Consider the following 224,447-nt stretch of genomic DNA (forward strand, 5'->3'; position numbering starts at 1 on the left):
CACATCCCGTTCACGCCGCGGGCCAAGAAGGTGCTTGAGCTGTCGCTGCGCGAGGCGCTGCAGCTCGGCCACAACTACATCGGCACGGAGCACATCCTGCTCGGTCTGATCCGCGAGGGTGAGGGCGTCGCCGCCCAGGTGCTGGTCAAGCTCGGCGCCGACCTCAACCGGGTCCGCCAGCAGGTGATCCAGCTGCTCTCCGGCTACCAGGGCAAGGAGCCGGCCGCGGCGGGCGCCGCGCCGGGTGAGGCCGCGCCGTCGACCAGCCTGGTGCTGGACCAGTTCGGCCGCAACCTGACCCAGGCCGCCCGTGAGGGCAAGCTCGACCCGGTCATCGGGCGCGAGAAGGAAATCGAGCGGGTCATGCAGGTGCTCTCCCGCCGTACCAAGAACAACCCGGTCCTGATCGGTGAGCCAGGTGTCGGTAAGACCGCCGTGGTGGAGGGCCTGTCCCAGAAGATCATCAAGGGCGAGGTGCCCGAGACGCTCAAGGACAAGCAGCTCTACACGCTTGACCTCGGTGCGCTGGTCGCCGGTTCCCGTTACCGCGGTGACTTCGAGGAGCGCCTCAAGAAGGTGCTCAAGGAGATCCGCACCCGCGGCGACATCATCTTGTTCATCGACGAGATCCACACCCTGGTGGGCGCGGGTGCCGCCGAGGGCGCGATCGACGCGGCGAGCATCCTCAAGCCGATGCTGGCCCGCGGTGAGCTGCAGACGATCGGAGCCACCACGCTCGACGAGTACCGCAAGCACCTGGAGAAGGACGCCGCGCTCGAGCGCCGGTTCCAGCCGATCCAGGTGGGTGAGCCGTCGCTGGCGCACACCATCGAGATCCTCAAGGGCCTGCGCGACCGCTACGAGGCGCACCACCGGGTCTCGATCACGGACGCGGCCCTCGTCGCGGCCGCGACTCTGGCCGATCGATACATCTCCGACCGCTTCCTGCCGGACAAGGCGATCGACCTGATCGACGAGGCCGGTGCCCGGATGCGGATCCGCCGGATGACCGCGCCGCCAGACCTGCGCGACTTCGACGAGCGCATCGCCCAGGTGCGTCGCGACAAGGAGTCCGCGATCGACGCGCAGGACTTCGAGCGCGCCGCCCAGCTGCGCGACAAGGAGAAGCAGCTCCTCGGCCAGAAGGCGCAGCGGGAGAAGGAGTGGAAGGCCGGTGACCTGGACGTCGTCAGCGAGGTTGACGACGAGCAGATCGCCGAGGTGCTCGGCAACTGGACCGGCATCCCGGTCTACAAGCTGACCGAGGAGGAGACCTCGCGCCTGCTGCGCATGGAGGACGAGCTGCACAAGCGCGTCATCGGCCAGGAGGACGCGGTCAAGGCGGTCTCGAAGGCGATCCGGCGTACCCGGGCCGGCCTGAAGGACCCGAAGCGCCCGTCGGGCTCGTTCATCTTCGCCGGCCCGTCCGGTGTCGGTAAGACCGAGCTGTCCAAGGCGCTCGCCGAGTTCCTCTTCGGCAGCGAGGACGCCCTCATCCAGCTGGACATGTCCGAGTTCCACGACCGCTACACGGTCTCCCGGCTGGTGGGTGCCCCTCCCGGCTACGTCGGCTACGACGAGGGCGGGCAGCTGACCGAGAAGGTGCGGCGTCGGCCGTTCTCGGTGGTTCTCTTCGACGAGATCGAGAAGGCCCACCCGGACGTGTTCAACACGCTGCTCCAGATCCTGGAGGACGGTCGGCTCACCGACGGTCAGGGTCGGATCGTGGACTTCAAGAACACGGTCATCATCCTGACCACCAACCTGGGCACCAGGGACGTCGCCAAGGCGGTGTCGCTCGGCTTCCAGGCGTCGGAGGACTCCGAGTCCAACTACGACCGGATGAAGCAGAAGGTCAACGACGAGCTCAAGCAGCACTTCCGGCCTGAGTTCCTCAACCGGATCGACGACACCATCGTCTTCCACCAGCTGCGCCAGAACGAGATCCTCTCGATCGTGGACATCATGATCCAGCGGATCGAGACGCAGCTGCGCAACAAGGACATGGGTCTGGAGCTGACCGACAACGCCAAGAAGTACCTGGCGTTGAAGGGCTTCGACCCGGTGCTCGGTGCCCGTCCTCTGCGTCGCACGATCCAGCGCGACATTGAGGACAACCTGTCCGAGCGGATCCTGTTCAACGAGCTGACCCCGGGTCAGATCGTTGTGGTGGACTGCGAGGGCGACCCGAACGACATCGACAAGTCCAAGCTCGTGTTCCGGGGCGCGGAGAAGCCGGTGGAGGTTCCGGACGCCGTGCCGGCCGACCTCGGTGGCACCGCAGCCGCGGGCGCCGACGAGTAACACAAGCAGCATCAGGGGCGGGGCCCCGGTGGCGCGAGCCACCGGGGCCCCGCTCTTTTCGCTGTCCCCGCCGTGTGCGCGGCTTCCACCCCTCGGCGGTCGGTGTCCGCCCGAAGCGGCCCCCACCGGGTGGCCGTCACTGTCTTTGGCGCTATACCTCAGAGGTATAAATATGCCTCTGAGGTATAGCGCTCGTTGCTGACCTCGCCCCGGCCGCGTCGGCGGAGGTGATCAGGCGGGTAGGGACGGGCCGTCGCCGGTGAGGCGGAAGGCGTCGGTGCCTACCGGCTCCACCAGCCCGTCCTGAACCAGGCCGGCCAGGGCCCGGGCGCGCTGCACGTCGTCGGTCCAGACCTGGTCCAGCCGCTGGTGCGGCACCGGTCCGGTGTTCTCTCGGAGCACCCCGAGCAGCAGCCCGCGTACCTGCCGGTCGGTGCCCGCGTACCGCTGGGGGCGGCGTGTGGGTCCGGCCGGCGCCTCCTGCCCGGAGGCCCTCCACGCGCAGACCGACTCGACCGGGCAGGCCGTGCAGCGCGGTGAACGGGCCGTGCAGATCACCGCGCCCAGCTCCATGAACGCCGCACTGGCCAGGGCCGCTGCGGCCGGCTCGGCGGGCAGCAGCTCCTCGGTCGCGACCAGGTCGGCGGGCCGGGTGGCCGCCCCCGCGTCCGGTTCGCCGGCCACCGCTCGGCAGACCACCCGGCGCACATTCGTGTCGACCACCGGGTGCCGCTGCCCGTACGCGAACGCGGCCACCGCCCGCGCCGTGTACGTGCCGACCCCGGGCAGCGCCAAAAGCTGCTCCAGTCGGTCCGGCACCTGGCCGCCGTGCCGGTCCACGATCGCGACCGCGCACTCCCGCAGCCGGACCGCCCGGCGGGGGTAGCCGAGGCGCGCCCACATCCGGATCGCCTCGGCCGGGCTGTCCGCCGCCAGCGCGGCCGGGTCCGGCCAGCGGGCCAACCACGCCTGCCAGGCGGGGACCACCCGGACCACCGGCGTCTGCTGGAGCATGACCTCGCTGACCAAAATGGCCCACGGGCTGACCCCGGGCTCGCGCCACGGCAGGTCACGGGCGTGCTGTCGGTACCACTGGCTGATCAGAGTGGCGAAATCGGGTTGAGTCATCGCGCCGTCGATGATGTCACGCGGCGCGTTCCCGCTGGATGGGCGGCTCGGGCGGGGTGTCACGGCGGCGGCCGACGGATCGGGCAGAATGCCCGGATGAACGAGCTCGCGATCACCGTCATCGGTCGGGACCGGCCGGGCATCGTGGCCGACGTCGCCGAGGTGCTGGCCCGACTGGGCGCCAATCTCACCGACAGCACGATGACCCGGTTGCGGGGGCACTTCGCGATGACCCTCATCTGCACCGGTCCGGCCGCCACCGAGGTCGAGGCGGCGCTGGCGCCGCTGGCCGCCGAGGGTCAGCTTCTGGCGACGGTACGCGCGGTCATCCCGGACGGTGAGGTGGCCCCGGTGGGCGAGCCGTACGTGATGGCGGTGCACGGGTCGGACCGGATGGGCATCGTCGCGGCGATGACCCGGGTGCTGGTGGACGCCGGCGGGAACGTCACCGACCTGAGTACCCGGTTGGCCGGCTCGCTCTACGTGGTGCTGGCTGAGGTGGAGTTGCCGGCCGGCGTCGCCGACGGGCTGACCGACCGGTTGCATCGGACGGCTGCCGAGCTGGGGGTCGAGGTCACCCTCCGGCCGGCGGATCCGGATCTGCTGTGACCGGCGAGCGGAGCGACCCGGGCACTGACTGGAACGTCGGGACGTACGTCGGCCTGGGCGACTGGACGCCGGAGTCGCTGGCCGAGCCGGGCGAGGTGCGCGCGGTGGTGTCGGCCCCGCACCCGGTGCTGAGCCGGGCCGGCGGCGAGGTCGATCCAACCGCGGGGGACACCGTCCGGTTGGCCGCCGACCTCGTCGCCACCATGCGGGTGTCGCCGGGTTGCGTCGGCCTGGCCGCACCGCAGATCGGGGTGGCGGCCCGGGTGTTCGCCGTCGACGTGACCGGGCATCCGAAGGCCGTCACCGTGCACGGCACCTTCGTGCTCTGCAACGCCCGGGTGGTCGAGGCGACCCGGTGGAAACCAGGCCGGGAGGGCTGCATGTCGGTGCCGGACCTGACCGGGGACGTGAAGCGGGCCAGCCGGTTGGTGGTGGAGGGCGACCTGCCGGGCAGCGGGGAACCGGTCCGTCTGGTGACCGACGGCTTCGAGGCGCGCGCGTTGCAGCACGAGATCGACCACTGCGCCGGGCTGCTCTTCCTCGACCGGGTGGCCGGCGCACACGCCGTCTATCAGCGCAAGGTCTACCTCTGACGGTGCGCCGGACGATCGACAATGTCGTCCTCAGTGGACGGTTACCGGGTGGTGCCGGCGGCGCTCCGGCGCGTCGCGGCGGGCTGGGGGGCGCAGCGCCGCTACGGTGGGAGGCATCATGCGTCTGACGGTCGGCCCCCTGCCACCCGCCGTGTACTGGCGGCGTCGCGCCGTCGTACTCGGAGCGGGGCTTCTCTTCCTGATTGTCCTGCTCTACTCGTGCACCGGCTCGGGTCGCTCCGACGGTCGGCCGCAGGCGGGGGAGACGCCGACGTCTGCTCCGACGTCCGCCGCGAGCCCGGGTCCCGGCGGGCCGGTGTTGACCCCGCAGACCGGCGCTCCGCCGGCGTCCGACGATCCTGACAACGGGAGTCCGAGCCCGGAGACCACCAGCAACGACCCGCCACCGGGCTCGGCTGCCGGGTCGGTGGACGACGGCACCTGCACCGATGCGGAGATCAGCGTGACCTCGGTGGCACGGCCCACCTCCGTTCAACGCGGAGCGGTCGTCGACCTGAAGCTCAAGATCAAGAACACCTCGGACCGGACGTGCAGCCGGAACGTCGGTGCCGACCTTCAGGAGATCTTCATCAAGTCCGGGGCCGAGAAGGTGTGGTCGTCGGACACCTGCGGCAAGGTCAAGGGTTCGGACGTGCAGTCCTTCACCCCGAACTTCGAGCGTTCCTACGAGGTGGGCTGGAACGGGCGGGACACCACCCGCTGCGACGGCAGTGGGCTGGCCGCCGGCCCCTTCCCGCCGGTCGGGACGTACCAGGTGTTCGCCCGGGTCGGCACCAAGCTCAGCGCGCCGGTAAAGGTCACAGTCACCGGCTGAGCCGGGTCAGACGTACCGCTCCAGGATTGATGCCTCGGCGAGCCGGGACAGCCCCTCGCGGACACCCCGGGCCCGGGCATCGCCGACCCCCTCGACTGCCTGCAGGTCCTCCACCGTGGCGCCCAGCAGCCGCTGGAGGCTGCCGAAGTGCACCACCAGCCGGTCGACCACCGGCACCGGCAGCCGGGGCACCTTGGCCAGCAGCCGGAAGCCCCGAGGGCTGACCGCGGCGTCCAGCGCGTCCGATGCGGCCGGGTAACCGATGGCCTTGGCCACCGACACCAGGTCGATCAGCTCGGTGGCGCCGAGCAGGTCCAGCTCGACCAGCGCCTCGTCCAGAGTGCGGGACTTGCGGCCGACCGGGAGGTAGTCCCGGATGACCAGCGTCCGGTCGGCGTCCACGCCGGCCATCAGCTCGTCGAGCTGGAGGGCGAGCAGACGGCCATCGGTGCCCAGCTCGACCACGTAGCCGGCGATCTCGTCGGCGATCCGGCGGACCATCTCCAGTCGCTGCACCACCGCCACCGCGTCCCGCACGGTGACCAGGTCCTCGATCTCCAGCGCGGAGAGCGTCCCGGAGACCTCGTCCAGCCGGAGCTTGTAGCGCTCCAGGGTGGCCAGCGCCTGGTTGGCTCTGGAGAGGATGGCCGCCGAGTCGTCGAGCACGTGCCGCTGACCGTTGACGTAGAGGCTGATGATCCGCATCGACTGGCTGACCGAGATGACCGGATAGCCGGTCTGCCGGGCCACCCGCTCGGCCGTGCGGTGCCGGGTGCCGGACTCCTCCGTCGGGATGGACGGGTCGGGCATCAGGTGCACGGCCGCCCGGACGATCCGGGTGCCGTCGCTGGAGAGCACGACCGCGCCATCCATCTTGCAGAGCTCCCGCACCCGGGTCGCGGAGAACTCCACGTCCAGGGGGAAGCCGCCGGTGCACAGGCCCTCGACGACCTTGTCGTAGCCGAGCACGATGAGCGCGCCGGTGCGGCCGCGCAGAATGCGCTCTAACCCGTCCCGCAGCGCGGTGCCGGGTGCCATCAGGGCGAGGTTCGCCCGCAGCGGGTCCCCGGCGCTCCCGGCGGCTCCCGCGGTCACGCTGACACTGATCGTGCGGGCGGGCGAGCCCACGCCGCCGGTGCGGGCGTGGGGCGGCGCGCCGGCAGGCTTGGTGGTATCGCGGTCGATCGGCACGGGCACAGTCTACGGACTGCCGTGCGGTGGGTGCTGTCGTGGTTACTGTGATGTGTCACGATGCCGCCCCTTCAGCCGTTTCCCGCTTGCGGCGTGCTGTCCGGTATCGCCGTCCCCGTCGACACGGTGGGTCACTCGGCGGACGCACGAGCGGCATGGTGCAACGCCGAGCGGACGTCCGTGACCTCGGTCACCCGCATCTGTTCGGGACCGGCACCGGTGCTGGCCGGGCCGCAGCCGGGCGGGACCAGGGCCACCTTGAACCCGAGCCGGGCCGCCTCGGCCAACCGGCGCGGCACCGCCCCGACCCGGCGCACCTCGCCGGTCAGCCCCACCTCGCCGATCGCCACCAGGTGCGGCGCGATGGCCAGGTTGAGCCCGCCGGACGCGACCGCCAGCGCGACCGCCAGGTCGGCGGCCGGCTCCACCACGCGGATTCCGCCCACGGTGGCCGCGAAGACCTCCCGGTCGTGCAGGGTGAGCCGCTCGGTGCGGCGTTGCAGCACCGCGAGCACCATCGCCAGCCGGGCCGAGTCGAGGCCGGAGACCGTACGCCGGGGCGAGCCGGCGACCGTCGCGCCGATAAGTGCCTGCACCTCGGTGACCAGGGCGCGGCGCCCCTCCATCGCCACCGTCACGCAGGTGCCCGGCACCGGCTCGGAGTAACGGGTCAGGAACAGCCCGGACGGGTCGGCGAGGCTGCTGATGCCGCCCTCGTGCATCTCGAAGCAGCCGACCTCGTCGGCCGCGCCGAACCGGTTCTTGACGCCGCGCACGAGCCGCAGCGACGAGTGCTTGTCGCCCTCGAAGTGCAGCACCACGTCGACCAGGTGCTCCAGCACCCGGGGGCCGGCGACCTGGCCGTCCTTGGTGACGTGCCCGACCAGCACCGTGGCGATGCCCCGCTCCTTGGCGACCGAGACCAGCGCCGAGGTGACCGCCCGGACCTGGGTCACCCCACCGGGCACCCCCTCGGTGCCGGTCGTCGAGATGGTCTGCACCGAGTCGAGCACCAGCAGGCCCGGCTTGACCGCGTCGAGGTGCCCGAGCACCGCCGCCAGGTCGCTCTCCGCCGCGAGGTAGAGCTGGTCGTGCAGGGTGCCCATCCGCTCGGCGCGGAGGCGTACCTGACTGACCGACTCTTCGCCGCTGACCACGAGCGACGGGCTGCCGGCGCCGACGGCCCACTGCTGCGCCACGTCCAGCAGCAGGGTGGACTTGCCCACGCCCGGCTCGCCGGCGAGCAGCACCACCGCGCCCGGGACCAGGCCGCCGCCGAGCACCCGGTCGAGCTCGCTCACCCCGGTGGGCCGGGCGCGGGCCGGTGCGGCGCTGATGGTGGCGATCGGTCGGGCCGGCTCGGCGGGAAGCCGGGAGCTGACCACCCGACCGGAGACCGTCGGGCCGGTCACCGTGCACTCGACCACCGAGCCCCACTCGCCGCATTCCGGGCAGCGCCCCACCCACTTCGGCGGCTGGTGGCCACAGGCGTCGCACTCGTAGGCCGGGCGTGGCTCGCGGGCGGTGGACCGACCGCGGGCGCCGCTGGCCGTGCCGCCGCGCGGAGGGGTCGATCGGGAGGTGGTCACATCAGGACGCTAGCCCTCGCGTACGACGAAAACACCCCGGCGTGGTGGTCACCACGCCGGGGCGTTTGTCGATGTCGCTCGGGTCAGCCGTGGGTCGTGCCGCCCTCGTCACCCTCGTAGCCGCCCTCGCGCTCGATGATCGGCGAGGGGGGCGCTGCCGGGGTGAGCGGCACCGCGACCGGCGCGGGGCCGGTGAGCGTGTTGCCGTTACCGAAGTCGAAGGTCACGACGACGTTCTGGCCGGAGCGCAGCGCCTCGGTCAGGCCGATCAGCCGGAGCTGCTGGGTGGCCTCGGAGTTGAGCTGGAGGTAGCTCAGCGGAGCCAGCTCGATCCGGGCGGGCTGACCCGGAGTGGAGGGGCTGGCCGAGCCGGACGCCCGCGCGGACTCCGGGGCGGACGGGGTGGCCGAGGACGATCCGGTCTCCGACGGGGTCGCCGACGGGCTGGCCGAGCCGGAGTCGGAGGCGGACGGGCTGGCGGAGGCCGACTCGGAGGCGGACGGCGACGGGCTCTCCGAGCCGCCGCTGATCACGACCTCGCGGGCGCTCTCGGTGGTGACGGTGACCGTCACCGTGTCCTTCGAGTCGTTGTAGATCACGGCGTTGAGTGTTGCGTCCTGCCCAGCCCGGTAGCCCTCGGTGCCCGGGTACTCGACCAGCAGGCCACGCACCGCGAAGACGCCGTTGCCGGACGAGAGGTTCACGCCCTGGACCGACGTCGCCTTCTTGGCGGTCTCGGCGATCTGGCCGGCGCCGCACCCGGACGCCAGCAGGCTGGTCGTCACCGCAATCCCGGACAGCAACAGGGCCGCCCGCCGGGATCCCCTGATCGAGCGCGTCACGTCGGTCCTCCTCGTCACGATCCCCACCCGGCCGTACGCCGGGCACGGTGGCCATACCCGCGCAGACCGCGCTCCAGGGTAGTTGGAGCTGATCGAGGCCCGCACGCGGACCCGGGCAATGCCACCTTCCCGGGTGCCGGTCACACCACCCGACCGCTCACCACCAGCAGGACCACGTCGATGAGGGCCACCAGCATCACCGCCCGGAAGGCGGCCACCGGCCGGCGGCCGGCCCGGACCGCCGAGCGCCCGGCGTACCAGCCCAGCGCCGGCACCACGGCGGCCGCGCCCACCGCCGTCATCCCGATCACCGACGGTGGCCCGGGCGGCCCGAGGACCAGGGCCGCGGTCGCCGCGAGGAGCAACCCGGCCGCGGCGGCCCGGCTGCCGGTTGGGCCCAACCGGTGCGGCAGGCCCCGCACCCCGGTGCGGGCGTCGTCGGCCAGGTCAGGCAGGACGTTGGCGAAGTGCGCCCCGGCACCCAGGCAGGCGGCCGCCGCCAGCAGCCAGGCCGGCGGGGTCGGCTCGTCGGGCAGCCCCAGCACCACGAAGGCGGGCAGCGCGCCGAAGGAGACCGCGTACGGCAGCACCGAGAACGCGGTGGCCTTGAGCGGCCAGTCGTAGAGCAGCGCGGAGACCAGGGCGACGGTGAGCCAGAACGCCGCCGTAGGGTTCGTGGTCAGCGCCAGCAGCGGGCAGGCCACCGCGGCCGCCGCCGCGGCCCAGGCCGTGGTGCGGCGGCCGACCGCGCCGGTGGCGACCGGCTTGTCGGTACGCCCCACCGTGGCGTCCCGTTCGGCGTCCAGCGCGTCGTTGGTCCAGCCCACGGCGAGCTGGCTGGCCAGCACCGCGAGCACCACCGAGGCGATTCCGGCCGGCCGGTGCCCCACTCCCCAGGCCAGCAGACCCGCCACTGTGGTCACCGCCGCGGCCGGTTCCGGATGGCTCGCCCTGACCAGCCCTAACACCCTCGACGACATAAGGGAAGTCTGGTCGTTACCGAGCAGTCGTGCCACGCTCGGAGCCATGCGAGACGTGGCTGCGGCCGCGGCGTCCACCGGCCCCCGGGTGCTGCCGCGCAACGATCCGCGCCAGTACGACGATCTGGCCGGTGAGTGGTGGCGGCCGGATGGCGCGTTCGCGATGCTGCACTGGCTCGCCGAGGCCCGCGCGGCACTGGTGCCACCGGCTGCCCGCCCTGACGCGCTCCTGGTCGACCTGGGCTGCGGTGCCGGGCTGCTCGCGCCGCACCTGGCTGGCAAGGGATACCGGCACGTCGGGGTCGACCTGACCCGCTCGGCGCTGGTCCAGGCAGCCGGGCACGGGGTGCGCGTGATCCAGGCCGACGTCACCGCGGTCCCGCTCGCCGATGGCTGCGCCGACGTGGTTTCCGCAGGTGAGCTGCTCGAACACGTCCCGGCCTGGCCGCGCGCGGTGGCCGAGGCGTGCCGGCTGCTGCGCCCGGGTGGGCTGCTGGTGCTGGACACCCTGAACGACACCGCACTGGCCCGGCTGGTCGCGGTGCGCATCGCCGAGCGACTGCCGACCGTGCCGCGCGGCATCCACGATCCACAGTTGTTCGTGGATGCCCGGGCGCTGGTGGCCGAGTGCGCCCGGCATGGCGTCGTGTTGCGGCTGCGCGGCATCCGACCTCAGGTCGGTGGCCTGGTCACCTGGCTGTTGCGGCGGGCCCGCGCCGCCCGGAGGCCCGGTGCGGCGGCCACCGGCCGTGCTCCGCGCATCGTGCCGACCCGGTCCACCGCGGTGCTGTACCAGGGCCGGGGGGTCCGCAACGGATAGTCGGGCCGTGGCGGGGGTAAGGGACGCCGAGAAGGGGGCAATATGACGGTGCACGCGCTGGAGGCGGCCCGCCGGTTGGCGCCGCGGTTCGCCGCGCGGGCGGCGGAACACGACCGGGACGGCTCCTTTCCGGTCGAGGACTTCCGTGACCTGCGGGAGGCCGGCCTGTTCGGGTTGATGGTGCCCCGGTCGTTGGGTGGCCTGGGCGCCAGCTTCGCCGAGTACGCCGCGGTGGCGACCGAACTTGCCCGAGGCAACGGCGCGACCGCCCTGGTGTTCAACATGCACGCCTCGGTGACCGGCGCGTTGGGCGCGGTCACCGAGGAGTTGGCCGAGGCGCTGGGCGTGCCGGACGAGGCGCTGGCCGCCCGGGACCGGCTGCTCACCGCCGCGGCGCAGGGCTCCTGGTACGCGGTGGCGATGAGCGAGCGCGGCGCCGGGGCCCGGCTCTCCCAGCTGAGCACGGTCTACGAGGCGACCGATGCGGGCTGGCGCCTCAAGGGCAGCAAGACCTTCTGCTCCGGCGCCGGGCACGCCGACGGTTACCTGGTGGCCGCGCGCAGCACCGCGGACCAGTCGGTGGTCTCCCAGTTCCTGGTGCCTGCCGGCCCGGAGGGCCTGACCGTCGAGCCGACCTGGGACGCGCTCGGCATGCGCGCCACCTCGTCGCACGACCTGCACCTGGACGTCACGGTGCCGGCCGACCGGCTGCTGGGCGGAGTGGAGGGGCTCGCCCTGGTGGTCGCCCAGCTGATGCCGCACTGGTTGGTGGCCAGCTACGCGGCGGTCTACGTGGGGGTGGCCCGGGCGGCGATCGACGCGGCGGCCGAGCACCTCAACGCCCGCAACCTGGCCGGTCTGCCGGCCGTGCGCGCGCGGTTGGGGCGGGCGGACGCGGCCACGGCGGCGGCCCAGCTGGTGGTGGCCGAGGCGGCCCGCCGGGTGGACGAGACGCCGGGTGACGCGGAGACCAACCGTTGGGTGTGGCGGGCGAAGCTGCTCGCCGGCACCACGGCCGCCGAGGTGGCGGCGTCGATGCTGGAGGCGGCGGGCACCTCGGCGACGCGGCGCGGCCACCCGTTGGAGCGTCTCTACCGGGACGCCCGCTGCGGCTCGCTGCATCCGGCCACGTCGGACGTCTGCGCCGACTGGCTCGGTATTGCCGCGCTGGGCGGGGATCCGGACCGTGACGGATCGGCCCCACGTTGGTGAGCCGGTGCGGCTGGACCGGCGCGGGGGATCGGCTGGCCGGGATGGCCGGGGGGGGAGGAGTCGGGGGAGGATGGGGTCGGACGAGAGGTGGGGATCGTGGCCGTACCAGTGATCGCGGGGCTCGGGACGGCACAGCCGCCGTCCGCTTCGCAGGACGAGTTGTGGGAGGGCTTCTTCTCCCGGCACTTCTCCGGCACCACCCGGTCGTTGGCCCAGCGGATCTTCGCGAACTCGGGGGTGACGCGCCGACAGGCCGCGGTCAATCCCCTGCTGGAGGACGTCTCGGACTGGCCGACCGAACGCCGGATGCGCCGCTACCAGGTGGAGGCGCTGCCGCTGGGCAAGGAGGCGGTCGGCCGTGCGCTGACCGCGGCCGGGCTGGGCGCCGGCGACATCGGGCTGTTCATCGTCTGTTCCTGCACCGGGTACGCCACCCCCGGGCTCGACATCCTGCTCGCCCGGGATCTCGGCATGGCTCCGGACACCCAGCGGATGTTCGTCGGTCACATGGGCTGTTACGCGGCGCTGCCGGGGCTGGGCGCGGCGAGCGACTTCGTCACCGCCCGGGGCCGTCCAGCGTTGCTGCTCTGCGCGGAGCTGACGAGCCTGCACATCCAGCCGTCCAGCGCCCGGGTGGACACCCAGCAGATCGTCTCGCATGCGCTCTTCTCGGACGCCGCGGTCGCCGCCGTGGTGATGCCGGGCGGCCCGGGGTACGTCATGCGTGAGGTCACCTCGATCACCGACACGTCCACCGCCGACCACATGACGTGGGACGTCACCGACGCGGGCTTCCGGATGGGGTTGTCGCCGAAGGTGCCGCAGGTGCTCTCCCGGCACGTCCGTGGGCTGGTCGACGACCTGCTGGCCCGGCACGGCACCACGGTCTCCGAGGTGGACGGCTGGGCGGTGCACCCGGGCGGGCCGCGCATCCTCAACGTGGTCGAGCGGGAGCTGGCCCTCCCGCCGCAGGCGCTGGCGGCGTCCCGGGCGACGCTCGACGAGCACGGCAACTGCTCCTCCCCGACCGTGCTGCTGATCCTCGATCGGCTGAGCCGTGCGACGGCGGCGCCCCGGCGGATCGTCATGCTGGCGTTCGGTCCCGGCCTCACCCTGTACGCCGTGCTGCTCGATCGACAGGGCTGATCGCCGCGCGACCCGGCCGGTACGCTCGCCGCATGGATGCTGCGGCGGACGACCGGCTGCGTTCGGCGGCGCTGGTCGGGGTGGCCCTGGCCGCCCTGGCCGTCGGCGGCTGGTGGTGGCGTGCCGCCGCGCCCGCTGCGACGGCCCAGCCGGCTCCCACCCCGACCGTCCGGCCGGACGAGATCGGGCCGGGAAGTGGCACGCCTTCCGGCGTGCCCGACGTGCGGCGCACGGTGCAGCTGGATTCGGAGACGAGTGTGATCGCCCGCGAGGGGGAGACCTCGTCGGTGTGGATCGACCCGGAGACGGGCAGGATCACCGACCTTGACGGCCCCGCGGATGAGTTCGTATCCCAGGGGGACCCGGCGGACGGGCTGCCCGGATTCAGCGCGACGATCTGGCGGGAGCGGGCGACGCTCACCCCTGGAAAGAGCGTGATCCGGGAGGCCTCGGGCGACGGCGGCCGCTATCTGCTGCAGTACCGCTGCACCCGGCCGGGCGGCATGCTGGTGGTGGTCACCGGCGCGCGGCTGACGGGACCGTCCCGGATCGACTGTGACGGCGCGCTCAACATGGCCGACGTCGACGCGATCGGTGGCCCGATCCGGGTGTCGCTGTCGACGGCCGGCGAGGAGCCGGTCGACGTCGAGGCTCAATTCGTCGAGCTGTCCTGACCCGAGCCGTACGTCCGGCGTTCGCTGGCCGGGCCGTCCGGCGAGGCCACCTCAGCGGGCGAGGGCGGTCAGGTCCTCCCGGTACGCGTCGACCGGCCCCACTTCGGGTAGCACCCGGGTCACCACGCCGGCGCGGTCGACCAGCAGTGCGGTCGCGGTGTCGTTGCGCGCCGGCTCGCCCAGGAACGAGCGCAGCCCGCCAGCGGGGTCGGCCAGGGCGCGGACGTCCCGCCCGACCGGCGGTGGGGCGGTAACCGCCCGCCCTCCGCTGACGGTGACCACGGCCACCCCGGCGGGCGCCGCCGCCACGGCCTCGGCCACCCGGTCCGCGCACGGGCAGCCGTCCACCAGGATGATCATGGCGGGCAGTAGGCCGCGCAGGGGTACCGGTGACTGGCCGGCGTCGACCAGGTCCAGCGCGGGCAGCGCCCGCCCGGCGAGGGGCGCGGGTGGCGCGTAGGGAGCCGGGGTCGGGCGGTCGGCGCCACGGTTGGCGCGCGGCCAGGTGACCGCCAGCAGGCCGGCCAGTGTGGTGAGCACGGCCACCAGCAGGATCAGCAGTGGCAGGGCCATGGCGCGGTGCCCACCCGGTAGGCCGGTGGTCCGGCGCAGCTCACGGCGGATCTGGGCGGCCTCGGTGGCGAGTGCGGACGCGTCGTCGGGGACGACCACCCGACCCCACTCGGGTGGCAGGTCGGGCAGCCCGTGGCCCTCTGCGTCCGGCTTGCCCATCGGACCCCCTGGCAGCGTCTCGAGAGCGGAGTGTGGTGCTGCCTCCAGCGTCCCGCACCGGGGGCACCTCCCGCTACACCTGGGCGCGGTCCCGCCCGGCGGGATACCATGAGGTGAGCGCATAGCCCTTGATCTCGACGTTCTGTTCACCCGTACCGGGAAGTCATCCGTGCGTTACGGAGCGTGTTCGAACCATCGGTTTGACCGCCTGTCAAGCTGAAGAAAGACCTCTCACAGGGCCCCTGAGCTGCGCCAACGGTCAGGACATCGGTGAGACATCGGTGCCTGACCGTGTTACCCTAGACACAGCGAAAGGGGTTTCGAACCTATGGTTTTCAGTGTCGGCGAGACCGTTGTTTACCCCCACCACGGGGCCGCACTCATCGAGGCAATCGAGACTCGGGTCATCAAGGGCGAGCCTAAGCAGTACCTCGTCCTGAGGGTCGCGCAGGGTGACCTGACGGTCCGGGTGCCGGCCGAGAACGCCGAGATCGTGGGCGTGCGTGAGGTGGTCGGCGAAGAGGGCCTCGGCAAGGTCTTCGACGTTCTTCGGGCTCCGCACACCGAGGAGCCGACCAACTGGTCGCGGCGTTACAAGGCCAACCTGGAGAAGCTGGCCTCCGGCAACCCGCTGAAGGTCGCCGAGGTCGTGCGTGACCTGTGGCGTCGGGAGCGGGAGCGGGGCCTTTCCGCGGGCGAGAAGCGGATGCTCGCCAAGGCCCGTGACATCCTCGTCGGCGAGGTCGCGCTGGCGGAGAAGAGCACCAAGGACGAGGCGGAGACGCTGCTCGACAAGGTGCTCACCGAGGCCTAGTCCGCACAGCATCGTCGTACCCACTTCGTAGCGAAGAAACCACCGAGGACCGCGACGTGACCGCGCAGCTGAATCCGCGCGGTGACGTCGCGGTCCTCGTGCCTGCGGCGGGTGCCGGTGTACGGCTCGGCCCCGGCCGACCCAAGGCGCTGCGCCTGCTCGCCGGGGAGCCGCTGCTGGTGCACGCCGTGCGCCGGTTGGCCGCCGCACCCTCGGTGCACACGATCGTGGTGGCCGCCCCGGCCGCCGAGGTGACGGCCGTCCGCGAGTTGCTCGCCCCGGTCGCCCCGGTGACCGTTGTGCCCGGCGGCGCGGAGCGGCAGGCGTCGGTGGCCGCGGCGTTGGCCGCGGTGCCCGCCGGTCCGGCGATCATCCTCGTGCACGACGCCGCCCGTGCGCTAACGCCGCCCGAGCTGGTGGAGTCCGTCGCCGCAGCGGTCCGGGACGGGCGGGACGCGGTCATCCCGGTGCTGCCGGTCGTCGACACGATCAAGGAGGTCGACGCCGACGAGGTGGTGCTCGGCACCGTGGACCGATCCGCCCTGCGGGCGGTGCAGACGCCACAGGGCTTCCGCCGGTCCGTGCTCACCGCCGCGCACGCCGCGGCCGGCGATTCGCTCACCGACGACGCCGGGTTGGTCGAGAAGCAGCGCGGCACGGTGAGCTGCGTGCCCGGCTCGGAGTACGCGCTGAAGATCACCCGCCCGCTCGACCTCGCGCTGGCCGAGCATCTGCTCGCGGCCGCCGATTGACGCGTACCCTCGGTTCATGATCGTTCCCCGGGTGGCCGTCGGCACCGACGTGCACGCGTTCGAGCCCGGCCGGCCCTGCTGGGTGGCCGGCCTGCTCTGGCCCGACCAGGACGGCCTCGCCGGGCACTCGGACGCCGACGTGGCCGCGCACGCCGCCTGCAACGCGCTGCTCTCCGCCGCCGGTCTGGGTGATCTCGGTTCCGCCTTCGGGGTGGGCCAGCCGGAGTGGGCGGGCGCGTCCGGGGTGGCCCTGCTGACCGAGACGGCACGCCGGGTGCGGGCCGCCGGCCTGGAGATCGGCAACGTCTCCGTGCAGATCGTCGGCAACCGACCCAAGATCGGCCGGCGCCGCGCGGAGGCCCAGCAGGTTCTCTCCGCTGCCGTCGGTGCCCCGGTCACCGTCTCCGCCGCGACCACCGACGGGCTCGGCTTCACCGGCCGCGAAGAAGGGCTCGCCGGCATCGCGGTGGCCCTGGTGTACGACGCGCCGGCCACCTAGGCTCGCCGCGATGTCCAGCGACCCCGCCTCCGACCGTTCCGCCGCCGACGGCTACCTCGAGCGCGCCCAGCTTCTCGCCGAACTCGGTCGCCACGACGAGGCGGCCGGGGAACTGACCTATGGGCTCGCGCTGAAGCCCGACGACCCGGAAGCGCTCACCATGCTGGCCCGCGTACACCTGGCGGCCGGCCGGCCGGTCGACGCGCTCACCGCCGCCGACGCGGCCGTGGCCGTGGCCGCCGCACCGGAGGCACTCCCGCCGCTGGTCGCCCGGGGCATGGCGCTGGCCGACCTGGAGCGCTACGCCGAGTCGGCCGCCACCGCCGACCAGCTCCTCGCGCTCGGCCCGGCGGACGCGTACGCCCAGCGCAGCGCGGCGGCGCTCCTGGCCGATTCGCGCAACGGCCAGCCGGCGTTGAACGCGGCCTGGCGCGGGGTCGAGCTGGCCCCGGACGAACCGCAGGCGCACCTGGTGCTCGGCCTGGTGGCGGCCCGGCTGGAGCTGTTCGACCTGGCCGAGCGGGCCTACCGCGAGGCGCTGCGGCTCGACCCGCGCCTCGCCGACGCCCGGCACGACGTGGGTGTCATCCGGCTGGAGCAGCGCCGCTGGTCGGAGGCGTTGGAACACCTCGCCGAGGCGGCCACGATCAGCCCGCGCCGGATGGACTCCGGGCGGACCATCGCGTACGGCCTGCATCGTCTGGTGCTCTACGGCGCTGGCTGGTCGCTGGTGGCCGCGGTGCTGGTGGCCTTCGCGGCCTCGGCGAACGACGGCTTCTCCCGCGTCCTGGCGGTGCTCGCCGCGCTCACCGGGGCGATCGTCGTCTGGCAGCTCGCGGCTCGGCTGCCGGGGCTGACCCGGACCGTCCTACCCGCCCTGCTGCACTCGGACCGGACGATGGCCCTGGCGATCTACGCCGTGGCGGCCGCGCCGATCCTGCTCCTGGTGTACGCGGTTGTCGGCTCGCCGTGGCCGCTCGTACTGGCCATCGCCGCCACCGCGGTCGCCGAGTTCGCCATCTTCACCCGCACGGCCATCCGCTCGTGATCTAGGTGCGACGCGCCCACGTCCAGGCGTAGCCGTCGTCCTCGCAGGCGGGGGCCGCGTCGCAGAGGTCCAGCGGGCGGAAGGTGTCGACCATGACGGCCAGTTCGTCGAAGTAGTCCGCACCGATGGAGCGCTCGGCGGCGCCCGGCTGGGGGCCGTGGGTGAAGCCGGACGGGTGCAGCGAGATCGAGCCCTGCTCGATGCCGGAGCCGCGCCGGGCCTCGTAGTTGCCGCCGGTGTAGAGGAGCATCTCGTCGGAGTCGACGTTGTGGTGGTTGTACGGCACCGGGATCGAGTCCGGGTGGTAGTCGACCTTGCGGGGAACGAACGAGCAGATGACGAAGTTCGGGCCCTGGAAGGTTTGGTGCACGGGCGGGGGCTGGTGGATCCGGCCCGTGATCGGCTCGAAGTCGTGGATGGAGAACGCCCACGGGTAGAGGTGCCCGTCCCAGCCGACCACGTCGAACGGGTGGTTCGCGTAGACGTAGCGGGTCCAGCCACGCCGGTGCCGGACCAGCACCTCCGCCTCCTCGCCGTCGACGAGCAGCGGGGCGTCCGGGCCGCGGACGTCGCGCTCGCAGTACGGCGAGTGCTCCAGGAACTGGCCCCGGACCGAGAGGTAGCGCTTGGGCGGGCCGATGTGCCCGGACGCCTCGATGGTGAGCAGCCGGACGGGCTGCTCGCCGGTGGGCACGAGCCGGTGGATGGTCGAGGTGGGGATGACGACGTAGTCGCCGGCCACCGCGTCCAGCACGCCGAACGGGGACTCGACCCGCAGCGCCCCCGACTCGACGTAGAGGCAGTGGTCGCCGGTGGCGTCGCGGAACAGTGGCGATGGCCGGTCGGCGAGGACGTACCCGATCCGTACGTCGTCGTTGGCGAGCAGGTACTGCCGGCCGAGGACCGGGTCGGCGCCGCCGGCGTCGAGCTTGTGGGTGCGCAGGTGGCGGGGCTTGAGCGGCAGGTTCGGCGTCCGGGTGAACACCGGCGGGGTGAACTCGTCGGCAGCCAGGATCGCGGTGGGCGCGTGCCGGTGGTAGAGCAGGGACGAGTCGGAGGAGAAGCCCTCCTGGCCCATCAGCTCCTCGGCGTAGAGGCTGCCGTCGGGCTGACGGAACTGGGTGTGGCGCTTGCGCGGCACCTCGCCGACGCTGCGGTAGTACGGCATCTCGCCTCCCGATATGTCCCGTCAACCGGCCGGAGGCGTCCGATAATCGGACGCTGTTGTCCGTTCCTTGTAGCGTCCCGTACATTCTTGTTCCGTGTCAACGCAGGTGCCCGCACTCCTCGACGGCCTGGTGGATGACGCCGCCGTCTTCCCTCCGGGCAGCGCCGCGCTGCCCGACGCCCTGTCCGCCCACCGCGGGCACCGCGCCGCCTGGTACACCGACCTGGTCGGCCCGCTGCTGGTCCCGGCCTCGACCGTCGCCGCGGGCGAGCTGAGTGGTCTCGTCGACCCCGCCGAGGGCCTGGTGGTCGGCGTGATCGGAGACACCGGGATCGGGAACCTGCCCTTCGCGCTGTCGTTCCTGGCGCCGGACGGCGTCACCGCCCGGCAGGTCGAGGTGGCGGTCGCCCGGCGGGGCGAGGATCCGCTGCCCGGCATCGCCGAGCTGCTGCGGGTGGCCGATTCCCTGCCCGACGTCGAGGCCGTCTACGCCGAGCTGCCGCTGACCTTCGGGCTGACGGGCGCGCTGGACGCGCTCGCCGCCGCCCGGGCCGACGGGGTGCCGGTCGCGGCCAAGTTCCGCACCGGTGGGTTGGCCGCCGAGCTATTCCCCACGCCGGCCGAGCTGGCCGCGGTTATCTGCGCCTGCCGGGACCGGGACCTGCCGTTCAAGCTGACCGCGGGGCTGCACCAGGCGGTCCGCCACCTCGACCCGGAGACCGGGTTCACCCACCACGGCTACGCCAACGTGCTGGCCGCGACGTTGGCGGCCGCCGAGGGCGACGGCGTGGGCACGGTCGCCGAGCTGCTCATCGTCACCGATCCGCGCCCGCTGCTGGAGCGCACGAACGGCCGGCTGGACGCGCTCCGCCCGCTCTGGGTCGGCTTCGGCTCGTGCAGCATCCTGGAACCACTGACCGATCTGATCCGGCTGGGGCTGGTGAACGGGGGCTACGACGCATGACCTGGGTGACCGGTGTCGACGGTTCGCCGTACGGGGTGACGAACCTGCCGTACGGGGTGTTTCGGTCCGACGGGGGTCGGCCGCGGATCGGCGTGCGGATCGGTTCGTGGGTGCTCGACCTGGCCGCGGCGGAGGCCGCCGAGCTGGTGCTGGCCGCCGGGACGCTGTGCCGGCCCACTCTCAACGACTTCATGGCGCTGGGCCGTCCGCAGTGGACGGCCGTGCGGCGGCGGATCACCGAACTGCTGACCGACCCGGCGCACCGGGCCGAGGTGGAGCCGCTGCTGGTGCCGCTGGATGAGGTGGAGTTGCTGCTCCCGGTCGACGTGGCCGACTACGTCGACTTCTACTCCTCCGAGCACCATGCGTCGAACGTCGGGCAGATCTTCCGCCCGGGCCAGCCGCCGTTGCTGCCCAACTGGAAGCACCTGCCGATCGGCTACCACGGGCGGGCCGGCACGGTGGTGGTCTCCGGGACGCCGGTTATCCGCCCGACCGGCCAGCGCGCCTCCGCCGAGGGCCCGGTCACCGGCCCGTCCGTACGCCTCGACATCGAGGCTGAGGTCGGCTTCGTGGTCGGCGTTCCCAGCCCGCTGGGCGCCCGGGTGTCCGTCGACGACTTCGCCGACCACGTCTTCGGCGTGGTGCTGGTCAACGACTGGTCGGCGCGGGACATCCAGGCCTGGGAGTACCAGCCGCTCGGGCCGTTCCTGGGCAAGTCCTTCGCCACCTCGATCTCGGCCTGGGTGACGCCACTCGACGCGCTCGCTGACGCCTTCGTGCCGGCGCCGGACCAGGACCCGCCGGTCGTCGACTACCTGCGGGACGTGCCGCACCTGGGGCTGGACCTCCGGCTGGCCGTCGAATGGAACGGCGAGCGGGTCAGCGAGCCGCCGTTCGCCACCATGTACTGGACGCCGGCCCAGCAGTTGGCGCACCTCACCGTCAACGGCGCGTCCCTGCGCACCGGCGACCTGTACGCCTCGGGCACCGTCTCCGGCCCGGACCGTGGGCAGGTCGGCTCGTTCCTGGAGCTGACCTGGGGCGGGGCAGAGCCGGTGAAGCTCGGCGGGGAGAGTCGCACCTTCCTCGCCGACGGCGACACGGTGACCATCACCGCCACCGCTCCCGGCCCGGACGGCACCACCGTCGCCCTCGGCGAGGTCACCGGGACGGTCCGTCCGGCCCGCTGATCCGGGCACCCCTTGACCGGCCGGTCGGACCGGGTTCGGGGGTCGTGCTGGACCCAGTGTGGGCCCGTCCGGGGAACCGTCTCGTCGATGGGACTGATGATCGCACCGGCTGTGCGATCACCGATCCGGGTTACCCCGTTGATCGTCGCGGATTCCATCGCCGCCCCGCCGCCCGGTACGGGCCGGGCCGCGCCCGGCTGCCAGCGGTGGGGCACCCCATCACACACGGAGGTAGGACGATGCACGATTTCGCGGGCGCGGTATGGCGTACCAGCAGCCGTTCCAACGACCAGGGGCTCTGCGTGGAGGTGGCGGACAACCTGGTCGACGTCGTCGGTCTGGTCGCGGTCCGCGACTCCAAGGACCAGGCCGGTCCCACACTCGCCGTCAGCCCGCCGGGATGGACGGCGTTCATCGGCGCGATCCGGGCCGGTCGCTTCGATCGCTGACCGCCGTACCGGTCGCTGACCGCCGCCGATCGGCCGGGCGAAACGGACAACGTGGCCTCCGGGCGGTGGAAATTCCGTCCCGGAGGCCCCGTCCGGCCCTTACCCCGCGTACCGTCGAGGACACGGGAGGGTGGCATGTCGACGGTGGCGGTTACCGGGTTCATCGAGGCGCACGCCGTCGACGTCTGGCGTCTACTGACCGACCTTCCCGGCCGTGCGGCCCGGCTGAGCGCCGCCGGCCCGGTCGAGCTGCTCACCCCGGGTCCGTTCGGGCCCGGCACCGCGTGGCGCGAGGAGCGCACCCAGCCGGGCGGCGGCACGCTGACCGAGGAGTTCCTGGTGGTGGAGGCGCGCGCCCCACACCGGCTGGTGCTCTGTTCCTCCGGTGCCGGTGTGGACTACCGGATCACCTGGAGCCTGCAGTCGGTCCAGCGTCGCCGTCGTGGCTGCACGGCGGTCACCGTCACCCAGGAGGCGGTGCCGACCGCCCCGTACGGCCGGGTGGTGGCGCTGCTGCTCGGTGGGCTCGCCGCCCGGGCGGTGGAGGTGGCGCTTCGGCGTGATCTCGCCGACCTGGCCCTCGCGGCCGGCGCCACCGGCTCCGTCGAAGCAGCCTGACCTTCATCCGTCCGGTTCCACCGCCGATGTCCCCGCCGGTCGGCGCGACCTGACCAGGGTCCGACGGGTTCCGCTGGGTAGGGTGCCGGGCGGAGGTGCGGCATGGGGTTCCCGAAGGGCCGACGACGGCTCGTGATGGCGGTCGTGGCGCTGCTCGCCACCGCGGCGGTCGCGGTCATCGTCCACCGGGTGCTCGCGCCGGCCGAGGTGAGCACGGTGGCACGGGGGACGTACCCGGCCGCGGCTCAGCCGGCCGTCGGTGTGGTCGGTCGGCTGCCGGTCGCCCCGTTGATCGTGGACGCGCGGCTGCGGGTGTACGCCGCGCACCGCCAAGTCTATGCCGACCGGCCGGTCGACGGGCGGCGCCGGACCAGCCCGTACTGGTCGTACCGGCGCTGGCCGGCGGAGCTGACCGGGGTGGTGGCCAGCGGCAGGACCGTGGTCAGCCGCTGGTCCGACGGCCGTCTGGTCGCGCTCGACGCGTCGACCGGGCGGGTGCTCTGGCGAGCCGACGGCCCGGTGCCCGCCCGGGGTGGGCCGGTGGTCCGGCGTACCGGGGCGGCAACGGTCTGGGATCCGCGCGGGATCTACCTCACCGACCTCAAGGACGGCCGGACGGTGCTGGTGGTCACCGGAGACACCCAGGCACGCGGGGTGGCGCTGAGCGGCGGCCGGGAGCTGTGGCGGGTCGACCTGCCCGGAGGCTGCCGCGACGACGTCGGCACCACCTCCTCCGGCCAGCTGATCGGCGTCGACAACTGCGCCGGCCCGGCCACGGTCGAGTTCCGGGACGCGGTGACCGGCATGGTGCGCGAGCGCTGGCGGCCGCCGAACGGCCCGGACGGGCTGGTGGCGACACCGCTCGGTTGCCGTACCGGGCGGTCGGACTGCCCGGGGCTGCGGACCGCCGGGCCGGGTGACGCGGGTGGCCGGGGGTGGCTGCTAGGCGCCGGTGAGCCGATCGCCGCCCCCGCGCTGGACTCGTCCGGCACCATCCTGGCCGGCGAGCAGGCGATCACCGTGCTCGACGGTGTGGCCGTTGGTCGGTCGACCCGCTCCGGTGCCGAGCTGTGGCGGGTCGACGGGCTGGGACGGGCCCGGGTGCTCGCCGCCCAACCCGGCCGGGTGCACCTGCTGACCGACGAGAACGACCTGGTGACGCTCGATCCGGTGACCGGTAGGCAGCTCTCTCGCTTCACGCTCAACGTCGGCTCGGACGGGACCGGCTGGGCGCCCGGGGCGGTGGCGGCGGCGGACGGCTACCTCGCGGTGGAACGGCTCCGCGAGCCGGTCGACCCGACCGGGGACGACCAGCGGTACTACCTGACCGCCGAGACGGTGGTCCTGGCCGCCACCTGATCGGTTGGCTGGTGGTGCGCCGTCGGCGACCGGAGTGAGCCGGCGAGTCAGACCAGTGCCGCCTCCGCGGCGGCCAGGAACGCGTCGTTCTCGGCCGGAGTGCCGATGGTGACGCGGACCCCGTCCCCGGCGAACGGGCGGACGATGACCCCGCGCGCCTCGCACGACTTGCCGAACGCCACCGCCCGGTCGCCCAGCGGCAGCCAGATGAAGTTGGCCTGGCTGGTGGGGACGTCGGGCACGAACTTGCGCACCGCCTCGGTGACCCGGTCCCGCTCGGCGACGACCAGGGCACAACGGCGCTCCATCTCCGGAGCCTGGGCCAGCGCGGCAAGAGCCCCGGCCTGGGCGGCCGTGCTGGTGGAGAACGGGGTCACCACCTTGCGGATCGCCGCCGCCACGACCGGCTGGGCGACCAGCCAGCCCACCCGCAGCCCAGCCAGGCCCCACGCCTTGGACAGGGTGCGCAGCACCGCCACGTTCGGCCGGTCCAGGTAGTCGAGCCCGTCCGGCACCTCCGGGTCGGTGACGAACTCCCGGTATGCCTCGTCGATGACCACCAGCACGTCGTCCGGCACCGCGTCGAGGAACCGGTCCAGCTCCGCCCGGCGTACCGCAGTGCCGGTGGGGTTGTTCGGGTTGCAGACCAGGACCATCCGGGTCCGGTCGGTCACCGCCGCGGCCAGCGCCGCCAGGTCGTGCCCGTGCCCGGCGTCGTTGGGCACGCGCACGCTGGTCGCGCCGCTGGTCGCCGCAATGATCGGGTACGCCTCGAACGACCGCCACGAGTAGAGCAGTTCGTCGCCGGGCAGGCAGGTGGCCCGCACCAGGTGCTCGGCGAGCGCCACCGACCCGCAGCCGGTGGCGATCCGGTCGGCGTCCACCCCGTACCGCTGGGCCAGCGCGTCGCGCAACGCGACCACGCCCATGTCCGGGTAGCGGTGCGAAGCGGCGAGCGCCTCGGTGACCGCCTCCACCACACCGGGCAGCGGCCCGTACGGCACCTCGTTGCTGGCCAGCTTGATCGCCTCCGGCAGACCCAGCTCACGCGCCAGGTCGGCGGGGCTGCGCCCCGGTACGTAGCTGGGCAGCGCGTCGAGGTCGGCGCGGGTCAGCCGCAGCGCCGGCTGGTGACGTCCGGAGTCGGTCATGGGGTTTCTCCCGAGGGCTCGTTGCTGTCGTTCTGGGTGGCGGAACCGGTGGTGCGGGGGACCTGGACGACCACCGTCTGCGCACGTCTGTCGTGCAGCGCCTGACGGAGCGGGTGGTCGAAGAGCGGGGAGAGGGCGTCGACCAATTGCAGCAGCAGGCCGAGCCCGGCGCAGTACCAGAGCAGGGTGGGCATGCCGAGCGTGGTCCACCGGCTCAGCGCCGAGCCGAAGCCCAGCGGCTGGTCGGCGGCGAGCGGCACGGCGCGGATCCGCATCACCCGCTTGCCGATGGTCTGCCCGCCAACGGCCATGGCGGGCACCTCGTACGCCAGCCAGAGCGCCGTGGCGATCACCAGGATCACCACCAGGAGAAGCCCGGCCTGTTCGCCAGGCACCGGCATCCCCTCGGCGGAGGTGTCGCCGCGCGCTGCTCGCCGGAAAAGTTCCCGCCAGTACGGCGCCCACTCCTGGACCCACCGCCAGACGAACCAGCCGTTGACCAGTGCGTTCAGCGCGAAGACGAGGCCAAAGTCGATCAGTCGGGCGGTGAACCGCTGGCCGTAGCCGGCCAACGCCAGCCCGTGCGGGCGCGGCTCGGGCGGCCGTCCAGGCCAGCCGGGAGGAGCACCGTGCGGCGCCCAGCCGGGCGGAACACCGTGCGGTGCCCAGCCGGGGGGACCCGCCTGCGGTCCCCAGCCCGGGCCGTGCCCCGGCTGTGTGCCCGGCCCTGGCTGTGGACCTGGACCGTGGTGTGGCGACCAGCCCGGCGCGGCGGTCACCGGGCCGGGAGCGGCCGGCGGTGCCGGCGCGGCCGGGGTGACCGGGACGGGTGGCGGCTCGACCGGGGGTGGCCCGTCCGGCGGAGTCTCGTCGACGGGGATGGGCGCGCCGAGCCAGCCCTCGCCGTCCCAGTAGCGCCGGGTCTCACGGTCGGCCGGGTCGACGTACCAGCCAGGTTGCACGCTCACGCCGCCGCTCCGCTTCGCTGCGCGCCGGCGCGAGGCGCCACGCTACTGAGCCTGATGGTTCGCTCGCTGCGCTCGCTCACGAGGACACCTTAACGACGACGGTTCCGGCGACCTTGTCGTGGAGGCACTGCTGCCAGGGCTTATCCCAGAGCTGCCACAACCCGTCGAGATAGCTCAGACCGGGAATTAGGCCGGCGCCCTGCTGCACCAGGTACCGCTTGGCGGCGGCCCGACGGTCGAGGGTGCGGGCCGGGTCGAGCGGAACGATCCGCAGCTTCATGCTCTTCTTGCCGAACGTCTGGCCGCTCTTGAACATCATCTCGACGTAGTAGACGTACCCGATCACCAGCGAGATCGCGAAGACCGCGAGTTCGATCCACAGCAACGGCAGCAGGAAATCGTTGAGGAAGTCAGGCTCGCGGAGGGTGCCGTCCGGCGCGACCTGGAAGAGGTCGGGCATGACGACGATCATGAAGATGATCATTGCGGGTACGGCGAGCGCCATGCCGATCACCAGGAAGACCGCGGTGTCGATCAGAGCGGCCAGCAGCCGGTCGGCGAAGCTGGCCAGCGGCTGCCCGCCGGGGCTCAGTGCCGGTGGCGGGGTCACCGGTCGGGGCGGCCCGGCGTACCACGGCGCCGGGGCGTATCCGGGCGGAGCGTACTGCGGCGGCACCGCGTACCCCTGGGGGTGTGGTCCGGGCGGCGGAGCGACGCCGCCGGCGGCGGGCGGGGGCCCACCGACCGGCGGCGTCGGGTACGACGGAGGCTGCGTCACGCTCGCAAGTGTTACAGGTTGCCGCGGGCTTCCTGCTCCCGCTCGATGGCCTGGAAGAGCGCCTTGAAGTTGCCCTTGCCGAAGCCGAGCGAGCCGTGCCGCTCGATCAACTCGAAGAAGACGGTCGGCCGGTCCTGCACGGGCTTGGTGAAGATCTGGAGCAGGTAGCCGTCCTCGTCCCGGTCGACCAGGATCCTGCGGGCCTTCAGCTCCTCGATCGGCACCCGCACGTTGCCGATCCGGGCACGCAGCTCCGGGTCCTCGTAGTACGAGTCCGGGGTGTCCAGGAACTCCACCCCGGCGGCCCGCATCGCGTCGACGCTGGCCAGGATGTCGTTGGTGGCGACGGCGATGTGCTGGGCGCCCGGGCCCTGGTAGAACTCGAGGTACTCGTCGATCTGCGACTTCTTGCGCGCGATCGCCGGCTCGTTGAGCGGGAACTTCACCTTGCGGGTGCCGCTCGCCACGACCTTGCTCATCAGCGCCGAGTAGTCGGTGGCGATGTCGTCGCCGATGAACTCCGCCATGTTGGTGAAGCCCATCACCCGCTTGTAGAACTCGACCCACTCGTCCATCCGGCCCAGTTCCACGTTGCCGACCACGTGGTCGACGGCCTGGAAGAAGCGCTTCGGCTGGATGCCGGCGTCGATCATCGGCTGCCGGTCCACGATCGGGCCGCGGGCCACGAAGCCGGGCAGGAACGGGCCGGTGTAGCGGGACCGGTCGACCAGCGTGTGCCGGGTGTCGCCGTACGCGGCGATGGCCGCCATCCGGACCGTGCCGTGCTCGTCGGTCACCTCGTGCGGCTCCACGACGCTGGTGGCGCCCTGGGCGATGGCGTGTGCGTACGCGGTGTCCACGTCCGGCACCTCGAGCGCGATGTCGCTCACCCCGTCGCTGTGCCGGGCCACGTGCTCGGCGCCGTCGGCGTCCGGGCGCACCGCGCCGGTCAGCACGAACCGGGCGGAGCCGCTGGTCAGCACGTACTGGGCGTGGTCCCGGTAGCCCTGCTCGGGGCCGCGGTACGCCACGCAGGTCATGCCGAACGCGGTGGAGTAGTAGTGCGCGGCCTGCTTGGCGTTGCCGACCAGGAAGTGCACGTGGTCGAGGCCCTTCACCGGGAAGGGGTCGTGGCTGATGTCGTGGTCGACGGCGCCGACGAGCCGGTCGACGTCGACGTCCTCGGTCGACTGGGGTCGGTCGATCGCCTGGGTCATGGTGGCCTCCCTCGCGTACCGGCCGGCCTCGTGGGCCGCCGTGGTTGGTTCCTGTGGCGAGGATCGCTGTGCCGGCCCCGACTGGGCAACTGTCGGAGTAAAAGCTGGTCAGGTTGCACATTCGGTATGGTCTGAACCCATGAATGGTGAGCAGGCTGTACAGCTCGACACGCTCGACGTGCGTTTGATCGAACTGCTCGCCGAGGAGCCGCGGATCGGCGTGCTGGAGTGCTCCCGGCGGCTCGGGGTGGCCCGAGGCACCGTGCAGGCCCGGCTGAACAAGCTGGTCGACCGGGGAGTCATCGGCGGGTTCGGCCCGGAGATCTCACCGGCCGCGATCGGGTTCGGGGTGACCAGCTTCGTCACCCTGGAGATCAGTCAGCGGCACGGCCACGACCCGGTCACCGCCCACCTGGCCGCCATTCCCGAGGTGCTGGAGGCGCACACCATCACCGGTTCCAGTGACCTGCTCTGCCGGATCGTGGCCCGCTCCAACACGGACCTGCAGCGGGTCATCGACCAGATCGTGTCGTCCGTTGGGATCACTCGGGCTTCGACGATCATCGCGCTGGCCGAGCAGATCCCGTACCGCACGCTGCCGCTGGTGCGCAGTGCCGTACGGACCGAAGGAAGGGCACCTTCTTAACGCCTCCGGTAGAGGAAGGGCCCCCTGTTAACACCTCCGGCCGCAGAAAGCGCGGCGACACGGCGGCGCGGGCGTACGAAAGATCCGTGATCGTGGCTACCGTGTGCGTGTGGCGAAGGGGAGCGTGCGCGGCGGGCTGCTGCTTGGCCTCGCCGTGGTGGTCGCCCTCGCCGCGACCGGCGTGTGGAACCCTTTCCCGGGCCTGTGGGACTGGGTGGACCGCAGTGAACCCATCTCCGAGCCGGACGTGGTCTGGCAGGTGCGGGCCGGCGGCACCCCGCGCAGCGTGACCATCGCCGGCGACACGGTGGTGGTCGAGCAGCGCACCCGGGTCGAAGCCCGCAGCCTCGCCACCGGCGCTCAGCTCTGGGAGCGCAAGGCGGACTGGTCCGCGGTGGCCGGCGGCGACCGGGACCCGGTGGTCGCGGTAGGAAAGCTCCTGGTCAAGGGGTACGAGCTGCTCGACCCCAGCACCGGGGTGACCCGGCGACGTGACGACGACGCGGTTGCCGTCTGGACGTACCGCAACCTGCTGCTGGACGCCCACTGCACCGACGCCACCGACTGCACCCTGAGCGCCTGGGATCCGCGCGGCACCGCACCACTGTGGACGGCCTTCCTGCCCGGCGTGAGCAGCGGGCTGCTCGCCGACAACCCGGGTCTGCGCGGCACCCGCCGGCTCACCGCCACCCGGATCGACGACCGGGTGGCCGGACCGGAGCCGGTGCCACCACTGCTCGGGTTCCCGGTCGACGGTCGCGTGCACGTGGTCGACACCGCGACCGGCCGGGTGCTGCAGAACGTCGAGCCGGACCGGGACGAGCGGCTCTCCGTGGTGGGCGGTCGGATGCTGCGGATCGACGCCCGCTCCCAGGACGGCACCTGCTACTTCGCCATCTCCGCCCGCGACCCGGCTACTGGGCAGGAGGCCTGGCAGCGGGCCGGCGTCAACCTGCGGACCGCCGACAGCGCCGGCTGCGCCCAGCGCGAGGACCCGCAGGGCGCGCGGAACGTCCTGATCGGGGTCGGCCCGGACGGCCGCGAGGCGGTCATCGACGGGTACGACGGGCGGCTGCTCTGGGTCGGCGAACCGGGTACCAAGCTGATCGCGGTCGACGACCGGTACGCCCTGTTCCGGGCCGCCGACAAGCGCTCGGTGGTGGCCCGCGAACTCGGCACCGACCGGGTTCTGTGGACCCGGCCCGCCGGCGGCAAGGCCGGCGCGGCGCTCACGCCGTACGCGGCGGTGGTCGCCGACGAGAAGCCGTCCCGGTTGGTCGCCGTGGACCCGCGCAGCGGCCGGGAGCTTGCCGCCCTGCGGACCCCCGCGAACGCCCTCGCCGTCGGGCCGCAGGGCATGATCGTCGGTGAGGGGCGGGAAATCGGGTACGTCCGCTTCGGCGCGACCGCCGGCGCCCCCGGCGCACCGCCCGGCAGCGGCGGCATCCCCGGCCCGGGCGGCACCGGCCCCGCCCCCGGAGGCGACGACAACTGCGGGCCCAAGCGGGAACTCTGCGGCGACCCGGCCGGAGGCAAGGACGGCTGAGCGGGCGGTGCCGGCGCGGCCAGCCTCGGCCGGGCGGGACGCTGACCGGGACGAGCCGGGAGCTCGGCGGGGCCGGCGAATGAGAGCGGCATCCCAGGACCAGCCCGGCGGGTGGGAATGATCGACCGGTCTGCCCTAGGCTTGCCGCTCATGAGCAGTGCCGCCGCATTCTCGTACGCCCCCTTGCTGCCGACCGGCCCCGACCAGACCGACTACCGCCTGGTCACCGACGAGGGCGTGGACGTCGTACACGGCCCGGGAGGCCGCCGGTTCCTCACCGTGGAGCCGGCCGCGCTCACCGCCCTGACCGCCGAGGCGATGCACGACATCGCGCACTTCCTGCGCCCCGCGCACCTGGCTCAGCTCCGGGCGATCATCGACGACCCGGCCGCCTCACCGAACGACCGGTTCGTGGCGCTGGATCTGCTGCGCAACGCCAACATCGCCGCCGGCGGGGTGCTGCCGATGTGTCAGGACACCGGCACCGCCATCGTGATGGGCAAGCGGGGCCGGCACGTTCTGACCGACGGGGCCGACGCCGAGGCCATCTCCCGGGGTGTCTACCAGGCGTACACCAAGCTGAACCTGCGTTACTCGCAGCTCGCCCCGCTGACCATGTGGGACGAGCGGAACACCGGCAGCAACCTGCCGGCCCAGGTCGAGCTGTACGCCGAGGACCCGGACGGGCACCCCGACGCGTACAAGTTCCTGTTCATGGCCAAGGGCGGCGGCTCGGCCAACAAGTCGTACCTCTACCAGGAGACGAAGGCGCTGCTCAACCCGACGCGGATGATGCAGTTCCTGGAGGAGAAGCTGCGGCTGATCGGCACCGCGGCCTGCCCGCCGTACCACCTGGCCATCGTCATCGGCGGCACCTCCGCCGAGTACGCCCTGAAGACCGCGAAGTACGCCAGCGCCAAGTACCTGGACGCGCTGCCCACCGCCGGCTCGATGAGCGCCCACGGCTTCCGGGACCTGGAGCTGGAGGCGGAGGTGCTGGAGCTGACCCGCAACTTCGGCATCGGCGCGCAGTTCGGTGGCCGGTACTTCTGCCATGACGTGCGGGTGGTCCGGCTGCCCCGGCACGGTGCCTCCTGCCCGGTGGCGATCGCGGTCTCCTGCTCGGCGGACCGGCAGGCGGTCGCCAAGATCACCCCGTCGGGTGTCTGGCTGGAGCGGCTGGAGACCGACCCGGCGCGCTTCCTGCCCGACGTCACCGACGATTCGCTCGACGCCGAGACGGTCGTCCGGGTCGACCTGAACCGGCCGATGGACGAGATCCGCGCCGAGCTGTCCAAGTACCCGGTGAAGACCCGGCTGTCGCTGTCCGGCCCGCTGGTGGTGGCCCGGGACATCGCGCACGCCAAGATCGCCGAGCGGCTGGACGCTGGCGAGCCGATGCCGCAGTACCTCCGCGACCACGCGGTCTACTACGCCGGCCCGGCCAAGACCCCCGAGGGGTACGCCTCCGGCTCATTCGGGCCGACCACCGCCGGCCGGATGGACGCCTATGTGGAGAAGTTCCAGGAGGCCGGCGGCTCGCAGGTGATGCTGGCCAAGGGCAACCGGTCTGGTCAGGTGACCCGCTCCTGCCAGCAGCACGGCGGCTTCTACCTCGGCTCGATCGGAGGCCCCGCCGCACGCCTTGCCCAGGACTGCATCAAGCACGTCGAGGTCCTGGAGTATCCGGAGCTGGGCATGGAGGCGATCTGGAAGATCGAGGTGGAGGACTTCCCCGCCTTCATCGTGGTCGACGACAAGGGCAACGACTTCTTCGCCGAGGTCACCAAGCCGGTGCTCACCGTCGGTCGTCGCTGACCCGCGTACGCGAAGGGGGCACCGGGCGATCAGCCCGACGCCCCCTTCTGTCGTCTGTGCTTCACCGACATCGGTGCGCCCGCCCCCGCTGGGGTGGGAACGGGCGCACCGCCCCCGTCGGATGTCGTCACCGACAACCCGGAGCGAGTCTCCGGCGCGTCGCTGTCGATCCGCTCTCAGATCACTATCGCCGGATCGAGGCGATCCGTGACCGTGGGGCTACTCTGCTGGAAGTTGCACCATCGATGCGGGGGAGCAGATGCGGTTCGGGATCCTGGGGCCTCTGCGGGTCGGCGGTGGCGAGTCCACCGTCACCGCCGGTCGCGACCGGATCGTGCTCGCCATGCTGCTGCTGCGGTCCGGCCGGTTGGTGCCGGTCGAGGAGCTGGTCGACGCAGTCTGGGAGGAGCGCCCACCGGCCACCGCCCGCGCACAGTTGCAGACCTGCGTGTCGCGGTTGCGGCGCCGGTTCGCCGAGCTCGGGCTGGCACCGGAGACCATCGTCACCGACCCGGCGGGGTACGGCGTGCGTACCGCGCCGGCTGACCTGGACGCCGAGGTCTTCACCCGCACTGTGGAGACTGCCCGGGCCGCTGTCTCGGCCGGTCGGTTGGTCGACGCGCGGGAACGGTTCCGCGCGGCCCTGGTGCTCTGGCGTGGGCCGGCACTCGGGGGCATCACCAGCCGCAGCGTCCGCCGCCGCGCCCAAGGGCTCGACGAGCAGCGCCTCACCGCGCTGGAGGAGTGCGTCGACGTCGAGTTGCGCCTCGGCCAGGCCGCCGAGCTGCTGGAGGAGCTGACCGAGAGCGTCGACCAGCACCCGCTGCGGGAACGCCTGCGCGGCCAACTGATGCTCGCCCTCTCCTCGGTCGGCCGGCAGGCCGACGCGCTCGCGGTCTACCGGGAGGGCCGGCAGATCTACGCCGACGAGCTGGGCATCGAACCGGGCGTCGAGTTGCAGGAACTGCACCAGCGGGTGCTCGCCGGCGACCTGGCCCTGGCCGGCCGGGAGACCAGGCTGGTCGCCCCGGTCCGGTCGCTACCCCGGGCGATCGGTGACTTCACCGGCCGGCACGAGACGATGGCCCGCCTGGTCAAGGAGATCGAGGAGGACGGCAGCCGGATCCAACTGATCGACGGGATGGCCGGCAGCGGCAAGACCACCCTCGCCGTGCACGTCGCCACCGCGCTCGCCGACCGCTACCCGGATGCCCAGCTCTTCGTCGACCTGCACGGGCACAGCGAGCGCAGCCCGCTGACGCCGGCCACGGCCATGGCCGCCCTGCTTCGCCAGCTTGGCGTAGCGGCGGAGCGGATGCCGGTGGACCCGGACGACCGGCTGGCGCTCTGGCGGACCGAGCTGGCCGGCCGGCGCGCCCTGGTGGTGCTGGACAACGCGGCCAGCGTCGACCAGGTGGCACCGCTGCTGCCCAACGGCTCACACTGCCTGGTCCTGATCACCAGCCGCCGCCGGCTGGTCGGGGTGGACGAGGGACGACCGTCGTCGCTGCCCGTGCTCGACGCCGACGAGGCCGTCGAGCTGCTGGGTCGGGTGGCCGGCGCGGAACGTGTCGCCGCCGAACCGGAGGCGGCCGCCGAGGTGGCGCGTCGTTGCGGCCACCTTCCGCTCGCCATCCGGTTGGCCGGCGCCCGCCTGGCGCACCGACCGCACTGGCGCGTCGCCGACCTCGCCGAGCGCCTGGTCACCGGGGCGGGCCCGCTGGCCGAGCTGGCCGCCGGGCAGCGTTCGGTGGGGCAGGCGTTCGCACTGTCGTACGCGCAGGTCTCTCCGCCGGCGCAACGGCTGTTCCGGTTGCTCGGCCTCCACCCGGGCGGACGCCTGGACAGCGAGGTGGCTGCCGCCCTCGCGGAGCTGTCCCTCACCGAAACTCAGGAGCTGCTGGACGAGCTGGTCGACGCGCACCTGGTGGAGGAGGTGCAGTCGGGCCGGTACCGGTTGCACGACCTGCTTCGGGAGTACGCCCGGCTGCTGCTGGATTCCCGGGAGTGGCGGCACGAACGCCGGGCCGCCCTGGAGCGGCTGCTGGACCACCACCTGTCCGTCACGGTGGCGATCGCCTGGTCGATCGAGGCGGCGGGCAGTCGCCGCACCATCCCCATCAGCATGCCCAGCCGGCCCGATCTGGTGGCCGCCCCGGCTGCCGAAGGGCGGGCGTGGTTCGAGGAGAACCTTGCCGCGCTCACTGCCCTGGTCCGGCTGGCGGAGGAGGAGGACTTCCCCACCCAGTGCTGGCAGCTGGCCCGGGCCTGCTGGCGGCTCAACTTCGACGGCGGGCACCTCGACGAGCTGATCGAGACCCACACGATCGGGCTCCGGGTCGCCGAGCGACTCGGTGACGATGCGGCCGTCGCCGTGATGCTCAACTACCTCTCCTCGGCGTACTTCCGGCTGGCCCGCTTCCCGGAGGCGATCAGGTCGATGGAGGTGGCGCTCGACCTGCGCCGCCGGCTCGGGCTGCGCGGTGACGTGCTCAGCACGCTGTGGAACCTCGGAATCTCGTACGCCGCGAACGGTGACTTCCGGCAGGGCAAGGCGAAGTTCGACGAGGCACTGAGCCTGGTCACCGGGCTCGGTGACGCACACGAGCTGACCAACCTGCAGAACAACCTGTGCTTCGCGCTGGTCGGTTGGGGCCGGTACGACGAGGCGCTGCGCACCGCCCGGCAGCATCTTCTCCTGGCCCGTCAGACGAAGGACATGCGGCAGACCGTGAACGCGATCGGGCACCTCGGCATGATCCGGCACCGGATGGGTGACCTGCGCCCGGCCCGTCGGATCCTGCGGATCGCGTTGCACCTCAAGCGCCAGTGGGGCAACCGGTTCGGCGAGGGTGAGGTGCTCAACGAGATCGGTGTGATGGAGCGCGTCGCCGGGCGGCCGGAACGCGCCGCTGCCCTGCACCGGGACGCGCTGGTGGCGATGATGGAGGTGGGCGACCGGGTGGGGCAGTGCGCCTCGCGCAACCTGTTGGCCCGGGCGATCCTGGACCAGGGGGACGTCGCCAGCGCGCTCGACCTGCACCGACGGGTGCTCGGCGACGCGACCCGGTTGAGTGTCCGGTACGAGCTGGCCCGCGCGCTGGAGGGCATCGCCCGCTGCCTACGGGACACCGACCCGGCCGCGGCCCGCGCGCATCTGATCCGGGCCCTGCCCCTGTTCCGACAGATCGAGTCACCGGACCAGCACGGGGTGGAGCGGCTGCTGGCCGAGTTGGACTGAGGGTTCATCTGCGAGTCGGCGACGGGCGCGGCAGGATGGTACGCGTGACGACTCCAGAGGCGACGGGTTACCGGATCGAACGCGACTCGATGGGCGAGGTGGAGGTGCCCGCCGAAGCGTTGTGGCGGGCGCAGACGCAGCGTGCGGTGCAGAACTTCCCGATCTCCGGCCGGGGCCTCGAACCGGCCCAGATCAAGGCGCTGGCCCAGATCAAGGGGGCGGCGGCCGAGGTCAACGGTGAGCTGGGCGTGATCGACGCGAACGTGGCCGCCGCCGTCGTCGCCGCCGCCGCGCACGTGGCCGCTGGCGGCTATGACGACCAGTTTCCGGTCGACGTGTTCCAGACCGGGTCGGGGACGTCGTCGAACATGAACGCCAACGAGGTGATCGCCACCCTGGCCACCCGCGAGCTGGGCCGGGACGTGCACCCGAACGACGACGTCAACGCCTCCCAGTCCAGCAACGACGTGTTCCCGTCCTCAATCCACCTGGCCGCCACCCAGTTCATCGCGGAGGACCTGCTGCCGTCGCTCAATTACCTCGCGGAGGCTCTGGAGGGCAAGGCGGCCGAGTTCGAGACGGTGGTGAAGGCCGGGCGTACCCATCTGATGGACGCGACGCCCGTCACCCTCGGGCAGGAGTTCGGCGGGTACGCCGCCCAGGTCCGCTACGGCGTGGAACGGCTGGAGGGGGCGCTGCCCCGGCTGGCCGAGCTGCCGCTGGGCGGCACCGCCGTGGGCACCGGGATCAACACGCCGCTAGGTTTCGCCGCCGCCGTCATCGGCAGGTTGCGCGAGTCGACCGGGTTGCCGCTGACCGAGGCCCGCAACCACTTCGAGGCGCAGGGTGCCCGGGACGCGCTGGTGGAGACGTCCGGCCAGTTGCGTACCGTCGCGGTGGGCCTCTACAAGATCGCCAATGACATTCGGTGGATGGGCTCCGGCCCGCGCGCCGGCCTGCGCGAGTTGCGCATCCCCGACCTCCAGCCCGGCTCGTCGATCATGCCGGGCAAGGTCAACCCGGTGGTCGCCGAGGCGATGCGGCAGGTGTGCGCCCAGGTGATCGGCAATGACGCGACGGTCGGCTTCGCCGGCTCGCAGGGTGACTTCGAGCTGAACGTGATGCTCCCGGTGATGGGCCGCAACCTGCTGGAGTCGATCCGGTTGCTGTCCGCGGCGAGCCGGCTGTTCGCCGACCGTCTGGTGGCCGGCCTGGTCGCGGACGCCGAGGTCTGCCTGGCGTACGCCGAGGGCTCGCCGTCGATCGTCACCCCGCTCAACCGCTACCTCGGGTACGACGAGGCCGCGTCGATCGCCAAGGAGGCGCTTGCCAGGCAGACCTCGATCCGCGAGGTGGTGATCTCCCGGGGGCACGTCGATTCCGGCAAGCTCAGCGAGACCCAGCTCGACGAGGTGCTCGACCTGCTCCGGATGACCCACCCCTGACTCCCGGCCTGCCGCGGTGGGTGCCGCATCGTGGAGGTCGCGCCGGCAGAATCAGCGGCCGGCGGCCCGGCGGGCGCGGTAGGCGGTCACCGCGGCGCGGTTGCCACAGCCGGCCTCGCAGAACCGCCGCGACCGGTTGCGGGACAGGTCCACGACCACGTTCTCGCAGTCGGGGTACTCGCAGATCCGCAGCCGGCTCAACTCGTCGGCGCGGACCAGGTCGGCGATCGCCATCGCCGCCTCGACGGCGATCCGGGTGGCCAGCGGCGCGTCGCGGGGCACGGCGTGCAGGTGGTACGGCTCGTCATCGTGTTCGATCAGCTGTGGCAGCGCCCGGTGCTCCAGCAGCAGGCCGTTGACCACGGCGACGATCTCGGCCGGTTCGGCGTGCCAGATGCGGCGCAGCTGGGGCCGCAACTGCCGGACAGCGCGTAGCTCGGCGTCGGTGTGCTCGTGCCGTCCGCTGTAGGAGTGCCGGGTGAAGAACGCGTCCAGCGCGGCGATGTCGGGCAGGAGCTCGCCGTCTCGGCCCGCGGTGTTGACCAGCGCGGCAGCGGCGATCAGAGAACACTCGGTGTCATGAGCGAACAGCAACTTGACTCCTGTCACAGGGGCCGCATAGCGTCATGGGCACAAGGATAGTTTGCTCATGACGCCATCGCCGATCCGAGGAGCGCAGGATGCAGCCACGACCCGCCGTCGGCGCCGCGTTGGCGCTGCTGTCCGCGGTCACCTTCGCCACCTCGGGCACCTTCGCGCGGTCGCTCATCGAGGCCGGCTGGTCGGCCGAGTCAGCGGTGATCGCCCGGGTCGGCGTGGCCGCCCTGGTGCTGGCGATCCCGGCGCTGCTGTCGCTGCGGGGCAGGTGGGACGTGCTGCGGCGGAACGTCACCGCGATCGGAATGTTCGGCCTGCTCGGCGTGGCGCTGGCCCAGGTCTGCTTCTTCAACGCCGTGCGCTACCTGCCGGTCGGCGTCGCGCTGCTGCTGGAGTACCTGGGCATCATCCTTGTCGTCGGGTGGATGTGGCTGCGGCACGGGCAGCAGCCGCGCCGGCTCACCGTGGCCGGGTCGGTGGCCGCCCTGGCCGGGTTGGCGTTCGTGCTGGACCTCACCGGCACCGCCAACTTCCACCCGGTGGGCGTGCTCTGGGGGCTGGGCGCCGCGTTCGGCCTCGCCGGCTACTTCGTGCTCGCCGGTCGGGTCGATTCCCGGCTGCCCTCGGTCGCCATGGCCAGCGGCGGGATGGCCGTCGGCGCCGCCGTGCTGCTCCTCATCGGGCTGACCGGTCTGCTGCCGCTGCGTGCCACCTTCGGCGAGGTCACCTTCGCCGGACAGCGCACCAGCTGGCTGCTGCCCATCGCCGGGCTCTCCCTGGTGGCCGCCGTGATCGCGTACCTGGCCGGGATCGCCGGCACCCGCATCCTCGGCCCCCGGCTCTCGTCGTTCGTCGGGCTGACCGAGGTGCTCTTCGCGGTGCTGATCGCCTGGCTCTTCCTGGACGAACTGCCCACCGCCTGGCAGCTGTTCGGTGGTGGGCTGATCGTCGCCGGGGTGGCCCTGGTGCGGCTCGACGAGCTGCGCGGGCCGGCAGCGGAACCCCCGCCTGCCTCGCCCGAGCCGGTGCTGGTAGCCGACGGTCGTTAAGACAGTGGGCACCGTGCTGACGGTGGTGTGTCCACGATGGCTGACCCGCCGGCAGCGCTGGCCGACCTGCCCGGTGTGCCGTCTGACCTGCCCGCCATGCCGTCCGACCGGCCACTGACGCCGCCCGATGTGCCGGAATTGCGCGTCGATCCGGGTGGGGCACGCGTCGACCCGGGTGGATGAAGGAGAGATTCACCGCCATAGCGGGCGTTCAGCTGGCGTAAATCCGTCGGGTGTTGTGTGATGGCTGCCACGTCCCTCAACGAGAGGATCCGATGTGGTGAGCAAGCGCTTCACCGCCGGTGCCGTCGCGACCGCGACAGTGCTGGCACTTACGGCGACGGGGTTGGGTGTACCGGCCAGCGCCGCGCCGACCAGCTCCGGCACCTTCACGGTCGTCGCCGAGGACGGCGTCGCCGCCGACACGGCGATCGCGGCGATCCGCGCGGCCGGCGGCACGGTGGTGTCCCGGTCCGACGAGGTCGGCATGTTCCAGGTCACCAGCGACCGGGCGGACTTCGCCGCACGGGCGACCGCCGCCCCGACGCTGATCGGCGCCACCGAGCAGAAGGCCATCGGCCGTAAGCCGAAGCTGGATCGGGTCGAGCAGGAAAACCAGCTGATGGCCGCCAAGGCCGCCGCCGGTGCCGCTGCCAAGAAGGGCGCCAGGCTGGACCCGCTCGACGAGAAGCTCTGGGGCCTGGAGATGATCCGGGCCGACAAGGCGCGCAAGATCGAGCCAGGTGACCGTCGGGTGACCGTCGGCGTGCTGGACACCGGCGTCGACGCCAGCAACCCGGACATCGCGCCGAACTTCAACTGGGCGCTGTCGCGCAACTTCGCGCCGGACATGACCGACGTGGACGGCGCCTGCGAGGTGCCGAGCTGCCTCGACCCGGTCGGCACCGACGACGGCGGGCACGGCACCCACGTGGCCGGCACCATCGGCGCCGCGGCGAACGGCTTCGGCCTCTCCGGCGTCGCCCCGAACGTCTCGCTGGTCGAACTGAAGGGTGGCCAGGACTCCGGCTACTTCTTCCTCGACCCGGTGGTCAACGCCCTGGTCTACGCCGGCCGGTCCGGGATCGACGTGGTCAACATGTCGTTCTACGTCGACCCGTGGCTCTACAACTGCACCGCCAACCCCGCCGACTCGCCGGAGGACCAGGCCGAGCAGCGGGCCATCATCAAGGCGATGAAGCGGGCGCTGGTCTTCGCCCACAACAAGGGCGTCACCCTGGTCGGGGCGCTCGGCAACAACAACGAGGACCTCGGCGCCCCGCGCACCGACGTCACCAGCCCGGACTACGGCGCCGACCCGTACCCGCGCCCGATCGACAACGAGAGCTGCTGGGACCTGCCCACCGAGGGCCCGCACGTGATCGGCGTGTCGTCGATCGGCCCGTCCGGCAAGAAGTCGGACTTCTCCAACTACGGCACCGAGCAGATCTCGGTCGCCGCGCCGGGCGGTTGGTTCCGGGACGGATTCGGCACCGACACGTTCCGCACGGACGCCAACATGATCCTCTCGTCGTACCCGAAGCACGTGCTCCAGGAGGAGGGCTCGGTCGACGCCGCCGGCAACATCGTCGCCGGCTTCGAGCAGTCGGTCTTCAAGCAGTGCAAGGCCAACGGTGAGTGTGGCTACTACACCTACCTCCAGGGCACCTCGATGGCGTCCCCGCACGCCGCCGGCGTCGCCGCGCTGATCGTCAGCCGGTACGGCAAGCCGGAGCGCCGGGGTGGCTTCGGCATGTCGCCGGACCTGGTCGAGCAGCACCTCTACCGGACGGCGGCCGAGCACGCCTGCCCGGAGCCGCGGCTGCAGCAGTACCGCAATGAGGGCCGGGACGAGACCTTCGACGCCTACTGCGCCGGCGGGGTCAACTTCAACGGCTTCTACGGGTACGGGATCGTCGACGCCTACGCGGCGGTGAAGACCCCGCTCAAGCCGAACGCCCGACCGTAACGTGATCAGGTGGGGCCCGGTCGACGCAGGTCGACCGGGCCCCGTCGCGTTCCCGGGCCCGGCGGTGCAGGGCGCCGGCTGGCGCGGTGCGCGGCGGCACCTCTTGATCGACTCGAGTTCCTTGAAGGCGGGGTGTCATCGGCGGGCGGACCGCACGATTTCCAGGAACCCGAGTGGACCTTGTCGCCTCGGGTCGCGGCGGCCGCCACGCCCGTACCGCCCCTCGCCCTGGTCCGGGTAGGGGCGTCACCTGCGCCATCCCCGATCGGTCAGCGCGCCGCGCACCTCGCGGAGCACCGCCGGGAACTCGGCGTGCAGGCGTCGGCTGGTCACGTGCAGCACCAGCCACCCGGCGCCGACGAGCAGGTTCAGCCGGCGGCGATCGCGGTGCAGCTGGTCAGCGTCGGCGTGCCACTGCCCGTCGTACTCGACGGCTACCCGGTACTCCGGCCAGGCCAGGTCGGGATGCAGGACGACGCCGTTGGGCAGGGGTACCGGATGCTGGACGACCGGTCGCGGCAGCCCACCAAGCGCCAGCCGGACGCGCAGGTGCGACTCCGGCGGAGATTCTGCCCCGCCATCAGCCAGATCGAAGAGCCACCGTGCCCGTCGCCCACCGGGCAGGTTCGCGTTGCGAGCGGCCACGTCGGCCAGCGTGTCGCGATTGGTCAGCCCTAGCCCGAGCAGCGCGTCGACGATGGCGACCGCGCGGATCGGATCGAGCCAGACGGCGGTCTCCCAGGCAGCTCGCCCGGGGTCGGAACGGGGGATCGCGCCGCCCGGGTCCCAGACCGGTCCCAGCGCGGCGGCCGCCCCCCGTTCGTCGCCCGGTCTGACCGCCACCGTGCTGCCCGGCCTGGCCGCCGCCGCACGCTGCCGGGGCGGTTGCCGTGTCGGGCGTGGTGACAGTCCTGCTCCCGCCGGTGAAAGCCCTGCCGCTGGTGAAAGCCCGGCCGATGGTAGGCGTCCTGATTCCCGCGGACGTCCTGTCTGCGCAGGGGTCGCGGCCTCCTCTCGCGGGCGGACGTCGAGGGGCGGGGTGATGGCATTGGCGTGCACGCGCAGGCCGCGCTGTGCGCCGATCCGCAGCGGTCTGGGCACGAGGACGTGAACGTCGTCGGTGAAGGCGGCGGCGTGTTCGACGCCGTGCAGGTATGCGGCCGACGGGCCTCCGACCGCCACCCCGGGTGGTAGCCGGAGGAGGGCAGCGCGACAGGCCAGGGTGTGGTCCCGGTCGAGCCGCGCGTCGGCGTAGACGTCGTGGCGCAGTCGCACCCAGGCGGCGCTGCGCAGTTGGTGCTCGGTGAGCAGGCCATCCCGGATCGCGTCGGAGCCGCGGAAGACCTGCCAGGTCAGAGTCTCGGGTCGGTGCGGACGTGGCGGCATGCCAGGCAGCGTGCCGACCGCCGAGTGGCCGCCGAAACCCCTGTGGACAACCCCGACCGGACGTCCGACCGGTCCCTGTGGACAACCGCGGATCGACCGGCCGATCTTGCTATGGCACAGGTGGTGATCGACTCGCGTTCCTGGAAGTCGGGCTGTCGCGGCCACCCGGACACCACGATGTCCGGGAACCCGAGTCGACCAAGCCGCAGCGTGTCAGCGGAGGGCGGTGGCGACGGCCGTGGCGGCGGCAAGGACCTGGGTGCCGACCGTCTCGACGTCCAGCGGGGCGAGCGCGACCACGCCGACACTCGCCTCCAGTCCGGGTACGCCGAGCACCGGCGCGGCCACCCCGTACGCGCCGGACTGCAACTCGCCGCTGCTGCTCACCGGTCCCGCCGCCCCGGCACGCCCGGCCAGGATGGCCCGGCCCGCCGCCCCCAGGTCCAGCGGATGCCGCGCCCCGGTCCGGTACGCGACGTGGAACGACGTCCAGCTCGGCTCGACCACGGCCAGGGCGACGCCTTCGCCACCCTCGACCACGGTCAGGTGTGCCGTGGCGCCGGCATGCTCGGCGAGCCGGCGCAGGGCGGGCAGCGCTCCCTCGGCCAGCAGCGGCTGGGCGCGCCGGGCCAGGTGCAGCACTCCCGCGCCGAGGCGGAGGCGGCCGTCGGCGTCGCGGCGCAGCATTCCGTGCCCGGTCAACGGGCCGACCAGCCGGTAGACGGCCGCTCGCCCGATGCCGAGCTGGTTCGCCACCTCGGTGACGGTCAGCCCGGCCGGCGCTTCGGCGACCAGGTGCAGCAGCCGTAACCCGCGGTCCAGGGTCTGTGCCGTCTCGCCGGCCCGCCCGACAACCGCGTCGGCTCGGCCGGCGGGGGCGCTGGGGCTGGCCGGCGGCTCACCGGGGCGTGCGGTCGCATCCACGCCTGGCAGCGTACGACCCGGCACCGGCGGACCCGGACAGGCGTGGACGGCTACCCTTGTACGGTGACGCTACGCCTGTATGACACCGCCACCCGATCGGTGCGGGACTTCGTCCCGCGGGAAGCCGGCAAGGTGGGGGTCTACCTGTGTGGTCTCACTCTCCAGGCCCCGCCACACATCGGTCACCTTCGCTCTGGCGTCAACTACGACGTGCTGCGCCGCTGGTTGCTGACCGCCGGCTACCAGGTCACGTTCATCCGCAACGTGACCGACATCGACGACAAGATCCTGGTCAAGGCGGGGGAGCAGGGCCGGCCGTTCTGGTCCATCGCGTACGCCAACGAGCTGATCCTCGCCGAGTCGTACCGGGCGTTGAACGTGTTGGCGCCCACCTACGAGCCCCGCGCCACCGGGCACATCCCCGAGATGCACGAGCTGATCACCAAGTTGATCGCCGACGGGCACGCCTACCCGGCCACCGACGGCTCCGGCGACGTCTACTTCGACGTGGCCTCCTGGCCGGCGTACGGGTCGCTGTCGGGTCAGTCGCCGGACGCGATGCAGTCGGCCGGTGACGCGCCGGACCGGGGCAAGCGCGACCCGCGCGACTTCGCGCTCTGGAAGGGCGCCAAGCCCGACGAGCCGGCGGACGCCTACTGGCCCTCGCCGTGGGGGCTGGGCCGCCCGGGCTGGCACATCGAGTGCTCGGCGATGTGCTGGCGCTACCTGGGCCCGGAGTTCGACATCCACGGCGGCGGGCTCGACCTCACCTTCCCGCACCACGAGAACGAGATCGCCCAGTCCCAGGCGGCCGGGCTGCCGTTCGCCCGCCACTGGGTGCACCACGGGCTGCTCAGCATCGGCGGAGCCAAGATGGGCAAGTCCGCCGGCAACGCGCTGGGCCTGGCGTACGTGGACTCGCTCGGGGTGCGGCCCGTCGAGCTGCGCTACTACTACGCCGCAGCGCACTACCGCTCGATGATCGACTACTCGGAGGACGCGCTGCGCGACGCGGCCACCGCGTACCGCCGGATCGAGGGTTTCGTGCAGCGGGCCGCCGAGCGGGTCGGCGCCGGGCAGTTCGGCGAGCTGCCGAGCGGCTTCGTCGCGGCAATGGACGACGACCTCAACACCTCCGCCGCGCTCGCCGTGCTGCAACAGCAGATCCGGGACGGAAACACCGCGCTGAGCACCGGCGACGATGTGACCGTCCGCACCACCCTGGCCGCAGTACGGGCGATGCTGGATATCCTCGGGATCGACCCCCTCGACCTGGCCTGGACCGGTGGCGGCCGCTCGGATGATCTGCGTGCCGTGGTGGACTCCCTGATCGCGCTGGCCCTGGAGCAGCGCGCACAGGCCCGGGGCCGCAAGGACTGGACTGCCGCCGACGCGGTACGCGACCAGCTCAAGCTGGCCGGCGTGGTGGTCGAGGACACACCCCAGGGCCCCCGTTGGACTATTGGAGAGCAGGACTGATGGCCGGCAACTCGCAGCGCCGTGGCCGGCGACTGACGCCGAAGGCGGGCGCCCCCAAGGGCACCGGCGGCAAGAACAAGGATTCGCTGGCCGGGCGGGGGCGCACCCTGCCCGCCGACGAGCGGCCGTGGCACAAGGGCTACTCGGGCACCGAGAAGCTGCCCCAGCGCACCGCCTGGAAGCAGGACAAGGAGCGCCGGGCGGCGGCCGAGGAGGGGCGTGCCCCGAAGATCGGCCAGCCCGGCAGCAAGGACACCACCTGGGGCAAGGGCGGTGGCCGGGGCGTTCCGGTCAACCGGGGCGGCACCGGCGGCCGGGGCGGCAAGCCCGCAGGTCGGTCCGGCCCGCGGGTCACGCCGGGGCGCAAGTCCAACCCGGCCAGGGACACTCCGGAGCTGCTGGTCGGGCGCAACCCGGTGCTGGAGGCGCTGCGCGCCCAGGTGCCGGCGACGGCGCTCTACACCGCCCAGGGCATCGACGTGGACGACCGGATCAACGAGATCATCCGGACCGCCGCCGACCGGGGCATCGCCAACCTGGAGATCAGCCGGGCCGAGCTGGACCGGATGACCGGCGGGGTGCTGCACCAGGGCGTCGGGTTGCAGGTGCCGCCGTTCGCGTACCAGCCGTTCGAGGACATGGTGGCCGCGGCCCTGGAGCAGCAGGCCCCGCTGCTGGTCGCGCTGGACGGTGTCACCGACCCGCGCAACCTGGGCGCGGTGATCCGCTCGGCCGCCGCGTTCGGCGCGCAGGGTGTCTTCGTACCCGAGCGTCGTGCCGCCGGGATCACGGCGACCGCCTGGCGGACCAGTGCCGGCGCGGCCGCGCGGGTGCCGGTGGCGCAGGTCACCAACCTGACCCGATCGCTGAAGGCGTGCCGCGACGCCGGCTTCATTGTCATCGGTCTGGACGCCGACGGTGACACCGAGCTCTACGACCTGGAGGCCGCCGTCGGCCCGCTGGTGGTCGTGGTCGGCTCCGAGGGGCGCGGGCTTTCCCGGCTGGTCGGGGAGACCTGCGACCTGACCGTCAGCATCCCGATGATCTCCGAGGTCGAGTCGCTCAACGCCAGCGTGGCCGCCGCGGTCACCCTGGCCGAGGTCGCCCGCCGACGCGCCGCCGAGCAGTAGACGAGCGTCATCGAGGCCCCGTTCCCCGCATACTCCGGGGGACGGGGCCTCATCGTGTCCGGCGGCGGGATCGACCGGGTCCGGAGATGCCACAGGGGCGGCCCGCCGAAGCGGACCGCCCCTGTCGGTACGGCGTTACGTCAGATCCGGCTGCCGGTGGTGGCGTGGAAGACGTGGCTGCGGCCGGTGCGCGGCTTGACGAACACGGTGTCACCCATGTTCGGCATGCTGCGTCGGTCGGTGCGGACGACGAAGCGCTCCGAGTTGCCACCCAGCGCGGCGTGACCGTAGATGTTGGCGTCCGAGCCGAGGTCCTCGACGAGTTCGACCACGACCGGCATGCCACCCTCGGTCGGGCTGACCAGGTCGCAGTCCTCCGGGCGGAAGCCCACCGTCACCTTGCCGTCGCCGCCCTCGGCGCGGGCCGCCTCGACCTGCTCGCGCGTCAGCGGGATCTGCAGCTCGGCGAACTCGGCGCCCTGCTCGTTCAGCGGCACGGTCTTGATGTTCATGGCGGGGGAGCCCATGAAACCGGCGACGAAGACGTTGGCCGGGGTGTCGTAGAGCGCCCGCGGGGTGTCCACCTGCTGGAGGACGCCATCCAAGAGCACCGCGACCCGGTGGCCCATGGTCATGGCCTCGACCTGGTCGTGCGTGACGTAGACCGTGGTGACGCCCAGCTTGGCCTGCAGCGACGCGATCTGGGTACGGGTCTGCACGCGCAGCTTGGCGTCGAGGTTCGACAGCGGCTCGTCCATGAGGAAGACCTGCGGCTCGCGGACGATCGCCCGGCCCATCGCGACGCGCTGACGCTGACCACCGGAGAGCGCCTTCGGCTTGCGGCCGAGGTACTCCTCCAGCTGGAGCAGCCCGGCCGCCTCCTTCACCCGCCGGTCGATCTCCGACTTGGAGGTCTTGCGCAGCTTGAGGGCGAACGCCATGTTCTCGTACACCGTCATGTGCGGGTAGAGGGCGTAGTTCTGGAAGACCATCGCGATGTCGCGGGCCTTGGGGGGCAGGTGGGTCACGTCACGCTGGTCGATGTAGATCGAGCCGGCGTCGACGTCCTCCAGCCCGGCGAGCATGCGCAGGCTGGTGGACTTGCCACAACCGGAGGGGCCGACCAGGACGAGGAACTCGCCGTCGCCGATCTCGAGGTCCAGCTCGTTGACGGCGGGACGCTCGGTGCCCGGGTAGATTCGGGACGCCTTGGAATAGGTGACCGTAGCCATGGTGAAGCGCTTCCTTTCACCGGCAGGAACGTGCCGGACGATCCGAGTGAAGGAGCGACCGGCACATGTCCGTGCCGGTCAACGGACGGCGGGCCGATCGCGTGGCGGCCGGCCTGTCGTCCGTGTCACTGCACCGTAAACGGGTTTCCCCGCGCTGCCAAGGCGGGGGCGCACCGGAAGTGGCGCACGGCCTACGCAATACGGTCAGTCGGGCACGGTCATGCATCAATCGACGCATGGCGCGTCCGTGGGAGGCCGTATTGGCGTCGGGTTGTTGACGTTTCCCGTGCTCGGGAGCCCTCGCGAGCGGGATATCCAGACGTCACTCGCTATGCTGACTTCGACGCACGCGCCCCTGTAGCTCAGCTGGCCAGAGCACTCGCCTTGTAAGCGAGATGTCGCCGGTTCGATCCCGGCCGGGGGCTCCAATTCCACCAGGCATTTCCCGACGGGCACTGCCATGGGTCGGCCGGTTGACAGCAACGCTGACAGCAACGCGATTCACGAGAGCTTCCCGTCGAGCTTGCAAAGCGCCTGACGCATCGCATCGAGGTTGGCGTGAGCGTAGACCTTGAGGGTGATCTTTACATCGGCGTGCCGGAGATCGTGCAGGCGGACACCAGGCAGTCCGGCGGCCTCGCGGAGCCGGGCGAACGAGCGGCTGAGGTTGGTGGGCTCTATGGGGGTGCCCCGCTTCGAGGGAAAGACAAGGTCATGGTCCTCCCACACCTCGGCGAGTGCGGCCCGCGACGACTACGACGTGACGCAACAACCCGAGGACGCAGAGGGCCTCTCAGACCTCTAGGCAGGGAAGAAGATGCCCCCTCCGATCGAGCACGTCGACAAGATGAAGGACCACTGGTGGTGGCGGCCAGGCTGGCGTGCGGGCCGGCACTTCTACGCCTGCCACTTCACGATGGGCGAGTACGCCAAGCTCGGGGAGCTGGTGCAGCGCTACCAGATGGCACTACGACCGTTTCCCGGGCTCGACCTCATCCCCTCAACGTGGCTTCACCTGACCATGCAGGGGATCGGATTCGTGGACGACCTGGACGATGAGCAGGTCGCCCGGTTGACCTACGGGATCAGGGAAGAGCTTGCAGAGCTACCCGCACCGGTCGTCACCTTCCACCGCCCTGTCGTCAGACCGGAGGCTGTCTACCTGCCTGCGAACCCGCCAACACCCATCGCGGCGGTACGTCACGCGGTAAGAGATGTCATCAGCCGCGTCCTGGGCACCGGCAACGTCGAGCTGGCACCCGAGCACGTCCAGGGCTACCGCCCTCATGTGAGCCTTGCCTACTCCAACACAGCGCAAGCCGCGGAACCCGTCGCGGCAGCGCTGGCACGAGTGGAGGCGAAGCCGGTCGTGGTGACTCTTCAGCATCTAGGGCTCCTTGAGTTCCACCGCGACTACCGGATGTATCAGTGGATCCGGTCGGAGCAGGTGCGTATCGGGCGGTGACCAGCGCGATGCATTAGAACGTTTGTACGATCTTCTTGTGAAGGAGCTGGTGGAGCGCTGGTGGAACGGGACTTGGGGGCGATTGACCCGGCGTGACGTGTGGCTCGCCCGCGAGGTCCGGTGGCACGTCGTCGCCAGGTCCGGCGACTCAGAGACGGGCAAGGTGCTGCGGTGGGAGTTCGACACCGAGGACGAGGCCCGGCAGATGGTGAAGCGTCTCGTCCAGGCCGACGGCGGCCAGTGGCGCGAGCAGACCGGCGACGCAGCTACACAGCCCCCGAGGTGAGTCCGGCCGGCTGCCGGCGATGTCGAGTCTCAGGACCTCTGTGACGGATTAGTCTCGGGACCTTCGTGACAGATGCGGCTAGACGATCAGGTAGCCGGCGCGGAGAAGGCGATTAGGGCGGTGCCCGCCACGAGCACGATGATGCCGGTCACCCAACCGATGAGCAGGCCCAGTCCAAGGCCGCGATCGCCGCGTATGACCATCACACTGCCCGTCACGGCGCAGCAGGCGAACAAGGCCAGCTGAAGGAGTATTACCAGGCAGTCCACCATGAACAGCGAGTCCGGGCTTGCGTTGTAGACAAACGTGTAGAACGAGAGAAGCCATAGGCCGCTTGCGGGCAGGTGGCCGGCGAGGGCGATGCCGATACCGGCGGAGATCCGCCCACGTTTGGCCGACGGTGAGCGTGGCGGCAACTCCGCGGGCAGCGGTGGTGCCCCTTGCGGTCCTGTCTGCTCCGGATCCGTGCAAGGCGGTGGCGGAGTGGCCATCACAAGCAGCCTGCTCGGCTGAGTCTCACCAGCCACGCCCTGCCACCGCTTGGAGAAGTCCGGAGCATGCCCGAAGCCTACGGAGAGCTGATGGGGGCGTTTGCCCCGCCGCCGACACCGCCGCGCTACTCGGCCCAACGCCTAGTGGATGGAGCTGAGATGCGTCGCGGATCCCAGGCTCCGCAGAGCGTCACGCAGGTCCCGAGACCGATCTGTCACGCAGGTCCCGAGACAGGACAGCCGGCTGCCGGCGAAGTGGTTCAAAGTTTCTGTGCGTCTGCAAGGCGGCCCTGAACGGGCCGCACGCGCCGTCGCCAGGGCGCGCGGCCTGCACTCCGCTGCCGCTCCGCTCCGGCCACGCAACACGCCCAGCGGCTGGCGCGGAAGCGGGAAAGCCCGGAGGGCCGCCGCAGAACGACAGGGCGTTGGGGGCGAGAGTTGGTGGGCCGGCAGCCGGCCGGGGCGCGGCGGCCGTCGTGCCGGAGCGCCGTTGGACGGGTCACCGCCGGCCGTGGTGGGGATGCGGCGCGGAGGATGCGGGGCCGCCCCTCCGGCCTCAAGGGCGCTTCGCATCGCTGCGCGACGGCCCTGCGGGCCGCCCTTGACCCCGCAGCCTCTGCGACCCCTCGGGCCGGCGTTGCCAAGGCGGGGCCTGCCCGTGATGCTCGCGCCGCATCCCCACCACGGCCTCATCGCGCGTCGACCCATCGCGGCGTTCCAACGAGCCGTCAAGGTGACCTTCACGCAGGTCCAGAGGCAATCAGCAAGCGCCGTTGCCCAACGACGGCGCACGTGATTTGTGCCTGATGATCGATCGCGCTCACGATGACAGGCATGCGCAAGCTTGTACTCGCGATCCTTCTGCTCGCGATGCTCACCGGCTGCTTCGGGGAGTCATGCCGCACCTACGCGCCCGCGGCGTCGATGACGCCGGCCGACGTCGTTGGATCTTGGCAGCATGAAGCGAGTGGTGCACTCCTGCACTTCGCGGCCGACGGCAGTTTCGAGGCGTCAGACATCGCTGAGAGGCTCTATTCGGGTGACCTGGAGAAGTATCGACCGTCACCCTTCGACCAGTCGCGAGACCGCCTGGATGGCTCCGGTACCTGGCAGCTTGAGCGCGACAAGAGCGGGGCGATGTCCGTCATCAATCTACGGATCACCGCACTCTCCGTCGGTCCTCGGACTGTCCCGGAGAGCCGCATTACATCCCTCTATGCCCAACTGAGCGAGTCCACCGTTGTCCTGGGAGGCATTGGCCGGACATACGTGAAGTGCTCGAATGACTGCAAGCCAGCACCCGAGTCGACCGCTCCCGGCGAAGGCCGTCGTAGCCCCACCCGGTAGGGGACAGTGACACCGGTTGGGTGACCAAGTGGGTGACGACGGGTACGACCGAGGCCGGACGCCCATGGACGTTGACGGACCGTTGGGGCAGCTCAGCCTTGCGGCTTGCGCAGCTCCTCGCCGCCCGGTCGTTCTTTCGCACCGAAGAGGTCGTGATCAGGGACAATGCCTCGGTGCGCCACCGTGGCAGCAGCCTTGCCTTCTGGTCTCTGGTGCTAGCGGAGACCTTCGGTGAGGATGCCACCGAGGACCGCCTTGTCAGCGATACCGACCACAAGCGGGCCATCTCGAACCTCTGCCGGCTCCTCCGCGAGTTTCTCGGGCAGCAAGCGTCGACCGTCGACCAGCGCTAAGCGGCGGTGGCCCTGATGCTGTCGACAGCAACGATGACAGCAACAGGGCCAGACGGGTGGGGGCGAGGCCGGAAAGCTGCGGACCAACGCCCGACGTCAAAGACGTGCACGGATCGCGCCGGACGAAGCGCAGAGTTCTTGTAAGCGAGATGTCGCCGGTTCGATCCCGGCCGGGGGCTCCAATATTCCATCGGCTTCTCACGGCGAGCGTCGCCGTGAGCCGGCCGCGACCTTTACGTCGCCTGGTCGAAGTGAGCCCGACACCCAGTGAAGGTCGGGATGGACGTCAGCTGTCGGCCGGGGGCTTGCTAGTAGGGGTCAGAGGGATCGGCGCAGCCGCGCCGGCCGTGAGGTGGAGTGCGCGCAACTCGCCGAGATGTCGGGCAAGCGGGCAGGTTGAACCGCCATCACGCGAACAAAGCTATCGAGCAACCGATGGCGACGAGGGCTCCGTAAAATGGAGCAACTGACCATGAGAGCCACACAGTGGCGTTGGGAAACCAGCGTCTGAGGCGCAATCGGATTCGTTGTCCGCGGGTAGCCGCGGCAGGAACCGGATCGTCGGCGTCAGAAGGGTCGAGTGAGAATAGGGGGACGTTTCGCGTCCCACGCGCTACCGCGTCATAGAGTCGCCGGTATGCCTTCTCCTGCCGCAGGTAATTCGCGTCGAGGAAACCGAACAGGAGTGCGGCTGCGATTCCTAGCGCGGCAACGAGGTCTGCGTTCCGGGTCAATGCGTACCCGTACGTTGCGGTCACCACCGGGAGCAGCCAACCCTTGGCCGTCGAAGATGCTGAGGACATACGCGTCACGACCGCCTGGATGTAGTCCAGGTGCTTCCGCCGATCGTCGGGATCGACGGCTATCACGTCAACCGGTTGCATCACTCCCCACCAACCTTCCGGCACTCGTCTCGGAGTCGCTCCCAGACGTCATCCTTCTGCGTCTCCGAGTAACTGGTTTCTGAGGGCCAAATGCGTCCCATTTGGTCGCCGGACCAGCGGGGGACCACATGGATGTGCAAGTGGGGCACGGTCTGGGTGGCAACCGCGCCGTTCGACTGGATTATGTTCAATCCTTCCGGCTCGGTCGCGCACTTCACCGCATGCGAGAGCTTCAACGTGATGCGCGCCAGGTGGGCGGCGGCTTCTTCGTCCAGTGACCAGATGTCGGGGATGTGATCACGCGGCACCACGAGGGTGTGGCCCAAAGTCGCCGGCTCCAGTGGAAAGAAGGCAACCACGCGCTCGTCGCGATAGACCTCTCGGGTGTCCGGGGTCTCGCGCAGAACGATTTCGCAGAATGGACAGTCGGCCTTGACGTTCATCGTGAACGGATCCCGCCTTGCCCTGACCGCCACTCAAAGTGGGCTGACCTGGCCAAACTACTCCCTCTCCGGATGGGCGTGACTCGCTCGCGTCCCTGGGTGTCGCCCCCTCATGCCCTGCTTTCTTGAGAGTTCGCAAATGCTCGTCCCCGCATCAGGGTAGGGCAGCTGGCGGCTGATACGTATCGCCCAGAACCGACACTCTGCAAGTGCGGCCGAGGAGTGCGGCGTAAAGCATGTCAAAGTATCGCATTATGTCGCTTTGCCCGACCGCGCGCGAGCGGTAACCGTCGGCACCCGCCGTATGCTGGGCGGCAGCACGAGCGTGGGCGGCCGACCCGCGACGATGTCGTCCAGCCAAGGGGTGCACGCGAGCCGATGAGTCGCGCGGTGGAGGAGTCGAACCGGGCGATGCTGCGTGCCCGGGACGCGATGGACCGGGCGTACGCCCAGCCGCTGGACATCCCCGCGCTGGCCCGGATCGCGCACGTCTCCGAGGCGCACTTCATCCGGACCTTCCGGGCCACCTTCGGTGAGACCCCGCACCGCTACCTGCAACGTCGGCGGGTCGAGCGGGCGATGGCGCTGCTGGTGGAGACCGATCGCGACGTGACCGACATCTGTTACGCCGTCGGCTTCGGCAGCCTGGGCACGTTCAGCCGGACGTTCCGGCAGATCGTCGGGGCGTCGCCCTCGGAGTTCCGCCGCCGCTCGGCGCCGGTGAACGTGCCGTCCTGCTTCGCCAAGGCTTGGACCCGACCCAGCAGTTTTGGATAAGCACCAGGTCAGGCACTGCGTCTAGCGTGGTTCCCATGACGATGAACGCGATCAGCCGCTCCCAGATCTACGTCCTCGACCAGGACGAGGCGCTCGACTTCTACGTGAACAAGCTCGGCATGGAGCTCAACACCGACCAGGACCTCGGCTTCATGCGCTGGCTGACGGTCAACCTGCCCGGCGACCCGGAGCGCGAGGTTCTGCTGGAGAAGCCGGGCCCGCCGGCGATGGACCCGGCCACCGCCGCGCAGGTCCGGGAGCTGCTCACCAAGGGTGCACTGGGTGGCTCGCTCTTCATGACCACGGACGACGCCCACAAGACGTACGAGGAACTGGTGGCCAAGGGGGTCGAGATCACCGACGAGCCGACCGAGCGCCCGTACGGGATCGACTTCGGCGTCCGGGATCCGTTCGGCAACCGGATCCGCATCGGCCAGATGTTCCCCCGGGCCTGAGGGGCAGACCGATGAGCCAGGCGGTTCCGCTCTCCGGGGTCCGACCGGCCACCGCCGGCCGGGACCGTGCGTTGCTGGTCGGTGGTGTCGTCGCCGGCCCGATCTTCGCCGGCTCGGCGCTGCTCCAGGCGCTCGCCCGGGACGGCTTCGATTTCCGGCGGCACCCGGTCAGCGTGTTGAGCACCGGTGAGCTGGGCTGGGTCCAGATCGCCACGTTCCTGGCCACCGGGGTGCTGTGCGTGGCGGCCGCCGGGGCGCTCCGGCGCTCCACCGGCGCCGGTTCGGTGTGGCCGTCCCGGCTGCTCGCCCTGTACGGGCTGGGTCTGATGGGCGCGGGGATCTTCAGTGCCGACCCGGCCGACGGGTTTCCCGCCGGCACGCCCCGGGGCGCCGGCCAGATCAGCTGGCACGGCGGCCTGCACTTCCTGGTGGCGGCGGTCTCCTTCGTGTCGCTGATCGTGGCGACGGTGGTGGTCGGCCGGCGGGCGGCGCGGCACGGGGCGCGGGGCAGGGCGGGTTACAGCCTGGCGACCGGCGCGTTCTTCGCGGTGTCCTGGGTGACGCTGATCGTCCGGCCGGCTCCGGCCGTGATGGTGGCCTTCGGCCTGGCGGTGACGGCCGGCTGGCTCTGGGTGTCGGTCACGTTCGCGCGGGCGGCCTCCGGCCGGGTGGACTGAAACGTTTGGCGGCATACCGGGAGGCGCGGGGTAGATCCCGCGCCTCCCGGTGTGCTGAGGTGTGGGACATGATCACCCGGCTGCTGTACATCGCCCGGCACGCGGAGCAGGAGGACGCGGCGACCGAGTCGCCGGAGGCCGGCCTGTCGGAGCGCGGCCGGCGGCAGGCCAGGCTGCTCGGCGAGCGGCTGCGGGGCCGGTCGTTCGCCGCCGTGCACCACGGGCCGCTGCGTCGGGCCGCGGAGACCGCCGAGCTGGTCGCCGCGTCGCTGCCCGGGGTTCCGGTGTACGCGAGCGAGCTGGCCGGCGACCACCTCCCGCACGACACGGACGCCGCCGACCTGCCGCCCGCGTACGCCAGGTTCCTGGGCCAGTTCTCGGCGGCCGAGCGGGTCGACGGGCCGCGGGTGACGGCGGCGGCGGTACGGCGGTGGACCGGCCCGGTCGCCGGTGACGCCGAGGGCGCGGGCGGCGCCGAGCCGGTCCGTGAGCTGGTCGTGACGCACAGCTTTCTGATCGCCTGGCTGGTCCGGCACGCCCTGGACGCACCGGGGCGGCGGTGGGTGGGCTTGAACCACCACAACGCGGGGCTGACCGTCATCCGGTACGGGACGGCCGCACCGCCGAACCTGGTCGCCTTCAACGATGTGGCGCACCTGCCGGCGGAGCTGCGCGGCACGGGTCTGCCGCCGGACTACCTGGTCTGAGTCGCCGGAGCCCGGTCGGGCGATCAGCTGGTGGCCCGCAGGAGCAGCTCGACCAGCGCCCGGGTGGCCGGGGGCGGGGTGGGATCGGCGGGGCAGTCGACGTAGCCGGTCTCGACGGCGCCGACGGTCAGCCGGTAGGTGAACGCGTCCGCACAGCCGGTGGGTGTGGTCGGGCGGCGGGCCTCGGCGGCCAGCCGGGGGTCGGCGGCGAGCCCGCGCAGCCGGCCGAGGTCGGCGGGGTCGAGCCGGCCGGTACGCCGTCCGCCGGCCCGGTCCACCAGTGTCCATCTGCCGTCGGATTCCACTGTCACGGCGTCGCCGCGCCCGGCGAAGCCGCCGGAGCGGAACAGCATCACGCGGGTGGCCGCGCTGCCGGTGGCCTCGGGGCCGGTCGGTACGGGGACGCCCGGAGTGGTGGGGACGGCGGTCGGCGGCGGGGTGCCGGTGGCCGGGCCGGTCGGTCCCGGGCCGACGGTGGCGGTGGCCTGGTCCGGTGCGGTGCCGGCTCGGTCAGCGCTGGTGCATCCGGCCAGGAGGGCGACCAGTAGCGCGGCGGTGACGCCGGTCGTCGAGGCGGGTCTCATGCCGCTCGGACGTACGGCTGCGGCCGACGGTTCCCTCGTCGCCACCCTCATCCGAACGGTCACTGTCGATGTCTGGGAGCGGTCCAGGCCTTCTCTTTTCCTCAACACATCGTTATATCTACATGTGTGACTACCCCCGTCACAATCTTTCTCCTTTCAGGAGGGCACGTGAAACGACCCCTCGCCGCCGTCAGCGCAGCGCTGCTCACCAGCGGCCTGCTGACCTGCGTCGCCACCGCGGCGCATGCGGCTCCGCCCACCGCCCCCGCTCCGGACGCCTCCACCCCGGCCCCGGCAGCGACCGTCCTTCGGACGAACCCCGGTGCAGTCCAGGGTTCGAGCGCCGAGTCCTACCAGGTGCACAGCACCAAGGTCGACGCCACCGGTGCCACGCACACCCGCTACACCCGGAGCTATCAGGGGCTGCGCGTCTACGGTGGTGACTTCGTCATCCACGCCGCGCCGAACGGCAGCTACGCCGGCAGCTCGGTCGGCCTGGCCGCGCCGCTGACCATCGGCACCACGGCCAAGGTCACCGCTGCGGCGGCGAAGAAGGCGGCCCGTGCCGGGTTCACCGGCAAGGCCGAAGCCGTCGGCATTCCGGAGCTGTTCGTCGACGCCAGCTCCGGTCGGGGCAGGCTGGCCTGGGAGACGGTGGTGAGCGGCTGGCAGCCCGACGGGCAGACCCCGTCGCGGCTGCACGTGATCACCGACGCCACCTCCGGCGGGGCCATCGGGTCGTACGACGAGATCGAGGCGGTGGCCGGCACCGGCAACAGCCTCTACTCGGGCACGGTCACCATCGACACGACGCTCTCCGGCAGCACGTACCAGATGATCGACCCGTCGCACGGCAACGGCTCGACCTGCGACATGAACAACGGCACGTCGAGCTGCACCACCTTCACCGACGCGGACAACACCTGGGGCACCGGGGCCAACTCCAACCGGCAGTCCGCCGGTGTGGACGCCCACTTCGGCGCCGCGAAGACGTTCGACTACTACAAGAACGTGCACGCCCGTAACGGCATCTTCGGCAACGGCACCGGCGTGCCGAGCCGGGTGCACTACGGCAACAACTACGTCAACGCCTTCTGGGACGGCTCCCGGATGACCTACGGCGACGGCTCGGGCAACTCCCGCCCGCTGGTCTCGCTCGACGTGGCCGCCCACGAGATGAGCCACGGCGTGACCGAGAACGTGGTCCCCGGCGGCCTGACCTACTCCGGTGAGTCCGGAGGCCTCAACGAGGCCACCAGCGACATCTTCGGCAACATGGTCGAGTTCTACGCCAACACGTCCGCCGACCCCGGCGACTACCAGGTCGGCGAAAAGATCAACATCAACGGCAACGGCACGCCGCTGCGCTACATGTACAACCCGTCGCTGGACGGCTCGTCCGACAGCTGCTGGTCCACCAGCACGAAAAACAAGGACGTGCACTACTCCTCCGGGGTCGCCAACCACTTCTACTTCAACCTCGCCGAGGGCACCGGCGCCACCGCGTACGGCACCTCGCCGGTGTGCGGCTCCGCCCCCGCGGTGACCGGCATCGGCCGGGCGAAGGCGGAGAAGATCTGGTTCCGGGCGTTGGACGTCTACTTCACCTCCAACACGGCGTACGTCAGCACCAGCAACCCGGCGAACACCGCCCGGGCCTACAGCCTGCGGGCGGCCACCGACCTGTACGGCAGTTGCTCCGCCGAGTACAAGGCCGTGCAGGCCGCCTGGACCGCGGTGAACGTGGCCGGCAACGACGCGCCCTGCTCGACCGGCAACGACTTCTCCGTGTCGCTCTCGCCGACCGCCGGCTCGGTGAACCCGGGCGGCTCGGCCTCCACCACGGTCGCCACCGCGACCACCAGCGGCTCGGCGCAGACCGTGACGTTCTCCGCGTCCGGCCTGCCGAGCGGGGCGAGCGCCGCGTTCAGCCCCTCCTCGGTGACCTCGGGCGGCTCGTCCACCCTCACCATCAGCACCTCGGCGGGCACCCCGCCCGGCACCTACTCGGTCACCGTGAACGGCGCGGGCTCGGTCACCCGGAGCGCGACGTACTCGCTGACCGTGAACGGCACCGGCGGCGGCTGCACCGCGCCGGGCCAGAAGCTGGCCAACCCGGGCTTCGAGTCCGGCGGGACCGGCTGGACGGCCACCTCCGGCGTGATCACCACCTCCAGCGGCCAGCCCGCCCGCACCGGCTCGTACAAGGCGTGGCTGGACGGGTACGGCAGCAGCCACACCGACACGCTCGCCCAGTCGGTGAGCCTGCCGTCCGGCTGCTCGTCTTACACGCTCAGCTTCTGGCTGCACATCGACTCGGCCGAGACCACCAGCAGCGTCGCGTACGACACGTTGCGCGTGCAGGTGCTGAACTCCGGTGGAACCGTGCTGGCCACGTTGGCGACCTACTCCAACCTGAACAAGGCCGCCGGCTACACCCAGCGCTCCTTCTCGCTGGCCTCGTACGCCGGTCAGACCGTCAGCCTGAAGTTCACCGGCACCGAGGACTCCTCGCTGCAGACGTCCTTCGTGGTCGACGACACCGCGGTCACCGTCTCCTGACCTGACCGACGCGAGGGCCCGGCGGCCACCCCTCAACGGTGGTCGCCGGGTCCGCGCCGTTATGGTCGCCGCACGGCGCACGTCACCGGAGTGCTGTATCGGCGGCGTCGGACGGTGGCGCGGGAAGGGGCGGACGTGTCGGACGCGGAGTTGACCGTCGAGGTGACCGGACCGGTCGCGACCGTGGTGATCCACAACCCGGCCCGCCGCAACGCGATGACCGCGGCCATGTGGCGACAGCTCCCCGAACTGCTGGACCGGCTGGAACCGGACCCCGGCGTACGGGCGCTGGTGCTCACCGGCGCGGGCGACGCCTTCTGCGCCGGCGCCGACCTCGGTGACCTCGCCGAGCTGCTGGACGCCGGTGACGCCAGCATCGCGGTAGCCGCCGAGGAGCGGCTGGCCCGCTTCGCGAAGCCCACCGTGGCGGCGATCCGGGGCGCCTGCGTCGGAGGTGGCTGCCAACTCGCGGTCGCCTGCGACCTGCGGATCGCCGCCGACGACGCCCGGTTCGGCGTACCGCCGGCCCGGCTGGGACTGGTCTATCCGGCGCCGACCACCCGCCGGCTGACCCGGCTGGTCGGCCCGTCCGCCGCGAAGCACCTGCTGTTCACCGCCGAGCTGATCGACGCCGAGCGCGCTCTGCGGGTCGGCCTGGCCGACGAGGTGCTGCCGGCTGACCGGCTCGCCGCGCGGGTGGACGACCTCACCGCGGCGATCGCCCAGCGGTCGGCGTTGAGCGTCGCCGCCGCGAAGGAGATCGTGGACGACCGGGCCGGGCCGGCGCGGATCGCCTGGTGGCACCGGAAGGTGGCGACCAGCGGTGAGGCCCGGGAGGGGGTGGCAGCGGTAGCCGAGCGCCGGACGCCCCGCTTCGCCTGGCGTCCGCCGGACGGGGACTGACCCGTCGCAGCCGTGCCGGTCGCCGTAAGGTCCGGCTCCGCCACGAAGCGGTGCAGGCTGGCCGGCTCCCGCCATTCGACGATCTCGATCCCGGCTGGCGCCCCGCCGGGGCGGTACGGCAGGCTGTCCGTCGTGCAGCGTGATCAGTTGCTTGCGGGCCGCTACCGGCTCCTGGAGCGCCTCGGCAGTGGCGGCATGTCCGCGGTGCACCGGGCGTACGACGAGGTGCTCGAACGGGACGTGGCGGTGAAGGTGCTCGTCGCCTCGGACGCCAACGCCCGGCAGCGGATCCGGGCCGAGGCCAAGGCGGCCGCCAGGCTGTCGCACCCGCACGTCACCAGCGTCTACGACTACGGCGAGTCGAGGCTCGACGGCGCCCACGTCCCGTTCGTGGTGATGGAGCTGCTCGGCGGCCACACCCTCGAACAGCGGTTGGACGCCGGGCCGCTGCCACCCCGCGCCGGCCTCCGGGTCTGCGCGGAGGTGGCGACCGCGCTCGCTGCCGCGCACGCCCAGGAACTGGTGCACCGCGACATCAAGCCGGGCAACGTGATGCTCACCCCCACCGGCGCGAAGGTGCTCGACTTCGGTATCGCGGCGGCCGTCGGCGATCCGGAATTCGACTTCGAGGGGCGGCTGCTGGGCACGCCGGCCTACCTCGCCCCGGAACGGTTGGAGGGCGGCGAGGTTCTGCCGGCCTGCGACGTGTACGCCCTCGGCCTGCTCGTGCACCGCGTGCTGACCGGCCGGCCGCCCGGTACGTGGGCCGGGACGCTCCGCGTGCCGGCGCATGTCGAGCCCGACCCGCTGCCCGAGATCGTCGGAGTGCCGGCCGAGATCCGCCGGCTGTACCGCTGGTGTCTGGCCCGTGATCCCGCCGACCGGCCGCCGGCCACCGAGGCGGCCCGCATCCTGCTCGCCGCCGGCGAGCGGACCGCCGTCCGGCGCGGACCGGCCGCCGCCCCGGAGGCGAGCGGCGAACCGACCGCCATCGGGGGGACGGCCGTTGCCGTCGCGGGCCGGCCGAATTCGGACGCGCGACCTCCCGAGGTGGCGGACACCTCGTTCAGCAGGCCGGCCGAGCCGGCTGGCAGTGCGGCAGCCGGGACGACCGGTGCCGCGCGGCACCGGTCCTGGCGGTGGCGGCGGGCAGTGCTGGCGGTCGGCGGCGCGGTGGTCGCCGCGGTGGCGATGGGCGGGTCACTCGGCGACCCTGGCACGCGGCGACAGGGGGCGGACGCGCCGCGGACCGGCATCGGGCCGGGCGGCGCCACCACCGTGGCGATGCCGAGGACCGCCGAGTCACCCGACCCGGCCGATCCCCGCCCACCCGCAGCCCCACCCGCCGCCCCGCCGGCCAGCGCCGCCGCGCCCAGCGCCCGGACCAGCCCTCCGACCGATCCGGGCGGCACGCGTATCCCGAGCCCAACCGCCCCGCCCGCCGGCCCGACTCCGACCACCGCCGCACCCACGCCCGCTCCCCGACCTGGGGTGCCGGTGGACTCCCGGGGCGGGACGGTCACCGTCCGCTGCCTCGGGGCGTCGGCCGAGGTGCTCGCGGTGGCGCCCGCGCCCGGCTACCGGGCAGAGGCGTACGACCCGGGTCCGGCGAAGCGGGTCGAGGTCGAGCTGACCTCCGACGAGCACCGCAGTGAGGTCCGTGTGCACTGCGCCAACGGCCGCCCGAAGCCGAAGGTCAAGGAGCGTGCGGCTGACCGGGGGCGTACGGGTGCCACGTCAAAGGCGTACCCCCGACGCGGCCCCCCGGCCCCGACGGCCGCTGATCACCGCCCGGCCAACAGGCCCCGGGGTCGTACCGACCACACCGGCTCGGCCGCGCCGCCCTCCGCCCGCAGGATGTGGTTCGCGGCGATGATCCCGGTCGCCGCGGAGCGTTCCATCAGCGCGCTCGGGAAGTCCGTGGCGATCCCGTCTCCAGCCAGGTAGAGGCCGGTCGCGTCGGTGCGTACCCCCGGTCGCCAGGCGTGGCTGCCGGGGGTGAACGCCGGTGCCTGCGCCTCCACCCGGGCGCGCAGCTCGCGGACCCGCAGGCCGGCGGCCTCCGGCCAGAGCGCCACCAGCTCACGGCGCATCCGCTCGGCCAACTCCTCGGCCGGCACGTCCGGCTCGCAGGCGTACGCGTGCAGCTCGATGACCGAACCGCCGGTCCGCCGCGCCCAGCGCCGCGACTCGTTCTCCAACCGGTGGTAGAGCGTCACCGAGTCCAACGTGGGCTGCCGGGACACCCCGCTGAACACCGCCCGACCGGCGGCCACGTCCCCGTCGCACCAGTACCGGGCCACTGCGTACGGCGGGCCGGGCGTGCCGAACGCGGGCATCCGCGCCACCAGCTCCGGTGCCTGCCCGGCCAGGTCGGGGGAGGCCGTGACCAGCGTGGCCAGCGCCGGCGGGTCGAGGGCGAGCACGACGTGGCGCGCCCGGTGGCTGCCGCCGTCGGCGGTCGTCACCCGCCAACCGTCGGCGTCGCGGTGCACCCCGGTCGCCGCGGACCGGGTGAGCACCCGGCCGCCGTGCTTCTCCACGTGCCGGGTCAGCGGCTGCCAGATCGCGGTGGCGTAGTCCTCGTCCGGGCAGTCGAAGGCCAGCCCCTCCGGGTTGCCGAGCAGGTAGAAGTGGAACTGGGCGACCATCTCGGCGGCGGACATCTCCGCCTCGTGGTTGAAGAACGAGTGTGAGAAGACCTCGAACAGCATCGCCCGGGCGCGGTCCGGCAGCCGCAGCGAGGCCAGCAGTTGATCGGCGGTGGCGGCGTCCAGCTCAGCGTAGGTGCGTACCGGGTCGTAGCTGAGCAGCGGCAGCGCGGCATCCCGGTCCATCAGCCGCAGGTCGGCCAGGCGCAGGCTGGGGCTGCGCAGCAGCAGCGCGAGCAGGTTCGCCGGCGGTGCGGGCGGCAGCTTGCCGAACTCCTCGGTCGGCCACCGGGCACTCAGGATCGGATAGCCCGGGATCGGTTTCAGAAAGCCCAGGTCGGGGTCGACCCGGCGAAGGATGGACCGCCAGTTGTAGTACTGCCGGAAGAACGCGTGGAAGCCGTGCTCGTTCTGCTGGCTGCCGTCGGCGAGCGCCTCCGGCCAGGCGCCCAGCCGTCCGCCGAGGGTGGGCGCCGCCTCCAGCACCGTCACCTCCACACCGCGCTCGGCCAGCACCACGGCCGCCGACATGCCGGCGATGCCGCCACCGACCACCACCGCCGCGACCGGTCCAGGCACGCGGTCGGCGCCACCGCCTCCGGGGTCAAACTGATGCTGGCGTACGCCGATGAGCCGACCCACCACTTGCGACAGCGCCATGACCGCCTCCCCGCCCCAGTCTGCCCTCTTCTACGGCAGGCAGCGACGGGTGCGGTCGGAGGCGGGCCAGACGTACTCCAGGTCCTCCGGGACGTCGTCGCCGAAGATCGGACGATAGTGCGTGGGGTCCTTGCGCAGCAGCGACGAACGGTGGCTCAGGTGCAGGTCGTCGCGACCCAGCCAGGGTGGCAGCTCACCGGCCCGGGCCAGTTCGTCCTGGGTACGCACGACGCCGGCGCCGCAGGCGGCGGTGAGGTCGACGGTCAGCGTGGTGGCGCAGGTGTCGGCCCTGCCCGGCTCGGACCAGACCGCGCACATGTCCAGCCCGTAGCGGGTGAGCGCCTCCTCGTACCCGGCCCACATCTTCACCGCCGGGTGGTTCCGCCAGCCGTACCCGGGTCGGGTCAGCCCGCGCAGCACCTGGATGGCCTCCACCCGCTGCTTGCCCAGCCGCTTCTGGTCCAGCGTGCGGGCGCTGGCCAGGAAGTCCGGGTACGGGAGGAAGGTCTGCATGCCGCTGCTCTACCCGCCGCCCGGGCCGGCATGCCTGGTCGGGATGATCCGGACGGGGTCCCCCACCGCGGCCGTGCTGGCTACGATCCGGGCATGGCGGAGCCGTGGCGGGACCGGGCGCGACGGGCGGTCGAGTGGAACTGGCGGCTGCGAGCCGCCGGCGATCCGCGACCGCACTACGTGATCTGTGGGCGGGACGCGCTGGCCTACTACGTGGCCCGGGCGATGCTCGAATCCGAGTTGCCGGCCGGCGGGGCCCGGGTGACCGTGGTGGTGCCGGAGCGCTACCGCAGCAACGGGCCGGACGTGGCCGGGCTGCGCGGCGTGCGGGTGGTCCGGTCGGAGCGGTTGGACGTGGCCACCTTCGAGGCCGCCGGTCTGGCCGGGGCGACCGGTCTGGCCCTGCTGCACCAGGACGACGTGGGCAACCTGCACGCCGCGCTCTGCGCACAGGCCGTCGACCAGCGGGTCCGTCAGGTGCTGCGGATGTTCAACGGCACCCTCGCCGACGGCGTGCGCAAGCTGCTCAAGGCGCCGGTCGAGGTGCTCTCCGACGCCGAGATGGCCGCGCCGGCGTTCGTGGCCGCCGCGCTGGGCGAGGTCGACCCGAACTCCTTCCAGCACCGGGACAAGACGCTGCGGGTGGCGCGGCGGGCCGACGTCCGACCGCAGGACGTGGTCTGCGCGTTGGCGGACTTCAGCGAGGCGCAGGGCGTGGAACTGCTGCCGGCCGAGCAGGCCGGCGCCGACCTGGTGCTCGCCGAGGCGACCGGCCAGCCACCGGCCACCGAGGTGGCCGCGCGCCGGCTGGTCCGGGCCCGCCGTCGACGACGGCCGATGGCGGTGCTGCTGCGGGCCGTACGCGGCTTCGCCACCCGCAAGATCGGCATCGCGGTGATGCTGGTGCTCGCGGTGATCGCGGTGCTCGGCGCGTTGATCTCCCGGGCGGAGGACGTCTCCCCGGTGGAGGCGCTGTACCTGACGCTGGTAACCACGCTCAGCGGTGCGGATCCGGACACCGACAAGGCGGCCGACGCGCAGATCATGCAGGTGGTGCTCAACCTCGCGGGGTTGGCGCTGATCCCGTTGATCACCGCGGTGGTGGTGGACGGCATCGTCAACGCGCGGCTGGCCCTGCACACCGGCAAGCTGCAACCGGCCCGGGCCGGGCACGTGGTGGTGATCGGCCTCGGCAACGTCGGCACCCGGGTGATGGCGCAGCTCCGCGAGTACGACGTCGAGGTCGTGGCGATCGACAAGGACCCCGAGCCGCGCGGGGGCACCCTGGCGCGGCAGTTGGAGGTGCCGTTGATCGTGGGGGACGCCGCGCTGCCGGAGACCCTCGCCGCCGCGTCGGTCGCCGACTGCCAGGCGCTGGTGGTGGCGTCCACCGACGACGTGGCCAACCTGGAGGCGGCGTTGGCCGCCCGGGACCTCCGCACCGATCTGCGGGTGGTGCTGCGGCTCTTCGACGGTGACTTCGCCGAACGGGTGGAGGAGACGTTCGCCCTGGGAGTGTCCCGTTCGGTCTCGTACCTGGCGGCCCCGGCCTTCATCGGGGCTCTCACCGAACGGGCGGTCATCACCACCATCCCGGTCGACCGGCACGCGCTGCCGGTCGCCGAGGTGCCGGTCGCGCCCGGCTCCGAGCTGGACGGTCGGCCGCTCGGCGTGGTCAACCGCGACGGGCAGGTCCGACTGATCGCACGGACGCCGGCCGGCGGGGCGAAGACGATCTGGTGGAAGGACCTCGATCCCCGCCAGGTGATCTTCGCGGGTGATCGGCTCACCGTGGTCGCCCGCCGACGTGGGTTGGACTGGCTGACCAGGCAGTGTGCCCCGCCTGCCCGTACCGGTGCGGTTCCCCGGCCGGCCGGGCCGGTTCTCGGCGGAGAGTCGACCCCGCCGGCGGCATCCCGCTCGACGCCCGGGCCGGCGGACTGGGAGGTCGCCGCCGCGGCCCCCGGCGCGGCCCATCCGGTGCCTGACCGGTCAGCGACTCCGCTGCCGCACGAGGTGCCACGCGGCGCCGACGGCGAGCACGCCGAAGCCGGCCAGCGCGCTGCCCAGCGGCAGGTTGACCGCGAGCAGCAGGCAGCCGACCAGCCCTAGGCCGGCGAGCACCTGAACCGGTATCCGCCGGCCCGGGTCTCGGCCCAGGGTCAGCGCGGCGGCGTTGGTGATCGCGTAGTAGACCAGCACGGTGCAGCTGGAGAAACCGATCGCGTCCCGCACGTCGCCGAGCAGTACGACCACGATCACCACGGCGGCCACCGCCAGCTCGGCGCGGTGCGGCACTTGGCGCACGGGGTGCACGGCGGCCAGCGCGCCGGGCAGGTCGCGGCGGCGGGCCATCGCCAGCGTGGTCCGGCCGACCCCGGCGACCAGCGACAGCAGCACTCCGGTGACCGCGATCGTGGCCCCGGCGCGGACCACCCAGGTCAGCCCGGGCAGTCCGGCGGCGGTCACCACGTCGACCAGGGGCGCGGCGGAACCGGCCAGCCAGTCGGCGCCGAGTACGCCGAGCGTGACGACGGCCAGCACCAGGTAGATCGCGAGCACCGCGCCGAGCGCCAGCGGCACCGCGCGGGGGATGGTCCGTTGCGGGTCGCGTACCTCCTCGCCGAGGGTGGCGATCCGGGCGTACCCGGCGAAGGCGAAGAACAGCAGCCCGGCGGCGGTGAGCACGCCCCGGCCGGAGCCGCCGGGGTCGCCGAGCCGGCCCAGGGCGACATCACCGCCGGCGACGCCGACGACCGCGACCAGGGTCAGCACCGCGAGCACCACCGCGACCAGCAGCTTCGTGACGGTGGCCGTCTTACCGATGCCGCGTAGGTTCACTGCGGTCACCGCGAGCACCGCGGCGGCCGCGACCAGCCGGGCCTGAGCGGGCCACAGGTACGCGCCGATGGTCAGCGCCATCGCCGCGCAGCTCGCCGTCTTGCCGACCACGAAACCCCAGCCGGCCAGGAACCCGGCGAACGGCCCGAGGCGTTCCCGGCCGTAGACGTAGGTGCCGCCGGACTCCGGGTAGCGGGCCGCCAACCGCGCCGAGCTGGTCGCGTTGCAGAAGGCGATGAAACCGGCGAGCGCCAGCGCGGGCAGCAGCCCGGCGCCGCCGGCCGCCGCCGCGGCCGGGCCGAAGACCACGAAGACGCCGGCGCCGAGCATCGACCCGAGCCCGATGACCACCGCATCGGGTACGCCCAGCCTGCGCGCCAGTTGATCCACCGGCCGAACCTTAGGGGTACGAGGTGAACGGCCGGTCCCATTCGCGTAGCCGGCCGGGTAGCGGCACGTCGTCCCAGGGCACCCGGTGCAGCAGCCGGTCCAGGAACAGCCCCAGCAGCAGCGCCGCCACTCCGTCGGTGAGCCAGTGGAAGTTCAGGTAGGTGGTGGTGACCAGCAGGATCGCCGGCGGGGCGAATCGGACCAGTCGGTGCACGGTCGGGTGCAGTCGCCCGGCCGTCAGCGCGGTCAGCAGTACGGCGATCACCCCGTACCAGACGATCGCGTTGGCGACGTGCCCAGACGGGTAGGAGAGGTCGTACTCGGTGGGCGGCAGGTCGTTGAAGATCCGGACGGACTGGGCCGGCGGCAGATCCGAGCTGGGCGCGGCCCGGTCGGTCAGGACCTTGAGCGGTCCGACCGTCAGGTACAGGAGCACGAACGCCCCCGCCACCAGCAGCAGCGGCCGGACTGTGCGGGCCCGCCATGCCACTGCCAGGGCGAGCGCCCCGGAGAGCGGCATCAGCAACCAGCCACCCTGCCCGAGGAAGTTGAACACCCGAGCCGTCCAGTAGATCGGCGCGGGGTGGTGGGCGTAGGCCCATTCGCGGACCGCGAGGTCCCACCCGAGCAACGCCCCTGCGGCGAGGGCCAGGGTCAACGCGCCGAACCCGACCAGCAGCAGCGCGTCGAACCACCAGCCGGCCGGGCGAACCGGCCGCAGCCGCAGGTCACGTCGTACCGCCATGGGTTTGAGCACGGGACCACGCTACCGGCCTCGGGCGAGGCCGGGGTGTGCGGCGCTGTGGGCCCAGCCACGATGGGAGGCGGATGCGGGGGGCGAGGCGGCATGCTTGTGCCCGTGCGGATCACCTCTGCCCTCGTGGACCCGGCGCTGCTCGACCTTCCGTGGTCGACACCGCTGGAGGAGTGGCCTGCCCAGCACCTGGTCGCCCTGCCGCAGGGCATTTCCCGGCACATCGTCCGGTTCGTCCGTCTCGGTGACTACGTGTACGCGTTCAAGGAGACTCGCGAGCGGATCGCTGAGCGGGAGTACGACCTGCTCCGGGCGCTGGAGCGGATCGACTTCCCGTCGGTCGAGGCGGTGGCGGTCGTCGCCGATCGGCAGACCGAGGACGGGGAGCCCCTCGAGTCGGTGCTGATCACCCGGCACCTGCAGTTCTCCCTGCCCTACCGGGCACTCTTCTCGCACACGCTGCGACCGGAGACGATGAGCCGTCTGCTCGACGCGCTCGCCGCGTTGATCGTGCGGATGCACCTCACCGGCTTCTTCTGGGGCGACTGCTCGCTGTCCAACACGCTGTTCCGACGGGACGCGGGCGCGTTCGCCGCGTACCTGGTGGACGCGGAGACGGGTGCGCTGCACACCTCGCTCTCCAACGGCCAGCGCGGTGAGGACCTGGAAATCGCCCGGGTGAACATCTTCGGCGAGGCGCTCGACCTCCAGGCTGCTGGCCTGCTGCACGAGTCCATCGACCCGGAGGTGGTCTGCGAGGAGGTCGTGCAGCGGTACGAGCGGCTCTGGCACGAGATCACCTACGAGCAGGCGGTCGAGCGGGAGGCCCGACACGACATCGAGGGTCGGATACGCCGCCTCAACGAGCTGGGCTTCGACGTGGCCGAGGTGGCCATGTCGACCATCGACGACGGACGCTACCTGGTCCGGCCGAAGGTGGTCGACGCCGGCTACCACACCCGGCGGCTGCTGCGGCTGACCGGCCTGGACGCCGAGGAGAACCAGGCCCGCAAGCTGCTCAACGACCTGGACGCCTACCGGGCGGAGAGCGACCTCGCCGACGAGCAGCAGGCGGCGCACCGGTGGGTGACCGAGGTCTTCGAGCCGGTGGTCCGGGCCGTGCCCGCGCACCTGCGGCGCAAGCTGGAGCCGCAGGAGTTGTTCGCGCAGATCATCGAGCACAAGTGGCTGCTCTCCGAGCGGGCCGGCCGGGACGTCGGGATGCGCCACGCCGTCCAGTCGTACCTTGTCGACGTGCTGGTGCACCGCCCCGACGAGCAGGCCGTGCTCGGCGTCGAGGTCCCCACCATCGTCTGACCGCGGTGATCGTCGCACCGGCGACGACGCCGCGATGGCCGCCCTTAAGTGGCGGTCGCTGACGACCTCGCCCCGGATCGCCCCCGACCGGCCGCACCTACGCCCGCGGAGCAGCGGGCGTCACTCCACCCAGGAGCCGCCGCGCAGCACCCGGACCACGTTCAGGTCCTCGTCCAGCACCACCAGGTCGGCGCGGAGGCCGACCTGAAGGGCGCCGACCCGGTCACCCAGGCCGATGGCGCGGGCTGGGGTGGTGGCCACCATCCGGGCCGCGTCCGCGATCGGGATGCCGGCGTCCACGGCGTGCCGCAGTGCGGCGTCCATGGTCAGGGTGCTGCCGGCGATCGTGCCGTCGCGGGCCAGCCGGGCCACCCCGTCGGCCACCGTGACGGCCTGGCCGCCCAGCTCGTACTCACCGTCGGCCATCCCGGCGGCGGCAATCGCGTCGGTGATCAGGGCAGCCCGGTCCGGGCCTGCGGTCGAGGTGGCGAAGGTCAGCGTGCCGTCGTGCAGGTGCACCCCGTCGGCGACCAGCTCACAGACCACGGTGGGCGCGTCGAGCAGGGCCACCACCGGACCCGGCTCGCGGTGGTGCACCGGCCGCATGCCGTTGAACAGGTGGGTGCCGACGCTCGCTCCTGCGGCGACCGCGGCGCGGGTCTGGTCGTACGTGGCGTCGGTGTGGCCGACCGCGGCCACCACCCGCTGGGCGGTGAGCAGCTTGATCGCCTCCAGCGCGCCGTCGCGCTCCGGGGCGAGGGTGACCATCCGGATCGCGCCCGCACCCAGCTCGATCAGCTCGGCCAGCTCGTCGGTGGACGGGTCGCGCAGGTACTCCGGGTTCTGCGCACCGCAGCGGGCGGCGGAGAGGTAGGGCCCCTCGAAGTGGATGCCCGCCAGCACGCCCTCGTCGACCAGCGGGGCGAACGCCTCGGTGGCGGCACGCATCAGCGGGAAGGGAGCGCTGACCAGGCTGGCCAGCAGGGTGGTGGTGCCGTGCGCCAGGTGGAAGCCGGCAGCAGCCCGGGCCTGGTCGGCGTCCCCGGTGGTGAAGGTGTGCCCACCACCGCCGTGCGTGTGCATGTCGACGAAGCCGGGCAGGATCCAGTGCCCGTCGCGGACCGACGGATACTCCGCCACCGCGGTGATCCGGTCACCGGCCCACTCGACGCAGCCCTGCCGGATGACACCGTTCGGGGTCACCACTCGGCCGTTCACCCGTACGGTCATCGCTTCTCCTGATGGTCACGGACGCGCGCGGCGTCCAGGGCGAGCAGGGCGGCGCCGAGGCAGCCGGCCTCGTCGCCGAGGGCCGCCGCGACCAGCCGCGGCTCCCGGTGGAAGGTCATCCGCTCGTGCAGCGCCGCCCGCAGGGGGACGAGCAGTCGGTCCCCGGCCTGGGCCAGGCCGCCGCCGAGCACGATCGTCGCCACGTCGAACAGCGCCTGTCCGGAGGCCAGGCCGTCGGCGAGCGCCTCGACCGCCTCCTGCCAGACCCGGCCGGCCAGTGGCTCGCCGGCCGCGGCCCTCTCGGCCACCTCGGCCGCCGTCACCGGCCCGTCGGGCGACTCGCCGGCCAGCTCGGCATAGCGGCGGCCGATCGCGGCGGCCGAGGCGACCGCCTCCAGGCAGCCGGGCCGGCCGCAGCCGCAGCGCGGCCCGTCGGGACGGACCAGGATGTGGCCGATCTCCCCGGCGGCGCCGTGTGCGCCGACGGCGGCCGTGCCGTCGACCACGTGCGCGGCGGCGATGCCGGTGCCGATCGCCACGAAGAGAACGTGCCCGGTGCCGCGCCCGGCACCGAGTCGGGCCTCGGCGAGACCGCCGACCCGCACGTCGTGGCCGAGCGCCGTGGGCAGGCCGAGCCGCGCCACCGCCAGGTCCCGCAGCGGTACGTCCCGGAAGCCCACGTTCGCCGACCAGACCGCGACACCGCGCGCCTCGTCCACCACTCCGGGCACGGCGATGCCGAGCGCGACCGGGGTGAGCCCGTCGGCGCGGGCCTTGTCGGCCAGCCCTTCGGCGACGTCCAGGATGGTGCCGACCACGGCGGCCGGGCCGCGTGCGGCGTTGGTGGGGTGCCGTTCGGTGCGTACCGCGACGCCGTCCGGCCGGACCAGGGCGCACTTCATGCCGGTGCCGCCGACGTCCAGCGCGACGACCACCGGGTCGGCGGGCACGGCGTCGCTCACGGCGCCATCTCGGTTCGCGACTGCGGGGCTCGCAACCCCGGCTCACTCCTCGCGCTCACGCCAGCACCACCGACCGGGTCAGGTGTCGGGGTGCGTCCGGGTCGAGGCCCCGGCTGGTGGCGAGCGCGACCGCGAAGCGCTGGGCCAGGATCAGGTCGGCCATCGGATCGACCGGGGTACGACCGGCGGCCCAACTGCCCAGCACCGTTCGGCAGCCGTGGGTACGGCTGTGCACGAAGGCCGCGCCGGTGGCGGCGACATCCTCGGGCAGCCCGTCGGGCAGCTCGCCGAACGCCCAGACCAGCCGGCCGGGCGCGGCGATCGAGATGGGCCCGTGCCGGTAGTCCATCGCCGGGTACGCCTCGGCCCAGAAGGTGGCCGCCTCGCGGCACTTCAGCGCGGCTTCCTGGGCCAGCCCGACCGTCCACCCCCGACCGAGGAAGGTGACCTGCCCGATGGTTGTCGGGTCGATCGGCAGTGGGGCGCGCACCGCCACCTCGGCGTCGGCGGCGAGCGCGGTCACCGGGTCGCCGAGGTGGGCCCGGAGCAGGGCGAGCGCGGTGGTCGCGAAGCGGGTCTGCACCACCGACCGCTCGTCGGCGAAGGGCATGGTCACCGCGGCGGTGGCCAGGTCGACCGCCGGGGACGCCGGATCGCCGACGATGACGGTGCTGGGCACCCGCCCGCGTAGTGCGATGAGCAGGTCCAGCACCTCGGTGGTGGTGCCGGAGCGGGTGATGGCGATCAGCCGGTCGTAGTGGCGGCCGGTGGGGAACTCGGACGCCTGGAACGCGTCGGTCTCGCCCTGGCCGGCCTGCTCGCGGCGGGCCGCGTACGCCATCGCCATGAACCACGACGTGCCGCAACCGACGACGGCGACCCGCTCACCGGGGCGCGGCAGGTCACCGCGTACGACGCCGGCCAGATCGGCCGCCTCCCGCCAGCAGTCGGGTTGACTCGCGATCTCCGCGTCCACGTAAGCCATGGGAACTCCTCGCAGGGCCGGCCGATGCGCAATACGGCTCGTTACACCCGTATTTCGCGCGTCATTCTGCGCGAACCCGGGTGGTCGTGGCAACCGACCGGCCGATCGCGCAGGCCGGTCTTTTGCGCCACCTAGTTTCGCGCACTAGTGTGCACGCAATCAATCACCGTTCGTGCAGTCACTGGGAGGGCCCCCGCGGTGGACCGGTACGCCAGATGGAACGCCCTGCTCGAGATGCTGACCGACAACGGCCGGGTCAGCGTCGAGGCGGCCGCCGAGCGGCTGGACGTCTCCCAGGCCACCATTCGGCGCGACTTCGACCAGCTCGCCCAGCAGCAGATGATCACCAGGACCCGGGGTGGCGCCGTCGCCAACGGGGTCTCCTACGACCTGCCGCTGCGCTACAAGACGGCCAAGCACTCGGCGGAGAAGCAGCGGATCGGCGCCGCCGCCGCGGCGCTCGTCACGCCCGGCACGGTGGTCGGCCTGAACGGCGGCACCACCAGCACCGAGGTGGCCCGGGCGCTGGCCGTCCGGCCAGACCTGAACACCAGCGCCGAGGGTGCCCAGCTCACCGTGGTCACCAACGCGCTGAACATCGCCAACGAGCTGCTGGTCCGATCCCGGATGAAGGTCGTGGTGGCCGGCGGGGTGGTGCGCCCGAAGTCGTTCGAGCTGGTCGGCCCGCTGGGCGGGGCGCTGCTGCGTGAGGTCACCCTGGATGTCGCGCTGCTCGGCGTGGACGCGATCGACCCGCAGCTCGGCGCCGCCGCCCACCACGAGGGGGAGGCGGCGATGAACAACCTCATGGTGGCCCGCGCCAAGCGGGTGGTGATCATCGCGGACTCGTCCAAGTTGGGGGGTCACGCCTTCGCCCGGATCTGCCCGGTCGACCGGGTGGAGACGCTGGTGACCGACGCGGGCGCCGCCCCGGAGGTCGTGGAGGCCTTCCGTGCTGCCGGCGTGCAGGTCGTCTGCGCCTGACCTGTCACTTTCCGTCGATGAAACGCGTCTACCGGCGCGTCGATGCATACCGCGTATTGCGCGCGTCTGCATACCGCGTATGGTGTCGGCTGTCACGCCCACCATCGGGGGAGGTGCAGCTTGCCAGCTGTCCTGGAGATCGAAGGTCTACGTAAGACGTACAAGAGTCGTCGACGCGGCACCCGCAACGCGCTCGACGGCTTCGACATGCGGGTCGACGCCGGGCAGGTGCACGGCTTCCTGGGCCCCAACGGCTCCGGGAAGACCACCACACTGCGTACGCTGCTCGGCCTGATCCGGCCCGATGGCGGCCGGATGGCACTGCTCGGGCACGAGGTGCCCGGTGCGCTGGCCAGCGTCGCCGGCCAGGTCGGCGCGATCGTGGAGAGCCCGCAGTTCTTCCCGCACTTCTCGGCCCGGGACACGCTGTCCCTGCTGGCCGGGGCGGGTGAGGTGCCGGCCACCCGGGTCGACGAGGTGCTGGAGCTCGTCGGGCTGCGCGACCGGGCCGGCGAGCGGGTCAAGACGTACTCGCTGGGCATGAAGCAGCGGCTGGCCGTCGCCTCCGCGCTGCTGAAGAACCCGAAGCTGCTCATCCTCGACGAGCCGGCCAACGGCCTTGACCCGGGCGGCATCCGAGAGATGCGCACGCTGATGCGGACGCTCGCCGAATCCGGGATGACCGTGGTGCTGTCCAGCCACATCCTCGGCGAGATCCAGCTGATCTGTGACTCGGTCACCATCATCTCGCTGGGCCGGCGGGTCGCCTTCGGCCCGGTCGACGAGGTGCTGGCCCAGCACTCGTCCGGCGCGGTCCGGGTCCGGCTGGAGGCGGTCAGCGACCTGCCCGCGGCCACCGACGCGCTCACCCGGGCCGGGATGCGGGTCACCGGCCACCCGGACCACCTGATGCTGGCTGGCGTCGACAAGCCGGCCACGGTGACCCGGCTGCTCGCCGAGCACGACCTCTACGTCAGCGAGCTGGCCCCGGTCGCCGTCGACCTGGAGAGCGTCTTCCTCGAACTGACCGCCACCGCACCGGTACCCGGCCAGCACCGGCAGGTCGACGAGTCCATGAAGGTCGGTGGGACGGGGCAGCCCGACGCCACCGGAGGAGGGTGGGGCGCGTGAGCCTCTATCGTACGGAGCTGCGCCGGCTGGCCAAGCGGCGCTTCACCCGCTACATGTCGCTGCTCGGCCTGCTCGTGCTAGCCGCGGTGGTGGTCGGGGTCTTCCTCACCAACCAGAAGATCGACGCCGGCCAGCTGGCCCGGGCCGAGCGCCAGGCCGACCAGCAGTACCAGGAGCAGCTGCGCTGGAGCGAGCAGGAGCGCGTCAGCTGCGAGCAGGCCAAGGCGGCGAACAAGCCGAATGACGGCCGCTACCCCGACGACTGCTCCGTGATCACGGCTCCGTCGCGGGACCAGATCCAGGCGGAGTGGTTCCTGCCCTCGACGTTCAACTTCCGGCAGACGTTCGACGAGACGCTGATCCCGTTCGCGGCGATCCTCGCCCTGGTCGGGTTCGTGGTTGGCGCGTCCTTCATCGGCGCCGAGTGGAACACCGGCGGGATGATGAACCTGCTGCTCTGGCGGCCGAAGCGGCTCACCGTCCTGCTCACCAAGCTGGCCGCGCTGCTCACCGGCATTCTGGCGGTGACGCTGCCCGCGGCGGTGCTCTGGTTCGCCGGGTTCTGGGCGGTCGCCACCTTCCGGGGCAACACCGAGAAGATGACGTCCGGGGCTTGGCAGTCGTTCGCCCTCACCGGTTTGCGCGGCGTGGTGCTGGTGCTGGTGGTCACCACCATCGGCTTCGCGCTGGCCTCGCTGGGTCGGCACACCGCGATGGCCCTCGGCGGTGTGGTGGCGGTGATGGTGGTCGGCCAGTTCGGTCTCGGCATCCTGCTGTCGATGGCGAGCGTGCGGTTCGCCGAGGCATGGCTGCTGCCCACGTACGCGCTGGCGTGGATGACCAAGAAGGTCACCCTCCAGAACTGGAACTCCTGCAACGCCACCTACTACGGTGAGTGCAAACCGGACACGCTGGACATCACCTGGCAGCAGTCCTCCGTGCTGCTCTCCGTCGGGCTGGTGGTGATCCTCGGCGCGGCGCTCTGGGCGATGCGCCGGCGGGACATCTCCTGACCAACGCGGCGCGGCGCGGCCGGCCCGGCCGTCGGGTTTCCCGGCGTGCGGGGCCGGCCGCGCCGGCTGCTGCGACCCGGGCCGACCCTGGCTAGGCTGAACGCCATGCCCGCCGACGCCACCCCGGTCTCCCCCGAGCCGTCCACCGACGCTCGCCCGGGTGAGGCACCGGTCGGTGGTGGGCCGACCGTTCCGACACCCCGACCGGCGCCGCCCGTCGAGAGCACCGCCGACCCCGCGCAGGCCGCCGGGGACGATGCCGAACCGACCGGGCCGGTGGCGGGGCTGACCCAGCGGGAACAGGCCATCCTCGCCTTCGAGCAGCAGTGGTGGCGGCACGCCGGTGCCAAGGAGCAGGCCGTCCGGGACACCTTCGGGGTCTCCTCGACCCGGTACTACCAACTGCTCAACGGGCTGCTCGACAACCCGGCGGCGCTGGCCGCCGACCCCGTGCTGATCGGCCGGCTCCGCCGGCTCCGCTCATCGCGCGCCCGCGATCGCCGCCGCTGACGCCACCGCCCGCACACCGGCCTCAACTCCTGATTGTCCGGGTCCCGGCCGTCTGCTGACCGGGCACCGGGAACGGCGTCCCCGGTGCCCGGTCCGTCCAGACCGGTGGAAGCATGGCACCAGATTCGGCGGGTAGGCGGGGAGCGTCCCGGGCGCTGCCATGCGGCTCCGGGCCGATGGAGGGAGCGGGCTATGACGGGTACCAACCCGAGCCGGCCACCACAGGGTGCGACCGGCACCGCGCAGCAGGCTCGGCAGGAGGCGTCCCGGGTCGGACAGCAGGCCGCGCAGGCCGGTGGACAGGTGGCCCATACCGCCGCCGAGCAGGGCGGGCAGGTGGCCGCGGAAGCGCGCCAGCAGGCCCGGAACCTGACCGGAGAGGCCACCAGCGAGCTGCGTGAGCAGGCCAGATCGCAACAGCAGCGGGCCGTCGACGGTCTGCGCGACCTGGGCCAGGGGCTCAACTCGATGGCCGAGCAGGACGGTGACTCCCGGCTGGCCGGCCAGGCGGTTCGCCGGGCGGGGGACGCCGCGCAACGGGCGGCCGGCTGGCTCGACGGACGGGAGCCGGGGGACGTACTGGACGAGGTCCGCACGTACGCCCGACGCAACCCGGGGATGTTCCTGGCCGGCGCGGCGGTGGCCGGACTGCTGGTCGGGCGACTCGCCCGTGGCCTGACCAGCGCTGGCGGCGCAGGGATGTCAGGCGGCCCGGCAGCAGGGTACGGGCACCCGGACGGGGGTGGCCCGGAGCCCTACGATCGCGGGTTCAACGCGCCCTACCAGCCCGAACAGCCGTACACCGGTACGGCTCGGGCCCAGAACGTGTCGCCGGCCGGTCGGCCGGAGCGGGACCTGCCGGGCGGGGTGGCACCGTGAGCGCCCCGGAGAAGGAACGGACCCAGGCCTCCGTCGGCGACCTGCTGGGTGACGTCACCCGGGACCTCTCCACGCTGATGCGCAAGGAGGTCGAGCTGGCCAAGGCCGAGCTCCGCGAGGAGGCGAGCCAGGCCGGCAAGGCCGGCGGCATGTTCGGCGGGGCGGGGCTGGCCGGGTTCCTGGCCGTCCTGTTCGTGTCGTACGCGGTGTGGTGGGGGCTGTCCAACACGATGGACCAGGGCTGGGCGGCACTGATCGTCGCGGTGATCTGGGCGGTCGTGGCCGGTGGCCTTTTCATCAACGCCCGGAGCCAGCTGCAGCGGGCTCGTGCGGTGCTGCCGCGAACGAAGCAGACCGCCCGGGAGATGCCGGACGCACTGCGCGGTCGGTGAACGAGTCGGGAGGGGACAGATCATGTCCAGTGATCCGGATCGGATCCGGCGGGAGATCGAGACCACCCGCAACGAGTTGAGCAGTGACGTCGACGCGTTGGCCGACAGGGTCAACCCGCGTCGGATCGCCGGTGACCGCGTCGGGCAGGCCCGCGGCGCGTTCGCCCGAGCGAAGGAGAGGGTGATGGGCAGCTCGAGCCACATGGGGCAGGAGGCCAGCCAGCGGATGTCACACGTCGCCGGCTCGGTACGCGACGAGACCCGGTCGCTCGGACAGCAGTCCCGGGAGCAGACGCAGGGCAACCCGCTGGCCGCCGGCGTGGTCGCCTTCGGCGTCGGGTTGCTGGCCGCCTCGCTGCTCCCGTCGAGTGGGCGGGAAAGGCAACTGGCCGGTCGCGCCCGGGGCATGGTGAGCGAGCACTCCGACCAGTTGCGCGGGCAGGCGAGCCAGATCGGCCACCATATGCAGGACAACCTGCGGGAGCCCGCGCAGCAGGCGGCGCAGTCGGTGCGGTCCACCGCCGAGCAGGGGGTGTCCGCGGTACGCGACCAGGGCCGTTCAGCCGCCGGGCAAATGCAGGGGCAGGCGTATGCGGCCGCCGATGATCTCCGGCACCGCTGACCCGGCCGGGCGTCGGGGCTGGCACCGATGATGCGGGTACGCTCCGCGTCCGTGCCAGCCCCGGGCCGGCCGGTCAACGAGGACCTGGTCTTCCGGTTCGGCCCGCTGGTCGGCGTGCTGGACGGCGCCACCGTGCCGGAGGGCTTCGACACCGGCTGTGTGCACGGGCCGGAGTGGTACGTCCGGCACCTGGCCGCCCGGATCGGCATGGCCGAGGCGGCGCGCCCGTCGGCGAGGCTGACCAGCAACCTGGCGGCGGCCATTCTCGCCGTTCGCGCCGACCACGGCGGGCAGTGCGACCTTGATCATCCCGGTACCCCGTCCAGCACGGTCTGCCTACTGCGGGACTGCGGTGACAAGGTGGACCATCTGGTGCTCTGCGACAGCCCGCTGGTGCTGGACACCGGCCAGGTCAGCGTGGTGACCGACGACCGGCTGGAGGCGGCGGTGGCCGAGCTGCGCCGGACGGTCGCCACCGTGCCGGCCGACGCGGACCCGGTGACCCGCTTCCGGCACGCCGTGGGCGTCCAGCGGGAACGGATGAACCGCACACACGGCTACTGGGTGGCGGCGGCCGACCCGGACGCGGCCTTCCACGCGGTGACCGGGACGGTGCCCCAGCGGGGGCCGTCGGCGGTGCGTCGGGCGGCGCTGCTCAGTGACGGCGCGTCCAGCGCTGTCGACCAGTTCGGGCTGACCGACTGGGCGGGGCTGCTGGACATGCTGAGCGCCGACGGCCCGGGCGCGTTGCTCGACCGGGTCCGGGAGGCCGAGCGCGACCACCCCGACCGGCTGCGCCGGCACAAGCCCACCGACGATGCCTCGGTGGTGTTCTGCGAGTTCGGGGCGGCGACCTGAGGGCCCCGCGACTCGACTGGTTGGCAACAGAGCGTGAGGTGGACACTCGGGCGGTCCGACCGGTCGGTACCGGTAGCCGGACCGCCAGTGGATGCCCAATGGGGTGGACTTCGGCCGATCAGGGCGGCAGACTGCGGCACGTGGCGGGTGCGGTCCGGTTGGAGCCGGTGGATGAGCAGAACCTGGAGCCATTGCTCTCCGTAGCGGCTGCCGAGGCCGAGCCAGGTGATGTGATGCCTCCGGTCGACGCTCCCGCCGGCTGGTCGCTCGCCCGCCGCGAGGCTTTCCGGGACTTTCACCGCGCGAGCTTCGGCGGCCTGGACGGCCCGACACGCTCCCAGATGTACGCGATCCTCGTCGGCGGTGAGGTGGCGGGCATGGTTCGGATGACGCGTTGTGACGAGCCCGGCACGGTCGAGACCGGGATGTGGCTCGGTCGTTCGGCTCGCGGGCAGGGGATCGGCGCGACCGCCCTGCGCGAGTTGCTGAACGCCGCCGCCCGGGCGGGCATGCGGGCCGTGGTGGCGGAGACGACCGCGGACAACATCGGCGCGGTCGGCGTACTGAAAAAGTGCGGCGCCACATTGCGCGAGGATGGTGGCAAGGTGCGCGCCGAAATCTGCCTGGATTCGACGCCGCCAGCACTCTGAAGCGATTCTTAAGGTTCGTCTTCTCTGTCGTTTTCCCTGGTGGTTACCACCTGGACGTCCGTTCTGGGGCGTCCAATCCCGCGTTTCCGGATGGTGTTCGTCGACGCGGATGGAAATCGCCAGAACGGTTTCGGTGGAATGCCGTCGGGTACTGCCCGCCGGGTCCGCAGATACGGACGCCTGATTGAAGGCATGGTTCGCGCTATTCCCCGGTAGCCCTTCTCCGGCCCCCACCGGGCAGGCGTCCGCACCCTCCGGGGAGCGAAGGAGAACTGATGAAGACCGGAACACGAATCGGGCTGGCGGTGGGCTTCGGCTACCTGCTGGGCCGTCGCCGCAAGCTGCGTACCGCACTCACCCTGGCCGCCGCGGTCGCCGCCGGCCGAGCCAGCCGGGACCCCGCCGGGCTGCTGAAGCGGGGCACCAACGTGCTGCACTCGTCCCCCCAACTGAGCAACCTGAGCCGACTCGGCGGGCCACTGGTCAACGCGGGCCGGGCCGCCGCCACCGCGGCGGCCGGCAGCGGCGTCGACGCGCTCACCGGTCGGCTGCGCGACTCGGCCGACGCGCTGCGCCGCCGCTCCGGAGACCAGAGCGGCGCCGGCGACAACGACACGGGCCGCGACACCGACCGCGACACGGCGAACCAGACCGACCGGGACGACGCGGCGGCCGGGCAGCGGCGGGGGCGGTGACCATGGCGGGGAACACCTACCCGGGTGGGATCGGTGAGAAGCTCCGCGGCCAGTTGGCCGACGAGGTGCGGAACCTGGCCGAGGCGATCGGCGAGCGGGCGATGACGGTGGTGACCGAGCGGATCACCGGCGCGACCGGCCGGCTCAGCGAGTACGCGCGCCAGGGCGGCGGACCGGGCCTGATCGCCGCCGCCACCGGTGCACAGAAGCTCGCCGAGGGCGGCTCACCAATGAAGGCGATGGTGCACGCCGGGATGGCCGGCGGTAAGGAGAAGGTGATGTCGGCTCTCGGCCGCGCGGGCGGAAAGGGCGGCGGCAAGGGCGGCAAGAAGAAGGTCACCAACATCGTCGAGACGATCGAGGTGGGCGTGCCGGTGCGGGCCGCGTACAACCAGTGGACGCAGTTCGGCGACTTCCCGAGCTTCATGAAGAAGGTCGAGAGCGTCGACACGGACTCGGACGAGAAGCTGACCTGGAAGGCGCAGGTCTTCTGGTCGCACCGGACCTGGGAGTCGACCATCGTCCGGCAGGTGCCGGACAAGCTCATCCACTGGCGGTCCAAGGGTGAGAAGGGCTCGGTCGACGGCACCGTCAGCTTCCACGAGATCACCCCGGACCTGACCCGAATCCTGGTGGTGCTGGAGTACCACCCGCAGGGCCTCTTCGAGCACACCGGCAACCTGTGGCGCGCCCAGGGCCGGCGGGTGCGGCTGGAGCTGAAGCACTTCGTCCGGCACGTGATGACCGAGGTGGCGCTCGACCCGGACCAGGTCGAGGGCTGGCGGGGCGAGATTCGCGACTCCCAGGTGGTCAAGGACAACGAGACGGCCCTTCGCGAGGAGCGCGAACGGGACCAGCGCGGCCCGGGCGGGGGCGGTGGGGCGCCGACCGGTCCCGAGGCCGACGAGTTCGCCGAGGAGGAGCCGAGCGCGGAGGAGGAGCGGCCGCGCCGACGGCCCGCCGGGCGGCTGCGCCAGCGGCCACCCCGCCGGCCCGCCGAGCCGGAGTACGACGAGGAGTACGAGGCGTACGAGGACGGCTACGACGAGGGGTACGCGGACGAACCCGACGAGGAACCGCCGCCGGCCCCCCGTCGTCGCGCTCCCGAGCGGGCCCGCCGCGCTCAGCCGCGCGAGGAGCCGCAGCGGCCCCGGCCGCCGGTCCGACGCGGACCGGAACCGCCGCGCCGACCCGTGGTGCGCCGCCGCCGGGAGGAGGACGAGTGACGCTCGTATCCGACGAGGGCGGTGCCGGCGGGGCCCTGGAGCGTGTGGGCTCCGGCGGCGGGCTCGCCGACGTGGTGGAGACCGTGCTCGACAAGGGCGTGGTGATCGACGCGCAGGTGACCGTCGGCGTCGTCGGCATCCCACTGGTGGAGATCAACGCCCGGGTGGTGGTGGCGAGCATCGAGACGTACCTGCGGTTCGCCGAGGCGGTCGACCGGCTGGACCTCGCTCCGGACGAGGGCGAAGGCCTTGCCGGTCTGGTCGGCGGCGTTACCGGCGCCGTCCGGGACGTCACCGGCTCGGTCGGGGACGTGGCCGGCAACGTGCGGGACCTCGGGAGGGGCTGAGATGGCGGACGAGACGGGACTGTTCATCTACGGCGTGGTGCCCGCCGACGTGGAGGCGACGCCCGACGCGGCCGGGGTAGGCGATCCACCGGGCGAGGTGGCGGTGATCCGGCACGGTGACCTCGGCGCGCTGGTCAGTGAGGTGCCGTTGGAGGCGCCGCTGGGCCGGTCGGCGGATCTGCGTGCGTACCAGGAACTGCTGGACGGGACGGCGGCGGTGGCGCCGGTGCTGCCGGTGCGGTTCGGCACCGTGGTCACCGGGCCGGACGCGGTGATCGATCTGCTCCGGCCGCACCACGACCGGTTCGCCGCAGCGCTGGCCGAGTACGAGGGCCGGGTGCAGTACGTCGTGCACGGTCGCTTCGATGAGCGGACGCTGCTGCGCGGGGTGCTCGACGAGAATCCGACCGCCGCCGGGCTCGCCGAACAGGTACGCGGCCGGCCCGAGGCGGCCAGCCGTGAGCCACGGATCCGGCTCGGGGAGCTGATCAGCCAGGCGGTGGAGCTGCGCCGCGAGGCGGAGAACCGGCGGCTGCTCGACGCCACGGCCGAGTACGTCGTGTCCGCGCAGCCACGCCCTCCCAGCCACGAGCTGGACGCGGCGCACCTGGCCCTGCTGGTCGACGCCGACCAGGAGGCCGCTCTGGTCGACGCCCTGGAGGAGTACGCGCAGCACCGCGGGGGCCTGCTACGACTGCGGTTGCTGGGCCCGCTCGCCCCGTACGACTTCGTCAGCGCGCACCAGCTGGCGGGCTGACCGGTGGACCTGCTCTGGGCGCTGCTGACCCTGCCGTACGCGCCGGTGCGCGGCCTGACCGCGGTGGTCGCGGTGGTCGCCCGGGAGGCCGAGTCGCGGCAGCGGAACCCGGTGAACGTCCGGCGCGAGCTGGAGGAACTGGACGCGGCGGCTGCCGCCGGTGAACTCAGCGCGGAGGAACGCGACCGGGCCGAGCAGCGGGTGCTGGACCGGCTGACCGGGGGCGCGGGTCGGGCCGGAGCGCGGGCGCGCCCGGCCCGGCGTGGCCCGGCACGCGAGGGAGGTGCGCGCGATGACCGACGACGACGTCCGGGCTCGACGGCGTGATCCGGCCGCCGAGGACTATCCCGATGAGGAGTACGTGGAGCCGGTGTCGGCTGCCGAGGCGGCTCGGGCGGGGCTGCGACAGCTCGTCGAGCTGACCGGCCGGGAGCCGTCCGGGACCACGTCGCTGGAGGCCACGGAGGACGGCTGGCTGGTCGGAGTGGAGCTGGTGGAGGCGCATCGGATTCCCGCCTCCGTCGATCTGCTCGGCCTCTACGAGGTGGAGCTGGACATCGAGGGTGGGCTGCTCGGCTACCGACGGGTGCGGCGCTACCAGCGCGGGAAGGGTGAGGTGGGCTGAAATGACCGCTGCGCAGCCGCCGTCGGTGGTGCAGAACTCCGGCCAGGTCCTGCCCGCCGGCCACGAGCCGGCCAACCTGGGCGACATCCTGGAGCGGGTCCTCGACCGGGGCATCGTGATCGCCGGTGACATCCGGGTCAGCCTGCTCGACATCGAGCTGCTGACGCTGAAACTGCGGCTGGTCATCGCGTCGGTCGACACCGCGCGGCAGATCGGCATCGACTGGTGGGAGCACGATCCGTGGCTCAGCTCGCGGGCTCGGCCCCCGGTGGAGCCGGGACCGCGTGACCCGGAGCAGGTCGAGGCGGAGCGCCGGCCCCGGGTGGCGGCCCGGGCGCGCCGCCGGGACGCCGAACTAGAGGAGTGGAATGAGTTCGACGGTTGAGGTGCCCGCCGCCGGGTCCGCCCCGGTCGCCGGGGCCTGGCTGCACGGCGTGGTCCGGGACGCCGATCCGGCGGCGCTGACGGCGATCGCCGGGATGGACGGCGCTCCGGTCCGGGCGGTGTCCACCTCCACCTCCGGCCTGGTCGGCGTGGTCAGCACCGCGCCGCTGGACGAGTACGGCGAGCAGCCGCTGCGCCGCAACCTGGAGGATCTGGCGTGGCTGGAGCGGGCGGCCCGGGCACACCACGGCGTGGTCGAGGCACTGGCCCGACGGGGGCCGGTGGTGCCGGCCCGGCTCGCCACCGTGCACACCGACGACGGCCGGGTGGCCAGGTCACTCGCCGCGTGCCGAACCGAGCTGGAGGCCACCCTGGACCGCCTCACCGGACGCGGCGAGTGGGGTGTGAAGGGTTACCTGGTGCCGGGAGTGGCTCCGGCGAGCGCCGAACCCGTCGGGGCCGGCGGTGTGGGGACGGCGTACCTGCGGCGGCGTCGGGCACAGTTGACCGCCCGGGAGGAAGGCCAGCAGGCGGCGGGCGCGGCGGCGGACACGGTGCACGCCGCGCTGTGCGAGCTGGCCGTGGCGGGCCGGCGGCACGCGCCGCAGGACCGGCGGCTCTCCGGTGCGTCCACCCCGATGGTGCTCAACGGGGCGTACCTGGTGGACCTCGCGGCGCTGCCCGGCTTCACCGAGCTCGTCGGCGCGCTGGGCAGCCGGCATCCGGAGATCCGGCTGGAGCTGACCGGGCCGTGGCCGGCGTACTCCTTCGTCGCGGAACGGCCGGAGCCGGCGCTCACCGTGCGGGAGCCGTGGTGACCAGCGCGCTCGCGTCGAGCAGCGCGGACGATCCGTTGGCCTACCGGCCGGTCGCCCTGGTGGACCTGCTCGACAGGGTGCTCGCCACCGGGGTCGTGATCAGCGGCGACCTCACCCTGGCCATTGCCGACGTGGACCTGGTCCGGATCTCGTTGCGCGCGCTGGTCGCTTCGGTCGGCGCGCTGGCCCCGCCGGAGGACGCCGGATGACCGGGCGGGACGAGGCGGCGGAGCTGGCCGCCGCGCTGGGCGCGGAGTCGTGGCAGCCGCCCCGGGTCACCCCGCTGGACCGCCGGATCGCGGTGGACCGCGACTCGGTCGAGCGAGGGCTGGCCAGCCTGGTGCTCACGATCGTGGAGTTGCTGCGGCAGCTGATGGAGCGGCAGGCGCTGCGCCGGGTCGACCTCGGTGACCTGACCGAGGAGCAGATCGAGCGGATCGGGGTGACGCTGATGGCGCTGGAGGAGCAGATGGCCGGGCTGCGCGAACACTTCGGCCTGGCCCCGGAGGACCTCAACCTGGATCTCGGCCCCCTCGGCCCGCTGCTCCCCACCGAGTGACCCGAGCCGGCCGGCGGCAACCCCCGGAGAGGTCGCCGCCGACCGGTGGATCAGGCCGGTACCCGGACGATGTCGTAGTCGGTGTCCGGCGTGGACTCCACGTCGAACCGGCCGTTCACCACGTACAGCGCCGAGCCGAGCAGGTCACCGGTCGCCGGCGACCGCAGCTGGGGACCGGTGATCTCCCGCTGCACCGCCCCGGCGGTGTAACCGTGGTTGAGCCGGACCACCGCGATGACGTTGGTCAGGTTGCGGATCACGTAGAGGGTGTGGCCGCGCAGCACCAGGCCGTCGGCCCGCTCCACCGAGTAGCCACCGAGGTCGACGAGGCGGCTGCGGCCGGTGCGCGGGTCGATGCGTACCAGCCGACCGGGCAGCATCTGTGCGACCAGCAGATCGCCGTCCGGCAGTGCCACGATCCCGTTGTGGTAGGCGTCCGGCGTCGCAGCCGGTCCGCTGAGCGGCAGCACCCGGGAGGCCGTGGCGGCCGGCAGCCGGCCACCGTGGCCCAGCGGCACCACGTACAGAACCTGCCGGCCCGAGTCGGTGAAGTAGACCGCCCGCTTGGTGATCACGAGGTCGTTGACGTAGCTGCCCGGCTCGTCGGTGAACTGGTAGTGGGCCAGCAGCTTGCCGGTCCCCGCGTCGTAGACGCTGGCACCGCCACCGGAGAAGTCGGCGGTCCACAGCCGGCCCTGCTGATCGAGCTTGAGACCGGCCTTGTCCTTGCCCGGCACGGCCGGGATCAGCACCGAGCCACGGCCGGTGCGTAAGTCACCGCGCCACACCGCTCCGTCCAAGATGGAGCTGACGTAAACGGTGGTGCCCCGACCGATCGTCAGCCCCTCGGGAGTGAACCCGTTGGGCAGGGCGATCCGGGCCGGCAACGGCTTTGCCGGGTGGGCGGCTGCCGGCGAGCCGACCGTGGTGAGGGTGGCCGCCGCCACCAGGGAAACGAGGAGAAGCGAGAGCAGCTTGCGCAAGAAACACCGCCTGACGTCGCAGTGGATCGCTCCACAGAGGAATGTGACGTCCTAGGAACACCCTGGGTACGACGAAAGGTTGACTGCCGGATCAGTTTGGTCGCGTCACCCTCGCTCGGCGGCGTACCCGGCCAGCCAGGCGACCTGCGCGGGGTCCAGCGACGGACGGACCCGGCGCCGGGCCGTGGCGACGTGCGCGGCGGTGACCGTGGCCGCGGCCAGCGACTCACGCATCGCGGCGAGCGCCGCCTCCCGGACCAGCGCCGCGCAGTCGGCCGCGGAGAACCCGTCCAACTCCCCACCGAGCGCGGCCAGGTCGACGTCCGGCGCCAGCGGCACGTGCCGGGACGCGGCCCGCAGGATCTCCATGCGGGCCTCCCCGTCCGGCGGCGGCACGTAGACCAGCCGCTCCAGCCGGCCCGGCCGCAGCAGCGCCGGGTCGACCAGGTCCGGCCGGTTCGTCGCGCCGACCACCACCACGTTGCGCAGCGTCTCCACCCCGTCCAGCTCGGTGAGCAGGGCGGCGACCACCCGGTCGGTGGTCCCGCCGTCGGTGGCCTGCCCGCGGACCGGCGCCAGCGCGTCCACCTCGTCCAGGAAGATCAGCGTCGGGGCCGCCTCCCGGGCCCGGCGGAACAGCTCACGGACCGCGCGTTCGCTCTCACCCACCCACTTGGAGAGCAGCTCCGCGCCCTTCACGGAGAGCACGTTCGCCCGACCCGAGCCGGCCAGCGCGGTGACCAGATACGTCTTGCCGCAGCCCGGCGGCCCGTAGAGCAGCACACCGCGCGGCGGCTGCACGCCGAGCCGGGCGAAGGTGTCCGGGTAGGTCAGCGGCCAGAGCACCGACTCGCTGAGCGTCTGCTTGACCTCGACCAGGTCACCCACGTCGTCCAGGGTCACCGAGGCCAGCTCCAGCGTGGACGCGGCCATCGTGGTCGGCCGGACCACCTCCAGTGCGGCGGTGAAGTCGGCCATCGACACGGTCGGCGTCTCGGCCGACTTCTGCCGCAGCGCCGCGCGTACCCCAGCCTCCCGGACCAGCGCAGCCAGGTCCGCCGCGACGAATCCAGGGGTACGCCCGGCCACCTCGTCCAGCCGGACGTCATCGGCCAGCGGCACCTGCCGGGTCAGCACGGTGAGCTGCTCGCGGCGCAGCGCCGGGTCGGGCAGCGGGATGCTGATCCGCAGCGACAGCAGGTCCGGCGCGCGCAGCGCCGGGTCGACCGCCTCCGGCCGGCCGGTGGTGCACACCACGGCCGCACCCGAACGGACGGTCTCCGTGAGCACCTGGCGGAACACCGTCGCCACCGGGCCGGGCTCGTCCGCCGGGGCGAGCGCCTCCACATCGGTGACCAGCAGGACCGCCGGCCCGCCGGCGCGGACCGCCGCCGCCACGGCGCGCAGCCGGTCGGCGGCGGCCTGGTTGGCCAGCGCGACCACCTCGGGCGCCCAGAGCGGGTGTACGCGGGCACCGACCCGGGCCGCGACCGCCCGGACCAGCGCCGACTTTCCCGAACCGGCCGGCCCGCTGAGCAGCACTCCCAGCGAGATGGTGGTGCCCAGCCGACCCAGCACCTCCCGGTGGTGGAAGCCGAGGTCGAGCAGTTCGGTCAGCTCCTCGGCCTGGGCCCGCAGCCCCGGCAGCTCGTCGACGTCGGGAGCGTCGTCCTCCTCCGTCGGGCCCATGGCCGCACCGGACGGAGTCTCAGCCGACCGGCGCCCTCCGGAAGGCCGCTCGGCCGGGGCGAGCCGACCGGGGATGGCGCCGTGGGTGGCCGGGCCGTGCTCCCAGCCGACCAGCGTGTCCATGGTGACCAGTGCGCCAGCGGCCGGCTCGACCGCGACCACGGTGAGCAGGGTGCTGGTCCAGGCGAACCCGACCGTGTTGGCGAGGCTGCGCCGAGCCGCCTCGATGAGGCTGCGTACCGAGGCGTCCGGCAGCACGTCCTGCGGCAACAGCGAGACGTCGTCGCCGGCGGTGACCACCTTGCCCAGCAGGGCGAGCCGGAGCATCTCCGGGCTGACCGCCGCGACCACCTCCACCGGCCCGGTCAGGGTGACCCGGCTCGCCGGGGTCAGCGGCGCCGGAGTCACCCGCACCTGACCGCCGTCGTGGAGGCCGAGGTTGCCCAGCGTCAGGTCGTCGGCGTACAGCAGGACGGGGCTCGCGCCCGGCTTGGCCGCCGCCACGATTCCGGCGGTCTCCCGTCGGCCGACCAACCGGACCGGGTCGCCGGGGCGTAGACCCAGCGCGGTCAGCACCTCCGGGTGCAGGCGGACGACGCCCCGCCGGGCGTCCAGCGCCGCCGGCCGCAGGCTGGCCGTGAGAGTCAGGTCGGGTTGCGCCACCGCCCGACCGTAGCCGCCGCCAGCCAGTCCCGGCGTCAGCGCCGTGGATCCAGCTCGTCCAGCAGCGACGGGTCCCGCCGGATCAGCTCGGCCAGCCGGGCGGCCGGGTCCGGGGTCAGCCCGTTCGGGCCGGGTGCCCAGGCCGGCACCGTGCGGCCGGACAGCGGCCAGGCCGGCGGAGGCTCCACCGGGGCCGCCGAGGGTTCCGGACCGACCGTGACGTGCGGGCCGTCCCAGGAGATCAGTAATGGGTACGTCCGCCCGCCGTGCTCGACGCGCACCGTCACCGCCAGCCCCGGGTGGGCGCCGACGACCTGGCGTACCACCTCGGCCACCTCCTCGACCGGCCCCCAGCCGGCCACCTCGCCGGCGGTGTCCCGCCCAGCGTGCCGCCCCAGCCCGGCATTGCGGGCGTCGGTGTGGCCGCTCCCGAGGTTGGCCGGTCCACCGGCCGGACCCGGCGGTGTCGCGCTCTCGTCACGGTCGTTGGCCCGCCGGCGCAGCGCCTCCTCGCGCCGGGCCAGCCGGGCCAGCGTCTCGTCCAGGTCGCCCCTCACCAGATCACCCCTTCCCGCCACGGCCGGAGCCGGTCGGCTCAGGCCCTCCTGTCCCGGGTGGCCCGGTCCAGCGCACGATCCAGGACGACCAGCAGGGCGTCCCGCACCGAGAGCCGATCCCGGGCGTCGAACTGCACCAGAGGTACATGATCTCCGATGGCCAGTGCCCACCGGATCTCACCCAGCTCCAGGGCCAGCCGCCCGTCGAAGGCGTTGACCCCGACCACGAACGGCAGACCGGCCCGCTCGAAGAAGTCGATCGCCGGGAAGCAGTCGTCCAGCCGGGCGCTGTCGACCACCACCAGCGCGCCGAGCGCGCCCCGGGCGAGGTCGTCCCACATGAAGCCGAACCGGGCCTGCCCCGGAGTGCCGAACAGGTACAGCTTCAGGCTTCGGTCGATGGTCACGCAACCGAAGTCCATCGCCACGGTGGTGGTGGTCTTGGTCGACCGGCCGCCCGGGTCGTCCACACCGATCCCGGCGCTGGTCATCTCGGCCTCGGTGGTCAGCGGCGCGATCTCGGAGATCGCCCCGACCGTGGTGGTCTTGCCCACCCCGAACCCGCCGGCAATCAGGATCTTGACCGGGACGGGCGGTGCGGCCGGCGAACGGTGGGCCGGTGGTGGCGTCGCCCCGGTGCTGGTCGGCAGCCGGTACGGCGGAGGTGGCGCGGCCGGTGGCTGGCCGGTGCGCCCGAGCGCGGGGCCGATGCCCGGCGACGTGCCGTAGCGGGCGGCGGCGCTGCTGCCGGCGAGTCCCCCGAGCGGGGCGACCGGCCATTCAGGAGATCGCACGGAGTCCATCAATCACTCGCAGGATGAGGTCGGGGTCGAAGGCGTGGTCGGCTTCGGTGACGTGCACATCCAGGTGCCCGGCGGCACGCAGGTCGCCGACCAGGACCCGGGTCACGCCGAAGTGCAGCCGGGTCCGGGCGGAGAGTTCGGCCACCGAGATCGGCTCGGCGCAGAGCGCGATGATCGCCTGGAGCTCCGGTGCCAGCGGGACGGCCGGCGGGGTGATCCACGGGCCGGTGTCCGGGCGGAGGGTCACCTGCGACTCCAGCCCGATCGCCGGGTCCGCGCCCGCCACCCGTCCGGAGGTGAGCACGAACGGTCGGGGACCGGCCGGCCAGCCGACACCCGCCTCCGGCGCTGGTTCCGGGGACCCGCCGCCGTCGGTGGGGGGCGCCGCTCGCAGGTAGGGACGGATCCGGGCCCCGGGTCCCGGGTCCGGGTCCTCACCGGCGACGTCGCGGGTCATTGCTGGACGGCGTTCTTCAACTCGACGATCAGTCGCGGCGTGAGGGCGCCGCCGGCACGCCCGGCGAAGAGCGTCATCTCGTACGCGACCGTGCCCAGGTTCGCCGACCGGTCCGCGACCACGCCGAGCACTGATCCACTGCTGATCGCGCTGATCAGCAGGTAACCGTCGGCCATGTCGACGATGACCCGGTTGAGGCCGCCGAGCGCGTACCAGCTGGCCGCCCCGCCGGCGAGGCTGGTCATGCCGGAGACCACGGCGGCCAACCGCTCCGCGTTGGACCGGTCCTTGATGGCCGACATGGCCATCAACAGCCCGTCGGAGGAGACCGCTATCGCCTCCAGCACCCCGGCCGTGCTGGAGGTGAAGGAGTCCAGCAGCCAGTTGAACGTGCGGGCCTCCGGACTGAGGTCCCCGCCGTTGCCGGACTGGCTCTGGTGGTCGACGTTGTCGTGCAGGAAGGGGCTGGTCACTGGGCTGATCCTTCTTCGTTCCGGCGGTCTGGGCTGACTTCGCGGAGAGCGCGGGCGACGCCCGCCTCAAAATCGGTGATGAGATCGCGGACCTCGGCCGGGTCGCCGAGGTGCGGACTGGCCGGTTGGGCGGGCGCGGTGGCGGTGACGTTCGCCCCGGGCACCCGCCGGCTCAGCAGTGGCCGGCCCGGCGTCGCCCCGTTGCTGTCGGCCACCGCGGGGGCGGGACCACCCGGACTGGTGCGCGGGTCGACCGTGACGCCCGGGTGGCCGTTGCCGGGGGCGGCATTCAGCTCCGCCCGTCGTACGCCGGACTGGAACGCCTCGACGAGCGCGCGGGCGGCGGCCGGGTCGGCGCCGGTGGCGTCCACCGGGCCGACCGGCGCGGAGGCGGCGGGCAGGCTGGCCCCGGGCAGCCGCTGCCGGACCCGCGGGCCGGTCGGCGTGCCCGATGGTCCGGTGCCTTCCGGTGCCGGCGCCGGCACGGTGCGGCCCGGGTGGCGGATGCCGGCGGCGGCGATGCCCGGGCCGCCACCGGTCGCCCCACGCCCCGGTCGTCGGGGCAGGCCCGACTCGGTGGTGGGGAGGTCGACCGGTGCGGGTGACGTCGTGTTGGCGCCGGTGCCGACCGGTTCCCCGGCGCCGAACGCGTCCCAGGACGCACCGGACTCCAGACTGCGGGTGGCCCGGCTGAGCACGTCCGAGTCGAAGCCGGCCGGTGCCGCGGTGGCCGTGAGGGATCGTGCGCCCCGGCTGTGGCCGAGCGCGGCCGGCGAGCGCCGGTCCCGGTCCGGCACGGTGGCCCGGGCGACGGTGGCCCCGGCCCGGTCGGCGCGGCGGAGCACCAGCGACGCCGGTGGGATCTCCAGTTGGGCGGTCACCCCGCCGCCGTCGGTGGCGGTCAGGCTCACCGCCCAGCCGTGGCGGCGGGCCAACCGGCCCACCACGAAGAGGCCGAGCACCTCGGTCGGTGTCAGGTCGAGGCGCTCCCGCCGGGTGAGCCGTGCGTTCTCCTCGGCCAGCCGCTGCTCGGTCATCCCGATGCCGCGGTCCACCACCGTGATCCGGGCACCGAGCCCGGACGCCTCACCGGCCACCAGCACCCGCGTGTGCGGCGGGGAGAAGATGGTGGCGTTCTCCATCAGCTCGGCCAGCGCCAGAACGAGGTCGCCGACCACGGCCGGCGCGGCCGAGATGCCCGCCGGCACCCGCACCTCCACCCGGGTGTAGTCCTCGATCTCGCCGAGCGCCAGCCGCACCACGTCGGCCAGCGGCACCGGCGCGGTGTGCGCGTCCGCCCCGGCCGAGCCGGAGAGCACCACCAGGCTGCCGGCGTTGCGGCGCAGCCGGCTGGAGATGTGGTCGAGCCGGTACAGGTGCTCCAGCCGGCCCGGGTCGACCTCCTGCTGCTCCAGCCGGTCGATCAGCGCGAGCTGCCGCCCCACCAGGTTCTGGGTACGTCGGCCGACGTGGCCGAACATCTGCGCCACGTTACGCCGACCGGCGACCTGCCGCTCGACCAGCCGGGCCGCGGTGCTCTGCACACGGTCGAAGGCGCGGGCCAGGTCGCCGATCTCGTCGTTGGCCCGGATGTCCACCGGATCCAGCCGGACCGGCTGGGCGCTCTCCGCCTCGTCGTCGGTGACCCGGACCAGTTCCGCCTCGGCGACCCGGGCGACCCGGTCGGCGGAGCGGGTGAGCCGGGTCAACGGCCGGGCCACCGTACGGGCGACGGCCGTGCTGAGCAGCACCACCAACGCCAGGATCAGCGCCGCGGCGCCTCCGACCAGGTACGCGGCGGTCAGCGCTCGCCGCTGCTCGGCGGTCACCTCGGCGAGTACGTCGGCGACCAGCTTCTTCTCCACGAACTGGCCGAGCCGGATCATCGAGCGGACGGACGGGAAGAGCACGTCCAGTGGAACGTCGCGGATCGCACCGGCCGGGTCCCGGGCGCTGGTGACCAGGAAGTCGGCGCTGGTACGGGCGGTCACGGCCACGTCGTTGAGCCGGGCCACCGTCAACTGTTCGGGCGTGATCAGACTGCGGAAGCGCTGGCTGTCCACCTGGAGGGCGGCCATGCACGCCACGTACCCGGCGCTGGCCTGCGCGCTGCCGGTCGCCTTGACCAGCACGATCAGGGTGGCGCACGCGCCCAGCCCCTCGTCGGCGCGCAGCAGCCCGTCCAGGGCCAGCACCTGGCGGCCCGGCCGGGTGTCGGTGTCCACGCTGAACGCCAGCCGCAGCGACTCGATCATTCCTCGGTTGACCGGGCCGAACGCGTCCATCACCTGGATCGGGTTCGCGGCCCGGGCGAGGACGGCGGTCCGCAGGTCGATGAGGCTGGACACCCCGTACAGGGCGTGCTCGACCTGGTCGGTCAGCGCGTCGCTCCCTTCGGCCCGCAGGTCGGCGACCCGGTCGTCCACGTCGGCGGTCTTGCGGACCAGTTCGGCGCGTTCCACCCGGCCGAGCAGGAAGCCGACCGAGAGGATGCGTTCCTGCTGGAGGTCCTGCACCAGGCTGCCGACCCGGCTGGCGAGTCGCACCCGCTCGGCGATGTCGCTGGAGCGCTGGGCCGCGGCCACCCGGTCGAGCACCACAGGCACGGCGAGGCCGACCATGCTGAGCAGGGGGATCACCACGAGCAGCGCGAGCTTGCCGCGGATCCGGAGCCTACCGAGCAGCATCGGACGGCCCCCACTGGGCGGATTCCGGGTCGCGCGTCGCGCCGACCGGTTGCAGCGATCGCGGGTCACCGGGCCGGCCGGTGCGGATCGCCGACTGCCAGGCGTCGCCCGATGGCGGGATGTCGCGGCTCACCATGGGCGCTGCGGGCATCGCGGCTCGGCGACGGGCCCGACGGCCGGCGGCGAGCAGCAGCGCGGCGAGCCAACCCAGCAGCAGCACGGCGGCGACCCCGGCGCCGGTTGTCAGCCAGCGGTCCCGGTCCAGCCCGTCGATCCGCTCGACCAGCAGGGCGTCCAGCTCGCTGAGGATGACCGGCTGGAGCTGGAGGGCGGCCGTGTGCGTGTCGAGCCGGGCGGCGGCCAGCCGGGCCGGGTCCACCGCGCCCGTGCCGGGGGCCGGGGCGGAGTGCGCGGCCAGCGCCTCCACCGAGCGCTGGTAGGTGTCCAGCGGGGTGAGCACGTTCGCGCCGAGGTCGGTGCTTTCCGAGCTGTCCACCGCGGAGCGCAGGTTGTCGACCAGGTCGGTGGCGGGCGCCAGGGCGGCCACCCGCAGGCCGGTCAGCTCGATCAGGCTGCGGGTCTGTTCGGCGGCCGGCCGGCGGGGAGCGAGCGTGCCCAGGTCGGCGAGCCGGCCGGCGAACACCACCGCCTCCGGCAGCTCCTGGCCGGCGCTGTCCTGAAGGAAGAAGGAATCGGCACCCGGGTCGCGAACCAGCCCCGAGCTTTCCCGGACCTTGCGATGCAGCGCCAGCAGCACATCGCTGACCTCGCCGTACGCGGTGTAGGCGGACTCGGGGTCGGTGGGGCTGCGATCGCGCAGCGCCTCCAGTTTGGCCCGCAGCCCGGCCCAGCGTTCCTGGCTGCGCAGCTCGGTGCCGATCCGGGCGTCCACCGCGGCGGCGTCCTCGACCGCGCGGGTCAGCGCCTCGCCGGGAGCGGGGCGGCCGTTGACCGCGGCGGACTGGGCCTCGACCAGGGCGTCGGTGACCGGGGCGAGGGCGCGGAGGTACTGCACGCCGAGCCGTTCCCGGGCGGCCAGGTCGCGGTTGTCACCGGTCTGCCGCCAGGTCTGCGTGAGGAGCAGACCCACCGGCGCCAGCAGCGCCGCGACGAGCAGCAGCGGCAGCAGTCGGCCCCACATGGACGGCCGTCGACGGGCCCGTGGCGCGGGGACTGTCATGTGTGTCTCCTCCGGCGTCGGGCGGGGGATCGGCGCGGTGTCGGGTTCGCCGACGAGTCCCGTGCACCGGACCGGAAAACTAGCCGAATCGTCCGTGGGCGAACCGGGTGCTGCTCAGTCAGGTTTGCGTCACTTCGAGCGATGTCACCGTTCGTCCGGGTCGCCGGCACGTTGTGTTCCATCGGGGGTGTGACATGAAGGGATCGAGGTGGATATCCGCCGAAGATCGGAATTCACGTGATCCGAACTCAACTCACTGCGCAGCCTTCGACGGTGCGCGGTCGCATCTAGCCGAATCGCCGATCGGGGCAACCGGACGGACGTACGGCGGATCTCAGCCAACGCTCAGCCTGCGGCCCGTACCGTGTGCCGCATGAGATCGCCGTCGCCGGCCGCGTGGTTCCGGCGTGCCCTGCCCACCCGCCGCCGAGCGATCGCCGCAGCAGCGGTCGTCGTGCTCCTGGCGGCTGCCGTGACCTGGGCGGTGTGGCCGCGGGGATCGGGCGTACGCACCGAGAGCGCGATGCTCACGGTCCGCTCCGGACCGGCCGGCGACCAGCCGGTGGACCTGGACACCACCTTCTACCTGCCGACCGACGCCTCGTCCGGTCGGAAGGTGCCGGCGGTGCTGCTGGCGCACGGGTTCGGCGGCACCAAGGAGTCGGTGCGCTCCGACGCGGAGGAGTTCGCCGGGCGCGGCTACGCGGTGCTCACCTGGACCGCGCGGGGCTTCGGCCGCAGCGGCGGCGAGATCCACCTGGACAGCCCGGACTACGAGGTACGCGACGCGCAACGACTGCTGGACTGGCTGGCCGCCCGGCCGGAGGTGCGCACCGACGGCGCCGGCGACCCGAAGGTCGGTGTGGTTGGCGGCTCGTACGGCGGTGGGTTGGCGCTGCTGCTGGCCGCCCAGGACCGCCGGGTGGACGCGATCGTCCCCATGATCACCTGGAACGACCTGTCCCGGGCGTTCCTGCCGGAGAGCACCGGCGGAGCGCCGACCGAGGGCGTGTTCAAGAAGGGCTGGGCCGGTCTCTTCTTCGGTGGGGGCGGCAACGTGGGCACCGGCCCGGCCGGGCTCTCCGGAGGGACCGCCGCCCAGCCCGAGGGAGCACCCGCGTCAGCCGGCCCGCCCAGCCCGGGGCCGGGCGCCGGCCCGGGCACCGGTCCCGGTGGCGTTCCGGCGGGTGCCGCCGACCCGTCCTGCGGCCGGTTCGCCGCCGACGTGTGCGCCGCGTACCTGCGGATCGCCACCACCGGCCGGGCCGACCAGGCCGCCGTGGACCTGCTGCGCCGGTCCAGCCCGGCGGGCGTGCTGGACCGGATCGCGGCGCCCACCCTGCTGGTGCAGGGCGAGGCGGACACCCTCTTCCCCCTCGGCGAGGCGGACGCCAACGCGAAGGGCATCGCCGCCGCCGGCACGCCGGTACGGGTCGCCTGGTTCACCGGCGGGCACGACGGCGGTGCGGGCCCCCGTTCGGACTCGGACCGGGTGAAGTTCCTGACCGTCCAGTGGCTGGACCACTACGTCAAGGGCGAGGGCGACGCGCCCGGCGACGACTTCACCTGGTCGCGGATCGCCGGCTTCGACGCGCTCGACCGGGGCCTGGTCGCGACCGGCTTCCGCCGCACCGACTACCCGGGCCTGGTTGGCACTGCCCGCCGGGAGGTCACGGTCGCCGGCCCGGCCCAGCCGATCGCGAACCCCCCGAACGGCAACCCGGCCGCCATCTCCTCGGTGCCGTTCGCCGGCGGCCTCGCCTCGCTGCTGGACGGGGTGGCCGGCGACGTGCCCGGCCAGCACGCCCGTTTCGAGTCGGCGCCGCTGACCGATGCGGTCGACGTGGCGGGCGCCCCCACCGTCACCCTGCGGGCCGCCTCACCGACCGGCGAGGCGGTGCTCTTCGTCAAGCTCTACGACGTCGACCCGGACGGCGCGGCCACCCTGCCGAACGGGCTGGTCGCCCCGGTCCGGCTCACCGGCCTGCCGCAGCGGGTGCAGGACGCCCGCCCGGTCACCGTGACGCTGCCCGGGATCGTCCGCCGGGTCGAGGCCGGTCACCAGCTGCGGCTGGTGGTGGCCAGCTCCGACCAGGCGTACACCACGCCGGCCCAGCCCACCGTCTACACGGTGGCGGCGGACGGCGCGGTCAGCCTGCCCACGGTCAGCGGGGAGCCGATCCCCACCACGGCGACGATCTGGCGCTGGGTGCTCGCCGGCCTGCTCGCCGCCATCGCGATCGGCCTCGTCGTGGTCGTGGCCGTGGTCCGCCGCCGGCACCGCCGGCAGGACCGCTCCGTGCACCCGGAGTACGCGGGCACGCCGCTGGCCGTGCGCCGGCTGCGCAAGGAGTACGCGGACGGCTTCGTCGCGGTGTCGAACGTGGACTTCGAGGTCCATCCGGGTCAGGTGGTGGGCATGCTCGGGCCGAACGGCGCCGGCAAGACCACCACGCTGCGGGTGCTGATGGGGCTGACCCAGCCGACCGCCGGGGAGATCTACGTCTTCGGCCGACGGCTGGTGCCCGGCTCGCCGGTGCTGTCCCGGATCGGCGCGCTGGTGGAGGGGCCCGGTTTCCTGCCGCACCTGTCGGGTCTGGACAACCTGAAGGCGTACTGGCGGGCCACCGGGCGGCCGTGGGAGGACGCGCATTTCGACGCGGCACTGGAGATCGCCGGCCTGGGCGACTCGGTGCACCGGAAGATCAAGAACTACAGCCACGGGATGCGCCAGCGGCTGGCCATCGCGCAGGCCATGCTGGGCCTGCCGGAGCTGCTGGTGTTGGACGAGCCGACCGACGGGCTCGATCCGCCGCAGATCGCCGAGATGCGCCGGGTGCTCCAGCGGTACGCCACGGACGGCCGGGCCGTGCTGGTCTCCAGCCACCTGCTGGCCGAGGTGGAGCAGACCTGTACGCACGCGGTGGTGGTGAACAAGGGCCGGATCGTGGCGTCCGGGCCGGTGGAGGAGATCGTGGGCGAGTCGCCGAGCGTCCTCTTCGACGTCACCGACCCGGTGGCGGCGCGGGCGGTGCTGGACCGGCTGCACGGGGTCCGGGTGCTGCCGGAGAGCGACGGTCAGCTGGTGGTCGACACCAACGGCACGGCCCGCAGCGACGTGGTGGCCGAGTTGGTGCGCGCCGGCATCGGGGTGGACCGGGTGGTGCCCCGGCGCCGCCTGGAGGACGCGTTCCTCGCCCTGGTGGGCGAGAACTCTCGGGGAAGCGGTGACCGGTGATGGCTGGCTCTTCCGTCGAGACGCCGATGGGCGTCACCGATCCGGCCGGTGCGGCCCGGGGCTACCGGCCGTCGGCGACGATGCCGTTCGGCGCGGAGTTCCGCCGGCAGGCGTCCCGGCGGCGGACTCAGCTGGCGCTCGGGTTCATGGTCCTGCTGCCGCTGATCATCCTGGTCGCCTTCCAGTTCAACTCGGGCGGCGACGACGACAACGGCAACAACGAGTTCGCCAGTCTGGTCGACCTGGCCACGTCCGGCGGGCTCAACTTCACCCTGTTCTCGATCTTCGTGTCGGCGTCGTTCCTGCTCGTGGTCGTCGTCGCGCTGTTCTGCGGCGACACGGTGGCCAGCGAGGCGAGCTGGGGCAGCCTGCGTTACCTGCTGGCGATCCCGGTGCCCAGGGCCCGGCTGCTCACCGTGAAGCTGGTGGTCGCGCTCGCGTACTCGGGGCTGGCCCTGCTGTTGCTGGCCGGCACGGCCCTGGCCGCGGGCACCCTGCGGTACGGCTGGTCGCCGTTGCGCAGCACGGTCGCCGCCGAGCTGGAGCCGACCGAGGGGCTGCTCCGGCTGCTGGCCGTGCTCGGCTACCTGGCGGTCGTCCTGCTGGTGGTCGCCGGCCTGGCGTTCCTGCTGTCGGTGACCACGGACGCCGCGCTGGGCGCGGTGGGCGGCGCGGTGCTGCTGTGGATCCTGTCCAGCATCCTGGACCAGATCACCGCCCTCGGCGTGCTGCGCGACTTTCTGCCCACCCACTTCAGCACCGCCTGGCTGGGACTGCTCTCCACCCCGGTGCAGACCGACGACGTGGTACGCGGCTGCATCTCGGCGATCAGCTACGCGACGCTGTTCTGGGGGCTGGCGTTCTGGCGCTTCACCCGCAAGGACATCACCTCATAGCCGGCTGTCCGATGGGCTCACCGGCGGTGGGGCGGGCCGCGTCGGCACCGGCGTGGACGGCTCTGCCTTCTTCCAGGCACTGACGCCGATCCGGCCGGTGTTGCCCACGTCGATCGGGCCGTCCGGGTCGACGTCCTCGGCCGGCTGCCCGGCGGCGGGTGCGACCCGAAGGTATTCCCCGTTGGTGGCCACCACCTTCGAATCGGTGACCAGGTTGCGCCAGAGCACCGCGGCGGTGGCCCGTTCCCCGGTCTGCAGGGTGACCTCCCGGGGCGGCTGGTCGAAGCCCGACGTGATCCCCTTCGCCCCGGGCAGCACGCGCAGGATGATCAGCTTGCGGTCCTCGTCCAGTACCCGCGGCGCCGGGTATCCCTTGATCCGGTAGGGGCGGTCGCCGCAGTTGACCAGCTCCAGGCCGAGGGCGCGCAGCCCCATGGCGGCGTCCGACCCGGTCGACCGGATCCGGACACCGGACTCCGGGCAACCGGCCAGCGGGTCGACGCTCGCCGTCGGGCTGGGCGCGCCCGGCCGGCCGTTCGTGACCGCCGGCGGCGGGCTCGGGCCGTCCCCGGCCTGGCCGCGATGGTCGGCGGGGGCGCAGGCGCCGAGCGCGAGCACCATGACGACCGCCGCGCTGGTCCGTCGCGCTGTCGCAGCGTCGTGGAAGATCATTCACCGATCCTTGCCCATGTGGGCTTCCCACCGCCGCCCGGCCCCTCGCTATCGGCAGCTCTCGCGGACGTCAGCCTCGGTTGGACTGGGTGAGGACCGCGTCCAGTAGGCCGGGGTAGAGGCGGTCCAGTTCGTCGCGGCGGAGGCGGACGTAGCGGCTGGTGCCGGCGGCGCGGGTGCGGGTCAGGCCGGCCTCGCGCAGCACCTTCAGGTGGTGACTGCGGGTCGCCTTGGAGACGCCGATCTCGAACGTGCCACAGGCGCGCTCGCCGCCCTCGGCGAGCGCCCGCACGATCTGTAGCCGCACGTCGTCGGCGAGTGCGGCCAGCACGGCGGTGACCGGTACGGCGGCCAGGTCGGGTTCGTGCGGCTCCATGTGACCAGTGTAACCGTTGTTCGACAATCGTCGAACATCTCCCTAGGGTCGGTGTCGTTGGTTCGAAAGTACTCGAACATTGGAGCTGACGATGCGATCCCGCGCCGCCGCCTACCCGTTACTCGCCGTGCTCAGTTGGGGAGTGATGTTCCCGATCCTGGCCAGTGCGCTGACCTGGGTCGATCCGCTCAACCTGACCACCGCCCGCTACCTGCTGGCCACTGTCATCCTGGTCGGCATCCTGCTGCTCCGCGAGGGCGCCGGCGCGCTGCGGCTCGGCGGCCGGGCGGTCGAGGTGGCGGTGCTCGGCGCGGTCGGCTTCGCCGGCTTCAACGTGCTCACCAACCTGGCGCTCGAACACGCCGCACCGCAGCAGGTCGCCCTCTTCGTGGCGACCACCCCGGTCATCACCCAGCTGGTCCGCTGGGTCCGCGACGGCGTACGCCCGAAGCCGCTCCTGCTGGCCCTCTCCCTGGTGGCGCTTCTCGGCGTCGGCCTGGTGATCACGCGCGGGAGCCTGGCCGGGCTCGGTCAGTTCGGCCTCGGCGGTCTGATGATGATCGGCGCGGTGTTCGGCTGGGCCATCTACACCCACGGCGCCAGCCGGTTCGGCGGCTGGTCGCCGCTGCGGTACACCACCCTCACCGCGCTCGCCGGCACGGCCGCCATGCTCGCCGCGAGCGTGCTCGCCGACGGCATCGGCTGGCAGCACGCGCCGGGAGCCGCCGACCTGGTGGCGGTCGCGCCGCAGTTGGCGTACGCCGTGATCGTGGGCGCCGTGGTCGCGGTGCTGGCCTGGAACACCGGCGTGCAGCGGCTCGGCACCGCCAACGCCGCGCTCTTCATGAACCTGGTCCCGGTGACCACCTTCGCAGTGCAGATCGCCCGCGGCTACCGGCCCGAGCCGGTCGAGCTTGTCGGGGCCGCGATCACCATCGCCGCCCTGGTCGCCGCCAACGTGGCGACCCGCGCCCGCACCGCCGCGGTGCCCGCGGACCAGGCGACCGCCGTCGTCGACCGGACGGCGGTCGTCGACCCGGTCGCGGTGGTGGCCCGCTAACCGGCCGGCCGAGTCAGATCGACGGCGCAGGTCGTCCCGGCCGCCGCCGGCCGATCGCTCACCTGGCGGGACGCCGGGAGCCTCCCGTCGCCGCATTGCCTAGACTCGGCGGCACAACTGAATACCTCATCCAGAGGGGCTGAGGGATACGGCCCGACGACGCCCCGGCAACCACCCCGCGCGCTCACCGCTGAGCGCCCCGCGGGGCAGGTGCCAATTCCGTCCCCGCCGCACCGTGCGATGCGGGGAAAGATGAGAGGACCCTCGACATGACGTCGACGCTCGCCGCCTCCGGCATCGACACCTCCGCCAGCCCCGCCCGCGCCCTGGTCTGCCGCGCCTGTTCGGCCCGCTACCCGCTCGCCGCCCAGCACGCCTGCTACGAGTGTTTCGGCCCGCTGGAGGTCGACTACGACGCCACAGCCCTGGCCACGGTCACCCGTGAGCGGATCGAGGCCGGCCCGGACAACATCTGGCGGTACGCCGCGCTGCTGCCCGCCGGTCAGGACCCGTCCACCCGCGTCACCCTGAACCCGGGGCTCACCCCGCTGGTAGCGGCCCCGCACCTCGCCGCCGAACTGGGCATCACCGCGCCGCTCTGGGTCAAGGACGACAGCGCCAACCCGACCCACTCGTTCAAGGACCGGGTCGTATCGGTGGCGCTCACCGCCGCCCGGGCGCTCGGCTTCACCCGGTTCGCCTGCGCCTCCACCGGTAACCTGGCCAACTCGGTGGCCGCGCACGCCGCCCGCGCCGGGGTGCCCTCGGTGGTCTTCATCCCGAGCGACCTGGAGCAGGGCAAGGTCATCACCACCGCGGTCTACGGCGGTGACCTGGTCGCCATCGACGGCTCGTACGACGATGTGAACCGGCTCTGCGGCGAGCTGGTGGAGACCGACGAGTTCGAGGACACCGCGTTCGTCAACGTCAACGTCCGGCCGTACTACGCCGAGGGCTCCAAGACACTCGGGTACGAGGTGGCCGAGCAGCTCGGTTGGCGGATCCCGGCCCAGGTGGTCATCCCGATGGCCAGCGGCGAGCTGCTCACCAAGATTGACAAGGCGTTCTCCGAGCTGGTCGAGATCGGTCTGGTCGAGGCGCCGGCCGGCGGCTGGAAGGTCTTCGGCGCCCAGTCCGCCGGCTGCAACCCGATCGCCACCGCCCTGCACGCCGACACCGACACGATCACCCCGGTCAAGCCCACCGGCATCGCCAAGTCGCTCAACATCGGCGACCCGGCCGCCGGCCTCTACGCCCTGGAGGCGGTCCGCCGCACGGACGGCTGGATGGAGTACGCCGACGACGACGAGATCCGCGCCGGCATCCGACAGTTGGCACGTACCACCGGGGTCTTCGCCGAGACCGCGGGCGGGGTCACCGTGGCGGTGCTGCGCAAGCTGGTCGAGTCCGGCCGGCTCGACCCCACGGCGGAGACGGTCGTGTTCAACACCGGCGAGGGCCTGAAGACCATCGACGCGGTAGCCAACCAGGTCGGCCCGACGCACCACATCAAGCCCTCCCTCCGCGCCGCCCGAGACGCCGGCCTCCTGGGCTGACCCAGGTTCGTTCCCACCCGTGCCGGGGATGGGGGATCGCCCGGATGGGGGATCGGGCCGATCCGCCGGGTAACTGGCATTTAGCTGTGAGTGTGGAAAACCCGCCGCTCTGGACTTGACGGCAGGAACCGGACGGCGCAAGATGCTCCGTGCGGGAGGGCATTTCGCCGGAGACTTTTGAAGTTCTTGCGACCCAACGCCGGAGGCGTTGTGCGAGTGTCCCTCCCGACCACGTCCGATCGGGCCAGCGATTAATTCGCTGGCCCGATCGCGTTTCCGAGGTGCACGCTCGGCGGCATGAACATCACCATCGCGTCATTCGACGGCGCCGACCGGGCCGCGGTCGACGAGGCGTTCCGGATCGGCGCGGCGGCCAACGACGCCGACCTGCCGGACTTCCCGCCCTTCTGCCGGCGGCGCTTCGACGCGTTCTTCCACACCCCGATGCCCGGCACCGAGACCCTCTGGGCGCTGGCCCGGCTGGACGGCGTGCCGGCCGGATACCTCCAGCTCGAGCTTCCGCAACTGGACAACACCGACAACGCCACGGCGGAGGTGGTGGTGGACCCGGCGCTGCGGCGGCGGGGCGTCGGCCGGGAGTTGCTGGCGCACGGCGTACGTCTGCTGCGCGAGCGCGGTCGCAAGCGGGTGCTCGGCATGGCGGTCTCCGCGCTGCCCGGCGGCCCGGCGCGGTCGGCGGCCGGCGGCGCGTTCGCCGCCGCGGCCGGCGCGGAGCCGGCGCTGGCCGAGGTGCGCCGCCGGCTCGAGGTTGACACCATCGACCGGGCCGTGCTGAGGGCGGCGCTGGCCGAGGCACACACCCTGGCCGAGGGCTACCAGTCGGTCTGCTGGCAGGGCGCGACCCCGCAGGAGTACGTCGCGGACGTCGCCTACCTGGACGGCCGGCTGCTCATGGACGCGCCCATGGGAGACGTGCAGTGGGAGCCGGAGCGGGTGGACGCCGAGCGGGTCCGGGGCACCGATCGGGCACTGGAGGCCCGGGGCCGGCGGCGCTATCACCTCGGGGTACGGCACGAGGCGTCCGGCCGGCTGGTCGCCTGGACCCTGCTGGACGTGGGCGCGTCCGCCGACTGGCACGCGTTCCAGCAGATCACCATCGTCGACCCGGACCACCGCGGGCACCGCCTCGGCCTGCTCGCGAAGATCGAGAACCTGCACCACCTGCTCACCCACGAGCCGGCGGTGCGCGTGATCGACACCTTCAACGCGGCCAGCAACAGCTACATGGTGGCGATCAACGAGCGGCTCGGCTTCCGCCCGGTGGACTCCTGGAACAACTGGCAGCTCACCCTCTGATCTTGGCGGTCACCCGTCCGGCCGGTCCAACTGCCCGGCCAGCTCGCGGACCGCAGCCTGGAAGTCCTCGTCCGGGATGAACCGGTGCCCGTGCAACGGGGGCGGCACGGTGTCGGTCGGCGGGATGAGCAGACCCTTGGGATCCCGTACCCGGCGGTCGACCCGGGCCGCCGGATCGTCGGGCGTGACCTTCGTCGGACCGAACACCGGCCCGCCCACCGGGTCGGTGTACCGCCAGAGGTTGATCCACCGCCACGACAACCGGTCGCCCAGCTCCCGCAACACCTCGTCGTTGACGTACGCCGGGAAGATCCTGCGGTACCGCTTCCTCAGTGGGGAGGCGTAGGTGAGCAGCGCGATCCGCCGCTGGCAGTCGTCCGGGAGTTGGAGCACCGTCACCGCGATCAGCACGCTGCCGTGGCTCTGGCCGGACAGCACCACGCCCTCCCCTGCGGCGGTGAGCTGCCCGATTCGGCGGGTCAGCTCGGGGACCGCCCGCTCGACGTAGCAGGGCGGGGCGAGCGGGTGCGTGGCGCGCGGCCAGAAGGTGGCCAGGTCCCAGAGCACCCCGACCAGCCGGATCGCGTCGGACCGGTAGGCGAACAGTCCCATCCCGGCGAGGATCAGGGCGAACAGGCCGATCAGCAGGGCGCCGAGGTCGGTCACGAAGACCACCGGACGGGCCAACGGCTCGCCACCGAGCGAAAGAGCGAGCGCACCCGGTCCGAGGCCGATCGCCGACAGCCCGGCCGCGGTCAGGGTGAGCACCGCCAGCACGCCGTACGCGGAGGCCAACAGCGGCCCGAGTCGATCCACCAGCGAGGCGTGCGCGATCGCGTCCCGGACGGCCCTGGGCCGTTCCGGTGGCACCTGGGACGCTTCCGGGTAGTCCGCCCGGACCAGCTCCTCGGCCGCCCGGCGGCGGCGGTCCCGGCCGATCCGGGGGGCGAGCAGAGCCACCACGATCACCACCAGCACTGCCAGGGAGAAGCCCAGGGTGACCCACCGGTAGGCGACCGGCGGTTCCAGCGGTGGTGCGTCGGGCGGCAGCGGCCGGGCCGGCGTCGGGCTGGAACCACGGTCCAGGTACTCGGCGAGTCCGTAGGTCATGCCCGAGGAGTACGCGACTCCCAGCCCGATCGCGACGGATATGAGCACGGGCGCCCCCGCCCCGGTGAGCAGGTAGCGCGGCCGCGACAGGTGACGGCGCTGCACCAGGACGACCACGCTCAACACGGCGAGCAGCACCATCTGCCCGGCGAAGAGCCCGGCGACCAGCACGCCGTACCCGGGCAGCGTCCCCTCGGCCGACCACGGCGGCCGGGGCGACAACGCGTACCCCAGGGTCAGTGCGGTGAGCGCGACCGCCACCCACCGGATCGTCGACGCGACGACCTGGTCCTGCTCGCGGCGCTGCTCGATGCCCGGCAGGCAGAGCAGCACCGCCGCGCCGCCGAGCAGCAGCACGTCCGCGGCCAGCAGCAGCCAACCGGGCAGGGCGCCGTCGTGCGGAGCGAGCGCCAGCAGCAGCGTGACGTCGAGCGTGCCCAGCGCCACCGCGGCGTGCAATGAGCGCAGCCGACGCAGCAGCGAGCGAGTGTCCCAGAAGGCGGGCGTGTCCAGCCGGTCCGCGCCCACCCCGGGCACCCGGACGCTGTCCTCGGGGAGCTGCCAGGTCCGGGCACCGAGCCGCCAGACCACGGCGATCGCGATGATCGGCAGCGCGGCCAGCAATGCGAGGCGCTGGCCCGGCGGCACGCCACCCAGCCAGGAGATCTCCCGGCGCCCCTCCAGGCACCTCGGGTAGGCCGCGCACTGCCAGGCGATCAGGTCGAGGGACACCCCGACGGTGGAGAGCACGTACATCGCGGTCATCGTCGCGGCCAGCAGACGACACACCGCTCGCGCGGCGGTGCCGCTCTGGCCGGGGACCGGCAGCGTCCAGGCCGCGATGTTGCTGAGCATGAACGGGAGCAGCAGGACCAGGGAGAAGGTCCGTCTCGCGGTGCCGCCGCCGGTCAACCGACTCCAGCGGTACGCCTCCAGCGTCGCCCCGCCCGGGTCCGCCGGATCGCCGAAGCCGGGCCGGGGTCGGTAGAAGCCCGCGTCGTCGTCCCCGGCGACCCGTACCACGATGGGTCGGTCGAGGATCGTCTCCGGACCCTTGTCGGCCACCCCGTGTACCCGGATCTCGGTGATCCCCACCCATCGCCCTTTCCTGGCCCGAGCACGGCGGATACCCGCTGCCGTCCGGACCAATCCCGACCTCCGCGCGGCCTGCTGCGCTGTCGGGCATTGGCGCTTCTGCTCCCGGACACGGCTGCGGCATGATGGCGGGCATGACGGAGACCCCGCATCCCCTGTACGACAGGCACGCCGACACCCTCAACCGTGCGCTGACCGCGATCACGGAGCGGGGCTACTGGTCCGCCTATCCCGAGTCCCCCAGCCCTCGCGTGTACGGCGAGACCGCCGCCGCCGACGGTAAGGCCGCCTTCGAGGCGTACCTGGGTGGCGACTTCCCGCTCGACCAGCCGGGCGCTGGCGACCGGGTCGCCACCGAGGCGAGCCCGTTCGGGGTGGAGCTGGCGGTGCGCTACCCGCACGCCGGCACCGACGAGCTGGTCGCCGCCGCCACCGCCGCGCTGCCGGCCTGGCGCGACGCCGGCCCGCAGGCTCGGGTGGGCGTCTGCCTGGAGATCCTCGACCGGCTGCACAAGCACATCTTCGAACTGGCCAACGCGGTGCAGTTCACCAGCGGGCAGGCGTTCGTGATGGCCTTCCAGGCCGGTGGCGCGCACGCGCTGGACCGGGCGCTGGAGGCACTGGCGTACGCGTACGCCGAGATGACCCGGCACCCGGGGACGGCCGGCTGGGAGAAGGCCGCCGGCAAGGGCGACCCGCTGCGGATGACCAAGACGTTCCACGTGGTGCCGCGTGGGGTGGCGCTGGTGATCGGCTGCAACACCTTCCCGACCTGGAACTCGTACCCGGGGCTGTTCGCCTCGTTGGTCACCGGCAACCCGGTGATCGTCAAGCCGCACCCGCGCGCGGTGCTGCCGCTGGCCATCACCGTGAAGTACGCCCGGGAGGTGCTCGCCGAGGCGGGCTTCGACCCGAATCTGATCATGCTGGCCGCCGAGGCGCCCGGCGAGAAGCTCGCCAGCGACCTGGCCCTGCACCGGTCCGTGAAGATCGTCGACTTCACCGGCTCCACCGAGTACGGCGACTGGCTGGAGACGCACGCCCGGCAGGCGGCGGTCTACACCGAGAAGGCCGGGCTGAACACGGTGGTGATCGACTCCACCGACGACTTCGCCGGGATGTGCCGCAACCTCGGCTTCACGCTGACCCTGTACAGCGGCCAGATGTGCACCACCTCACAGAACATCTTCATCCCCGCCGGTGGCATCGAGACCGACCAGGGGCACAAGAGCTTCGACGAGGTGGCCGGCGGGATCGCCGCGGCGGTCGGCAAGCTGACCGCCGACCCAGCCCGGGGTGTGGAGCTGACCGGCGCCATCGTCAACGACGGGGTGCTGGAGCGGCTGGCCGAGGTGACCAAGGTCGGCGAGCCGGTGCTGGAGTCCCGGGCCGTGGCGCACCCGGCGTACGCCGACGCGGTGGTGCGTACCCCGACCATCGTGAAGCTGGCCGCGGACGACGCGGAGACCTACGGCCGCGAGTGGTTCGGGCCGATCTCGTTCGCCATCGCCACCGAGTCCACCGCGCACAGCCTGGAGCTGCTGCGCCGGACGGTCGGCGAGAAGGGCGCGTTGACCGCGGGTGTCTACTCCAGCGACGAAGCGGTGCTGGACGCGACCGAGGCGGTGGCGGTCGAGGTCGGGGTGCACCTGTCCTGCAACCTGACCGGCGGGGTCTTCGTGAACCAGTCGGCGGCCTTCTCCGACTTCCACGGCAGCGGCGCCAACGCGGCGGCCAACTCGGCGCTGACCGACGGGGCGTACGTGGCGAATCGGTTCCGGATCGTGCAGTCGCGTCGGCACGTTTGATCTTTGCTTTGGTTGCGGTTGGGGTTTCCGGGGCAGCCCGCCCCGCTCCGGGCGGTCAGGCTTGATCCCTGCGCGGGGCGGGCTGCCCCGGAAACCCTTTCGGGGCACGCTGGTCGGGAGGCCGCCCGGCCGTGGGTGGGGTGGGTCTTAGTCGGGTCTTGCCTTTTTGATGGTCTTTTGGTTTTGGTTTAGGCGGGTTTGCGCATCTGGAGTTCGGTGAGTGCGGGGATGGTGGGGTGCGGGACGCGCACGCCGGTGTCGACGAAGCCGAGTCGTTGGTACGCCCGGTAGGCCCGGTCGTTGCCGACCACCACCTCCAGCATCAGCTCGGGCCGCCCGCACGACCGTGACCAGGCCGCCACCGCGTCGACCAGTTCGGCGAGCAGTCCACCGCCCCGCCAGGCGGGGGTCACGTAGACCGCGTAGATGACGGTGAGGCCGGTTTCGGTCGGGGTGGCCGTGCCTCCGGCGTGCCCGACCAGCCGGCCGCCCGGGTCGGCGACGAACTGCGCGGTGTCGGACCCGATCGAGGTGTACGCGACCCGGGCGGCGTAGTCGGCGTGCGGTCGGGCCGCCGCGTCGGCCAGGGTCTCCAGGAAGGCCAGCGGCGCGTCGGCGAGCATCTCCAGGCGCAGCGCCCGCATCCGTGCGGCGTCCGCCGGCAGGACCCGGCGAATCTTCGCCTGCCGTGGGGCGGCCCCGCGCGGATAGGTGGTCATGCCCGCATGCCTATCACAGCGTCGGGCGGCGACTCCGGCCGCGCCCGCCGCCGTCGGCCACCTTCGAACGGCCCGGTCACCGGGCGCCGCGCGCTGGACGCCCCGGACCGTTGTTCCGACATCCCGCTGCGCGGTCCACGCGCCCGGCGTCGCCCGTTCACGTCGCCTGCGGCAATCACCGGCGTGAATCTGGGTGATCGGAAACCGGGGCCGAGGGAACGGGGCCGGGGCGATCGGAATATGCCCGATTTGTGGTCGTGCGCGGCCGTCACTCCTCGTGTAGCGTGCGATTTCGGTCACCGTTTCAGCGGCCGTCATCGATCGCCGGAACGGTGGCCCGGAGGCGCCCGGCCCTGCCGCGCGCCGGGGCAGGCAACGCCGCGCAGAGTGAGGAAGTGCACCGTGGCACAGGGCACCGTTAAATGGTTCAACTCCGAAAAGGGCTACGGCTTCATCGCCGTCGACGGCGGTCAGGACGTGTTCGTCCACTTCTCCGCGATTGAGATGGACGGCTACAAGGCGCTGGACGACGGCCAGCGGGTGGAGTTCGACATCGCGCAGGGCCAGAAGGGCCCGCAGGCGGAGCGGGTGCGCGTCATCGCCTGAGTGGGCCGACGCCGGCTCGTCCCGGAGGGCCGGGGCTGCGTCACGCGGCCGGACCCTGGAAGATCGTGAACCATTCCAGCCGTTGCTGAGGAGGGTTCATGTCCGACCAGCCGCCCCCGGCCTCCCCACCCCCGGGTCAGCCCGACCCGTCCGGCCCGCACCCGGCCGCGTCAAGTCCTCCCGCTGGTGACCCGACCGCGCCATCCCCCTGGGGCCCGCCGCCGGGTGCCCCTCCCGGCTGGGATCCGAGCGTGCCGCCCGCCTGGGGGCCGCCACCGGGCGCGCCTCCGCAGGGTTGGGTGTTCCCGCCCACCGGCGGCTACCCGGTCGGCGCCGGGCCGTACGGCGGGCAGCCCTGGTACCCGGGACCCCCGGCCTCCGGGTGGTATCCGCCGGGCCTCGATCCGGCGGACCGGCTGGTCACCCCACCGGGGGCCGGGCTGGGCGCCTGGTTCGACCGGTGCGTCGGCGCGGTCCGGCGTGGCTGGCGACTGCTGCTGCCCATCCTGCTGCTCACGCAGGTGCTGCCGGCGGCGGTGCTGTCGGTGCTCTCGCTCGGGCTGGACCCGACCGCGAAGTGGGAGACGACCGCCGTCGAGGAGTCGACCTCCCTGCCGGACACCTTCTTCACCGACCTGGCGACCATGTTCCTGGTGCTCATCGGCGGCAGCCTGCTGATCGGGTTGGTGCAGGCCGTGGGCTGGGCGGCCGGCACCTGGGTGATCACCCGTCAGGCGGTCGGTGAGCCGGTCAGCCTGGGGGAGGCGCTGCGCTACGGCCTGCGCCGCGCGCTCGGGCTCTGGGGCTGGACGCTGCTGATCGGCGTGATCGTCGGCCTGGGCGTCTGCTTCTGCGTCCTCCCCGGCATCTATCTCGCCTTCGCGCTCAGCATGGCCGGGCCGGTCTATCTCTTCGAGCGGGAGAACCCGATCGGCCGGTCGTTCCGGATGTTCCACGACCGGCTGGGGCTGCTGCTGGGTCGGGTGGCGCTGGTGGCGGCGGCGCTGATCGTCGGCACTGTGGTCGCCGGCGTGCTGGAGGGGGTCGGCAGCGCCCCGTTCGGGGCCGACCCACTCGCCACCCCGGGTTCCGCGATCGGCGTGGTGCTGGTGATCGCCGTCGGCGCGGTGCTGGCCCTCCCCGTCCATCTCGCGCAACTGGTGGGGCTGCTGGTGACTTACGCCGAGCAGCGGGCCCATGAGGGGCCGGTGAACGGCGCCGGACTAGCCGCGGAACTCCGTTGACCGAGGCGTTCGTGCTTGCACTCGGCAGGGGAGAGTGCTAAACAAGTCATTGGCACTCGCATACCGTGAGTGCCAATGGTCGGGACGGTGGGGCCAGGGTCGCGCCGGCGCGGAGACGCCGGGGTGACACATGGCCGGTCGTCGCGGGCTATCCGGCCCGGCCGAAGGACGTCGTCGTCGCCAGGTGGCGACGTCCCAAGGTGCGTACACCAGGCGGCCCACCCGGGGCACACATCTCGGGTGGCCCGTGAGTGTCCAGGAGGACAACGCCGTATGGCCAAGATGATCGCGTTCGACGAAGAGGCGCGCCGCGGCCTCGAGCGGGGCATGAACCAGCTCGCCGACGCCGTAAAGGTGACCCTCGGCCCCAAGGGCCGCAACGTCGTGCTCGAGAAGAAGTGGGGTGCCCCCACCATCACCAACGATGGTGTGAGCATCGCCAAGGAGATCGAGCTCGAGGACCCGTACGAGAAGATCGGCGCTGAGCTGGTCAAGGAGGTCGCCAAGAAGACCGACGACGTTGCCGGTGACGGCACGACGACGGCGACCGTCCTGGCCCAGGCCCTGGTTCGCGAGGGCCTGCGCAACGTGGCCGCCGGCGCCAACCCGATGGCCCTGAAGCGGGGCATCGAGGCTGCGGTCGCGAGCGTCTCGGAGGAGCTGTCCAAGCTCGCCAAGGACGTCGAGACCAAGGAGCAGATCGCTTCCACCGCCTCCATCTCCGCTGGCGACAGCACCGTCGGCGAGATCATCGCCGAGGCGATGGACAAGGTCGGCAAGGAAGGCGTCATCACCGTCGAGGAGAGCAACACCTTCGGGCTGGAGCTGGAGCTCACCGAGGGTATGCGCTTCGACAAGGGCTACATCTCGGCCTACTTCATGACCGACCCGGAGCGCATGGAGGCCGTCTTCGACGACCCCTACCTCCTGATCGTCAACAGCAAGATCTCGTCGGTCAAGGACCTGCTCCCGATCCTCGAGAAGGTCATGCAGTCGGGCAAGCCGCTGCTGATCATCTCCGAGGACATCGAGGGCGAGGCCCTGGCCACCCTGGTCGTCAACAAGGTCCGGGGCACCTTCAAGTCCGTCGCCGTCAAGGCTCCGGGCTTCGGTGACCGCCGCAAGGCCATGCTCGCCGACATCGCCATCCTCACCGGTGGCCAGGTCATCAGCGAGGAGGTCGGCCTCAAGCTGGACGCCGTCGGCCTCGACATGCTGGGCCGCGCCCGCAAGGTCGTGGTGACCAAGGACGAGACCACCATCGTCGACGGTGCCGGCGACGCCGACCAGATCCAGGGTCGGGTCAACCAGATCCGGGCCGAGATCGACAAGAGCGACTCCGACTACGACCGTGAGAAGCTGCAGGAGCGGCTGGCCAAGCTGGCCGGTGGCGTTGCGGTGATCAAGGTCGGCGCGGCCACCGAGGTCGAGCTCAAGGAGCGCAAGCACCGCATCGAGGACGCCGTTCGCAACGCGAAGGCCGCCGTCGAGGAGGGCATCGTCCCGGGTGGTGGCGTCGCGCTGGTGCAGGCCGGCAAGACCGCCTTCGACAAGCTGGACCTGGTCGGCGACGAGGCGACCGGTGCCAACATCGTCAAGGTCGCGCTGGACGCCCCGCTGCGGCAGATCGCCGTCAACGCCGGCCTCGAGGGCGGCGTTGTGGTGGAGAAGGTCCGTAACATCGAAGCGGGTCACGGCCTCAACGCCGCCAACGGCGAGTACGTGGACCTGCTGGCCGCGGGCATCATCGACCCGGCCAAGGTGACCCGGTCGGCGCTGCAGAACGCCGCTTCCATCGCGGCGCTCTTCCTCACCACCGAGGCCGTCGTCGCGGACAAGCCGGAGAAGACCCCGGCTGCCCCGGCTGGCCCGGGTGGCGGGGACATGGACTTCTGAGTCCAGATCCGACACCGAACGGGGCGGGCCGCTGACGCGGTCCGCCCCGTTCGTCGTCAGGTGGGTAGCGGGCGCTGGTTGCGCCGCTTCTGCGCCCGGTCGTACGGCGGGGGCAGTTGGATCGGCGCGTCCACCATCTCCTGCGACTCCTCGGCCACCGGCTCGCCGTTGGTGGTCATCTCGGCCAACTGCTCGGCGTCGCCGTAGTCGAGCCGGTCGAGCGGCAGTTGGCCGGGGAGTTCGCCGACCGGTTTCCAGGTGACCTGCGGGCCGTCCTCGGTCTGGTCGTCATCCGTGGTCATGGCTGCCTCCTCTACCGAAACGGTAGGGGGCGTCGATGCCCGACGCGGGCGAATGGCACTATCTGAGTCTATATCCCATTCGCCCTTATTTGGCGTTCAGCGTCCGCCGGTACAGGAAGAAGACCCGCTCGATCCGGGCGCCGGCGCTGCCGGAGTAGAACGGCACCGGCCCCACCCAGCCGATCTGCGCCTGGTCCAGCCCCGCTTCCCGCTGATCGCGCAGGCAGCGACGCAGCAGCACCCCGCCGATGCCCGAACCCTCGGCGGCCGGCGCGGTACCCATCGGCCCGAACCAGCTCGGCCGAGACGAGCCGTAGGCGGCGAAGCCGAGCAGCTCGCCCGCCCGCTCCGCCACGTGGCATCCGGCGCCGTCGCGACCCACCGACCCGGCCAACTCGCCGTCCCACGCGCCGCCGAAGGTGGACCGGGCGAACGCCGCCAGCGCCGGAAGGTCCTCCGGCTCTGCCCGGCGTACCGTGATCCCCTGCCCGGCCAGCCGCCGCTCGGCCGCCTCGGTGGACCGCAACGCCGGCGACCCGTCGTACGACAGGTCGGCGGTCATGTTCCAGGCGGTCCGGTCCTGCTGGTAGCCGAGCGCCAGGGCGGTGCAGACCGCCGGCGTGTAACGCACGTCGATGCCCGGCCAGGCGTAGTACGGCGGGTTCCCGGCCAGCAGCACCTCGGTCACCCCGTGCTCGGCGAGCACCCGTTCGGCCCGCCCGAGCAGCGCCCGGCCGACGCCCCGACGACGCTGGTCCGGGAGCACCGCGACCAGGTCCACGTGCCCGAGAGCCGGGTCGGCCGACGACACCGAACAGAGCAGTACTCCGACCAGGTCCGCACCCCGGTACGCGCCCAGCCCCACCACCAGCCGGTCGGCGGCGGCCCGCGGCCAGAGCGCGTCCACGATGGCGGCCGCCTCGACGGCGTCCTCGGGCAGATCGAGCGCCTGCTCGCAGAGCCGCACCGCGGCGCGGGCCAGGTCAGGGGTCAGCTCGGTGACGGTGATCTCGGCGTCCATGGTCGCCGACCCTAGATCACCGGGTGTTGGTTCGTGCTCCCGCCCGTCCTCAACGCTGGGCGGCTTGGACGGCGGCGTACGCGTCGACCTGCCCGGCCCCCGTGACGTTCGCCGGTCCGCCGCAGGCGTCGGCCGGGTTGCGGGAGCGGTAGGTCGGCACGGCCGGCGTCGCGGTGTCCCGCAGGATCTGCCGGGTTCGGGCCAGGTCGCCGACCAGCTCCGGGTTGGCCGACCACATCAGCGCGACCACCCCGGCCACCTGCGGGGTCGCCATCGAGGTGCCGTCCAGTTTGGCGTACCCGCCACCCGGCATGGCCGACACCACGCCCACGCCGGGCGCCAGCACGTCCGGCTTGCCCGGACCGCCCGGCACCGGCCCACGCGAGGAGAACTCGGCCACCCGCCGCTGTGCGTCCACCGCGCCCACGGTCAGCACGTCCGGATACGGCGCAGGCGGGTCGTCGATCGACGCGCACCACGGCCCGGTGTTGCCGGCGGCGGCGACCACGAAGATCCCCGCGGCGTCCAGCGCGGCGGTGGCCGGCCGCAGCACGTTCCGGTCGCAGCCCTCGATGGGCGGGCAGCCCCACGAGTTGGTCAGCACCTGCGGGGCGCGCTCCGGCCGGCCGTCGGTGAACGGGTCGCCGCCGGCGGGGAAGGGCGCCAGCATGAACTGGAGGCAGTCCAGGTAGTGCCCGGGGCTGCCCAGGTTGCGGTCCAGGTTGACGCAGCCCACCCACTGCGCGTCCGGCGCCACCCCGATGCCGTCCCGCCCGACCGCGCTGCCCACCGTGTGCGTGCCGTGCCCGCCCTGGTCGGTCGGGGTGCGGGTGCCGTCCCACGGGTCGTACCAGGAGTCGTCCCCGCCGCGGAACCCCGCCCGCAGCGCCGGGTGGGCGCCGTCCACGCCCGAGTCCGAGCTGCCCACCACCATGCCCGCGCCGGTCACGCCGAGCTGCGACCAGACCCGGTCGGCGCCGAGTTGGCGGATGTTCCACTCCGGGCCGGTGGGCGCGGCCGCGGTGCCCCGGTTCTGCCCGGCCGGGGCCGGCAGGGGCCGCAGTCGCTGGCTGACCAGCACCCGGGCCACCTCCGGACGGCGTGCGAGCCAGGCCCGCACCGCCGGACCGCCGTCCACCTCGACCGCGTTCACCAGGTAGTACGGCACCGGATCGAGCCGCAGCCGGCTCAGCTCCCGGCGCAGGTCGGTCTGGCTACGGTCGGCGGTCGTCACGAGCCGCCGGTAGACCTCCGCCGCGCGGGCGTCCCGTCCGGCCCGGCCCGGAGCGCCCGCTGGCAGGCCGGTCAGGTCGGCCTGCTCGCGCAGCACCACGAGCAACCGCTCGCCGTGCAGGCCGGGCTGACCGGGCCCGAGGTCGACCACGCCCACCGCGACCAGCAGCACCGCCGCGGTGAGCGCGGCGACCCGGCGACTCGGGGTGCGGGCCGCGCGCCGGGCCAGCAGCACCGCGTACCCGATGGCGACCAGGGCCGCGACGGCCAGGCCGGCGCCGGCGGTGGCCGCCACCCAGAACGGCACATCGCGGGTGCCGACCAGCAGCAGGGTGATCTCTTCCGGGTCGGTGAAGGCCAGCGGGCCGAGCGTGGCCAGACCCACCAGCCAGCCGGTCGCGGCCCGACCGGCGCGTACGGCGTCCATCGCTTGGTCGGGCGCGTGCGTCGCGCCGTCGGCGGCCGAACGCCAGGCCGCGGCCCACAGGGCGGCCAGCGCGAAACCCACCGGCGGCAGGGTCAGCAGCGCGGGTAGCTGTGCACCGGACTGGCCGGCGCCGGCGGCGAGCAGCAGCAGCGCCACCCCGGCCACCAGGCCGCCGACCAGCACCAACCGCGCCGGCCGGGGCGGCTGGCCGACCGCGAACCGGGACCAGAAGGGAGCGTCCAGCAGCGTCGCGGCGAGCACCCCGAGCGTGGCGGCAGCCAGCACGGCGAGCGCGGTCTCCAGCAGCCCGCCGAGCGCGCCCAGCCAGGCCCAGGGCAGCAGCAGCGCGAGCCCGGCGGCGACCGCGAGCAGGGGCACCGGGCGGGTCGTCGCGCGGGTCCCCGACCGGGCCGGCCCGGCGGAGGCCGACCGACGTGCCGACCAGCGCAGGACGAGCGCGGTGAGCGCCGCCGTGCCGGCGAGGGCGGCCAGGTACGCCTCGTGGTGCACCGGCGGTACGACCCGCGGCAGCGTGAGCACCCCGAGCGCGAGCGCCGCAGCCAGCCACGCCCGCCCGGTGGCCCGGACCGCGGCCGACCGGGGCAGCAGGGCCAGCAGCAGCGCCGGCGTGCCCACCAGCACGACGGTGGCCAGGCCCAGCACCGGCCAGAGCCAGCCCACCCGGTCCCGCCCGAAGCCCAGCAGCACCTGGTCGGTGAGCCAGCCACCCGCCTGGGTGGCCACGGTCACCGCCACCGTCCAGCCGCCGGCCAGCACGGCCGCTACCACCGGCCACGGGTTGGGCCGGCGTGGTGGCGACGGCTGGTGGGGCGGTGGTTGACCAGCGGGTGACGAAGAGCCGACCTGCATGACTCGCACAGTACGGGGCGGGCGGCGCATGCCGACACGCTGGCGCGGCGGTTACGGTGGACAGGTGCGTGACCCCAACATCTCCCGCTCCGTCGCCGGGCAGCTCTCGCCGGTGCGCCGGGCCGCCGACCTGCGCCGACTCCGCGCGGAGCGCTTCGACGTGCTGGTCATCGGGGGTGGGGTGACCGGTGCCGGCGCCGCCCTGGATGCGGCGTCCCGGGGCCTGAAGGTGGCCCTGGTCGAGGCGCGCGACCTCGCCGCGGGCACCTCCAGCCGGTCCAGCAAGCTCATCCACGGCGGCCTGCGCTATCTGGAGCAGTTGGAGTTCCACCTGGTCCACGAGGCGCTCACCGAGCGGGGCCTGCTGGCCACCCGGCTCGCGCCGCACCTGGTCCGCCCGGTGCCGTTCCTGGTGCCGCTGCCGGCCGGTAACGGCCTGCGGGGTCTGCCCGCCCGCATCTTCCGCCGCTCGTACTACGGCGCCGGCGTGGCCACCTACGACGCCTTCGCCGGAGTCTTCGGCGGTGGCCGGGGTATGCCGCTGCACCGGCACCTGACCCGGGAGGGGGCCCGGCGGATCTTCCCGAGCCTGCGGGCCGACGCGCTGGCCGGGGCGATCCGCTACTACGACGGGCAGGTCGACGACGCCCGGCTCGTGGTCACCCTGGCCCGCACCGCGGCCAGCCTCGGCGCCACGGTGGTGAGCAGCACCCGTGCGGTCGGGCTGATCCGGCAGGCGCGCGAGGTGACCGGCGTCCGGGTCCGCGACCTGGAGGCGCCGGCCGGCTCCCCGGACGCCGAGTTCGAGGTGCAGGCCCGGACCGTCATCGCCGCCACCGGCGTGTGGAGCGACGACATGTCCCGGATGCTCAACGACGTGGGCCTGCGGCCCGGCATCCGGGTGCGCGCCTCCAAGGGGGTGCACCTGGTGGTGCCCCGCTCGGCGATCACCGGCGAGACCGGGCTCATCCTGCGCACGGCGAGTTCGGTGCTCTTCGTCATCCCGTGGGGCGGGCACTGGATCATCGGCACGACGGACACCGACTGGCGGCTGGACCGGTCCCACCCGGCGGCGTCGGCCCGCGACATCGACTACCTGTTGGAGCAGGTCAACGTCGTGCTGGACCGGCCACTGACCACGGCCGACATCGAGGGCGTCTACGCCGGGCTGCGGCCGCTGCTGGCCGGTGAGGCCGACTCCACCTCGAAGCTCTCCCGGGAGCACGCGGTCTTCGAGCCGATGCTCGGGCTGCTGCTGGTGGCCGGCGGCAAGTACACGACGTACCGGGTCATGGCCTCCGATGTGGTGGACCGGGCCGCCCGCCGGCTGGGCGGCACCCGCCCGTCGCGCACCGCCGACCTGCCGCTGCTCGGCGCGGACGGTTACCCGGCCATGTGGCGGGATCGGGCCGACCTGGCCCGGCGGCACGGTGTGCCGGTGGGTGTGGTGGAGCACCTGCTGGAGCGGTACGGCACTCTCACCCTGGATCTGCTCGCGCTGATCGACGCGGATCCACTGCTCGCCTCCCCGCTGGCCGGCGCGCCGGAGTACCTGGCCGCGGAGGTCGCCTACGCGGCGCGGGCCGAGGGCGCGCTGCACCTGGAGGACGTGCTGACCCGGCGGACGCGGATCTCCTTCGAGACCAGCCACCGGGGGCTGGAGTCGGCGGAGCACACCGCCGAGCTGATGGGCGCGGTGCTCGGGTGGGACGCCGCCACCCGGGCCTGCGAGGTCGAGCACTACCGCGCCCGGGTGGAGGCGGAACGGCAGTCTCAGCAGATGCCGGACGACGCCGCGGCGGACGCGGTCCGGCTGGGCGCCCCGGATGTACGGGGTTACGCGGCGGACCGGGGTGGCGACGACGATCAGGCCGAGTTGCGTCCGTCCGCTCGGTGACGAAAAATAACGTTACCGAAGGGTAACCATCGATACCGGCCCGGATGGTGGTTTCGGCTGCTATCTAGGGTGGGGTAGGTTTCCGCGCGTGCTTTCCCGCGCGCGCTCCCGCCTGCTCATTCCTCTCCTCGCCACGGCGCTCGCCGGTGCGCTCGCCGGGTGTTCTCTGTTCGACCGCGACACCGGCGGCACACCGACTGCGCAACCGCCGGTCGGCACGGCGGCCGGCGGGCCGGTGCCGGAGATCCCGACGACGGTCGCCGCGGGTCAGGTCAGCCTTTTGCAGCGGCTCGGTGCGGACGGCCCGATACGCACGCTGAGCGTCGAGCGGGACGGCACGTGGCAGTGCCTCGACTGCGCCGGTGACGGCGTCACCTCCCGGGGCCGGCTCGCCCCGGAGCAGACCGAACGGCTCCAGGTGCTGCTGGCCGACCCGAAGCTGGCGAACGAGACCGATCAGGTCCGGCAGTACCGGGTCACCTGCATTGACGCGCTGACCTCCAGCCTGCTCACCTCCGCCGGGCTGATCACCTCGCAGGACTGCCCGGGCGAGGAACGCCCGCCGGTCGCCGGGGAGATCCTGCTGCTGCTCACCCAGGCGACCCCGGCCGAGGTCAAGGGCTGACCCCGGCCGAGGTCAGGTCAGTCAGAGCACCTTGCCGGGGTTGAGCAGACCGGCCGGATCCAGCGCCGACTTGATCGCCTGGTGCACCCGGACCCCGACCGGGCCGATCTCCTGGGCCAGCCAGTCCCGCTTGAGCAGCCCCACCCCGTGCTCACCGGTGCAGGTGCCACCCAGGGCCAGGCCGAGCCGCATGATCTCGTCGAACGCCCGCCGACCCCGCTCCACGCTCGCCGGGTCGGCGCGGTCCACCACGATGTTCGGGTGCATGTTGCCGTCCCCGGCGTGGCCCACCACGCCGATCGGCACCTCGCACTCCGCCGCGATCCGGGCCACCCCGTCCAGCAGCGCGGCGAGCGAACCGCGCGGCACCGCCACGTCGTCGATCACCAGACCGCCGTTGCCACCCGGGTACGCGTCGGCGGCGAACTTCTCCATCGCCGGGTGGGCGAGCCGCCGGGCCTGCAGCAGCGCCGCCGCCTCCACCGCGTCGGTGGCCGCGTAGACCTCGTCGGCCCCGGCCGCCTCGCACACCTCGGCCAGGCCGGCCAGGTCGTCGGCGGCCCGGCTGCCGGTGTCCGCGGCGGCCAGCAGCAGGGCCTGCGCGTCCGTCCGCAGCCCCATCGGCTGGTACGCCTCGATGGCCCGCAGGTGGGTCTGGTCGAGCAGTTCCAGCAGGCTGGGAGTGAGCCCCCGGGCGGCGATCGCGGCCACCGCCGCGCCGGCCGCCGCGGTGGACGGGAAGACCGCCACCAGGGTCAGCGAGTCGGCCGGTGCGGGCCTGAGCGCCACGGTCACCTCGGTGATCACCCCGAGGGTACCTTCCGAACCGACGAAGAGCCGGGTCAGGTCGTAGCCGGCCACTCCCTTGGCGGTACGCCGGCCGGTGCGCAGCACCTCGCCGGAGGCGAGCACCACCTCCAGGCCGAGCACGTACTCGGTGGTCACGCCGTACTTGACGCAGCACATGCCGCCGGCGTTGGTGGCCACGTTGCCGCCGATGGTGGACGACTCCCAGGAACCGGGGTCCGGCGGGTACCAGAGCCCCTGCTTGCCGACCGCCGCGGCCAATGTCGCGTTGACCACCCCGGGCTGGACCACCGCGATCCGGCTCACCGGGTCGATCTCCCGGATCTCGTCCATCGCGACCGTGCTCAGCACCACCGCGCCGTCCACCGCGTTCGCCGCGCCGGCCAGCCCGGTCCGCGCGCCCTGCGGCACCACCGGTACGCCGTGCCGCGCCGCCGCCCGCATCACCGCGACCACCTGCTCGGTGTCGCGGGGGCGGGTCACCACGAGCGGGGTGCCGGCGGCGCAGAGGTCGGCCTCGTCCCGCTCGTGCATGCGCAGCAGGTCCGGGTCGGTGAGCACGACGCTCTCGCCCAGCGCGGCGCGCAGCTCGTCGATGAGTGCAGTGGGGGCCATGCAGCTGAGGCTAGGTCGCCCGCCGCCGATCATCAACATGATCGTCTGCGCGGGCTAGCTTGGGCACCATGCTCTACCTGGACCGGCCTGCCTGGCCGTGGCGCGGTCGGCTCTGGTCACATCTGATCAGCGACCTCTCGTACGCCGAGTTGCACGCCTTCGCCGAGGCGCTGGGCGCGCCCCGACGCGGTTTCGACCGCGACCACTACGACATCCCGGCCGACCGGTTCGCGGCGGCGGTGTGGCTCGGGGCCCGGGTGGTGTCGAGCCGGGAGCTGGTGCGGCTGCTCCGCGACGCCGGCCTGCGTCGCCCGAAGCACCTGGTCAACCCGCGCCCTCCGGCGGCCCGATGAGCGTGGCCAGCTCGCGGCGCAGGTTTGCCCGGGCCGGCTGCTCCCACCGGCTCGACAGCGGCGGCAGCCGGAACAGCGCGGGCAGCGCCAGCAGCCCGCTGAGCACCCCGGCCCGTCCGGCCCGGAAAGCCGGCTCCGGCACGTGTGCGTACTCCTGCCGGACGGCGGCGGCGTAGCGGTCGTACGCGGCCGGCGGCGCGGCCAGCACGGCGAGGTCCGCGTCGCAGAGCAGGGCGCCGTCCCGGTCACCTGGCGCCACCGCGTGCCCGGCGGTGAGCAGCACCAGCCGGCGCACCTGGGCCACCGCGGGCGCCGGCACGCCGAGCGCGCTGAGCACGCTCCCGGCCAGCGTGGCGCTGTCCCGTTCATTGGCGTCGCCGGCGGCCCGCGGGTCGTAGACCGCGTCGTGGCACCAGGCAGCCAGCCGGACCAGGTCGGCCCGGTCGGCCAGCCCGGCGTGCCGGTCCACCACGTCGAGCACGGCGGTCAGGTGGCCCACCGTGTGGTAGTGCCGGTGCGGCTCCCGCCAGCGGGCGAGCAGCTGCTCCCCGGCCCGCGTCGAGCCCGCGCCGGGTTTCGCTCCGGCGCCCCGGGCCGCCGCCCGCCACCGGTCCAGCAGATCGGCCACCGCCCGAGTCTGCCGCATCCTCCCGCCACGTGCGGAGCGGGAGGATTCAGTAGGCCTGCCTCGGGTAGTCGCGCCCATGGCCGTGGCCCGGGACAAACGACCTCCGTTGGTGCGGCGCACCCCGCTGCGTGAAGGGCTGGTGGACGTCGACGGCGCGCGGATCGCCGAGGCCACCGAGGAGCTGCGGCACCGTGGCCGGGCCACCCTGCACGACCGGCTGCACCGGGTGCGGATGGCCGGCGGGCTGGCCGTGCAGGCCGGGCTCGCCGCCGGGCTGGCGTACTTCATCTCGCACCGGGTGCTCGGCAACCCGCAGCCGGTCTTCGCGCCGATCTCCGCGGTCGGCACCCTGGCCGCGTCGGTCGGGCAGCGGTTTCGCCGGACCGTGGAGCTGATCGTCGGGGTGGGGATCGGGGTGGCCATCGGCGACTTCCTCATCTACCTGCTCGGCACCGGGGCGTGGCAGCTCGGCCTGGTGGTCACGGTGGCGATCCTGCTCACCATCTTCGCCGGGGCCAGCGTGGCCATCGTCATCCAGGCGGCCGCCACGGCGGTGCTGATCGTCACGCTGAGCCCGTCGACCCAGAACCTGGAGATTCCGCGCTTCGTCGACGCGTTCCTCGGCGGTGGGGTCGCGCTGCTGGTGACGGCGGTGCTGCTGCCGCTGAACCCGCTCCGGGTGATCAACCGCGCCGCCCGGCCGGCGCTGGACCTGCTCGCCGCCCAGCTCGACGCCACCGCCGACGGGCTGCGCAACCAGGACCGCGCCACGGTCCAGCAGGCCCTGGAGCGGTTGCGGAACAACAAGGAGGAGCTGGCCACGTTGGCCGAGGCGATCGAGGGGGCGAAGGAGACCGCCACCCTGTCCCCGGCCCGCTGGCACCGGCGCGACGAGCTGACCCACTACGCGGAGGCGGCGGATCCGATCGACCGGGCGATGCGAAACACCGGCACGTTGATCCGCCGGTCCGTCACGCTGATCGAGGACGAGGAACCGGTGCCGGATCCGATGCCCGACGCGATGAACCACCTCGCCGAGTCGGTCCGGTTGCTCAAGCACGAGTTCGCCGTGGGCGAGGAGCCACAGAAGGCCCGGGAGAGGTCACTGCGGGCGGTCAGCGAGGCCGGTCGGGCGTACGGCGCCGGGGTCGGCTTCTCGGGCAGCGTGGTGATCGCCCAGATCCGCACCACGGCGAGTGACCTGCTGGTGGCCTCCGGAATCGAGCAGGAGGAGGCGAACCGGTGCATCCGCACCGCCTTCGGGGAGCAGGAGCGGCCGATCGGTGAACCGGCCGAGCCGGGCGAGAAGCCGAAACCGCCCACCGCCCCACCGGTCGGCTGACCGCACCACCGGCCGGCCCGGCTCACGCCACCGGCCGGCCCGGCTCAGCCCAGCGTGGCGAGGGCGGCGAGCAGCCGGTCCACCTGGGCGGGCGTGCTGCCCAGGCCGATGCTGGCGCGCAGCGCGGTGGGCGGCAGATCCCGCCGGCCGGTGCGCCCCGCCGCCTCGGTGAGCAGCCGCCGCGCCAGCGGGTGGGCGCAGAACAGCCCGTCCCGTACGCCGATCCGGTGGTCCGCGGCCAGCCGCGCGGCCACCTCGGCCGAGTCCCACCCGGCGACCACGAACGAGACGATGCCGACGCGGGGCGCGTCCGGGCCGAAGGTGCGCAGCTCCACCACGTGCGGCAGGGCGGCGATGCCGGTCCGCAGCCGGGTCAGCAACGCCTGCTCGCTGGCGGCCAGCATCGCCTGGTCCGCCCCGGCCAGCGCCGCGCACACCGCGGCCAGCGCCACCGCACCGAGCAGGTTCGGCGTGCCGCCCTCGTGCCGGGCCGGGCCGGTCGCCCAGGTCACGTCGTGCGTGGCCGGCCCGACGTGGCTGGTGGCGCCGCCGCCGGCCAGGTACGGCGGAGCGGCGTCCAGCCAGTCCGCCCGGCCGACCAGCACGCCCGCGCCGAACGGCGCGTACAGCTTGTGGCCGGAGACGGCCAGGTAGTCCACGTCGAGCGCGAGAAGGTCGACCGGTGCGTGCGGGGCGAGCTGTGCGGCGTCGAGGACGATCCGTGCCCCATGCCGGTGGGCGACCCGGGCGAGCTCGGCGACCGGCCAGCGCTCGCCGGTCACGTTGCTCGCCCCGGTCACCGCGACCAGCACCGGCAGCGCCGGGTTGCTGTCCCGGCGCAGCTCGGCGAGGGCGGCGGCGAGGGCGCGTACCGCCTCGGCGGGCTCGGTGGGCACCGGCAGCCGTACCGAGCCACGCGGCCAGGGCAGCAGGTTGGCGTGGTGCTCTCCGGCGAAGGTGACCACCGTCGTGCCGGCGGGCACCGCCCGCGCCAGCAGGTTCAGCGCATCCGTGGTGTTGCGGGTGAAGATCACGTGGTCGTCGGCGCGGGCGCCGAAGAAGTCGCCCACCGTCTGCCGGGCCCGCTCGTAGGCCAGCGTGCAGCGCCGGGACAGCGCTCCCGCGCCCCGGTGCACGCTCGCGTACCAGGGCAGCAGCTCGGACACCGCGTCGGCGGCGGCCCGCGCACACGGCGCGGTGGCCGCGTAGTCGAGGTTGATCTCGCCCGGTACGCCGAGCACGTCGAGCGGCCGCGACGGGGCCGGCGCGGGCGTGCTGCCGGACCGGGTGGGCAGCGAGGGTACGAGGGTGACGGACACGCCGGAACCTCCGGGGTCAGGGACCCCGGGTGCGATGTCGGGACGGGGTCCGCGCTTGCCCAGCACACCGATCGGGCTGGGCCCGGTCATCACCCGGGGCACCCCACCGCGAACTCGACGAGGGTTGCCGGCCAGCAAGCCGGGGCTTGACGCTGGCGCTCGTGACCTGCCGGCAGCATAGCGGCTGCCGATGGGCCCGGACCAGCCGGCGGCGGATGGCTACGCTGACCGCATGGCCGACACCCCGCCCGGTGCACCCCTGCCGTCGCCGCCCGCGCCCGCAGCCCCGTCCGCCGGCGCGGCGCCCCGGATGCCGCTGCGCCGACTGGGGTGGCGGCGGTTCCTGGTGCTGGCGGGGGTGGTGCTGTTCATCGCGGGGTGCGCGGTGTTCATGGTCTTCACGCTCGGCCAGTCGCTCGGCGTACGGGCGCTGCTGATCGGGGTGGTCGCCGCCATCCTGCCGGTGCCGGTGCTGGTCGCCTGCTTCCTCTGGCTCGACCGATACGAGCCGGAGCCGCTGAAGTACCTGATCTTCTGTTTCGCCTGGGGGGCGTTCGTCTCCACCGCCGCATCGCTCACCGTGAATGAGTTCGCCGCCGCGCGGTTCGCCGACTGGGGGCTGCCGTCCGCGCTCACCGGTGTGCTGGTGGCGCCGTTCATCGAGGAGCTGACCAAGGCCCTCGGCCCGATCCTGCTGCTGGTGTTCCGTCGCCGGGAGTGGTCCGGGATCACCGACGGCCTGGTCTACTGCGGGCTCTCCGCGGTCGGCTTCGCCATGGTGGAGAACATCCTCTACCTGGGCGGGTACGGCTATGCGGCCGGCGCCGACCGGTACGGCCCGGCGACCGGCACTCAACAGGTCATCGCCATCTTCATCGTCCGGATCCTGCTGTTCGGGTTCGCCCATCCGCTGTTCACCTCGATGACCGGTGTGGGGCTCGGTGTCGCGGCCCGTACCGCCGACCGGCGCGTGCGGGTGCTCGCCCCGGTCGCGGGTCTGCTGCTGGCGATGATGCTGCACGGCACCTGGAACCTGCTGCCGACGCTCACCCAGGCCACCGGGGAGGCGGTGATCATGCTGTACGGCTTCCTGGGCCTGATGGTGCCGATCTTCTTCGGCATGGTGGGGCTGGCGGTGTGGCTGCGCGCGTGGGAGGGACGGCTCACCGAGCGCACGTTGCCGGATTACGTGCGCGCCGGCTGGCTGAGCCCACCCGAGGTGGCCGCGCTGAGCAGCCTCGGTCGCCGGCACGCGGCCCGCAGTTGGGCGCGTCGGGTGGCGGGGGACGCCGGGGTGCGGGCGATGCGTGGGTACCAGTTCGCCGCCACCCGGCTGGCCCTGCTGCGCGACGGGTCGCTGCGCGGCCTGGATCGCAAGCCCGCTGACCGGGAACGGACGGCCACCGAGGAGCGGGAGCTGCTGGAGGCGATCAGCGCGTACCGGTCGTTCTTCGTGGGGCGGGACCCGCAGGCCCCGGCCGGAGTCTGGGACGGCAGTCGCTACCACCTGCGCTTCCCGGACGGCTCGCAGCGTCCGGTGGCCGCGCCGGAGGAGCCGGTGGTGCCGATCCCGGTGGTGCTGGCCGCGCCGCCGCCTCCGCTGGGGTATGCCCCGCCCGGCTGGTACGGCCCCCCACCGGCGGGGTCCTGGCCGTCCGGTCACCAGTGACGGCTGGCGGCCGGCTCAGGTCATCATGGTGGTGAGGAAGTCGCCGAGCCCCTGGGCCATCGCCACCAGCGCGGCCCCGATCGCCTTGAACATCTGCGCCGCGCCGTCCGGCCGGAACGCCATGAAGTAGATCAGGAACGCGACGCTGCCCCAGGCCAGCAGCTTCTTCACGAATACCGGCATCGTCCCTCCCCAGGGCCACGGTCGCCGGATGGCTTCCCGTAGCGGGGCCCGGCAAACGGCGTGGTGGCCGGGGAGGCGCGTCAGAGGTAGAGGCCGGTGGAGTCGTTCTCGATCCGTTCGGCGGCCACGGCGTGTACGTCCCGCTCCCGCAGCAGCACGTACCCGCGGCCGTGCAGCTCGACCTCGGAGCGGTCGTCCGGGTCGAAGAGCACCCGGTCGCCGGAGACGATGGCGCGGACGTTCGGCCCCACCCCGACGGCGGTGGCCCAGGCGAGGCGCTTGCCGACCGCGGCGGTCGCCGGGATGACGATGCCGGCGGTGGAGCGGCGCTCGCCCTCGCTGCCTTCCATCCGCACCAGCACGCGGTCGTGCAGGAGGCGGATCGGCAGGCCGGCGTCGAGATCCTGGTCGGCGGTCACGCCGCAGACGCTACCGTGTCGCCGACGGCCGGCCCGACGGTGGTTACGCCCGAGGCGACCGGGGCAATGTGTGGCGGAACTACCCTATGGTGTCGGGAGCGGACGTAAGCTGTCCGGCCTGTCGTTGTGGGCCGACCGGTTCTCTGCCAGGAGGTGCGCTTGAGCCGCTTCGAGCGGGTACGCGGGCGGCTCCGCCGCGCCTACCAGTCGGGACGGGAGTCGGTTCGCGCCGATCGGAGCGCGTCGAGCGACCGCGCGGAGCCTCGGGTGGCGGCGCCCGCCGTGCCCGGGCCGGCCGCGCCGCCGTCGGCCACGGTCGTCGGCGCGGAACCCCCGACGGACGTGCACAGCTCGACCGCCAGCCGCGACGACGCGGACGTCCCGCACGGGCTGCGGATCGCCGCCGCCTGGTGCTGGCGGCTGATCGTGATCGGGCTGGTGGCCTGGGCGCTGCTCCGGATCGTCGGCACCATCAAGATAGTGATCATCCCGCTGGCCATCGCCCTGCTGCTCTCGGCGTTGCTCGCACCGGCGGTGGGCTGGCTGCTGCGGGCGCGGCTGCCCCGGTCGCTGGCGACGGCGGTGGTGCTGGTCGGCGGCCTGGCGGGAGTGATCGGCACGCTGACCCTGGTGGTCAACGAGTTCATCAAGGGGGCGCCGGAGCTGAGCGAGAAGTCCTCGCAGGGCGTCCGGCAGATCCAGAACTGGCTGAAGACAGGTCCGCTGCACCTCTCCGACACCCAGCTCAACCGCTACATCGACGAGGCGCAGGATTGGATCAACTCCAACACCTCGGATCTCACCAGCGGGGCGCTGAGCACCGCGGCGACGCTGGCCGAGGTGCTGACCGGCACGCTGCTGGTGCTCTTCGCGACGTTCTTCTTCCTGCGCGACGGCAACCGGATCTGGCGCTTCCTGGTCCGGCTGCTGCCGGTGGCCGCCCGCTGGAAGGTCGATGACGCCGGCCGCGCCTCCTGGCACACGCTCGGCGCCTACGTCCGGGCGACCGTGCTGGTGGCCTTCATCGACGCGGTGGGCATCGGCATCTTCCTGGTCATCTTCGACGTCCCGTTCGCCTTCCCGCTGGCCGCGCTGGTCTTCCTCGGCGCGTTCATCCCGATCGTCGGCGCGGCGCTCTCCGGTGGCGTGGCGGTGCTGGTGGCGCTCGTCGACAGCGGCCCGGTCACCGCGTTGATCATCCTGGGCGCGGTGATCGGCGTGCAGCAGGTGGAGGGGCACGTGCTCCAGCCGCTGATCATGGGCCGGGCGGTGGCCATCCACCCGCTCGCGGTGATCATCGGTATCGCCGCCGGGGTGGTGCTCGCCGGGATCACCGGTGCGCTGGTGTCCGTGCCGCTGATCGCGGTGCTGAACACCGCGGTCCGCCGGCTGGCCGCCCGGACGGTCCCGGACACCCCGCCCGACGCCGTCGTCGTCGCCGCGCAGGCTCCCTGACGCGGCGCGGGCGGTCAGGAGCCGGCGAGGCGTTGCAGCGCGCCGCGGGCCACCTCAGGACGGGTCGTGTACCAGAACGGCGGCAGCGAGCGACGCAGGAACGGCCCGTAGCCGCGGGCGGTCTCCAGCCGGGAGTCGAGCACCGCGACCACCCCCCGGTCACCGGTCGCCCGGATCAATCGACCCACGCCCTGCGCCAGCCGGACCGCCGCGATCGGCACGCTGACCGCCGCGAAGCCCGAGCCGCCGCCCGCGTCCACGGCTGCCGCGCGCGCCGCCGCCAGCGGCTCGTCCGGCCTTGGAAAGGGCAGCCGGTCGATGACCACGAGCTGACAGGCGTCGCCCGGCACGTCCACCCCCTGCCAGAGCGACATCACCCCGAACAGGCAGCTGGAACGCTCCTCGCGGAACCGGCGGACCAGCAGCGGCAGCGCCTCCTCGCCCTGCAGCAGCACCGGCAGGTCGGTCCGCGCGCGCAGCAGCTCCGCCGCCTGCTGCGCGGCCCGCCGGGAGGAGAAGAGACCGAGAGTACGACCACCGAGCGCCTCGACCAGCGCGAGCAGCTCCTCCCCGGCTGCCTCGGGAAGCCCGGAGACGCTGGGCCGGGGCAGGTGCGAAGCGACGTACAGGATGCCCTGCCGGGCGTAGTCGAACGGCGACCCCACATCCAGCGACCGCCAGCCCGGACCCTCCGTCGCCGGCACGACGGCGGCGGGTGCGGCGTCTCCGGCCAGCCGGCGGCCGGGCGTCTCGGCCGCCGGACGGCCCGGGCCGGTGCGGGCGGCCAGCGCGGCGGCGGCCGGGGACGGCGGTGCGGGCGGCGGCGCGTCCAGCCCGAGAGCGCGGGCCACCGTGTCGAACCGGCCGCCCAGCGCCAGGGTGGCGGAGGTGGCGACCACGGTGCGCTCGTCGTACAGGTGGGTGGCCAGGGTGCCGGCCACCGACAGCGGCGCGACCACCAGCGCCCGCCGGCTGCCGCTGTCGTTCTTCTCCACCCAGGCCACGTCGTGATCGGCCTCCTCCAGCAGCCGCTGCGCGGTCGTGGAGAGCTCGTCCAGCACCGCCTTGGCCTGCTGCTTGCGAACCGGGTCGGGATCGTCGGACTTGACGTCGCCGATCGCGTCCAGCGCGGCGCGGGTGGCCGCGTCGAGCAGCGTGCACGCCTCCCGCAGCGGCGTCGGCAGCCCGGCGGTGAGGCGCCCGGCGGGCGCCTCGGCCAGCCCGACCGCGAGGGCGTCACCGGCCGCGGTGAGCGCCTCGGCGGTCTCCGGCCGCAGCAGCGGGCGGGCCCGCCGGGTGGACCGGTCGATCAACTCCGGCACAAGCTCCGCCTGGGCCGCGGAGGAGACCCGGTCGGCCAGCTCGTGTGCCTCGTCCACGATCAGCAGCTTGTGCGGCGGCACGATGTGCCGGTCGGCCAGCATGTCGACGGCGAGCAGGCTGTGGTTGGTCACCACGATGTCGGCCTCGCGGGCCCGGGCCCGGGACGCCTCGGCGAAGCACTCCGCCCCGAACGGGCACCGGGTCGCCCCGACGCACTCCCGGGCCGGCATCGACACCAACCGCCAGGCCTGGTCGTCGACGCCCGGGTCCAGTTCGTCCCGGTCGCCGGTGGCGGTCTTCTCGGCCCAGTCGCGCAGCCGCTCGATCTGCTTGCCCATCCGGCCCGCCTCGCCGAGCCACTTCGTGCCGCCGCCGCCCGGGCGGGTGGCCGGGGCGTCGAAGAGAGTGTCCTCCGGCTCCTCGGCGGTGGAGTTGTCCAGCCGGGCCAGGCAGAGGTAGTGGTGGCGGCCCTTGAGCACCGCGAAGGTGGGCCGGCGGCCGAGGAGCGGCTCGACCGCGTCGGCCATCCGGGGCAGGTCGTGGTCGACCAGCTGGGACTGCAACGCCAGGGTGGCGGTGGAGACCACCACCGGGCCGTCCACGGTGAGCGCCGGCGCGAGGTAGGCCAGCGACTTGCCGGTGCCGGTGCCCGCCTGGACGAGCAGGTGCTCGCCGCTGGTCACGCACTCCTCGATCGCGGTGGTCATCTCCTGCTGGCCGGGGCGTGCCGCGCCGCCGGGCACCGCGCCGACCGCCGCCGCGAGCAGCTCCGCCCCGCTGGGTCGGGTGCCCCGTCGCCGGCTCCCGGCACGGGCCGAGGGGGCGGCGGAACCGGTGGCGGTGCGGGGCGGAGTCACCGTGCGACGGTACCCGTCGCGGCCGACACGGGCTGAGCCCATCCGTCCGCGTGGCGCGGCGCCGATCGATCCGTCGGCTCGTCCGGCAGCGTCCGGTTACGGCCGCGCTACGACCCGTGGGCAGTATCGGTTAGGGTGCGAATCATGCCGAGCGACGTGGTCCGAGTGATCTACCGCAAGTACGACGGCAGCGCCCACCGTGACTACCCGGCCCGCCGGCTCGCCGAGGACGACCTCGGCATCTGGCTCGGCGTGCCGGCCGGCACCGAGTCGGTCTACCACGGCCGCCCGTCGGTGGAGAAGATCCCGTTCGTCCTGCTGGTGCCGCACCACGCGTGGTGGACGGGGATGTTCAACCCGCCACCGCGGACCAGCGAGGTCTACTGCGACATCGCCACCCCTGCCCACTGGGAGTCCGACGACGTCGTCCACCTGATCGACCTGGACCTGGACGTGGTCCGCCGCCGCGCCACCGGTCTGGTGGAGCTGCTCGACGAGGACGAGTTCGCTGAGCACCGGGCCCTTTACGGCTACCCGGAGGACGTGGTGGTCGAGGCCGAGGCGGCGGCCCGCTGGCTGTTCGGCGCGCTCGGCGACGGCAGCGAGCCGTTCGCCACCTCGTACCGCAAGTGGCTGGCCCTGGTGGTCTGAGCCCGCGCGGGCGCTCGACCGGCCGGCTCACCAACGCGGCGGCCACCGGTCGTCGTCGCCCAACGGTGGCAGGTCGGTCAGCTTCTCCGGGTTGAGCTGGTTGAACACGCCGGTGATCCGGCCCTCGTGCACGGCGAGGGCGGTGACCATGCGGAGCGGCCGGCCGTCGCTGTACACCGTCTCCCACTGGAGGCCGAGCACGCCGTCCACCAGCACCGGCCGGGCCAGCACCTGTTGGGTGTACCGCCCGGCCCGGCCGAACAGGCCGAGCGTGAAGCGACCCACCGCCTCGGCGCCGACCACCGGCCGACGGGCCGCCGGGAAGTGCCCACCGGAGTCGCCGACGAAGACGACGTCCGGCGCGAGGAGGCGGAGCAGCGGGTCCAGCTCGCCGGACTCGGTGGCGGCGACGAACGCTTTGAGCACCCGCCGCTGCTCGGCCGGGTCGGCGGTGTGCCGGGGCACGTCCGGTGCGGTGACCGCCCGGCGGGCGCGGGAGGCGAGCTGCCGGGCGGCCACCTCGGTGGTGCCGAGCACGTCGGCGACCCCGGCGAACGGCACCGCGAACACGTCGTGCAGCACGAGGGCGACCCGCTGCTCCGGCGCGAGCCGTTCCAGCACCACCAGCAGCGCCGTACCGACCTGGTCGGTGCGTACCGCCCGCTCCGCGGGGTCGGGGGCGTAGCCGTCGGTCGGCGCCGCGGCGCCCACCTGGCTCACCACCGGCTCCGGCAGCCACTGCCCGGGGTACGCCTCCCGCCGGACCCGGGCCGAGCGGAGCACGTCCAGGCAGATCCGGGCGCAGGTGGTGGTCAGCCACGCGGACAGCTCGCGGATCTCGGCGCGGGCCGCCGGGTCGGCGAGCGCCCCCGCGTAGCGCAGCCACGTCTCCTGCACCGCGTCCTCGGCCTCGCTGCGGCTGCCCAACATCCGGTGGGCCACCGCGAGCAGCCGGCCACGCTCGGCCTCGAACTCCGTCGCCAGGTCCCGCACGACCCACCACCCTCCCCGTTCGGCGCGCCTTCCCGGCGTACATCCTCCCGCCAACAGGACGCGCCGGAGGCCCCGAATGTGACAGCCCAGCGGGGTGGGGCGGCGCTCGGCGGGCGGTTGGTCGGCGGGTGGGCGATGATCCGAGTATGAGCGCACCCCAGGAAGCGCAGATCGTGGCGCCCGCCGGCGGCCAGGTGCGGGAGTTGCTGCGGGTCGCCGCACCGGTGGATCTCGCGGAGATCGACCCCCGGTCCACGCCCGGACTGCCGGGGGCGGAGGTGACCGGAGAGCACCGCAAGGCCTGGGCCCGCGCGCAGGTGGAGCTGGTCGGCGGTGAGCTGGGCCAGCAGCAGGAGATGCTCTTCGCGATGGCCAAGGCCGACCCGGACCGGCCGACGCGCCGGGTGCTGCTGGTGCTCCAGGCGATGGACTGCGGCGGCAAGGACGGCACGATCAAGCGGGTGGCCGGCGCGATGAACCCGCTGGGCCTGCACATCCGCTCGTTCGGGCCGCCCACCGCGCAGGAGCTGCGGCACGACTTCCTGTGGCGCATCCGCCGGGAACTGCCGCCGCCGGGGTACGTCGGGATGTTCAACCGGTCGCACTACGAGGACGTGCTGATCGCCCGGGTCGGCTCGCTGGTGCCGGAGGCCACCTGGCGGGCCCGCTACGACGAGATCAACTCCTTCGAGCGGGACCTGGTCGAGGACGGCGTGACCCTGGTCAAGGTGCTGCTGCACATCTCGTACGCCGAGCAGGGCGAGCGGCTGCTGGAGCGGCTCACCGACCCCCGCAAGCACTGGAAGTACAACCCCTCGGACGTCGACTCCCGGGCCCGTTGGAACGACTACCAGGCCGCGTACGCCGAGGCCCTGAGCCGGTGCGGCACGGACGCCGCGCCGTGGTTCGTGGTGCCGGCGGACCGCAAGTGGTACCGGGACTGGGCGGTGGCCCACCTGCTGAGGGAGACGTTCGACACCCTCGATCTGGGGTATCCGCCTGCCGATTTCGACGTCGCCCGCGAGCGCGAACGGTTGCGTGCTGGGGGAGTGGTGGCGGATGGGACGGCCGAGATGAACAGCAGGTGAACGACCGGTGAATGAGGCCTGACCAGGGGTGGGCCGACGAATTCGCGGTTCTGGCGTTTCCTAGCATTCACCGAGCGGGCGCCCGCGCGTACCGCACCCCTTCCACCGACGCGACGAGGTCTGTGCTGTGAAGTTTTCCTTCCGCCCCACCGAGGGCGCCTTCTACGAGCTCTTCACCAGGGCCGCGCAGAACCTGGTCCGGGGCACCGAGCTGCTGAACGAGCTGGCCCTGCCCGGCGTCGACGTGCAGTCGGTCAGCGAGCGGCTGACCGAGGTCGAGCACGACAGCGACCAGATCACCCACGAGCTGTACAAGAAGATCAACTCAACCTTCATCACGCCGTTCGACCGGGAGGACATCTACCGGCTCGGCTCGCTGCTCGACGACGTGATGGACCACTTGGAGGCGGTCGGCGACCTGCTCTACCTGTACGGGCTGACCGAGCTTCCGGCGCTGCCGCGCGAGCTGCACGAGATGGTGAACGTGCTCGACCAGCAGGCCAAGTTGACCGCCGAGGCGATGCCCCGGCTGAAGTCGATGAAGGACCTTGAGGACTACTGGATCGAGTGCAACCGGCTGGAGAACGAGGGCGACCGGATCAACCGGCAGTTGCTCGTCCGCCTCTTCTCCGGCGAGTACGACGCGTTGACGGTGCTGAAGATGAAGGAGGTGGCCGACGAGCTGGAGGCCGCCTGCGACGCCTTCGAGCACGTGGCCAACACCGTCGAGACCATCGCGGTCAAGGAGTCCTGAGCCAGTGACTCCCGAACTCATCGCCGTGCTGGCGGTGATCGCGGTCGCCCTGGCGTTCGACTACACCAACGGCTTCCACGACGCCGCGAACGCGATCGCGACCAGCGTCTCGACCCGGGCGCTGACACCCAGGATCGCCCTGTTGCTCGCCGCCGTCGGCAACTTCGTCGGGGCCCACTTCGGCGCCGGGGTCGCCAAGACCGTCGGTGACGGCCTGGTCACCCTGCCAACCGGGGTGGCCAGCCTCGGGGTGGTCTTCGCCGGGGTTCTCGGCGCCATCGCCTGGAACCTGATCACCTGGTACTTCGGCCTGCCCTCGTCGTCCTCGCACGCGCTCTTCGGCGGCCTGGTCGGCGCGACCCTGCTGTCCACCGGCGGCGTCGTGCAGTGGGTCACCATCGGCGAGAAGATCCTCCTGCCGATGGTGCTGTCGCCGATCGTCGGCCTCACCCTCGGCTACCTGCTGATGCTGGCCATCCTCTGGCTGTTCCGGAAGGGGCAGCCGGGCAAGCTCAACCGGGGCTTCCGCTGGGCGCAGACGGCCTCGGCGGCGGCCATGTCGGTTGGCCACGGTATGCAGGACGCCGCGAAGACCATGGGCATCGTGGTGCTGGCGCTCTACACCGGCGGCTTCCAGGACGACAAGACGCACATCCCCGGCTGGGTGTTCTGGACCTCGGCGACAATGCTGGCCCTGGGCACGTACGCCGGCGGCTGGCGGATCATCCGCACGCTCGGACGCAAGATCATCGACCTCGGTCCGCCGGAGGGCTTCGCCGCCGAGACGGTGGCCAGCGCGGTGCTCTACTTCAACGCACTGGTGCTGAAGGCGCCGATCTCCACCACCCACACGATCACCTCGGCGATCATGGGTGTGGGCGCGACCAAGCGACTCTCCGCGGTCCGCTGGAACGTCGCCGGCAACATCGTGATCGCCTGGATCATCACGTTCCCGGCCGCCGCGCTCATCGCCTGCGTGTCGTACCTGCTGGTCCGCCCGCTCTTCGGCTGATCAAGTAAAGGAAGGGCCCCTTCTCAACGAAGGGGCCCTTCCTTTCATCACAGGTAGCGCACGCCGATCTGCTCGCGTACGGCGTCCAGCAGGGCCATCACCTCGAGGGTGGTGGTGTGCGGCACCAGCGGGCTCTCGGTCAACCCGGCCGCCAGGCAGCGCTGCACCTCGATCGCCTCGTACTGGTAGCCGTTGCCGGCGGTGTCGGCGGTGATCGTCTCGGGCTCGGCGCCGTCCCGCCACAGGGTCAGCGAACCCGGCCGGAAGAACGGCTCCGGCAGGTCGATCCGGCCGGTGCTGCCGGTGATCGAGGCGGACTGCCCGCTGGAGCCGACCATGCCGCAGCTCAGGGTGGCCAGCGCGCCGGTGTCGTAGCCGAACAGGATGCCGGTGTTCTCGTCCACCCCTTCCGGGCCGAGCTTCGCCCAGGACCGGATGTGCTGCGGCGTGCCGAGCAGCAGGTGGGCCAGGCTGACCGGGTAGATCCCCAGGTCGAGCAGGGCGCCTCCGCCCAGCGCCAGGGCCCGCATCCGGTGCGCGGGTGGGAAGGGCCCGGACACCCCGAAGTCGGCCCGGACGCTGCTCACCGTGCCGATCGCGCCCTCCGCGATCAGCTCGGCAGCTTGCATGACCAACGGGTTGGTCCGCATCCACATGGCTTCCATCAGGAAGACCCCGGCGGCGCGGGCGGTGTCCACGAGTTCGGTGCTGCTGGCCAGGTCGAGGGTGAACGGCTTCTCCAGGAGCACCGCCCGCCCGGCCGTGAGGCAGGTCATCGCCGCCTCGTAGTGCGCGGCGTGCGGGGTGGCCACGTAGATCACGTCGACCTCCGGGTCGGCGGCCAGCTCCACCCAGGAGGCGTAGGCGCGCTTCGCGCCGTGCTTTTCGGCGAAGCGCTGCGCGCTGTCCGCGGCGCGGGAGCCGACCGCGACCAGTTCGGCGTCCGGCACCAGCCGGAGGTCTTCGGCGAAACGGCTGGCGATGTGGCCGGTGGCCAGGATGCCCCAACGAGTCATGTCGGCACGCTAGCCGAGCCGGGTGAACGACCGGGTGCCCGGCCGCCGCCGGCTCATCCGTCGGGACCCCGGTGCAGGTCATGGTCGGCTCGTCCGCTCCGGCCGGCCACCCCTGCGCGTCCCCCTTTGCTCTGCTTACGCGGGCGCGACAGTTACCGACCATTTCTGTTGCGTGGGCTGAAGCAGAGCAAAGGGCGGTCCGGGTGGCGCCGACCGGCACACCGGCCGGGCCGGGGCGGCCGGGCAGGCCCTAGGCTCGCGACATGACGATCGACAGTGACGGTTTCGCCGCCCCGGCCGCCCTGGTCGAGCACGCGCGGCGGTTCCAGGCCGAGGGCGGCATCCCGGCGGTGCCCCGGGTCGCGGCCACCGTGTTGCTGCTGCGTCCGACCGGCGCCGACTTCGAGGTGTACGTCATCCGTCGGGTCGCCGCGATGACCTTCGGCGGGATGTACGCCTTCCCCGGCGGTGGCGTGGACCGCTCCGACTCCGCCGCACACCTGGACTGGGCCGGCCCAACGCCGAGTGAGTGGGCGGGGCGGCTCGGGGTTGCCCCGGACGCCGCCCAGGCGGTGGTCTGCGCCGCCGCCCGGGAGGTCTTCGAGGAGTCCGGCGTGCTGCTCGCCGGCCCGGACCCGGCGACCGTGGTGGGTGACGTCAGCGGTGACGACTGGGAGGCGGCCCGGCAGGACCTGGAGGGGCGCCGGCTGGGCTTCGCCGCGCTGCTCGCCGACCGGCGCCTGACGCTGCGTTCGGACCTGCTGCTGCCGTGGAGCCGGTGGATCACGCCGGAGTTCGAGCCGCGACGCTTCGACACGTACTTCTTCGTCGCCCTGCTGCCGGCCGGGCAGCGGACCCGGGACGTCTCCGGGGAGGCCGACCACACGCTGTGGATCCGGCCGGCGGACGCGCTGGCCCGGGCCGAGGCGGGTGAGCTGACCATGCTGCCGCCGACCCTTGTCACGCTGGCCCAGGTGGCGGCCGCCGGCGACCTGGCCGGGGTTGCCCAGGCGGCGGCCGACCGGGACGCCGCCACCCCGATCACCCCGCGAATGGACTTCCCGGCCGACGGCGAGCCCCGCTTCGTGCTCGGCTGAACCACCCGGGGTACGCCGAGGGGCGCCGGTCAGGTCGACCGACGCCCCACGCAGAGCGGGAACCAGCGGCTCAGCCGAAGCGGCCGGTGATGTAGTCCTCGGTCTTCTTCACGCTCGGGTTGCTGAAGATCTTCTGGGTGTTGTCGTACTCGATCAGCCGGCCCGGGTCGCCGGTCTTCTCGATGGAGAAGAAGGCGGTCCGGTCCGACACCCGAGCGGCCTGCTGCATGTTGTGCGTCACGATGATGATCGTGAACTTGTCCTTGAGCTGGAACATCAGGTCCTCGATGGCCAGCGTGGAGATCGGGTCCAGGGCCGAGCAGGGCTCGTCCATCAACACGACCTGCGGCTCGACCGCGATGGTCCGGGCGATGCAGAGCCGCTGCTGCTGACCGCCGGAGAGGCCCGCGCCGGGCTTGCCCAGCCGGTCCTTGACCTCGTCCCACAGGTTCGCCGAGCGCAGCGCCTTTTCGGCCGCGTCCTCCAGGATCGACTTGCGGCGGACGCCGTTGAGCTTCAGCCCGGCCACCACGTTCTCGAAGATGCTCATGGTGGGGAACGGGTTCGGCCGCTGGAAGACCATGCCGATCGTGCGCCGGACCGCGGTGACGTCCACGTCCCGGTCGTAGATGTCCTGGTCGTCGATTGTCAGGCTGCCCTCGACCCGGGCTCCCGGCAGCACCTCGTGCATCCGGTTGATCGACCGCAGGAAGGTGGACTTGCCGCAGCCGGACGGGCCGATCAGGGCGGTGACCGTCTTCGGCTCGACGGTCAGGTTGATGTTCTCGATGGCCTTGAAGGCACCGTAGTAGGCGGTGACGTTCGAGGCTTCGATGCGCTTGGCCATGGTGGTACCTCCGGGGTTCATCGGCTGAGCCGGTTTCGGCGGGCCAGCAGCTTCGCCGCGATCGTCAGGATCAGCACGAGGGCGACCAGGGTGAGTGCCGCGGTCCACGCCCGTGCCGGCGCGTACCTCGACGCATCACCGGCCTGCTGGTAGACGAAGAGGGACAGCGACGACTGGTTGTTCTCGAAGGGGTTGGTGTTGATCGCGGCGCCACCGCCGGCGACCAGCAGCACCGGCGCGGTCTCGCCGGCCGCACGGGCGATGGCGAGCATGACGCCGGTGACGATGCCGGGCAGCGCCGTCGGCAGGACCACCCGCAGGATGGTCTTCCACTTGGGTACGCCGAGCGCGTAGGCACCCTCGCGCAGCGGCGCCGGGACGAGGCGGAGCATCTCCTCGGTGGACCGGACGATGGTGGGCAGCATCAGCACGCTCAGCGCGAGCGCGGCGGCGAAGCCGGAGAAGCTCGGCCGACCGTCGTTGAACCAAGGCGACACGACGAGCACCCAGAACGCCAGCACGAAGAGGCCGGAGACGATCGACGGGATGCCGGTCATGACGTCCACGAAGAACCGGATCGCGAAGGCGAACTTGCCCCGGCCGTACTCGACGATGTAGATGGCGCAGAGGATGCCGAGCGGCACGGTGATCAGGGTGGCGATGCCGACCTGCTCCAGCGTGCCGACGATCGCGTGGTAGGCGCCGCCGTTGGCGTCGCGGGCCCCGATGTTGTTCATCGAGGTCTGGAAGAAGTTGGCGTCCAGCCGATCGGCGCCCTTGCTGACCAGCGTCCACACCACGGACACGAGCGGCAGGACCGCCAGCACGAACGCGGAGTGGATCAGCGCGCTCCAGGTGCGGTTGCGGGCCGAGCGGCGCCCCTCGACCGCGTTGGCCGCGGCGAAGAGCCCGATCAGGTAGAGCACCGCGCCGAGGGCGACCACGAGGACCGGGCCGCCGATGTCGGTGCCGTAGACGATCACGGTGGAGAGCGCCAGGGCCGCAACGGCGATTGCCGGTGCGGCGTACCAGGGCAGCCGCCGGGCCCGCAGCGAGGCGGGCTGGGCCGGCGGGCGGGTGCGGTGGGAGGTGACGGTGGTGGTCATGCGGCCGACTCCGTGAACTCCCGGCGGCGGTAGATGATCGCCCGCGCCGTGATGTTGACGATCAGCGTGATGGTGAACAGCACCAGGCCGGAGGCGATGAGCGCGCCGCGGCCGGTCTCGTTCGCCTCGCCGAACGCGTTGGCGATGTTGGCGGCGATGGTGTTGCCGCCGTTCTGGATCAGGTTGAACGAGATGCCGAAGGTGATGCCGAGGGTCAGCGCCAGGGCGATGGTCTCGCCGAGCGCCCGGCCGAGGCCGAGCATCACCGCGGCGATGATGCCGGGGCGGCCGTAGGGCAGCACCGCGGTGCGGAGCATCTCCCAGCGGGTGGCGCCCAGGGCGAGGGCGGCCTCCTCGTTCGCGGTCGGCGTCTGGAGGAACACCTCGCGGGAGAGCGAGGTGATGATCGGCAGCACCATGATCGCGAGCACCAGGGCGCCCAGCATGATCGACTTACCGAACGGGCCGTCACCGCCGAAGATCGGGATCCAGCCGAAGTACTCGTTCAGCCAGACCGAGAAGTCCCGGACCGGGTTGATGAAGATGTCCCGCCCCCAGAGACCGAAGACCACACTCGGCACGGCGGCGAGCAGGTCGACCAGGAAGCCGAGCGCGGTGCCCAGCCGGCGCGGCGCGTAGTGCGAGAGGTAGAGCGCGATGCCCAGCGCCACCGGCACTGCCATGAGCAGCGCCAGCGCCGAGCTGAGCACGGTGCCGAAGGCGAGCGTGCCGATGCCGAACTTGGGCTGCGTCTCGTTGGGGGACCAGCCCTCGTAGGACCAGAAGTTCTCGGTGTTGGCGCGCAGGGCCGGCACCGCCTTGGCGATCAGGAAGATCGCAATGGCGGCGATGATGACCAGAACGGCGGTGCCGGCGGCCAGGGTGAGACCGCGGAAGGCCCGCTCGGCGCCGAATTTCCGGCTGCGCGGAAGCGCGCCGCCGCCGCCCAGCCCGGCGCCGCCCGGGGAACGGGTGCTGACTGGTGCCTCGGCCACACGCGCCGAGGCACCGGCGGGCCACTCGTGACTCTGGGTCACGCGCGTCCCGCCGGTGCCGGCGTCGGCCGAGCGGTGAGGGGTTTCACCCATCTGCTCGCTCGATTCGGTTGCGGAGGTGGTGGGGTCGGGTCAGGAGAGGTTCTCGACCGCGGTCTCGACCTTGGTGCGGACCGTCTCCGGCAGCGGGGCGTAGCCCAGGTCGGTCAGCGAGTTCTGGCCCTCGGCGCTGGCGGCGTAGCCCAGCAGACCCTTGACCAGCTTCAGCTTGTCGGCCGCGAGGCCCTTGCTGCAGACGATCTCGTACGTCGCCAGGACGATCGGGTAGGCCCCGGCCTCCTTGGTGTTGTAGTCGATCGACAGCTTGAGGTCGTCGCCCTGGCCCTCGACCTTGGCACCGGCGATGGTCTTGCCAGCCGCCTCGGCGGTCAGCGCGGCGAACTCACCGTTGCCGTTGCCGATCTTGGACATCTTCAGGCCGGCGTTCTCAGCGAACGACCACTCCATGTAGCCGATGGAGCCGTCGGCGCCCTTTACTGAGCTGGCCACGCCGTCCGAGCCCTTGGCGCCGGTACCGCCCGGGGCCTTCCACGCCTTGGCCTTGCCCAGGGTCCAGTCGGCCTCGGCGGTCTTAGACAGGAAGTTGGTGAAGTTGTCGGTGGTGCCCGACTCGTCCGAGCGGTGGACGGTCTGGATGGTGGTCGCCGGGAGCGTGGCACCCGGGTTGTCGGCCTTGATCGCCGCGTCGTCCCACTTGGTCACCTTGCCGGCGAAGATCTTCGCCAGGGTGGCCGGCTTGAGCTGGAGGTTGTCCACGCCGCTGACGTTGTAGGCGATGGCCACCGGGCCGATCACCATCGGCAGGTGGATGGCCTTGCCACCGACGCACTTGGCGTCCGCCTGCGGCTGCTCCTCCGGCTTGAGCGCGGAGTCGGAGCCGGCGAAGTCGGCGGTCCCGGCGATGAACGCCTGGATGCCGGCGCCCGAGCCGGTCGGCTCGTAGTTGATCGTGGCGCCCTGGCACTTCTGCTGGTACGCCTTGATCCACTCGGCCATGGCGTTCTTCTGCGCCGACGAGCCCTGGGCGTTCAGCGTTCCGGTAGCGCAGTCGACCGCGGCGGCCGAGCCCGAAGCGCTGGCGCCGGAGGCGGGCTCGTTGTTGTCCGAGCCGCATGCACTGAGGCCGAGCGTCGCGGCAAGAGCGAGGCAGGCAATAGTGCCGTACCGCTGGAGCTTCACCTGAGGGGTTTCCCTTCGCGTCTGACTTGGCGCCCCGATCCCGGGGCCCGAGGACCGGCACTGACCGGCTGACACGAAAGTTAGAAGTGCCAGGTAGCCGGTTCGCCGGTCGCAAGTGAACGCAAGGTGAACACGTACGGCCGCCGAGGTGACCGCTTGCTGAGGGTGAGTTGTCCGTTAAATGAACCCGGGTACACCTGTCAGAAGTATGGCTATATTTCCGGTACGGTGTTATCTCGCCGACGCGCGGCCGTTACCCGCCAGTGACCCGGCCGCGGCGGCGACCGGCGGTCAGCCGAGGTGATAGTTGATGTGCGCGGACCAGCGGGCGAAGCCGAGCCGCTCGTAGAGCGCGACCGCCCCGGTGTTCGACTCGTCCACGTAGAGCATCACCCGGTCCAGCCCGCGCCGGTCCCGCAGGTACGCCAGCCCGGCATTGGTCAACGCCCGGCCGAGCCCACCGCCGTGCGCGGTCGGCTCCACACCGAGCACGTACACCTCGCCGATCCGGGCCGACCCGGGGCGCTCGTGCACCTTGGTCCAGTGGAAGCCGAGCAGCCGGCCGGTGGCGGTCTCCTCGGCGAGCAGGAAGCCGGCCGGGTCGAACCATGGCTCGGCGAGGCGGACCCGGAGGTCGTCCGAGGTCCAGCGGCCCTGCTCGGGGTGCTCGGCGAAGGCCCGCGCGTTGAGGGCCAGCCAGGCGGCGTCGTCGGCCCCCGGCCGGAACGCGCGCAGCACCACTCCGTCGGGCAGTCGCGGCAACGTCAGCGGGGCGGCCAGTGGTCGGCGCAGTTGCCAGAGCACCCGTGCGCGGGTGAACCCGAGGTCGACCGCGAGTGCGGCCGCCGAGGGGTGGTCACCGTGTGCCCAGGCCCGCAATGGCCCGGTGGCCGAGGCGAGCACGCCCCGCGCCAGAGCCCGCCCGGTGCCCCGCCGCCGGTACGCGGGGTGCACCACCAGCTCCACCCCGATCCCGCCGACCGGGTCGGTCGTGTCCAGGTGCGCGTACCCGGTGAGAACGCCGTCGTCGCCGCGGGCGATCAGGTGCACGGCCGGGGCGTCCGGGTCGCGCAGCCGGAGCAGGACGTGCTCGTCGAGCGGGTCCGCGCCGTCGGTGTCGCCTGCGGAACGGGCGAGGGTCAACACGTCGGCGATCTCCGCCGGAGCCAGTCGGTCGGTCCGGGTCACCTGGTCGCTGGTCGGCTCGGCGCTGCTCATCCCGTCACCGTAGTCGCCGGGAACCGCGGTCCGCCGGGATCCCAGGCCGTGGTGCGGGGCGGCTCACGTCGGATCGGCGGGCAGCGCCTCCAGCTCGAACCGCTGAGTCAGATCGGGCAGGATCCGGCGCAGTGCGTCCACCGTGCCCTGCCGGTCCCCGCCGGCGTCGTGCAGCAGGACCACCGAGCCCGGTTCGACCTGGGTGACAACCGATGCGGCGATCTTGCCGGCGCCGGGTGCCTCCCAGTCCGACGGGTCCACCGACCAGTGCAGCGGAGTCATGCCGAGTTGCTGCGCCACCGACACGACGGGGTAGGTCCAGGCGCCGCCGGGCTGGCGGTACCAGACGATCGGCGCGTCCGGCACCGCTGCCCGGATCGCCTCGTTGGTCCGCGACAGGTCGGCGCGGATCATGTCCGCCGAACGGTTGCCCAGCGTGACGTCGTGGTGCCAGGAGTGGTTGCACAAGGTGTGTCCGTCGGCCACGATCGCCTGAATCAGATCGGGGTGGTCCTGCGCGTTCTCGCCGACCACGCAGAACGTGGCCTTGACGTCGAACTCGCGCAGCGTGGCGAGCACCTGCGGGGTGTAGCGCGGGTCCGGTCCGTCGTCGAAGGTCAGCGCGAGCCGCTCGCTGCCGGTGGTGGAGTGCGCGCCGAACAGCTGGTCACCCTGGGCGTCCCGCCCCGACCCGTCCTGACCCGCGTCGGTGGGGCCGCCGCTGGGACCGGAGGTCGGGGTCCCGCTCGGCTTGTCGCCGGGGGCTTGGTCGGCGTAGTGCGGCTCGTCGGCGTTCGCGGTGACCCCGGTGGCCTGCCGCTGGGGCTGGTCGGGGATGAGGCTGCGGCCCAGCACGTACGCCGAGCCGAGCAGCGCCACCGTCACCACCGTCACGATTCCCGCCGCCCGGACGGTCGGGTTGCTCGGCGTCACGGCTTCCGCCCGGCTGGCCGGTCACGCCGGCCCGTCGCCCCCGTGGTCACTGCGCGCACCGTCGCCCCTTTCTCCGACAAACCCGGCAGTCAGAATAGAACTGACGAGCTGCGCAAAAAGGGCATACGGGGAACCGTCCCCCGAGTGACGTGAGGTCAGACGGGCAGTGGCGCGTGCTCCGCCTCGGGCAGCGACCGCGACGGCGGAACGACGAACTTGTAACCCACCTGGCGGACGGTGCCGATCATCGACTCGTACTCCGAGCCGAGCTTGGCGCGCAGCCGCCGGACGTGCACGTCCACCGTGCGGGTGCCGCCGAAGTAGTCGTACCCCCAGACCTCGCGCAGCAGCTGGTCCCGGGTGAACACGCGGCCCGGGTGCTGCGCGAGGAACTTCAGCAGCTCGAACTCCTTGTAGGTGAGATCGAGGGGACGGCCCTTCAGCTTCGCGGCGTAGGTGTCCGGATCGATGGTCAGCTCGCCCGCCCGGATCGAGCCGCCGGCGCCGGCGGTCGCGTTGCTCAGCCGACCCACCGCGAGCCGCAGCCGCGCCTCCACCTCGGCGGGGCCGGCCGAAGCGAGGATGACGTCGTCGACCCCCCAGTCGGCGTTCAACGCGATCAGACCGGCCTCGGTCACCACCGCGACCAGCGGCACGCCGAGCCCGGTGGCGTGCAGCATGCGACAGGTCGCGCGGGCCTCGCTCAGCTCCGACCGCGCGTCCACCATGACCGCGTCCGGGCTGGGGCCGGCGACCAGGGTGCGGACGTCACGCGGCGCGGTGCGGACCGAGTGCGGCAGCAGGTCGAGTGCCGGCAGCACAGCGGACGGTTCCCCTGCGCGTGCGGTCACCAGCAGCAGGATCTCCACGATCACCTCCGTCCCGGCGGCACGCGGCCGCACGCGACCAGACACACTCACGGAACGTGCGCTGAGAAATTTGCGTGGTCCCGGCGTCGCTGACGGGCGGGTAACGGGTTGAGCGTAACTGATCGCCTCGGTTGCGCCCTCGGATCGTTTCCCGTTTGTCCGCCCTTGCCCCTGATCGTGGCGCAGGTTTTAACGCTGCTGAAACCCGTGACCACCGCGTCGGGCGGTCGGTCTGGCACGATCGGGGCGTGTTTCCTTCCACCTCGCCCGACGGGCCCCGCCCGGGCCCGGCCGCCCCGACCCGTGGCCACCCGCCCGTGCCGCGCACCGGGCCGCCCGTCACCGACGGCGAACGCCGTGAACGGGGTGGGCCCCGCCGTGCCCGCCGAGCCGGGGAGCCGGCCCGCCGCTCCGAGGACGAGATCGACGAGCCGGAGGAGGAGGTCGTACCCCCGGTCGAGGTGCGCCGCCCGCTGGCGCTGACGATCGCCGGTTTCGCGGCGCTGCTCGGTGTCGGCCTGGTGCTCGGCGCGCAGACCTCGGGCCCCGGTCACCGGCTGCCGTTCGCCTTCATCATCTTCGGCGTCCAGCTGCTGTTCGTGCTCGCCTGGACGATGGCCATGCGCCCACCCGCGCTGCTGCTGGTCGCCGGGATCAGCGCCGCGGTCGCCGCGGTCGCCGACATCGCCGCGGTGCAGACCGACATCGCCGGCCTGGCGCCGCTGGGCTACCTGGCAGCCGGCGGGTTCCTCGCCGCGGTGCTCGGTCAGCTGGTCCGCCGGGTCGACCGGGTCCGGGTCACCGACTCGCTCGGCGCCACGCTGCTCATCGTGGTCGGAGTGGTCGCCTTCGGCACCCTGATCGTGCTCAGCCGGATCCCCGCCGGCACCCAGGCGATCACGGTCTGCCTGACCGCGAGCGGAGTCGCGCTGACCGTCGCCCGGCTCACCGACGCGGTGCTGCCCTGGCCCCGGCTGGCCCCGCAGGTGCCCCGGGGCGCCGCCGGCGTGGTCGTCGGCGCGATGGTCGGCACGCTGATCAGCGCGCTTCTGGGCAGCTACCTGGTGGCCCCCTTCACGCCCACCCGGGCCGCGGTGATCGGCCTGGTCGCGGCGGTCACCGCCGTGCTCTCCGACCTCGCTGTCGGGTACGCCGAGGCGGGCCGGCTGATGGCCGGCGAACCACCCACCATGTGGGTAGCCCGGCACATGCAGGGTCCGCTCGGCGGCTTCGCCCTGGCCGCCCCGGCCGCGTACGCCATGTGCATGCTCTTCCTCTGAGCCACGGTTGAGCCCGGAGCCGGTCGGGTACCTACGGGTGCGCCGCCCTGCGGCGCCGGTACGAACGGCCCGTCGCACCGCGGCGGCAGGAGACAGGAGGCGGCGGCGTGGCCCAGGAGTATCCGGCGGACGAAGCCCGTCCCCGAAGGCGCGGTCGCAAGCTGCTCGTCGGCCTGGTCGTCCTGCTCGTGCTGGTGGCGGTGCTGCTGGTGATCGCCGACCGGGTGGCGGTCGGGGTGGCCGAGCGGGCCATCGCCGACCGGGTGAGCCAGGAGGTCACCAAGCAGGGCGCGCAGTCCGCCGAGCCCGACGTCGAGGTCGGCGGGACTCCGTTCCTCACCCAGGTGCTGGACGGCCGCTACCAGCGGATCTCCATCAAGCTGCGGGACGTGCAGGCCTCGGTGGAGGGCGACGCCGTGCGGCTGCCGGTGTTGGATGTGGACGCCCGTAACGTGCGGGCGTCACTGGACACCCTGCGCACCGGTCAGGGCGACGTCGTGGCGGACACCGTCGACGGCACCGGCACGATCAGCTACGACAGTCTCGCCGCGTTGCTGGACCGACCCGGGCTCACCCTCGGCGAGCAGGGCGGCAAGCTCACCGTCACCGCCCCGGTCGACATCCTCGGCCAGAAGCTCACCGTCAGCGGCACCGCCGACGTCACCGTCGCCGAGAGCGGTGCCGTCGCCCTGCGTTTCAACGATCTGGACGCCGCAGGCCTGCCGAACCTGCCGCTGGCCCGCACCCTGCTGAACAACTACGCCAAGGGCATCTCCGTCGACGTGCCCCTGCCCGACCTGCCGTTCCAGCTCGCCGTCCGGGAGGTCCGGCCGCTGCCCGAGGGGCTCGCGGTCACCGCCGACGCGAAGAACGTGCCGATCAACTCCGCGGGTTGAGCGCGCCGCCGGCGATCAGATGCCGGCCCTGCCTGCCGCCCGGGCGATTCCCGGATGCTGGTCGACCCGGTGGCAGCCCCGTCACTGGCTGGTAGGCTCCGTGGCCATGGGGACCCACCTCACCAAACGGCGCGCGGTCGACCTGTGCCGCGTGGCCACCTGCCTGTGTCGCCCCGTCATCTGACGGCGGGGCTGTTTCCGGCCGCCTGACGGCGGCCACCGGCACGCAGGGTCCTTGCACCCTCCGGTGATCCCACCGAAAGCCCGGCAGCGGCGCCGTCGCACGAACCCGTGATCCCGTCCTTCCGCTGGGTCCCGCGCGTGGTGCGACAGTTCAATCCATCGATCTCGCGCGTTGGCTCACCATCCATCCTCACCAGGGAGTGATTCGATGAGTCGCGACACCGCACTCGTTTCGGCCGAGTGGGCCGAGAAGAACCTCGACGCCCCGGGCGTCGTCTTCGTCGAGGTCGACGAGGACACCTCGGCCTACGACACCGGCCACATCGCCGGTGCCATCAAGATCGACTGGAAGATCGACCTGCAGGACCAGGTCCGCCGGGACTTCGTCAACAAGACCCAGTTCGAGGCGCTGCTCTCCGAGCGGGGCATCAGCAACGACGACACCGTCATCCTGTACGGCGGCAACAACAACTGGTTCGCCGCGTACGCCTACTGGTACTTCAAGCTCTACGGCCACCGCGACGTGAAGCTGCTCGACGGCGGTCGCAAGAAGTGGGAACTGGACGCGCGCCCGCTCGTCACCGAGACGGTGACCCGCGCGGCGACGCAGTACGTCGCGCAGGAGCCGGACACCTCCATCCGGGCCTTCCGCGACGAGGTCGTCGCCGCGATCGGCACGAAGAACCTGGTCGACGTACGCAGCCCCGACGAGTTCGCCGGTCGGCTGCTCGCCCCCGCCCACCTGCCGCAGGAGCAGGCGCAGCGGGCCGGTCACATCCCCACCGCGATCAGCGTCCCGTGGTCCAAGGCGGCCAACGAGGACGGCACCTTCCGGTCCGACGACGAGCTCCGCAAGATCTACGGCGACGCCGGCCTCGACGACGGCAAGGAGACCATCGCCTACTGCCGGATCGGTGAGCGCTCCTCGCACACCTGGTTCGTCCTCCAGGAGCTGCTCGGCCACCGCAACGTCAAGAACTACGACGGATCCTGGACCGAGTACGGCTCGCTGGTCGGCGTGCCGGTCGCGCTCGGCGACGAGCCCGGGGAGGCCTGACGATGACCGCTCCCACCGCTGCGGGTTGCGCCGCACCCGACCAGGCCGCGCCCCTGCCGGCCAGCCTGGACCTGGAGAAGGAAACCGTGATCACCGGCATCGTCCGCTCGGCGGCGGACGAGGCGGTGCCGGGCGCGTACGTCCGGCTGCTCGACTCGACCGGCGAGTTCACGGCCGAGGTGGTCACCTCGGCGGCCGGCCAGTTCCGGTTCTTCGCCGCGCCGGGTGCCTGGACGCTGCGGGCCCTGTCCCGGCACGGCAACGGCGACACCGCCGTCACCGCCGGCCGGGGCATCAACGAGGTCAGCGTCACCGTCGCCTGACAACCCACCCTCCGCTCGGCCGGGGCCGTTCACCCGCGAGGGTGAGCGGCCCCGGAGGTTTCGCCTCAGATACCGGTGGCGTCTGCGCCACCGGCGCCGTGTCCCTGGCGGTGCTCAATGCATAACGCCGGTCAGTGCCTGGTCAGTGACGCGGCGCTATCCTGATCGCGGGTCGGCCCCCCAGAATCCATCGGCATGCGTCACTATCGTCGGGTGGAAGTCACGCTCAATACGGTTGGTGCGGGTGGAGGCGGCGTGTCCGGTGAAGAGGTCCCGATCGTCGTCTGCGTGAGTGCGGACGTCTCGATGCGCGAGCGGGTGGTGCGCCAGCTCGACGGGGTCGGCCCGGTGGTGAGCTGCGCCGACCTGACCGAGCTGCGGGCGATGTTGCTCCCGTCGCCGCCCCGGGGTGCGGCCCTGACCATCGCGCCCGTAGGCCCACCCGCGGCCCAGCATGGGCCGGTCAGCTGGGGTGAGCTGGTCGTCGACCGCGCCGGTCACCTGGTCACCTGGTGTGGCGATCCGCTCCCGCTCACCCGCACCGAGCGGGAGTTGCTCGCCCGGCTGATCGGCCCGCCGCTGGTGGTGTGGAGCTACGAACAGCTCTTCGCAGCCATCTGGAACGGCGCGTACCTGGGGGACACCGCGATCCTGCACTCCGCGGTCAAGCGACTCCGGCACAAGCTGCGCGCCCTGCCGGGCGGGCCGCGGGTGCACACCGTGCGGGGGGTCGGCTACCGCATCGATCCGCCGCCCCGGCCCGCCTGACCGCCAGCGCGCCCGACTCCGTCGATCGCCGTCGGACCGCCCGTGACACCATGGCCGGGTGAGCGGAGCTGTCCGGACGGGGTGGGCCCCTTCGACCGGTCCCGCCGCCCCGGCACCTGCCTGGCGGCGGCGCTGGCTGCTGGTCGCGACCGCGGTCTGGGCCGTACTGCTGGCCGTGCTCGCCTGGACGTCGGTCCGCGACGACGCACCGACCGTGCGGGAGCAGCGCTCCCTCGACCAGGCCGGTCCGGTGGTCGACCGGGCGGTCGGAGAGCTGGCCCGGGCGTCCGGCGCGGCCGGGCTGCTGGAGCTGGGGCCGGCGCGGGTCGAGTCAGGCTGCCGCGTCACCCCGTTGGCCGACGGCGCCACGCTGCGGCGTGAGGTCGGCGTGCTCGCGGCCGTCGGCACCGAGCGGGCCGTGCTGTCCGGGATCGCCGATCGACTTCCCGCGAGCTGGCGCGCCGGGGTCGGGCCCGGGCTGGACGGCCCGGAGCTGCGCGCCGACGCCGGGGAGTTCGTCGCCGTCGAGGGCCGGCCGACCGGGGACGGTCGGATCCGCCTGACCGTGGACACCGGCTGTCGGCCGGTCGGCTCCGGCTACGCGCCGCCGCCGGCCACCGACGCCGGCCCGGAGGCCACCGCCCTGACGGCCGCGCTGCGAGCACTCGGCCAGCCTGCCGACGCCGCCCCGGAGCTGGTCACCGCGCCCTGCCCGGGCGGCGTGCTGGCCCGTACCGCGCGGTCCGCCGCCGGTCCCGGCGCCGCCGGGTCGGCCGGCGGGCTCACCCCGCTGGCCGGCGGCGCCCCACTGCTGGACAACCCTCCGGTGTACGCGTACCGCGCGGGCCCGGTCACGGTGCTGGCCGAACTCACGCCGGACGCCGCCCGGCTGGCCGCCACCGTCGGCTGTCCGGGCTGAGCCGGGCGCCCCCGGCAGGGTCAGCCGCCCGGCGGCTACTCCGGGTCGCGGCTGCGGCCCAGCGCGTCGATCCGACCCCACCGGCCGGGAATGTCCAGCAACTCGACCCGGCCCAGGCCCGGGGGCACGGCCGGATCGATGATCAGGTGCTCGCCCTGCGGCTCCAGCCCCAGCATCACCCGCAGCAGCAGCAGCGGGGTGCCGGTCGACCAGGCCTGCGGGCTGCACGCGGTCGGGTACTCCACCGGGTAGTCGGTGAGGTCACGGGCGTAGCCGGCGAACGCCTCCGGCAGCCGCCCGCCGAAGTAGCGCGAGGCGGCCAGCATCGCGCTGCAGATCTGCCCGGCCTCGTCCCGGAAGCCGTACCGCCACAGCCCCCAGGCGATGATCGAGTTGTCGAACGGCCAGACGGTGCCCACGTGGTAGCCGATCGGGTTGTACCGGCTCTGGTCCTCGGCGAGGGTCCGCACCCCCCAGCCGGAGAACAGTCGCGGCCCGAGCAGGTGTTCGACCACCTTGCCGGCCCGGGACTCGTCGACGATGCCGCTCCAGAGCAGGTGCCCGATGTTCGACGACAGCGCGTCGACCTGCCGGCCGTCGGCGTCCAGGGCGAGCGCGAAGTACCCGCGGTCGGCGATCCAGAAGTCGTGGTTGAACCGCTGCTTGAGGGTGGCCGCCTCCCGTTCCAGCCGATCGGCGTAGGCCGGGTCCCCCCAGAACGTCCGGGCCAGCCGGGCGGCCCGCATCTTCGCGTCGTACGCGTAGCCCTGCAACTCGCAGGTGGCTCGGGGAAAGCCGGGCATCCGACCGTCGGCGTACGAGATGGCGTCCCAGGAATCCTTCCAGCACTGGTTCTTCAGGCCGGTCTCCGGGTTGCGGGTCTGATACCAGAGGTAGCCGGTGCCGAGCAGGTCACCGTAGGTGTCGATCCAATTCAGTGCCGCCCGCACGTGCGGCTCCAACCGCCGGACCAGTTGGGCGTCGCCGGTCCAGCGCTCGTACTCGTCGAGCAGGATGATGAACAGCGGCGTCGAGTCGGCCGACCCGTAGTACGGCGAGTGTGGCTGCTCCTCGAAACCGGCCGTCTCCCCGTATCGCAGCTCGTGCAGGATCTTGCCCGGCTCCTCGTCGCGGAAGTCGTCCACCCGGTGCCCCTGCAACCCGGCCAGCATCAGGATGGTCGGCGGGATCAGCTCCGGCAGGAACGGCAGCACCTGCAACGAGGTGATGATGCTGTCCCGGCCGAACAGGGTCATGAACCACGGCAGCCCGGCGGCGAGCAGCCGTACGCCCAGGGTGATCGACTCGTAGCGCAGCGCGGCCAGGTCGTTGAGGCTGCGCCGGTACGCCCCGGCCAGCGGCTCGCAGTCGCAGCCGAGCTTCGGCGCGCGGTCGATCAGCTCCTGCTGCTCGGCGCGGATGACGTCCGCGCTACGGCTGCCGCCGTACGGCAGGGTGGCCCGGATGTCCTCCCCCCGCGCCCCGTACACGATGGTGGACACGTGCAACCGGGTCTGCCACTCGCTGTTGGGGGGGATTCGGATCCGGAAGGTCATTCCGGCCGCGTCGACCGTTGCCGGCATGCTGGAGCTGATCACCGTCTCCCGGTGGAACGCCTCCCGCCGGTACGTCAGCCGCAGCTCGTTGTCGGCCGCCGTGACCGTCGTCCGCCCCCGCTTCTGCCGGGCGTTCTTGATCTCGAACAGGTCGGCGAAGTCGGCTCCCATCTCCATCCGTACGGTGAACTCGACCTCCTCTCCCGCGTGGTTCAGCACGGTCAGCACCTCCTCGAAGCTGCCGACGATCGCCCGGTTGCGGATCACCGATGTCTTGGCGTCGAGGTAGTGGGTGGGTTCGCCGGGAGCGAGGAAGAACTTCGTCCGGTACGACTCGGAGTCGTCCATCGAGAGGGTGTGCAGCCGCTCGCCGTTCACGGTCAGCACCCAGTTGGACAGGAACCGGGTGTCGAAGGAGAACAGCCCGGTCGGGAAGTCATAGGACGGCTCGATGTCTCCCGTCCGGTCGCTGACCAGGAAGGTGTTGCCGTCCAGGATGCTGACCAGATCCTTCACGCCTGCCGCCCGGCCTGCTTCCGGGCCACCTCGCGCGGGTCGCGGGTGCCCGGCGGGTCGGGGAAGAACCGCCGAAAGGCCAGGAAGAGCACCACGTTCCCGCTGAACGTGCTCTCGTTGCGCAGCACCGCCGCGACCCCCTGGGCCTCGCCGGTCACCAGCCGGTCGAACAGGGCCGCGCTGCTGTACCAGATGGCGTCGGCCGGCCCGCGGTGACGGCTGACCTGGACCGATCCCGGCCGCATCCGAACCAGCCAGTGCTCGGTCGCGTCGTCGGTGGTGAGGTCGATCTGAAGGGTGCCGTCCGCCAGGCCACCGAGGACCGCCGGGGCCCGCGCCGGCAGCGATTCGAAGAACCTCTCCGTCACCTCGGTCACACCCGAATCGTAGGCAGCCGTCCGAGATGTCGGGTCGGTATCCGCACTCCGCCCCGACCGGCCGCCGAGGCGTGCCGCCGGTCAGTAGACCAGCGCCTGCGCTCCCTCGGCCAGGGACTCCTCGACGAAGACCGCGGCGCCGGCGATCCGGACGCCGGGCAGCATGTCGTCCGGTCCGATCTCGCGGCGGGCCGCGCACTGGGTGCAGGCGGTCACCCGGCCACTGGTCAGGATGACGTGCAGCAGCTCGGCCAGCGGCGCCGAATGTGGCAGCTCGAACTCCTGGGCGCGGCCGGGCAGCGCGAACCAGGTCGACTCGCCGGTCAGCCAGAGCGACACGTCCACCCCGGCCGCGACCGCGGTCGCGGCGACCGTGAACGCCTGTGCGCACCGCTCCGGGGCGTCCGCCCCAGCGGTGGCCTTGACGACGAGAGAGCGGGCCATGGGGCCCAGCATAGGATGGCCGGGATGGTTACCGAGATCGGGTTCGTCAGCCTGCTGGTCGCCGGCCTGGGCGGGCTCGCCGGTGGCCTGGTCTACCTCGCCGTACGCATATCGAGAGGACGTTGGTGACACTGGTGAGCGACGAGAACCCGCTGCAGCCCCCGTGGCTGAACGCGCCGCCGGTCGACCCGTACCCGTTCGAGGAGAGTCACGACCTGCGGGTCGGTCCGAAGCTGCACCCCGCGCTGGACGGCCTGCTGCCCTACATCGGGCTGTGGCGCGGCCGCGGCAAGGGCGGTTTCCCCACCATCGAGGACTTCGACTACGCGCAGGAGATCCGGATCAGCCACGACGGTCGGCCGTTCCTGCACTACGAGTCGCGGGCCTGGATCCTCGACGAGCAGAGCCAGCCGGTCCGCCCGGCCGGGCGCGAGGTCGGCTGGTGGCGGCCGGTGCTGGTGGACGGCCGGGCCACCGACGAGCTGGAGGCCCTGCTGACCACCCCGAACGGGGTGATGGAGCTGCACCTCGGCAAGCGCACCGGCACCCAGGTCGAGTTCGCCACCGACGCGGTGGTCCGGACGGCGACCGCCAAGGAGGTGACCGGCGGGCAGCGGCTCTTCGGCATCGTCGAGGGTGCGCTGCTCTACGCCCAGGAGATGGCCGCGATGGGGCACCCGCTCAGCGCTCACCTCTCCGCCCGGCTCGTTCGGGTCGGCGGCTGACCCTCAGGCGACGGCGAAACCCAACAGAGCGTGCAGGGCGGGGGTGCGCGGGGACCGGTCCCGGCGTACCCCGTCCAGGGTGCGCACCTCGGTGATCCCGCGCACCGATGAGCTGAACCAGATGCCGTCCGCGTCGTGCAGCTCGGCCAAGGTGACCATCCGCTCGGCGGCGGTCAGGCCCAACTCGCCGGCATGGCCCAGCAGCCAGGCGGCGGTCGTGCCGGGCAGGATGCCGGTGGTGGCGGCGGGCACCGTGCAGAGCGTGTCGCCGGTGAGCCACACCACGTTCGCGGTCGGGCCCTCCAGCGCGTAGCCGTCCGACGAGATCCAGAGCACGTCGTCCACCCCCGCCCGGTTGGCCCAACGGCGGGCGGCGCTGTTGACCGCGTACGAGGTGGACTTGATCCCGGCCGGCAGCCAGTCCAGCCCGGTGCGCGCGTCGGCGGGCACCCCCAGCGGCAGGGTCGCCACACTGATCCCGTTCCGGCGGGCCGCGCGGGACGACGCCGGCACCTCGGCCAGGGTGGCGTAGACGGTCGGTGGGCCGCCGGCCTCCGGGCCCCGGGTGCAGACCAGCCGCAGAGCCCCCTCCACCTGCGCCGGCCACCCCGCGCACACCGTGTCGAGCAGCTCGATCAGCGCGGCGGCGGATGGCAGGGGCAGCTCGACGGCGGCGGCCGCCGCGGCCAGCCGGGCGAGGTGCTCGTCGCGCAGCCACGGCCGGCCCCGGCGCAGATGCATGGTCTCGAAGAGGCCGTCGCCGCGGAGCACCCCGAGGTCGTCGCCGCGGAGCACGGGCTCGCGGGCTGGCACCGGGCCGTGTCCGAGCATGGCGATCCGCGCGGTCGTATCGGCCGCGACCTTTCCGACGGACGACAGCACCATGACCGTCGAGCGTAGCGGCGGTCCGTCGGCGTGCGGCGGTCGGCATGGTTGCCGAACTATGATCGGACGGTGTCCGAATCCTCCCTCGCGGAAATGCTCCGGGCCCGTGGGCTGCGGCTGACGGCCCAGCGGCAGCTCGTCCTCCAGGCGGTGCTCGATCTGGGCCACGCCACCCCGGAGCAGGTGCACACCGCGGTCCGGGAGGTCGCCGCCGGCGTCAACATCACCACCATCTATCGCACGCTGGAGCTGCTGGAACGGCTCGGCCTGGTGACCCACACCCATCTCTCGCACGGCTCGCCGACCTACCACGCGGCCGGTGAGCACCAACACGTCCACCTGGTCTGCCGGGAGTGCGGCGCGATCGACGAGATCGATCCGGAGCTGCTCCGTCCGCTCGCCGACCAGTTGGCCGCGCAACGGGGGTTCCGGGTGGACATCGGGCACGTGTCGCTCTTCGGCGTCTGCGAACGCTGCGAGAACGGGGACCAGAAATGATCGACATCGCGGGAGCGGTGGCCGTCGAGAGCATCGACGAGGCCAGCCGCGACCAGCCGGAGCCGGCGCACGCCGCGGCCGGCGTGCGGGGGGTGGCCGCGCACTACGGTGACCCGCTGCGCGAGCAGCGCATCCTGGACACCGAGGTCGGCCTGGTCGACCGGTCGCACCGGGGGATCCTCGCAGTGCCCGGGGAGGAACGGGCCGGTTGGCTGCACACGATCACCTCGCAGCACCTGGCGACGCTGGCCGCCGGCGAGGGCACCGAGCTGCTGGTGCTCTCCCCGCACGGGCACGTCGAGCAGCACGCCCTGGTCGCCGAGGACGGCGAGACCACCTGGCTGGACACCGAGCCGGGCGCGACCGCCGACCTGCTGGCGTACCTGGAGAAGATGCGGTTCTTCAGCAAGGTCGAGCCCCGCGACGCCACCGGCGAGCGAGCTCTGCTGTCGCTGGTCGGGCCGGCGGCGCCGGACGCGCTGGGCACGCTCGGCGTGACCGGGCTGGCCGCACCGGACCTGGTCGCGGTGCCCGGTCCGAAGTTCGCGGCCGGCGCCGTGCCACCGCGGGCGAGCGTTCGGTACGACGTACGGCCGCTGCCCGTCGGCGGCTGGGCCCGGCGCGGCCCGCTCGGGGTGGATCTGCTGGTCCCGCGATCGGCGATGGACCAGGTGGTGGCGGAACTGCGCGGCGCGGGCGTGCCGGTCGCGGGGCTCTGGGCGTACGAGGCGATCCGGGTGGCCGCCCGGCGACCCCGGGTCGGGGTGGACACCGACCACCGGACCATCCCGGCGGAGGTCGACCTGATCGGCCCGGCGGTGCACCTGGACAAGGGCTGCTACCGGGGGCAGGAGACGGTGGCCCGGGTGCACAACATGGGCCGACCGCCGCGCCGCCTGGTGCTGCTGCACCTGGACGGGGTGACCACCGACCAGCCGCCGACCGCCGGCACTCCGGTGACCCTCGACGGCCGGGCCGTCGGCTTCGTCGGCACCGCCGTGCTGCACCACGAGCTCGGCCAGATCGCGCTCGCGGTGCTGAAGCGGAACGTCCCGGAGGACGCCGCGCTGCTGATCGGTGCGACGGCGGCGGCGATCGACCCGTCCTGACCGGGCCGTCTAGGATCGCCGGCATGACGACAGGGACGTTGATCACGGTGGCCCCGACCGGCGCGGAGTCGGCCAAGGCGGAGGTGCCGGCGCTGCCGGTGACGCTCGACGAGCTGCTGCGCACCGCCAAGGAGTGCGAGGCGCTCGGCGCCGCCGTGATCCACGTCCACATCCGCGACGACGCGGCGCGGCCGACCCTCGACCCGGTGCGCCTGCGGGAGACGGTCGCGGCGCTGCGGGAGAGCACCGACCTGATCGTGCAGCTCTCCTCCGGCGGTGCGGTGACCGACCCGGAAGCCTCCCGACTCGCCGTGCTCGACGCCGCGCCGGACATGGCCTCGTGCACCATGGGCACGGTCAACTTCGGCGACGACGTCTTCCTCAACCGCTGGGAGTTCATCGTCGACCTGCACACCCGGATGCAGGAACGCGGAATCGTTCCGGAGTACGAGATCTTCGACCTCGGCCACCTGTCCGCGTTGCAGCGGCTGCTCGGCAAGTACGGACCGCCGGCCGGAGGGCATGTGCACGTCGACTTCGTGATGGGTGTGCCGGGCGGCATGCCGGGCACCACCGAGACGTTGGTGGCGGCGCACCGGATGCTGCGTGACCTGCCCGAGGGCACCACCTTCTCGGCCACCGGCATCGGCCGCAGCACGATTCCGGTCATGCTGACGTCGCTGTCGACGGGCGGGCACCTGCGGGTCGGTATGGAGGACACCGTGACGTACGCCAAGGGCCGCCCGGTGGAGTCCAACATGCAACTGGTCGCCCGCGCGGTCGGTTTCGCCCAGCTCGCCCAGCGTCCCCCGTTGACCACCGCCGAGGCCCGCGAGCTGCTGGGGCTGTAAGGCCGAGCCCGTCCGGCGCCCCTGTCACCCGGGCGGTGGACGACCAGGTCACCCCGCCGACGGGCACCTCCGGACCGTCGGTACCGTCCAGCACGTGGGAAAGACGTACGAGGGCGGCGCGCCGCTCGCCGAGGTGGTCCGGTCCGGGTTCGTCGAGGGTATGCACCGCGGCTCGGTGGTGGTGCTGGACGCCGTCGGTGTGCCGGTGGCCGCCGCCGGGGACGTGACCGCACCGATCTTTCCCCGCTCGGCCAGCAAGCCGATGCAGGCGATCGGGATGCTCCGCGCCGGCCTGCCGTTGACCGACCCGGCCGACCTGGCGCTGGTGTCGGCCAGCCACGCGGGTGAGGAGTTCCACCTGGCTCGGGTCGGCGCGTTGCTGGACCGGGCCGGGTTGGACGCCTCGGCCCTGCACTGCCCGCCCGACCTGCCGGTGGGGGCGGCGGCCCGCGAGGCCGTGCTGCGAGCCGGTGGCGGCCCGACCCGGGTGCAGATGAACTGCTCCGGCAAGCACAGCGGCATGCTGCTGACTTGCCAGGCGGCCGGGTGGCCGCTGGACGGCTACTGGCGGCCGGAGCACCCGTTGCAGCAGCGGCTGCGGGCGGCCATCGAGGAGTTCACCGCTGAGCAGGCGGCAGCGGTGGGAGTGGACGGCTGTGGAGCGCCGGTGCTGGCGGTGTCGCTCACCGGCCTGGCCGGGGCGTACCTCCGGCTGGTCGAGGCCGAGCCCGGCTCGGTGCCGCGTGCGGTGGCCGATGCCATGCGCGCCCACCCGGAGATCGTCGGCGGCACCCGGGCCGACGACACCCGGCTGATGCGCGGCGTACCGGGCCTGCTGGCCAAGGTCGGCGCCGAGGGCGTGATCGCGGTGGGGCTGCCGGGCGTCGGCGCCGTCGCGCTGAAGATCGACGATGGCGCGGACCGGGCCAGGATGCCGGTGCTGGTCTCCGCGCTGCGCCGGCTCGGCGTGGACGCTCCGGTGCTGGCCGAGTACGCCGAGATGCCGCTCTTCGGCGGCGGCGTCCCGGTCGGCGCGGTCCGCCCGCTCTGGTGACCGCCAACCCGCCGGTCCGGTGTGCCGGGCCGGCGGGCGGAGCCGGGTGGATCAGCTCAGGAAGTCGAGCAGGGCGGCGTTGACCGGCTCGGGGCGCTCCAGCGGCAGCAGGTGCGCCGCGTCCGGCACGTCGGGCAGGCGTACCGCGCCGGGCACCTCGGCGGCGATCCGGTCGGCGAGGCGGCTGATGTCCGGCACGTCGGCGGCTCCCGCGGTGACCAGGACGGGCATCCGCAGCTCGCCGAGGCGGCCGATCGCCGGCGGCGTCAGCTCGCCCACCTCCACCGCGCCGAGCGCCAACTCGGCGGCTAGCGCGCGCTGGTCCATCTCCTGCGCGAACGCGATGAGCCCGGGGTCGACGTCGGCCGGCTGACGACCCGGGCCGACCACCCAGAACCGCACCTCGCCGGCCGCACCGGCGACGAAGTCGTCGGGGTCGACCTCGCCGACCAGGCCGTCCCAGAGGTCGTTGGCCTCCTCGGACCACTGGTTCCCGGAGACCGCCGTGTCGAACAGCGCGAGCGCGCTTACCCGGTCCGGGTGGGCCAGGGCGGTGTCGATGGCGACCGACCCGCCGAAGGAGCAGCCCACTAGGGCGGCCCGGGGCAGGTCGAGTGCGTCCAGCAGGCCGACCACGTCGTCGTGGTGGGCGAACGGCGTCGGAGGCAGCTCGGAGTCGCCGTAGCCGCGCAGGTCCGGGACGATCACCCGGTGCCGGGCGGCGAGCGCGGGCAGCTGGCCCCGCCACATCCGGCGGTCGGCGATGCCGGCGTGCAGCAGCACGACGGGTGAACCGCTGCCGGCCTCGTCGTACGCGATGACTGCTCCATTGACTGTGATCTTGTCCACGGACGGACGGTACGGATCGTGCGAGCCGCACGCAAGCAGGTTGCTGAGACCTTGCTAACTCTGGCTAGCATTTTGCTTGCAAGAGTTAGCAAGGGCGGTTAGCGTCGCTGTCATGGCCACACCGAAGGACCTCCCCGACGTCGGCGGGTTCATCCGCGATCTGCGGCGCAACGCCAAGATCTCGCTGCGGCAGCTCGCCGAGCAGGCGGGGGTCAGTAACCCGTACCTCAGCCAGATCGAGCGCGGCCTGCGCAAGCCCAGCGCCGAGGTGCTCCAGCAGTTGGCCAGTGCGCTGCGGGTCTCCACTCCCGCGATGTACCTGCGCGCCGGGCTGCTCGACGACAAGGAGGGCCACGGTGTGCTCGCCGCCATCGCGGTGGACCCCGACCTGACGATGGCCCAGAAGCAGTCGCTCAGCCAGATCTACGAGACGTTCCGCCGGGAGAACACCCGGTTGGCGGAGGCCCGGGCCGCCGCCGAGGGCGTCGGCACGGACACCACCGGCGACGTGACCACCCCGACCGATGTCGCCGATCAGCCGGCCGATGTGGCCAACCTGGCGGCCACCGGCCCCACCACCGCCAGCGGCACCCCGACCGAGGCCGTGATCGAGTCGGTTGCCGTCACCGAGGCGGGCAACACACCCGCCCCGACCAGCACCAGCACCCCCGAGAAGAAGGCCGCCGGTCCGGCGGTCCGGAAGGCCGCCGACGCGGCCGAAGAGGAGACCTCATGACCGAGCCGAAGACCAACCGCATCCCCGCCCCTATCTACGCCGCCGCTGGCGCCGGGGAGTTGGCCCTCGAGCAGCTGCGCAAGCTTCCGGCCGTGGTCGGCGTGCTCGGCACCCGGGTCGTCGCCGACCTGGGCGGCCGGGCCGTGCTGACCGGCTTCGATCTGCGCCAGAAGGCCACCGAGACGCTGCGTACCGCCAACGAGACCGCCGAGAGCCTGCGTGGCCGGGCCCAGGCCGAGCTGGACCTGGCGAAGCTGCGCGAGTCGGCCGACCTGGACCGGCTGCGCGCCGCCGCCACCCGCAACGCCGCGGTGGTCGTCGCCGGTGCCCAGGCCGCACAGGAGCGGGCGTTCGCCGCGTACGGCGCACTGGTCGCCCGCGGTGAGCGGGTCGTCGGCGCCGGCGTGCTGGAGGCCGCCGAGACGGTCAACGCCGACATCGAGGCGACCGAGGCCGTGACGCCGGCCGCCACGCCGGTCGAGGCCACCGCCTCGGCCGCCACCACCCCGGTCGAGGTGCCGACCCCGGCCGACGTGGCCGAGATCGCCGAGGCCAAGCCGGCCGCCGTCAAGAAGGCCGCCCGGGCGCCGAAGGCCGCCAAGCCCGCCGTGACTCCGTCGGCGAAGCTGCCCCGGGTGACCAAGCGGACCCGTCCGGCTGCCAAGTAGTTCGTGCTGTCGACGACCCCGACGGCGTCCTTGTCGGACGTAGTCGGGGTCGTCGACATAAACTTGCCGGCATGGCCAACGCCGCGCCGATCTTCGCGTTCGAAGTCCGCTACGTGATCGAGCTGATCCTGCTCGTCTTCGCGCTGATCATCCAGGGTGTCGCGCTGGTGCACGCCGTCACGCAGCGCTCCGACGCCTTCCCCGCAATCGGGACGCTGCCCAAGGGTGGCTGGATCGCCATCCTGGCGGTGTGCCTGGTGCTGACACTGCTCGGCTTCGGTCCGATCAGCCTCTTCGGACTGATCGGCATCGCCGCCGCGCTCATCTACCTGCTCGACGTCCGGGTCGGCCTGCGCGACCTGAGCGACGGCAAAGGGTTCTGGTGAGAGGCTTCCGCTGGCCACCCCCGCCGGACGGCGGGCCCCGCACCTGGGGCCCCGGCCCGGGCGGGCCGCGTACCGGTCGGCCGGCGCTGCCTGAGCCCGAGACCGAGCTGGTCACCACCCCGCACGGCGTACGGCTGGAGCGGCTGGTCACCGGCACCGGTGATCTGGTCACCGTGTTCGCGCACGGGTTGGGCAACGGCATCGCCACCACCCGCCCGTTCGGCAGTGGGGTGACCGGCCGCAAGGTGTTCTTCCAGTTCCGTGGGCACGGCCGCTCCGACGCGCCGGCCGGGCCGTGGAGCTACCTGGACCTGGCCCGGGACCTGCGCTCCATCGCGGATCTCGGCGGAGCCAGCCGCGCGTTCGGGGCGAGCCTCGGCGCGGGCGCGCTCTGCCGGCTGCTGGCCGAGAGCCCGGAGCGCTTCGAGAAACTGGTCTTCTTCCTGCCGGCGGTGCTCGACCAGCCGCGCGGCCCGGTCGCCCGGGAACGCGTCACGGACCTGCTGGAGGCGGTCGAGAGCGGCGACGCCTCGGCGGTCGCCGACGTGGTCTCGCTGGAGTTGCCGACGGCGGTCCGTAACACTCCGGCCGGTTGGTCGTACCTGCGGCAGCGGCTCGACCAGCTGCTCCGCGACGGTCTGGCCGACGGCCTGGCCACCCTGCCGGATCAGGCGCCGCTGCGCGACGCCACGGCCCTGTCGGCGGTCGCCGCGCCGGCCCTGGTGATCGGCTGCGCGGGCGACGACCTGCATCCGGTCGAGGTGGCCGAGCAGCTCGCCGCCGCGCTGCCCCAGGCCACCCTGCACGTGTACGACCGGCCCGGCGTGCTCTGGACGGAACGCGCGGATCTGCGCGAGCGCATCTCCGGCTTCCTCAACGAGTAACGTCGCCTGTCATGGGCGTCACACAGCATGGCCGGACTCACCGGCTGGACCTCACCGACCCGACCCTGCGCGAGTGGACCTGCACGGTTCTGCACGCCGACCCGGAGCAGGGCATCGTGCTCGACCGCTCGGCGTTCTACCCGGGCGGTGGCGGTCAGCCACCGGACCACGGCGTGCTGCTCTGGCAGGGCGTGCAGACCCGGATCGTCGGCACCCGCAAGGGCGACGACCCGTACCTGATCCCCGCCGAGGGTGACCCGCTGCCGCCGGCCGGCACCGAGGTCGTCGGCGCGGTGGAGGACGAGCGCCGCAGCCGTCTGATGCGTACCCACTCCGGGCTGCACGTGCTCTGCGGGGTGGTGTTCCGCGATTTCGGCGCGCTCGTGACCGGGAACTCCATGGAACCGGGCGAGGCCCGGATGGACTTCAACCTCCCCGAGGTGCCGGCCGACTTCAAGAGCCGGATCGAGGAGTTGGTCAACGCCGAGGTGGCCGCCGACCGTTCGGTCGCCGTCCGGGTGCTGCCGCGCGCCGAGGCGCTCTCCCTGCCGGACATCATCCGCACCCAGTCCAACCTCATCCCCGCGGACGAGCAGGAGGTCCGGATCGTCGACATCGTCGGGCTGGACGTGCAGGCCGACGGCGGCACCCACGTCGCGTCCACCGCCCAGATCGGCAAGGTGCAGGTGGTCAAGGTGGAGAGCAAGGGTCGGGCCAATCGCAGGGTCCGCGTCCGCCTGGTCGACTGACCTGGGGGCAACGCCCAGCCGGGTGGTGTGCGGGTACTCACTCGCCGCCTGACAGCCGGTCCGGAAATTCAGACGGCGGCTGTCAGGTATTGCTGACAGCCTCACAGACATGACGCAACCGCTGACAGGAAAGATCGCGCTCGTCGCCGGCGCAACCCGGGGTGCCGGGCGGCAGATCGCCGTCCAGCTCGGCGCCGCCGGGGCCACCGTGTACGCCACCGGCCGGAGCAGCCGCGCCGGCCGCTCCGAGATGGACCGGCCGGAGACCATCGAGGAGACCGCCGAGCTGGTCACCGCCGCCGGCGGCGTCGGCATTCCGGTCCGGGTCGACCACCTCGTGCCGGATCAGGTGCGCGACCTGGTCGCCCGGATCGACGCCGAACAGGGCCGCCTCGACGTGCTGGTCAACGACATCTGGGGCGGCGACCCGCTGGTCACCTGGGAGAAGCCGGTCTGGGAGCAGCCACTGGACGCCGGTTTCCGCACCCTGCGGCTGGCCATCGACACGCACATCATCACCAGCCACTTCGCGCTGCCGCTGCTGATCCGCAGGCCCGGCGGCCTGCTGGTGGAGATCGGCGACGGCACCAAGGCCTACAACGACGACAACTACCGGCTGTCGGTCTTCTACGACCTGGCCAAGGTCTCGGTCAACCGGCTCGCCTTCAGCCAGGCGCACGAGCTGAAGCCGCACGGCGGCACCGCCGTCGCGCTCACCCCCGGCTGGCTCCGCTCCGAGGCCATGTTGGAGCACTTCGGCGTGACCGAGGAGAACTGGCGCGACGGGGCGGCCACCGACCCGCACTTCCTCATCTCGGAGACGCCGGTCTTCGTCGGACGCGCGGTGGCCGCGCTCGCCGCAGACGAGGAGAAGGCCCGCTGGAACGGCATGTCCGTCGACGCCGGCACGCTGGCCAAGGTGTACGGGTTCACCGATCTCGACGGCAGCCAGCCGGAAGCCATCCGGTACATCGTCGAGGTGGTCGAAACCGGTAAGCCGGCCGACGTCACCGGCTACCGGTAGAGCGCGCGGAGCCGGTCGGCCGCCCCGGCGAACAGCTCCCGCAGCTCGGGTGGATCGAGAATCTCCACCTCGGGGCCGAGCCCGAGAAGCTGGTGGTACGCCACCTCGACGGATTCGACCGGCAGCCGCGTCGTCACCCAGCCCTGGCTGTCGGGCTGGGTGGCGGCGGCGACCACCTCGTCGTACACGAAGGGGGCGTCGACGAGGTGTCGGAGCTGGCGCAGGCCGGCGGGGCTGAACCGGACGCCGACCGCGGCCCGCAGCATGGTCCGCAGGAACGACCCGGCCTGCTCGCGCCAGTAACCGGCCAGGTCGAAGGCCTCGTCCCGGTCGAAGCTCTCCTCGCTCACCTCAACCCCGGTCACCCGGTCCACCCGGTAGGTGCGGGTGTCGTCGCCGACCCGTCCCACCAGGTACCAGACCCCGTTCTTGAGCACCAGCCCGTACGGCCACACCCGGCGCGTCACCTCCTGGTCACCGCGCCGGTAGCGCAGCCGCACCACCCGGTCCCGCCAGACCGCCCGGGCCAGCTCGGCCAGCCACGGCGGCGGCCCGGTCTCCCGGAACCAGCCCGGCACGTCCAGGTGGAACCGCTGTCCGGCGCGGGCCGGGGCGTCCCGCAGGGCCGGCGGCAGCGCGGCGAGCACCTTCAGCTCGGCGGCGGCGACCGCGTCGGCGAGCCCCATGTCACCGGCCGGCCCGGGCAGGCCGGCGAGGAAGAGCGCCTCCGCCTCGTCCCGGGTCAGCCCGGTCAACCGGGTGCGGTAACCGCCGAGCAGACGGTAGCCACCGGCGCGACCCCGGTCGGCGTAGACCGGCACCCCGGCGGCGGAAAGCGCCAAAACATCCCGGTAGACGGTCCGCTCGGAGACCTCCAGCTCCCGCGCCAGCTCGCCCGCGGTCATCGACCCGCGAGCCTGCAACAGCAACAGCAGCGAGATCAGTCGGGAGGCGCGCACCCGCCCATCCTGCCCGGCCCGCTCACCGCCCGTTCGGGGTGAGCAGCCCCCGGTCGTACGCGGTGGCCACCGCCGCGGCCCGGTCGTTGACCCCGAGCTTGGCGTACATGTGCAGCAGGTGCGTCTTGACGGTGGCCTCGCTGATGAACAGCCGGGCCGCCGCCTCCCGGTTGGAGGCGCCCCGGGCCACCAGGGTGAGCACCTCCAGTTCGCGTTGGCTGAGCGGCTCCTCGGCCGGCGCGCGCAGCCGACCTATCAGCCGGCCGGCGACGCTCGGCGCGAGCACCGACTCGCCCCGGGCGGCGGCCCGTACCGCCCGGACCAGGTCGTCGCGGGGCGCGTCCTTCAGCAGGTAGCCGGTCGCTCCGGCCTCGATGGCCGGGAGCACGTCCGCGTCCGTGTCGTACGTGGTGAGCACCAGCACCCGGGCGGTACTGCCGGAGCGGGCCAACCGTCCGATGGCGGTCACCCCGTCCATCCCGGGCATCCGCAGGTCCATCAGCACCACGTCCGGGTGCAGCGCCGCGACCAGCGCCAACGCCTCGGCCCCGTCGGCGGCCTCGCCCACCACGTCGAACCTCGGGTCGCCGGTGAACATCCCCCGCAGCCCGTCCCGCACCACCGGATGGTCGTCGACGATCAGCACCCGGACCGGCCCGCTCATCCGGCGCTCCCGGCGAGCGCGGGCACGGAGGCCGAGACGGCGGTGCCGACGCCCGGCTCGCTCTCGACGGCCAGTTCGCCGCCGACCCGGGCGACCCGCTGCCGCATGACGGTCAGCCCGTACCCGCCGTCGGGTCGGCCCAGGTCGGTCAGGTCGTCAACCGCGAAGCCCACCCCGTCGTCCCGGACGTCGAGGGTGACGACGTCCCCCATGTACGACAGGGTGAGCCCGACCCGGGTCGCCCTGGCGTGCCGGCCCACGTTGGCCAGTGCCTCCTGGCCGGTCCGCAACAGGGTCACCTCGACCTCCGGGTGCAGCGGGCGGGCGTCGCCGGTGACGTTGACCTCGGCGCGGATCTCGTTGATCGTCGACCAGCGCTCGGTCAGCTCCGCCAGCGCTTCCGGCAGCCGCGTTCCCTCCAGGGCCTCGGGGCGGACGGCCCGTACCGAGCGACGCGCCTCGGTGAGGCTCTCCCGGGCCAGGGTGATGGCCCCCGACACGTGCCGCTGCCAGTCGGCGTGCCGGTCCCGGGCCACCCCGGCGGCCTCCAGCTGGGTGATGATGCCGGTGAGACCCTGCGCCAGGGTGTCGTGGATCTCCCGAGCCATCCGCTGCCGCTCGTCGGTCACCCCGGCCTCCCGGGCCTGGGTGAGCAGTTGGGCGTGCAGCCCGTCGTTCTCCCGCATCGTCTCGGCCAGCCGGCGGTTCGTCTCGGCCAGCTCCTCGACCAGCTGCTTGCGGTAGGCGTGCTGCCGGTCGTTGACGGTGCTGAACCAGGTCACGGCGCCGGCCAGACCCAGATTGAACAACACCAGCACGCCCCAGAGCAGCCAGTGCGACAGCACGGACGGCAGGCCCCCGCTCTGCGCGGTGGCCACCAGGACGGCCGACACGGCAACCCCGGCGAACCGCCAGTTGCCGGGCAGCGCGAACGCGTGCAGGAAGCCGCTCCACGCGAGGAAGCCGTACCACGGACTGTCGAGCACCAGGATGGCGCTGAACGTGAGGAGACCGAGGTAGTAGACCACCATCAGCACCCGCTGTGTCGCCCACCCGGGGTGCAGGGTGACGAACCAGGCTACCCAGGCCGCCGTCGCGGCGGCGACGAACAGGTGGGGGACGAACGAGTGGCCCCCGGGCGCGGGCGCGGCGGTGGTGAGCAGCGTTCCGACGGCCAGCCCGAGGTACGGCGCCAACCGGTGCAGGCCCGCTTCCCGGGCCTCCCAGGCGGACAGGCGGTCGACCTGCTCGACGGTGCTGGCCATCGGACCCCCGCTCATTCCCAGCGGAACAGTTTCGCCGCCACCACACCCGCGAGCAGGGCGACCGCCGCCATTATCCCGAGGTGCAACGGGTGTGGCGACGTCCCGGTCCAGGCATCGAGCAGCGCCTGCACCCCGGGCGGCGTGTAGTCGCCGATCCGGACCAGGAAGTCCGGCAGGAGGAACCGGGGAAGGTAGACGCCGCCGAAGAACATGGTCAGCATGAACACCGGCACCGCCATGGCCTGCGCCGCCTTGGCCGTGCGGGCCACCGCCGCCACCAGCAGACCCAGCGCGAGCAGCGCCGCCGTGCCGAGGACGAGGGCCAGCGCGAAGCCGAGCGGCCGTTGCGGCAGCGGCACGTCGAAGGCCAGCCGACCGACCACGATGAGCAGCACGGCGCTGACCAGGATGGTGGCGAGCGAGATGACCAGTTGGGCGGCCAGCAGCGCGGCCGGGCTGGCCGGAGTGGTCGCCAGCCGGCGCAGCACCCCACGCTCCCGGTAGGTGGCCAGCACCGTGGGCAGGATGTTCACCGCCGACATGGCGAGCGTGATCACCAGCAGCGACGGGACGAAGTACTCGATGAAGGACCGGTCACCGAACGCCGGATCCGGTTCGCGTAGGGCCGGAATCAGACCGAACACCACGAGCAGCGCGAGCGGCAACGCGACGGTCGTCAGCGGCGAGCCGAAGTCCCGCAGGAAGAGCCGTGTCTCGATCTTGAGGATCTGCCCGAAGGCGTGCATGTCGGTTCTCCCTCAGGCGTCGGGCCGGTGCCCGGTCAGCTCGACGAACGCGTCGTCGAGGGTGGACTGCTCCAGCCGCAGGTCGGCGGCGATGATCTGGTTGCGGGCGAGCACCGAGGTGACCGCGTGCAGCACGTCACCGGTGCCGGTGACCACCAGTCGAGTGCCGGTGCGGTGCACCGCGCTCACCTCGGGCAGGTCGGTGAGGAGCCGGTCGTCGACCGGGCTGGACGGGCGGAACCGGACGCGCTGCTCCGGGACCACCGCCGACACCAGACCCGCCGGGCTGTCCAGTGCGACGACCCTGCCCCGGTCGATCACGGCGATCCGGTCACAGAGCCGCTCGGCCTCCTCCATGAAGTGGGTGACCAGCACGATCGTCACGCCACTGTCCCGGATCTGCTCGATGAGGGCCCAGGTGTCCCGCCGGGACTGCGGGTCCAGCCCGGTGGTCAGCTCGTCCAGGATTGCGATCTGCGGGTTGCCGACCAGCGCCAGCGCGATCGACAGCCGCTGCTTCTGGCCGCCGGAGAGCTTCTTGTACGCGGTGTTCCGCTTCTCGGCCAGACCCAGCCTGTCGATCAGTTGCGCCGGGTCGGCCGGGTCGCGGTAGAACGAGGCGGACAGTTCCAGCGCCTCGGCGACCCGCAGTTGATCCGGCAGTTGGCTCTCCTGGAGCTGCACGCCAACCCGCTGGCGGAGTTGGGCCGCGTCCCTGCGGGGGTCGAGCCCGAGGACCGACACCCCGCCCCCGTCCGGGACGCGAAGCCCGGCGACACACTCCACCGTGGTGGTCTTCCCTGCGCCGTTCGGACCGAGTACGCCGAAGATCTCCCCGGCCTCGACCGTGAACGACACGTCGGCAACGGCGACGACATCGCCGTACCGCTTGTGCAGGTTGGTCACCTCAATGACCGGCATCGTGCCGCCTTCCGCCGTCGTACCCGTACCTCTTCAGCGTGGCGGCAGCGGCCCGGCGGCGAATCGACCGGCCGTTGGTGATCTTTGTGGCAGCGGCTGACCCCGGCGATCCACCAACCGGTTGATGTGCAAGGAAGGGCACCTTGTTAACGCCTCGTGTAGAGCTGGGGCCCCCTATTAACGCGCCGCGTCAACGCGCCGCCCGGCGGCGGTCCGCACTGATCGCTAGGCTGCTCGGTCGTGGACGCCAGCAGAATCGCCAGCCCGGTGACCGGGGCCGTCGGACGCTTCTTCACCGGGGCGGGGCTGCTCCTGCGGGGGCTGGGTCTCTACGTCCGCAGCCCCGGTCTGATGCTGCTCGGCATCGTGCCGGCACTGATCTCCGGTGTGCTCTTCGTGGCCGCGTTCGCCACCCTCGTGTACTTCGTGGACGACATCGCCGCCCTGGTCACTCCGTTCGCCGACGACTGGTCGACCACCGCCCGGAACCTGGTCCGGGTGATCGCCGGGCTGGCCGTCCTGGGCCTCGGCGGCCTGCTCGCGGTAGTTAGCTTCACCGCCGTCACCCTGGTCATCGGCGACCCGTTCTACGAGAAGATCTCCGAGCGGGTGGAGGAGCGGTACGGCGGCACCCCGGGTGCGGTGGAGGTGCCCTTCTGGTCGTCGCTGCGTCGCAGCCTCGCCGATTCGGTACGCCTGGTGGCCCTCGCGGCGCTGGTCGGTATCCCGCTCTTCGTGGCCGGCTTCATCCCGGTGGTGGGGCAGACCGTGGTGCCGGTGATCGGGGCGGCGGTGGGCGGATGGTTCCTCGCCCTGGAGCTGGTCGGGGCGCCCTTCTACCGGCGCGGCATGCGATTGCCGGACCGTCGGTCGGTGCTGAAGGCGGACCGGCCCATGGCGCTCGGCTTCGGCGTGGCGGTCTTCGTCTGCTTCCTGATCCCGCTCGGCGCGGTACTGGTCATGCCGGCCGCGGTTGCCGGCGCCGCGCTACTGGCCCGCCGCTCGCTCGGCCAGTCGATCGACGAACGGGTGTCCACGCCGCCGGCAGGCCACCCCATCGAGGAGCGCTGACATGGAGATCACCCTGATCGAGGGAGACATCACCGCCCAGCGGGTGGACGCGATCGTGAACGCCGCGAACTCGTCCCTGCTCGGCGGCGGTGGGGTCGACGGCGCCATCCACCGGCGCGGCGGGCCGGCCATCCTGACCGAGTGCCGGGCACTGCGGGCATCGCGATACCCGGACGGCCTGCCCACGGGACAGGCGGTGGCGACCACGGCAGGGGAGCTGCCGGCCCGCTGGGTCATCCACACCGTCGGGCCGGTCTGGTCGACCACCGAGGACCGCTCGTCGCTGCTGCGTGACTGCTACGCCAACAGTCTGCGGGTGGCCGACGAGCTGGGCGCGACCACCGTGGCGTTCCCGCTGATTTCCGCCGGCATTTACGGCTGGCCGATTGAGGACGCCGTCGGCCAGGCGCTGTCGGTGCTGCGCCCGGCCGCGCCGGTGAACGTCACCGAGGCCCGCCTGGTCCTCTTCGGCGCCGACACGCACGCCACCGCCCGCCAGGTCTTCGCCGCCGGCCCTCCGGCATAGCGAAAGCCCCCGGAGACGCCGGGGGCTTTCGGGATGTAGCGGTCAGAAGGTGGTCTTCACCTGGTCAACGAACCCCTGCCACGCCTGGGGGTCGAACCGCTCCTCGACGAGGCGTTCGCTGACGCGGTGCAGCTCGGCCTCACCCCCGACCCGGCGGCGTACGTCGAACGGTTCCTCGTCTGGGTCCGTCCCCGCGTCGACTGACGCTGATCAGGTCAGCTCGGCCAGGCAGGACCACTGGGACGCGACCGGCCGGTAGCCGAGCTTGGCGTTGATCGCCAGCATCGGCGCGTTGGCCTCGTCGTTCGAGGTGTAGGCGACGCGGACGCCGCCCGCGGCGGCCCGGTGCAGCGCCGCCTTCTTGACCAGCCGGGCCAGCCCCCGACCCCGGTACGCCGGAACGGTGCCGGTGTAGTCCGACCACATCCGGTCCCCGTCCCGCTTCACGAGGCTGAACGCGGCAACCTTCCCGTCGACCTCGACGGCGGTGCTGGCCGTCTTGTCCAGGCCGAGGTTCTCCCAGACGTCGTACTGCCAGCTCTGGAAACTGACCGCGTCGATCGGCACGTCGCTGGGCTCGTCGACCGACGAGGCGGCGTTGGCCTCGTACAGCAGGTGCGGGTCCAGCTCGGCGATCGGGCGCAGTCGTACGCCCGGCGGTGGCTCGGGTAGCGCGGGCGCCGGATCCAGGTCGAGCGCGGAGTAGCGCAGCTCGCGGCTGGGTTCGAAACCGTGCCGCCGGGCGAACGGCAACGCGTCCGGCTGCGCCCAGGTGCGTAGCCGGCGGACCCCCAGCGGGGTGAGGTGCTCGGTCGCGGCCGTCAGCAGCGCGGTGCCGATGCCGCGTCGCCGGTGCTCCGGGCGGACGTGCAGCAGTGCGATGTCACCGATGTCCGGCGTCGACGTCCAGCCGGGGCGTTGGGCTGACACCCAGCCGACCACCTGGGCGTCCACCTCGGCCACGAAGGCGGTCCAGCCCGCCTCGGGTGGCGGTTGGGCGATCATCTTCCGGGTCGACTCCACCCCGCGCACCAGGTACGGGTAGACCATCGCCCGCAGCGCCACCACGGCGGGGGCGTCGTCCGGCTGCGCCACACGGGTCCGCATGTCAGTCCGCCATCCGTACGGCGGCGACGGCCTCGACCTCGACGAGCTGGTCGGTGTAGCCGAGCAGGGCCACCCCGAGCAGGGTGCTGGGCGGGTCGTGGTCGCCGAAGGAGTCCCGGACCACCTCCCAGACCTTCACGAGATCGGCCTGCTCGGACGACGCCACGTACACGGTGGTCTTGACCACGTCGGTCAGCCGGGCGCCGGCGGCCCCGAGTGCGGTCTCCAGGTTCGCCATCACCTGCCGGGCCTGCGCGGCGTGGTCGCCGGGCGCGACGGTCCGCCCCTCCGCGTCGAGCGGGCACGCGCCGGCGGTGAACACCAGCCGGGCGGGCGGTTCGACGGTGGAGGCGTACGCGTACTCGGCAACGTCGGAGAGATCGGGGACGTGCAGCAATGCGACAGGATCCGGCATGCCCGCGAGGCTAACGACGATGGAACACCGGGGCGACGGATTAATGACCGGCGAGACGCTCAGGCGGAGGCGCGCCGGATCAGCTCGGTGGGGAGCATGACCGCCGGTTCGATGGTCTCGCCGGCGGCCATCCGGAGCAGCTGCCGGGTCATCCGCCGGCCGATCTCCACGATCGGCTGCCGGACGGTCGTCAGCGGCGGCTCGGTGTACGCGGCGGTCTCGATGTCGTCGAAGCCGACCACCGCGACGTCCTCCGGCACCCGCCGGCCTGCCTCGCGCAGCGTCCGCAGGGCGGCGTGCGCCATCAGGTCCGAGGCGGCGAAGACCGCGTCCAGGTCGGGGTGCTCGGTGAGCAGCCGGTGCATCGCCGCCGCCCCGGATTCCCGGGTGAAGTCCCCGATCGCGACCAGCTCGGGCAGCCCCGCGTCGGCGACCGTGCTGCGGTAACCGCTGAGCCGTTCGATCCCGGCCACCATGTCCTGTGGCCCGGCGATGGTGGCGATCCGCCGGCGACCGCTGTCGATCAGGTGCCGGACGGCCGCGGTGACCCCGCCGACGTGGTCGACGTCGACGTACGGCACGGGCACGTCGCCGAGCGGACGGCCGCTGCACACCACCGGGATGCCGAGCCGGGCGAGCGTGCCGGGCAGTGGGTCGGCGCCGTGCAGCGAGGCGAAGAGCACCCCGTCGACGTGCCGTCCGGTGGTGAACCGCTCGACCCGGTGGTGCCCCGCCGGTGAACCGGCCAGCATCAGCACCAGCTGCTTGTCGGCCGCCTCCAGCTCCTGGCTGACCCCGCGGATGATGCCGGGGAAGACCTGGTCGTCGGAGAAGACCCGGGTGGCCGCCTCCGGCATGACCAGGGCGATCGAGTCGGTGCGTTGGGTGACCAGGCTGCGGGCGGCCAGGTTGGGCACGTACCCCAGCTCGGCGACCGCCCGGTTGACCGCCTCCCGGATGGGCTGGGCGACGGTGGTGGAGCCGTTGACCACGCGCGAGACGGTGGCCCGGGACACCCCGGCCCGCGCCGCCACCGCCTCGAGCGTCGGCCGTTGCGCCGTCGTCATCGCGACTTCCCCCCGCTCGTCACAGCCCGTTCCGGGAGATCACCTCCTGGTACCACCGGGCGCTGGCCTTCGGTGTGCGCCGCTGGGTCAGGTAGTCGACGTGCACGATCCCGAACCGCTTGCGGTAGCCCTCCGCCCACTCGAAGTTGTCCAGGAACGACCATACGAGATAGCCGCGCAGGTCCACGCCCCGGGAGATCGCCTTGTGTGCGGCCCGCAGGTGTCCGTCGAGGTAGGCGATCCGGTCGGTGTCGATCACCTGCCCCGGCCCGTCGGGCGAGTCGGCGCCCGGCTTGTCGGGGAACGCGGCGCCGTTCTCGGTGATCAGCAGCGGCACACCGGGGTAGTCGGTGGCGATCCGCTCCAGCAGCCGGGTCAGCCCGGCCGGTTCGATCATCCAACCCATGTCGGTGAGCGGCCCGGCCGCTGGCAGGAACTGCACGGCGCCCTCGGTGCCCGGGTACGCACCGCCGCCGCCGGCTCCGTCGGGTCGACCGGCGGGTGGTGAATGTCAAGAGAGCGCTCTCTCATCGATGCCCGTCCGTGACGTGCACGCCCACACGACCGAGGGCGCCACCCCCCCCGTGGGGTGACGCCCTCCTCGTGTCGTCCCGGGCCGGCCCGGGCGGCGGTCAGCGGGTGCGCAGCCCGTCGAGCAGGCTGCGGTCGCCGCTGACGTCCAGCGTCTCGAAGTTGATCCGGCCCCAGAGCGCCAGCAGCAGGTCGCTCGCGCTGCCGCTGACCTGCGCCCGGGCGTGGTGGTCGTCGTGGTCGAAGATGGTCGCGGTGTCGAGCAGCGCCACCCCCTCCCCGCGCAGCCGCAGATACCACTCCTGGGCGGCGTCGGTCGCGGAGAGCTGCACCACGCCGTGCCACTCGCCCGGATCCCGCCGCCGGCCCGCGGGCAGCCAGGTGTCCAGCACCTCGCTCACCCCGTCGGCGGCGAGCTTCGCCTCCACCGGCTCACCGGCGGCGATGGCGAGCTGGGCGTCCCAGCGGTGCACCGCCGTCTCGTGCGCCATCCGGCGCGGCCAGAAACCGGCCTTCTTCGGCTGCGGCGCCCAGTTCCACGCCGGAGCCTCCGCGTCGAGCCCGTCGAAGAGGGTCATCAGCTGGTCGTACCCCTGCTGCCAGAGTTGGAGGGGACTCCGGCCCGGGTCCGCCACGAGTGGCTCCCGGCGGGGCGGCGCGGTGGTCAGGCCGGAGCCGACAAACGAGGAAACCCAGTGGTAGATGCCGGCGAGGTGCAGAGTGAGATCGTTGACCGTCCAGCCCGGACAGGACAGCACCGGCGTCTCCGGCGGCGCTTCGGCCACCGCCGAGGCGAAGGCGGGGCCCTCCGTCCGGAGCGCTCCGATCCAGAAATCCTTGCTGCCCTGTAATTTGCTCATCGCCATCCTCCCGGGGGTGCCGGGCCACCACTGGGTGCCACGGCTGCCCCTCAGCCTAAGGTGAAAGACGTGTCAGACGCCTACGCCCAGCCGACAACCGAAGCCGATCGTGCCAGCACTGGTCCACTGGCCGGCTACACCACGCTGCGGATGGGTGGGCCGGCCCGGCGGATCATGGCGGCGGGCAGCGCCGACGAGATCGTCCGGGCCATTCGAGCCACGGACGACCCGCTCCTGATCCTGGCCGGCGGCAGCAACGTGGTGATCGGCGACGCCGGTTTCCCCGGCACCGTCGTCCTGGTGCGCTCCCGCGGCCTGCGGATCGTCGCCGAGGACGCTGATTCGGTCACCGTACGGGTCGAGGCCGGCGAGCCGTGGGACGACCTCGTCGCCGCGACCGTGGCCAACGGCTGGGCCGGGCTGGAGTGCCTCTCCGGCATCCCCGGCTCGACCGGTGCCACCCCGATCCAGAACGTCGGCGCGTACGGCCAGGAGGTCGCCGAGACCATCACCGGGGTCGAGGTGTACGACCGGGCCGAGGACAACCGCCAGTTCGTCCCCGCCGCCGACTGCGGCTTCGCATACCGGGGCAGCATCTTCAAGTACCGGGACCGGATGGTGGTGCTCTCCGTCGACTTCCGGCTCGCCCGGTCCCCGCTCTCCGGCCCGGTGCGCTACGCCGAACTGGCCCGGGCGCTCGGTGTCGAGGTGGGCGAGCGGGTGCCGCTGGCCGATGCCCGAGCGGCGGTGCTGCGGCTGCGCGCCGGCAAGGGCATGGTGCTCGACGCCACCGACCCGGACACTCGCTCGGTCGGCTCGTTCTTCACCAACCCGGTGCTCGACCGGGCGACGTACGAGCTGCTCCGGGAGCGCGCCGCCGAGCTGGGCGAGCCGCCGGCCTGGCCCGGCCACGACGACACGGTCAAGGTGAGCGCGGCCTGGCTGATCGACAAGGCCGGCTTCACCAAGGGCCACCCCGGCCCGGACGGCGTGGCGATCTCCGGCAAGCACACGCTGGCCCTCACCAACCGCAGCGGCGCAGCCAGCACGTCTGACCTGCTCACCCTGGCCGCCGACATCCGGGACACCGTGCACACCCGCTTCGGCGTGACCCTGCACCCCGAACCCGTCCTCATCAACTGCGCCCTCTGACCCCCCGGCGCGGCCCCGTCAGGTGCTGGGAGCGACGCTGGGCCAGGGGAGGGTCAGTTCGCCCTGCCGCCAGCGGTGGGGGCGGTTCAGGACGGGCCAGCCGGCTTCTTTCAGGTGGGTCACGGCGCGTAGCCAGCGTTGGCGGGGGCCGAAGGTGGCGTACGGGGCGGCGGCCTGCCAGGCGCCCTCCAGCGCCCGGATCAGGTCGTGCACCGGCTCGCCGGGGACGTTGCGGTGGATCAGCGCCTTGGGCAGCCGCTCGGCCAGCTCGGCGGGGCTGCCCAGCGTGGTGAGTTTCGCGGCCAGGGTCAGCGTCCGGGGGCCGTCGGCGTCGATCAGCAGCCAGCCGGCGAGCCGGCCCAGCTCGTCGCAGGTGCCCTCGACGAGCACCCCTCTGGGGGCCAGAGCGGCGGTCATCGTCCGCCACGCGTCCGGCACCTCGCGCTCGTCGTACTGGCGCAGCACGTTGAACGCGCGGACCAGCACCGGCCGGAGCCCGGCCAGCTCGAATCCGCCCCGGGCGAAGGTCAGCCCGGGTGGGTCGGCGGCCGGCGTCGCGGCCGCCACCCGGGCCGGGTCGATCTCCAGCCCGACCAGCCGTACGTCCCGGCGGACCCCGGCGGCCAGCCGGGCCCGCAGCTCCACCGCGGTCACCGGGGTGGCGCCGTAGCCGAGGTCGACCACCAGGGGATCGGCCGCCGCCCGTAGCCGGTCGGCGCAGGTGGAGACGATCCAGTTGTCCACCCGGCGGAGTCGGTTCGGATTCGTCGTCCCCCGGGTGACCACGCCGAGCGGCCGCCGCCGCGCCGCCCCGCTCACTCCCGGCGCTTCACTGCGGCCCTCGGCTCGCGACTGCGGGGCTCGCAAAATCGGCTCACTCCTCGCGCTTCACTGGCCGACCCGGTGCACCTTGTGCTGGGCGGCCTGCGCGCGCGGCCGGACCACCAGCCGGTCCACGTTGACGTGCTCGGGGCGGGTGGCGCACCAGGCGACGCAGTCCGCCACGTCCTCGGCGACCAGTGGGTCGGGCACACCGGCGTAGACGGCGGCCGCCCGGTCCGCGTCGCCGTCGAAGCGGACCAGCCCGAACTCGTCGGTCTTCACCATGCCCGGGTCGATCTCGATCACCCGCAGCGGTCGCCCGCACAGCTCCAGCCGGAGCGTGCCGGCGATGGCGGTCTGCGCGTGCTTCGCGGCGGCGTAGCCGCCCCCGCCCTCGTACACGGTCAGGCCGGCGGTGGAGGAGACCACCACGATCGTGCCCGCCCCGGACGCTTCCAGCGCCGGCAGCAGCGCCTGGGTCACCCGCAGCGTGCCGAGCACGTTGACGTCGTACATCCACTGCCAGTCGTCGATCGAACCGGACTCCACCGGGTCCAGCCCGCGCGCGCCGCCGGCGTTGTTGACCAGCAGGGTGACCGGCCCCGGTGCCCGCGCGGCGGCCTCGGCCAGCCCGGCCACCGACTCGTCCGAGGTGACGTCGCAGGTCACCGCGGTGGCCTGCCCGCCGGCGGCGGCGATCTCGGCGATCAGGTCGGCGAGCCGGTCGGTGCGGCGGGCGGCGGCGAGCACGTGGAAACCCTCGGCGGCGAGCCGGCGGGCGGTGGCCGCGCCGATCCCGCTGGAGGCTCCGGTCACGATGGCGACAGAGGTCATCCCGTCATTGTCACCCCGGCCCTCCAGCCCGGTCCGGGCGGGCGTGACGGCTGTCGGCAGCGGGCATGGGGGGTGAGCGGTGATGAGGTCCGTCACGCCGGGGGGCCGCGCCGACGAATTTCCGTAGGCCGATGGGGAAGATGAGATCCGGCGTACGGGTTGACCGAGAAGCGCCGGTCGTGCGAGGCGGCATTAACCGTTACAAGAGGAGCGGACGTGGCGGAACTGCACACCGGCGTCGGTCGTCAGCGAGGTGCCCAACCGTGGCCTCGGCCCCGCCGCATCGCGACCCTGTCGGTGCACACATCCCCGCTGCACCAGCCCGGCACGGGCGACGCCGGGGGAATGAACGTCTACATCCTGGAGGTCGCCCGGCGGCTCGCCGAGGCCAACGTCGAGGTGGAGATCTTCACCCGCGCCACCTCCGGCGACCTGCCCCCGGTGGTCGAGATGGCCCCCGGCGTGCAGGTCCGGCACATCACCTCCGGCCCGCTGGAGGGGCTGACCAAGGAGGAGCTGCCCGGTCAGCTCTGCGCCTTCACGGCCGGGGTGCTGCGCGCCGAGGCGTCCCGCCCGCCCGGCCACTACGACCTGATCCACTCCCACTACTGGCTCTCCGGCCAGGTCGGCTGGCTGGCCAAGGAGCGCTGGGGGGTGCCGCTGGTGCACACCGCGCACACCCTGGCCAAGGTCAAGAACGCCCAGCTCGCGGCCGGTGACCGGCCGGAGCCCAAGGCCCGGGTGATCGGCGAGGAGCAGGTGGTCGCCGAGGCCGACCGGCTGGTCGCCAACACCCGGGTGGAGGCCCGCGACCTCGTCGAGCGGTACGACGCGGACCCCAACCAGGTCGCCGTCGTGCAGCCGGGCGTCGACCTGGACCGGTTCCGGCCCGCGCCGGGCGACCGGTCCGCGGTCGCCCGGGCCGCCCGCCAACGGCTCGGACTTCCGGTCGACGGGTACCTGGTGGCCTTCGTCGGTCGGATCCAGCCGCTCAAGGCACCCGACGTGCTGATCCGCGCGGTCGCCGCGCTGCGGGAGCGCGATCCGGCGTTGGCCGACCAGGTGACTGTGGCAATCTGCGGCGGGCCCAGCGGCAGCGGGCTGGACCGGCCGACCGCGCTCATCGAGCTGGCCGCCGCGCTCGGGGTCACCGACCGGGTGCGCTTCCTGCCGCCGCAGACCGGGGACGACCTGCCGGCCCTGTACCGGGCGGCCGACCTGGTCGCGGTGCCGTCGCACAACGAATCCTTCGGGCTGGTCGCCCTGGAGGCGCAGGCCTCCGGTACGCCGGTGCTGGCCGCCGCCGTCGGCGGGCTGGTCACCGCCGTACGGGATCAGGTGAGCGGGGTGCTGATCGACGGGCACGACCCGGTGGACTGGGCCCTCGCGCTGGCTCGCCTGCTGCCGGACCAGGCCCTGCGGGCGGCGCTGGCCCGAGGCGCCGCGCAGCACGCCCGGCACTTCTCCTGGGATCGCACGGTCGCCGGCCTGCTCGCCGTCTACGGCGAGGCGACCGCCGCGCACCGGGCCCGCCTCGTCGCGGACCTCGCGGGCAACCCCGCGCTCTCCTGCTCCTGGTGACCGGGCGCTGGTCGCCGCCCGGTGCTCCGGCCGGGCCGGTCGTAGAGTGGGTCCGGTGAGCCCACAGAGCGATCTTGCGACCCTGATCGAGTCCGTCTGTGCCGAGCGCGAGCTGACCTGCGAGTCGACCGGGCCGGGCTCGTACGCGGTGACCCTGCCGGGCACCCACAAGCTCAAGACGGTCTGCAACCTGATCGTCGGCGAGCACGCGCTGCGGATCGAGGCGTTCGTGATGCGCCAGCCGGACGAGCGGCGTGAGGAGCTGTGGGCCTGGCTGTTGCAGCGCAACGCCCGGATGTACGGGGTGTCCTTCTCCACTGACGCGGTCGGCGACGTGTACCTGACCGGGCGGGTCAACCCGGCCGGAGTCGACGCCGACGAGCTGGACCGGCTCCTCGGTGCGGTGCTCACGTACGCCGACGAGTCCTTCGACACCATGCTGGAGATCGGCTTCGGCAGCTCCATCCGCCGGGAGTACGAGTGGCGGGTCAAGCGCGGCGAGTCGACCGCCAACCTGGCCGCTTTCGCGCACCTCTTCGAACCCTCCGGCTCCGACCCGGCCTGACCGCCCGTCGCGCCCCGGCTCGACCCCAGCGCCCGGAGGCGGGTTGCCGGCTGGTGGTTCGGAGCGGTCCTGACGGGTATGCCGCACCGCGCGGTGCGGCAAGGGACCCCCGCGCGCCGAGGACGGAGTGTCGAGGAGCGTGAGCGTCCCATGGCTCAGCGGAACAGCTCAGGTCGCGGCGGGACTGCGACCAGGACGAAACGACAGACCGGCAACCAGACGCCGAACACTCCCGGAATCTCCGAGTCGGAGATCTCCGGGATGCGGGTGGACGACATCCGCGGGCAACTGCGCAAACGCGGGGTCTCCGGGATCTCCGCACTGCGCAAGCCCGACCTGGTGAAACAGTTGGTGCGCTCGCTGCGCGCCGAGAGCAGTGGCGCGGGCCGGCGCAGCACCGGTCCGGCCGGCCGGGCCGCCGGCACCCGGGCGTCGGCGGGTCGTGCCGCCGCGACGAAGAAGTCGGCGGCGCGGGCGGCGCCGAGCCGCGCGAAGGCCGCACCGGCGAACAAGAGCGCCCCCGCGAAGCGGGCCGCGGCCAAGAAGGCGACGGCCGCGCAGAAAACGACGGCGGCCGCCAAGAAGACGACGGCCGCGAAGAGGACAACGGCGGCCGCCAAGAAGACGACGGCCGCGAAGAGGACGACGGAGGCCGCCAAGAAGACGACCGCCGCGAAGAGGACGACGGCGCCGGCGAAGAAGACGACCGCGGCGAAGTCGACGACCGCCCGCAAGACGGCGGCCGCCCGCAAGACGGCGGCCGCCCGCAAGACGGCGGCCGCACGTAAGACGACGGCCGCACGCAAGACGACGGCCGCACGTAAGACGACGGCCCGGACCGCTCCCGCGCGGAAGGCCCCGGCCAAGAAGGCCCCGGCGCGGCCGTCGGCGGCGAAGCGGGCCGCGCCCGCCAAGCGTGCTGCGACGGCCCGGCCGGCCGGCGGCGGTACGACGGCTGGCGGGATCCGGACGGGCCGGGGCACCGGACGGTCGGTTCGCAGCTCGCAGGTGATCTCGTCGATCGCGGACCGGCCGGAGCGCCCGGGACGGAGCCTGATCACCGCGAACCACGAGGTGATCCAGCGCTGGGCACGCGAGCGCGGGGCGAAGCCGGCGACCATCGCCGGCACCGAGCGGGAGGGCCGGGCGGGGGTTCTGACCTTCAACATCCCCGGTTACCGGGAGAGCAGCCGGATCCGTGAGATCACCTGGGATGCCTGGTTCCACACCTTCGACCTGCGCCGGCTGAACCTGATCTACCAGGAGCAGATGCGGGACGGCCGGCAGAGCAACTTCTTCCGGACCGAATCACCCGATCGGGAGGACGGTTGAGGTGTTTGCGGGAATGCGCGAGGGGTATGCGGCTGTTGCCACAAACCGAGGCCCGAACTGCGGATACTCGCCAGTTGTGACCGGCAAGACAGTGGTCTGGGTTGAATCCAGAATCCGGGCGAACTAACTTTATTGCACCGCGCCACGCTTGGAAACGTTCGGGGGAGCGGCGGATCGATCAGATCCGCGCACCAGGCGAGGCGCGAGGGGACGGGTGGATCAACCGTTGGGGGACGGTGCCCACCTGTTTGGACCGGCGGCGCGAGCGGGCGACGCTTACGGGGGTGAGTGTTGCCCGCCGCCGCCGGCCCCGCCGGCGGGCGCCCACCACGACCTTTGGTCGTGGTGGGCGCTTTGCGTGTGTCGTACCCCGTGGCGGGTTCGGCCCGATCAGGCGGCCGGCACGCGGTCCCCGGGCGGTGTCGGCTCCCGGTCGGCGGCCCGGCGCAGCGCGGCGACGTGCCGCTCCCGGGACGGCCCGGCCAGCAGATGCCCGAACGCGGCCAGGAGGCCGAGCCCACCCACGATCAGCCAGTGCCGGTCGCCGAGGTACTGGAGGCTCACCCCGCCGAGCGTGGGTGCGACGAACGCCGCGGCGGGGAACGTCAGGTAGAAGACCGACTGGTACCGCGCGCGCAGTTGCGGCGGTGCCAGATCCGCGTTGATCTGCGCGTTGGGCGGGGCGGCGAGCATCGAGCCGACCGTCCAGACGACCGCGGCGCCCAGGTAGACGGCCAGCTCGTCGGCGACCGCGAGTACGCCGAAGCCGACCGCGAGCAGGGCGGTCGAGGCCGCCAGCACGACGTCCTTGCGGTGCCGGTCGATCAGCCGGGGTACGAACAGTTGCCCGAGCACGATCAGCGCGCCGCCGAGCGCCACGACCAGCCCGTACGCCGAGGGGCCCAGGCCGTCCGCGCGCATGGCCAGCGGCATGATCGTCTGAGTCTGCAGGGTGAGCACGGCCAGCACGAACGTGAGCCCGACGAAGACCAGGAAGGTCCGGTCGGTGAGCGCGGTGTGCAGACCCGGTCCCCGGGACCGGACGGAGCGGTCCGCGGGCGGTGCGGTCGGCGTCGTCGCACTGCGCCGCAGGGTTTCCGGCACCTTCCAGCCGATCACGGCGGCGGCGGTGAGGGTGGCGGCCGCGTCGACCAGGAACAGCGCGGTGAAGCTCGCCTCGGCCAGCACCCCGGCGAGCACCGAGGCGACCGCCATGCCCAGGTTGAACGCCCAGAACTGGAGGTTGAATGCGCGTGAGCGGCGCTGCGCGGGCACCACGTCCACGATCGCCGCGACGAAGGCCGGGCTCGGCATGGAGTGCACCACGCCGACCAGTGCCGAGAGCACCGCGATCAACAGCAGGGGTCGACTGAAGGCCAGCGCCACCATCAGGACGGCGGTGACCAGGTGCGCGGCGAGCAGGGTGGACCGACGGCCCCACCGGTCGGCCAGCACCCCGCCGAGCAGCACGCCGGCCGCCCCGCCGGCCCCGTACGCGCCGACCACCGTGCCGGCCAGCGCCTCGCTGGCCCCTCGCGCGTCGGTGAGGTACAGCGACAGGAAGAGCATGGCGAACGCGCCCGCTCGGTTGATGAGCAGGCCGGCCCAGAGGTACCAGAAGGTGGCGGGAAGCCCACCCGCGGTGTCGTGCCACCAGCGCCGCAGGGCGTGCACCCGACCTCCCGATAGTTCGGTTTCCTAACTGTTTCCTCTGAACGGTAGGAAATCGACCAGGGTCCCGCTACCCGATTACCTGATCATGGGCTCTTCGTCACAGCGATCGGTCCGCCTGTCAGACGGTCGCCGCCTCCGCGGGTTGTGCCGCGGGCGGCGGCGTGGCGCTGATCGGTGCCAGCGCCTCGCCGGTGCGGCGCAGGGTGGCGGCGCGTCGCTCCCGGGCCGGGCCGGACACCAGGTGTGCCACCGCGGTCACGACGCCGATCGCGGCACAGGCGAGCCAGAGCGTGGCGTTGCCGGCATGCTCGCGCACCAGGCCGCCGAGGATCGGCGCACAGGCACCGGCGATCTGCCACGAGAGGGAGAACACGCCCTGGTAGCGCCCGCGCAGCTCGGCCGGGGAGAGCTCGGCGATCAGGGTGGAGTTGGACGGCGAGTTCAGCATCTCGCCGACCGTCCAGATCAGCACGGTCAGCCCGTAGAGCCAGACGGTGCCGGCGAACGCGGTCAGCCCGAACCCGGCACCCATCACCACGGCGGCCAGCGCGAGCACGTGCGAGCGGCTCCGGCCCCGGATCAGCCGGGGCACGAAGAGCTGGCCGATCACGATCAGGACGCCGTTGAGCGCGATCACCGAGCCGTAGGTGGCGGGGCTGAGGCCGTCGTCGCTCATGGCGATCGGCAGCATCGAGATGTGCTGGAGGAACACCAGGGCGGCCAACAGGTTCAGCGCCACGAAGCCGAGGTAGACCCGGTCGCTGAGGATCGTCCGCAGGGCGCCGCGCGGGGCCTTCGCCGCGGTGGCCGCACGGCCGCTCTGCCGGGTCTCCGGCACGCGGGTGAAGATGATCAGCGCGGTGATCAGCATGGTGGCCGCGTCGACCACGAAGAGCAGCAGGTAGTCGGCCTGCGCCGCGAGGCCGGCGAGGACGGCGGCGCAGGCGAAGCCCAGGTTGATCGCCCAGTAGTTGAGCGAGAAGGCGCGCAACCGGTCCTTCGCCGGCACCACGTCGATCATCATGGCCCCGAACGCGGGCCGGGCCGCCTCGGCGAACAAGCCGAGCAGCAGCGCGCCCAACGCCACGGCCCAGAGGTCCTTGGCCAGCCCGAGGCCGAGCATCATGGCGGCCGCGCCCACGTGCGCGGTGAGCAACGTCGGTCGCCGGCCCCACCGGTCGGCCAGGGTGCCGCCAGCGGTGGTGCCGACCGCGCCGCCGACGCCCCACAGCCCGAGCACCAGGCCCGCCTGGGAGGCGGAGAAACCGCGCTCCTGGGTGAGGTAGATGGCGAGGAAGACGAGGACGAACGAGCCGAGCCGATTGATCAGCGTGCCGGTCCACAGGTACCAGAAAGTGGTTGGCAGGCCGCCGGTGGTATCCCGGAACCAGCTCCGCATCGTCCGCACGTGGTGCCCCCGCTTGCAAGTAATGACCGATGTGACTTGAGCGCCTTACAACCTAGTCGGGCGCGGAGTCGCTGGTCACCAGCTTTTTCACGTGGTGGTCGTCACGACGGGTGCCCGCGTGTCCCCGCAGCGGTTGAGGCAGGATGATCCGCATGACTGCGAGCGAGGGGCCCACCGTCGGGACGCTGGTCCTGCTGCGGCACGGCGAGAGCGACTGGAACGCCAAGAACCTCTTCACCGGCTGGGTGGACGTCGACCTGACCGAGAAGGGCGAGGGTGAGGCGCGGCGCGGCGGCGAGCTGATGCGCGAGCACAGCCTGCTGCCGGACGTCGTGCACACCAGCGTGATGCGCCGGGCGATCCGCACCGCCGAGCTGGCGCTGAACGCCGCCGACCGGCACTGGATCGCGGTGCGCCGGTCCTGGCGGCTCAACGAGCGGCACTATGGCGCCCTGCAGGGCAAGAACAAGAAGCAGACCCTGGACGAGTACGGCGAGGAGCAGTTCATGCTCTGGCGCCGGTCGTACGACACCCCACCGCCGCCGATCGCCGACGACGACGAGTGGTCGCAGGTGGGCGATCCGCGGTACGCGCTGCTGCCGACCGAGCTGATGCCGCGCACCGAGTGCCTCAAGGACGTCGTCGAGCGGATGCTGCCCTACTGGTACGACTCGATCGTGCCGGACGTCCTGGCCGGCCGGACGGTGCTGATCGCCGCGCACGGCAACTCGCTGCGGGCCCTGGTCAAGCACCTCGACCAGATCTCCGACGAGGCGATCGCCAAGCTGAACATCCCGACCGGCATACCGCTGCGCTACGACCTCGACCCGCAGCTGCGCCCGCTCACCCTGGGCGGCACCTACCTCGACCCGACGGCCGCCAAGGCGGCCGCCGCCGCGGTCGCCAACCAGGGCCGCTGAGACGTTAGCAAGGGCCCCTTGTTATGCGAAAAGCGATAACAAGAGGCCCTTCCTTGCACGTCAGCTGGCGGTGGGGGCGGTCTCCCCGGTGATCAGGTAGACCACGTGCTCACCGGCGTTGACCGCGTGGTCGGCGAAGCGCTCGTAGAAGCGGCCGAGCAACGTGGCGTCGATAGCGGTCTCCACCCCGTACGGCCAGTCGTCGCCGAGCAGCATGGCGAACAGGTTCTTGTGCAGCTCGTCCATCGCGTCGTCGTCGCGGTCCAGCTCGCCGGCGAGGTCGGCGTCGGGCTTCGCCAGCACCGAGCCGATCTTCACCGCCATCCGGTCGGCGATGTCCGACATCTCGGTGAAGATCGTCCGCAGCTCCGCCGGTACGGCGGGCGAGGGGTGCCGGCGCAGCGCGGTCTTCGCCACGTGGTCGGCGAGGTCGCCCATCCGCTCCAGGTCGGCGGCCACGTGCAGTGCGGTGATCATGGCTCGCAGGTCGGAGGCGACCGGCGCCTGCCGGGCGAGCAGGTCACAGACCCTCTCCTCGACGTGCCGGTAGAGGTCGTCGATCTCGGCGTCCCGCTCGATGACCGTCTCGGCGGCCTGCCGGTCGGCGGTGAGCAGGGCCCGGGTGGCCTGGCGCATGGCGGCGCGGACGCCCTCCGCCATGTCCACCAGTAGTTGGCTGACGATCTGGAGATCGGCCCGGAACTCGTCGCGCATCATCACGTCCTGTGGTCGGTCGCCGCCGACGGGTGTCGGCGCAGGGGTTGAGCAGGTGCGCCGCCAACGGTAGGTGGCGCGGGCGGACCGTTGATGAACCCCGGTGAACGACGCCAGACGCGGGGGTGAACATTCGCGAAAGTGAGGGTGGTTCGTCCTGGTCTGTGTGGTAGCCAGGTTAACAATGACCCTACGATCGCCGGGTGGAGTGGGCGGTGGCGGTCGTGGTGGCCGTGGCGTTGGTGGCCGGGTTGGCCGCCGGTTTCCTGCTGTCCCGGTTCCTGCCGGCGCGGGAGGGCCTCTCCACGTCGACGGGGGGCGCAGGCTCCCGCTGGAGCAGGGGGAGGCCCGCGATAGCCGACGAGCAGCAGACCGGGCTCGGCCGCCGGACGATCGACTCGCTCCGGGCCGGTGTCGTGGTGCTGGACAACGACGACGTGCCCGTGCTGATCAACCCGGCCGCCCGCGCGATGGGTCTGCTGCGCACCGGCAGCACCCCGGGCTCGATAGCCGCACACCCGCTGATCCGTACCCTCGCTGGCCAGGTGCGGCGCACCGGGGTGCGGCGCGAGATCGAGCTGGACCTGCCCCGGGGTCGCGACAGCGCCGGGGAGAACCCGCTCGGCGTGCACCTGCGGGCGATGGGTCTCGGCAACGGCTTCATCGCCGTGGAGGCGGTCGACGTGACCGAGTCGCACCGACTGACGCGGGTGCGACGTGACTTCGTGGCCAACGTGAGCCACGAGCTCAAGACACCGATCGGGGCGCTTCAACTGCTTGCCGAGGCGTTGCTCGACGCCACCGAGCCGGCCGAGGCCGCGGCACCCGACCTCTCCGAGGACCTGGTCGCCGCCCGCCGGTTCGCCGAACGGATCCAGCACGAGTCGACCCGGCTGGGTCGGCTGGTGCAGGAGTTGCTGGAGCTGACCCGGTTGCAGGGCGCCGAGCCGCAGCCGCCGGCGGAACCGGTGGCGCTGGACTGGGTGATCGCCGAGGTGGTCGACCGGACCCGCACCACGGCCTCCGCCCGGGGCGTCGAGGTGTCGGTGACCGGGGAGCGCGGCCTCACCGCGTACGGCAGCGACACCCAACTCGCCACCGCGGTGGCGAATCTGGTGGAGAACGCCATCAACTACTCGGGTGCGGACACCACGGTCCAGGTCGCCATCCACGGCGACGACGAGCACATCGAGATCGCCGTCGCCGACCAGGGCATCGGCATCGCCCCGACGGACGTGGACCGGATCTTCGAGCGGTTCTACCGGGCCGACCAGGCCCGCTCGCGTGCCACCGGCGGCACCGGGCTCGGCCTGGCCATCGTCAAACACATCGCGAGCAACCATGGCGGACGGGTGGAGGTGTCGAGCACTCTTGGTGGTGGATCGACGTTCACCCTCCGGCTGCCCGCCCGTCCACCGGACGACCTGCTGGCGACACTGCCGCCGGCTGGGATCGAGGCCGGTCCGGCCGAGCTACGGCAGGTCTGACAGCAATGGAAAGGAAATCCCCGTTGAGCCGCGTTCTGGTGGTCGAGGACGAGGAGTCGTTCTCCGACGCCCTGTCGTACATGCTCCGCAAGGAGGGCTTTGAGGTTTCGGTCGCCGCGACCGGCACCGACGCCCTCACCGAGTTCGACCGAACCGGCGCCGACATCGTGCTGCTCGACCTGATGTTGCCGGAGATGTCGGGGACCGAGGTCTGCCGCCAGCTCCGGCAGCGGTCGGCCGTTCCGATCATCATGGTCACCGCCCGCGACAGCGAGATCGACAAGGTCGTCGGCCTGGAGATCGGCGCCGACGACTACGTCACCAAGCCGTACTCGCCCCGCGAGCTGGTGGCCCGGATCCGGGCGGTGCTGCGCCGGCAGAGCCCGGAGGTGGCCGACTCGGGTGCCCCCACCCTGGCCGCCGGGCCGGTGCGGATGGACATCGAGCGGCACGTGGTGACCGTCGACGGTGGTGCCGTGCAGCTGCCGCTCAAGGAGTTCGAGCTGCTGGAGCTGCTGCTCCGCAACGCCGGCCGGGTGCTGACCCGGGGTCAGCTCATCGACCGGGTCTGGGGCGCCGACTACGTCGGTGACACCAAGACGCTGGACGTGCACGTCAAGCGGCTGCGGTCCAAGATCGAGCCGGAGCCGTCCGCGCCGCGCTTCATCGTCACCGTCCGGGGCCTGGGCTACAAGTTCGAGCCGTGATCGGCGTACCCGAAAGGGCCCGCGCTCGGTGGGGCCAGACCGGCCGGGGAGATCACCCTCCCCACCTGTAGAGCTGCCCCAGATGTGGGACCGCCCAACCCCCCGAGAGCCGCCCGGCAGCCACCAACCGCGCGGCTCTCGGTGAGGCTTGACGGGCCCGCGGCGCGACGCGCGGTCAGCCCCACATGTGGGGCAGGTCGACAGGGCCCACGGGGTACGGACGCCAGACCAGCCACGTCCAGGGCGATGCCGGTCAGACCTCGTCGGCGGGGTGCGGGGCGACCAGGCCCTGCTTCGTTCGGGCCGCGCACAGCTCGGCCAGCCGCTCGTACGCGGCCGCGCCAATCAGCGCCGTCAACTCGGGCCCGTACGACAGGTACATCGGCTCGGCGCCGACGTGCGCGTCCGTCGAGGAGGTGCACCACCAGTCCAGGTCGTGCCCGCCGGCACCCCAGCCCCGCCGGTCGAACTCGGACAGGGTGGAGACCAGCACCTTGCTATTGTCCGGACGCTTGACCCAGTCCTGGTCCCGTCGGATCGGCAGCTGCCAGCAGACGTCCGGCTTGTACTCCAGTGGGTGCACGCCGTCGCGCAGCGCCTGGGCGTGCAGCGCGCAGCCACCCCCGCCAGCGAAATCGGCGTCGTTGAGGAAGACGCACGGACCGTCGGGACCCTGGGTCGCGGTCCGGCGGGCCGGGTTCTTGCCGTCGATGGTGTCGTTGTCGGTCCAGTTCTTGAACCCTCGCCGGAAGTGCTGCCAGGTCGACGGGGTGAGCGTCTTGACAGCGTTGCGGACCCGCTTCTCGTCGTCCGAGTCGGTGAAGAACGCCCCGTGCGAGCAGCAGCCGTCGGCGGACCGGCCGGCGATGATGCCGTGGCAGCCCCGGCCGAAGATGCAGGTCCAGCGGGAGAGCAACCAGGTCAGGTCGGCCCGGATCAGGTGGGCCTCGTCCGCGGGGTCGGCGAACTCGATCCACTCCCGGGGAAAGTCCAGCGGCACCTCGCGGCTGCGCGGGTCACCCGGATCGTCCACCACTACGCGGAGCTCCATCGTCACCCGGCCCAGCGTACGCGCGGTCCCCTCTGCGGGCCGGCGAGCCGCGCAAACGTCTTGCACCTAGGGTCTTCACCATGCGACTGGGTGTCCTCGACGTCGGATCCAACACGGTGCACCTGTTGGTGGTGGACGCGCACCACGGCGCGCACCCGTGGCCGGCGCACTCGGAGAAGGTGGTGCTCCGGCTGGCCGAGCAGATCGGCCCCGACGGAGCGTTGACCGACGCGGGCGCGGACGGTCTGGTCAAGGCGGTCGGCATGTCGAAGGCGGCGGCCGCCGGGCTGGAGGCCGACGACCTGATCGCGTTCGCCACCTCCGCGGTGCGTGACGCCACCAACGCCGCCGAGGTGCTGGCGCGGGTCCGCGACGAGACCGGCGTACGGCTGGCGGTGCTCTCCGGGGCGGACGAGGCGCGGATGACCTTCCTGGCGGTGCGGCGCTGGTTCGGCTGGTCGGCCGGTCGGCTGCTGGTGCTGGACATCGGCGGCGGCTCGCTGGAGATCGCCGCCGGGATCGACGAGGACCCGACCGTCGCGGTCTCGCTGCCACTCGGCGCCGGCCGACTGACCCGGGAGCGGTTGCAGGTCGACCCGGCGAGCGCGGCGCCGCCGTCCGCGGAGGCCGTCGACAAGCTGCGGGAGTACGTGGACGGCCGGCTGGACAAGGTGGTCGACCAGATGACCGGCGTCGGCTGGGACCGGGCGGTGGGCACCTCGAAGACGTTCCGCACCCTTGCCCGGCTGGCCGGGGCGGCGCCGTCCGGGGCCGGGCTCTGGGCGCGGCGCAGCCTGACCCGCGCCGGGTTGCGGCAGGTCATCGGCTTCATCCGGCACATCCCGCCGGCCCAACTGATGGAGCTGGAAGGGGTCAGTACGGGCCGGGCCCATCAGTTGCTGGCCGGCGCGGTGGTCGCCGAGGCGGTCATGCGCCGTCTGGATCTGGAGTCGTTGGACATCTGCCCCTGGGCGCTGCGCGAGGGGGTCATCCTCCGCCGGCTCGATCAACTCGCACCGATGTGACCGGGGCGGGCGGTAACGGGTGGTTTGCCGGCGCTCGTCACGATGGCGACGACGCAGCCGGGCTACCCTGGCTGATGTGACTTCCCGCGTTCCGGTGCTCCTGTCCAGCTCGTCGGTCTTCCCCGAGCCGACCGCGGCGGCGTTCCAGCTGGCCGCGGCGCTCGGCTACGACGGGGTCGAGGTGATGGTCTGGACCGACGTCGTCAGTCAGGACGCGGGCGCGCTGCGCGGTCTCTCCGCCCACTACGACGTGCCGGTGCTCTCGGTGCACGCACCCTGCCTGCTGGTCACCCAGAGGGTGTGGAGCCCCGACCCATGGGAGCGGCTGCGCAAGGCCGCCGAGCTGGCCGAAACGCTGGAGGCACCGACCGTCGTGGTGCACCCACCGTTCACCTGGCAGCGCGACTACGCGCGCCGGTTCACCGAGGGGCTCGCCGAGGTGGAGGACCGGTTCACCGGGCTGCGCTTCGCGGTGGAGAACATGTACCCGGTGCGGATGGCGGGCCGGCGGTTCGTCCCGTACGTGCCCGGCTGGGATCCGACCGACACCGGGTACCCGTCGTACACCCTGGATCTGTCGCACTGCGCGGCGTCGCACAGCGACCCGCTGGAGATGGCCGACCGGATGGGCGCCGGGCTGGCCCACGTGCACCTCGGCGACGGCACCGGTGAGGGTCGCGACGAGCACCTGGTGCCCGGGCGCGGCACCCAACCCTGCGGGGAGCTGCTCTCCTCGCTGGCCGGGCGGGGCTTCTCCGGAGCAGTGGCGGTGGAGGTGGCGACCCGGGGCGCGAAGAGCCGGGCGGTGCGCGAGGCGGACCTGCGCGCCGCGTTGGAGTTCGCCCGCCAGCACCTGACCGCGCCGTCTCCGGTCGACGCCTGACCCCCGACGGGGACGTCAGGGCGTCGACCGGGACGACGTCAGCTGACCGGGGTGAGCGAGTCGGCGCCCGCCGTCGGCTGCGCGGCGACCGTCAGCTGCTCGCCGACCGCGGCCCGCTTGCGGGCCCGGTGCGCCGCCACGTGCGAGCGGGTGGCGCAGCGCTCGGAGCAGAACCGCCGGCAGCAGTTGGACGACGTGTCCAGGTAGACGTTGCCGCACCGCTCGTCGGCGCAGACGCCGAACCGGGCGCTGCCGTACTCGCAGAGCCAGACCGACAGCCCCCAGACCGCGCCGGCCAGGTATTCGGCGCTGACCGAAGCGCCCCGGCTGGTCACGTGCATGTGCCAGTCGCTGGAGTCGTGCCCGGAGATGCGCGGCTGGACCGGGAACGCCTCGAGCAGCGCGTTCAGCTCCGTCACCGCGTGGGCGTCCCGCCCCGAAGTGCCGTACTCGAAGACGTCGCGCAACCGCTTCTGTGCCCGCCGGAAAATCGCGACATCCCGTTCCGCGACCTCGTCGCGCATCCAGGCGTTTTCGTCGGGGAAGAGGGCCCGCAGGTCGTCGAGGTCGTCCAGGCGGGCGTTGACCAGGTCAACGCCGGTCCGGGCGTACGCGTCGAAGTTCACGCCCCCAACCGTAGACGACTCACGGGGTGCGCGGCGCGTCGATGTAGTGCGGCAGAAACCGCGCGTAGCCGTCGGTGATCAGACTCGCGCTCTCCCGCACCCCCACGCCCGCCGATTCGCCGTCGACGATCCAGCTGCCCAACACCATCCGGTTGCCGTCGAACTGCGGCAACGCCCGGAATTCCTGGTAGCACCAGCCCTCGTCGCCGTAGATCCCCGGGTTGGTGATCTCCTGCTCGGCGGTGACGATGCGTACCGAGCCGCCCTCCCGGCCCAGCAGCGGCTTGGCCACGTACTCCGGCATGTCACGCGGCGAGTCGAGGTACGCCGGCAGCAGGTACTCGTGGCCGGGGTACAGCTCCCACAGGACCGCGAGCAGCGCCTTGTTGGACAGCAGCAGCTTCCAGGCCGGCTCGATCCAGGTGGTCGGGGTGCCCGGGGCCAGCGCGGGCGGCCCGTACGGCTCGGCCAGCATCCACTCCCACGGGTAGAGCTTGAAGCAGGTGGTCACCGGGCGGCCGGTGGAGTCGACGAAGCGCCGGCCGTCCCAGCCGATCTCCTGGATGGGCTGTAGCTCCACGGTCAGGCCGGCCTGCCGGGCGGTCTCGGCCAGGTAGCCGGCGGTCATGTGGTCCTCGCCCGACTCCTCCTCGTTCGACCAGAGCACGTGCACCCGGGGGTCGTGCAGCCCGGCCCCGATCTTCGCCCAGGCGCCGACCAGCCGCTCGTGCAGGCTGTTCCACTGGTCCAGCTCCGGCCGGGTCTGCTCCAGCCAGTACCACTGGATGATGCTCGCCTCGACCAGCGCGGTCGGGGTGTCCGCGTTGTACTCCAGCAGCTTCGGCGGCCAGACGCCGTCGTAGGCGAGGTCGAACCGCCCGTAGAGGGTGGGCGGCGCCTCGCGCAGCGAACGGGCCACCGCCTCGGCCGCCCACTCCGGGATGCCGAACTCGGCGTACCGGTGCTGGGCCACCACGTGCTCGGCGGCAACCACCGACATCCGGTGCAGCTCCTCGGTGGCCTCCTCCAGCCGCAGCACCTCATCCAGGTCGAAGGCGTACGCGGCGGTCTCGTCCCAGTACGACATGACGCCGCCGTCGGGCAGCTCGGTGTCGACGTAGACCAGCCCCTGAGCCCGGATGGTGGCGTCCCAGTCGGGTCGTGGCGTGACCTGGTCGCGGCGCACCTCAGCCGCCGCAGGCGGCGAGGTGGGTGCCGAACCCGCCGCGCTCGGGCAGGGCCGCGGCCGTCGGCTCGGGGGCGGCGCGGCCGACGCCCGGGTCGGCGACCCGCATCGCGAGCGCGACCGTGTCGCCGCCGCCGACCGGCCCGAGGGCGCAGTCGTCGTCATCATCGTCGTCCGAGGTCATGTTGCAGCCGGAGAGGGCGAGCGCGAGAGCGGTGAGCGCGCCGAGCTGCACGGAGGCCGACCGGAGCCGGCGGCGGGGGCGTTGGTCCACGGCATCGTTGTAGCCGATCGACGCCACCGCCGCAGCCCCGGCCGCCCCTCGGCGGGGGCTCTGGCAGGGGCGTTACGCTCGGCTCATGCTCCGTTCCGTCATCCTCGCCGCCTCCCGGTCATCCCAGGTCGAGCGGCTCGTCGCGACCGCCCCGTTCACCCGGGACGTCGTCCGCCGGTTCGTCGCCGGCGCCGCCACCGACGACGCGTTGCGCGCGACCCGCGGCCTCGTCGACGACGGCCTGGCGGTCACCCTCGACCACCTCGGTGAGGACACCGTCCGTCCCGAGCAGGCCACCGCCACCCGGGACGAATACCTGAAGCTGCTGAAGATGCTCGGTGCCGCCGGGCTGACCCCGGCCGCCGAGGTGAGCGTGAAGCTGTCCGCCCTCGGCCAGATGATCGACGAGCAGCTGGCGTACGACAACGCGCGGGCGATCTGCGCGGCCGCCGACGCGGCGGGCACCACGGTCACCCTGGACATGGAGGACCACACCACCACCGACTCGACGTTGGAGGTGCTGGAGAAGCTGCGCAAGGACTTCCCGTCGACGGGCGCGGTGCTCCAGGCGTACCTGCGCCGCACCGAGTCGGACTGCCGGGAGCTGTCCTCGGCCGGGTCGCGGGTGCGGCTGTGCAAGGGCGCCTACAAGGAGCCGGAGTCGGTGGCGTACCAGTCGGCCCGCGAGGTGGACAAGTCCTACGTCCGCTGCATGAACATCCTGATGTCCGGCGACGGCTACCCGATGCTGGCCACCCACGACCCTCGCATGATCGCCATCGGCGAGGACCGGGCCCGGTGGTTCGACCGGGGGCCGGAGCGCTTCGAGTTCCAGATGCTCTACGGCATCCGCCCCGAGGAGCAGGCCCGGCTGGCCGGCGAGGGCTACACCGTGCGCACCTACGTCCCGTACGGCGACGAGTGGTACGGCTACCTGATGCGCCGGCTCGCCGAGCGCCCGGCCAATCTGGTCTTCTTCGGCCGGGCCCTGATCTCGAAGAAGTAGTCCGCACGCGTATCCGGGTCGACGGTCGTGGCTAATAGGGTTAGCTACGGCTATGACAACCAGCCAGGTGCGGCGGGACGGCGGCCACATCGCGTACGAGGTGCACGGCGAGGGCCCGTTGGTCGTCCTCTCGCACGGCATGGGCGAGAACCGGGCGAGCTTCCGGCACCTGGCGCCGCTGCTGGTCGCGGCCGGCCACCGGGTCGCCTCGGTCGACGTTCGGGGGCACGGGGAGTCCAGCGTCGGCTGGCCCACGTACGCCCCGGCCGAGGTCGGCGCCGACCTGCTGGCCGTGGTCTGCGACCTCGGCGCCGGGCCGGCGGTGCTGGTCGGCAGCTCGTCCAGCGCGGCGGCGGTGGTCTTCGCCGCGACCGACGCGCCCGAGCTGGTCTCCGGCATCGTGCAGATCGGCGCGTTCGTCGGTCAGCAGAAGCCCAACCCGGGGATGCGGGTGGCGCTGGCGGTGGTGCTGCGCAGCCCTCGACTGTTCGGGATGTTCCACAAGACGCTCTTCCCGGTGCACCGGCCCGCCGACGACGTGGCGTACCGCCGATCGATGGTGGCCAACCTGCGCGAGCCCGGCCGGATGGCCGCGGCGCGTCGGGTGGTCGTGCCGGTCGAGCCGCACTGGACCGCCCGCGCCCCGCAGGTCCGGCAACCGGTGCTGGTGCTGATGGGCGCCAAGGACCCGGACTTTCCCGACCCCGGTGCGGAGGCGCGGGCGGCCCGCCGGCTGTTCCGCACCGCCGAGGCCCGGATGATCGAGGAGTCCGGGCACTACCCGCACGCCGACCGACCGCAGCGCACCGCCGACGAGCTTCTCGGGTTCCTGGCGGTGTGCATCGGTGCCTAGGTCGGCCTCAACCAGCAGACCGTGTCGCTGAAGGCTGCGGGCGGCTTCGGCCTGTCCCGAGGGGTGGACCTCTCGTACCAACAACTGGTCGCCAACCTCGGCGTCTCGTTCCGTTCCTGGCCGCGCGCTCGCGTACCCTTCGCCGGGTGACCGACGGGGTGCATCAGCCATCACTGCGACGGCTCTGGCCACTGTGGACAGCGCTCGTGGTGTTAGTCCTCCTGCTGGGCTGCGGCCTGCCGACGGTGCTGCTGGTCGGCGTGGTGCGCGAGTCCGGGGACCGGGCCGTCGTCGGCCGGGTCGGCACGTCGGCTCCCGACGATCCCGCCACCGCGGTCGCCCGAGGACTGGGCGACCGGATGACCGCCCAGCTCAGACGGCAGTCCACCGCGCTGCTCGGCGGGGACCGGGCCGGCTTCCTCGCCGTCGCCGAGCCCGCCGTGCAGGCCGACCTGCGCCGCCGCTTCGCCGCGCTGCGCGCGCTCAAGGTCACCGTCTGGCGGGCCGAACCGAGCGGCCTGCCGGCACCGGTCGTCGGCAAACCGGGTGAGTGGCGGCTGCTGGTGCGCTTCCAGTACTGCTTCGTGGTTCCCGGCTGCCGCCCCAGCCCGGTGCTGATCGGCACCCGCTGGCGGGAGAACGGCGCCCAGCCCCTGCTGGTCGCCATGGAGGAGTCCAAGTCGGCGGAGACCGGCACCCGACCCTGGGAGATCAGTGACCTGGCCGTGGCGATCGGCCCGCGGACCATCGTGGCCACCACCCCGGCGCTGCGCGGCAGGTTGCCCGGCCTGCTCGCGCAGGCCGAGGCGGCGGCCACGGTCGCCGACGGGTACGTGGTGACCGGGTCGCCACCGGACCGGTACCGGATCTTCTACGCCGGGCGTAGCGAGTGGCAGAGCTGGTACGGCGGAGGCCGGCCACAGTGGACCGGCGGCTACGCGGTGACGGTGGGCGGCGGACACCACGAGGTGGTGCTCAACGCCGACGGGCTGCCGAGCAGCGGCGCCGACGACCTGCTGCGGCACGAGCTGACCCACGCCGCGTCGCTGCCGGAGCGCGGCTACCCGGGCAAGACGACCTGGTGGCTGGTGGAGGGGCTGGCCGAGTACGCGGGCGCGGGTGGCCAGCCGGTCGACCGGTACGAGGGACTCGCCCAGGTGCGCAAGCTGGTCCGGAGCAGCTGGGACGGCCGGCTGGAGGGCATCACCCCCGCCGACGACGCCTCCGCGGACCGGGTCGGTGGCAGCTACGGCGTCGGCTACCTGGCCGTCCGGCATCTCGTCGACCGGTACGGGCCGCAGCGGCTGCTCGCCTTCTTCGAGGCCGTGGTGCACGGGCGCAAGGCGTTCGAGGACGCCGCCGAGCAGGCGTTCGGCGAGCAGTGGTCGACGTTGCACGACGAGTGCGTGGCGTACGTCCGCGCCGCCGCCGCCTGACGGCCCGTGGGGGTCGTGGCGGTGAGCCGTACGATCGATGGGTGCGCCGCACCCAGTCGCCGCGGCCTACCCACGTCACGCGGCCCCGCCTGCTCACCGCCCTGACCGCCGTCGCCGTCCTCACCGCCACCACCGCCGCCTCGTGCGGCGACGACCGGCCGGCCGTCACGCTCGCCTCGGTCGCTCGCAACCCGGTCACCGAGGTGATCGACGCACCGGCGACGGTGACCGCCCGCGCCGCCGCCACCCTGACCGCCCCCGCCGACGGCACCCTGGCCAGCCTCCGCGTCGAGCCGGGACAGCGGGTGAAGCGGGGCCAGGTGCTCGCCGTGGTCGATTCACCCTCCGCGCAGCAGCGGTTCCGCCAGGCGAAGGAGGCGCTCACCGCCGCGAAGCGAGCCGGCCGGGGCGTCTCCACCGGCGACCTGGCCGGCAGCCGGCGCGGCACCGACAAGGCCGCCGACGAGGCGTTCGACGCGGCGCGCAAGGCCGCCGAGAAGATCTCCGACCCGCAGCTGCGGGACGCGCTGCTGACCCAGGTGACCTCCGCCCAACGGCAGTACACCGCGGCCGCGCGCACCGCCGACCAGGCCGTCCGCGCGGTGCAGAGGGGGATCAGCGGGCTGAACTCGGCCGTCGGCGCGCTCTCCGCGGCGCAACGGTTGCAGGCCCAGCAGGCGTACGACCTGGCGAAGGCGACCGTCGACGCGCTGACCCTGCGCGCCCCGATCGCCGGGGTGGTGCAGCCGGGCGGCACCCGGGCCGGCGGTGGCCCGGCCGGTGGCCTCGCCGGGTTGCTCGAGCAGGCCGGTGCCGCCCAGGCGGCCGGGATCGACCCGTCGGCGCTGGCCCCCAACCAGGGCGGGCCGCCCGCGGGCGTGGATGACGCGGTCGCGGTGGGCGGCCGGGTCGCCGCCGGCACGCCCGTGCTCACCGTGGTGGACACCGGGCAGCTGGGGCTGCTGGCCGAGGTGGACGAGACCGACGTGCTGCTGGTCAGGGCCGGCGTGACCGCGACGGTCGAGCTGGACGCCGTCACCGGCGCCAGTTACGACGCCGCGGTCCGCTCGGTCGACGTGCTCCCCACCAACTCCGCCCAGGGCGGTGTCACCTACCGGGTCCGCCTGGCGTTGGGCACCGGAAAGCTGGCTGAGGACGAGCTGGCCCCGACGCCGCGCCCCGGCATGAACGCGATCGTCCACCTGCGGGTGCGCGAGGCCGCCGACGCGGTGACCGTCCCCGCCTCGGCGGTGTTCTCCGCCGACGGCCGGGACGCCGTCTGGGTCGTCCGCGACGGAAAGGCGGACCGGGCACCGGTGACCGTCGGCGTCCAGGGATCGGACCTGGTGCAGATCCTCGACGGTGTGCAGGCCGGCGACCGGGTCGTGGTGCGCGGTGCCGACCAGGTCCGCGACGGCCAGGAGGTGCGGTGACCGGCTCCCCGCCGGCAATCGAGGCGGTGGACGTTTCCCGGACGTACCAGCTGGACGGGGTGTCGGTCGAGGCGCTGCGCGGCGTGTCGCTGGTCGTGCAGCCGGGTGACCACGTGGCGCTGGTCGGGCCGTCCGGGTCGGGCAAGTCCACCCTCATGCACCTCCTCGGCGGGCTCGACCGGCCCACCGGCGGCCGGCTGGTGATCGGCGGCCGGGACGTCAACGCCCTGTCTCCGCCGGAGATGGCCACCCTGCGCAACGAGACGATCGGCTTCGTCTTCCAAGCGTTCCACCTGCTGCCGCGTACCTCGGCGGTGGAGAACGTGGCGCTGCCACTGGTCTACCGGGGCGTGCCGGCCCGCCAGCGCCGGGAGCGGGCTGCGGCGATGCTCGGCCGGGTCGGCCTCGGGCACCGGCTGGACCACCGGCCCAACCAGATGTCCGGCGGTGAGCAGCAGCGGGTGGCGATCGCCCGCGCGCTGGTCACCGAGCCGACGGTGCTGCTGGCCGACGAACCCACCGGCAACCTGGACAGCGTCACGGGCGCCGCGGTGCTGGAGCTGCTGGAACAACTGAACGCCGAGTCCGGGGTGGCGCTGGTGATGGTCACCCATGACCAGGAGGTCGCGGCCCGGGCCCGCCGCCGGATCACCATGCGCGACGGCGTGGTGGTGGCGGACAGCGCGGCCGACGACGACCCCACCCACCTGCATGATCGACCGCTGTCCGTTGATCATGGTCGACCTGCGACACTGGTCCCCGCTCCCAGCGCGGAGCCCCGGTCCGTGTCCGGAAGCGGCCCGGGGCACCCGTCCGGTGGCTCTGGTGGCGCCGCCGGAGCCACCGGGCGCCTTCCGCGCCCGGCTAACGGCCGTGGGACCGACGACGCCGCCGCGGTGACCGGCGACGGGAGCGAGTCGTGAGGGTCGCCGAGGCGTGGCGGGTGGCGCTGGACGCGTTACGGGCCAACCGGCTGCGCAGTGCGCTGACCATGCTCGGGGTGATCATCGGGGTGGCCTCGGTGGTGCTGCTGGTGGCCATCGGCACCGGCACCAAACAGAAGGTGGAGCAGCAGGTCGAGGGGCTCGGCTCCAACCTGCTGCTGGTCGTCCCCGGCCGGATCGAGGTGGGGACCGCGCCGGTGGTCTCGCCGCTCACGCTCAAGGACGTGGACGCGGTCACCCGGGTGGTCGGCGATCCCGATCGGGTGGCGGTCACCATCGCCTCCGGGGCGACCGCGCGGGCCGGCGCCCGCTCCGACTTCACCACCGTGCAGGGCGTACTGGAGACCACGCCGGAGGTGTTCACGCGGTCGCTGGCCCGGGGCCGCTACCTCACCGGCACGGACGTGGACACCAGCCGGCGGGTGGCGGTGCTCGGCGACTCGGTGGCCCGCGCTCTCTTCCCCGACCGGGACCCGCTCGGGCAGCAGGTGACGCTGGCCGGCGTGCGGTTCCGGGTCATCGGCGTCTTCGCGCCGCTCGGGCAGAGCCTCGGCGTCGACCGGGACGACGAGGTGCACGTGCCGGTGACCGCCGCGCAGCGGCTCTGGGGCACCCAGCGGGTGGACGGCATCGCGGTGAAGGCACCGGACCGGGAGCGCATCGACGAGCTGGGCGAACGGATCGTGGCCGAGCTCAGCCACCGGCATCCGGACACCGAGTTCAGTGCGGTCACCCAGCAGCAGATCCTCGGCGTGCTCGGCGACATCCTCGGTGTGCTCACCGGCGTGCTGGCGGCCATCGCCGGCATCTCGCTGCTCGTCGGCGGGGTGGGCGTCTCCAACATCATGCTAGTCAGCGTCCGGGAGCGGACACGGGAGATCGGGCTGCGCAAGGCCGTCGGTGCCCGCCCCCGTGACATCGGTGTGCAGTTCCTGTTGGAGGCGGTGCTGCTCACCACGATCGGTGGGCTGACCGGGATGGCGCTCGGCGTGGGTACCGCACTGCTGGTGGACGCGCTGTCACCGATCCCGGCGGCGATCACCTGGTGGTCGTTGGCGCTCGCCTTCGGCGTGTCGGCGGCCGTGGGCATCGTCTTCGGGGTGGTTCCCGCGCAGCGCGCCGGCCGGCTCGACCCGGTGGTCGCGCTGCGCGCGGAGTGAGCCACGACCACGCCGGGCTGCCGCAACCGGACGCCCGGCGCAGGCGGGGAGATACCGGGAGCGCGGACCGGGTGAACCGGCAACCAGAACATGATCAGTTGTACGAAGGGATCGCGCCGGTCACAGCCGCCCCGCTACCGTACTGGTAACACGCGCGTCGCCGGCCCGGCCCGGAGCATCCGTCGGGTTGGCACGCGCCGGGCATGGGATGGGTCGGTGAGCCATGGCCGGGTCGCAGTCCGACGGACGGCTGTCGGAGGTCAAGTTCCTCACCGTTGCCGAGGTGGCGACGGTGATGCGGGTGTCGAAGATGACGGTCTATCGCCTGGTGCACAGCGGTGAGCTCACCGCGGTCCGGGTCGGCCGTTCGTTCCGGGTGCCTGAGCACGCGGTGCACGAATATCTCCGGGGTGCCTTTCAGGAGACCGCCTGAGCCACCGCCGCGCTCACCGAGCGCGACGTAGCGGAAGCTTGCGGGCCCCACGGTCACGCCCGGAAAGCGGCATCGACGGGGGCGCGTTGGTCCTGCTGACGCTCTCCGGCTACCCTGGAGCCCGACCGAGACCCCACCGGTGCGCCCCGCCGCCCAGACTGGTCCGGTCCGTTGTCCGCAAGCGGTCGCCGTCGCCACCTGCGTGGTGTCAACCGGTCCGCCCCGCACGTTGTATCGAAAGGCTGTCGTATGGGCTCGGTGGTCAAGAAGCGCCGCAAGCGCATGGCTAAGAAGAAGCACCGCAAGCTGCTGCGCAAGACCCGCGTCCAGCGTCGCCGTCTCGGCAAGTGATCGCCGCCGGGCTTGCGGCCCGGCATCCGGCATCACTTGCCACCTGTCGACCTCCGGAGGCTCAGGTGATCAGGCCGTGGTCGTCCCGGCTCGATCACTCCTGCCGGGGTAGGTGCGTCAGATGACCCCCGGTAGCACCTCAGGTGCTCCGGGGGTCGTCGTCGTCACCGGTGTCGGTCGCTACCTGGGCGCCCACGTGGCGGCCCGGCTGGCCGCCGACCCGCGCATCGAGCGGGTCATCGGGGTGGACGCGCCCGAGCCCGGCGCCGAGTTCACCGACCTGCTGGACCGCGTCGAACGGATCCGCGTCGACGCCGGTTCGCTCGGCGGGCTCCTCGCCGACCTGGACGTCGACGCGGTGGTGCACCTCGCGCTGGTCAGCTCCGCCGACCCGCAGCACGGCGGCCGGTCGGCCATGAAGGACCAGAACGTCATCGGCACCATGCAGCTGCTCGCCGCCTGCCAACGGGCGCCCCGGCTGCGCAAGCTGGTGGTCCGCTCGTCGACCGCCGCGTACGGCGTGTCGTTCCGGGACCCGGCGGTGTTCACCGAGGAGACCGAGCCGCGCGAGGTGCCACGCGGCGGTTTCGGCCGCGACATCCTCGACGTCGAGGGGTACGTTCGCGGTTTTCGCCGTCGCCGGTCCGACGTCACCGCGACGGTGCTGCGCTTCGCGCCGTTCATCGGCTCGACCGCCGACACGACGCTGACCCGCTACTTCGCGCAGCCGCTGGTGCCCACCGTCTTCGGCCGCGATCCGCGCCTGCAGTTCCTGCACTTCGACGACGCGCTGGAGGTGCTGCACCGGTCGATCGTGGAGGATCACCCCGGCACCTACAACGTCGCCGGGCCGGGGGTGCTCTCCCTGTCCCAGGCGATCCGGCGGGCCGGTCGGGTGGCCGTCCCGGTGCTGGAGCCGGGCCTCTCCGGCGCCGCCGCGCTGGCCCGCAGCATGGGCTTCGGCCGTTACGGCCTGGACCAGGTCGACCTCTTCGTGCACGGCCGGGTGGTCGACACCACCCGGCTGGAGCGGGAGTATGGCTTCACGCCCCGCTCCACCGCCGCGGCCTTCGACGACTTCATCCGCGCCCACCACGGAGGCGTCGTGGTCACCCGGGATCACCTGGCCGTCGCTGAACAACTCGTCCTGGACGGCATCCGGCAGGTTCGCTCGGCGATGCGGGAGCGGTCGTGACCGGGTCGGGGGAGGGGCGTGACCCAGCAGGCCTCGGGCGGTTCGACGTACCGCGGGAAACGACCGCGCCAGCCGCGGAGTCGGCGCGGCGCAACGGACACCGACCGACGGACCGGGTCGCGCCGACCCCGGCGGCGGCCGACGAGGTCGACACCGCGGCCACCGACGAGCCGGCGGGCGGCCCGACCACGGACGAGCCGGCGGGTCCGGCCACCGGTGGCGATCCCGGTGGCACCGAGCCGGCCGTTTCGGATCGGCCGGGCGACCACTGGGACCGGAAGGTCGCGAACGGCCTCGCGTTCCTGCGCCGGCGGCTCTCCGGCGACTACGAGGTCGACGAGTTCGGCTTCGACCCGGAGCTGACCGACGCGGTCTTCCACCCGCTGCTGCGGCTGCTCTACCGGGACTGGTTCCGCACCGAGGTCAGCGGGGTGGAGCACGTGCCCGTCAACGGGCCCGCCCTGGCGGTCGGCAACCACTCGGGCACGGTGGCGCTGGACGCGTTGATCCTCTCGGCGGCGCTGCACGACAAGCACCCCGCTCATCGCTACCTGCGCCTGCTCGGTGCGGACCTGGTCTTCCGAATGCCGGTGGTGTCGGAGATCGCCCGCAAGACCGGTGGCACCGTGGCCTGCAACCCGGACGCCGAGCGGCTGCTCCGTAGCGGCGATCTGGTCGGCGTCTTCCCCGAGGGCTTCAAGGGCATCGGCAAGCTCTACGCCGACCGGTACAAGCTGCAACGGTTCGGCCGGGGCGGCTTCGTCTCGGCGGCGCTGCGCACCGGCACCCCGATCGTGCCGGTCGCCATCGTCGGTGGCGAGGAGATCTATCCGATGCTCGCCGACATCAAGCCCCTCGCGCGGCTGCTCAAGCTGCCGTACTTCCCGGTCACGCCGACCTTCCCGTGGCTCGGGCCGCTGGGCATGGTGCCGCTGCCCAGCAAGTGGCTGATCCAGTTCTGCCCACCGATCCCGACCGCGCACCTGACCGACTCCGCGGACGATCCGCTGGTGGTCTTCAACCTCGCCGACCAGGTGCGGGAAACCATCCAGCAGACCCTGCACACGCTGTTGGAGCGGCGGCCGGACCCGTTCGGCCCCTGAGCGGGAGTCGGGTCAGCCGCTGCGGCGGCGGCGTGACAACGCCAGGCCGGCGGTGACCGCGCCGGCGACCAGACCGGCCGCCGCGGTCGACGGTACGGCGATCTTCACAGCACGGCGGCCGGTACGGAAGTCCCGCACCTCCCAGCCACGCTGCCGCGCCTGCCGCAGCAGGGTGCCGTCCGGATTGACCGCCACCGCCCGCCCCACGGTGGAGAGCAGCGGCAGGTCGTTGGCCGAGTCGCTGTAGGCCGCGCAGCGGGCCAGGTCCAGCCGCTCCACGGCGGCGAGCTGGGTGACCGCCTCGGCCTTCGCCGGCCCGTGCATCAGGTCGCCCACCAGCCGCCCGGTGTACGCCCCGTCCACCACCTCGGCCACCGTGCCGATGGCGCCGGTCAGGCCGAGCCGGGCGGCGATCACCCGACCGATCTCCACCGGGGCGGCGCTGACCAGCCAGACCCGCTGGCCGGCGTCCAGGTGGCGCTGGGCGAGCTGGTGGGTGCCGGTCCAGATCCGGGGTGCCATCAGCTCGTCGAAGATTTCCTCCGTGAGGCGTTCCACGTCGTCCACCCGCCAGCCCTCGACGAAGGCCAGCGCTGCTTCCTTGGCCTGGGACATGTCACCGGCGTGCTCCCGGGCCAGCAACCGGAACCGGAGCTGCTGCCAGGCGAACCGGGCCAGGTCGGCGCTGGTGAAGTAGTTCCGGGCGGCGAGGCCGCGAGCGAACCAGTAGATCGACGCGCCCTGCATCATCGTGTTGTCCACGTCGAAGAACGCCGCCGCGGTCGGGTCTGGCGCGGCCGTCGGAGCCAACTCGGTCTCCGCCCAGCCGGCGGTGTGACCGTGGACGTCGGTGCTGACCGTCACCTTGCGGCTGCGGGCCACGCGTCTCCCTTCCTCGCCGGTGCGACGGATGCCTCCAGCGAGGGTAGCCGGGAAGCATGGTCGACCGGCCGGGCAGACCGCAAACTGTGGCACGACCGGCCGGACCTGCGGTATGGGAGTGGCCGGGGCGTCCGGCCGCCCCGGGTGGGTCAGCGGGTGCCGGGGCAGGCGGACGGCGCGGGGCCGAGGGCGTCGCTGGCCGCCGGCGCCGGCATGCCGCAGGCGATCGCCGCGCGCAGCGTGTCCGAGCGTTCCCGGATGCTGTCCAGCAGCACCAGAGAACGCCGGGTGCGCTCCCGGTCGGCCCGGGTGGCCCCGTCGAGCAGGTTGCTCACCGCTCGGTGCTGACCGGCGACGAAGGTGTTGACAGTGTCCAGGCTGGCCGGCTCGGCCCGCTGCACGGCGGCGGCGTTGAGCAGGCGCACACCCTGCCGGGTGTCGGCGTCCATGTCGTCGAGGACCGCGCTGTAGCCGATCCGGTCACCGCGCAGCTCGGCGGCCTCGCCGAGCCGGGTCCGGGCGAAGTCCAGGAAGAGCTGACCGCGGCTGATGTCCGAGCTGGCCAGGGCCAGCTGGGCCCGCTCGGTCGAGCGCTTCATGCCGTACAGCGCGTCGCCGGGGACGGCGTTCTCGCTGGCGGCGGAGATGCCGGAGACGGCGATGGCGCCGGCCGCGATGCCGATCAGGATCGCGCCCCGGGCGCGGGCCCGGCGGGCGGTGACCGCCGGGAGCAGCGAACCGCGGGTGGTGCTGGGGGAACGCGTGGTGGCCGGTTCGCCGGCCGGCGGGGTGGCGCCCAGCCCTTCCCGCACGGCGGTGGCGAGCAGCATCGCCCGCAGGCCGGTGCGGAAGTCGGGGTCCACCTCGACCGCCGGTGGATCGACGCTGAGCCGCTGACCCACCGCGACGAGTGGGGCGAGCTGGCCGTCCACCCGGGACCGGACGTGGTGCCGCCGGCCGCCGTTGGCCTCGTCGAGAAGCTGCGCGAAGCGCTCCGCGCGCCGGCGGGAGAAGAGGATGTTGTCCACCGCAGGCACCTCCTCTCGCTGGTCACGGCCGGTCGGCCGCCGTCGTTGCCAGCGACCGGGCGGCAGTGTGACACCACGGAGGTGAGGCCCCGTCCGGCATGCCGGTCGGACCTCGGTGACCCGGGCCTGCCGGGGCAACCACCGGTCGCACCCGGAGAAACGCCGCGGACCGGGCACGGGTTACGGGCCTGGCGGGGCGGAAATCACAGAAAGTGATGGTTGTCACCAGGCGGGACCGACTGAGCTGCCCGGACGTCGATCGACGCCCATCGGTCCCGCGGAAAAGAACTACGGCTGGAAGCCGTCGGGCAGGAGTCGGGCCAGCGCGCGGACCGCCCGGTACTGGAGGGCCTTGATGGCGCCCTCGTTCTTGCCCATCGCCCGGGCCGTCTCGGCGACCGAGAAGCCCTGGAGGAACCGGAGCACGATGCACTCCTGCTGCTCCGGGTTGAGCTGCTTCACGGCGGTGAGCAGGGCGACGTTGGTGATGTGCTCAACCACCGCGGCTTCCGGGCTGCCCTCCGGGCCCCGGTCCTCCCGGTCGGCGTCGAGCACGTCGCCGGTGGTGACCTCCAGCCGGTACCGGCCGGACTTGAAGTGGTCCGCGACCAGGTTGCGGGCGATGGTCACCAGCCAGGCGCCGAGGTCGCGGCCCTGCCAGGTGAAGCTGCTGATCCGCTTGAGAGCGCGGAGGAAGGTGTCCGAGGTGAGGTCCTCGGCGAGCTGCCGGTTGCCGACCCGGAAGTAGACGAACCGGAACACGGTGTCCACGTACCGGTCGTAGATGAGGCCGAACGCCTCGGACTCGCCGGCCTGGGCCCGCTCGATCAGCGTCCAGACCTCGGTGGCCGGGTCGGACGGATCCGGTCGGCTCGGAAAGCCGGTCGGGGTGGTGGTGGCCGGCACCGCCGGGATCACCGCCGTCTCGCCCGCGGACGGGTCGGTGGTCGCCGCCGGCGTGTCGCTGACCCGTCGGCCCTGGGCCGGCATGGTCGGTCGGGCCGGTACGGCGACCCGGCCCCCGGCCGGCTTCGAGTTCCCGCCGGGCACCGCTGGTCGCGGTGGCGGCTCGTTGTGGTGTGGCCTGTTGCGTATCCGCTGCGCTGTGCCGTCGCCCCGCACGGCGGCGCTGTGTGGTTCATCCAGCGGGGCGCGGGCCGCCGGCCGCTCGTTGACCTGGGCACGAGTCGTCTGACCGGTCAGGCCGACCGGGCGTTCCGCGTAACCGAAGGTGGTCACCGCGTCGCCCCCGTCCCGTCGGTCGCCGGGCGGGCCGGTCTGCGGGTCGTCGGTGCGGACCGACCGGGCTTCCGGTCGGGCAGGACGGTTCCGGGGTGTGCCGACGGGCGGCAGTTCCCCTTGAGGTGCTGGTCCAATGCGCTCACAGGCACGGGGGCCTCCTCGGGCTGAGGGGTGTCGACTCACGGCAAATGGGGTGAGCCGACCCGAGTGATGATAGGGCCAACGTCACCCGCGCGTGGCAAGTCCGTTACACAGGGCGGAAGTATTTCCCGCTCCATCGCACCGTCGGCGGACCGGTTGTCCGTCGTGTGCGTTTGACTTTGGAGCGGCGTGGCGCTCCAGGGTGGATCTCCTGGTCGAGGGCGGATTGCCCGTTCGGATGACCCGTCCCGCCGGGTGGTCGTGTGCGCCCGGCCGAACCGCCGACGGATGGCGTCAGCCGTCCCATCGACGGGACCTGATCGGACCGCCGGTGGCACAGAGATCAGTCCCGTGGGCGGGACTGTCGCGGCGCCGCGGTCCGGCCGCCGGGCGTGGCCTGGCGGCGCCCGCTGTGCCAGACTCGATCACCGTGCAGGACGCATCGGCAAACCCCGCGCCGAACCTCGCCGACCGGGTCCACCGGGCGGCCCTCGACCACGGCGACTGGGCCGCGCTGCACTGGCGTGACCGGACACTCAGCTGGTCCGAACTGGACGCCGCAGTGGACTCCACCGCGCACGCGCTGACCGCCACCGCGCCGCCCACCGACCCGGGCGGTACGCCGCCACGCGTCGCGATCGCGCTGCCCAACACCCTCGACTTCGTGGTCAGCTGGCTCGCCGCCCTGCGCGCCGGGCTGGTCGCGGTGCCGGTCAACCCCGGCTTCACCGCCCCGGAGCTGCGGCACGTGCTGGCCGACTCCGGCGCGTCGGTGCTGATCGGCACCGAGCGGATCCGGAGCCTGCTCGCCGAGGTGGCCGTCGATCTGCCCGCGCTCACCGCCGTGCACGGCACGCCGCCGCGGTCGGTCGACGACGCACCGGAGCCGCCCACACGCCCGCGTCGGGGCGGTGCCGACCTGGCCGTGCTGCTCTACACCTCCGGGACCGAGGGCCGGCCCAAGGGCGCGATGCTCTCGCACCACGCGCTGCTGGCCAACCACGAGCAGGTCGGCCGGATCGAGCCGCCGGTGGTCGGTCCGGAGGACACCGTGCTCCTGGCCCTGCCGCTGTTCCACGCGTACGGGCTCAACTCGGGGCTCGGCGCGGTCGTCCACCATGGCGCGACCGGCGTGCTGCTCGACGAGCCGGGGCCCACGGCGGGGCTCGACGAGATCGCCCGGCACCGGGTCAGCGTGCTGGTCGGCGTACCGTCGATGTTCCTGGCCTGGGCCGGCGTGGCGGAGGTCCGCGCGGCGACCGCCTCCGTCCGGGTGGCGGTCTGCGCCGCGGCGCCGCTGGAGCCGGCGGTCGCGGCGCGCTTCACCGAGGCCACCGGTCATCCGGTGCACATCGGGTACGGCCTCACCGAGACCGCGCCGGTGCTCACCTCGACCCTGGTCGGCGGGGTGGCCAAGGCCGGCTCGATCGGTCGGCCGCTGCCCGGCGTCCGGTTGCGCCTGGTCGGCGCCGACGGCGCGGACCTCTGGCGCGACGGCCTGGCCACCCCCGACGAGGACCCGGACGAGATGGACATCTCCGACGCGGCGCCGGGCACCGACCCGGGGCAGATCGTCGTGCGCGGCCCCAACGTCTTCACCGGCTACTGGCCGGACGGCCGGGACGGGCCGGACGCCGACGGCTGGTGGGGGACCGGCGACGTCGCGTACGCCGACGAGGACGGCGACCTCTTCCTGGTCGACCGGCTCGGCGAGCTGATCCTCGTCAACGGGTTCAACGTCTATCCGCACGAGGTCGAGCTGGTGCTCGCCGGGCACCCCGGGGTGGCCGAGTCGGCCGTACTGGGTGTGCCGCATCCCCGGACCGGCGAGACTGTCCGGGCGTACGTGGTGCCGGCACCGGGGCGGCAGGTGACCAGCGAGGAGCTGCTCGCCCACTGCGCGCGGAACCTGGCCCGGTTCAAGTGCCCGACCGGGGTCGAGTTCGTCGACGCCCTGCCGCACTCGGCGATCGGCAAGGTACGCAAGACCCAGCTCCGGTCGGCGACGCCGGCCGACCCGCCGGCGAGCGCCGACACCCGCACGGAGGTAACCGATGTCCACTGACGCCCGGCTCGCCCTGGTCACCCGCCCCGGCTGCCACCTGTGCGACGACGCCAAGGCGGCGCTCGACCGGGTGGTGGCGGTCACCGGGGACAAGTGGGTCGAGTGGGACGTCACCGGCGACGAGGGGCTGGAGCGGGAGTACGGGGACCGGCTGCCGGTGGTGATGCTCGACGGCAAGGAGCACGGCTACTGGCGGGTGGAGGAGGAACGGCTGCTGCGGGACCTGACCACGCCGCAGCTCTGAGCGGTGCCTATGGTGCTCTGATGACCCCTGCACGCCCCCACCTCGTATGGGACTGGAACGGCACCCTGCTCAACGACCTCAGCCTGGTGGTCGCGGCCACCAACGCGGCGTTCGCCAGCGTGGGCGGGCCGGTGGTCACCTCCGACGAGCACCGGGTGCGGTTCCGCCGGCCGATCGCCGAGTACTACGCCGAGGTGCTCGGTCAGGCCGTGGACGACGACGAGTTCGGCCGGCTGGACCGGATCTTCCACGACGCGTACCGCAGCGGGTTGACCACCTGCGAGCTGGCCGCTGACGCGCGGACCGCGATGGCCACCTGGCCGGGCAACCAGAGCCTGCTCTCCATGTGGTTCCACGAGGAGCTGGTGCCGACCGTGCACACCTACGGGCTGACCGGCCACTTCACCCGGGTGGACGGGCTGCGTGCCACGGTCGGCGGCGGCCGCAAGGCGGAGTCGCTCGAACGGCACCTCGCCGAGCTGGGCGTGGACGGCGCGTCGGTGGTGCTGATCGGCGACTCCATCGACGACGCCGACGCGGCGCTCGCGGTGGGTGGCCGGGCGGTGCTCTACACCGGCGGCTTCACCGACCCGGCCCGGCTGCGTGCCTCCGGTCACCCGGTCGCCGACACCCTCACCGACGCCGTGACCCTGGCCCGGGAGGTCAGTTCCGCAGGTAGGTGAGGACGGCCAGCACCCGCCGGTGCTGCTCGGTGTCCGGTGGCAGGGTGAGCTTGGTGAAGATGTTGCGCACGTGCTTCTCCACCGCGCCGTCGCTGACCACCAGGGCGCGGGCGATGGCGGTGTTCGAGCGCCCCTCGGCCATCAGAGCGAGCACCTCGCGCTCGCGCGGGGTCAGCTCGCGCAGCGGGTCGTCCCGGCGGCGTCGGGCGAAGAGCTGACCGACCACCTCCGGGTCGAGCACGGTGCCGCCGGCCGCCACCCGGCGCAGCGCGTCGAGGAACTCGTCGATCGCCGCCACCCGGTCCTTGAGCAGGTAGCCGATACCGCCACCCGCGCCACCGGTTGTGGCGAGCAGGTCGTCGGCGTACGAGACCTCGACGTACTGGGACAACACCAGGATCGGGGTACGCGGCACCAGCCGGCGGGCCTCCACCGCCGCGCGCAGCCCCTCGTCGGTGTGCGACGGGGGCATCCGAACGTCGACGATCGACACGTCCGGCCGGTGCTCCACCACCGCCTCGACCAGCGCGTCGCCGTCCCCGACGGCGGCCACCACCTGGTGTCCGCTCTCGGTCAGCAGCCGCACCAGCCCCTCGCGGAGCAGGACGGCGTCGTCGGCGATCACGATGCGCATGGCTGTGTTGTCTACCACGTCCGGCCCGCCGGGAGGGCTCGACGCGGTGTCCGCCAACTCACAGCGGAAGCTCCGCGCGGATCTCGGTGGGCCCGCCGGTCGGGCTGACGACGGCCAGTTCGCCGCCGGCGGCCCGCACCCGGTCGGCGATGCCGACCAGGCCGTGCCCCTTGGCCAGGTGCGCACCGCCCTGCCCGTCATCGCCCACCCGGACCAGGAGACGGCTGCCCTGCCGGGTCAGTGCGACGGTGGCTTCGGTGGCCCGGCTGTGTTTGGCGACGTTGGTCAACGCCTCGGCCACCATGAAGTACGCGGTGTTCTCCACCGCCGGGTCGAGTCGCCCGCCCGGCGTGCCGAGCTGCGGGTCCACCTGAAGCTCGATGGGGATCAGCCCCCGGCCGGCGAGCGCGGCCAGGGCGCTGGGCAGGCCCCGGTCGACCAGGATCGGTGGGGCGATGCCCCGGGACAGCGCCCGCAGCTCGGCTAATGTGTCCCGGGTCTGGGTGACCGCCTCGTCGATGGTCCGGCCGGCCGCCTCCGGGTCGGAGGCGAGCTGCTGCCGGGCCCGGCTGAGGTCCATCGCAAGCCGGACCAGGCGCTGCTGGGGGCCGTCGTGAATGTCGCGTTCCAGCCGGCGCAGCGCGGACGCCTCGGCGGAGACGGCGGCGCGCTTCTGCTCCTCCAGCACGGTGATCCGGTCCCGCATCTCGGCCACCCCGGTCAGCATGGCCCGGGCGAAGCTCGCCTGGAGCAGCGCGCAGCCCCGGATCACGATCGGCAGGGTGATCAGGAAGAACACCCCGATCGCGGTGGTCAGCCCGATCCGCGCGGTGGTCGAGTCGCCGAGGCCGAGCAGTTGGGCGAGGTCGCCCTCGCCGTCGCCGCGCGGCAGCGTCCAGTCGTACGCCCAGTAGAGCGAGCCGGTGACCGCGGCGGCCCACCAGGCCAGCGCCACCACGAACGTGACAACCGACACGATCAGACGCAGCACGCCGTGTGCCACGTCGAGCCAGGACTGGGCGTCCCGCATCGGCACGAAGATCCGCCGCCAGGCGTTCGCTCCCGCCTCCGGCAGCCGGTAGTGCGGCCGGATCCGGGGCTGACGGAGTACCGCCGGCAGCCGCAGCCGCTCGATGTCGGCGAGCCCGCGGGCGGCGTACAGGGTGCCGCTGATGATCGGCAGGCCGATCACCGTGACCACCAGCCCGACGCCGACCACGAGGCCCACCACGAGGACGACGAAGCTGGTCAGGGCCAGGGGCAGGCCGAGCAGCACGTACCCGGAGTCGACGAAGAGCTGGCGGGGGATGCTCGGTGCCAGCGTCGGCTGGTCGCTGGTGGCGGCAACGGCGGTCATGCCCAAAGGCTAGGCAGCCCGGGTCCGCCACCCCATCCCGAAGCCCTGCCCCTCCTCCGTAGTGCTGTCCCTACCTGTCCCGGCACGCCTGTCCGACCTGGGCGCGGGATTGGTCAGAGAAGTCGGGAATGAGCAATAATTACGCGGGCGGTGCGGGCGGACGCCGCTGGATCGATCTTGCAGAACGGAGGCGCTGGTGGGGTCGCGCCGCGCAGCGACAAGATCGCGATTTGTGCACGTCTTCACAAGCGCCTACTCTCTAGTTCCGACGCGCCCTGCTAGCACAGCCGGCAATCTCGGTCGCCAGCGGGAGTCCATAAGCGGCCGACCAGCGGAGTTGGCCGAGGATCGCACCGCACGGAGTCTCATGAGTCAGCATCGTCACCCAGGCGCGCCCGGCCGCGCCGGTGCCGTACCCGCGCTCCCGGACCTGCCCGAGGCGACCGTCGCGCGACTCCCGGAATACCTGCGTGCGCTGCACAACCTCGCCGACGTCGGCCACGAGACGGTCTCCAGCGAGGGCCTGTCCGCCGCCGCCGGCGTCAACTCTGCCAAGCTCCGCAAGGACCTCTCCCACCTCGGCTCGTACGGCACCCGGGGCGTCGGCTACGACGTCGCGCTGCTGATCGAGCAGATCGAGTACGTGCTCGGGCTCACCCAGCGCAGGGCGGTCGCCCTGGTCGGCGTGGGTAATCTCGGTCACGCTCTGGCCGGTTACGACGGTTTCGCGAGCCGGGGCTTCCGGATCGCCGCACTGCTCGACGCCGACCCCTCCCGGGTCGGCGAAGAGATCAACGGCCTGGTGGTCCGGCATGTCGACGAGCTTCCGGCGATCGCCGCGGAGGAGTCCATCGCGATCGGCGTGATCGCCACCCCGGCCGCCGCCGCCCAGCGGGTCGCCGACCAGCTGGTCGCGGTCGGCGTGACGAGCATCCTCAACTTCGCGCCGTGCGTACTCTCGGTTCCGGAGGGGGTTGACGTGCGCAAGGTCGACCTCGCCATCGAGCTGCAGATTCTGTCCTTCCACGAGCACCGCAAGGCGTCACTGACCGCGCTTCCCGCCACCGGCGGGTCCGCTCTCACCGCCCTGCCGGGTGGGCTCGCGGCCACCGACACCCAGGAGGCGATCGGCACGTGAAACTGCTCGTCGTCGGCGCGTCCTACCGGACCGCCCCGGTCGCCACGCTGGAGCAGCTGGCCGTGCCCCCCGCCGACCTCACCCGCACCCTGGACCGCCTGGTCGCCCAGCCGTACGTGGCCGAGGCGGTACTCGTCTCCACCTGCAACCGGGTGGAGGTCTACGCCGCCGTGTCCGGTTTCCACGGCGGGCTCGGCGACGTCTGCGCCGTCCTGGCCGAGCAGGCCGGCAGCTCGCCGGCGGCGCTCGCCAGCCACCTGTACGTGCACTACGACGCCGCCGCCGTGGACCACGTCTTCCGGGTCGCCACCGGGCTGGACTCGATGGTGGTCGGCGAGGCGCAGATCCTCGGGCAGTTGCGCGACGCGTACCACTGGGCCACCGGCGCGGACTCGGCCGGCCGCCTGCTGCACGAGCTGATGCAGCAGGCACTGCGGGTCGGCAAGCGGGCCCACGCCGAGACTGGCATCGACCGGGCCGGCCAGAGCGTGGTCACCGCCGCGCTGGAGCTGGCCGCCGGGCACCTCGACGGTGCCCTCGCCGGTCACCCGGCCCTGGTTGTCGGGGCCGGCGCGATGGGCTCGCTCGGGGTGGCCACGCTGTCCCGGCTGGGCGCCGGGCCGCTCACCGTCACCAACCGGGGCGCCGACCGGGCCGCGCGGCTCGCCGAGTCGTACGGGGCGAACGCCGTGCCGATGGCCGAGCTGGCCGAGACGCTCTCCACAGTGGACATCGTAGTGGCCGCCACCGCCTCCACCGAACCGGTCCTCAACCGGACGGTGGTCGGCGCGGCGCTGGCCGAGCGGGACCCGGCCCGGGGCCCACTGGTCCTGCTCGACCTGGCCGTCCCGCGCGACGTCGAGGAGGGCGTCGTCGACCTCCCCGGCGTCGAGGTGATCGACATCGACCGGATGGCGGCGCTGCTCGCCGACGGTCCGGCCGCCGCGGACGCCGCCGCCGTCGAGCGGATCGTGCTCGGCGAGGTGGAGAGCTTCCTGTCCTGGCTGCGCGGCGCCGACGTGGCGCCCACCGTGGCCGCGCTGCGCGGCCGGGCCGACGACGTGGTCACCGCCGAGCTGCGCCGGCTGGCCCAGCGCCGCCCCGACCTCGGTGACGACCTGCGGGCCGAGGTGGCCCGCACGGTGCACCGCGTGGTGCAGCGGCTGCTGCACCAGCCCACCGTCAAGGTCCGCCAGTTGGCCGCGGAGCCCGGCGGCGACCAGTACGCAGCCCTGCTGCGCGAGCTGTTCGACCTCCAGGTGCCGCAGACCTCGCCGGTGGACACCGTTCCCGACGTGGTGGCACCCGACCTCGGCGCGGCGTTCAGCGCCATCGACCCGGTGCTCGGCGCGGACGCCACCGACCCGACCCCGCCCACCGGAGGTGCGCGATGACCACCCCCCTACGCCTCGGCACCCGGGGCAGCGCCCTGGCCATGGCCCAGTCCGGTCAGGTCGCCGAGGCGTTGACCGCCGCCACCGGCCGCCCGGTGGAGCTGGTCGAGGTGATCACCGCCGGCGACCGCTCCAGCGCGCCGGTGCACCGGCTCGGCGTCGGGGTGTTCGTCTCCGCGCTGCGCGACGCGCTGGCCGCCCGGACCATCGACTTCGCGGTGCACTCCTACAAGGATCTGCCCACGGCCGCCGCCGGCGGGCTGCACATCGCCGCGGTGCCGGCCCGGCAGGACCCACGCGACGCGTTGATCGCCCGGGACGCCCGGACGCTCACCGAGCTGCCGCCCGGGGCCACCGTGGGCACCGGCGCGCTGCGCCGGATCGCCCAGCTGCACGCGCTCGGCCTGCAGCTGGAGGTCACCCCGATCCGGGGCAACGTGGACACCCGCCTGGCGCGGGTGCTCGGCCCCGAGGCCGACCTCGACGCCGTCGTGCTGGCCCGGGCCGGGCTGGCCCGACTCGGCCGGGCCGACGTGATCACCGAGACGCTGGACCCGATGCTGATGCTGCCCGCGCCCGCCCAGGGTGCGCTGGCCGTGGAGTGCCGGGTCGACGACCAGGACCTGGTCGAGCTGCTCGCCGTGCTCGACCACGCACCGTCGCACGCCGCCGTCACCGCGGAGCGCGCGTTGCTGGCCACCCTGGAGGCCGGGTGCAGCGCACCCGTCGCCGCCTATGCGGAACTCGCCGAAGGTGACGCCGGCGATGAGATCTACCTGCGCGGGGCGGTGATCAGCCCGGACGGCACTCGTGACCTCCGGCTGTCCCGCACCGGAACGCCCGCCGACGCGGCGGAGATCGGTAAGGCACTCGCCGCCGAACTCCTCGACCTCGGCGCCGACTCGATCCTCGGCCAGGAAGGAAACACCGGCTCGGGGACCCAGCAATTTGGGAGCACAGAATGACCCGCACCCGTAAGCCCGTCGGCCGTATCGCGTTCGTCGGGGCTGGCCCCGGCGACCCGGGCCTGCTGACCCGTCGGGCGCACGACGCCCTGGTCGACGCCGACCAGGTGATCTACGACCGGGGAGTCCCGGAGTCGTTGCTCGCCGTCGTACGCGCCGAGGCCAGGGACGACGCCGAATTCACCCCGGCCGAAGGCGCGCCGGGGGACGTGGCGAAGGTGCTGATCTCCGCGGCCCGGTCCGGGCTGAACGCGGTGCACCTGGTCGCCGGCGACCCGTTCGGCCACGACTCGGTGGTCAAGGAGGTGCAGGCGGTGGCCCGCACCGCCGCTCACTTCGAGGTGGTGCCCGGGGTCGGTCAGGCCGAGGGCGTGGCCACCTACGCGGGGGTCCCGTTGCCGGGTGTGCGTACCGCCGCCGACGTCGAGGACGTCAGCGCTCTGGACTTCGAGGCGCTGGCCGCAGCCGTCGGCCGGGGCTCGCTCGCCGTCGCGGTGGACGCCGGTGACCTCGCCGCCGTCCGGGACGGGCTGCTGGCCGCCGGGGTCGACGGCACCACCGGCGTCGGGGTGACCGGCGACGGCACCGGCGAGACCCAGTACACGACCACGTCGACCGTCGACAGCTTCGTGGCCGCCGCGCTCGGCTTCACCGGCCGGGTGGTGCTCACCGTCGGCGCCGCTGTGGGCCAGCGGGACAAGCTGAGCTGGTGGGAGAACCGCCCGCTGTACGGCTGGAAGGTGCTGGTGCCGCGGACCAAGGAGCAGGCCGGCGTGATGAGCGCCCGGCTGCGCGCGTACGGGGCGATCCCGTGCGAGGTGCCGACCATTGCGGTCGAGCCGCCGCGTACCCCGGCGCAGATGGAGCGGGCGGTCAAGGGCCTGGTCGACGGCCGGTACGCCTGGGTCATCTTCACCTCGGTGAACGCGGTCCGCGCGGTCTGGGAGAAGTTCGCCGAGCACGGCCTGGACGCCCGGCACTTCGGTGGCGTCAAGATTGCCTGCATCGGTGAGGCGACGGCGGACGCGGTCCGCGCGTTCGGCATCCAGCCGGAGTTGATCCCCGCCGGGGAACAGTCCTCCGACGGGCTGCTGGCCGAGTTCTCGCCGCACGACGAGATCCTCGACCCGGTGGGCCGGGTGCTGCTGCCGCGCGCCGACATCGCCACCGAGACGCTTGCCGCCGGGCTCACCGAGCGTGGCTGGGAGGTCGACGACGTGACCGCGTACCGGACGGTCCGGGCCGCGCCGCCGCCCGCCGAGATCCGGGACGCGATCAAGTCGGGCGGGTTCGACGCGGTGCTCTTCACCTCGTCCTCCACCGTGCGGAACCTGGTCGGCATCGCGGGGAAGCCGCACGCGCGTACCGTTGTTGCCGTCATCGGGCCCAAGACGGCGGAGACCGCGACGGAGTTCGGCCTGCGGGTCGACGTCCAGCCGCCGCACGCCTCGGTGCCCGACCTGGTGGAGGCGCTCGCCGCCTACGCCGTCGAGCTGCGCGAGAAGCTCGCCGCCATGCCGGCGAAGCAGCGTCGCGGCTCGAAGGTGCAGGGGCCGACCGCCCTGCGCTTCCGGTAGTCGTCTTCAGGAGGGGCTCCCATGTCGTACCCCGAGATCCGGCCCCGCCGGCTGCGCCGCACCCCGGCGATCCGCCGGCTGGTCTCCGAGACGCGGGTCGACCCGGCCGAGCTGGTCGTGCCGATGTTCGTCAAGGAGGGGCTGACCGAGCCCCGCGCCATCGCGTCGCTCCCGGGGGTGCTCCAGCACTCCCGGGACTCGCTGCGCAAGGCGGCGGTCGAGGCGGTCCAGGCCGGTGTCGGCGGGATCATGCTCTTCGGTGTGCCGGAGCATCGTGACCCGACCGGGTCCGGTGGCATCGACCCGGACGGCATCCTGAACGTCGCCATCCGCGACGTGGTGGCCGAGGTCGGCGACGCCACGGTGGTGATGAGCGACCTGTGCCTGGACGAGTTCACCTCGCACGGGCACTGCGGCCTGCTCACCCCGGGCGGCGAGGTGGACAACGACGCGACCCTGGAGGCGTACGCCGAGATGGCGGTGGCCCAGGCCGCCGCCGGGGTCCACATGGTCGGGCCGTCCGGGATGATGGACGGCCAGGTCGGCGTCGTGCGCCGGGCGCTCGACGCCGCCGGGCACCAGGACGTGACCGTGCTGGCGTACGCCGTGAAGTACGCCTCGGCCTTCTACGGCCCGTTCCGGGACGCGGTGGAGTCGGCGCTGGAGGGCGACCGGCGCTCCTACCAGCAGGACCCGGCCAACCTGCGCGAGTCGCTGCGCGAGGTGGCGCTGGACGTCGCCGAGGGCGCCGACCTGGTGATGGTCAAGCCGGCGCTGCCCTACCTCGACGTGGTGTCGGCGGTGCGGGCCGCGGTGGACGTTCCGGTCGCCGCCTACCAGGTCTCCGGTGAGTACGCGATGGTCGAGGCGGCCGCCGCGAACGGCTGGATCGACCGCGAGCGGGTGATGCTGGAGACGCTCACCTCGATCAAGCGGGCCGGCGCGCAGATCATCCTCACCTACTGGGCTGTCGAGGCCGCCGGACTGCTCCGCGAGCGCTACTGAGCGGCCGGTAGCGGGCCTCTCGCGCGCCCCCATCGCGCCCCCCCGACCCCCCTTTGCTCTGCTTCAACGGGCGCAACACTTTTCGGGTCCGGCTGTTGCGTCCGTTGAAGCAGAGCAAAGGGCGCCAACCACGCCCCCGCCTCCGCCTCCGCCCCCGCCTCCGCCCCCGCCTCCGCCTCGGCCCCCGCCCCCGCCGGGTGTCCACAGGTTTATCCACAGGGATTGAGCTCGGGTGGCACTACCGGGGACGGTGGCCGAATGGCGTCGGCACTCGATCCTCCTTCTCCCACCGGTCCCACCGTCGGTCAATTTCCCATTGCCGGTCTGGTTCGCCGGGCACGTCGGATCGTCCGGCTGAGCCAGCACCAGATGGCTCGCTTCGCCAAAGTTTCGCCCTCGACGGTGGGGCGGGTCGAAGCGGGCAGCCTGACCCCCAGCCTGGCCGTGCTGGAGCGCCTCCTCGCAGCGGCCGGGCTCTACATCGCCGTGGTCGACCAGAACGGCCGGGTGATTCTGCCGATGGCCGACCGGGAGGACATTCACGACGGCGCCGGTCGCCGCTACCCCTCACATCTGGACACCATCCTCGACCCGGAGCCGGGGGAGTGGTGGGCGGACATCTACGGGCTGGCCCGGCCGCCGGAGACCTATCACCGCTCCTCGGCGGATCGGGAGGCGCGGCGACGACGCAGCCAGTGGGAGGTACGGGTCGCGCAACACCGTCATCTGCCACCCCCGCCGGCCATCCACGACTACTACTGACCGCTGACGCCGGGAACGAGCGAGCGGGCCGTCGTCCGGCGCAAACCTGGACGACGGCCCGCTCGGACCAGCGAACGAGCAGAAACGGGTCAGTCGTCGTTCGTGATGGTGCCGGTCGCCGCCGGGTCGGCCAGCCGCAGGCCGGGCACGCCGGCCACCAGCAGCGTGAGCCTCTCGTCCGCCTCCCGCTTCCGGTCACCGCGCACGGTCACCGGCAAGGCCAGCGAGGTCTGCCCAGCGGCCAGGGTCCGGCAGCCGACGTACGGGTCGAAGTCCGAACCGGCCTGCGCCGTGCCGCCGAGGGTGGCGGCGCAGAGCAGCACCGGCTGGGACAACGGCCGGGACACGGTGGCGGTGAAGGTGAGCTGCCGGGTGCCCTTGTCGCCCTCGACCACCGTTGTGTCGGCGACGGTCAGCGACGCCCGGGAGCGGAACCGGGCCACCTGCGGGTCGTGGTCGCTGGAGCCCCGCGACCCGTCGCCGCTGAACTCCGCGGGCCAGTCCGCGTTGACGTGCGCTGCCCGCACCTGCACCAGGTCACCGTAGAGCGCGTCGTTGACGAACAGGTGGTCGAGCGTCTGCGCCTGCCCCTCGAAGCTGTACGAGTACGCGGCCGACGGGGTGTCCGCGACCAGGTTGTCCCACAGGTTGTGCAGGCCCGCCTCGTAGAGCGGGGCGAGCTGGTCCGACGGGGTAGGCTGGCTGCCCGTCGCGATGGGATCATCCGGGCGGGGGAAGACGTTCAGGTCCCCGCCGTAGACCACCCGGGCGTTCTGGTCGGCGGCCTCGATCGCGGTCACGATCGCCGCGCCGTACGCCGCCTGCTCCCGACGCTGCCCGACCCGGCTGTCCGGGCCGGAGGAGAAGTGGTTGCTGAGCGCGTACAGGGTGAACCGCTCCGCCGAGCCCGGCGTCGCGGCCACGCTGAACCTGCCCAACTGGGGAGCCCGGGTGAAGACGTTGTTCCCGTCCCGGCCCGTCGAGGTGTCCACGTCGGCCGGCAGCACCGCGTTGAGCGCCTTCGGGTTCTGCACGTCGGCGTTGGCCGGCAGCCCCGGGGCGCGGTACTGGACGGTCGGCGCCGAACCCAGCAGCGGGTCGGTCGCCGTCGCGGCAGCCAACGACAGCCGGTCGGTGCGGTACAGGAAGGCGGCCGTGATGCCGCGGGCGTCCGCGCCGGTCCGGTCGTAGGCAGCGGCGTACGCCGGACCGCCGGCCGCCGCCACCGCGAGCGCCAGCTCCTGGATGGTGTCCGGGGCGCCGTCGGCGTTGTTCGTGTCGCCGCAGGCCAGCGCGGCCCCGGACACCGTGCAGATGTCCTGGTCCTCGGCCTCCTGCACCAGGATCAGGTCCGGCGCGTGCAGGTCCTTGACGATCTGGTCGGCGAGCGCGGTGAGGTGCTCGCGGTAGTCCGCCTCACCGCTCGGCACGTAGTCGAACGGCGGGTTGACGCCCGGGCAGCCGGCGTTGCCGGTGAAGTCGCAGCCGTCGAACGGGTCGTCCCGGTGGTCGTAAAGGTTCTCCACGTTGTAGGTGGCGACCGCCACCTCCTGCGACCGGTCGGCCGGCTTCGGCGGGTTGTTCTTCGACGGGTCGGCCCCGGCGTCGAACTCCGCCCGCTCGACCTGGACGCCGTACTTCTCGAACGAGTAGTAGACCCCGCCCACCGCGTCCGCGCGCAGCGTGTCGAAGGTGTGCGCCGGCGGGAGCAGCGCGGTGCTGACCCCGGCGGTGGCCTTCACGCCCATGCTGCCGAGCAGCACCCGCTGGCCGTTGCCGTCGTCGAAGCGACGGGTCGGGTCGTTGTCCAGCGGGTGGGAGTCCCGGAACACCCGCCGGGCGTACGGGTCGGCGCGGTCCAACAGTGGGTCGTCCCGGTCGACCACCCACAGCTCCGCGTCGGCGGTGGAGGAGAAGACGTCCCGACCGCTCACCGCGCCGCTGCCCGCGCGTACCCGCAGCCGGGCGCCCTCGTGCCGCTCCCAGAAGCGCTGCGCGTCGGTCAGCTCAGCTGGCGGGGCCGCGTCCGTCACCGCGACCGCCGTGGCCACGTCCAGGCCGGTGGCGATCCGGCGGACCAGCGAGGTACCGGAGAGCTGAGTGAAGTTGAAATACTCGGACACCCGGGCCCGGAGCACCACCTCGTCGCCGACCGTCGGCACGTAGCCACCGATCAACGAGGTGAACGTGCCCATGAACACGAAGATGCCGTCGGAGCTGGTCGGGTCGCCGTCGGTGTCGCCGGTGCGGCTCTGCAGGAAGAACCCGTGCTGTTCCGCCCCGGCCGAGGTGCGGGCCAGGGTCAACTGGGTGATCACCCCACGTACGTCGTACAAAGTGCTGCTCGTGCCGTTGCCGCTCGCCGGTGCGAGCGGCGACCGGTCGGTCGGGCCGGACTCGGCGTCGGTGGTCGGGCCCTGCACCTCGCCGACGGTGAGCTCCCGGGTCACCTGCACGACCAGAGCGCAGCTGGCGGTGCCGCCGCCCGCGTCGGTCGCGGTCACCGTGACGGTGTACGCCCCGGCGGCGAGGTCGGCGCTCGCGCTGACCGTGGCGCGGGCGGTGCCACCCAGCCCTTCGGCCGGGGTCAGCGCGGTGCGGGTGATCGAGCCGGTGGCCGGGGTCGGGCTGACCGCGCTCACCGCCAGGTCGACGACGGTGTCATCGGGGTCGGTGGCGGTGACCTCACGGGTAGCCGCCGTGCCGGCAGCGGTGACCAGCGGCCCGCCGCAGGTCAGCGTGGCCGGCGCGTCGACCGGGCCACCACCGTCCACGGTGTGCGTGCCGAGCCCGTCGAAGGTGTCGACCGGGAAGCCGGCCCACTGCGCGGCGGGATCGAACGCGTCCGACGGGTCGGTGTCACCGGCGGTCACGGCGGGCAGCCGACGCAGGGTGTTGTCGGCCGTGCTGGTGACGCCGGTGCCCCACTCGGTGCCCGGGTCGACACCCACCTGGCCGATCGAGTCGAGCACCGTGGTGCCCCGGCGCAGCACGATCGCGTCGTCACCGTTGAACAGGCTCGCCCCGGTCGTCTGGTCGGCCTGGGCGAGGATGGCGGACCCGGCCGAGGCGCTGGCGAACACGAACGCGTCGCCAGCGGCCACCGTCCCGGTCAGCGCGATGTTGGTGGCCGTGGCGGAGCCGTTGAAGAAGAGCTGGAGCTGGTAGCCGCCGGTCGTGAGGTCGACGGCACCACCGGTGCCGTTGAACAGCTCGATCGCCTTGTTGTTCGACGAACCTTCGACGTACTCCGAGATGAACAGGTCGGTGGGTGCGGCGCTTGCCGCGGTGGGTGCGACGCCGAGGGCCGTGACGGTCACGGCGACGGTGGCGGTCGCGAGCGCGGCGATTGTGCGGCGCGGGCGCATAGGGCCTCCACGATGGGTGGATGGGAGTCAACGCACGTTAAGGTGCGCGACTGTCCACCGTCCATCCCCCATTGGACAGTTTCGTGAATTCTTTCAGCGTGGCGGATCGATGCGGTGCACCAGCTCGGCGATGTCGACGCTGTATTCGCACCAGTCCCGGTCGGGCCGGTAACCCAGCTCCGCGTTGACCTTGAGCATCGCCTCGTTGGCCTGGGCGTTCCAGGTCTGCACCTCGGCCAGCTCCGGCTCGGCGGAGCGCAGCTCCCGCAGCATCCGGGCCTTGATCGCTCGATCGATGCCGTAGCCCCGGTGGTCCTGGGCGACGATCGTGTCGTACTGGTCGGCGCGGGTCGGGTGCTGGGCCGGCACCACCACCTCGGTCAGGCCGGCCACCTCGCCGCTCTGCTCGTGCCGAGCGAGCACGATGTACGGCTTCATGCCCCGCCGGTGGAGGGTGTCCAGGCTGTCCCGCAGCCGCTGCGGGTCGTAGGAGCTGGGGCGCAGCTCGCCGTCGTCGACGTCGCGCACCTCCGCCTTGGCCCGCGCGTACGCCTCGATCAGGTCGTCCGGCGGCCCGCCGGGGAAGAACTCCAGGTGGTAGCCCGCGCCGATGCCGGTGGCCATTCCGGCCAGCTCGGTCCAGTCGACCGTGGAGAGGTCGAGCACGCTGCGGGTCTCCACGTACTCCCGGGTGAAGCCGAGCGCCTCGTAGAAGCCCACCGCCGGCGTGTCGCCGACCACCTCGACCCCGATCGACCGGAAGCCCTCCTGGTAGACCCGGCGGGCAGCGCGCAGCACCAGGTCACGGCCGAGCCCGGCGCGCCGCACGGACGGGTGCACCAGCACTTCGAGCACGCCGATGTCGCCCAGGAGCAGCACGTGGACCTGCCCGAGCACCGCGCCCGGACCGCCGGGGTCGGTCGGATCGGCCTGGGCGATCCAGGAGAGCCGCCGCTCACCGGGCATCACCTCGGCGAGGTATTCCCGCAGGGAGTCCTCCCGCCACGGCGGGTCCTGCGGCAGATCGACCGCCAGAACCGCGTTCAGCGTGTCCAGCAGCGACGCGATCTCGGCGGACGACGCGGTCCTGGGGTCCCACTCGCGCACCATCACCTGTCTAGCTTGCCGCTAACAGCTGCCCGGGGGAAGTGTCCAGTTCTCCAATGTATGCGGACGATCACTTCACGTACGGCTGGCCCGTCCGTATCGGTTTGCGGTGTCGTAGACGTCCTGGGCGTACCGGCGCACGTCGTTGTACGACAGGATCGCGTTCCACCAGTCGGCGGCGATGCTCAGGTTGCGGTTGTTCTTGCACAGGTAGTTTCCCGCCGCCAGGGCCGCGTCGTCCAGATCGTGCGGGTCCTTGACGCCGTCGTTGTCGGCGTCGGCGCCGATCTCCTGCCAGGTGGTCGGGATGAACTGCATCGGCCCGATCGCGCGGTCGAACGAGGTGTCCTGGTCGAGGTTCCCACGATCGGTGTCGATGATCCGCATGCGCCCGTCCCGCCCGTCCAGCGGCAGGCCGATGATCTGCGGAAGCGCCTTGCCGTCCGGCCCCAACCGGGCGCCGTTGGCCGTGCCGTGCCCCGATTCGACCTGGCCGATCGCGGCCAGCGTGGTCCAGCTCAGCGCGCAGCTGCGGTTGGTCTGGGCGAGCACCAGCTCGGCGTAGCCGTACGCCTGCATCGCGGCCGGCGGGACACCGACCTTGGTGCCGACCTGCTGCGCCCAGCCGGCCAGGGCGTCCGAGGGCCGCCCACCGGTCACCGGCCCACCGGCCGGCCCGGTCGGCAGCGCGCCGGTCGGCAGTCCGCCGGTGGGAAGGGGCCCGGTCGGCAGCGGTCCGGTGGGAACTCCGGACGGCAGCACCGGGGGCGGTACGGCCGCGGCCGGCGTGTCGGAGGCGTCGACGGCGACCGGCCGGGGTGCGCGGATGGCCGCCGGGACGAGCAGCGCGCCCGCCGCGGCGGTCGCGGCCACTAGGGCGAGCAGGAAGACCCCGGGCAGGGTGAGCCGACCGCTGGGGCGGCGGGCCCAGGCGCGGGTCGCCCGGGCAGCGGTCGCCGCTGCCTGCCGTGGCGGCAGGCGAAGCGCGTGCGCGAACGGCACCCGTCGCCGCCGGCCCGGATCGATCTTCGGTGCGCTGGCCACGTCGTCCACACTGGCCGGCTTCGGGTCTGCCTCGGCGGCGGGCAGGGGTGTGGTCTTCGCATCGCCAGCCGGCGTCTCGGCGCCCGCCCCGGCCGGCGCGGTCACCGCGTCCGAGTCGACGGCCGGGGGTGCGGCGGTCAGGTCGTCAGCGGGTGCGTCGGCGTTCGTCCCTCCACCGGTGGCGTCGGTCTTCGTCCCTTGACCGGGTGCGTCGGCCTTCGTGCCTCCATCGGGGGCGTCGGTCTTCGGGGCTCCGGCCGTCGGGTTGGGCGCAGCGGGGGCCTTGCCACTCAGCCAGGGCCGGCGGGGGCGGGGCACGGCCCGTGGCACCGGATCCGGCGCGGCCCCCGATCCTTCGAGCGGCCCGTCCAGCGGCGCGGACGGTCGCAACGGTTGCACACGCGTTTTGTCCTCGCCGTCCACCACCCGTCGAGTATCACCCATACCCCGTTGGACGTCAGGTCCCCGTACCCTGGTTGCCATGCCCAGGTACGAGTTCCGCTGCCGCGCCTGCGGCGACACGTTCGAGGTCAACCGTCCAATGGCGTCGGCTGGCGCGCCCGCCACCTGCCCGCAGGGCCACACCGACACGGTCAAGCTGCTCTCCGCGGTCGCGGTCACCGGCCGGGGTGCGGGCGGCGGCGCCGCGGCCGCCACCGGGGGCGGCTGCTGCGGCGGTGCCTGCGGCTGCTGATCCAACCAATTCGCGGCCGTCTGGTCGGCCGCCCTTGCCGGGAACGGGTCCGAGTGGCACTTTGAGGCGGCACGTGCCCGGCCGTTCTCACGATGTGTGACCGCTCGGACTCAGGCAGCATGAACCCGACGTCACGGGCGGAGGTTCCACGCATGTCGCCACGGATCCAGCTCCCGAGCGGTTGGGTGACCTTCGTGTTCACCGACATCGAGGGCTCGACCCGGCTGGCCCAGCTGCTCGGCCCGGACTACCGCCCGGTGCTCGCCGAACACCGACGGCTGCTACGCCGGACGCTGGCCAGCACCGGTGGCGCCGAGCTGCTGACCGAGGGCGACTCGTTCTTCCTGGCCTTCGACGACGCCGCGGCGGCGTTGACCGCCTGCCTGACCGCCCAGCGCGCGCTGGCCAGCCACGACTGGCCCACGGAGGAAGCGGCGCCGCGGGTGCGGATGGGCCTGCACACCGGTTACGCCGAGCCGCGCGACGGGGAGTACGCCAGCCCCGAGGTGCACCGGGCGGCCCGGGTGGCCGCCGCCGCGCACGGCGGGCAGGTGCTCTGTTCGGCGTCCACCGCCCGCCGGGCGGAACCGCTGCCACCCGGTGCCACCCTGCTCGACCTGGGCCTGCACCGGCTGCGTGGCTTCGACGACCGGGAACGACTGTTCCAGCTGGTCGCGCCCGGGCTGGAACGGCAGTTCCCCCGGCCCCGCACGGCCGACGCGGTGGCGCACAACCTGCCGACCCAGGTGACCTCGTTCGTCGGCCGGCAGGCCGAGCGGGCCGAGCTGGGCCGGCTGGTCGAGGAGCACCGGCTGGTCACCGTGCTGGGCGCGGGTGGGGCGGGCAAGACCCGGCTCGCCGTGGAGCTGGCCAGCGGGGTGGTCGAGGCGTACCCGGACGGGGTCTGGTTCGTCGACGTCGCCGTGGTGACCGACCCGGGGTTGGTGGCGTTCGCCATCGCCGCGGTGCTCGGGCTGCGACCCGAGCCGGGCCGGCCGATACTGGACACCCTTGTCGAGTACGCGGCCGGCCGTCGGATGCTGGTCGTGCTGGACACCTGCGACACGCAGCCGGCCGCCTGCGCGGAAGTCATTTCCCGCCTGCTCTCCGGCGGGGGCGGTGTGCGGGTGCTGGCCACCAGCCGCGAGTCGTTCAGCCTGCCCGGCGAAGTGGTCTGGCGGATCCCGCCGCTCTCGGTCGATCCGAGCGCGGAGGGCGCGGAGAGCGACGCGGTGGCGCTGTTGCTGGACCGTACGGCGGCCGCACGCGGTGGGCGGCAGCCGGATCCGGCCGAGTCGGCCGATCTGGGCCGGGTGGTGCAGCGGCTGGACGGTCTGCCGCTGGCCATCGAGCTGGCCGCCGCCCGGTTGCGGGTGCTCTCCGTCGGTCAGCTCGCCGAGCGGCTGGACGACGTGCTCGGCACGCTGGACGCCGGCCGGGAGGACCCGGAGCCGCCGCCGGTGGAGCGGGGATGGTCGGGGAACCAGCAGGACACCGTGGACCTGGTGGCCGCGGCGGCCGGCGCGTCGCCGCCCACCCCGGCGAGCAGGGCGGTGCAGCGCTCGGCCACCAAGCGGCACCTGACCATGCAGGCCACCGTCACCTGGTCGTACCGCACGTTGGGGCCGCGGGCCGCCCGGCTGCTGCGCTGGCTGGCGGTCTTCGCCGGGCCGGTGGACCTGGCGACGGTGGAGTGGCTGCTGGGCGACGACCCGTTGGATCCGCTCTCGGTGCTGGTGGACAAGTCGATGGTGCTGGCCGAGCCGCGTGCCGCCGGCAGCACGTACCGGATGCTCGACCCGATCCGGGCGTACGCCGCGCGGCGGCTGGCCGAGGCGGGCGAGGAGCAGGCCGCCCGGGACCGGCACGTGGCCTGGTCGGCGCACGCGCTGGAGCGGGCACACCTGGGCCCGGACGGTCGGCCGGTGACGCTGTCGCTCTACGCCCTCGACCCGCTGGCCGGGGAGCTTCGGGCCGCGTTGCGCTGGTGCACCACCGGCGGCAGCGCGCGCGCCGGCCTCCGCCTGGCCGGCGGCCTGGACCAGTGGTGGCGTGAGCGTGGGCTGGCCCGGGAGGGGCGGCTCTGGCTGTTCCGGCTGTACGGGCGGATCGCCGAGACCGGAGAGCAGATCCCGGAGGCCGAGCTGGCGGCGGCGTACCACATGCACTCGCTGCACGCCGGCGGGGACGGCGAGTTCGCCGAGGAGCTGCGCTTCTCCCAGCGGGCGGAGGCGGCCGCCCGGCAGGCCGGTGACGCCGGTCTGCTGGCCCGGGTGCTCGCCGGGCGGGCCGCGCCGCTGGTCGACATGGGACAGTGCGTCGAGGCGGAGCGGGTGTGCCGGGAGGTCATCGACTGGGCGCACGGTCAGGACGTGGTCGGCGAGGCGTTGTTCGCGGTGTTCAGCCTGGCCGAGCTGCTGTGGCGGAGGGGCGCGCTGGAGGAGGCGGCGGATCTGCTGGGTGCGGTCCGTCCGGTGGAGGCGGCCCGGCCGGTGGAGCGGGGCCGGCGCTCGGTCGACATGCTGCTCGGTATGGTCGCGCTGGCCCGGGGCGACGTGATCGCGGCGCACGAGCACCTGCTGGTGGCGCTGCGCTCCCGGATGGGCCACGGCTACCACGGCCTGGCGTGCGAGACGCTGAACGCGATCGCGGTGCGCTGCGCGGCCGGCGGGGACCAGTTGACCGCCGCTCGGCTGTTCGGGGCGGCGCAGGCGACGCGGGCCAGCATGCGGTCCACGCCGGGCATCTACGGCGGCTACTGGGACGACCAGCAGGCGGAGCTGCGTGGGGTGCTGGGTGACGCGGCCTTCGACGACGCGTACGGAGAGGGCGCCGAGCTGGGGTTGGACGAGGCGGCGGCGCTGGCGCTCGACGTGGAGCATCCGGACCTGGCGGCGGATTCGACCCGGTTCAGCACCGGGCTGTCCCAGCCGGCGCCGCGTCGTCCCGCCGAACCCGACCGGCACCCGGCCACGCGGACCGAACGCGCCTGACCCCACCCTCCAGCGTTGTTGATCAAGAGGTTTGCGTCAGGAAGCGGGCTTCCGATGACCGAAACCTCTTGATCAACGCGGCCAGGAGGCGGGGTGGGGTGGGTGGGTTTAGCGGGCGGCGGCGCGGCGCTCGGCGTCGGCCTTCATCCGGGCGGCACGGTCGATGTCGGCCTGCTGCACGGCCGCCACCGAACCGAAGATGCTGACCGCCTGGTAGTAGGTCCAGGCCAGGCTGTAGCAGGCGGGCCGGACGACCGCGTTGTACGTGGCGCAGACCCGCTTGAGGTCCTCGTAGAAGGCGCTGTCCAGCCGGGACTTGTTGGCGGAGAACTGACCGACCGACTTGTAGTTGCGGTAGCCGAAGTCGTGTCGGTAGCAGCCCAGGTTGAAGGTGAACCCGAGCGGGTTGTCGGGGCTCGACGAGCAGTAGTCGGTGGACCAGTTGAAGTTGTACTCGGCCCAGGGTGCCCGGTTGACCCGGGCGTTGTTCCAGGAGTTGTAGCTGCTCGCGCTGGTCTGGGTCCAGCTGGAGAGCACCGAGAGTCGCTGTGCGGGGGTGACGGCGGCGGCGGGGGAGGCGACGGCGAGGGTGGCGAGCAGCGCGAGCGCGCCCGAGGCGAGCAGGGTGGCGAGACGTCGGGACACGGGTTACCTCCGCGGGGGTGAGCGGGCGGGGCGGTAAGTTACCGGCGGGTTACCGGATGTCGATCAGTGTCGATCAACTGATCAACTCATCGGTATGTGTCTCGCGAACTATTGGTGACATACGTTGAAACAGACGAATGCCCCGGGTGCTCGATGGCACCCGGGGCACTCGGCGAGGGCCGTACGGTCAGCGCAGAACGAAGGCCGGCGGGCTCGCCGGGCTCTCGTTGGCCGACCGGTCCAGCGCGGTCACCTGGTAGGTGTACCGCCGGCCGGGCTCGGCCGACGTGTCCACCCAGGACTGCGCCCCACCGGCCGTGGCGCGGACGGTGTCGACCAGGTGCGATGCGTCCGCGATGCCGCACCGACCGGGCAGCGTGGTGCCGTCGAACCGGTAGATCGCGTACGAGGTGGCAGTGCCGAACGGCCCGGCGCCGTCGGCGGGCTGACGCCAGGTCAGCCGCACTCCGTCGGCGTTCCGGGTGGCCTTGGTGACCACCGGGAAGAGCAGCGGCTTGGACGGCAGGTGCGGCATGGCCGGCACCAGCGCCGGGCGGGAGTAGTGCTCGGCGGCGTAGATGTCGGTGGCGCCGAGCCGGTTGGCCCGCACCTGTACGGCGGAGAAGTGCACGTTGCCCTGCACCTCCGGGTACGCCTGGTTGAGCGTCAGGTGGTCGGACAGTTCCTGCGGGTTCTGCCAGAACGGCCCGTACGCCGCGTCGCCGCTCTTGTAGTCGGCCTGGCCGATGTAGAGCTGGACGCGGGTCCCGCGCACCGTCTCGGCCCACCACGGCACCAGCCGGGCGTAGTCGGCCGCCGGGTACTGGCCGATGTACCAGTAGAGCTGCGGCACCACGTAGTCGATCCACTCCTGCTTGACCCACTTACGGGTGTCGGCGGAGATGATGTCGTACGACTGGCTGCCGGTGGTGTCCGAGCCGAGCGGGTCGGCGGCCTTGTTGCGCCAGATGCCGAACGGGCTGACTCCGAACTTCACCCACGGCTTCACCGCCTTGATCTTGCCGTTCATCTCCTGGATCAGCAGGTTGATGTTGTCCCGCCGCCAGTCGGCCCGGTCGGTGAAGCCCCGGTTGTACGCCGCGAAGGTGGCGTCGTCCGGCACCTGGTGGGTACCGCTGGGGTAGGGGTAGAAGTAGTCGTCGAAGTGCACGCCGTCGATGTCGTACCGGCTGACCGCGTCCATCATCGCGGTCTGCACGAACTCGCGGACCTCGGGGATGCCGGGGTTGTAGTAGAGCCGGCTGCCGGCCACGCCGGCCGGCGGGTAGGCGAAGGTCCAGTCCGGGTGCTGCCGGGCCGGGTGGCCGGGGGCGAGCAGATTGATGTCCGCGCCGGCGCCACCGGGGGCCGGCATGGAGACGCGGTACGGGTTGAACCAGGCGTGGAACTCCAGGTTGCGCTTGT

At 72.8% G+C, this 224,447-nt stretch carries 217 protein-coding genes, 1 tRNA gene, 4 pseudogenes and 2 riboswitches (2 of these 224 only partly in view); of the genes and pseudogenes, 132 read left to right on the forward strand and 90 right to left on the reverse strand.

Features of this window, described 5'->3' with window-relative positions; translation table 11 throughout:
* On the forward strand, positions 1-2,304 hold the 3' portion of the coding sequence (locus ABZU69_RS06910; protein ID WP_354963451.1) for an ATP-dependent Clp protease ATP-binding subunit. 228 nt of this gene lie to the left of the window's left edge; the window shows 2,304 of its 2,532 coding nt (coding positions 229-2,532); its start codon lies off the left edge, out of view; it ends in the stop codon at positions 2,302-2,304.
* Between the two features lie 231 nt (positions 2,305-2,535).
* Here the strand turns inward: ABZU69_RS06910 and ABZU69_RS06915 are convergent, their stop codons facing one another.
* Positions 2,536-3,432, reverse strand: a complete 897-nt coding sequence (locus tag ABZU69_RS06915; RefSeq protein ID WP_354963452.1) for an A/G-specific adenine glycosylase — start codon at positions 3,430-3,432, stop codon at positions 2,536-2,538.
* A gap of 96 nt (positions 3,433-3,528) precedes the next feature.
* Here ABZU69_RS06915 and ABZU69_RS06920 point away from each other — a divergent pair, with 96 nt between their 5' ends.
* The 3 genes from ABZU69_RS06920 to ABZU69_RS06930 all read left to right on the forward strand — a co-directional run bounded on the left by ABZU69_RS06920 (position 3,529) and on the right by ABZU69_RS06930 (position 5,469).
* Positions 3,529-4,041 (forward strand): ACT domain-containing protein, encoded by a 513-nt coding sequence (locus ABZU69_RS06920; RefSeq protein ID WP_354963453.1) that lies wholly within the window; start codon positions 3,529-3,531, stop codon positions 4,039-4,041.
* Entirely contained in the window at positions 4,038-4,634 is a 597-nt protein-coding gene (locus tag ABZU69_RS06925) for a peptide deformylase (RefSeq protein WP_354963454.1), read from the forward strand. The genes ABZU69_RS06920 and ABZU69_RS06925 overlap by 4 nt, the downstream gene beginning before the upstream one ends.
* Before the next feature lie 118 nt (positions 4,635-4,752).
* On the forward strand, positions 4,753-5,469 hold the full coding sequence (locus ABZU69_RS06930) for a hypothetical protein (RefSeq protein WP_354963455.1): 717 nt from the start codon (positions 4,753-4,755) through the stop codon (positions 5,467-5,469).
* Positions 5,470-5,475: 6 nt separating this feature from the next.
* Here the strand turns inward: ABZU69_RS06930 and disA are convergent, their stop codons facing one another.
* From disA to ABZU69_RS06950, 4 genes are all read right to left on the reverse strand, one after another.
* Positions 5,476-6,660 (reverse strand): DNA integrity scanning diadenylate cyclase DisA, encoded by a 1,185-nt coding sequence (gene disA, locus ABZU69_RS06935; protein WP_089021854.1) that lies wholly within the window; start codon positions 6,658-6,660, stop codon positions 5,476-5,478.
* Positions 6,661-6,791: 131 nt separating this feature from the next.
* Complete coding sequence (gene radA / locus ABZU69_RS06940) at positions 6,792-8,249, reverse strand: DNA repair protein RadA (RefSeq protein ID WP_354963456.1); 1,458 nt, start codon at positions 8,247-8,249, stop codon at positions 6,792-6,794.
* 83 nt (positions 8,250-8,332) lie between these two features.
* Positions 8,333-9,091: a hypothetical protein gene (locus ABZU69_RS06945; protein ID WP_354963457.1), complete on the reverse strand. Its 759-nt coding sequence runs from the start codon at positions 9,089-9,091 to the stop codon at positions 8,333-8,335.
* A gap of 140 nt (positions 9,092-9,231) precedes the next feature.
* Positions 9,232-10,071: a UbiA family prenyltransferase gene (locus ABZU69_RS06950; RefSeq protein ID WP_354963458.1), complete on the reverse strand. Its 840-nt coding sequence runs from the start codon at positions 10,069-10,071 to the stop codon at positions 9,232-9,234.
* Between the two features lie 46 nt (positions 10,072-10,117).
* On the opposite strand from ABZU69_RS06950, the gene ABZU69_RS06955 reads away from it, so the two are divergent.
* The 4 genes from ABZU69_RS06955 to ABZU69_RS06970 all read left to right on the forward strand — a co-directional run bounded on the left by ABZU69_RS06955 (position 10,118) and on the right by ABZU69_RS06970 (position 13,923).
* Positions 10,118-10,891 (forward strand): methyltransferase domain-containing protein, encoded by a 774-nt coding sequence (locus tag ABZU69_RS06955; protein WP_354963459.1) that lies wholly within the window; start codon positions 10,118-10,120, stop codon positions 10,889-10,891.
* Between the two features lie 42 nt (positions 10,892-10,933).
* The gene (locus tag ABZU69_RS06960; protein WP_354963460.1) at positions 10,934-12,103 is read left to right on the forward strand and encodes an acyl-CoA dehydrogenase family protein; all 1,170 of its coding nucleotides are present in this window, start codon (positions 10,934-10,936) and stop codon (positions 12,101-12,103) included.
* Positions 12,104-12,190: 87 nt separating this feature from the next.
* Positions 12,191-13,249 carry a type III polyketide synthase gene (locus tag ABZU69_RS06965; RefSeq protein WP_354963461.1) on the forward strand — a complete coding sequence of 353 codons (1,059 nt, stop codon included), beginning with the start codon at positions 12,191-12,193 and terminating at the stop codon, positions 13,247-13,249.
* Between the two features lie 32 nt (positions 13,250-13,281).
* Positions 13,282-13,923 (forward strand): hypothetical protein, encoded by a 642-nt coding sequence (locus ABZU69_RS06970; protein WP_354963462.1) that lies wholly within the window; start codon positions 13,282-13,284, stop codon positions 13,921-13,923.
* Between the two features lie 51 nt (positions 13,924-13,974).
* Here the strand turns inward: ABZU69_RS06970 and ABZU69_RS06975 are convergent, their stop codons facing one another.
* Positions 13,975-14,655, reverse strand: a complete 681-nt coding sequence (locus tag ABZU69_RS06975; protein ID WP_354963463.1) for a hypothetical protein — start codon at positions 14,653-14,655, stop codon at positions 13,975-13,977.
* Positions 14,656-14,983: 328 nt separating this feature from the next.
* Here ABZU69_RS06975 and ABZU69_RS06980 point away from each other — a divergent pair, with 328 nt between their 5' ends.
* Genes ABZU69_RS06980 through ABZU69_RS06995 form a run of 4 tightly spaced genes read left to right on the forward strand, consistent with a single transcriptional unit; the run spans position 14,984 to position 17,768 of the window.
* Positions 14,984-15,469, forward strand: a complete 486-nt coding sequence (locus ABZU69_RS06980) for a CarD family transcriptional regulator (RefSeq protein ID WP_007073334.1) — start codon at positions 14,984-14,986, stop codon at positions 15,467-15,469.
* A 56-nt stretch (positions 15,470-15,525) separates the two neighbouring features.
* Complete coding sequence (ispD, locus tag ABZU69_RS06985; protein WP_354963464.1) at positions 15,526-16,221, forward strand: 2-C-methyl-D-erythritol 4-phosphate cytidylyltransferase; 696 nt, start codon at positions 15,526-15,528, stop codon at positions 16,219-16,221.
* 16 nt (positions 16,222-16,237) lie between these two features.
* Positions 16,238-16,720, forward strand: a complete 483-nt coding sequence (ispF, locus tag ABZU69_RS06990; RefSeq protein WP_354963465.1) for a 2-C-methyl-D-erythritol 2,4-cyclodiphosphate synthase — start codon at positions 16,238-16,240, stop codon at positions 16,718-16,720.
* A gap of 10 nt (positions 16,721-16,730) precedes the next feature.
* Positions 16,731-17,768, forward strand: coding sequence for a tetratricopeptide repeat protein (locus ABZU69_RS06995; RefSeq protein ID WP_354963466.1), 1,038 nt, complete (start codon positions 16,731-16,733; stop codon positions 17,766-17,768).
* A gap of 1 nt (position 17,769) precedes the next feature.
* Here ABZU69_RS06995 and ABZU69_RS07000 read toward each other — a convergent pair whose 3' ends face one another.
* The gene (locus tag ABZU69_RS07000; protein ID WP_354963467.1) at positions 17,770-18,936 is read right to left on the reverse strand and encodes a homogentisate 1,2-dioxygenase domain-containing protein; all 1,167 of its coding nucleotides are present in this window, start codon (positions 18,934-18,936) and stop codon (positions 17,770-17,772) included.
* Between the two features lie 94 nt (positions 18,937-19,030).
* Here ABZU69_RS07000 and ABZU69_RS07005 point away from each other — a divergent pair, with 94 nt between their 5' ends.
* The 5 genes from ABZU69_RS07005 to ABZU69_RS07025 all read left to right on the forward strand — a co-directional run bounded on the left by ABZU69_RS07005 (position 19,031) and on the right by ABZU69_RS07025 (position 23,519).
* Positions 19,031-19,900, forward strand: coding sequence for a hypothetical protein (locus ABZU69_RS07005; RefSeq protein WP_354963468.1), 870 nt, complete (start codon positions 19,031-19,033; stop codon positions 19,898-19,900).
* Positions 19,897-21,093, forward strand: a complete 1,197-nt coding sequence (gene fahA, locus ABZU69_RS07010) for a fumarylacetoacetase (protein ID WP_354963469.1) — start codon at positions 19,897-19,899, stop codon at positions 21,091-21,093. Before ABZU69_RS07005 ends, fahA begins: the two co-directional genes overlap by 4 nt.
* 239 nt (positions 21,094-21,332) lie before the next feature.
* On the forward strand, positions 21,333-21,542 hold the full coding sequence (locus ABZU69_RS07015; protein ID WP_354963470.1) for a DUF397 domain-containing protein: 210 nt from the start codon (positions 21,333-21,335) through the stop codon (positions 21,540-21,542).
* Between the two features lie 135 nt (positions 21,543-21,677).
* Positions 21,678-22,160 carry an SRPBCC family protein gene (locus tag ABZU69_RS07020; protein ID WP_354963471.1) on the forward strand — a complete coding sequence of 161 codons (483 nt, stop codon included), beginning with the start codon at positions 21,678-21,680 and terminating at the stop codon, positions 22,158-22,160.
* 102 nt (positions 22,161-22,262) lie between these two features.
* Entirely contained in the window at positions 22,263-23,519 is a 1,257-nt protein-coding gene (locus ABZU69_RS07025; protein WP_354963472.1) for a PQQ-binding-like beta-propeller repeat protein, read from the forward strand.
* Between the two features lie 47 nt (positions 23,520-23,566).
* On the opposite strand, the gene hisC is transcribed toward ABZU69_RS07025, so the two are convergent.
* From hisC to hppD, 4 genes are all read right to left on the reverse strand, one after another.
* A complete protein-coding gene (hisC, locus tag ABZU69_RS07030; RefSeq protein WP_354963473.1) occupies positions 23,567-24,670 on the reverse strand; it encodes a histidinol-phosphate transaminase in 1,104 nt (367 codons plus the stop codon).
* Positions 24,667-25,638: an RDD family protein gene (locus ABZU69_RS07035; RefSeq protein ID WP_354963474.1), complete on the reverse strand. Its 972-nt coding sequence runs from the start codon at positions 25,636-25,638 to the stop codon at positions 24,667-24,669. The genes hisC and ABZU69_RS07035 overlap by 4 nt, the downstream gene beginning before the upstream one ends.
* A gap of 76 nt (positions 25,639-25,714) precedes the next feature.
* Entirely contained in the window at positions 25,715-26,416 is a 702-nt protein-coding gene (locus ABZU69_RS07040; protein ID WP_354963475.1) for an RDD family protein, read from the reverse strand.
* An 11-nt stretch (positions 26,417-26,427) separates the two neighbouring features.
* Positions 26,428-27,633, reverse strand: coding sequence for a 4-hydroxyphenylpyruvate dioxygenase (hppD, locus tag ABZU69_RS07045; RefSeq protein ID WP_354963476.1), 1,206 nt, complete (start codon positions 27,631-27,633; stop codon positions 26,428-26,430).
* Positions 27,634-27,772: 139 nt separating this feature from the next.
* On the opposite strand from hppD, the gene ABZU69_RS07050 reads away from it, so the two are divergent.
* The 5 genes from ABZU69_RS07050 to ABZU69_RS07070 all read left to right on the forward strand — a co-directional run bounded on the left by ABZU69_RS07050 (position 27,773) and on the right by ABZU69_RS07070 (position 36,329).
* Complete coding sequence (locus ABZU69_RS07050; protein ID WP_354963477.1) at positions 27,773-28,279, forward strand: Lrp/AsnC family transcriptional regulator; 507 nt, start codon at positions 27,773-27,775, stop codon at positions 28,277-28,279.
* A 136-nt stretch (positions 28,280-28,415) separates the two neighbouring features.
* Positions 28,416-29,825 (forward strand): PQQ-binding-like beta-propeller repeat protein, encoded by a 1,410-nt coding sequence (locus ABZU69_RS07055; protein ID WP_354963663.1) that lies wholly within the window; start codon positions 28,416-28,418, stop codon positions 29,823-29,825.
* Positions 29,826-29,975: 150 nt separating this feature from the next.
* Entirely contained in the window at positions 29,976-31,643 is a 1,668-nt protein-coding gene (locus ABZU69_RS07060; RefSeq protein WP_354963478.1) for a fumarate hydratase, read from the forward strand.
* Between the two features lie 259 nt (positions 31,644-31,902).
* Complete coding sequence (locus tag ABZU69_RS07065) at positions 31,903-34,884, forward strand: BTAD domain-containing putative transcriptional regulator (RefSeq protein WP_354963479.1); 2,982 nt, start codon at positions 31,903-31,905, stop codon at positions 34,882-34,884.
* Positions 34,885-34,919: 35 nt separating this feature from the next.
* Complete coding sequence (locus tag ABZU69_RS07070; RefSeq protein ID WP_354963480.1) at positions 34,920-36,329, forward strand: class II fumarate hydratase; 1,410 nt, start codon at positions 34,920-34,922, stop codon at positions 36,327-36,329.
* Positions 36,330-36,380: 51 nt separating this feature from the next.
* Here ABZU69_RS07070 and ABZU69_RS07075 read toward each other — a convergent pair whose 3' ends face one another.
* Positions 36,381-36,923, reverse strand: a complete 543-nt coding sequence (locus tag ABZU69_RS07075) for a CGNR zinc finger domain-containing protein (protein ID WP_354963481.1) — start codon at positions 36,921-36,923, stop codon at positions 36,381-36,383.
* Between the two features lie 86 nt (positions 36,924-37,009).
* On the opposite strand from ABZU69_RS07075, the gene ABZU69_RS07080 reads away from it, so the two are divergent.
* The 3 genes from ABZU69_RS07080 to ABZU69_RS07090 all read left to right on the forward strand — a co-directional run bounded on the left by ABZU69_RS07080 (position 37,010) and on the right by ABZU69_RS07090 (position 39,944).
* The gene (locus tag ABZU69_RS07080) at positions 37,010-37,975 is read left to right on the forward strand and encodes a DMT family transporter (protein WP_354963482.1); all 966 of its coding nucleotides are present in this window, start codon (positions 37,010-37,012) and stop codon (positions 37,973-37,975) included.
* Between the two features lie 36 nt (positions 37,976-38,011).
* Entirely contained in the window at positions 38,012-38,158 is a 147-nt protein-coding gene (locus ABZU69_RS07085; protein WP_354963483.1) for a hypothetical protein, read from the forward strand.
* Positions 38,159-38,255: 97 nt separating this feature from the next.
* The gene (locus ABZU69_RS07090) at positions 38,256-39,944 is read left to right on the forward strand and encodes a S8 family serine peptidase (protein ID WP_354963484.1); all 1,689 of its coding nucleotides are present in this window, start codon (positions 38,256-38,258) and stop codon (positions 39,942-39,944) included.
* A 246-nt stretch (positions 39,945-40,190) separates the two neighbouring features.
* Here ABZU69_RS07090 and ABZU69_RS07095 read toward each other — a convergent pair whose 3' ends face one another.
* Together ABZU69_RS07095 and ABZU69_RS07100 are read right to left on the reverse strand one after the other, a co-directional pair.
* Positions 40,191-41,330, reverse strand: a complete 1,140-nt coding sequence (locus tag ABZU69_RS07095) for a hypothetical protein (RefSeq protein ID WP_354963485.1) — start codon at positions 41,328-41,330, stop codon at positions 40,191-40,193.
* Between the two features lie 213 nt (positions 41,331-41,543).
* Positions 41,544-42,152, reverse strand: a complete 609-nt coding sequence (locus ABZU69_RS07100; protein WP_354963664.1) for a helix-turn-helix domain-containing protein — start codon at positions 42,150-42,152, stop codon at positions 41,544-41,546.
* Positions 42,153-42,317: 165 nt separating this feature from the next.
* Between ABZU69_RS07100 and cysS the strand changes: the two genes are divergently transcribed.
* Positions 42,318-43,733, forward strand: coding sequence for a cysteine--tRNA ligase (gene cysS / locus ABZU69_RS07105; protein ID WP_354963486.1), 1,416 nt, complete (start codon positions 42,318-42,320; stop codon positions 43,731-43,733).
* Positions 43,733-44,863 carry a 23S rRNA (guanosine(2251)-2'-O)-methyltransferase RlmB gene (rlmB, locus tag ABZU69_RS07110; RefSeq protein ID WP_354963487.1) on the forward strand — a complete coding sequence of 377 codons (1,131 nt, stop codon included), beginning with the start codon at positions 43,733-43,735 and terminating at the stop codon, positions 44,861-44,863. Before cysS ends, rlmB begins: the two co-directional genes overlap by 1 nt.
* Positions 44,864-45,003: 140 nt before the next feature.
* Here the strand turns inward: rlmB and ugpC are convergent, their stop codons facing one another.
* Entirely contained in the window at positions 45,004-46,095 is a 1,092-nt protein-coding gene (gene ugpC, locus ABZU69_RS07115) for a sn-glycerol-3-phosphate ABC transporter ATP-binding protein UgpC (RefSeq protein ID WP_354963488.1), read from the reverse strand.
* A 351-nt stretch (positions 46,096-46,446) separates the two neighbouring features.
* Between ugpC and ABZU69_RS07120 the strand changes: the two genes are divergently transcribed.
* A tRNA-Thr gene (locus ABZU69_RS07120) sits at positions 46,447-46,523 on the forward strand.
* A gap of 73 nt (positions 46,524-46,596) precedes the next feature.
* Here ABZU69_RS07120 and ABZU69_RS07125 read toward each other — a convergent pair.
* Positions 46,597-46,824: a hypothetical protein gene (locus ABZU69_RS07125; protein WP_354963489.1), complete on the reverse strand. Its 228-nt coding sequence runs from the start codon at positions 46,822-46,824 to the stop codon at positions 46,597-46,599.
* 88 nt (positions 46,825-46,912) lie between these two features.
* Here ABZU69_RS07125 and ABZU69_RS07130 point away from each other — a divergent pair, with 88 nt between their 5' ends.
* Together ABZU69_RS07130 and ABZU69_RS07135 are read left to right on the forward strand one after the other, a co-directional pair.
* Entirely contained in the window at positions 46,913-47,560 is a 648-nt protein-coding gene (locus ABZU69_RS07130) for a 2'-5' RNA ligase family protein (protein WP_354963490.1), read from the forward strand.
* Positions 47,561-47,597: 37 nt separating this feature from the next.
* Complete coding sequence (locus tag ABZU69_RS07135) at positions 47,598-47,846, forward strand: hypothetical protein (RefSeq protein ID WP_354963491.1); 249 nt, start codon at positions 47,598-47,600, stop codon at positions 47,844-47,846.
* Positions 47,847-47,932: 86 nt separating this feature from the next.
* Here ABZU69_RS07135 and ABZU69_RS07140 read toward each other — a convergent pair whose 3' ends face one another.
* Positions 47,933-48,337 carry a hypothetical protein gene (locus ABZU69_RS07140; protein ID WP_354963492.1) on the reverse strand — a complete coding sequence of 135 codons (405 nt, stop codon included), beginning with the start codon at positions 48,335-48,337 and terminating at the stop codon, positions 47,933-47,935.
* An 834-nt stretch (positions 48,338-49,171) separates the two neighbouring features.
* On the opposite strand from ABZU69_RS07140, the gene ABZU69_RS07145 reads away from it, so the two are divergent.
* Both ABZU69_RS07145 and ABZU69_RS07150 read left to right on the forward strand, forming a co-directional pair.
* On the forward strand, positions 49,172-49,684 hold the full coding sequence (locus tag ABZU69_RS07145; RefSeq protein WP_354963493.1) for a membrane lipoprotein lipid attachment site-containing protein: 513 nt from the start codon (positions 49,172-49,174) through the stop codon (positions 49,682-49,684).
* 20 nt (positions 49,685-49,704) lie between these two features.
* Positions 49,705-50,037, forward strand: a complete 333-nt coding sequence (locus ABZU69_RS07150; protein WP_354963494.1) for a hypothetical protein — start codon at positions 49,705-49,707, stop codon at positions 50,035-50,037.
* An 883-nt stretch (positions 50,038-50,920) separates the two neighbouring features.
* Here the strand turns inward: ABZU69_RS07150 and ABZU69_RS07155 are convergent.
* Positions 50,921-51,364: an HIT domain-containing protein gene (locus ABZU69_RS07155; RefSeq protein ID WP_354963495.1), complete on the reverse strand. Its 444-nt coding sequence runs from the start codon at positions 51,362-51,364 to the stop codon at positions 50,921-50,923.
* A gap of 378 nt (positions 51,365-51,742) precedes the next feature.
* Here ABZU69_RS07155 and ABZU69_RS07160 point away from each other — a divergent pair, with 378 nt between their 5' ends.
* The 4 genes from ABZU69_RS07160 to ABZU69_RS07175 all read left to right on the forward strand — a co-directional run bounded on the left by ABZU69_RS07160 (position 51,743) and on the right by ABZU69_RS07175 (position 53,980).
* Positions 51,743-52,141, forward strand: a complete 399-nt coding sequence (locus tag ABZU69_RS07160; RefSeq protein WP_354963496.1) for an AraC family transcriptional regulator — start codon at positions 51,743-51,745, stop codon at positions 52,139-52,141.
* Positions 52,142-52,176: 35 nt separating this feature from the next.
* Positions 52,177-52,596, forward strand: a complete 420-nt coding sequence (locus tag ABZU69_RS07165; RefSeq protein WP_354963497.1) for a VOC family protein — start codon at positions 52,177-52,179, stop codon at positions 52,594-52,596.
* Positions 52,597-52,607: 11 nt separating this feature from the next.
* A complete protein-coding gene (locus ABZU69_RS07170; protein ID WP_354963498.1) occupies positions 52,608-53,273 on the forward strand; it encodes a DUF998 domain-containing protein in 666 nt (221 codons plus the stop codon).
* A 68-nt stretch (positions 53,274-53,341) separates the two neighbouring features.
* The gene (locus ABZU69_RS07175; RefSeq protein WP_354963499.1) at positions 53,342-53,980 is read left to right on the forward strand and encodes a histidine phosphatase family protein; all 639 of its coding nucleotides are present in this window, start codon (positions 53,342-53,344) and stop codon (positions 53,978-53,980) included.
* Positions 53,981-54,003: 23 nt separating this feature from the next.
* Here ABZU69_RS07175 and ABZU69_RS07180 read toward each other — a convergent pair whose 3' ends face one another.
* A complete protein-coding gene (locus ABZU69_RS07180; protein ID WP_354963500.1) occupies positions 54,004-54,564 on the reverse strand; it encodes a protealysin inhibitor emfourin in 561 nt (186 codons plus the stop codon).
* A 168-nt stretch (positions 54,565-54,732) separates the two neighbouring features.
* Between ABZU69_RS07180 and ABZU69_RS07185 the strand changes: the two genes are divergently transcribed.
* From ABZU69_RS07185 to ABZU69_RS07195, 3 genes and pseudogenes are all read left to right on the forward strand, one after another.
* Positions 54,733-57,126 carry a M4 family metallopeptidase gene (locus ABZU69_RS07185; protein ID WP_354963501.1) on the forward strand — a complete coding sequence of 798 codons (2,394 nt, stop codon included), beginning with the start codon at positions 54,733-54,735 and terminating at the stop codon, positions 57,124-57,126.
* Positions 57,127-57,261: 135 nt separating this feature from the next.
* On the forward strand, positions 57,262-58,029 hold the full coding sequence (locus tag ABZU69_RS07190) for an enoyl-CoA hydratase/isomerase family protein (RefSeq protein WP_354963502.1): 768 nt from the start codon (positions 57,262-57,264) through the stop codon (positions 58,027-58,029).
* A 132-nt stretch (positions 58,030-58,161) separates the two neighbouring features.
* Positions 58,162-58,920 (forward strand): annotated as a pseudogene (locus tag ABZU69_RS07195) (serine/threonine-protein kinase); the annotation flags it as partial.
* A gap of 893 nt (positions 58,921-59,813) precedes the next feature.
* Here ABZU69_RS07195 and ABZU69_RS07200 read toward each other — a convergent pair.
* On the reverse strand, positions 59,814-61,340 hold the full coding sequence (locus ABZU69_RS07200; protein WP_354963503.1) for an FAD-dependent oxidoreductase: 1,527 nt from the start codon (positions 61,338-61,340) through the stop codon (positions 59,814-59,816).
* A 30-nt stretch (positions 61,341-61,370) separates the two neighbouring features.
* Complete coding sequence (locus ABZU69_RS07205) at positions 61,371-61,853, reverse strand: MSMEG_6728 family protein (protein ID WP_354963504.1); 483 nt, start codon at positions 61,851-61,853, stop codon at positions 61,371-61,373.
* A 93-nt stretch (positions 61,854-61,946) separates the two neighbouring features.
* Here ABZU69_RS07205 and ABZU69_RS07210 point away from each other — a divergent pair, with 93 nt between their 5' ends.
* On the forward strand, positions 61,947-63,965 hold the full coding sequence (locus tag ABZU69_RS07210) for an NAD-binding protein (RefSeq protein ID WP_354963505.1): 2,019 nt from the start codon (positions 61,947-61,949) through the stop codon (positions 63,963-63,965).
* Here ABZU69_RS07210 and ABZU69_RS07215 read toward each other — a convergent pair.
* Both ABZU69_RS07215 and ABZU69_RS07220 read right to left on the reverse strand, forming a co-directional pair.
* The gene (locus ABZU69_RS07215) at positions 63,846-65,084 is read right to left on the reverse strand and encodes an APC family permease (RefSeq protein ID WP_354963506.1); all 1,239 of its coding nucleotides are present in this window, start codon (positions 65,082-65,084) and stop codon (positions 63,846-63,848) included. The genes ABZU69_RS07210 and ABZU69_RS07215 overlap by 120 nt on opposite strands.
* A 10-nt stretch (positions 65,085-65,094) precedes the next feature.
* Positions 65,095-65,811, reverse strand: a complete 717-nt coding sequence (locus ABZU69_RS07220; RefSeq protein WP_354963665.1) for a phosphatase PAP2 family protein — start codon at positions 65,809-65,811, stop codon at positions 65,095-65,097.
* Between the two features lie 120 nt (positions 65,812-65,931).
* On the opposite strand from ABZU69_RS07220, the gene ABZU69_RS07225 reads away from it, so the two are divergent.
* Positions 65,932-67,155: a DUF4032 domain-containing protein gene (locus ABZU69_RS07225; RefSeq protein ID WP_354963507.1), complete on the forward strand. Its 1,224-nt coding sequence runs from the start codon at positions 65,932-65,934 to the stop codon at positions 67,153-67,155.
* 120 nt (positions 67,156-67,275) lie between these two features.
* Here the strand turns inward: ABZU69_RS07225 and nagA are convergent, their stop codons facing one another.
* Genes nagA through ABZU69_RS07240 form a run of 3 tightly spaced genes read right to left on the reverse strand, consistent with a single transcriptional unit; the run spans position 67,276 to position 70,332 of the window.
* A complete protein-coding gene (gene nagA / locus ABZU69_RS07230; protein ID WP_354963508.1) occupies positions 67,276-68,385 on the reverse strand; it encodes an N-acetylglucosamine-6-phosphate deacetylase in 1,110 nt (369 codons plus the stop codon).
* Entirely contained in the window at positions 68,382-69,347 is a 966-nt protein-coding gene (locus ABZU69_RS07235) for an ROK family protein (RefSeq protein ID WP_354963509.1), read from the reverse strand. Before ABZU69_RS07235 ends, nagA begins: the two co-directional genes overlap by 4 nt.
* Positions 69,348-69,402: 55 nt before the next feature.
* Complete coding sequence (locus ABZU69_RS07240) at positions 69,403-70,332, reverse strand: sugar isomerase (protein WP_354963510.1); 930 nt, start codon at positions 70,330-70,332, stop codon at positions 69,403-69,405.
* 198 nt (positions 70,333-70,530) lie between these two features.
* On the opposite strand from ABZU69_RS07240, the gene ABZU69_RS07245 reads away from it, so the two are divergent.
* From ABZU69_RS07245 to ABZU69_RS07335, 19 genes and pseudogenes are all read left to right on the forward strand, one after another.
* Positions 70,531-71,316, forward strand: a complete 786-nt coding sequence (locus ABZU69_RS07245; protein ID WP_354963511.1) for a DeoR/GlpR family DNA-binding transcription regulator — start codon at positions 70,531-70,533, stop codon at positions 71,314-71,316.
* 120 nt (positions 71,317-71,436) lie between these two features.
* Positions 71,437-72,447 (forward strand): ATP-binding cassette domain-containing protein, encoded by a 1,011-nt coding sequence (locus ABZU69_RS07250; RefSeq protein WP_354963512.1) that lies wholly within the window; start codon positions 71,437-71,439, stop codon positions 72,445-72,447.
* Positions 72,444-73,460 carry an ABC transporter permease subunit gene (locus ABZU69_RS07255; RefSeq protein WP_354963513.1) on the forward strand — a complete coding sequence of 339 codons (1,017 nt, stop codon included), beginning with the start codon at positions 72,444-72,446 and terminating at the stop codon, positions 73,458-73,460. Before ABZU69_RS07250 ends, ABZU69_RS07255 begins: the two co-directional genes overlap by 4 nt.
* Positions 73,461-73,565: 105 nt before the next feature.
* On the forward strand, positions 73,566-73,970 hold the full coding sequence (locus ABZU69_RS07260; RefSeq protein WP_354963514.1) for a DUF3263 domain-containing protein: 405 nt from the start codon (positions 73,566-73,568) through the stop codon (positions 73,968-73,970).
* 192 nt (positions 73,971-74,162) lie between these two features.
* Entirely contained in the window at positions 74,163-74,849 is a 687-nt protein-coding gene (locus tag ABZU69_RS07265; RefSeq protein ID WP_354963515.1) for a hypothetical protein, read from the forward strand.
* On the forward strand, positions 74,846-75,241 hold the full coding sequence (locus ABZU69_RS07270; RefSeq protein ID WP_354963516.1) for a phage holin family protein: 396 nt from the start codon (positions 74,846-74,848) through the stop codon (positions 75,239-75,241). Before ABZU69_RS07265 ends, ABZU69_RS07270 begins: the two co-directional genes overlap by 4 nt.
* Before the next feature lie 22 nt (positions 75,242-75,263).
* On the forward strand, positions 75,264-75,863 hold the full coding sequence (locus ABZU69_RS07275; protein WP_354963517.1) for a DUF3618 domain-containing protein: 600 nt from the start codon (positions 75,264-75,266) through the stop codon (positions 75,861-75,863).
* A 51-nt stretch (positions 75,864-75,914) separates the two neighbouring features.
* A complete protein-coding gene (locus ABZU69_RS07280) occupies positions 75,915-76,721 on the forward strand; it encodes a hypothetical protein (protein ID WP_354963518.1) in 807 nt (268 codons plus the stop codon).
* 140 nt (positions 76,722-76,861) lie between these two features.
* On the forward strand, positions 76,862-77,371 hold the full coding sequence (locus tag ABZU69_RS07285) for a GNAT family N-acetyltransferase (protein WP_354963519.1): 510 nt from the start codon (positions 76,862-76,864) through the stop codon (positions 77,369-77,371).
* Positions 77,372-77,646: 275 nt separating this feature from the next.
* On the forward strand, positions 77,647-78,066 hold the full coding sequence (locus ABZU69_RS07290) for a hypothetical protein (RefSeq protein WP_354963520.1): 420 nt from the start codon (positions 77,647-77,649) through the stop codon (positions 78,064-78,066).
* 2 nt (positions 78,067-78,068) lie between these two features.
* Positions 78,069-79,292 carry an SRPBCC family protein gene (locus tag ABZU69_RS07295; protein ID WP_354963521.1) on the forward strand — a complete coding sequence of 408 codons (1,224 nt, stop codon included), beginning with the start codon at positions 78,069-78,071 and terminating at the stop codon, positions 79,290-79,292.
* A pseudogene (gene gvpJ, locus ABZU69_RS07300) lies at positions 79,289-79,504 on the forward strand (gas vesicle protein GvpJ); the annotation flags it as partial. The gene ABZU69_RS07295 and the pseudogene gvpJ (ABZU69_RS07300), both read left to right, overlap by 4 nt.
* 136 nt (positions 79,505-79,640) lie before the next feature.
* Complete coding sequence (locus ABZU69_RS07305) at positions 79,641-80,396, forward strand: GvpL/GvpF family gas vesicle protein (protein WP_354963522.1); 756 nt, start codon at positions 79,641-79,643, stop codon at positions 80,394-80,396.
* 3 nt (positions 80,397-80,399) lie between these two features.
* The gene (locus ABZU69_RS07310) at positions 80,400-80,723 is read left to right on the forward strand and encodes a gas vesicle protein GvpG (RefSeq protein ID WP_354963523.1); all 324 of its coding nucleotides are present in this window, start codon (positions 80,400-80,402) and stop codon (positions 80,721-80,723) included.
* Entirely contained in the window at positions 80,689-81,021 is a 333-nt protein-coding gene (locus ABZU69_RS07315) for a gas vesicle protein (protein ID WP_354963524.1), read from the forward strand. Before ABZU69_RS07310 ends, ABZU69_RS07315 begins: the two co-directional genes overlap by 35 nt.
* A gap of 1 nt (position 81,022) precedes the next feature.
* Positions 81,023-81,406: a gas vesicle protein GvpJ gene (gene gvpJ, locus ABZU69_RS07320; RefSeq protein ID WP_121657174.1), complete on the forward strand. Its 384-nt coding sequence runs from the start codon at positions 81,023-81,025 to the stop codon at positions 81,404-81,406.
* Positions 81,390-82,223: a GvpL/GvpF family gas vesicle protein gene (locus ABZU69_RS07325; protein ID WP_354963525.1), complete on the forward strand. Its 834-nt coding sequence runs from the start codon at positions 81,390-81,392 to the stop codon at positions 82,221-82,223. The genes gvpJ (ABZU69_RS07320) and ABZU69_RS07325 overlap by 17 nt, the downstream gene beginning before the upstream one ends.
* Positions 82,220-82,432: a gas vesicle protein gene (locus tag ABZU69_RS07330; protein WP_354963526.1), complete on the forward strand. Its 213-nt coding sequence runs from the start codon at positions 82,220-82,222 to the stop codon at positions 82,430-82,432. The genes ABZU69_RS07325 and ABZU69_RS07330 overlap by 4 nt, the downstream gene beginning before the upstream one ends.
* Complete coding sequence (locus tag ABZU69_RS07335) at positions 82,429-82,782, forward strand: gas vesicle protein K (protein ID WP_354963527.1); 354 nt, start codon at positions 82,429-82,431, stop codon at positions 82,780-82,782. The genes ABZU69_RS07330 and ABZU69_RS07335 overlap by 4 nt, the downstream gene beginning before the upstream one ends.
* Positions 82,783-82,832: 50 nt before the next feature.
* Here ABZU69_RS07335 and ABZU69_RS07340 read toward each other — a convergent pair whose 3' ends face one another.
* The 8 genes from ABZU69_RS07340 to ABZU69_RS07375 form a co-directional block, all read right to left on the reverse strand.
* Positions 82,833-83,765 carry a superoxide dismutase gene (locus ABZU69_RS07340; protein WP_354963528.1) on the reverse strand — a complete coding sequence of 311 codons (933 nt, stop codon included), beginning with the start codon at positions 83,763-83,765 and terminating at the stop codon, positions 82,833-82,835.
* Positions 83,766-83,870: 105 nt separating this feature from the next.
* Positions 83,871-86,117 carry an AAA family ATPase gene (locus ABZU69_RS07345; RefSeq protein ID WP_354963529.1) on the reverse strand — a complete coding sequence of 749 codons (2,247 nt, stop codon included), beginning with the start codon at positions 86,115-86,117 and terminating at the stop codon, positions 83,871-83,873.
* Between the two features lie 35 nt (positions 86,118-86,152).
* Complete coding sequence (locus tag ABZU69_RS07350; RefSeq protein WP_354963530.1) at positions 86,153-86,674, reverse strand: hypothetical protein; 522 nt, start codon at positions 86,672-86,674, stop codon at positions 86,153-86,155.
* Positions 86,675-86,712: 38 nt separating this feature from the next.
* Positions 86,713-87,477 carry an ATP/GTP-binding protein gene (locus ABZU69_RS07355; RefSeq protein WP_354963531.1) on the reverse strand — a complete coding sequence of 255 codons (765 nt, stop codon included), beginning with the start codon at positions 87,475-87,477 and terminating at the stop codon, positions 86,713-86,715.
* Positions 87,455-87,934: a DUF742 domain-containing protein gene (locus tag ABZU69_RS07360; RefSeq protein ID WP_354963532.1), complete on the reverse strand. Its 480-nt coding sequence runs from the start codon at positions 87,932-87,934 to the stop codon at positions 87,455-87,457. Before ABZU69_RS07360 ends, ABZU69_RS07355 begins: the two co-directional genes overlap by 23 nt.
* On the reverse strand, positions 87,931-88,407 hold the full coding sequence (locus ABZU69_RS07365; protein WP_354963533.1) for a roadblock/LC7 domain-containing protein: 477 nt from the start codon (positions 88,405-88,407) through the stop codon (positions 87,931-87,933). Before ABZU69_RS07365 ends, ABZU69_RS07360 begins: the two co-directional genes overlap by 4 nt.
* Positions 88,404-91,094, reverse strand: coding sequence for a nitrate- and nitrite sensing domain-containing protein (locus ABZU69_RS07370; protein WP_354963534.1), 2,691 nt, complete (start codon positions 91,092-91,094; stop codon positions 88,404-88,406). Before ABZU69_RS07370 ends, ABZU69_RS07365 begins: the two co-directional genes overlap by 4 nt.
* Positions 91,081-92,274, reverse strand: coding sequence for a hypothetical protein (locus tag ABZU69_RS07375; RefSeq protein ID WP_354963535.1), 1,194 nt, complete (start codon positions 92,272-92,274; stop codon positions 91,081-91,083). The genes ABZU69_RS07370 and ABZU69_RS07375 overlap by 14 nt, the downstream gene beginning before the upstream one ends.
* 373 nt (positions 92,275-92,647) lie before the next feature.
* Here ABZU69_RS07375 and ABZU69_RS07380 point away from each other — a divergent pair, with 373 nt between their 5' ends.
* Together ABZU69_RS07380 and ABZU69_RS07385 are read left to right on the forward strand one after the other, a co-directional pair.
* Positions 92,648-95,512 (forward strand): alpha/beta fold hydrolase, encoded by a 2,865-nt coding sequence (locus ABZU69_RS07380; protein ID WP_354963536.1) that lies wholly within the window; start codon positions 92,648-92,650, stop codon positions 95,510-95,512.
* Complete coding sequence (locus tag ABZU69_RS07385) at positions 95,512-96,408, forward strand: ABC transporter permease subunit (protein ID WP_354963537.1); 897 nt, start codon at positions 95,512-95,514, stop codon at positions 96,406-96,408. Before ABZU69_RS07380 ends, ABZU69_RS07385 begins: the two co-directional genes overlap by 1 nt.
* Here ABZU69_RS07385 and ABZU69_RS07390 read toward each other — a convergent pair.
* Positions 96,403-97,080, reverse strand: a complete 678-nt coding sequence (locus ABZU69_RS07390) for a DUF4232 domain-containing protein (protein WP_354963538.1) — start codon at positions 97,078-97,080, stop codon at positions 96,403-96,405. The genes ABZU69_RS07385 and ABZU69_RS07390 overlap by 6 nt on opposite strands.
* A gap of 70 nt (positions 97,081-97,150) precedes the next feature.
* Positions 97,151-97,456: a metalloregulator ArsR/SmtB family transcription factor gene (locus ABZU69_RS07395; RefSeq protein ID WP_354963539.1), complete on the reverse strand. Its 306-nt coding sequence runs from the start codon at positions 97,454-97,456 to the stop codon at positions 97,151-97,153.
* A gap of 91 nt (positions 97,457-97,547) precedes the next feature.
* Here ABZU69_RS07395 and ABZU69_RS07400 point away from each other — a divergent pair, with 91 nt between their 5' ends.
* From ABZU69_RS07400 to ABZU69_RS07410, 3 genes are all read left to right on the forward strand, one after another.
* Positions 97,548-98,516, forward strand: coding sequence for a DMT family transporter (locus tag ABZU69_RS07400; RefSeq protein WP_354963540.1), 969 nt, complete (start codon positions 97,548-97,550; stop codon positions 98,514-98,516).
* Between the two features lie 123 nt (positions 98,517-98,639).
* Positions 98,640-98,775: riboswitch (SAM riboswitch) on the forward strand.
* Positions 98,776-98,785: 10 nt separating this feature from the next.
* Positions 98,786-100,072, forward strand: coding sequence for a threonine synthase (gene thrC, locus ABZU69_RS07405; protein WP_354963541.1), 1,287 nt, complete (start codon positions 98,786-98,788; stop codon positions 100,070-100,072).
* 297 nt (positions 100,073-100,369) lie between these two features.
* Positions 100,370-101,389, forward strand: coding sequence for a GNAT family N-acetyltransferase (locus ABZU69_RS07410; RefSeq protein ID WP_354963542.1), 1,020 nt, complete (start codon positions 100,370-100,372; stop codon positions 101,387-101,389).
* Positions 101,390-101,398: 9 nt separating this feature from the next.
* On the opposite strand, the gene ABZU69_RS07415 is transcribed toward ABZU69_RS07410, so the two are convergent.
* Entirely contained in the window at positions 101,399-103,594 is a 2,196-nt protein-coding gene (locus tag ABZU69_RS07415; protein WP_354963543.1) for a hypothetical protein, read from the reverse strand.
* 134 nt (positions 103,595-103,728) lie between these two features.
* Here ABZU69_RS07415 and paaN point away from each other — a divergent pair, with 134 nt between their 5' ends.
* Positions 103,729-105,402, forward strand: a complete 1,674-nt coding sequence (gene paaN / locus ABZU69_RS07420; RefSeq protein ID WP_354963544.1) for a phenylacetic acid degradation protein PaaN — start codon at positions 103,729-103,731, stop codon at positions 105,400-105,402.
* A gap of 188 nt (positions 105,403-105,590) precedes the next feature.
* Here paaN and ABZU69_RS07425 read toward each other — a convergent pair whose 3' ends face one another.
* The gene (locus ABZU69_RS07425) at positions 105,591-106,121 is read right to left on the reverse strand and encodes a GNAT family N-acetyltransferase (protein ID WP_354963545.1); all 531 of its coding nucleotides are present in this window, start codon (positions 106,119-106,121) and stop codon (positions 105,591-105,593) included.
* Positions 106,122-106,523: 402 nt separating this feature from the next.
* On the opposite strand from ABZU69_RS07425, the gene ABZU69_RS07430 reads away from it, so the two are divergent.
* The 3 genes from ABZU69_RS07430 to groL all read left to right on the forward strand — a co-directional run bounded on the left by ABZU69_RS07430 (position 106,524) and on the right by groL (position 109,867).
* Positions 106,524-106,727 (forward strand): cold-shock protein, encoded by a 204-nt coding sequence (locus ABZU69_RS07430; protein ID WP_089018748.1) that lies wholly within the window; start codon positions 106,524-106,526, stop codon positions 106,725-106,727.
* Between the two features lie 251 nt (positions 106,728-106,978).
* Complete coding sequence (locus ABZU69_RS07435; protein WP_354963546.1) at positions 106,979-107,971, forward strand: hypothetical protein; 993 nt, start codon at positions 106,979-106,981, stop codon at positions 107,969-107,971.
* A gap of 273 nt (positions 107,972-108,244) precedes the next feature.
* Positions 108,245-109,867 (forward strand): chaperonin GroEL, encoded by a 1,623-nt coding sequence (gene groL / locus ABZU69_RS07440; protein ID WP_354963547.1) that lies wholly within the window; start codon positions 108,245-108,247, stop codon positions 109,865-109,867.
* A 56-nt stretch (positions 109,868-109,923) separates the two neighbouring features.
* Here groL and ABZU69_RS07445 read toward each other — a convergent pair whose 3' ends face one another.
* The 3 genes from ABZU69_RS07445 to ABZU69_RS07455 form a co-directional block, all read right to left on the reverse strand.
* Complete coding sequence (locus ABZU69_RS07445) at positions 109,924-110,169, reverse strand: hypothetical protein (protein WP_354963548.1); 246 nt, start codon at positions 110,167-110,169, stop codon at positions 109,924-109,926.
* A gap of 85 nt (positions 110,170-110,254) precedes the next feature.
* Positions 110,255-111,190: a GNAT family N-acetyltransferase gene (locus ABZU69_RS07450; RefSeq protein ID WP_354963549.1), complete on the reverse strand. Its 936-nt coding sequence runs from the start codon at positions 111,188-111,190 to the stop codon at positions 110,255-110,257.
* Between the two features lie 49 nt (positions 111,191-111,239).
* On the reverse strand, positions 111,240-113,720 hold the full coding sequence (locus ABZU69_RS07455) for a S8 family serine peptidase (RefSeq protein ID WP_354963550.1): 2,481 nt from the start codon (positions 113,718-113,720) through the stop codon (positions 111,240-111,242).
* Positions 113,721-113,799: 79 nt separating this feature from the next.
* Between ABZU69_RS07455 and ABZU69_RS07460 the strand changes: the two genes are divergently transcribed.
* Positions 113,800-115,617, forward strand: coding sequence for a glycerol-3-phosphate dehydrogenase/oxidase (locus ABZU69_RS07460; RefSeq protein WP_354963666.1), 1,818 nt, complete (start codon positions 113,800-113,802; stop codon positions 115,615-115,617).
* Positions 115,618-115,705: 88 nt separating this feature from the next.
* The gene (locus tag ABZU69_RS07465) at positions 115,706-116,242 is read left to right on the forward strand and encodes a hypothetical protein (protein ID WP_354963551.1); all 537 of its coding nucleotides are present in this window, start codon (positions 115,706-115,708) and stop codon (positions 116,240-116,242) included.
* A gap of 21 nt (positions 116,243-116,263) precedes the next feature.
* On the opposite strand, the gene ABZU69_RS07470 is transcribed toward ABZU69_RS07465, so the two are convergent.
* The gene (locus tag ABZU69_RS07470) at positions 116,264-117,664 is read right to left on the reverse strand and encodes an FAD-linked oxidase C-terminal domain-containing protein (protein WP_354963552.1); all 1,401 of its coding nucleotides are present in this window, start codon (positions 117,662-117,664) and stop codon (positions 116,264-116,266) included.
* A 68-nt stretch (positions 117,665-117,732) separates the two neighbouring features.
* Between ABZU69_RS07470 and ABZU69_RS07475 the strand changes: the two genes are divergently transcribed.
* The gene (locus ABZU69_RS07475; protein WP_354963553.1) at positions 117,733-118,017 is read left to right on the forward strand and encodes a DUF4031 domain-containing protein; all 285 of its coding nucleotides are present in this window, start codon (positions 117,733-117,735) and stop codon (positions 118,015-118,017) included.
* Here ABZU69_RS07475 and ABZU69_RS07480 read toward each other — a convergent pair.
* A complete protein-coding gene (locus ABZU69_RS07480) occupies positions 117,989-118,645 on the reverse strand; it encodes a metal-dependent phosphohydrolase (protein ID WP_354963554.1) in 657 nt (218 codons plus the stop codon). The genes ABZU69_RS07475 and ABZU69_RS07480 overlap by 29 nt on opposite strands.
* A gap of 139 nt (positions 118,646-118,784) precedes the next feature.
* Here ABZU69_RS07480 and ABZU69_RS07485 point away from each other — a divergent pair, with 139 nt between their 5' ends.
* Positions 118,785-119,987, forward strand: coding sequence for an FUSC family protein (locus ABZU69_RS07485; RefSeq protein WP_354963667.1), 1,203 nt, complete (start codon positions 118,785-118,787; stop codon positions 119,985-119,987).
* Between the two features lie 44 nt (positions 119,988-120,031).
* Here the strand turns inward: ABZU69_RS07485 and ABZU69_RS07490 are convergent, their stop codons facing one another.
* Positions 120,032-121,282 carry an aminotransferase class V-fold PLP-dependent enzyme gene (locus tag ABZU69_RS07490; RefSeq protein WP_354963668.1) on the reverse strand — a complete coding sequence of 417 codons (1,251 nt, stop codon included), beginning with the start codon at positions 121,280-121,282 and terminating at the stop codon, positions 120,032-120,034.
* Positions 121,283-121,352: 70 nt separating this feature from the next.
* Positions 121,353-121,473: riboswitch (SAM riboswitch) on the reverse strand.
* Positions 121,474-121,496: 23 nt separating this feature from the next.
* Here ABZU69_RS07490 and ABZU69_RS07495 point away from each other — a divergent pair.
* Positions 121,497-122,975 (forward strand): PrsW family intramembrane metalloprotease, encoded by a 1,479-nt coding sequence (locus ABZU69_RS07495; RefSeq protein WP_354963555.1) that lies wholly within the window; start codon positions 121,497-121,499, stop codon positions 122,973-122,975.
* 15 nt (positions 122,976-122,990) lie between these two features.
* Here the strand turns inward: ABZU69_RS07495 and ABZU69_RS07500 are convergent, their stop codons facing one another.
* Both ABZU69_RS07500 and ABZU69_RS07505 read right to left on the reverse strand, forming a co-directional pair.
* Positions 122,991-123,158 carry a hypothetical protein gene (locus tag ABZU69_RS07500; RefSeq protein WP_354963556.1) on the reverse strand — a complete coding sequence of 56 codons (168 nt, stop codon included), beginning with the start codon at positions 123,156-123,158 and terminating at the stop codon, positions 122,991-122,993.
* Positions 123,159-123,238: 80 nt separating this feature from the next.
* Positions 123,239-123,577, reverse strand: a complete 339-nt coding sequence (locus tag ABZU69_RS07505; protein ID WP_089018760.1) for a co-chaperone GroES — start codon at positions 123,575-123,577, stop codon at positions 123,239-123,241.
* Between the two features lie 159 nt (positions 123,578-123,736).
* On the opposite strand from ABZU69_RS07505, the gene ABZU69_RS07510 reads away from it, so the two are divergent.
* Complete coding sequence (locus ABZU69_RS07510) at positions 123,737-125,032, forward strand: AI-2E family transporter (RefSeq protein ID WP_354963557.1); 1,296 nt, start codon at positions 123,737-123,739, stop codon at positions 125,030-125,032.
* Positions 125,033-125,046: 14 nt separating this feature from the next.
* Here the strand turns inward: ABZU69_RS07510 and ABZU69_RS07515 are convergent, their stop codons facing one another.
* The gene (locus ABZU69_RS07515) at positions 125,047-127,254 is read right to left on the reverse strand and encodes an ATP-dependent DNA helicase (RefSeq protein ID WP_354963558.1); all 2,208 of its coding nucleotides are present in this window, start codon (positions 127,252-127,254) and stop codon (positions 125,047-125,049) included.
* Positions 127,255-127,356: 102 nt separating this feature from the next.
* On the opposite strand from ABZU69_RS07515, the gene ABZU69_RS07520 reads away from it, so the two are divergent.
* Complete coding sequence (locus ABZU69_RS07520) at positions 127,357-127,863, forward strand: DUF402 domain-containing protein (RefSeq protein WP_354963559.1); 507 nt, start codon at positions 127,357-127,359, stop codon at positions 127,861-127,863.
* 27 nt (positions 127,864-127,890) lie between these two features.
* Here the strand turns inward: ABZU69_RS07520 and sigJ are convergent, their stop codons facing one another.
* The gene (sigJ, locus tag ABZU69_RS07525; RefSeq protein WP_354963560.1) at positions 127,891-128,856 is read right to left on the reverse strand and encodes an RNA polymerase sigma factor SigJ; all 966 of its coding nucleotides are present in this window, start codon (positions 128,854-128,856) and stop codon (positions 127,891-127,893) included.
* A gap of 146 nt (positions 128,857-129,002) precedes the next feature.
* On the opposite strand from sigJ, the gene ABZU69_RS07530 reads away from it, so the two are divergent.
* The 3 genes from ABZU69_RS07530 to ABZU69_RS07540 all read left to right on the forward strand — a co-directional run bounded on the left by ABZU69_RS07530 (position 129,003) and on the right by ABZU69_RS07540 (position 131,710).
* On the forward strand, positions 129,003-129,944 hold the full coding sequence (locus ABZU69_RS07530) for a PPK2 family polyphosphate kinase (RefSeq protein ID WP_354963561.1): 942 nt from the start codon (positions 129,003-129,005) through the stop codon (positions 129,942-129,944).
* Positions 129,945-130,071: 127 nt separating this feature from the next.
* On the forward strand, positions 130,072-130,698 hold the full coding sequence (locus tag ABZU69_RS07535; RefSeq protein ID WP_074314917.1) for a DUF47 family protein: 627 nt from the start codon (positions 130,072-130,074) through the stop codon (positions 130,696-130,698).
* Between the two features lie 4 nt (positions 130,699-130,702).
* Complete coding sequence (locus ABZU69_RS07540; protein ID WP_354963562.1) at positions 130,703-131,710, forward strand: inorganic phosphate transporter; 1,008 nt, start codon at positions 130,703-130,705, stop codon at positions 131,708-131,710.
* 47 nt (positions 131,711-131,757) lie between these two features.
* Here ABZU69_RS07540 and ABZU69_RS07545 read toward each other — a convergent pair whose 3' ends face one another.
* The gene (locus ABZU69_RS07545; RefSeq protein ID WP_354963563.1) at positions 131,758-132,726 is read right to left on the reverse strand and encodes a Gfo/Idh/MocA family oxidoreductase; all 969 of its coding nucleotides are present in this window, start codon (positions 132,724-132,726) and stop codon (positions 131,758-131,760) included.
* Between the two features lie 263 nt (positions 132,727-132,989).
* On the opposite strand from ABZU69_RS07545, the gene ABZU69_RS07550 reads away from it, so the two are divergent.
* Entirely contained in the window at positions 132,990-133,823 is an 834-nt protein-coding gene (locus tag ABZU69_RS07550; RefSeq protein ID WP_354963564.1) for an NUDIX hydrolase, read from the forward strand.
* Between the two features lie 70 nt (positions 133,824-133,893).
* Here ABZU69_RS07550 and pstB read toward each other — a convergent pair whose 3' ends face one another.
* From pstB to ABZU69_RS07585, 7 genes are all read right to left on the reverse strand, one after another.
* On the reverse strand, positions 133,894-134,670 hold the full coding sequence (pstB, locus tag ABZU69_RS07555) for a phosphate ABC transporter ATP-binding protein PstB (RefSeq protein ID WP_089018767.1): 777 nt from the start codon (positions 134,668-134,670) through the stop codon (positions 133,894-133,896).
* A gap of 17 nt (positions 134,671-134,687) precedes the next feature.
* Complete coding sequence (gene pstA, locus ABZU69_RS07560; protein ID WP_354963565.1) at positions 134,688-135,776, reverse strand: phosphate ABC transporter permease PstA; 1,089 nt, start codon at positions 135,774-135,776, stop codon at positions 134,688-134,690.
* Complete coding sequence (pstC, locus tag ABZU69_RS07565; RefSeq protein WP_074314909.1) at positions 135,773-136,864, reverse strand: phosphate ABC transporter permease subunit PstC; 1,092 nt, start codon at positions 136,862-136,864, stop codon at positions 135,773-135,775. The genes pstA and pstC overlap by 4 nt, the downstream gene beginning before the upstream one ends.
* Positions 136,865-136,903: 39 nt before the next feature.
* Positions 136,904-138,010 (reverse strand): phosphate ABC transporter substrate-binding protein PstS, encoded by a 1,107-nt coding sequence (gene pstS, locus ABZU69_RS07570; RefSeq protein WP_354963566.1) that lies wholly within the window; start codon positions 138,008-138,010, stop codon positions 136,904-136,906.
* 291 nt (positions 138,011-138,301) lie between these two features.
* Positions 138,302-139,228 (reverse strand): mycothiol synthase, encoded by a 927-nt coding sequence (gene mshD / locus ABZU69_RS07575; RefSeq protein ID WP_354963567.1) that lies wholly within the window; start codon positions 139,226-139,228, stop codon positions 138,302-138,304.
* 63 nt (positions 139,229-139,291) lie between these two features.
* Complete coding sequence (locus tag ABZU69_RS07580; RefSeq protein ID WP_354963568.1) at positions 139,292-140,161, reverse strand: polysaccharide deacetylase family protein; 870 nt, start codon at positions 140,159-140,161, stop codon at positions 139,292-139,294.
* Positions 140,162-140,316: 155 nt separating this feature from the next.
* A complete protein-coding gene (locus tag ABZU69_RS07585) occupies positions 140,317-141,036 on the reverse strand; it encodes a response regulator transcription factor (protein WP_181518701.1) in 720 nt (239 codons plus the stop codon).
* A gap of 311 nt (positions 141,037-141,347) precedes the next feature.
* On the opposite strand from ABZU69_RS07585, the gene ABZU69_RS07590 reads away from it, so the two are divergent.
* The 7 genes from ABZU69_RS07590 (at position 141,348) to ABZU69_RS07620 (ending at position 146,456) form a co-directional block, all read left to right on the forward strand.
* Positions 141,348-142,310, forward strand: a complete 963-nt coding sequence (locus ABZU69_RS07590) for a hypothetical protein (RefSeq protein ID WP_354963669.1) — start codon at positions 141,348-141,350, stop codon at positions 142,308-142,310.
* 107 nt (positions 142,311-142,417) lie between these two features.
* The gene (locus tag ABZU69_RS07595; protein WP_354963569.1) at positions 142,418-143,206 is read left to right on the forward strand and encodes a DUF2993 domain-containing protein; all 789 of its coding nucleotides are present in this window, start codon (positions 142,418-142,420) and stop codon (positions 143,204-143,206) included.
* Positions 143,207-143,312: 106 nt separating this feature from the next.
* A complete protein-coding gene (locus tag ABZU69_RS07600; protein WP_310503780.1) occupies positions 143,313-143,390 on the forward strand; it encodes an Ms5788A family Cys-rich leader peptide in 78 nt (25 codons plus the stop codon).
* 207 nt (positions 143,391-143,597) lie between these two features.
* Positions 143,598-144,446 (forward strand): sulfurtransferase, encoded by an 849-nt coding sequence (locus ABZU69_RS07605; RefSeq protein WP_354963570.1) that lies wholly within the window; start codon positions 143,598-143,600, stop codon positions 144,444-144,446.
* A 2-nt stretch (positions 144,447-144,448) separates the two neighbouring features.
* The gene (locus tag ABZU69_RS07610) at positions 144,449-144,769 is read left to right on the forward strand and encodes a DUF1416 domain-containing protein (protein ID WP_089018777.1); all 321 of its coding nucleotides are present in this window, start codon (positions 144,449-144,451) and stop codon (positions 144,767-144,769) included.
* A 255-nt stretch (positions 144,770-145,024) separates the two neighbouring features.
* Positions 145,025-145,537, forward strand: coding sequence for a winged helix-turn-helix domain-containing protein (locus tag ABZU69_RS07615; protein WP_354963571.1), 513 nt, complete (start codon positions 145,025-145,027; stop codon positions 145,535-145,537).
* Positions 145,538-145,595: 58 nt separating this feature from the next.
* On the forward strand, positions 145,596-146,456 hold the full coding sequence (locus ABZU69_RS07620) for a hypothetical protein (RefSeq protein WP_354963572.1): 861 nt from the start codon (positions 145,596-145,598) through the stop codon (positions 146,454-146,456).
* Between the two features lie 35 nt (positions 146,457-146,491).
* Here the strand turns inward: ABZU69_RS07620 and ABZU69_RS07625 are convergent, their stop codons facing one another.
* The 3 genes from ABZU69_RS07625 to ABZU69_RS07635 all read right to left on the reverse strand — a co-directional run bounded on the left by ABZU69_RS07625 (position 146,492) and on the right by ABZU69_RS07635 (position 149,361).
* Entirely contained in the window at positions 146,492-148,528 is a 2,037-nt protein-coding gene (locus ABZU69_RS07625) for a glycogen debranching N-terminal domain-containing protein (RefSeq protein WP_354963573.1), read from the reverse strand.
* On the reverse strand, positions 148,525-148,905 hold the full coding sequence (locus ABZU69_RS07630) for an SCP2 sterol-binding domain-containing protein (protein ID WP_354963574.1): 381 nt from the start codon (positions 148,903-148,905) through the stop codon (positions 148,525-148,527). The genes ABZU69_RS07625 and ABZU69_RS07630 overlap by 4 nt, the downstream gene beginning before the upstream one ends.
* 81 nt (positions 148,906-148,986) lie before the next feature.
* Positions 148,987-149,361: a DsrE family protein gene (locus tag ABZU69_RS07635; protein ID WP_354963575.1), complete on the reverse strand. Its 375-nt coding sequence runs from the start codon at positions 149,359-149,361 to the stop codon at positions 148,987-148,989.
* Between the two features lie 12 nt (positions 149,362-149,373).
* Here ABZU69_RS07635 and mtfM point away from each other — a divergent pair, with 12 nt between their 5' ends.
* Together mtfM and ABZU69_RS07645 are read left to right on the forward strand one after the other, a co-directional pair.
* Positions 149,374-149,478, forward strand: coding sequence for a small membrane protein MtfM (mtfM, locus tag ABZU69_RS07640; protein WP_030327764.1), 105 nt, complete (start codon positions 149,374-149,376; stop codon positions 149,476-149,478).
* A gap of 5 nt (positions 149,479-149,483) precedes the next feature.
* Positions 149,484-150,074 carry an FABP family protein gene (locus ABZU69_RS07645; RefSeq protein ID WP_354963576.1) on the forward strand — a complete coding sequence of 197 codons (591 nt, stop codon included), beginning with the start codon at positions 149,484-149,486 and terminating at the stop codon, positions 150,072-150,074.
* Positions 150,075-150,077: 3 nt separating this feature from the next.
* Here ABZU69_RS07645 and ABZU69_RS07650 read toward each other — a convergent pair whose 3' ends face one another.
* Positions 150,078-150,959, reverse strand: coding sequence for an aminotransferase class IV (locus tag ABZU69_RS07650; protein WP_354963577.1), 882 nt, complete (start codon positions 150,957-150,959; stop codon positions 150,078-150,080).
* 69 nt (positions 150,960-151,028) lie between these two features.
* Between ABZU69_RS07650 and ABZU69_RS07655 the strand changes: the two genes are divergently transcribed.
* From ABZU69_RS07655 to ABZU69_RS07670, 4 genes are all read left to right on the forward strand, one after another.
* Complete coding sequence (locus tag ABZU69_RS07655; protein ID WP_089018784.1) at positions 151,029-151,457, forward strand: Fur family transcriptional regulator; 429 nt, start codon at positions 151,029-151,031, stop codon at positions 151,455-151,457.
* Positions 151,454-152,566 (forward strand): folate-binding protein, encoded by a 1,113-nt coding sequence (locus ABZU69_RS07660; RefSeq protein ID WP_354963578.1) that lies wholly within the window; start codon positions 151,454-151,456, stop codon positions 152,564-152,566. The genes ABZU69_RS07655 and ABZU69_RS07660 overlap by 4 nt, the downstream gene beginning before the upstream one ends.
* Before the next feature lie 23 nt (positions 152,567-152,589).
* Entirely contained in the window at positions 152,590-153,417 is an 828-nt protein-coding gene (locus tag ABZU69_RS07665) for a 3-keto-5-aminohexanoate cleavage protein (RefSeq protein ID WP_354963579.1), read from the forward strand.
* A 94-nt stretch (positions 153,418-153,511) separates the two neighbouring features.
* Positions 153,512-154,471 (forward strand): asparaginase, encoded by a 960-nt coding sequence (locus tag ABZU69_RS07670; RefSeq protein ID WP_354963580.1) that lies wholly within the window; start codon positions 153,512-153,514, stop codon positions 154,469-154,471.
* A 51-nt stretch (positions 154,472-154,522) separates the two neighbouring features.
* Here the strand turns inward: ABZU69_RS07670 and ABZU69_RS07675 are convergent, their stop codons facing one another.
* The gene (locus ABZU69_RS07675) at positions 154,523-155,320 is read right to left on the reverse strand and encodes an alpha/beta hydrolase (protein ID WP_354963581.1); all 798 of its coding nucleotides are present in this window, start codon (positions 155,318-155,320) and stop codon (positions 154,523-154,525) included.
* A gap of 112 nt (positions 155,321-155,432) precedes the next feature.
* Between ABZU69_RS07675 and ABZU69_RS07680 the strand changes: the two genes are divergently transcribed.
* From ABZU69_RS07680 to ABZU69_RS07705, 6 genes are all read left to right on the forward strand, one after another.
* The gene (locus tag ABZU69_RS07680; RefSeq protein ID WP_354963582.1) at positions 155,433-156,056 is read left to right on the forward strand and encodes a helix-turn-helix transcriptional regulator; all 624 of its coding nucleotides are present in this window, start codon (positions 155,433-155,435) and stop codon (positions 156,054-156,056) included.
* Positions 156,053-156,724 carry a hypothetical protein gene (locus ABZU69_RS07685; protein WP_354963583.1) on the forward strand — a complete coding sequence of 224 codons (672 nt, stop codon included), beginning with the start codon at positions 156,053-156,055 and terminating at the stop codon, positions 156,722-156,724. Before ABZU69_RS07680 ends, ABZU69_RS07685 begins: the two co-directional genes overlap by 4 nt.
* A 71-nt stretch (positions 156,725-156,795) precedes the next feature.
* A complete protein-coding gene (locus tag ABZU69_RS07690) occupies positions 156,796-157,110 on the forward strand; it encodes a DUF2516 family protein (protein WP_030327754.1) in 315 nt (104 codons plus the stop codon).
* The gene (locus ABZU69_RS07695) at positions 157,107-157,994 is read left to right on the forward strand and encodes an alpha/beta hydrolase (protein WP_354963584.1); all 888 of its coding nucleotides are present in this window, start codon (positions 157,107-157,109) and stop codon (positions 157,992-157,994) included. The genes ABZU69_RS07690 and ABZU69_RS07695 overlap by 4 nt, the downstream gene beginning before the upstream one ends.
* A gap of 11 nt (positions 157,995-158,005) precedes the next feature.
* Positions 158,006-158,743, forward strand: coding sequence for an alanyl-tRNA editing protein (locus tag ABZU69_RS07700; RefSeq protein ID WP_354963585.1), 738 nt, complete (start codon positions 158,006-158,008; stop codon positions 158,741-158,743).
* Between the two features lie 109 nt (positions 158,744-158,852).
* Positions 158,853-159,767, forward strand: coding sequence for an SDR family oxidoreductase (locus ABZU69_RS07705; RefSeq protein WP_354963586.1), 915 nt, complete (start codon positions 158,853-158,855; stop codon positions 159,765-159,767).
* Here the strand turns inward: ABZU69_RS07705 and ABZU69_RS07710 are convergent.
* Genes ABZU69_RS07710 through ABZU69_RS07730 form a run of 5 tightly spaced genes read right to left on the reverse strand, consistent with a single transcriptional unit; the run spans position 159,758 to position 164,322 of the window.
* Positions 159,758-160,726: a YafY family protein gene (locus tag ABZU69_RS07710; RefSeq protein ID WP_354963587.1), complete on the reverse strand. Its 969-nt coding sequence runs from the start codon at positions 160,724-160,726 to the stop codon at positions 159,758-159,760. The genes ABZU69_RS07705 and ABZU69_RS07710 overlap by 10 nt on opposite strands.
* A 22-nt stretch (positions 160,727-160,748) precedes the next feature.
* A complete protein-coding gene (locus ABZU69_RS07715) occupies positions 160,749-161,390 on the reverse strand; it encodes a response regulator transcription factor (protein WP_354963588.1) in 642 nt (213 codons plus the stop codon).
* Positions 161,387-162,655 (reverse strand): sensor histidine kinase, encoded by a 1,269-nt coding sequence (locus tag ABZU69_RS07720; protein ID WP_354963589.1) that lies wholly within the window; start codon positions 162,653-162,655, stop codon positions 161,387-161,389. Before ABZU69_RS07720 ends, ABZU69_RS07715 begins: the two co-directional genes overlap by 4 nt.
* A gap of 11 nt (positions 162,656-162,666) precedes the next feature.
* Complete coding sequence (locus ABZU69_RS07725; RefSeq protein WP_354963590.1) at positions 162,667-163,401, reverse strand: ABC transporter permease; 735 nt, start codon at positions 163,399-163,401, stop codon at positions 162,667-162,669.
* Between the two features lie 12 nt (positions 163,402-163,413).
* Positions 163,414-164,322, reverse strand: a complete 909-nt coding sequence (locus ABZU69_RS07730; protein WP_354963591.1) for an ABC transporter ATP-binding protein — start codon at positions 164,320-164,322, stop codon at positions 163,414-163,416.
* A 240-nt stretch (positions 164,323-164,562) separates the two neighbouring features.
* Between ABZU69_RS07730 and ABZU69_RS07735 the strand changes: the two genes are divergently transcribed.
* Together ABZU69_RS07735 and ABZU69_RS07740 are read left to right on the forward strand one after the other, a co-directional pair.
* Positions 164,563-165,393, forward strand: coding sequence for an EI24 domain-containing protein (locus ABZU69_RS07735; protein ID WP_354963592.1), 831 nt, complete (start codon positions 164,563-164,565; stop codon positions 165,391-165,393).
* A gap of 1 nt (position 165,394) precedes the next feature.
* Positions 165,395-165,919, forward strand: a complete 525-nt coding sequence (locus tag ABZU69_RS07740) for an O-acetyl-ADP-ribose deacetylase (protein ID WP_354963593.1) — start codon at positions 165,395-165,397, stop codon at positions 165,917-165,919.
* A 210-nt stretch (positions 165,920-166,129) separates the two neighbouring features.
* Here the strand turns inward: ABZU69_RS07740 and ABZU69_RS07745 are convergent, their stop codons facing one another.
* From ABZU69_RS07745 to ABZU69_RS07765, 5 genes and pseudogenes are all read right to left on the reverse strand, one after another.
* The gene (locus tag ABZU69_RS07745; protein WP_354963594.1) at positions 166,130-167,026 is read right to left on the reverse strand and encodes a GNAT family N-acetyltransferase; all 897 of its coding nucleotides are present in this window, start codon (positions 167,024-167,026) and stop codon (positions 166,130-166,132) included.
* 1 nt (position 167,027) lies between these two features.
* The gene (locus ABZU69_RS07750; RefSeq protein WP_354963595.1) at positions 167,028-167,441 is read right to left on the reverse strand and encodes a RidA family protein; all 414 of its coding nucleotides are present in this window, start codon (positions 167,439-167,441) and stop codon (positions 167,028-167,030) included.
* A gap of 59 nt (positions 167,442-167,500) precedes the next feature.
* Positions 167,501-168,508 (reverse strand): LacI family DNA-binding transcriptional regulator, encoded by a 1,008-nt coding sequence (locus tag ABZU69_RS07755; protein ID WP_354963596.1) that lies wholly within the window; start codon positions 168,506-168,508, stop codon positions 167,501-167,503.
* Positions 168,509-168,527: 19 nt separating this feature from the next.
* Positions 168,528-169,028 (reverse strand): annotated as a pseudogene (locus ABZU69_RS07760) (family 1 glycosylhydrolase); the annotation flags it as partial.
* 112 nt (positions 169,029-169,140) lie between these two features.
* A complete protein-coding gene (locus tag ABZU69_RS07765; protein ID WP_354963597.1) occupies positions 169,141-169,899 on the reverse strand; it encodes a maleylpyruvate isomerase family mycothiol-dependent enzyme in 759 nt (252 codons plus the stop codon).
* 69 nt (positions 169,900-169,968) lie between these two features.
* On the opposite strand from ABZU69_RS07765, the gene ABZU69_RS07770 reads away from it, so the two are divergent.
* Entirely contained in the window at positions 169,969-171,051 is a 1,083-nt protein-coding gene (locus ABZU69_RS07770) for a UDP-N-acetylmuramate dehydrogenase (protein ID WP_354963598.1), read from the forward strand.
* An 18-nt stretch (positions 171,052-171,069) separates the two neighbouring features.
* Here ABZU69_RS07770 and ABZU69_RS07775 read toward each other — a convergent pair whose 3' ends face one another.
* Positions 171,070-171,870: a class I SAM-dependent methyltransferase gene (locus tag ABZU69_RS07775; protein ID WP_354963599.1), complete on the reverse strand. Its 801-nt coding sequence runs from the start codon at positions 171,868-171,870 to the stop codon at positions 171,070-171,072.
* Positions 171,871-171,939: 69 nt separating this feature from the next.
* Entirely contained in the window at positions 171,940-172,707 is a 768-nt protein-coding gene (locus tag ABZU69_RS07780; protein WP_354963600.1) for an SDR family oxidoreductase, read from the reverse strand.
* A gap of 216 nt (positions 172,708-172,923) precedes the next feature.
* Between ABZU69_RS07780 and mshA the strand changes: the two genes are divergently transcribed.
* The 3 genes and pseudogenes from mshA to ABZU69_RS07795 all read left to right on the forward strand — a co-directional run.
* A complete protein-coding gene (mshA, locus tag ABZU69_RS07785; protein ID WP_354963601.1) occupies positions 172,924-174,288 on the forward strand; it encodes a D-inositol-3-phosphate glycosyltransferase in 1,365 nt (454 codons plus the stop codon).
* A 55-nt stretch (positions 174,289-174,343) separates the two neighbouring features.
* Complete coding sequence (locus ABZU69_RS07790) at positions 174,344-174,853, forward strand: YbjN domain-containing protein (protein ID WP_354963602.1); 510 nt, start codon at positions 174,344-174,346, stop codon at positions 174,851-174,853.
* Positions 174,854-175,651: 798 nt separating this feature from the next.
* Positions 175,652-176,185: pseudogene (locus ABZU69_RS07795) on the forward strand (hypothetical protein); the annotation flags it as partial.
* A 390-nt stretch (positions 176,186-176,575) separates the two neighbouring features.
* Here ABZU69_RS07795 and ABZU69_RS07800 read toward each other — a convergent pair.
* Both ABZU69_RS07800 and ABZU69_RS07805 read right to left on the reverse strand, forming a co-directional pair.
* The gene (locus ABZU69_RS07800; protein ID WP_354963603.1) at positions 176,576-177,859 is read right to left on the reverse strand and encodes an MFS transporter; all 1,284 of its coding nucleotides are present in this window, start codon (positions 177,857-177,859) and stop codon (positions 176,576-176,578) included.
* A gap of 118 nt (positions 177,860-177,977) precedes the next feature.
* Positions 177,978-179,258, reverse strand: a complete 1,281-nt coding sequence (locus ABZU69_RS07805; RefSeq protein ID WP_354963604.1) for an MFS transporter — start codon at positions 179,256-179,258, stop codon at positions 177,978-177,980.
* Between the two features lie 161 nt (positions 179,259-179,419).
* On the opposite strand from ABZU69_RS07805, the gene ABZU69_RS07810 reads away from it, so the two are divergent.
* Positions 179,420-180,187, forward strand: coding sequence for a phosphoglyceromutase (locus ABZU69_RS07810; RefSeq protein ID WP_354963605.1), 768 nt, complete (start codon positions 179,420-179,422; stop codon positions 180,185-180,187).
* A gap of 60 nt (positions 180,188-180,247) precedes the next feature.
* On the opposite strand, the gene phoU is transcribed toward ABZU69_RS07810, so the two are convergent.
* On the reverse strand, positions 180,248-180,901 hold the full coding sequence (gene phoU, locus ABZU69_RS07815) for a phosphate signaling complex protein PhoU (RefSeq protein ID WP_354963606.1): 654 nt from the start codon (positions 180,899-180,901) through the stop codon (positions 180,248-180,250).
* Between the two features lie 203 nt (positions 180,902-181,104).
* Here phoU and ABZU69_RS07820 point away from each other — a divergent pair, with 203 nt between their 5' ends.
* A complete protein-coding gene (locus ABZU69_RS07820; protein ID WP_354963607.1) occupies positions 181,105-182,388 on the forward strand; it encodes an ATP-binding protein in 1,284 nt (427 codons plus the stop codon).
* A 23-nt stretch (positions 182,389-182,411) separates the two neighbouring features.
* Positions 182,412-183,095: a response regulator transcription factor gene (locus ABZU69_RS07825; RefSeq protein ID WP_074314832.1), complete on the forward strand. Its 684-nt coding sequence runs from the start codon at positions 182,412-182,414 to the stop codon at positions 183,093-183,095.
* A gap of 253 nt (positions 183,096-183,348) precedes the next feature.
* On the opposite strand, the gene ABZU69_RS07830 is transcribed toward ABZU69_RS07825, so the two are convergent.
* Positions 183,349-184,146 carry a hypothetical protein gene (locus ABZU69_RS07830; RefSeq protein WP_354963670.1) on the reverse strand — a complete coding sequence of 266 codons (798 nt, stop codon included), beginning with the start codon at positions 184,144-184,146 and terminating at the stop codon, positions 183,349-183,351.
* An 80-nt stretch (positions 184,147-184,226) separates the two neighbouring features.
* Here ABZU69_RS07830 and ABZU69_RS07835 point away from each other — a divergent pair, with 80 nt between their 5' ends.
* Both ABZU69_RS07835 and ABZU69_RS07840 read left to right on the forward strand, forming a co-directional pair.
* Positions 184,227-185,171, forward strand: coding sequence for a Ppx/GppA phosphatase family protein (locus ABZU69_RS07835; RefSeq protein WP_354963608.1), 945 nt, complete (start codon positions 184,227-184,229; stop codon positions 185,169-185,171).
* 76 nt (positions 185,172-185,247) lie between these two features.
* Entirely contained in the window at positions 185,248-186,054 is an 807-nt protein-coding gene (locus ABZU69_RS07840; protein WP_354963609.1) for a sugar phosphate isomerase/epimerase, read from the forward strand.
* Positions 186,055-186,092: 38 nt separating this feature from the next.
* On the opposite strand, the gene ABZU69_RS07845 is transcribed toward ABZU69_RS07840, so the two are convergent.
* The 3 genes from ABZU69_RS07845 to ABZU69_RS07855 are packed head-to-tail and all read right to left on the reverse strand — an operon-like array spanning position 186,093 to position 188,140.
* Positions 186,093-186,680, reverse strand: a complete 588-nt coding sequence (locus ABZU69_RS07845) for a CGNR zinc finger domain-containing protein (RefSeq protein ID WP_354963610.1) — start codon at positions 186,678-186,680, stop codon at positions 186,093-186,095.
* 19 nt (positions 186,681-186,699) lie between these two features.
* Positions 186,700-187,866, reverse strand: a complete 1,167-nt coding sequence (locus ABZU69_RS07850; protein WP_354963611.1) for a glutathionylspermidine synthase family protein — start codon at positions 187,864-187,866, stop codon at positions 186,700-186,702.
* A 1-nt stretch (position 187,867) separates the two neighbouring features.
* The gene (locus tag ABZU69_RS07855) at positions 187,868-188,140 is read right to left on the reverse strand and encodes a hypothetical protein (RefSeq protein ID WP_354963612.1); all 273 of its coding nucleotides are present in this window, start codon (positions 188,138-188,140) and stop codon (positions 187,868-187,870) included.
* A gap of 85 nt (positions 188,141-188,225) precedes the next feature.
* Here ABZU69_RS07855 and ABZU69_RS07860 point away from each other — a divergent pair, with 85 nt between their 5' ends.
* From ABZU69_RS07860 to ABZU69_RS07910, 11 genes are all read left to right on the forward strand, one after another.
* Positions 188,226-189,146 (forward strand): proline dehydrogenase family protein, encoded by a 921-nt coding sequence (locus ABZU69_RS07860; protein ID WP_354963613.1) that lies wholly within the window; start codon positions 188,226-188,228, stop codon positions 189,144-189,146.
* Between the two features lie 52 nt (positions 189,147-189,198).
* A complete protein-coding gene (locus tag ABZU69_RS07865; RefSeq protein WP_354963614.1) occupies positions 189,199-189,999 on the forward strand; it encodes an alpha/beta hydrolase in 801 nt (266 codons plus the stop codon).
* A 21-nt stretch (positions 190,000-190,020) separates the two neighbouring features.
* A complete protein-coding gene (locus tag ABZU69_RS07870; protein WP_354963615.1) occupies positions 190,021-190,149 on the forward strand; it encodes a hypothetical protein in 129 nt (42 codons plus the stop codon).
* Positions 190,146-191,435 (forward strand): hypothetical protein, encoded by a 1,290-nt coding sequence (locus tag ABZU69_RS07875; protein ID WP_354963616.1) that lies wholly within the window; start codon positions 190,146-190,148, stop codon positions 191,433-191,435. The genes ABZU69_RS07870 and ABZU69_RS07875 overlap by 4 nt, the downstream gene beginning before the upstream one ends.
* 41 nt (positions 191,436-191,476) lie before the next feature.
* Positions 191,477-192,868, forward strand: a complete 1,392-nt coding sequence (locus ABZU69_RS07880; protein WP_354963617.1) for an efflux RND transporter periplasmic adaptor subunit — start codon at positions 191,477-191,479, stop codon at positions 192,866-192,868.
* A complete protein-coding gene (locus ABZU69_RS07885; RefSeq protein WP_354963618.1) occupies positions 192,865-193,791 on the forward strand; it encodes an ABC transporter ATP-binding protein in 927 nt (308 codons plus the stop codon). Before ABZU69_RS07880 ends, ABZU69_RS07885 begins: the two co-directional genes overlap by 4 nt.
* The gene (locus tag ABZU69_RS07890) at positions 193,788-194,972 is read left to right on the forward strand and encodes an ABC transporter permease (protein WP_354963619.1); all 1,185 of its coding nucleotides are present in this window, start codon (positions 193,788-193,790) and stop codon (positions 194,970-194,972) included. The genes ABZU69_RS07885 and ABZU69_RS07890 overlap by 4 nt, the downstream gene beginning before the upstream one ends.
* Positions 194,973-195,195: 223 nt before the next feature.
* On the forward strand, positions 195,196-195,405 hold the full coding sequence (locus ABZU69_RS07895; RefSeq protein ID WP_007465625.1) for a helix-turn-helix domain-containing protein: 210 nt from the start codon (positions 195,196-195,198) through the stop codon (positions 195,403-195,405).
* Positions 195,406-195,654: 249 nt separating this feature from the next.
* The gene (locus ABZU69_RS07900; RefSeq protein ID WP_007465623.1) at positions 195,655-195,756 is read left to right on the forward strand and encodes an AURKAIP1/COX24 domain-containing protein; all 102 of its coding nucleotides are present in this window, start codon (positions 195,655-195,657) and stop codon (positions 195,754-195,756) included.
* A 121-nt stretch (positions 195,757-195,877) separates the two neighbouring features.
* Positions 195,878-196,951 carry an NAD-dependent epimerase/dehydratase family protein gene (locus ABZU69_RS07905; RefSeq protein ID WP_354963620.1) on the forward strand — a complete coding sequence of 358 codons (1,074 nt, stop codon included), beginning with the start codon at positions 195,878-195,880 and terminating at the stop codon, positions 196,949-196,951.
* Positions 196,948-198,054 (forward strand): 1-acyl-sn-glycerol-3-phosphate acyltransferase, encoded by a 1,107-nt coding sequence (locus ABZU69_RS07910; RefSeq protein ID WP_354963621.1) that lies wholly within the window; start codon positions 196,948-196,950, stop codon positions 198,052-198,054. Before ABZU69_RS07905 ends, ABZU69_RS07910 begins: the two co-directional genes overlap by 4 nt.
* 12 nt (positions 198,055-198,066) lie before the next feature.
* Here the strand turns inward: ABZU69_RS07910 and ABZU69_RS07915 are convergent, their stop codons facing one another.
* From ABZU69_RS07915 to ABZU69_RS07925, 3 genes are all read right to left on the reverse strand, one after another.
* The gene (locus ABZU69_RS07915; RefSeq protein WP_354963671.1) at positions 198,067-198,966 is read right to left on the reverse strand and encodes an HAD-IB family hydrolase; all 900 of its coding nucleotides are present in this window, start codon (positions 198,964-198,966) and stop codon (positions 198,067-198,069) included.
* Between the two features lie 119 nt (positions 198,967-199,085).
* The gene (locus ABZU69_RS07920; RefSeq protein WP_354963622.1) at positions 199,086-199,964 is read right to left on the reverse strand and encodes a DUF5667 domain-containing protein; all 879 of its coding nucleotides are present in this window, start codon (positions 199,962-199,964) and stop codon (positions 199,086-199,088) included.
* A 288-nt stretch (positions 199,965-200,252) separates the two neighbouring features.
* Positions 200,253-201,203, reverse strand: a complete 951-nt coding sequence (locus ABZU69_RS07925) for an ECF subfamily RNA polymerase sigma factor, BldN family (protein WP_354963623.1) — start codon at positions 201,201-201,203, stop codon at positions 200,253-200,255.
* A gap of 574 nt (positions 201,204-201,777) precedes the next feature.
* On the opposite strand from ABZU69_RS07925, the gene ABZU69_RS07930 reads away from it, so the two are divergent.
* Genes ABZU69_RS07930 through ABZU69_RS07940 form a run of 3 tightly spaced genes read left to right on the forward strand, consistent with a single transcriptional unit; the run spans position 201,778 to position 204,339 of the window.
* Complete coding sequence (locus ABZU69_RS07930) at positions 201,778-203,412, forward strand: AMP-binding protein (protein WP_354963624.1); 1,635 nt, start codon at positions 201,778-201,780, stop codon at positions 203,410-203,412.
* Positions 203,402-203,656, forward strand: coding sequence for a glutaredoxin family protein (locus ABZU69_RS07935; protein WP_354963625.1), 255 nt, complete (start codon positions 203,402-203,404; stop codon positions 203,654-203,656). The genes ABZU69_RS07930 and ABZU69_RS07935 overlap by 11 nt, the downstream gene beginning before the upstream one ends.
* A 20-nt stretch (positions 203,657-203,676) precedes the next feature.
* Complete coding sequence (locus ABZU69_RS07940) at positions 203,677-204,339, forward strand: HAD hydrolase-like protein (protein WP_354963626.1); 663 nt, start codon at positions 203,677-203,679, stop codon at positions 204,337-204,339.
* Here ABZU69_RS07940 and ABZU69_RS07945 read toward each other — a convergent pair.
* On the reverse strand, positions 204,320-204,973 hold the full coding sequence (locus tag ABZU69_RS07945; RefSeq protein ID WP_074314799.1) for a response regulator transcription factor: 654 nt from the start codon (positions 204,971-204,973) through the stop codon (positions 204,320-204,322). The two genes, ABZU69_RS07940 and ABZU69_RS07945, sit on opposite strands and share 20 nt — an antisense overlap.
* Positions 204,974-205,031: 58 nt before the next feature.
* A complete protein-coding gene (locus ABZU69_RS07950; RefSeq protein WP_354963627.1) occupies positions 205,032-206,330 on the reverse strand; it encodes a sensor histidine kinase in 1,299 nt (432 codons plus the stop codon).
* Positions 206,331-206,697: 367 nt separating this feature from the next.
* On the opposite strand from ABZU69_RS07950, the gene ABZU69_RS07955 reads away from it, so the two are divergent.
* The 6 genes from ABZU69_RS07955 to ABZU69_RS07980 all read left to right on the forward strand — a co-directional run bounded on the left by ABZU69_RS07955 (position 206,698) and on the right by ABZU69_RS07980 (position 213,171).
* On the forward strand, positions 206,698-207,468 hold the full coding sequence (locus tag ABZU69_RS07955) for a redox-sensing transcriptional repressor Rex (protein WP_354963628.1): 771 nt from the start codon (positions 206,698-206,700) through the stop codon (positions 207,466-207,468).
* Positions 207,465-208,862 carry a glutamyl-tRNA reductase gene (locus ABZU69_RS07960; RefSeq protein ID WP_354963629.1) on the forward strand — a complete coding sequence of 466 codons (1,398 nt, stop codon included), beginning with the start codon at positions 207,465-207,467 and terminating at the stop codon, positions 208,860-208,862. Before ABZU69_RS07955 ends, ABZU69_RS07960 begins: the two co-directional genes overlap by 4 nt.
* Entirely contained in the window at positions 208,859-209,827 is a 969-nt protein-coding gene (gene hemC / locus ABZU69_RS07965) for a hydroxymethylbilane synthase (RefSeq protein WP_354963630.1), read from the forward strand. The genes ABZU69_RS07960 and hemC overlap by 4 nt, the downstream gene beginning before the upstream one ends.
* Positions 209,824-211,404: a uroporphyrinogen-III synthase gene (locus ABZU69_RS07970; RefSeq protein WP_354963631.1), complete on the forward strand. Its 1,581-nt coding sequence runs from the start codon at positions 209,824-209,826 to the stop codon at positions 211,402-211,404. Before hemC ends, ABZU69_RS07970 begins: the two co-directional genes overlap by 4 nt.
* Before the next feature lie 21 nt (positions 211,405-211,425).
* Positions 211,426-212,409, forward strand: a complete 984-nt coding sequence (gene hemB, locus ABZU69_RS07975) for a porphobilinogen synthase (RefSeq protein ID WP_354963632.1) — start codon at positions 211,426-211,428, stop codon at positions 212,407-212,409.
* A 258-nt stretch (positions 212,410-212,667) separates the two neighbouring features.
* Positions 212,668-213,171: a helix-turn-helix transcriptional regulator gene (locus ABZU69_RS07980; RefSeq protein ID WP_354963633.1), complete on the forward strand. Its 504-nt coding sequence runs from the start codon at positions 212,668-212,670 to the stop codon at positions 213,169-213,171.
* An 89-nt stretch (positions 213,172-213,260) separates the two neighbouring features.
* On the opposite strand, the gene ABZU69_RS07985 is transcribed toward ABZU69_RS07980, so the two are convergent.
* From ABZU69_RS07985 to ABZU69_RS07995, 3 genes are all read right to left on the reverse strand, one after another.
* On the reverse strand, positions 213,261-216,539 hold the full coding sequence (locus ABZU69_RS07985; protein WP_354963634.1) for a lamin tail domain-containing protein: 3,279 nt from the start codon (positions 216,537-216,539) through the stop codon (positions 213,261-213,263).
* Positions 216,540-216,632: 93 nt separating this feature from the next.
* Entirely contained in the window at positions 216,633-217,649 is a 1,017-nt protein-coding gene (locus ABZU69_RS07990; RefSeq protein WP_354963672.1) for a GNAT family N-acetyltransferase, read from the reverse strand.
* Positions 217,650-217,721: 72 nt separating this feature from the next.
* Positions 217,722-219,116 (reverse strand): lytic murein transglycosylase, encoded by a 1,395-nt coding sequence (locus ABZU69_RS07995; RefSeq protein ID WP_354963635.1) that lies wholly within the window; start codon positions 219,114-219,116, stop codon positions 217,722-217,724.
* A gap of 55 nt (positions 219,117-219,171) precedes the next feature.
* On the opposite strand from ABZU69_RS07995, the gene ABZU69_RS08000 reads away from it, so the two are divergent.
* On the forward strand, positions 219,172-219,384 hold the full coding sequence (locus ABZU69_RS08000) for a zinc ribbon domain-containing protein (RefSeq protein ID WP_354963636.1): 213 nt from the start codon (positions 219,172-219,174) through the stop codon (positions 219,382-219,384).
* A 152-nt stretch (positions 219,385-219,536) separates the two neighbouring features.
* Complete coding sequence (locus ABZU69_RS08005; RefSeq protein ID WP_354963637.1) at positions 219,537-222,377, forward strand: adenylate/guanylate cyclase domain-containing protein; 2,841 nt, start codon at positions 219,537-219,539, stop codon at positions 222,375-222,377.
* A gap of 108 nt (positions 222,378-222,485) precedes the next feature.
* On the opposite strand, the gene ABZU69_RS08010 is transcribed toward ABZU69_RS08005, so the two are convergent.
* Both ABZU69_RS08010 and ABZU69_RS08015 read right to left on the reverse strand, forming a co-directional pair.
* Positions 222,486-223,022: a phospholipase gene (locus ABZU69_RS08010; RefSeq protein WP_354963638.1), complete on the reverse strand. Its 537-nt coding sequence runs from the start codon at positions 223,020-223,022 to the stop codon at positions 222,486-222,488.
* 187 nt (positions 223,023-223,209) lie between these two features.
* On the reverse strand, positions 223,210-224,447 hold the 3' portion of the coding sequence (locus tag ABZU69_RS08015; RefSeq protein WP_354963639.1) for a family 10 glycosylhydrolase. The gene runs 424 nt beyond the window's last position; only the last 1,238 of its 1,662 coding nucleotides appear in the window; the start codon falls outside the window, past its right edge; it ends in the stop codon at positions 223,210-223,212.

The sequence above is a fragment of the Micromonospora sp. NPDC005206 genome (assembly GCF_040608175.1).
Classification (GTDB): Bacteria; Actinomycetota; Actinomycetes; order Mycobacteriales; family Micromonosporaceae; genus Micromonospora.

Bases quoted from the DNA above. Each gene is read 5' to 3' on its own strand.
- ABZU69_RS07200 (WP_354963503.1), bottom strand. From the start codon at position 61,340: ATGGCGCTGTCGCAAGTGGTGGGTCGGCTCATCGGCGTACGCCAGCAT.
- ABZU69_RS08005 (WP_354963637.1), top strand. From the start codon at position 219,537: ATGTCGCCACGGATCCAGCTCCCGAGCGGTTGGGTGACCTTCGTGTTC.
- ABZU69_RS07425 (WP_354963545.1), bottom strand. From the start codon at position 106,121: ATGACCACCTATCCGCGCGGGGCCGCCCCACGGCAGGCGAAGATTCGC.
- ABZU69_RS07140 (WP_354963492.1), bottom strand. From the start codon at position 48,337: ATGGCCACTCCGCCACCGCCTTGCACGGATCCGGAGCAGACAGGACCG.
- ABZU69_RS07805 (WP_354963604.1), bottom strand. From the start codon at position 179,258: ATGCGGAGCTGGTTCCGGGATACCACCGGCGGCCTGCCAACCACTTTC.
- ABZU69_RS07835 (WP_354963608.1), top strand. From the start codon at position 184,227: ATGCGACTGGGTGTCCTCGACGTCGGATCCAACACGGTGCACCTGTTG.
- ABZU69_RS07015 (WP_354963470.1), top strand. From the start codon at position 21,333: ATGCACGATTTCGCGGGCGCGGTATGGCGTACCAGCAGCCGTTCCAAC.
- ABZU69_RS08000 (WP_354963636.1), top strand. From the start codon at position 219,172: ATGCCCAGGTACGAGTTCCGCTGCCGCGCCTGCGGCGACACGTTCGAG.
- ABZU69_RS07455 (WP_354963550.1), bottom strand. From the start codon at position 113,720: ATGCAGGTCGGCTCTTCGTCACCCGCTGGTCAACCACCGCCCCACCAG.
- pstB (WP_089018767.1), bottom strand. From the start codon at position 134,670: ATGGCCAAGCGCATCGAAGCCTCGAACGTCACCGCCTACTACGGTGCC.
- ABZU69_RS07160 (WP_354963496.1), top strand. From the start codon at position 51,743: ATGAGTCGCGCGGTGGAGGAGTCGAACCGGGCGATGCTGCGTGCCCGG.
- ABZU69_RS07830 (WP_354963670.1), bottom strand. From the start codon at position 184,146: ATGGAGCTCCGCGTAGTGGTGGACGATCCGGGTGACCCGCGCAGCCGC.
- ABZU69_RS07725 (WP_354963590.1), bottom strand. From the start codon at position 163,401: ATGCACGCCTTCGGGCAGATCCTCAAGATCGAGACACGGCTCTTCCTG.
- ABZU69_RS07025 (WP_354963472.1), top strand. From the start codon at position 22,263: ATGGGGTTCCCGAAGGGCCGACGACGGCTCGTGATGGCGGTCGTGGCG.
- ABZU69_RS07085 (WP_354963483.1), top strand. From the start codon at position 38,012: ATGGCTGACCCGCCGGCAGCGCTGGCCGACCTGCCCGGTGTGCCGTCT.
- ABZU69_RS07050 (WP_354963477.1), top strand. From the start codon at position 27,773: ATGAATGGTGAGCAGGCTGTACAGCTCGACACGCTCGACGTGCGTTTG.
- ABZU69_RS07165 (WP_354963497.1), top strand. From the start codon at position 52,177: ATGACGATGAACGCGATCAGCCGCTCCCAGATCTACGTCCTCGACCAG.
- ABZU69_RS07495 (WP_354963555.1), top strand. From the start codon at position 121,497: ATGGGCCCGGACCAGCCGGCGGCGGATGGCTACGCTGACCGCATGGCC.
- ABZU69_RS07370 (WP_354963534.1), bottom strand. From the start codon at position 91,094: ATGCTGCTCGGTAGGCTCCGGATCCGCGGCAAGCTCGCGCTGCTCGTG.
- ABZU69_RS06970 (WP_354963462.1), top strand. From the start codon at position 13,282: ATGGATGCTGCGGCGGACGACCGGCTGCGTTCGGCGGCGCTGGTCGGG.
- ABZU69_RS07175 (WP_354963499.1), top strand. From the start codon at position 53,342: ATGATCACCCGGCTGCTGTACATCGCCCGGCACGCGGAGCAGGAGGAC.
- hppD (WP_354963476.1), bottom strand. From the start codon at position 27,633: ATGACCCAGGCGATCGACCGACCCCAGTCGACCGAGGACGTCGACGTC.
- ABZU69_RS07680 (WP_354963582.1), top strand. From the start codon at position 155,433: ATGGCCACACCGAAGGACCTCCCCGACGTCGGCGGGTTCATCCGCGAT.
- ABZU69_RS07155 (WP_354963495.1), bottom strand. From the start codon at position 51,364: ATGAACGTCAAGGCCGACTGTCCATTCTGCGAAATCGTTCTGCGCGAG.
- ABZU69_RS06980 (WP_007073334.1), top strand. From the start codon at position 14,984: ATGGTTTTCAGTGTCGGCGAGACCGTTGTTTACCCCCACCACGGGGCC.
- ABZU69_RS07380 (WP_354963536.1), top strand. From the start codon at position 92,648: ATGAGATCGCCGTCGCCGGCCGCGTGGTTCCGGCGTGCCCTGCCCACC.
- ABZU69_RS07895 (WP_007465625.1), top strand. From the start codon at position 195,196: ATGGCCGGGTCGCAGTCCGACGGACGGCTGTCGGAGGTCAAGTTCCTC.
- ABZU69_RS07935 (WP_354963625.1), top strand. From the start codon at position 203,402: ATGTCCACTGACGCCCGGCTCGCCCTGGTCACCCGCCCCGGCTGCCAC.
- ABZU69_RS07755 (WP_354963596.1), bottom strand. From the start codon at position 168,508: ATGACGACGGCGCAACGGCCGACGCTCGAGGCGGTGGCGGCGCGGGCC.
- ABZU69_RS07660 (WP_354963578.1), top strand. From the start codon at position 151,454: ATGATCGACATCGCGGGAGCGGTGGCCGTCGAGAGCATCGACGAGGCC.
- ABZU69_RS07745 (WP_354963594.1), bottom strand. From the start codon at position 167,026: ATGCGGACCCGTGTGGCGCAGCCGGACGACGCCCCCGCCGTGGTGGCG.
- ABZU69_RS07325 (WP_354963525.1), top strand. From the start codon at position 81,390: ATGAGTTCGACGGTTGAGGTGCCCGCCGCCGGGTCCGCCCCGGTCGCC.
- ABZU69_RS07970 (WP_354963631.1), top strand. From the start codon at position 209,824: ATGACCCGCACCCGTAAGCCCGTCGGCCGTATCGCGTTCGTCGGGGCT.
- ABZU69_RS07685 (WP_354963583.1), top strand. From the start codon at position 156,053: ATGACCGAGCCGAAGACCAACCGCATCCCCGCCCCTATCTACGCCGCC.
- pstC (WP_074314909.1), bottom strand. From the start codon at position 136,864: ATGGGTGAAACCCCTCACCGCTCGGCCGACGCCGGCACCGGCGGGACG.
- mtfM (WP_030327764.1), top strand. From the start codon at position 149,374: ATGGTTACCGAGATCGGGTTCGTCAGCCTGCTGGTCGCCGGCCTGGGC.
- ABZU69_RS07410 (WP_354963542.1), top strand. From the start codon at position 100,370: ATGAACATCACCATCGCGTCATTCGACGGCGCCGACCGGGCCGCGGTC.
- pstA (WP_354963565.1), bottom strand. From the start codon at position 135,776: ATGACCACCACCGTCACCTCCCACCGCACCCGCCCGCCGGCCCAGCCC.
- ABZU69_RS07990 (WP_354963672.1), bottom strand. From the start codon at position 217,649: ATGGTGCGCGAGTGGGACCCCAGGACCGCGTCGTCCGCCGAGATCGCG.
- thrC (WP_354963541.1), top strand. From the start codon at position 98,786: ATGACGTCGACGCTCGCCGCCTCCGGCATCGACACCTCCGCCAGCCCC.
- ABZU69_RS07520 (WP_354963559.1), top strand. From the start codon at position 127,357: ATGCCGAGCGACGTGGTCCGAGTGATCTACCGCAAGTACGACGGCAGC.
- ABZU69_RS06975 (WP_354963463.1), bottom strand. From the start codon at position 14,655: ATGGGCAAGCCGGACGCAGAGGGCCACGGGCTGCCCGACCTGCCACCC.
- ABZU69_RS07765 (WP_354963597.1), bottom strand. From the start codon at position 169,899: ATGAGCAAATTACAGGGCAGCAAGGATTTCTGGATCGGAGCGCTCCGG.
- ABZU69_RS07000 (WP_354963467.1), bottom strand. From the start codon at position 18,936: ATGCCGTACTACCGCAGCGTCGGCGAGGTGCCGCGCAAGCGCCACACC.
- ABZU69_RS06950 (WP_354963458.1), bottom strand. From the start codon at position 10,071: ATGTCGTCGAGGGTGTTAGGGCTGGTCAGGGCGAGCCATCCGGAACCG.
- ABZU69_RS07705 (WP_354963586.1), top strand. From the start codon at position 158,853: ATGACGCAACCGCTGACAGGAAAGATCGCGCTCGTCGCCGGCGCAACC.
- ABZU69_RS07260 (WP_354963514.1), top strand. From the start codon at position 73,566: ATGCCCGCCGACGCCACCCCGGTCTCCCCCGAGCCGTCCACCGACGCT.
- ABZU69_RS07355 (WP_354963531.1), bottom strand. From the start codon at position 87,477: ATGGACTCCGTGCGATCTCCTGAATGGCCGGTCGCCCCGCTCGGGGGA.
- ABZU69_RS07635 (WP_354963575.1), bottom strand. From the start codon at position 149,361: ATGCTGGGCCCCATGGCCCGCTCTCTCGTCGTCAAGGCCACCGCTGGG.
- ABZU69_RS07145 (WP_354963493.1), top strand. From the start codon at position 49,172: ATGCGCAAGCTTGTACTCGCGATCCTTCTGCTCGCGATGCTCACCGGC.
- ABZU69_RS07690 (WP_030327754.1), top strand. From the start codon at position 156,796: ATGGCCAACGCCGCGCCGATCTTCGCGTTCGAAGTCCGCTACGTGATC.
- ABZU69_RS07290 (WP_354963520.1), top strand. From the start codon at position 77,647: ATGAAGACCGGAACACGAATCGGGCTGGCGGTGGGCTTCGGCTACCTG.
- ugpC (WP_354963488.1), bottom strand. From the start codon at position 46,095: ATGGCTACGGTCACCTATTCCAAGGCGTCCCGAATCTACCCGGGCACC.
- ABZU69_RS07740 (WP_354963593.1), top strand. From the start codon at position 165,395: ATGGAGATCACCCTGATCGAGGGAGACATCACCGCCCAGCGGGTGGAC.
- ABZU69_RS07240 (WP_354963510.1), bottom strand. From the start codon at position 70,332: ATGGCTTACGTGGACGCGGAGATCGCGAGTCAACCCGACTGCTGGCGG.
- ABZU69_RS07515 (WP_354963558.1), bottom strand. From the start codon at position 127,254: ATGGGCTCAGCCCGTGTCGGCCGCGACGGGTACCGTCGCACGGTGACT.
- gvpJ (WP_121657174.1), top strand. From the start codon at position 81,023: ATGACCGCTGCGCAGCCGCCGTCGGTGGTGCAGAACTCCGGCCAGGTC.
- ABZU69_RS07865 (WP_354963614.1), top strand. From the start codon at position 189,199: ATGACAACCAGCCAGGTGCGGCGGGACGGCGGCCACATCGCGTACGAG.
- ABZU69_RS07265 (WP_354963515.1), top strand. From the start codon at position 74,163: ATGACGGGTACCAACCCGAGCCGGCCACCACAGGGTGCGACCGGCACC.
- ABZU69_RS06955 (WP_354963459.1), top strand. From the start codon at position 10,118: ATGCGAGACGTGGCTGCGGCCGCGGCGTCCACCGGCCCCCGGGTGCTG.
- rlmB (WP_354963487.1), top strand. From the start codon at position 43,733: ATGGCCGGCAACTCGCAGCGCCGTGGCCGGCGACTGACGCCGAAGGCG.
- ABZU69_RS07945 (WP_074314799.1), bottom strand. From the start codon at position 204,973: ATGCGCATCGTGATCGCCGACGACGCCGTCCTGCTCCGCGAGGGGCTG.
- ABZU69_RS07315 (WP_354963524.1), top strand. From the start codon at position 80,689: ATGACCGACGACGACGTCCGGGCTCGACGGCGTGATCCGGCCGCCGAG.
- ABZU69_RS07985 (WP_354963634.1), bottom strand. From the start codon at position 216,539: ATGCGCCCGCGCCGCACAATCGCCGCGCTCGCGACCGCCACCGTCGCC.
- ABZU69_RS07530 (WP_354963561.1), top strand. From the start codon at position 129,003: ATGAGCGCACCCCAGGAAGCGCAGATCGTGGCGCCCGCCGGCGGCCAG.
- hemB (WP_354963632.1), top strand. From the start codon at position 211,426: ATGTCGTACCCCGAGATCCGGCCCCGCCGGCTGCGCCGCACCCCGGCG.
- ABZU69_RS07180 (WP_354963500.1), bottom strand. From the start codon at position 54,564: ATGAGACCCGCCTCGACGACCGGCGTCACCGCCGCGCTACTGGTCGCC.
- ABZU69_RS07470 (WP_354963552.1), bottom strand. From the start codon at position 117,664: ATGGCCCCCACTGCACTCATCGACGAGCTGCGCGCCGCGCTGGGCGAG.
- mshD (WP_354963567.1), bottom strand. From the start codon at position 139,228: ATGAGCAGCGCCGAGCCGACCAGCGACCAGGTGACCCGGACCGACCGA.
- phoU (WP_354963606.1), bottom strand. From the start codon at position 180,901: ATGCGCGACGAGTTCCGGGCCGATCTCCAGATCGTCAGCCAACTACTG.
- ABZU69_RS06995 (WP_354963466.1), top strand. From the start codon at position 16,731: ATGTCCAGCGACCCCGCCTCCGACCGTTCCGCCGCCGACGGCTACCTC.
- ABZU69_RS07860 (WP_354963613.1), top strand. From the start codon at position 188,226: ATGCTCCGTTCCGTCATCCTCGCCGCCTCCCGGTCATCCCAGGTCGAG.
- groL (WP_354963547.1), top strand. From the start codon at position 108,245: ATGGCCAAGATGATCGCGTTCGACGAAGAGGCGCGCCGCGGCCTCGAG.
- ABZU69_RS07665 (WP_354963579.1), top strand. From the start codon at position 152,590: ATGACGACAGGGACGTTGATCACGGTGGCCCCGACCGGCGCGGAGTCG.
- nagA (WP_354963508.1), bottom strand. From the start codon at position 68,385: ATGACCGTACGGGTGAACGGCCGAGTGGTGACCCCGAACGGTGTCATC.
- hemC (WP_354963630.1), top strand. From the start codon at position 208,859: ATGACCACCCCCCTACGCCTCGGCACCCGGGGCAGCGCCCTGGCCATG.
- ABZU69_RS07550 (WP_354963564.1), top strand. From the start codon at position 132,990: ATGACGATCGACAGTGACGGTTTCGCCGCCCCGGCCGCCCTGGTCGAG.
- ABZU69_RS07450 (WP_354963549.1), bottom strand. From the start codon at position 111,190: ATGGACGCCGAGATCACCGTCACCGAGCTGACCCCTGACCTGGCCCGC.
- ABZU69_RS07205 (WP_354963504.1), bottom strand. From the start codon at position 61,853: ATGCAGACCTTCCTCCCGTACCCGGACTTCCTGGCCAGCGCCCGCACG.
- paaN (WP_354963544.1), top strand. From the start codon at position 103,729: ATGACGGAGACCCCGCATCCCCTGTACGACAGGCACGCCGACACCCTC.
- hisC (WP_354963473.1), bottom strand. From the start codon at position 24,670: ATGACCGACTCCGGACGTCACCAGCCGGCGCTGCGGCTGACCCGCGCC.
- ABZU69_RS07605 (WP_354963570.1), top strand. From the start codon at position 143,598: ATGAGTCGCGACACCGCACTCGTTTCGGCCGAGTGGGCCGAGAAGAAC.
- ABZU69_RS07715 (WP_354963588.1), bottom strand. From the start codon at position 161,390: ATGAGCGGGCCGGTCCGGGTGCTGATCGTCGACGACCATCCGGTGGTG.
- ABZU69_RS07500 (WP_354963556.1), bottom strand. From the start codon at position 123,158: ATGCCGGTATTCGTGAAGAAGCTGCTGGCCTGGGGCAGCGTCGCGTTC.
- ABZU69_RS07065 (WP_354963479.1), top strand. From the start codon at position 31,903: ATGCGGTTCGGGATCCTGGGGCCTCTGCGGGTCGGCGGTGGCGAGTCC.
- ABZU69_RS07060 (WP_354963478.1), top strand. From the start codon at position 29,976: ATGAGCAGTGCCGCCGCATTCTCGTACGCCCCCTTGCTGCCGACCGGC.
- ABZU69_RS07955 (WP_354963628.1), top strand. From the start codon at position 206,698: ATGAGTCAGCATCGTCACCCAGGCGCGCCCGGCCGCGCCGGTGCCGTA.
- ABZU69_RS07070 (WP_354963480.1), top strand. From the start codon at position 34,920: ATGGTACGCGTGACGACTCCAGAGGCGACGGGTTACCGGATCGAACGC.
- ABZU69_RS07445 (WP_354963548.1), bottom strand. From the start codon at position 110,169: ATGACCACGGATGACGACCAGACCGAGGACGGCCCGCAGGTCACCTGG.
- ABZU69_RS06915 (WP_354963452.1), bottom strand. From the start codon at position 3,432: ATGACTCAACCCGATTTCGCCACTCTGATCAGCCAGTGGTACCGACAG.
- ABZU69_RS07395 (WP_354963539.1), bottom strand. From the start codon at position 97,456: ATGGAGCCGCACGAACCCGACCTGGCCGCCGTACCGGTCACCGCCGTG.
- ABZU69_RS07095 (WP_354963485.1), bottom strand. From the start codon at position 41,330: ATGCCGCCACGTCCGCACCGACCCGAGACTCTGACCTGGCAGGTCTTC.
- ABZU69_RS07225 (WP_354963507.1), top strand. From the start codon at position 65,932: ATGCTTGTGCCCGTGCGGATCACCTCTGCCCTCGTGGACCCGGCGCTG.
- ABZU69_RS07600 (WP_310503780.1), top strand. From the start codon at position 143,313: ATGGGGACCCACCTCACCAAACGGCGCGCGGTCGACCTGTGCCGCGTG.
- ABZU69_RS07375 (WP_354963535.1), bottom strand. From the start codon at position 92,274: ATGACAGTCCCCGCGCCACGGGCCCGTCGACGGCCGTCCATGTGGGGC.
- ABZU69_RS07020 (WP_354963471.1), top strand. From the start codon at position 21,678: ATGTCGACGGTGGCGGTTACCGGGTTCATCGAGGCGCACGCCGTCGAC.
- ABZU69_RS07295 (WP_354963521.1), top strand. From the start codon at position 78,069: ATGGCGGGGAACACCTACCCGGGTGGGATCGGTGAGAAGCTCCGCGGC.
- ABZU69_RS06930 (WP_354963455.1), top strand. From the start codon at position 4,753: ATGCGTCTGACGGTCGGCCCCCTGCCACCCGCCGTGTACTGGCGGCGT.
- fahA (WP_354963469.1), top strand. From the start codon at position 19,897: ATGACCTGGGTGACCGGTGTCGACGGTTCGCCGTACGGGGTGACGAAC.
- ABZU69_RS07700 (WP_354963585.1), top strand. From the start codon at position 158,006: ATGGGCGTCACACAGCATGGCCGGACTCACCGGCTGGACCTCACCGAC.
- ABZU69_RS07170 (WP_354963498.1), top strand. From the start codon at position 52,608: ATGAGCCAGGCGGTTCCGCTCTCCGGGGTCCGACCGGCCACCGCCGGC.
- ABZU69_RS07080 (WP_354963482.1), top strand. From the start codon at position 37,010: ATGCAGCCACGACCCGCCGTCGGCGCCGCGTTGGCGCTGCTGTCCGCG.
- ABZU69_RS06960 (WP_354963460.1), top strand. From the start codon at position 10,934: ATGACGGTGCACGCGCTGGAGGCGGCCCGCCGGTTGGCGCCGCGGTTC.
- ABZU69_RS07400 (WP_354963540.1), top strand. From the start codon at position 97,548: ATGCGATCCCGCGCCGCCGCCTACCCGTTACTCGCCGTGCTCAGTTGG.
- ABZU69_RS07720 (WP_354963589.1), bottom strand. From the start codon at position 162,655: ATGGCCAGCACCGTCGAGCAGGTCGACCGCCTGTCCGCCTGGGAGGCC.
- ABZU69_RS07475 (WP_354963553.1), top strand. From the start codon at position 117,733: ATGCTCTACCTGGACCGGCCTGCCTGGCCGTGGCGCGGTCGGCTCTGG.
- ABZU69_RS07750 (WP_354963595.1), bottom strand. From the start codon at position 167,441: ATGCCGGATCCTGTCGCATTGCTGCACGTCCCCGATCTCTCCGACGTT.
- ABZU69_RS07780 (WP_354963600.1), bottom strand. From the start codon at position 172,707: ATGACCTCTGTCGCCATCGTGACCGGAGCCTCCAGCGGGATCGGCGCG.
- ABZU69_RS07305 (WP_354963522.1), top strand. From the start codon at position 79,641: ATGGCGGACGAGACGGGACTGTTCATCTACGGCGTGGTGCCCGCCGAC.
- ABZU69_RS07980 (WP_354963633.1), top strand. From the start codon at position 212,668: ATGGCGTCGGCACTCGATCCTCCTTCTCCCACCGGTCCCACCGTCGGT.
- ABZU69_RS07390 (WP_354963538.1), bottom strand. From the start codon at position 97,080: ATGATCTTCCACGACGCTGCGACAGCGCGACGGACCAGCGCGGCGGTC.
- ABZU69_RS07900 (WP_007465623.1), top strand. From the start codon at position 195,655: ATGGGCTCGGTGGTCAAGAAGCGCCGCAAGCGCATGGCTAAGAAGAAG.
- ABZU69_RS07950 (WP_354963627.1), bottom strand. From the start codon at position 206,330: ATGACCGCCGTTGCCGCCACCAGCGACCAGCCGACGCTGGCACCGAGC.
- ABZU69_RS07360 (WP_354963532.1), bottom strand. From the start codon at position 87,934: ATGACCCGCGACGTCGCCGGTGAGGACCCGGACCCGGGACCCGGGGCC.
- ispF (WP_354963465.1), top strand. From the start codon at position 16,238: ATGATCGTTCCCCGGGTGGCCGTCGGCACCGACGTGCACGCGTTCGAG.
- ABZU69_RS07730 (WP_354963591.1), bottom strand. From the start codon at position 164,322: ATGCCGGTCATTGAGGTGACCAACCTGCACAAGCGGTACGGCGATGTC.
- ABZU69_RS07335 (WP_354963527.1), top strand. From the start codon at position 82,429: ATGACCGGGCGGGACGAGGCGGCGGAGCTGGCCGCCGCGCTGGGCGCG.
- ABZU69_RS06920 (WP_354963453.1), top strand. From the start codon at position 3,529: ATGAACGAGCTCGCGATCACCGTCATCGGTCGGGACCGGCCGGGCATC.
- ABZU69_RS07130 (WP_354963490.1), top strand. From the start codon at position 46,913: ATGCCCCCTCCGATCGAGCACGTCGACAAGATGAAGGACCACTGGTGG.
- ABZU69_RS07905 (WP_354963620.1), top strand. From the start codon at position 195,878: ATGACCCCCGGTAGCACCTCAGGTGCTCCGGGGGTCGTCGTCGTCACC.
- ABZU69_RS07810 (WP_354963605.1), top strand. From the start codon at position 179,420: ATGACTGCGAGCGAGGGGCCCACCGTCGGGACGCTGGTCCTGCTGCGG.
- ABZU69_RS07610 (WP_089018777.1), top strand. From the start codon at position 144,449: ATGACCGCTCCCACCGCTGCGGGTTGCGCCGCACCCGACCAGGCCGCG.
- ABZU69_RS07940 (WP_354963626.1), top strand. From the start codon at position 203,677: ATGACCCCTGCACGCCCCCACCTCGTATGGGACTGGAACGGCACCCTG.
- ABZU69_RS07275 (WP_354963517.1), top strand. From the start codon at position 75,264: ATGTCCAGTGATCCGGATCGGATCCGGCGGGAGATCGAGACCACCCGC.
- ABZU69_RS07210 (WP_354963505.1), top strand. From the start codon at position 61,947: ATGGCGGAGCCGTGGCGGGACCGGGCGCGACGGGCGGTCGAGTGGAAC.
- ABZU69_RS07545 (WP_354963563.1), bottom strand. From the start codon at position 132,726: ATGACTCGTTGGGGCATCCTGGCCACCGGCCACATCGCCAGCCGTTTC.
- ABZU69_RS07385 (WP_354963537.1), top strand. From the start codon at position 95,512: ATGGCTGGCTCTTCCGTCGAGACGCCGATGGGCGTCACCGATCCGGCC.
- ABZU69_RS07650 (WP_354963577.1), bottom strand. From the start codon at position 150,959: ATGGTGCTGTCGTCCGTCGGAAAGGTCGCGGCCGATACGACCGCGCGG.